Source organism: Streptomyces sp. NPDC096105, from assembly GCF_044763335.1.
Taxonomy (GTDB): Bacteria; Actinomycetota; Actinomycetes; order Streptomycetales; family Streptomycetaceae; genus Streptomyces.
The window spans coordinates 212,768-377,906 of sequence record NZ_JBIWGC010000006.1 but is presented as its reverse complement, the minus strand read 5'-3'; the positions used below and the strand labels follow the sequence as shown (position 1 = coordinate 377,906).

At 72.8% G+C, this 165,139-nt stretch carries 147 protein-coding genes, 4 tRNA genes, 1 other RNA gene, 5 pseudogenes and 1 riboswitch (1 of these 158 only partly in view); of the genes and pseudogenes, 100 read left to right on the top strand and 57 right to left on the bottom strand.

The genetic code is table 11. The annotated features are described in order from the left end of the window. Nucleotides 1-194 (bottom strand): annotated as a pseudogene (locus tag ACIQ8B_RS13560) (ABC transporter permease); the annotation flags it as partial. A 132-nt stretch (nt 195-326) separates the two neighbouring features. Between ACIQ8B_RS13560 and ACIQ8B_RS13555 the strand changes: the two are divergent. Beyond that, nucleotides 327-962: a TetR/AcrR family transcriptional regulator gene (locus ACIQ8B_RS13555; protein WP_290007070.1), complete on the top strand. Its 636-nt coding sequence runs from the start codon at nt 327-329 to the stop codon at nt 960-962. Here ACIQ8B_RS13555 and ACIQ8B_RS13550 read toward each other — a convergent pair. Together ACIQ8B_RS13550 and ACIQ8B_RS13545 are read right to left on the bottom strand one after the other, a co-directional pair. Beyond that, the gene (locus ACIQ8B_RS13550; RefSeq protein ID WP_403546773.1) at nt 949-2,580 is read right to left on the bottom strand and encodes a glycosyltransferase; all 1,632 of its coding nucleotides are present in this window, start codon (nt 2,578-2,580) and stop codon (nt 949-951) included. The genes ACIQ8B_RS13555 and ACIQ8B_RS13550 overlap by 14 nt on opposite strands. 85 nt (nt 2,581-2,665) lie before the next feature. After that, the gene (locus ACIQ8B_RS13545) at nt 2,666-3,160 is read right to left on the bottom strand and encodes a MarR family winged helix-turn-helix transcriptional regulator (RefSeq protein WP_290007067.1); all 495 of its coding nucleotides are present in this window, start codon (nt 3,158-3,160) and stop codon (nt 2,666-2,668) included. 126 nt (nt 3,161-3,286) lie between these two features. Between ACIQ8B_RS13545 and ACIQ8B_RS13540 the strand changes: the two genes are divergently transcribed. Further along, nucleotides 3,287-3,700 (top strand): organic hydroperoxide resistance protein, encoded by a 414-nt coding sequence (locus ACIQ8B_RS13540; RefSeq protein ID WP_106413961.1) that lies wholly within the window; start codon nt 3,287-3,289, stop codon nt 3,698-3,700. On the opposite strand, the gene ACIQ8B_RS13535 is transcribed toward ACIQ8B_RS13540, so the two are convergent. The 9 genes from ACIQ8B_RS13535 to ACIQ8B_RS13495 form a co-directional block, all read right to left on the bottom strand. Continuing rightward, a complete protein-coding gene (locus tag ACIQ8B_RS13535; RefSeq protein WP_403546772.1) occupies nt 3,649-5,268 on the bottom strand; it encodes a hypothetical protein in 1,620 nt (539 codons plus the stop codon). The two genes, ACIQ8B_RS13540 and ACIQ8B_RS13535, sit on opposite strands and share 52 nt — an antisense overlap. A 96-nt stretch (nt 5,269-5,364) precedes the next feature. Continuing rightward, entirely contained in the window at nt 5,365-6,630 is a 1,266-nt protein-coding gene (locus tag ACIQ8B_RS13530) for a hypothetical protein (RefSeq protein WP_403546771.1), read from the bottom strand. Further along, the gene (locus tag ACIQ8B_RS13525) at nt 6,627-8,843 is read right to left on the bottom strand and encodes a CDP-glycerol glycerophosphotransferase family protein (protein ID WP_403546770.1); all 2,217 of its coding nucleotides are present in this window, start codon (nt 8,841-8,843) and stop codon (nt 6,627-6,629) included. The genes ACIQ8B_RS13530 and ACIQ8B_RS13525 overlap by 4 nt, the downstream gene beginning before the upstream one ends. Nucleotide 8,844: 1 nt before the next feature. Next, on the bottom strand, nt 8,845-11,055 hold the full coding sequence (locus ACIQ8B_RS13520; protein WP_403546769.1) for a CDP-glycerol glycerophosphotransferase family protein: 2,211 nt from the start codon (nt 11,053-11,055) through the stop codon (nt 8,845-8,847). A gap of 172 nt (nt 11,056-11,227) precedes the next feature. Continuing rightward, a complete protein-coding gene (locus ACIQ8B_RS13515; RefSeq protein ID WP_403546768.1) occupies nt 11,228-13,468 on the bottom strand; it encodes a CDP-glycerol glycerophosphotransferase family protein in 2,241 nt (746 codons plus the stop codon). Nucleotides 13,469-13,615: 147 nt separating this feature from the next. Then, the gene (locus ACIQ8B_RS13510; protein WP_290007057.1) at nt 13,616-14,530 is read right to left on the bottom strand and encodes a carbohydrate ABC transporter permease; all 915 of its coding nucleotides are present in this window, start codon (nt 14,528-14,530) and stop codon (nt 13,616-13,618) included. Continuing rightward, the gene (locus tag ACIQ8B_RS13505) at nt 14,527-15,876 is read right to left on the bottom strand and encodes a carbohydrate ABC transporter permease (protein ID WP_403546767.1); all 1,350 of its coding nucleotides are present in this window, start codon (nt 15,874-15,876) and stop codon (nt 14,527-14,529) included. The genes ACIQ8B_RS13510 and ACIQ8B_RS13505 overlap by 4 nt, the downstream gene beginning before the upstream one ends. A gap of 7 nt (nt 15,877-15,883) precedes the next feature. Then, entirely contained in the window at nt 15,884-17,305 is a 1,422-nt protein-coding gene (locus tag ACIQ8B_RS13500; protein WP_403546766.1) for an ABC transporter substrate-binding protein, read from the bottom strand. Nucleotides 17,306-17,597: 292 nt separating this feature from the next. After that, entirely contained in the window at nt 17,598-21,011 is a 3,414-nt protein-coding gene (locus tag ACIQ8B_RS13495) for an FHA domain-containing protein (RefSeq protein ID WP_403546765.1), read from the bottom strand. A gap of 500 nt (nt 21,012-21,511) precedes the next feature. Here ACIQ8B_RS13495 and ACIQ8B_RS13490 point away from each other — a divergent pair, with 500 nt between their 5' ends. The 4 genes from ACIQ8B_RS13490 (at nt 21,512) to ACIQ8B_RS13475 (ending at nt 26,862) form a co-directional block, all read left to right on the top strand. Further along, entirely contained in the window at nt 21,512-23,188 is a 1,677-nt protein-coding gene (locus ACIQ8B_RS13490; protein ID WP_403546764.1) for a serine/threonine-protein kinase, read from the top strand. A 109-nt stretch (nt 23,189-23,297) separates the two neighbouring features. Beyond that, complete coding sequence (locus tag ACIQ8B_RS13485; RefSeq protein ID WP_403546763.1) at nt 23,298-24,536, top strand: serine/threonine-protein kinase; 1,239 nt, start codon at nt 23,298-23,300, stop codon at nt 24,534-24,536. Between the two features lie 198 nt (nt 24,537-24,734). Further along, complete coding sequence (gene prfB, locus ACIQ8B_RS13480; protein WP_290007049.1) at nt 24,735-25,841, top strand: peptide chain release factor 2; 1,107 nt, start codon at nt 24,735-24,737, stop codon at nt 25,839-25,841. Nucleotides 25,842-26,148: 307 nt separating this feature from the next. Further along, nucleotides 26,149-26,862 (top strand): hypothetical protein, encoded by a 714-nt coding sequence (locus ACIQ8B_RS13475; protein WP_403546762.1) that lies wholly within the window; start codon nt 26,149-26,151, stop codon nt 26,860-26,862. 105 nt (nt 26,863-26,967) lie between these two features. On the opposite strand, the gene ACIQ8B_RS13470 is transcribed toward ACIQ8B_RS13475, so the two are convergent. After that, the gene (locus ACIQ8B_RS13470) at nt 26,968-27,159 is read right to left on the bottom strand and encodes a hypothetical protein (protein WP_106413971.1); all 192 of its coding nucleotides are present in this window, start codon (nt 27,157-27,159) and stop codon (nt 26,968-26,970) included. Between the two features lie 267 nt (nt 27,160-27,426). On the opposite strand from ACIQ8B_RS13470, the gene ftsE reads away from it, so the two are divergent. The 5 genes from ftsE (at nt 27,427) to ssrA (ending at nt 31,353) form a co-directional block, all read left to right on the top strand. Beyond that, nucleotides 27,427-28,116, top strand: a complete 690-nt coding sequence (gene ftsE, locus ACIQ8B_RS13465) for a cell division ATP-binding protein FtsE (protein ID WP_004987389.1) — start codon at nt 27,427-27,429, stop codon at nt 28,114-28,116. Between the two features lie 29 nt (nt 28,117-28,145). After that, nucleotides 28,146-29,063, top strand: a complete 918-nt coding sequence (ftsX, locus tag ACIQ8B_RS13460; RefSeq protein WP_403546761.1) for a permease-like cell division protein FtsX — start codon at nt 28,146-28,148, stop codon at nt 29,061-29,063. 67 nt (nt 29,064-29,130) lie between these two features. After that, on the top strand, nt 29,131-30,291 hold the full coding sequence (locus ACIQ8B_RS13455) for a S41 family peptidase (RefSeq protein ID WP_290007042.1): 1,161 nt from the start codon (nt 29,131-29,133) through the stop codon (nt 30,289-30,291). A gap of 60 nt (nt 30,292-30,351) precedes the next feature. After that, nucleotides 30,352-30,831, top strand: a complete 480-nt coding sequence (gene smpB / locus ACIQ8B_RS13450; protein ID WP_048460724.1) for an SsrA-binding protein SmpB — start codon at nt 30,352-30,354, stop codon at nt 30,829-30,831. 118 nt (nt 30,832-30,949) lie between these two features. After that, nucleotides 30,950-31,353, top strand: a transfer-messenger RNA (tmRNA) gene (ssrA, locus tag ACIQ8B_RS13445). Nucleotides 31,354-31,447: 94 nt separating this feature from the next. On the opposite strand, the gene ACIQ8B_RS13440 is transcribed toward ssrA, so the two are convergent. Together ACIQ8B_RS13440 and ACIQ8B_RS13435 are read right to left on the bottom strand one after the other, a co-directional pair. Continuing rightward, a complete protein-coding gene (locus tag ACIQ8B_RS13440; RefSeq protein ID WP_290007038.1) occupies nt 31,448-32,455 on the bottom strand; it encodes a LacI family DNA-binding transcriptional regulator in 1,008 nt (335 codons plus the stop codon). 98 nt (nt 32,456-32,553) lie between these two features. Further along, nucleotides 32,554-33,858: an MFS transporter gene (locus ACIQ8B_RS13435; RefSeq protein WP_403546760.1), complete on the bottom strand. Its 1,305-nt coding sequence runs from the start codon at nt 33,856-33,858 to the stop codon at nt 32,554-32,556. 83 nt (nt 33,859-33,941) lie between these two features. On the opposite strand from ACIQ8B_RS13435, the gene ACIQ8B_RS13430 reads away from it, so the two are divergent. The 14 genes from ACIQ8B_RS13430 (at nt 33,942) to ACIQ8B_RS13365 (ending at nt 51,797) form a co-directional block, all read left to right on the top strand. Next, nucleotides 33,942-34,925: a LysR family transcriptional regulator gene (locus ACIQ8B_RS13430; protein WP_403546759.1), complete on the top strand. Its 984-nt coding sequence runs from the start codon at nt 33,942-33,944 to the stop codon at nt 34,923-34,925. 299 nt (nt 34,926-35,224) lie between these two features. After that, complete coding sequence (locus ACIQ8B_RS13425) at nt 35,225-36,505, top strand: hypothetical protein (protein ID WP_403546758.1); 1,281 nt, start codon at nt 35,225-35,227, stop codon at nt 36,503-36,505. After that, a complete protein-coding gene (locus ACIQ8B_RS13420; protein ID WP_403546757.1) occupies nt 36,505-38,703 on the top strand; it encodes a polysaccharide deacetylase family protein in 2,199 nt (732 codons plus the stop codon). Before ACIQ8B_RS13425 ends, ACIQ8B_RS13420 begins: the two co-directional genes overlap by 1 nt. Beyond that, entirely contained in the window at nt 38,700-40,031 is a 1,332-nt protein-coding gene (locus ACIQ8B_RS13415) for an acyltransferase (RefSeq protein ID WP_290007029.1), read from the top strand. The genes ACIQ8B_RS13420 and ACIQ8B_RS13415 overlap by 4 nt, the downstream gene beginning before the upstream one ends. A gap of 132 nt (nt 40,032-40,163) precedes the next feature. Further along, entirely contained in the window at nt 40,164-40,553 is a 390-nt protein-coding gene (locus tag ACIQ8B_RS13410; RefSeq protein ID WP_403546756.1) for an ATP-binding protein, read from the top strand. A 31-nt stretch (nt 40,554-40,584) separates the two neighbouring features. Then, entirely contained in the window at nt 40,585-41,451 is an 867-nt protein-coding gene (locus ACIQ8B_RS13405; RefSeq protein ID WP_403546755.1) for a hypothetical protein, read from the top strand. Nucleotides 41,452-41,625: 174 nt separating this feature from the next. Beyond that, on the top strand, nt 41,626-42,984 hold the full coding sequence (locus tag ACIQ8B_RS13400; RefSeq protein WP_403546754.1) for a nitrate/nitrite transporter: 1,359 nt from the start codon (nt 41,626-41,628) through the stop codon (nt 42,982-42,984). A gap of 129 nt (nt 42,985-43,113) precedes the next feature. Further along, complete coding sequence (locus ACIQ8B_RS13395) at nt 43,114-44,271, top strand: uroporphyrinogen-III synthase (protein WP_403546753.1); 1,158 nt, start codon at nt 43,114-43,116, stop codon at nt 44,269-44,271. A 305-nt stretch (nt 44,272-44,576) separates the two neighbouring features. Beyond that, entirely contained in the window at nt 44,577-45,164 is a 588-nt protein-coding gene (locus ACIQ8B_RS13390; protein WP_403546752.1) for a CGNR zinc finger domain-containing protein, read from the top strand. Nucleotides 45,165-45,465: 301 nt separating this feature from the next. Next, nucleotides 45,466-46,050 (top strand): sigma-70 family RNA polymerase sigma factor, encoded by a 585-nt coding sequence (locus tag ACIQ8B_RS13385; RefSeq protein ID WP_106413982.1) that lies wholly within the window; start codon nt 45,466-45,468, stop codon nt 46,048-46,050. 74 nt (nt 46,051-46,124) lie between these two features. Then, nucleotides 46,125-46,892 carry a zf-HC2 domain-containing protein gene (locus ACIQ8B_RS13380; protein ID WP_290007016.1) on the top strand — a complete coding sequence of 256 codons (768 nt, stop codon included), beginning with the start codon at nt 46,125-46,127 and terminating at the stop codon, nt 46,890-46,892. A gap of 60 nt (nt 46,893-46,952) precedes the next feature. Beyond that, a complete protein-coding gene (locus ACIQ8B_RS13375; RefSeq protein WP_403546751.1) occupies nt 46,953-49,304 on the top strand; it encodes a HelD family protein in 2,352 nt (783 codons plus the stop codon). Nucleotides 49,305-49,710: 406 nt separating this feature from the next. Further along, on the top strand, nt 49,711-51,120 hold the full coding sequence (locus ACIQ8B_RS13370; protein ID WP_290007013.1) for an NAD-dependent malic enzyme: 1,410 nt from the start codon (nt 49,711-49,713) through the stop codon (nt 51,118-51,120). A 395-nt stretch (nt 51,121-51,515) separates the two neighbouring features. Next, a complete protein-coding gene (locus ACIQ8B_RS13365; protein WP_003990598.1) occupies nt 51,516-51,797 on the top strand; it encodes an HU family DNA-binding protein in 282 nt (93 codons plus the stop codon). A 201-nt stretch (nt 51,798-51,998) separates the two neighbouring features. On the opposite strand, the gene murA is transcribed toward ACIQ8B_RS13365, so the two are convergent. Beyond that, nucleotides 51,999-53,345 (bottom strand): UDP-N-acetylglucosamine 1-carboxyvinyltransferase, encoded by a 1,347-nt coding sequence (gene murA / locus ACIQ8B_RS13360; protein WP_106413986.1) that lies wholly within the window; start codon nt 53,343-53,345, stop codon nt 51,999-52,001. A gap of 310 nt (nt 53,346-53,655) precedes the next feature. Here murA and ACIQ8B_RS13355 point away from each other — a divergent pair, with 310 nt between their 5' ends. The 16 genes from ACIQ8B_RS13355 to ACIQ8B_RS13280 all read left to right on the top strand — a co-directional run bounded on the left by ACIQ8B_RS13355 (nt 53,656) and on the right by ACIQ8B_RS13280 (nt 72,871). Further along, nucleotides 53,656-54,228, top strand: a complete 573-nt coding sequence (locus ACIQ8B_RS13355; RefSeq protein WP_198602545.1) for a YqgE/AlgH family protein — start codon at nt 53,656-53,658, stop codon at nt 54,226-54,228. A gap of 30 nt (nt 54,229-54,258) precedes the next feature. Further along, entirely contained in the window at nt 54,259-54,540 is a 282-nt protein-coding gene (locus ACIQ8B_RS13350; protein ID WP_006134439.1) for a DUF3039 domain-containing protein, read from the top strand. Nucleotides 54,541-54,767: 227 nt separating this feature from the next. Continuing rightward, nucleotides 54,768-56,060, top strand: coding sequence for an extracellular solute-binding protein (locus tag ACIQ8B_RS13345; RefSeq protein WP_403546750.1), 1,293 nt, complete (start codon nt 54,768-54,770; stop codon nt 56,058-56,060). Then, the gene (locus ACIQ8B_RS13340) at nt 56,057-57,019 is read left to right on the top strand and encodes a carbohydrate ABC transporter permease (RefSeq protein WP_290006995.1); all 963 of its coding nucleotides are present in this window, start codon (nt 56,057-56,059) and stop codon (nt 57,017-57,019) included. The genes ACIQ8B_RS13345 and ACIQ8B_RS13340 overlap by 4 nt, the downstream gene beginning before the upstream one ends. 29 nt (nt 57,020-57,048) lie before the next feature. Continuing rightward, nucleotides 57,049-57,894, top strand: a complete 846-nt coding sequence (locus ACIQ8B_RS13335; RefSeq protein WP_106416390.1) for a carbohydrate ABC transporter permease — start codon at nt 57,049-57,051, stop codon at nt 57,892-57,894. A 4-nt stretch (nt 57,895-57,898) separates the two neighbouring features. Beyond that, the gene (locus ACIQ8B_RS13330) at nt 57,899-59,542 is read left to right on the top strand and encodes a beta-N-acetylhexosaminidase (protein ID WP_403546749.1); all 1,644 of its coding nucleotides are present in this window, start codon (nt 57,899-57,901) and stop codon (nt 59,540-59,542) included. A 321-nt stretch (nt 59,543-59,863) separates the two neighbouring features. Further along, nucleotides 59,864-60,757: a xanthine dehydrogenase family protein subunit M gene (locus tag ACIQ8B_RS13325; RefSeq protein ID WP_106413989.1), complete on the top strand. Its 894-nt coding sequence runs from the start codon at nt 59,864-59,866 to the stop codon at nt 60,755-60,757. Beyond that, complete coding sequence (locus ACIQ8B_RS13320; protein WP_403546748.1) at nt 60,754-63,168, top strand: 2Fe-2S iron-sulfur cluster-binding protein; 2,415 nt, start codon at nt 60,754-60,756, stop codon at nt 63,166-63,168. Before ACIQ8B_RS13325 ends, ACIQ8B_RS13320 begins: the two co-directional genes overlap by 4 nt. Then, entirely contained in the window at nt 63,165-65,471 is a 2,307-nt protein-coding gene (locus ACIQ8B_RS13315; protein WP_290006987.1) for a xanthine dehydrogenase family protein molybdopterin-binding subunit, read from the top strand. The genes ACIQ8B_RS13320 and ACIQ8B_RS13315 overlap by 4 nt, the downstream gene beginning before the upstream one ends. 227 nt (nt 65,472-65,698) lie before the next feature. Further along, complete coding sequence (locus tag ACIQ8B_RS13310) at nt 65,699-66,874, top strand: SUKH-4 family immunity protein (RefSeq protein WP_403546747.1); 1,176 nt, start codon at nt 65,699-65,701, stop codon at nt 66,872-66,874. A 178-nt stretch (nt 66,875-67,052) separates the two neighbouring features. Then, nucleotides 67,053-68,519, top strand: coding sequence for an MFS transporter (locus ACIQ8B_RS13305; protein ID WP_403546746.1), 1,467 nt, complete (start codon nt 67,053-67,055; stop codon nt 68,517-68,519). A 32-nt stretch (nt 68,520-68,551) separates the two neighbouring features. Next, nucleotides 68,552-68,749, top strand: a complete 198-nt coding sequence (locus tag ACIQ8B_RS13300; RefSeq protein ID WP_403546745.1) for an Arc family DNA-binding protein — start codon at nt 68,552-68,554, stop codon at nt 68,747-68,749. Next, the gene (locus ACIQ8B_RS13295; RefSeq protein ID WP_403546744.1) at nt 68,749-69,123 is read left to right on the top strand and encodes a type II toxin-antitoxin system death-on-curing family toxin; all 375 of its coding nucleotides are present in this window, start codon (nt 68,749-68,751) and stop codon (nt 69,121-69,123) included. Before ACIQ8B_RS13300 ends, ACIQ8B_RS13295 begins: the two co-directional genes overlap by 1 nt. 118 nt (nt 69,124-69,241) lie before the next feature. Beyond that, nucleotides 69,242-71,035 carry a DEAD/DEAH box helicase gene (locus ACIQ8B_RS13290; RefSeq protein WP_290006979.1) on the top strand — a complete coding sequence of 598 codons (1,794 nt, stop codon included), beginning with the start codon at nt 69,242-69,244 and terminating at the stop codon, nt 71,033-71,035. A 322-nt stretch (nt 71,036-71,357) separates the two neighbouring features. Next, the gene (locus ACIQ8B_RS13285) at nt 71,358-71,999 is read left to right on the top strand and encodes an IclR family transcriptional regulator (RefSeq protein ID WP_403546743.1); all 642 of its coding nucleotides are present in this window, start codon (nt 71,358-71,360) and stop codon (nt 71,997-71,999) included. Nucleotides 72,000-72,079: 80 nt separating this feature from the next. Next, the gene (locus ACIQ8B_RS13280) at nt 72,080-72,871 is read left to right on the top strand and encodes a S16 family serine protease (RefSeq protein WP_106413997.1); all 792 of its coding nucleotides are present in this window, start codon (nt 72,080-72,082) and stop codon (nt 72,869-72,871) included. Nucleotides 72,872-72,883: 12 nt separating this feature from the next. Here ACIQ8B_RS13280 and ACIQ8B_RS13275 read toward each other — a convergent pair whose 3' ends face one another. From ACIQ8B_RS13275 to ACIQ8B_RS13255, 5 genes are all read right to left on the bottom strand, one after another. Continuing rightward, nucleotides 72,884-73,771, bottom strand: a complete 888-nt coding sequence (locus ACIQ8B_RS13275; protein WP_290007087.1) for a glycine betaine ABC transporter substrate-binding protein — start codon at nt 73,769-73,771, stop codon at nt 72,884-72,886. A gap of 74 nt (nt 73,772-73,845) precedes the next feature. Further along, the gene (locus ACIQ8B_RS13270) at nt 73,846-74,691 is read right to left on the bottom strand and encodes an ABC transporter permease (protein WP_106413999.1); all 846 of its coding nucleotides are present in this window, start codon (nt 74,689-74,691) and stop codon (nt 73,846-73,848) included. Then, the gene (locus ACIQ8B_RS13265; RefSeq protein WP_403546742.1) at nt 74,688-75,962 is read right to left on the bottom strand and encodes a betaine/proline/choline family ABC transporter ATP-binding protein; all 1,275 of its coding nucleotides are present in this window, start codon (nt 75,960-75,962) and stop codon (nt 74,688-74,690) included. Before ACIQ8B_RS13265 ends, ACIQ8B_RS13270 begins: the two co-directional genes overlap by 4 nt. Continuing rightward, complete coding sequence (locus ACIQ8B_RS13260) at nt 75,949-76,602, bottom strand: ABC transporter permease (protein ID WP_290006976.1); 654 nt, start codon at nt 76,600-76,602, stop codon at nt 75,949-75,951. Before ACIQ8B_RS13260 ends, ACIQ8B_RS13265 begins: the two co-directional genes overlap by 14 nt. Nucleotides 76,603-76,632: 30 nt before the next feature. After that, entirely contained in the window at nt 76,633-77,103 is a 471-nt protein-coding gene (locus tag ACIQ8B_RS13255; RefSeq protein WP_290006973.1) for an Lrp/AsnC family transcriptional regulator, read from the bottom strand. A gap of 122 nt (nt 77,104-77,225) precedes the next feature. On the opposite strand from ACIQ8B_RS13255, the gene hppD reads away from it, so the two are divergent. Next, the gene (gene hppD, locus ACIQ8B_RS13250) at nt 77,226-78,371 is read left to right on the top strand and encodes a 4-hydroxyphenylpyruvate dioxygenase (RefSeq protein WP_290006972.1); all 1,146 of its coding nucleotides are present in this window, start codon (nt 77,226-77,228) and stop codon (nt 78,369-78,371) included. Here hppD and ACIQ8B_RS13245 read toward each other — a convergent pair. Further along, a pseudogene (locus ACIQ8B_RS13245) lies at nt 78,316-78,648 on the bottom strand (zinc ribbon domain-containing protein); the annotation flags it as partial. The gene hppD and the pseudogene ACIQ8B_RS13245 sit on opposite strands and share 56 nt — an antisense overlap. A 79-nt stretch (nt 78,649-78,727) precedes the next feature. On the opposite strand from ACIQ8B_RS13245, the gene ACIQ8B_RS13240 reads away from it, so the two are divergent. The 3 genes from ACIQ8B_RS13240 to ACIQ8B_RS13230 all read left to right on the top strand — a co-directional run bounded on the left by ACIQ8B_RS13240 (nt 78,728) and on the right by ACIQ8B_RS13230 (nt 82,625). Beyond that, a complete protein-coding gene (locus tag ACIQ8B_RS13240) occupies nt 78,728-80,143 on the top strand; it encodes an FAD-linked oxidase C-terminal domain-containing protein (protein WP_365416060.1) in 1,416 nt (471 codons plus the stop codon). 116 nt (nt 80,144-80,259) lie between these two features. Next, complete coding sequence (locus ACIQ8B_RS13235) at nt 80,260-81,807, top strand: RDD family protein (protein ID WP_403546741.1); 1,548 nt, start codon at nt 80,260-80,262, stop codon at nt 81,805-81,807. A gap of 89 nt (nt 81,808-81,896) precedes the next feature. Next, a complete protein-coding gene (locus ACIQ8B_RS13230; protein WP_403546740.1) occupies nt 81,897-82,625 on the top strand; it encodes an RDD family protein in 729 nt (242 codons plus the stop codon). A 52-nt stretch (nt 82,626-82,677) separates the two neighbouring features. On the opposite strand, the gene ACIQ8B_RS13225 is transcribed toward ACIQ8B_RS13230, so the two are convergent. Next, nucleotides 82,678-82,968 (bottom strand): hypothetical protein, encoded by a 291-nt coding sequence (locus tag ACIQ8B_RS13225; RefSeq protein WP_403546739.1) that lies wholly within the window; start codon nt 82,966-82,968, stop codon nt 82,678-82,680. Nucleotides 82,969-83,356: 388 nt separating this feature from the next. Here ACIQ8B_RS13225 and ACIQ8B_RS13220 point away from each other — a divergent pair, with 388 nt between their 5' ends. Both ACIQ8B_RS13220 and ACIQ8B_RS13215 read left to right on the top strand, forming a co-directional pair. Then, nucleotides 83,357-85,714, top strand: coding sequence for an immune inhibitor A domain-containing protein (locus ACIQ8B_RS13220; RefSeq protein WP_403546738.1), 2,358 nt, complete (start codon nt 83,357-83,359; stop codon nt 85,712-85,714). 122 nt (nt 85,715-85,836) lie between these two features. Further along, complete coding sequence (locus ACIQ8B_RS13215) at nt 85,837-86,166, top strand: hypothetical protein (RefSeq protein ID WP_106414008.1); 330 nt, start codon at nt 85,837-85,839, stop codon at nt 86,164-86,166. A gap of 53 nt (nt 86,167-86,219) precedes the next feature. Here the strand turns inward: ACIQ8B_RS13215 and ACIQ8B_RS13210 are convergent, their stop codons facing one another. Both ACIQ8B_RS13210 and ACIQ8B_RS13205 read right to left on the bottom strand, forming a co-directional pair. Continuing rightward, nucleotides 86,220-86,810: a nicotinamidase gene (locus tag ACIQ8B_RS13210; RefSeq protein WP_290006951.1), complete on the bottom strand. Its 591-nt coding sequence runs from the start codon at nt 86,808-86,810 to the stop codon at nt 86,220-86,222. Nucleotides 86,811-86,921: 111 nt separating this feature from the next. Then, the gene (locus ACIQ8B_RS13205; protein ID WP_290006950.1) at nt 86,922-88,268 is read right to left on the bottom strand and encodes a nicotinate phosphoribosyltransferase; all 1,347 of its coding nucleotides are present in this window, start codon (nt 88,266-88,268) and stop codon (nt 86,922-86,924) included. Between the two features lie 155 nt (nt 88,269-88,423). Between ACIQ8B_RS13205 and clpS the strand changes: the two genes are divergently transcribed. From clpS to ACIQ8B_RS13165, 8 genes are all read left to right on the top strand, one after another. Next, nucleotides 88,424-88,741, top strand: a complete 318-nt coding sequence (gene clpS / locus ACIQ8B_RS13200) for an ATP-dependent Clp protease adapter ClpS (protein ID WP_006131673.1) — start codon at nt 88,424-88,426, stop codon at nt 88,739-88,741. A gap of 69 nt (nt 88,742-88,810) precedes the next feature. Beyond that, on the top strand, nt 88,811-89,413 hold the full coding sequence (locus ACIQ8B_RS13195) for a DUF2017 domain-containing protein (protein ID WP_403546737.1): 603 nt from the start codon (nt 88,811-88,813) through the stop codon (nt 89,411-89,413). 355 nt (nt 89,414-89,768) lie between these two features. After that, nucleotides 89,769-91,307: an alanine/glycine:cation symporter family protein gene (locus tag ACIQ8B_RS13190; protein ID WP_403546736.1), complete on the top strand. Its 1,539-nt coding sequence runs from the start codon at nt 89,769-89,771 to the stop codon at nt 91,305-91,307. A gap of 420 nt (nt 91,308-91,727) precedes the next feature. After that, nucleotides 91,728-93,146: an amino acid permease gene (locus ACIQ8B_RS13185; RefSeq protein WP_403546735.1), complete on the top strand. Its 1,419-nt coding sequence runs from the start codon at nt 91,728-91,730 to the stop codon at nt 93,144-93,146. Nucleotides 93,147-93,278: 132 nt separating this feature from the next. Further along, the gene (locus ACIQ8B_RS13180; RefSeq protein WP_106414013.1) at nt 93,279-93,701 is read left to right on the top strand and encodes a Mov34/MPN/PAD-1 family protein; all 423 of its coding nucleotides are present in this window, start codon (nt 93,279-93,281) and stop codon (nt 93,699-93,701) included. Nucleotides 93,702-93,780: 79 nt separating this feature from the next. Further along, complete coding sequence (locus ACIQ8B_RS13175) at nt 93,781-93,876, top strand: putative leader peptide (protein WP_342210902.1); 96 nt, start codon at nt 93,781-93,783, stop codon at nt 93,874-93,876. Between the two features lie 89 nt (nt 93,877-93,965). Further along, nucleotides 93,966-94,244, top strand: coding sequence for a MoaD/ThiS family protein (locus ACIQ8B_RS13170; RefSeq protein WP_106414015.1), 279 nt, complete (start codon nt 93,966-93,968; stop codon nt 94,242-94,244). 5 nt (nt 94,245-94,249) lie between these two features. Then, on the top strand, nt 94,250-95,200 hold the full coding sequence (locus ACIQ8B_RS13165) for a PLP-dependent cysteine synthase family protein (RefSeq protein WP_403546734.1): 951 nt from the start codon (nt 94,250-94,252) through the stop codon (nt 95,198-95,200). A gap of 66 nt (nt 95,201-95,266) precedes the next feature. Here ACIQ8B_RS13165 and ACIQ8B_RS13160 read toward each other — a convergent pair whose 3' ends face one another. After that, nucleotides 95,267-95,401 (bottom strand): hypothetical protein, encoded by a 135-nt coding sequence (locus tag ACIQ8B_RS13160; RefSeq protein ID WP_403546733.1) that lies wholly within the window; start codon nt 95,399-95,401, stop codon nt 95,267-95,269. A 202-nt stretch (nt 95,402-95,603) separates the two neighbouring features. Here ACIQ8B_RS13160 and ACIQ8B_RS13155 point away from each other — a divergent pair, with 202 nt between their 5' ends. Continuing rightward, nucleotides 95,604-96,356 carry an MBL fold metallo-hydrolase gene (locus ACIQ8B_RS13155; protein ID WP_391663901.1) on the top strand — a complete coding sequence of 251 codons (753 nt, stop codon included), beginning with the start codon at nt 95,604-95,606 and terminating at the stop codon, nt 96,354-96,356. Nucleotides 96,357-96,423: 67 nt separating this feature from the next. Here ACIQ8B_RS13155 and ACIQ8B_RS13150 read toward each other — a convergent pair whose 3' ends face one another. Next, the gene (locus ACIQ8B_RS13150) at nt 96,424-97,689 is read right to left on the bottom strand and encodes a PTS transporter subunit EIIC (protein WP_106414019.1); all 1,266 of its coding nucleotides are present in this window, start codon (nt 97,687-97,689) and stop codon (nt 96,424-96,426) included. A gap of 251 nt (nt 97,690-97,940) precedes the next feature. Further along, nucleotides 97,941-99,248 carry a PTS transporter subunit EIIC gene (locus ACIQ8B_RS13145; RefSeq protein WP_290006935.1) on the bottom strand — a complete coding sequence of 436 codons (1,308 nt, stop codon included), beginning with the start codon at nt 99,246-99,248 and terminating at the stop codon, nt 97,941-97,943. Nucleotides 99,249-99,431: 183 nt separating this feature from the next. Here ACIQ8B_RS13145 and ACIQ8B_RS13140 point away from each other — a divergent pair, with 183 nt between their 5' ends. From ACIQ8B_RS13140 to rdgB, 4 genes are all read left to right on the top strand, one after another. Beyond that, nucleotides 99,432-99,665 carry a glucose PTS transporter subunit EIIB gene (locus tag ACIQ8B_RS13140; RefSeq protein WP_006131663.1) on the top strand — a complete coding sequence of 78 codons (234 nt, stop codon included), beginning with the start codon at nt 99,432-99,434 and terminating at the stop codon, nt 99,663-99,665. 111 nt (nt 99,666-99,776) lie between these two features. Next, nucleotides 99,777-100,514: a ribonuclease PH gene (gene rph, locus ACIQ8B_RS13135; RefSeq protein WP_106414021.1), complete on the top strand. Its 738-nt coding sequence runs from the start codon at nt 99,777-99,779 to the stop codon at nt 100,512-100,514. A 141-nt stretch (nt 100,515-100,655) separates the two neighbouring features. Further along, nucleotides 100,656-101,054: a hypothetical protein gene (locus ACIQ8B_RS13130; protein ID WP_403546732.1), complete on the top strand. Its 399-nt coding sequence runs from the start codon at nt 100,656-100,658 to the stop codon at nt 101,052-101,054. Nucleotides 101,055-101,091: 37 nt separating this feature from the next. Continuing rightward, on the top strand, nt 101,092-101,694 hold the full coding sequence (gene rdgB, locus ACIQ8B_RS13125) for an RdgB/HAM1 family non-canonical purine NTP pyrophosphatase (RefSeq protein WP_290006928.1): 603 nt from the start codon (nt 101,092-101,094) through the stop codon (nt 101,692-101,694). A 46-nt stretch (nt 101,695-101,740) separates the two neighbouring features. Here the strand turns inward: rdgB and ACIQ8B_RS13120 are convergent. The 3 genes and pseudogenes from ACIQ8B_RS13120 to bcp form a co-directional block, all read right to left on the bottom strand. Beyond that, nucleotides 101,741-101,824, bottom strand: a tRNA-Leu gene (locus ACIQ8B_RS13120). 45 nt (nt 101,825-101,869) lie between these two features. Next, nucleotides 101,870-102,253 (bottom strand): annotated as a pseudogene (locus tag ACIQ8B_RS13115) (HNH endonuclease); the annotation flags it as partial. A gap of 112 nt (nt 102,254-102,365) precedes the next feature. After that, complete coding sequence (gene bcp, locus ACIQ8B_RS13110) at nt 102,366-102,833, bottom strand: thioredoxin-dependent thiol peroxidase (RefSeq protein ID WP_403546731.1); 468 nt, start codon at nt 102,831-102,833, stop codon at nt 102,366-102,368. Nucleotides 102,834-102,975: 142 nt separating this feature from the next. Between bcp and ACIQ8B_RS13105 the strand changes: the two genes are divergently transcribed. The 3 genes from ACIQ8B_RS13105 (at nt 102,976) to ACIQ8B_RS13095 (ending at nt 104,216) form a co-directional block, all read left to right on the top strand. Beyond that, nucleotides 102,976-103,305 (top strand): DUF3618 domain-containing protein, encoded by a 330-nt coding sequence (locus ACIQ8B_RS13105; protein ID WP_290006926.1) that lies wholly within the window; start codon nt 102,976-102,978, stop codon nt 103,303-103,305. A 114-nt stretch (nt 103,306-103,419) separates the two neighbouring features. Then, a complete protein-coding gene (locus tag ACIQ8B_RS13100) occupies nt 103,420-103,722 on the top strand; it encodes a co-chaperone GroES (protein ID WP_156698885.1) in 303 nt (100 codons plus the stop codon). Nucleotides 103,723-103,794: 72 nt separating this feature from the next. Next, nucleotides 103,795-103,861: riboswitch (guanidine-III (ykkC-III) riboswitch) on the top strand. Between the two features lie 34 nt (nt 103,862-103,895). Next, nucleotides 103,896-104,216 carry a multidrug efflux SMR transporter gene (locus tag ACIQ8B_RS13095; protein ID WP_106414026.1) on the top strand — a complete coding sequence of 107 codons (321 nt, stop codon included), beginning with the start codon at nt 103,896-103,898 and terminating at the stop codon, nt 104,214-104,216. 27 nt (nt 104,217-104,243) lie between these two features. On the opposite strand, the gene ACIQ8B_RS13090 is transcribed toward ACIQ8B_RS13095, so the two are convergent. Beyond that, the gene (locus tag ACIQ8B_RS13090; protein WP_403546730.1) at nt 104,244-106,838 is read right to left on the bottom strand and encodes a transglycosylase domain-containing protein; all 2,595 of its coding nucleotides are present in this window, start codon (nt 106,836-106,838) and stop codon (nt 104,244-104,246) included. Nucleotides 106,839-107,109: 271 nt separating this feature from the next. Between ACIQ8B_RS13090 and ACIQ8B_RS13085 the strand changes: the two genes are divergently transcribed. From ACIQ8B_RS13085 to ACIQ8B_RS13070, 4 genes are read left to right on the top strand one after another with little or no spacing between them, the layout of a single operon-like run. Then, nucleotides 107,110-107,910, top strand: a complete 801-nt coding sequence (locus ACIQ8B_RS13085) for an ABC transporter permease (protein WP_403546729.1) — start codon at nt 107,110-107,112, stop codon at nt 107,908-107,910. Further along, nucleotides 107,903-108,724 carry an ABC transporter permease gene (locus ACIQ8B_RS13080; protein ID WP_403546728.1) on the top strand — a complete coding sequence of 274 codons (822 nt, stop codon included), beginning with the start codon at nt 107,903-107,905 and terminating at the stop codon, nt 108,722-108,724. Before ACIQ8B_RS13085 ends, ACIQ8B_RS13080 begins: the two co-directional genes overlap by 8 nt. 8 nt (nt 108,725-108,732) lie before the next feature. Beyond that, a complete protein-coding gene (locus ACIQ8B_RS13075) occupies nt 108,733-109,752 on the top strand; it encodes an ATP-binding cassette domain-containing protein (RefSeq protein ID WP_403546727.1) in 1,020 nt (339 codons plus the stop codon). 34 nt (nt 109,753-109,786) lie between these two features. Continuing rightward, nucleotides 109,787-110,635, top strand: a complete 849-nt coding sequence (locus tag ACIQ8B_RS13070) for a DUF1707 domain-containing protein (protein ID WP_403546726.1) — start codon at nt 109,787-109,789, stop codon at nt 110,633-110,635. Nucleotides 110,636-110,660: 25 nt separating this feature from the next. On the opposite strand, the gene ACIQ8B_RS13065 is transcribed toward ACIQ8B_RS13070, so the two are convergent. Next, entirely contained in the window at nt 110,661-111,959 is a 1,299-nt protein-coding gene (locus ACIQ8B_RS13065; RefSeq protein WP_403546783.1) for an SGNH/GDSL hydrolase family protein, read from the bottom strand. A 539-nt stretch (nt 111,960-112,498) separates the two neighbouring features. On the opposite strand from ACIQ8B_RS13065, the gene ACIQ8B_RS13060 reads away from it, so the two are divergent. Both ACIQ8B_RS13060 and ACIQ8B_RS13055 read left to right on the top strand, forming a co-directional pair. Then, the gene (locus tag ACIQ8B_RS13060) at nt 112,499-113,845 is read left to right on the top strand and encodes a DUF445 domain-containing protein (RefSeq protein WP_403546725.1); all 1,347 of its coding nucleotides are present in this window, start codon (nt 112,499-112,501) and stop codon (nt 113,843-113,845) included. 104 nt (nt 113,846-113,949) lie between these two features. Next, nucleotides 113,950-115,428: an MFS transporter gene (locus tag ACIQ8B_RS13055; protein WP_403546724.1), complete on the top strand. Its 1,479-nt coding sequence runs from the start codon at nt 113,950-113,952 to the stop codon at nt 115,426-115,428. Between the two features lie 149 nt (nt 115,429-115,577). On the opposite strand, the gene ACIQ8B_RS13050 is transcribed toward ACIQ8B_RS13055, so the two are convergent. Continuing rightward, nucleotides 115,578-115,880: a hypothetical protein gene (locus tag ACIQ8B_RS13050; protein ID WP_106414033.1), complete on the bottom strand. Its 303-nt coding sequence runs from the start codon at nt 115,878-115,880 to the stop codon at nt 115,578-115,580. 212 nt (nt 115,881-116,092) lie between these two features. On the opposite strand from ACIQ8B_RS13050, the gene ACIQ8B_RS13045 reads away from it, so the two are divergent. From ACIQ8B_RS13045 to ACIQ8B_RS13020, 6 genes and pseudogenes are all read left to right on the top strand, one after another. Further along, nucleotides 116,093-116,554 carry an Hsp20/alpha crystallin family protein gene (locus tag ACIQ8B_RS13045; RefSeq protein ID WP_403546723.1) on the top strand — a complete coding sequence of 154 codons (462 nt, stop codon included), beginning with the start codon at nt 116,093-116,095 and terminating at the stop codon, nt 116,552-116,554. Nucleotides 116,555-116,826: 272 nt separating this feature from the next. Next, nucleotides 116,827-117,309 carry a DUF2267 domain-containing protein gene (locus ACIQ8B_RS13040; RefSeq protein ID WP_403546722.1) on the top strand — a complete coding sequence of 161 codons (483 nt, stop codon included), beginning with the start codon at nt 116,827-116,829 and terminating at the stop codon, nt 117,307-117,309. Nucleotides 117,310-117,449: 140 nt separating this feature from the next. Next, nucleotides 117,450-118,031, top strand: a complete 582-nt coding sequence (locus ACIQ8B_RS13035; RefSeq protein ID WP_403546721.1) for a sugar O-acetyltransferase — start codon at nt 117,450-117,452, stop codon at nt 118,029-118,031. A 19-nt stretch (nt 118,032-118,050) separates the two neighbouring features. Then, the gene (locus tag ACIQ8B_RS13030; protein ID WP_403546720.1) at nt 118,051-118,596 is read left to right on the top strand and encodes a TetR/AcrR family transcriptional regulator; all 546 of its coding nucleotides are present in this window, start codon (nt 118,051-118,053) and stop codon (nt 118,594-118,596) included. Between the two features lie 49 nt (nt 118,597-118,645). Beyond that, complete coding sequence (locus tag ACIQ8B_RS13025; RefSeq protein ID WP_403546719.1) at nt 118,646-118,951, top strand: hypothetical protein; 306 nt, start codon at nt 118,646-118,648, stop codon at nt 118,949-118,951. Next, a pseudogene (locus tag ACIQ8B_RS13020) lies at nt 118,890-119,032 on the top strand (IS5/IS1182 family transposase); the annotation flags it as partial. The gene ACIQ8B_RS13025 and the pseudogene ACIQ8B_RS13020, both read left to right, overlap by 62 nt. Before the next feature lie 202 nt (nt 119,033-119,234). Here the strand turns inward: ACIQ8B_RS13020 and ACIQ8B_RS13015 are convergent. After that, a complete protein-coding gene (locus ACIQ8B_RS13015) occupies nt 119,235-119,765 on the bottom strand; it encodes an RDD family protein (RefSeq protein ID WP_403546718.1) in 531 nt (176 codons plus the stop codon). Nucleotides 119,766-120,043: 278 nt separating this feature from the next. Further along, nucleotides 120,044-120,532 carry a GNAT family N-acetyltransferase gene (locus ACIQ8B_RS13010; protein WP_403546717.1) on the bottom strand — a complete coding sequence of 163 codons (489 nt, stop codon included), beginning with the start codon at nt 120,530-120,532 and terminating at the stop codon, nt 120,044-120,046. 334 nt (nt 120,533-120,866) lie between these two features. Here ACIQ8B_RS13010 and ACIQ8B_RS13005 point away from each other — a divergent pair, with 334 nt between their 5' ends. After that, the gene (locus ACIQ8B_RS13005) at nt 120,867-121,403 is read left to right on the top strand and encodes a GNAT family N-acetyltransferase (protein ID WP_403546716.1); all 537 of its coding nucleotides are present in this window, start codon (nt 120,867-120,869) and stop codon (nt 121,401-121,403) included. Nucleotides 121,404-121,451: 48 nt separating this feature from the next. Here ACIQ8B_RS13005 and ACIQ8B_RS13000 read toward each other — a convergent pair whose 3' ends face one another. Then, on the bottom strand, nt 121,452-121,574 hold the full coding sequence (locus ACIQ8B_RS13000) for a DUF397 domain-containing protein (RefSeq protein WP_241911293.1): 123 nt from the start codon (nt 121,572-121,574) through the stop codon (nt 121,452-121,454). 200 nt (nt 121,575-121,774) lie between these two features. On the opposite strand from ACIQ8B_RS13000, the gene ACIQ8B_RS12995 reads away from it, so the two are divergent. Beyond that, nucleotides 121,775-122,164, top strand: a complete 390-nt coding sequence (locus ACIQ8B_RS12995; RefSeq protein ID WP_403546715.1) for a hypothetical protein — start codon at nt 121,775-121,777, stop codon at nt 122,162-122,164. A 288-nt stretch (nt 122,165-122,452) separates the two neighbouring features. Continuing rightward, nucleotides 122,453-122,572: pseudogene (locus ACIQ8B_RS12990) on the top strand (N-acetyltransferase); the annotation flags it as partial. A gap of 24 nt (nt 122,573-122,596) precedes the next feature. Here the strand turns inward: ACIQ8B_RS12990 and ACIQ8B_RS12985 are convergent. Together ACIQ8B_RS12985 and ACIQ8B_RS12980 are read right to left on the bottom strand one after the other, a co-directional pair. Then, on the bottom strand, nt 122,597-122,797 hold the full coding sequence (locus tag ACIQ8B_RS12985; protein ID WP_403546714.1) for a DUF397 domain-containing protein: 201 nt from the start codon (nt 122,795-122,797) through the stop codon (nt 122,597-122,599). Continuing rightward, nucleotides 122,797-123,642, bottom strand: a complete 846-nt coding sequence (locus tag ACIQ8B_RS12980; RefSeq protein ID WP_365416044.1) for a helix-turn-helix transcriptional regulator — start codon at nt 123,640-123,642, stop codon at nt 122,797-122,799. The genes ACIQ8B_RS12985 and ACIQ8B_RS12980 overlap by 1 nt, the downstream gene beginning before the upstream one ends. Nucleotides 123,643-123,843: 201 nt before the next feature. Between ACIQ8B_RS12980 and ACIQ8B_RS12975 the strand changes: the two genes are divergently transcribed. Continuing rightward, complete coding sequence (locus ACIQ8B_RS12975) at nt 123,844-124,503, top strand: ATP-binding protein (protein WP_403546713.1); 660 nt, start codon at nt 123,844-123,846, stop codon at nt 124,501-124,503. Between the two features lie 3 nt (nt 124,504-124,506). Here ACIQ8B_RS12975 and ACIQ8B_RS12970 read toward each other — a convergent pair whose 3' ends face one another. Next, nucleotides 124,507-127,662 (bottom strand): DUF3427 domain-containing protein, encoded by a 3,156-nt coding sequence (locus ACIQ8B_RS12970; protein ID WP_403546712.1) that lies wholly within the window; start codon nt 127,660-127,662, stop codon nt 124,507-124,509. Between the two features lie 162 nt (nt 127,663-127,824). Between ACIQ8B_RS12970 and ACIQ8B_RS12965 the strand changes: the two genes are divergently transcribed. The 3 genes from ACIQ8B_RS12965 (at nt 127,825) to ACIQ8B_RS12955 (ending at nt 130,380) form a co-directional block, all read left to right on the top strand. Then, a complete protein-coding gene (locus tag ACIQ8B_RS12965) occupies nt 127,825-128,808 on the top strand; it encodes a YDG/SRA domain-containing protein (protein ID WP_403546711.1) in 984 nt (327 codons plus the stop codon). 47 nt (nt 128,809-128,855) lie between these two features. Further along, a complete protein-coding gene (locus ACIQ8B_RS12960; protein ID WP_403546710.1) occupies nt 128,856-129,218 on the top strand; it encodes an iron chaperone in 363 nt (120 codons plus the stop codon). A 328-nt stretch (nt 129,219-129,546) separates the two neighbouring features. After that, nucleotides 129,547-130,380, top strand: a complete 834-nt coding sequence (locus ACIQ8B_RS12955) for an alpha/beta fold hydrolase (RefSeq protein WP_403546709.1) — start codon at nt 129,547-129,549, stop codon at nt 130,378-130,380. Nucleotides 130,381-130,468: 88 nt separating this feature from the next. Here the strand turns inward: ACIQ8B_RS12955 and ACIQ8B_RS12950 are convergent, their stop codons facing one another. Then, nucleotides 130,469-131,479: an SEC-C metal-binding domain-containing protein gene (locus tag ACIQ8B_RS12950; RefSeq protein WP_403546708.1), complete on the bottom strand. Its 1,011-nt coding sequence runs from the start codon at nt 131,477-131,479 to the stop codon at nt 130,469-130,471. Nucleotides 131,480-131,813: 334 nt separating this feature from the next. Between ACIQ8B_RS12950 and ACIQ8B_RS12945 the strand changes: the two genes are divergently transcribed. The 3 genes from ACIQ8B_RS12945 to ACIQ8B_RS12935 all read left to right on the top strand — a co-directional run bounded on the left by ACIQ8B_RS12945 (nt 131,814) and on the right by ACIQ8B_RS12935 (nt 134,196). Beyond that, nucleotides 131,814-132,173, top strand: a complete 360-nt coding sequence (locus tag ACIQ8B_RS12945; protein ID WP_403546707.1) for a DUF6412 domain-containing protein — start codon at nt 131,814-131,816, stop codon at nt 132,171-132,173. 147 nt (nt 132,174-132,320) lie between these two features. Continuing rightward, nucleotides 132,321-133,052 carry a YidC/Oxa1 family membrane protein insertase gene (locus ACIQ8B_RS12940; protein ID WP_403546706.1) on the top strand — a complete coding sequence of 244 codons (732 nt, stop codon included), beginning with the start codon at nt 132,321-132,323 and terminating at the stop codon, nt 133,050-133,052. A gap of 418 nt (nt 133,053-133,470) precedes the next feature. Beyond that, nucleotides 133,471-134,196 carry a trypsin-like serine protease gene (locus ACIQ8B_RS12935; protein WP_290006877.1) on the top strand — a complete coding sequence of 242 codons (726 nt, stop codon included), beginning with the start codon at nt 133,471-133,473 and terminating at the stop codon, nt 134,194-134,196. 255 nt (nt 134,197-134,451) lie between these two features. Here ACIQ8B_RS12935 and ACIQ8B_RS12930 read toward each other — a convergent pair whose 3' ends face one another. Beyond that, a complete protein-coding gene (locus tag ACIQ8B_RS12930; protein ID WP_403546705.1) occupies nt 134,452-134,931 on the bottom strand; it encodes a heme-degrading domain-containing protein in 480 nt (159 codons plus the stop codon). Beyond that, complete coding sequence (locus ACIQ8B_RS12925; RefSeq protein ID WP_290006873.1) at nt 134,928-136,004, bottom strand: Gfo/Idh/MocA family oxidoreductase; 1,077 nt, start codon at nt 136,002-136,004, stop codon at nt 134,928-134,930. The genes ACIQ8B_RS12930 and ACIQ8B_RS12925 overlap by 4 nt, the downstream gene beginning before the upstream one ends. 79 nt (nt 136,005-136,083) lie before the next feature. On the opposite strand from ACIQ8B_RS12925, the gene ACIQ8B_RS12920 reads away from it, so the two are divergent. The 5 genes from ACIQ8B_RS12920 (at nt 136,084) to ACIQ8B_RS12900 (ending at nt 141,086) form a co-directional block, all read left to right on the top strand. Then, nucleotides 136,084-137,172, top strand: coding sequence for an ROK family protein (locus ACIQ8B_RS12920; protein WP_403546782.1), 1,089 nt, complete (start codon nt 136,084-136,086; stop codon nt 137,170-137,172). Nucleotides 137,173-137,434: 262 nt separating this feature from the next. Continuing rightward, nucleotides 137,435-138,214: an HAD-IIA family hydrolase gene (locus ACIQ8B_RS12915; RefSeq protein WP_106414058.1), complete on the top strand. Its 780-nt coding sequence runs from the start codon at nt 137,435-137,437 to the stop codon at nt 138,212-138,214. Between the two features lie 185 nt (nt 138,215-138,399). Next, nucleotides 138,400-138,960, top strand: a complete 561-nt coding sequence (locus tag ACIQ8B_RS12910; RefSeq protein ID WP_403546704.1) for a hypothetical protein — start codon at nt 138,400-138,402, stop codon at nt 138,958-138,960. Then, nucleotides 138,957-139,613 carry a class F sortase gene (locus tag ACIQ8B_RS12905; RefSeq protein ID WP_403546703.1) on the top strand — a complete coding sequence of 219 codons (657 nt, stop codon included), beginning with the start codon at nt 138,957-138,959 and terminating at the stop codon, nt 139,611-139,613. The genes ACIQ8B_RS12910 and ACIQ8B_RS12905 overlap by 4 nt, the downstream gene beginning before the upstream one ends. A 426-nt stretch (nt 139,614-140,039) precedes the next feature. Next, nucleotides 140,040-141,086, top strand: a complete 1,047-nt coding sequence (locus ACIQ8B_RS12900) for a glycoside hydrolase family 6 protein (RefSeq protein ID WP_403546702.1) — start codon at nt 140,040-140,042, stop codon at nt 141,084-141,086. Nucleotides 141,087-141,171: 85 nt separating this feature from the next. On the opposite strand, the gene ACIQ8B_RS12895 is transcribed toward ACIQ8B_RS12900, so the two are convergent. From ACIQ8B_RS12895 to ACIQ8B_RS12885, 3 genes are all read right to left on the bottom strand, one after another. Further along, nucleotides 141,172-143,112, bottom strand: coding sequence for a galactose oxidase-like domain-containing protein (locus ACIQ8B_RS12895; RefSeq protein WP_403546701.1), 1,941 nt, complete (start codon nt 143,110-143,112; stop codon nt 141,172-141,174). Further along, entirely contained in the window at nt 143,109-145,142 is a 2,034-nt protein-coding gene (locus tag ACIQ8B_RS12890) for a glycosyltransferase family 2 protein (RefSeq protein WP_403546700.1), read from the bottom strand. The genes ACIQ8B_RS12895 and ACIQ8B_RS12890 overlap by 4 nt, the downstream gene beginning before the upstream one ends. 468 nt (nt 145,143-145,610) lie before the next feature. Continuing rightward, nucleotides 145,611-145,684, bottom strand: a tRNA-Lys gene (locus ACIQ8B_RS12885). A 195-nt stretch (nt 145,685-145,879) separates the two neighbouring features. On the opposite strand from ACIQ8B_RS12885, the gene ACIQ8B_RS12880 reads away from it, so the two are divergent. The 3 genes from ACIQ8B_RS12880 to ACIQ8B_RS12870 all read left to right on the top strand — a co-directional run bounded on the left by ACIQ8B_RS12880 (nt 145,880) and on the right by ACIQ8B_RS12870 (nt 149,172). Further along, nucleotides 145,880-147,193, top strand: coding sequence for a peptidoglycan-binding protein (locus tag ACIQ8B_RS12880; RefSeq protein ID WP_403546699.1), 1,314 nt, complete (start codon nt 145,880-145,882; stop codon nt 147,191-147,193). A gap of 78 nt (nt 147,194-147,271) precedes the next feature. Beyond that, the gene (locus ACIQ8B_RS12875) at nt 147,272-148,420 is read left to right on the top strand and encodes an SPFH domain-containing protein (RefSeq protein WP_403546698.1); all 1,149 of its coding nucleotides are present in this window, start codon (nt 147,272-147,274) and stop codon (nt 148,418-148,420) included. Between the two features lie 146 nt (nt 148,421-148,566). Next, complete coding sequence (locus ACIQ8B_RS12870) at nt 148,567-149,172, top strand: lytic polysaccharide monooxygenase (RefSeq protein WP_403546697.1); 606 nt, start codon at nt 148,567-148,569, stop codon at nt 149,170-149,172. A 95-nt stretch (nt 149,173-149,267) separates the two neighbouring features. Here the strand turns inward: ACIQ8B_RS12870 and ACIQ8B_RS12865 are convergent. From ACIQ8B_RS12865 to ehuB, 6 genes are all read right to left on the bottom strand, one after another. Then, nucleotides 149,268-149,341, bottom strand: a tRNA-Lys gene (locus ACIQ8B_RS12865). 107 nt (nt 149,342-149,448) lie between these two features. Next, complete coding sequence (locus ACIQ8B_RS12860; protein ID WP_403546696.1) at nt 149,449-150,207, bottom strand: IclR family transcriptional regulator; 759 nt, start codon at nt 150,205-150,207, stop codon at nt 149,449-149,451. Between the two features lie 253 nt (nt 150,208-150,460). After that, nucleotides 150,461-151,252 (bottom strand): ectoine/hydroxyectoine ABC transporter ATP-binding protein EhuA, encoded by a 792-nt coding sequence (gene ehuA, locus ACIQ8B_RS12855; RefSeq protein ID WP_290006855.1) that lies wholly within the window; start codon nt 151,250-151,252, stop codon nt 150,461-150,463. After that, nucleotides 151,242-151,892: an ectoine/hydroxyectoine ABC transporter permease subunit EhuD gene (gene ehuD / locus ACIQ8B_RS12850; protein WP_106414069.1), complete on the bottom strand. Its 651-nt coding sequence runs from the start codon at nt 151,890-151,892 to the stop codon at nt 151,242-151,244. Before ehuD ends, ehuA begins: the two co-directional genes overlap by 11 nt. Continuing rightward, nucleotides 151,889-152,590, bottom strand: a complete 702-nt coding sequence (gene ehuC, locus ACIQ8B_RS12845; RefSeq protein ID WP_290006850.1) for an ectoine/hydroxyectoine ABC transporter permease subunit EhuC — start codon at nt 152,588-152,590, stop codon at nt 151,889-151,891. The genes ehuD and ehuC overlap by 4 nt, the downstream gene beginning before the upstream one ends. Further along, nucleotides 152,587-153,501 carry an ectoine/hydroxyectoine ABC transporter substrate-binding protein EhuB gene (ehuB, locus tag ACIQ8B_RS12840; protein ID WP_403546695.1) on the bottom strand — a complete coding sequence of 305 codons (915 nt, stop codon included), beginning with the start codon at nt 153,499-153,501 and terminating at the stop codon, nt 152,587-152,589. Before ehuB ends, ehuC begins: the two co-directional genes overlap by 4 nt. Nucleotides 153,502-153,892: 391 nt before the next feature. Between ehuB and ACIQ8B_RS12835 the strand changes: the two genes are divergently transcribed. The 5 genes from ACIQ8B_RS12835 (at nt 153,893) to ACIQ8B_RS12815 (ending at nt 156,154) form a co-directional block, all read left to right on the top strand. Further along, entirely contained in the window at nt 153,893-154,015 is a 123-nt protein-coding gene (locus tag ACIQ8B_RS12835; protein WP_403546694.1) for a hypothetical protein, read from the top strand. Further along, nucleotides 154,012-154,743 (top strand): decarboxylase, encoded by a 732-nt coding sequence (locus tag ACIQ8B_RS12830; protein ID WP_403546693.1) that lies wholly within the window; start codon nt 154,012-154,014, stop codon nt 154,741-154,743. Before ACIQ8B_RS12835 ends, ACIQ8B_RS12830 begins: the two co-directional genes overlap by 4 nt. Nucleotides 154,744-154,983: 240 nt before the next feature. Beyond that, complete coding sequence (locus ACIQ8B_RS12825; protein WP_106414072.1) at nt 154,984-155,349, top strand: hypothetical protein; 366 nt, start codon at nt 154,984-154,986, stop codon at nt 155,347-155,349. 159 nt (nt 155,350-155,508) lie between these two features. Continuing rightward, entirely contained in the window at nt 155,509-156,090 is a 582-nt protein-coding gene (locus ACIQ8B_RS12820) for a hypothetical protein (protein ID WP_403546692.1), read from the top strand. Continuing rightward, nucleotides 156,081-156,154 (top strand) — tRNA-Lys (locus ACIQ8B_RS12815). The genes ACIQ8B_RS12820 and ACIQ8B_RS12815 overlap by 10 nt, the downstream gene beginning before the upstream one ends. Nucleotides 156,155-156,215: 61 nt before the next feature. Here ACIQ8B_RS12815 and ACIQ8B_RS12810 read toward each other — a convergent pair. Next, the gene (locus ACIQ8B_RS12810; protein WP_290007074.1) at nt 156,216-157,454 is read right to left on the bottom strand and encodes a M6 family metalloprotease domain-containing protein; all 1,239 of its coding nucleotides are present in this window, start codon (nt 157,452-157,454) and stop codon (nt 156,216-156,218) included. A 443-nt stretch (nt 157,455-157,897) separates the two neighbouring features. On the opposite strand from ACIQ8B_RS12810, the gene ACIQ8B_RS12805 reads away from it, so the two are divergent. Next, nucleotides 157,898-159,859: a putative bifunctional diguanylate cyclase/phosphodiesterase gene (locus ACIQ8B_RS12805; RefSeq protein ID WP_403546691.1), complete on the top strand. Its 1,962-nt coding sequence runs from the start codon at nt 157,898-157,900 to the stop codon at nt 159,857-159,859. On the opposite strand, the gene ACIQ8B_RS12800 is transcribed toward ACIQ8B_RS12805, so the two are convergent. Continuing rightward, nucleotides 159,835-160,968 carry an LLM class flavin-dependent oxidoreductase gene (locus ACIQ8B_RS12800; protein WP_403546690.1) on the bottom strand — a complete coding sequence of 378 codons (1,134 nt, stop codon included), beginning with the start codon at nt 160,966-160,968 and terminating at the stop codon, nt 159,835-159,837. The genes ACIQ8B_RS12805 and ACIQ8B_RS12800 overlap by 25 nt on opposite strands. A 278-nt stretch (nt 160,969-161,246) precedes the next feature. Between ACIQ8B_RS12800 and ACIQ8B_RS12795 the strand changes: the two genes are divergently transcribed. After that, nucleotides 161,247-161,693, top strand: a complete 447-nt coding sequence (locus ACIQ8B_RS12795; protein ID WP_403546689.1) for a hypothetical protein — start codon at nt 161,247-161,249, stop codon at nt 161,691-161,693. A 129-nt stretch (nt 161,694-161,822) separates the two neighbouring features. Here ACIQ8B_RS12795 and ACIQ8B_RS12790 read toward each other — a convergent pair whose 3' ends face one another. The 3 genes in view from ACIQ8B_RS12790 to ACIQ8B_RS12780 are tightly spaced (each overlapping or abutting the next) and all read right to left on the bottom strand, a layout consistent with a single transcriptional unit that may run on beyond the window. Further along, entirely contained in the window at nt 161,823-163,172 is a 1,350-nt protein-coding gene (locus tag ACIQ8B_RS12790; protein WP_403546688.1) for an AAA family ATPase, read from the bottom strand. Then, nucleotides 163,169-164,758, bottom strand: coding sequence for a hypothetical protein (locus ACIQ8B_RS12785; RefSeq protein ID WP_403546687.1), 1,590 nt, complete (start codon nt 164,756-164,758; stop codon nt 163,169-163,171). Before ACIQ8B_RS12785 ends, ACIQ8B_RS12790 begins: the two co-directional genes overlap by 4 nt. Continuing rightward, nucleotides 164,749-165,139, bottom strand: the end of a protein-coding gene (locus tag ACIQ8B_RS12780) for a hypothetical protein (protein WP_403546686.1). It continues 746 nt past the right edge of the window; 391 of the gene's 1,137 nt are visible here — the last part of the coding sequence; the start codon falls outside the window, past its right edge — the gene reads right to left on this strand; the stop codon is at nt 164,749-164,751. The genes ACIQ8B_RS12785 and ACIQ8B_RS12780 overlap by 10 nt, the downstream gene beginning before the upstream one ends.

Sequence of the window (165,139 nt, the reverse complement as noted above, 5' to 3'; positions counted from 1 at the left end):
TGGGCGGTCAGCTTGGCCTGCGAGAAGGCCAGGATGAAGTGCCGCCGTCCCCACAGCTGACGGACGTACGCGCCGAGGGACGGACGGGCGCCGCTGACCGTGAGACCGTGCCGGGCGGCGAGGGCCGCGAGGTCGGTCTCGGCCGGTTCCGGGCGCGCCGACGCGGCGGGCGGTGTGTGGAGTGCCTGACTCACATCCGCTGCTTTCGCTAGGAGGGGGGTGGGTGCAACGAGTCCGGCGTCGGAACGGGACCGTATCGTCGTGACGACGAGCGTAGGTCGAATGTGCGTCGGAACGCAACCGTATCGTCGCTACGCGAGCGGCCTATGCTGGAGCGCATGACGAACGCCGACGCGCCCGAGCCGCGACCGCGCCGCCGGGCTCCCGCCGGGGCCGCCGTCCTGCGCGAGGACGTCACGGAGGCCATCCGGGCGGCCGTCTACGAGGAGCTCGCCGCCGTCGGCTACGCCCGCATGTCGATCGAGGGCATCGCGCGCCGCGCGGGCGTCGGCAAGACCGCCGTGTACCGCCGCTGGCGCTCCAAGCTGCACGTCGTGCTCGACGTGGTGTCCGCGCTCGCCGTCCAGGGCCTGCCCGCTCCGGACACCGGCTCCCTGGAGGGCGACCTGCGGCTGCTCTACGAGGTCAGCTCGCGCGCCCTGCGCCACCCTGTCGCCTCGCAGATCCTCCCCGACCTCCAGGCCGAGGCCGCCCGCAACCCCGACATCGCCGAGGCCGTGCAGAAGGCCCTGCGCGAGGGCCAGGACGGGGTCGCCAGGGGCATCGTCACGGCGGCCCAGGAGCGGGGCGAGATCAGCACCGGCGCGGACCACACCCTGGCCCTCGACCTGATCTCCGGCCCGCTGTACTGGCGCTCGGTCGTCATCCGCGGCCCGAAACCGCCCAAGGGCTACCTGGACGGTCTCGCCCGCGCGACCGCCCAGGCCCTCAAGACCCTCTGAAGGGCGGCCCGGTCCACGGCGCCGGCCGCCGCAGCCGTCCGGCCAGCACCCGGCCGACGCCGTGCGCCCCGGCCGCCACCCGCAGGGCCAGCGCGCCCCCGTGGGTGGCGTAGGGGCGGACGAGGACCAGGCCGTACCGGCGGCTCGGGACGGCGCGGGGGCGCAGCGGGCCGGGACCGGTGAGGGCGTGGGCCGAGACGGTCCGGGCCGCGCCGCCGCGGAAGCGCAGCCGCAGCCGCAGGTCCCAGGCGCCCGCGCCGAGGGCCGCCAGCCGCTCCAGCGGGACGGGCGCCTCGGCGGTCCAGACGCCGTCGGCGGACGGCCGCAGCGGCACCGTGCGGCGCAGCGCCGCGCCCGCGCGGTCCCGGTGGCGCCACTCCACCTGCGCGTCCACCGGACCGGCCCGCGCGACCGCGCCGTACAGCTCGTGCAGGCGCAGCCGCAGCAGACGGGCGCGGGGACGCAGCTCCGCGTCCACGGCGAGCGGCAGCAGCCGGACGGGGCGGTCGGGCAGGGACTCCAGGGTGACCCCGGGCAGCTCCGCCGACCAGCAGGGCGTGCCGTCGGCCGTCCGGGCGTACGGCGGACACAGCCGGGCCGGGCGGGCGGCCAGCTCGCGCAGGCGCGGCAGGTCGCGCGGCTCGGGAGAGGCCAGCAGCACCCGCGCGAGGAGCGGGCCGGGGGCGGCCGGGTCGCCCGACCGGTCGGCGGCGTCGTACTCGGCGAGGTGGCCACGGGTGTGCGCCCACCACTGACGGCGGTACGCCTCGTCGCGCAGCGGCAGCTCACGGACGTACATGCGCAGGTCGTGGTCGAGGAACTTGGCCCGGACGGCGCGCGCCAGCCGTTTTTCCCCGGCGTCCAGCAGGGTCGCGTGGGCGGTGCGGCAGGCGTGCGTGCGGGCGCGCCAGTTGTCGATGCCCGCGCGGTCCAGCGAGATCGACAGCCGCCGCGCGGAGCGGCGCACGTGCCAGACGTAGACCCGGTCCGGGACCAGGGCGACGCGCGGCGCTGCGGCCCACACCCGGGCGGTGAACACGATGTCCTCGTAGGGGAAGCGGCCGTCGGGGAACCGGATGCCGTGCGCGCGCAGGAAGGCCGTGGCGTACAGCTTGTTGACGCTGAGGGTGTCGTGGACCAGGCGGGGGCGGCCGGCCGGGCGGGCGAGGACGGCGGGGGCGGCGTACAGAGCCGGCTCACACGGCACCTCACGGCCCGAGGGCAGCTCGCGGCGTACGCACAGACCGCCCGTGACCTGCGCGTCCGTCTCCCGCGCGGCGGCCAGCAGCGCATCCACGGCGCCGGGCGGCAGCACGTCGTCGCTGTCCAGGAACATCACGTACGGGGTGGCCACCGCGTCCAGCCCGGTGTTGCGCGGGGTGCCGCAGCCGCCGCTGTTGACCGGCAGCCGGATCACCCGCAGCCGGGGCTCGCCGGCGGCCAGCCGCTCCAGCAGGGCGGCGCTGCCGTCCGTCGAGCAGTCGTCCACGGCGACGACCTCCCGCACGGCGGGCCCCTGCCCCAGCGCGGAGCGCACCGCGTCGGCCACATGGGCGGCGTCGTCGTGGCCTATGACGACGACGGAGACGGCGTCGGCCGGAACGGGGTCGGGGCGCATGGCATCCTCGGGGCGCGCTGCAGGGGTCCTCTACAACGTCGCCCGCCCCGTGGGTTTCCGCATTCCGAGGGCGTCCCCGCGGGCGTCAGGCCTCTTCGGCGGCCGCCCGGTCCAGCGCGGCGGTGAGGCCGGCGAGGGTGGCGCCGAGAGCGCGCATCTCCTCGGCCCGCAGCCCGGTGGCGGCGGCGATCCGGCGCGGCACCCGCGCGGCCCTGTCGCGCAGCGCGGCGCCCTCCTCGGTGAGCCGCACCTCGACGGACCGCTCGTCGCGCGCGCTGCGCTCCCGGTGCACGAGACCGGCCGCCTCCAGCCGCTTGAGCAGCGGGGACAGGGTGCCGGAGTCCAGGCGCAGGCGCTCGCCGAGCCGTTTCACCGGCAGCGTGCCGTCCTCCCACAGCACCAGCATGACGAGGTACTGCGGGTAGGTGAGGCCGAGGTCCTTCAGCACCACCCGGTAGACGCCGTTGAAGGCGCGGACGGCCGAGTTGAGGCTGAAGCAGATCTGCTGGTCGAGCCGGAGCCAGTCGTCCGAGACGGCCGGCGCGTCCGTCGCCGGGGAGGGGCTGGGTGTCGCTGTCATGCGTCCAGGGTAACGCCGTGCGAGCCATTTCATTGTGCACAACTGAATTGTGTGCTCTACTTGAGCGCACGAAGGCCGGGTCCCCGCGATCCGGCCGGTCACCCGCCGAAAGGAAAGGTGTCCCCCATGGACGCGCTCTACACCGCAGTCGCCACCGCCACCCACGGTCGCGAGGGCCGCGCCGTCACCTCCGACGGCAAGCTGGACGTCGGCCTGAGCGCCCCCAAGGAGCTGGGCGGCGACGGCAAGGGCACCAACCCGGAGCAGCTCTTCGCCGCCGGCTACGCGGCATGCTTCGGCAGCGCCCTCGGCGCCGTCGGCCGCGCCGCGAAGGTGGACGTCAGCGAGGCCGCGGTGACCGCCGAGGTCGGCATCGGCAAGCAGGGCGAGGGCTTCGCGCTCACCGTGACGCTCCGCGTCGAGCTGCCCGACAGCCTCGACGAGGAGACCGGCCGCACGCTGGTCGAGCAGGCCCACCAGGTCTGCCCCTACTCCAACGCCACCCGCGGCAACATCCCGGTCGAGCTCGTCATCGAGTAGTCCCGCCGCCCGCCCCCGACCCGCGCCAGCACCTCGCCGGTGCGCCGGCTCCAGGCCACCACCACGGCCTCCTCGGGCACCCGCTGGTGCCGGGTGAGGAGCAGCCAGCGCACCCCGTAGCGGCGGACCACCGTGTCCCGCAGGGCGCGGGTCGAGGCGGGATCCAGGTACGCGCGCACATCGGCCAGCCGCCGCAGCCGCTCCCGTTCGTCCAGCGAGGCGTCCGGCCAGGCGGGGGCGGCCAGGTTCGGCCCGTACCCGGCGATTGCGTGGACGGCGTAGTAGCCGTCGGCGATCACCACCTCGCCCGGGGCGACGTGCCGCGCGGCCCAGTCGTACGCGGGCCAGTCCGGGGGCCGGCGGAAACCGACCGGGTCCGCCGCCGGCGGCACCACCGCCCCGGCGTGCACGGTCAGGAACCCGGCGCACGCCCCCGCCGCCGCGGCCCCGCCCAGCAGCCGCCGCCACACCGGCCACGGGCGGGGCGCCGCCAGCTCCACCGCCAGGGCGAGCTGCAGCGGCACCAGCGTCAGCCCCAGGGCCCGCCCGTGGGTGTAGTGGCCGCTCACCCAGCCGTACGCCACGACCAGGCAGTCCAGGACGAACATCAGCACCAGCGGGTCGCGCCGCGAACGCCGCGCCCGCAGCCACAGGGCGGGCAGTCCGAGCAGCGCCAGCCCGAACTGGCCGGCCAGGTCCAGGTACAGCCGCCGGTGCATCGCGTCCACGCTGCTGTCCCCGGCCAGCGCGAACACGTCGAAGTACGGCCAGCAGGCCGCCGCCGTCAGCGCCACCGCGCCGGTCAGCGCCCAGCGCCCGGCCGGCGCCGCCGACCACCCCCGCTGCCACCCGGCGACCAGGGCCAGCGCCCCCAGCGCCGCCGCGACCGCGGTGATCGGGTGCACCAGCAGGATCAGCCCGTACAGCAGCCCCAGGCCCGCGTACCCGGACAGCGGGCGCAGGCCGCCCGGGCCCGGACACCGCACGGCCCGCGCGTCCCGGGCCCGCGCGCCGGTCAGCGCCCACGCCCAGAAGGCCAGCCCGATCGCGAACGCCGACGGGTACGGCAGGTTGCCCGTCATCGACATCAGGTTCAGGTAGCCGCTCCACCAGGCGCGCTCCACCCCCCACAGCAGGGTCATCGCGGCCAGCGCCAGCACCGGCGCCCAGGGGCGCGGGGTCAGCACCCGCACGAAGCGGCCCAGGCCCGTGAGCAGCACCAGCAGGTTCAGCGGCCCGGTGAGCCGCAGCACCTCCCAGCCGCCCAGCCCGGTCAGCCGGGCGAACACGCCCTGCGCCACCGCGTACGGCGAGTAGTACGGGCTGCCCGCGCCCGGCAGGTCCGCCATCGGGTGCCGGGGACGCAGCAGGTCGTCCTTGAGGCGCTCCACGACCGCCGCGTGCTGCCCGGCGTCGCAGCACAGCGGCACCCGCCAGAACGCCAGGGACATCACCACGAAGAACAGGAAGCCGGCGCACTGGTACGGCGTCGGGCGCCAGGACCCGCCGCCGCGCAGCGCCGTGGCGCCGTCCACCGTGCGGCGCCGGACGAGGACGCCGGCGCTCATCGGACGCGAGGAGAAAGGGGCATTCGGGGCATTCGCCCAATGTTCCCGCCCGCCGCCCGGGCTTGACCTGCCATCACCGCTTCGAGTGACACCCGGTCAGCTCACCGGCTCCATGGGCGCACCCCGCGCGGGCACCACCGCCCGCCGCGGCACCGGCTCCAGCAGCAACGGCACCCCCAGCACCGGCAGCAGCCAGGCCAGCGTGATCAGCCGGTCGCCCCAGATGTTGATGTCCGGGTGCCCCGCCTGGTTGAGGAACCCCGTGCAGGCCGCCGCGGCCAGGAAGGCGCCGAACGCCGGCCGCCGCCGCGCCCCCAGCGCGCCCGCCGCCAGCGCCGCCAGGAACAGCGGCTCCCACAGCTGCCGGCGCGCCCACTCCATCCAGAAGTTGCCCTGGAGCTGGAAGAACTCCGCCCACGGACGCTCCCGGTCGGGCCGGGCGAAGTGGCCGGTGAGCAGGTCCTGCACGCTGTCCGACGTCGACGGGTAGTCCAGCAGCCGGGCCAGCAGCACCGTACCGGCCGCCCCCGCGCACCCCGCCACCGCGAGCGCCGCGGGGCCGCGCCCCGACGGCAGCCCCCGCCACCGCCGGCGTACGGCGACCGCGGCGCCCGCGCCCGCCAGGCAGGCCCCGAGGAACAGCGCCTGGGAGTGCTTCACCGTGAACAGCGCGAGCAGCGCCCCGCCCGCCAGCGCCAGTCCCGCCCGGGGTCTCGTCCCGCCCAGCACCAGGGCGCAGCCCCACAGCGCGGCCAGGGTGAGGGCCAGCATCAGCCCCTCCGTCATCGGACGCATCGCCGTCGTCCCGCACGGCAGGACGAGGTACAGCGCCATCCCGGTGAGCGCGAGCGGCACCGGGGCGGCCAGCGCGCGCAGCACCAGGTACGCGAGCACCCCGCCCGCGCAGGTGATCACCACGCCCGCCGCCCACACCCCCCAGGTCACCCCGAGCAGGGCGAGGAAGGGAACCAGGACCACCGGGTAGCCGGGCCGCACCTCGAAGATCCGCATGAACCGCTCCGGCATGAACGGCACGGTGTGCCCGCCGGCCCCCCCGGCCGCCAGCCGCGCCTCCACCTGCCGCCACTCCCGCTCCCGGCACTCCTCCATGACCCGCGGCGCGGGATCCGGGGCGTGGAAGCGCACCACGTCCACGTTCTGCGCGCGGTGCGCCATCGCCGCCTTCCCCGCGCAGTAGTGGTCGATGGTGGCGGTCGCCGCCTCCCGCTTGTCCGCACCGCTCAGACTCAGCGCGTACGACACGTAGTTCTTGGAGTCGGGGGTGTCGCGGCCCTCCACGGTGGCGAGCTGCATCAGCGCGAACAGGGCGGCCAGCAGCAGCACCCAGGTGCGCGGCCTCACGACGGGGCCAGCAGGTCGCGGACGGCGGGCTGGGCGGGCAGCCGGCCGGGACCGGCGGCGGGTTCGGGCATCGGCTCGCCCAGCATCAGCGTGCGCACCACCCGCTCGGCGGCCCGCCCGTCGTCGTACTCGCAGAACCGCTCCCGGAACGCCGCCCGCAGCCGCGCCGACTCCTCGTCCGCCCAGGTCCCCGACGCGAACAGCCACGCCAGCTCCCGGTAGGAGCGCGTCACATGGCCCGGCGCCCGAGCCGTGACGTCCAGGTACGCGCCCCGGCTCGCCCGGAAGGCGTCCCAGTCGTCGGCGTGCACCACGATCGGCCGGTCCAGCAGGGCGTAGTCGAACATCACGGACGAGTAGTCGGTGACCAGGACGTCGGCCGCGAGCAGCACGTCCTGCACCTCCGGCTCGTCGGTGGCGTCCACCAGCACGCCCCGCCGGTGCAGCTCCGACAGGCCGAGGCCCCGGGCCGGGCCGTCGGCCAGCGTGGGGTGCAGCCGGACCACCAGGGTGCGGCCCTCGCCCAGGTCGGCGGCGAACCGGGCCAGGTCGATCCGCTCCACCAGCCCGTCCCTGCGGTAGTCCCGGCGGGTCGGCGCGTACAGCACCACCGTGTCGCCCTCCGGGACGCCGAGCCGCTCCCGCGTCGCGCGGGCGCGCTCCTCGTCCCCGCGCACCAGGACGTCGTTGCGCGGGGAGCCCGACCGCAGCGCGGTGAAGTGACAGGGGAAGGCCCGCTCCCACACCAGCTCGGAGTGGCGGTTGGCGACCAGGACGTGGTCCCAGCGGTCGGCCCGGCGCAGCATCTGCGGCACGTCGAAGTGCAGCCGCGCGCCCGGCTTGCCCAGCAGATCGGCGCCCGCGTACTTCAGCGGGGTGCCGTGGTGGGTGTGGACGTGCACGCTGCCGGGCCGTTTGACCAGCGTGCCCGACCAGTTGACGTTGTTGACGAAGTACGTGGCCCGCTCGGTCACCCGGCGGTACTCCGGCGTGTCCGGCAGCACGTACGGGATGCCCGGCGGCAGCGCCGCGGCCCGCTCCTCGTCGGCGACCACCCACACGCCCCTGATGTGCGGGGCGAGTTCACGGGCCGCGCGGTGGACGGCCGCCGGGTCGCCGAGCATCCCGCGGTGCGAGAACGCCGAGTACACGGCGAGGTCCGGGTCCAGCGGGCGGCGCAGCAGCGACCGGGCGCGCACCGCCCGCGCCGCCGTCGCCGCCCGGGTCTGCCCGGCCCGGCACCGCAGCTCCCGCCCGGTCCGCCGGACCCTCCGGCGCAGCACGTACCCGGCGTAACCGCCCTCCAGCTCCCGCAGTTCGGCGGGGACGCGCACGCCCGGCGGGCGGTGCGCGTGGAACATCTCCGCCGTGCGGCGGAAGAACTCGGCCCGGTCCGACGGCGGCAGCCGGTCCGGCTTGGACAGGATGTCGAGACAGTGCTCGCCCATCTTGGCGTGCAGGAACGGCCGCCAGTGCGCCAGCGCCGGACGGGCGTCGACGAACCGGAACACCCGCGCGTACTGCTCGTGCACGTCGAAGTGCTTGCGGCTGGTGGTGGACAGGATGTTCCCCTGGCGGCGCTGCCGGTAGTACAGGCAGATCCGGTCCAGGGTGGCGATGCGCTCCGCGCTGAGCAGCACCGGGAAGGTCCAGGGCGTGTCCTCGTAGTAACCGGGCGGGAAGGCGAAGCCCTCCCGCTCGACGAAGTCGCGGCGGTAGGCCTTGTTCCACACCACCATCAGCAGGTCGAGGATCTCCGGCCGTTCGGCGGCCGTGAAGGTGCTCCCGGCGGCCTCGGCCAGCACATGGGCGAGGACGTTGCGGCGGGTGCCGCCCCACCAGTACGTGCGGGCGTAGTCGAAGACCAGCACGTCCGGGTCGCCGGTCTCGTCGAGGCGGTCCGCCAGCGCGCGCAGGGCGCCCGGGGTGAGGGTGTCGTCGCTGTCCAGGAAGAGCAGGTAGTCGCCGGCCGCGTGCGGCATCCCGGCGTTGCGGGCCCGGCCGAGGCCCACGTTCTCCGGCAGGTGCAGCACCCGGACCCGCTCGTCGCGGGCCGCGTAGTCGTCGAGGATCCGCCCGCAGCCGTCGGGGGAGCGGTCGTCGACGGCGATCAGCTCGAGGTCGCGGTACGACTGCCCGAGCACCGAGTCGAGACAGGCGTGCAGATAGCCCTGCACGTGGTGGACGGGGACGATGACGCTGAAGCGGGGCACGTCAGCTCCTCACCAGGGGGACGGCCGCGGGGGCGGGGACGCGCTCCGCGAGCGGGATCACGGGCGGCAGGGCCTCGGGCGGCTCGCCGAGCAGCACCCGGCGCACCACCCGCTCGGCGGCCCGCCCGTCGTCGAACGGGCAGAACCGCTCCCGGAACGCCGCCCGCAGCGCCGCCGACTCCTCGTCCGCGTACGAGCCGTCGCGGAACACCCGGGCCAGCTCCTGAGGCGTGCGGGTGACCCGGCCCGGCGGGGCGGCCATCAGGTCGAAGCACACGCCCCGCGTCTCCCGGTACACCTCCCAGTCGTCGGCGTGGACCACGATCGGGCGGTCCAGGTTGGCGTAGTCGAACATGATCGACGAGTAGTCCGTGACCAGGGCGTCCGCGGCCAGGCACACGTCCTCCGAGGAGCGGTGCGCGGACACATCGATGACCCGGCCGGTCCGTCCGCCGCCCCCGGGCCCGCCCCGGTCGTAGAAGTAGTGCGCGCGCAGCAGCACCACCACGTCCTCGCCGGCCGCCTCGCAGAACGCCTCCAGGTCGAGCCCCGGCTCGAAGCCGGTGCGGTGGTCGCGGTGCGTCGGCGCGTACAGCACGGCCCGCGCGCCCTCGGGGACGCCCAGCTCGGCACGGACCCGGGCCACGTCGTCGGCGCCGGCCGTCACATACACGTCGTTGCGCGGATAGCCGTACTCCAGATGCTCGTAGGAGCCCGGGAAGGCGCGCTCCCAGACGCGGGTGGAGTGCGGGTTGGAGGAGAGGTTGTAGTCCCAGCGGTCCACCCGCCCGAGCAGCTTGGTGAAGCTGCCGGTGGCGGCGGCGACCACCGGGTACGTCGACTGGTCCACGCCCATCGTCTTCAGCGGGGTGCCGTGCTGGGTCTGCAGGTGCACGCTGCCGGGGCGTTTGACCACGCCTTCCGCGAAGTTGGCGTTGTTGACCAGGTACGTGGCACGGGCGAGCAGCTCCCAGGCGCGCCGGCTGCCGAGGACCGCGTACTCCACGTCGTCGGGCACGGTGTGCGCCTGGTCGGCCTCCACCAGGAACACGCCCCGCAGATGCGGGGCGAGGGCGCGGGCCCTGGCGTGGATCGCGGCCGGGTTGCAGGCGTAGCCCCGGCCCCAGTACGCGCAGTACACGACGAGGTCCGGGTCGAGCGGGCGGCGCAGCTGGAGGCCGTAGTGCAGCCGGGTGCGCAGGCCATGGGGCCGGGGCAGCGCGGCCGCCGCCCGGCCGGCCGCGCGCCGGGTGTCGCGCACGGTGGCGAACGCCTCGTACGACCCTGCCGCCAGCAGCCGGTGCTGCACGCCCAGGCTGCCGCCCGGCGGCCGGTACCCGGCGGGGCGGTGACGGCGGTACAGGGCGCTCGCCCGGTGGAAGAACTCCCGGCGCCCGGACGGCAGCCGCCGGGGGTGCGCGGCGGTCTTCAGCACGGCCGCGAAGAGCTGCTCGAACAGCGGCCCCGACCGCTCGGGCGGCAGGCCCAGCGCGGCGGCCTCCTGAAGCACCCGCTCCGCCTGGTCCAGCAGGTCCGCGTGGTGCGGTCCGGGCAGCCGCAGCCGGTCGCCCTGGCGGCGCGCCCGGTGCCGCACCAGCACCCGGCGGGAGACCGCCACCCGCTCCGCGCGCAGCAGCGCCCGCCCGCACCAGCCGACGTCGGTGAAGTACCCGGGAGGGAAGGCCAGTCCGTGCTCGGTGACGAAGGCGCGGCGCCAGGCGGCGCTCCACGCGGGCAGCCGCACCCCGGTGAGGTGCGGGGCGCGGGCGGGGGCGAAGGCGCCGGACGGGGCGCTCTCCAGCAGCGGCGCCACCGGACGGGTGGTCTCGCCCTCCCACCAGGGGACCCGCTCGTGCTCGCAGGGCAGCACGTCGACCGGGCCGGTCTCCGCCAGCCGCGCTTCCAGGGCCGCCAGCGCGCCCGGCACCAGCACGTCGTCCCCGTCGAGGAAGAGCAGATACGTCCCGGTCGCCGCCCGCACGCCCGCGTTGCGCGCACCCGCCAGTCCCTGTGACGGCGGCGCGTGCACGGGCGCCACCCGCGAGTCCCGCTCGGCGTGCCCGTCGGCCACCCCGGCCGCCGGGGACCCGGCCGCGTCGCAGACCGGGATGAGCTCGAAGTCTCCGAACGACTGGGCGAGGACCGAGTCCAGCGCCTGGCCCAGCCGACCTGCGACCCCATGGGACGGGACGATGATGCTGAAGCGGGGCATTCTGCTCTTTCCGTTGACGAGGGCGTGGCGGCGGCCGCTCAGCGGGCGGGCCGCCGCCCGGGCCGTCCCGCCGGCCGCCGCGCGGGCGGCCGGGCCGGGGCGGGCCGTGACGAGCCGGGGGACACGCGTACTCCCAGTGGGGCCAACGACGGGCGGACGGGGTCGGTGACGGTCAGAAGACCGCCGGCTGCGGCGGCAGCGACACCACGGGGGTCTGCGGCGCGGTGGCGGCCGCCGGCACCGGGCGCCGCCGCTCCGGCGGGACGGACAGCGGCTCCGCGAACTCCCCGAGCAGCACCGTGCGCACCACCCGCTCGGCGGCGCGGCCGTCGTCGTGCGGGCAGAAGCGGTCCCGGAACGCCGCCCGCAGCCGCGTCGCGCGGGGCCCGCACCAGCGGCCCCCGGCGAAGATCTCGATCAGCTCGTCCTCACTGTCCGCGACCGCGCCCGGCGGGAAGGTCCACGGGTCGACGTACAGGCCGCGGGCCGCCGCGTACGCCTCCCGGTCCTCGGCGTGCAGCACGATCGGTCGGTCCAGGCCCGCGTAGTCGCACATCAGCGGGGAGAAATCGGTGACCAGGGCGTCCGAGGCCAGGCAGAGCGCCATCAGGTCGGGGTGGGCGCTCACGTCCACCACCCGGTCGGAGGCGGCCTCCAGCGGCTCGTCGTGCGGCCGCCCGGCGCGGGACAGGATCACGAAGCGGGGGCCGAGCCGGCGCACCACGCGCTCCAGGCCGAGCAGGCGCAGCGGGGTGCGGCGGTAGTCGCGGGGCGCGGGCGCGTACAGGATCGCCACCGCGCCCGCGGGGACGCCCAGGGAGTCCCGCAGCACGGCCACGTCGGCCGCGGTCGCGGTGTGGAACCGGTCGGTGCGCGGCCTGCCGTACTCCAGGGTCGTGTAGCGGCCGGGCAGCACCCGCTCGTAGGTGAGCGTGGAGTGGCGGTCGCCGGTGACGACGTGGTCCCACCGGTCGACGCCCTCCAGCAGCCGGGCGAAGTCGGTGGAGCGGGCCGCCGCCGGCCGGTCCTGGAGGTCGAGCCCCGCGTACGCCAGCGGGGTGCCGGGCGGGGTGTGCACCAGGATCTGCCCCGGGCGCTTGACCAGTCCGGGCACGAGCACGCGGTCGGTCACCACGTACGCGCTGCGGGCGAGCGCGGTGAGATGGGCGGCGGTGCCGGGCACCAGCCGGCGGGTGGCGGTGGGCAGGGTGTGGTGCAGCTCGGGACGGGTCGCCCAGGCGGTGCGGACGTGCGGCGCGTGGTCGCGCACCGCGGACTCCAGGGCGGCCGGGTCGCCGCCGTAGCCGCCGTCGTCCTCGACGGTGAACAGGACGCGGCCGGTGTCCAGCGGGAGCAGCCGCTGCACGCGGTGGTGGGCGCGCAGCAGGACGCGGCGCAGTCCGCGCAGCGACCGGCGGCGGAGCCGGCCCGCGCGGCGGCCCAGGGCCGCGGCCAGCCGCAGGGCGCGGTAGGTGCGGTGCAGCCCGAACCGGACCAGCGCGTGCCGCACCCGGGCGCGGGCGGGGACGGGCGCGCCGGGCGTGCGGTGGCGGCGGTACTGGTCGCGGGCCCGGCGCAGGAAGGCGGCGCGGGAGCCGCGCGGCAGCCGGTCCGGGCGGGTGTACACGGTCAGCAGGTGGTCGACCATGCGGCGGAACAGCACCGGCCGCCAGCGCTCCAGGGCGGGGTGCTCGTCGAGGTGGGCGAAGACCCGGTCGTACTGGCCGAAGACCTCGAAGTGACGCTCGCTGGTGGTGTGCAGGATGCCGCCGGCGCGCCGCTGCCGGTAGTGCACGCAGACCCGGTCGAGGGTGGCGATCGTCCCCGCCGTCATCAGCACCGGGTACGTCCACGGGGTGTCCTCGTAGTAGCCGGGCGGGAAGGTGAACCCGGCGCGCTCGACGAAGTCCCGCCGGTACGCCTTGTTCCAGGCGACCGCGAGCAGGGTGAGCAGCCCCGGCCGGTCGGCGAGGGTGAACGGCGCCGGACCGTGCTCGGTCAGCTGGGCGGCGACCTGGTTGCGCACGGTCTCGCCGGTCCAGTAGGCGCGGGCGTAGTCGTAGACCAGGACGTCCGGGTCGCCGGTCTCCTTCAGCCGGTCGGCGACGGCGAGCAGCGCGTCCGGGGTGAGGGTGTCGTCGCCGTCCAGGAACACCAGGTAGTCGCCGGTCGCGCGGGCCATGCCCGCGTTGCGGGCGGGGCCCAGGCCGGCGTTGGCCGGCAGGTGCACCGGCCGCACCCGCGGGTCGCGGGCCGCGAACTCGTCGATCACCGCTCCGCAGGCGTCCGGCGAGCAGTCGTCCACGGCGATCAGTTCGAGGTCCGGGTACGACTGGGTCAGCACCGACTCCAGGCACTCGCGCAGATACGCCTGGACCTGGTACGCGGGGACAATGACACTGAACCTGGGCAAGGGGCATCCAACGGTCGGCGCGGGCGTTCTGCCCGGCAACGCCCGTTGGCCCGGCTTGGTTACGCCCCCTGCGGCATCCGGGGGAATCGCGTCGCACGAAAGGGCGGACCCCGGCCGGTCCGCCCTTCAACTGTGCCTCTCATGTGCCTACTTGACGGCGCCCGCCATCACGCCGGAGACGAACTGCCGCTGGAACGCGAAGAACACCACCAGCGGCACCACCATCGAGATGAACGCGCCCGGCGCCAGCACGTCGATGTTGTTGCCGAACTGCCGTACCTGCGTCTGCAGCGCGACCGTGATCGGCTGGCTGCCCGAGTCGGTGAAGATCAGCGCGACCAGCATGTCGTTCCACACCCACAGGAACTGGAAGATGCCGAGCGCCGCGATCGCCGGACCGGCCAGCGGCATCACGACCCGGACGAACAGCCGCAGTTCGCCCGCGCCGTCCAGCCGGGCCGCCTCCAGCAGTTCCTTGGGGATCTCCGCGAAGAAGTTCCGCAGCAGGAACACCGCGAACGGCAGGCCGAAGCCGACGTGGAACAGCACCACACCGGTCAGGGAGCCGAAGATGCCCAGCTCGCCGAAGAGTTCGGCGATCGGGATCAGCGCCACCTGCACCGGCACCACCAGCAGCCCCACCACGGCGAGGAACCACCAGTCGCGGCCCGGGAAGTCCATCCACGCGAAGGCGTACCCGGCGAGCGCGCCGATCACCACCACCAGCACGGTCGCCGGCACGGTGATGTACACCGTGTTCAGCAGCGAGCCGGTGATGTCCTCGTTCTCCAGCAGGGTCCGGTAGGCGTCGAAGGTGAGCTGGGACGGCTCGGTGAACACCGTCCACCAGCCGTCCGCCGCCATGTCCTCCGGCGTGCGCAGGCTGGCCAGCAGCAGCCCGATCGTCGGCACCAACCAGAACAGGCCGACGACGATCAGGAAGACGCGGACCGCCCCGCCGCTCACCCACTGGGCGAGCCGGGACCCCAGCGGCCGTTCCGCCCGGACGGGCCCGGCGGGCCGCGCACCCGCCTTCGTGACGCTTCCGGCGTCCGCGCTCATCGCCGCACCTCCCGCCTCAGCCGCCGTACGTTGAACCACATCACCGGGATCACCAGCAGCAGCAGGAGCACCGCGATGGCGCTCGCGACACCCGGCTGGTCCTCGGAGAAGCCCTTGCGGTACAGCTCCAGCGCGAGGACGTTGGCGTCGTCCTGCGACGAGCCCGGCGCGATGATGAACACCAGGTCGAACACCTTCAGCACGTTGATCATCAGAGTGACGGTGACCACCGCGAGGACCGGCGCCAGCAGCGGCACCGTGACCCGCCGGAACACCTGCCACTCGTTGGCGCCGTCCACCCGGGCGGCCTCCAGCAGCTCACGGGGCATGCCCGCCAGCCCGGCCGCGATCAGCACCATCGCGAACCCCGCCCACATCCAGATGTACGAGCCGATCACGGCCGGGGTGACCAGCGACGGGCCGAGCCAGTCCAGCCCGTTGTACGGCTCCTCGAAGTTGCTCGCCGGGAGCCGCAGGTGCGCCCCGTCGGCCTTCGACGAGAAGGAGAACGTGCCGTCGGCGGCGGCCGTGGCCGTCTCCACCACCGTGCCGTCCTTCACCGCCTCGATCCGCATCCCGGCGTAGCCCAGCTCGGAGGAGTCGGCCTGGTTGAGCGTGCCGACGCCCTTGCCGCGGGTGAAGTCCTGCCAGGTGCTGCCGGTGATCCGGTCGTCCTCCGGCTTCGGCGCCGCGGCCGGCTTCGCGTCGTCCGGCATCAGGTCCGGGGCGACGCCCACCAGCGGCAGCGTCACCGTGTCGCCGGCGCTGACGGTCTCCTTGGTGACGAACGCGCCCCCGCCGGCCGGCTCCAGCGGCGACTCGCGGCCCGGGTGCGCCTTCGGGAACGCCGAGGACTGGGCGAAGGTGTCGTGCACCCCCACCCACACCGCGTTCGCCACGCCCTTCTCCGGGGCCTGGTCGTAGACGAGGCGGAAGATGATGCCCGCCGCGAGCATGGAGATGGCCATCGGCATGAAGATGACCAGCTTGAACGCCGTGCCCCAGCGCACCCGTTCGGTGAGCACCGCGAAGATCAGACCGAGCGCGGTCGCGACCGTCGGGGCGAACACCACCCAGATGACGTTGTTCTTCAGCGCGGTGCGGATGCCGTCGTCGGTGAACAGCGCACGGTAGTTGTCGAACCCGGCGAAGGAGTCGCCGGACTGGTCGTAGAAGCTGCGGATGACCGAGTACCCGATCGGGTAGACCACGAGCGCCCCGAGCAGCACCAGGGCGGGCAGCAGGAACAGCGCCGCCACGGTTTTCCGGGTGCCGGTGACGCTCTTGCGCGACCTGGGAGCGGCGGGGGCCGTCTGCGGGGCCCCCGCCGCCGTCTGCGACGTCATCGCCGGATCAGTTCCCGTACGCCGCGGCCGCGTCGGCCTCCAGCTTCGCCTGGGCGCCGGCGACGTCCGTCGGGTTCTTCAGGAAGTCCTGCAGCGCCTTCCACTCGCCCTTGCCGGGCGTGCCGCCGAAGGCCTGCGGGGCCTGGTCGGACATGTCGAAGCGGAAGTCGTCCCCGGCGTCGATCAGCGCCTCGGCGATCTTCCGCTGGACCTCGTTCGGGTACACCGAGGCGGGCACGTTCTTGTTCGGCGAGAGGTAACCGCCGAGCTTCGCCTGGATGCTCGCCGCGTCCGGGGAGGCGAGGAACGTCACCAGGGCCTGGGCCGCCTCGGAGTCCTCCAGGATCACCGCGGCGTCGCCGCCGGACACCACGGGCGGGGTGTCACCGACCGCGGGGAACGGGAACACCTTCGCGTCGGTTCCCACCTCCGCCTCGGTCTCGCCGATGTTGACCTGCACGAAGTCACCCTCGTAGACCATGCCGGCCTTGGGCTGGTCGCCGCCGGTGAAGGTCTGCGTCACGGACGCCGGGAACTCCGTCTGCAGCGCGCCGTCCGGGCCGCCCGCGACGTAGTCCTTCTTGCCCCACACCTCGGCGAGGGTGGTCAGCGCCTCCTTGACGGAGGGGTCGGTCCACTTGATCTCGTGCTTCGCCAGCTGGTCGTACTTCTCGGGGCCCGCCTGCGAGAGGTAGATGTTCTCGAACCAGTCGGTGAGGGTCCAGCCGTCGGCCCCGCCGACGGAGAACGGGGTGACGCCGGAGTCGTAGACCATCTGCGCGGTGTCCAGCAGCTCGTCCCACGTCTTCGGCTCGGACGCGCCGGCGTTCTCGAAGACCTGGGTGTTGTACCAGATCAGCGACTTGTTGGCGGCCTTGTAGTAGACGCCGTACTGCTTGCCGTCGACCTTGCCGATGTCCTGCCAGCCCTGCGAGTAGTTCTTGGCCAGCTCCTTGGTGGCCTCCGGGCCGAGGGGCTTGGCCCAGTTCTTCTCCACGGCCTGCTTGATGGCGCCGGGCTGCGGCAGCATCGCCACGTCCGGCGGGGCGCCGCCCGCGATCTTCGAACCGAGGAAGTTGATGATCGGGTCCTGGGCGGGGACGAAGGTCACCTTGGCGCCGGTGCGCTTCTCGAACTCCGCGAGGACCTTCTTGAAGTTCTCCTGCTCCGTGCCGGTCCACACGGCCGCGACCTCCAGGGTCTGGCCGTCCAGCTTCGGCAGGGTGACGGTGGTTCCGGTGCCGCCGGACCCCTTGCCCTTGTCGTCACCGCCGCCGCCGTCGTCGTCGCCTCCGCAGGCGGTGAGGGAGACCGCCAGCACACCGGCGGCCAGGGCCGCGGCGGCCCTGACGGCCCGTCGGGTGGCGGGAGGCGGCCCGTGGTGCTCGGGCGACCTGCGTATCCGGATGATCCTGCTCGTGCTGTGCATCACTGCCCCGTTCTCGTACTCCGTCGTACCTGGCCGAACGTTCGAGCGCTGTCCCGTGCGGTCTGGTCTACGCCCGGCACGTGGGGGTGGCAAGAGCGCGTCCCGTGTCAACTCCGCGATCGTGATCACCTCGTGATCAGGCGTCACGTCGGACACGCCGGGCGGCGGGGGTGTGGTTCCGGGACGGGGGCCGGCAGGCCCGGGGCGCGTGTGGTGCGGGGCGCTCGCCGCAGGAGGGCGGGGAGCACGGCACCGCGGCCGCGCTCCCCCCTGGAGCGTGGGCGCGGGCGTCCTACAAGAGGGACGGCACCCCGGTCGCCGCGACCTGGCGGGCGGCCCGGTCGAGGGCGCTGGCGAGGAGGGCCAGGTCGGTGGGGCCGTTGCCGAGTTCGCGGACCTGGCGGCGGGCCGGCGGGTCGCCCATGCGGTGCCACTCCAGCGGGACCACGGTCGGCCGCAGCGTCGCCGTGCGCGGGATGCGGCCCGTCACCCGGCCGCCCTGGAACGGCGTCTCCCGCCCGTCCCGGCAGGCCAGCCGGCCGCGCCCCGGCGCCGGGTCGTCCGGGCCGCGTCCCGCGACCGGCGCGTCCAGCGTGACCAGCAGTGACGCCTGCTTCACCGGCTCGGTCTGCGCCGTCCGGGGGCAGGGCGCGGTGGCCGCCACCAGATGCACCCCGAGCCGCTCGCCGTCCCGCGCCACCGCCTCCAGCGCCCGCATCACCGACCCGGCGGCCGGGCGTCCCGGTGAGCCGAGCGCGGGGGAGACCAGCGCGTCGAGGTCGTCCACGACCACCACGAGCCGGGGCAGCGGCGGCGCGGCCCGCGTCTTGCGGCGGTCCGCGCCCGGCCGCAGCCGCACGGTCGCGCTGGGCGGCGTGTCCAGGTCGCCGTTCGACGCCGTGCGCTGGGCGACCATCCGGTCCGCCAGCGCCTGTCCGGTGTGCCACTCGGCGAAGTCCGAGCGGCCCAGCAGTTCCGCGCGCCGCTTCAGCTCGGCGCTCAGCGACTGGGCGAACTCCCGCATCCGCACCGGGTCGTCGGCGCCGAGGTGGGTGGAGACGTGCGGCACGTCCGTGCACACCCGCAGGCCCTCGCCGTGCCCGGCGCCGGTCACCGGGCCGCCTTGCCCGTCGACCAGGACGATGCCCAGCCGGTCGGGGCGCTCGGCCGCGGCCAGCGAGGCGACGACCGCGCGCAGCAGCTCCGTACGGCCGCTGCCGGCGGGGCCCTCGACCAGCAGGTGGGGTCCGTCGGCGGCGAGGTCGGCGGTGACCGGACCGCACGGTCCGGCGCCGAGGACGGCGGTGGCGCGTCCGCCGAGCGCCCGGGTGTCGTCGGCCGCGTCGGCCCAGCGGGCCATCAGCGACGCGGGCGTGGCCCGGGCCAGGCCCAGTTCGTCGAGCAGCCGCGCCGACGGGGGCAGCGGCGCCGACACGCGCGGGTGCGGTCCGGCCGCGGGACCGTCGGGGCGCAGCGGTGCGAGCGCCCGCGCGAACCGCTCGGCCCAGGCCGTGGAGACCGCGTCGACGGTGGCGAGGGTGCCGTGCCCGACGGGTCCCGGCGGGGAGCCGTCGCCGGCCTCGGCCACCCGCAGCAGCCGGAGCGCGGTCGCCACGTCCCCGCTGAGCAGGGCGACCGCCCCGCACCGGCGGAACGCGGGCGCCGCCGCGCAGGCCGCCTCGTAGGTCTCCGTCACCGGGGACGCGGGGGAGGCGGCGGGCGTCTCGGCGAGGCACAGCAGATGGACACCGGCGCGCGGTCCTTCCACGGCGAGCCGTGCCACGGCCTCCCGGACGTCGGCGTCGCCGGGGTCGCCGTCCACCACGACCACGGTGTACGGGCCGGCGCCCGCCGGTGCGCCCGCGTGATCGGCGAGGCGGCGCAGCAGTTCGCCGGCGCGGGCCGCGGCCTGCTCCCGGTCGTGGGCGAGGAGCAGCCGGCAGTCCTGTCCGTGCCCCGGCCGCAGATGCGGCAGCCAGCCCAGCCAGGACCACTCGGCGGTGCGCTCCGCCGCCGGACGGGAGGGGTCCGCGGCGATCAGGACGATCTCCAGCGTGTCGGGGGAGTGCAGCGCGGCGAGCTGGGCGAGCACCGCGCGGGCCAGCCCGGAGAGCCGCTCGCGCGGTCCGGCCAGCCCCAGCGCGCCGGCCTCGCGCAGCCCCACGGTCACCGGGACGACGGGCAGCAGCCCGGAGCCGTCCGGCGCGGGCCGGTCTCCGGTGCCGAGCCGCACCGCCAGCGCCTCGGGGTGGTCCGGCCCGCGCTCCCACAGCCGGGGGCCGGGGCCCAGGGCGGTCAGCAGCAGGGCGGCCGGGTCCGGCCAGGTCTCGGGCCGCGCGGGAGCGGCGGGGCCCGGGACGTGCGCCGGCCGCTCGGCCGGGTCGTCGCAGGGGGCCGCGTCCGCGTCCCGCTCCTGCCGTCCGCCGGTGAGCCGCCGGGCCCAGGCGCCGATCCCGACCCGCTTGCGCGCCCGCGGCGGCTCGGGGACGTCGGTGCCCCGTACGGGGGTGCCCTCGCGGGTGCCCTCGGAGGCGCCGGCGGTCCGGTCGGCGGTGGCGTCGCCGTACCGCCCGTCGCGGGCGTCGCCCGTGGTCCGGCCGGTGGGCCCGGCGGGCGCGGGTCCGGGACGGGCGGTGGGCGCCTCGTCCCGCGTCTGGCCGTGCCCGGGGTCGGCGTGCAGGCCGTGCGCCTGCCCCCGTCCGGCGTGCGTCTCGGCCGCCGGGACGGGCCGCGACACCCGCCGCCCCTGGGGCGCCCGGGGCACGTCCCCGTGGGCCGCGATCCGTACGGTGCGCCGGCCGGGGTCCCCGCCGCCGCGCCGCTCGGCCTCCGGCGGGCCGCTCTGCTCCGGCACGTGCGGGAGGGGGCCCGGCACGGCGCGGGCGGGGGTGCGGGCGTCGGCGGCGGACGCGGCCCGGTCCGCGGAGCCGTAGGCGTGGTGGGTCCGGGCGCGCGGCCTCTCCGGAGTGCCCCGGAGATCATCCGGACCCGGCGTCCCCGGGGCGTCGCGCCCGCTCGCCGTGTCCGCCGCACGCGGCCCCGGCACCCGTACGTGCCCCTCCCCGTCCGGGGTCGTGGCCGTCCGGGCGGGCGGCCCCTCCGCCGGGGTCAGCCGCAGGGCCGACTCGCCGATGCGCAGCAGCGCGCCCGGGGCGAGCCGCACCGGGCGGGAGCCCACGGGGCGGCCGTCCAGCGTGGTGCCGTTGGTGGAGCCGAGGTCGGCGACCGAGACGCGGCCGTCCGCGCCGACCGTCACCGCGCAGTGCAGCCGGGAGACGTCCGGGTCGTCGAGCGGCACGTCGGCGTCGGCGGAGCGGCCTATGCGGATCTCCCCGCCGTGCAGCAGGTGCACCCCGCCCGCGTCGGGCCCGGCGACCACGTGCAGCCGGGCCGGGGTCGTGTCCAGCTCGGGGTGCGGCTCGGGCTCGCCCGGGGCGCCCACCGCCAGCACCGCGCCGTCGATCAGCGGGGGCTCGCCCAGTGTGCAGCGCTGGGCGTCCAGGCGCTGGTCACCGGCGTACAGCACGGGCGCGCCCGACGAGCCGGAGGCGCCGTCGCCGCCGGAGACCGCCGAGGCCAGCGCGGAGGCGACCGCGGCGAGGGCCGTGCCCGCGGGCGCCGTGACCAGCACGTCGCAGCTCACGGCCCGCTCCCGGACGGGTGAGGAGGGGCCCAGCGGGTCTACGACGGTCAGCCGGATCTGCATCGCCGTCAGCGGTCCCTTCTGCGCGGGCGCCCGCGACACGGGGGACGAAGCCGCCCCGCGGTCCCCCTCCGCGGACTTCCCCCACCGCCACACGCGCACGTACGGTCCAGTACTGCCCGCATCCTCGCACCTGTCACCGACAGCGCGCCCGCCTCCGGACATCGAATGATCTTGATTGGTCGGCTCTGCCCGTAAAAATGCCTGACCAATGACGCGCGGACGATCCTTCCGGGCCGACTTGAGATCGGTCACGTCCGGGACGCGGCAACCAACGGACAGAGTCGGGCGTCTTTCCCGCAGACTCCGCGCACACGCGGAATCCGCGCGATCGACGGAACCGCCGAACAGGAACGGGAGCCGGTGCGCGAGACCCGGCACAGGGCGACGCGGAAGTCGGCCGGCCGGTATCCCGCGCGGCGGCACTACAGTGGGTCGGAACATTCCGCAGCAGGGTGGACCACGGTGTACGCCAGCCAGGCAAGCAGCAGGGAGCGCATGACGTGCGGCCGGTAGGGAGCAAGTACCTGCTCGAGGAGCCGCTCGGACGCGGCGCCACGGGCACCGTCTGGCGTGCGCGCCAGCGGGAGACCGCGGGCGCCGAGGCGGCCGTGCCGGGCCAGCCCGGCGAGACCGTGGCGATCAAGGTCCTCAAGGAGGAGCTGGCGGGCGACGCCGACGTCGTGATGCGCTTCCTGCGGGAGCGCTCCGTCCTGCTGCGGCTCACCCACCCCAACATCGTCCGGGTCCGCGACCTGGTGGTCGAGGGCGAGCTGCTGGCGCTGGTCATGGACCTCGTCGAGGGCCCCGACCTGCACCGCCACCTGCGGGAGAACGGCCCCTTCACGCCCGTCGCCGCGGCCCTGCTGACCGCGCAGATCGCCGACGCGCTGGGCGCCAGCCACGCCGACGGCGTGGTGCACCGCGACCTCAAGCCCGCCAACGTCCTGCTCAAGCAGCAGGGCGACGAGCTGCACCCGATGCTCACCGACTTCGGCATCGCGCGCCTCGCCGACTCCCCGGGCCTGACCCGCACCCACGAGTTCGTCGGCACGCCCGCGTACATCGCGCCGGAGTCCGCCGAGGGCCGCCCGCAGACCTCCGCCGTCGACGTCTACGGCGCCGGCATCCTGCTGTACGAGCTGGTCACCGGCCGCCCGCCGTTCTCCGGGACGTCGGCCCTGGAGGTGCTGCACCAGCACCTGAGCGCCGAGCCGCGCCGCCCGTCCACCGTGCCCGACCCGCTGTGGACGGTCATCGAGCGCTGCCTGCGCAAGAACCCCGAGGAGCGGCCCAGCGCCGAGAACCTCGCGCGCGGCCTGCGGGTCGTCGCCGCGGGCATCGGCGTGCACGCGAATTCGGCGCAGATCTCCGCCGCGGAGAACGTCGGCGCGCTCCTCGCCCCCGACCCCGCGCCCGCGCCGGTGCCGGGCGAGCCGTCCGCCCCCGGCGCCTCCGACCCCACGCAGGTGCTGCCGCAGAACCCGAACGGCGCCTACGACCCCCACGCCGCGACCAGCGTCCTGCCGCAGACCGGCCCGCCGCCCGGCGCGGCCGACCCCACAGCCGTGATGCCCCCGGTGCCGCCCGGGCAGCCGGGCCAGGCCGCCGGCGGCCCCGACGACCCGCACCCCTGGCAGAGCCAGCTCCGCGCGGCCCGCGACCGCAACGAGCAGACCCAGGTCCAGTACCTCGACCCCAGCCAGGACCCGCTGCGCCGCCGCCCCCAGCGGCAGGTGGCCCGGCCCCCGCAGCAGCCGCCCCAGCAGCCGCAGCGCCGCCCCCAGCAGCAGCCGCCGCAGCCTGGCCCCGGCTACGGCTACCCGCAGCAGCCCCCGCAGCAGCAGTACGCCCCGCCGCCGGAGCGCCAGCGCCGGCAGCAGCCCCAGCCGCCGCAGCGGTACGCGCCGCCGCCGGAGCCGCAGCGCCCTGCGCGGGAACCGCGCCAGCCCCGGCAGCGCGGCGCCAACCCGATGCGCATCCCCGGCCTGGGCTGTCTCAAGGGGTGCCTGTTCACGCTGCTCATCCTGTTCGTGGCGAGCTGGCTGATTTGGGAGCTGAGCCCGCTCCAGGACTGGATCGGCACCGGCAAGGGCTACTGGGACCAGCTCAGCGACTGGTTCGGCTCGATCACGGGCTGGATCGAGGACCTGGGCGGACCCTCGGACCCGGCGAACTGAGCTCGTCTGCCGCTTTGTCGACATCCGGGGTCCGATTTCCGGGTCTCCGGTGAAGGTCACCTGTCCGGACGCGTAGCTTGGGCGACAACACGCGTCGGTAGGAGCAGTCTTGGCACGGAGAATCGGCAGCCGGTACACCGCCCACCAGATCCTCGGGCGGGGCAGCGCCGGCACGGTGTGGCTGGGCGAGGGCCCCGGGGGGCCCGTCGCCATCAAGCTGCTGCGTGAGGACCTCTCCTCGGACCAGGAGCTCGTCGGCCGCTTCGTGCAGGAGCGGACGGCGCTGCTGGGTCTGGAGCATCCGCACGTGGTGTCCGTACGGGACCTGGTGGTCGACGGCAACGACCTCGCGCTCGTCATGGACCTGGTCCGGGGCACCGACCTGCGCACCCGGCTGGACCGGGAGCGCCGGCTCGCCCCGGAGGCCGCGGCGGCGATCGTCGCCGACGTCGCGGACGGCCTGGCGGCGGCGCACGCGGCGGGGGTCGTGCACCGGGACGTCAAGCCGGAGAACATCCTGCTCGACATGGAGGGCCCGCTCGGCCCCGGCGGCTCGCACCGTGCCCTGCTCACCGACTTCGGCGTGGCGAAACTCATCGACACCCCGCGCCGCACCCGCGCCTCGAAGATCATCGGCACGCCGGACTACCTGGCCCCGGAGATCGTCGAGGGCCTCCCGCCGCGCGCCGCCGTCGACATCTACGCCCTCGCCACGGTCCTCTACGAGCTGCTCGCGGGCTTCACGCCGTTCGGCGGCGGCCACCCGGGCGCGGTGCTGCGCCGGCACGTGACCGAGACGGTCGTCCCGCTGCCCGGCATCCCCGACGAGCTGTGGCAGCTGCTGGTGCAGTGTCTGGCGAAGGCCCCGGCGTCCCGGCTGCGCGCCTCCGAGCTGGCCGCCCGGCTGCGGGAGCTGCTGCCGATGCTGGAGGGGATGCCGCCGCTGGACGTGGACGAGCCGGACACCGACCCGGCCGAGGAGACCGCCGAGGAACTGCCCGGCGCCGCCCCCGCCGCCGGACAGCCGGTACGCCGCCGCGGCGCGGTCCCCTTGGTGCCGGGCGCGAAGCCGTCCGACTCCAACCGCGACACGCACACGTCGATGCGGGTCCCCGCGCCCGACGAGCTGGCGGGCGGAGCCCACGGCACGGCCCGCGCCCCCCGCGCGGCCGGCGCCCCCCGCCCCGGCTCGGCCCGCAACCGCGCGGTCACCCGCCGACGCCGCCTCACGCTGGCGGTGACAGCGGCGGTCCTGGCCGCGGCCGGCGTGGGCACCTGGCTGGCCACCTCGGAAGAAGCCGCACCCCCGCCGACCGACATGGAGAACTCGGCCCCGGCCGTCCCCTGAAGACACGGGGAGGCGACCCCCTGGGGGCGCGGGGAACCGCGCGAACGGGGGTCCGGGGACGGAGCCCCCGAGAACGGTCCTCAGGGGCGCGGGGAACTGCGCGGCCGGGGTCCGGGGGCGGAGCACCCGTAGGCGGGAGGCGGACGGGCGGCCCCCGTCCGGCGTGGCCCACGGCGGGAAGCCGTTACGCTGGAGGGCGTGGCAGTCGTCGACGTATCCGAAGAGCTCAAGTCCCTCTCCTCGACCATGGAGTCGATCGAGGCCGTCCTGGACCTCGACAGGATGAGGGCAGACGTCGCCGTGCTCGAGGAGCAGGCGGCAGCGCCGTCCCTCTGGGACAACCCGGACGAGGCGCAGAAGATCACCAGCAAGCTGTCCCACCTCCAGGCGGAGGTGAGGAAGGCCGAGGCCCTGCGCTCGCGGATCGACGATCTCGCCGTGCTCTTCGAGATGGCCGAGGAGGAGGACGACCCGGACACCCGCGAGGAGGCCGAGTCGGAGCTCGCGTCGGTCCGGAAGGCGCTGGACGAGCTGGAGGTCCGCACCCTCCTCAGCGGCGAGTACGACTCCCGTGAGGCGCTGGTCAACATCCGCGCCGAGGCGGGCGGCGTGGACGCCGCCGACTTCGCCGAGAAGCTGCAGCGCATGTACCTGCGCTGGGCCGAGCAGCGCGGCTACAAGACGGAGCTGATCGAGACCTCGTACGCGGAGGAGGCCGGCATCAAGTCGACCACCTTCTCCGTGCAGGCGCCCTACGCCTACGGCACCCTCTCCGTCGAGCAGGGCACGCACCGCCTGGTGCGCATCTCGCCCTTCGACAACCAGGGCCGCCGCCAGACCTCCTTCGCGGGTGTCGAGGTGCTCCCCGTCGTCGAGCAGTCCGACCACGTCGACATCGACGAGTCCGATCTGCGCATCGACGTCTACCGGTCCTCCGGCCCCGGCGGCCAGGGCGTGAACACCACCGACTCGGCGGTGCGCATCACGCACCTCCCCACCGGCATCGTGGTCTCCTGCCAGAACGAGCGGTCGCAGATCCAGAACAAGGCCACCGCGATGAACGTCCTCCAGGCCAAGCTGCTGGAGCGGCGCCGCCAGGAGGAGCAGGCCAAGATGGACGCCCTCAAGGGCGACGGCGGCAACTCCTGGGGCAACCAGATGCGTTCGTACGTGCTGCACCCGTACCAGATGGTCAAGGACCTGCGCACGGAATTCGAAGTCGGCAACCCGGAGGCCGTGTTCAACGGCGAGATCGACGGTTTCCTCGAGGCCGGAATTCGCTGGCGCAAGCAGCGGGAGAAGTAGGACTCCGCCCGAACGCCGATATGTCGACAAGGCAACTGCCGCTCACCCAGCGGCAGTTGCCTTGTCGTGTCAGGGATTTCCGGGATCTGTGTCACAGTCACAGCTTCCGTGTCGCGCAAAGCGTGCGGAGCCGGACATCGCGCGCGCAACGGCCTTGACGTTCTTTTGGAAAGTCGGAAGGGTGAAGGGCGGCATGCGCAATTCTGGGGCGCATGTGAACCGGGGGGCGTTTCACCACAGTTACCTCCGTTGATCACGGCCCCGGGCGCCGCCTCACTGACGATGAGCTACTGGGGGTAGCAATCACATGACCAAGAAGACGCGGATCCGTGTCGCACGTGTCGCGGCCGGTGCCGTGATAGCGGCCGGCGCCTCGCTGACGGCGGCCGGCGCCGCCTCCGCCCTCGAGATCGGCGTGAGCGCCGAGGCGAACGGCGCGGGCCTCGGCGTCGGCCTGAACGCCGTCGAGGACGACCCGGAGGACCCGGGCGACCCGGGCGACCCCGGTGACCCGGGCGACCCGGGCTGCGACATCGGCACGAACCCGGACTGCCCTGGTGACCCGGGCGACCCTGGTGACCCTGGTGACCCCGGTGACCCGGGCGACCCGGGTGACCCTGGTGACCCTGGTGACCCGGGTGACCCGGGTGACCCCGGTGACCCCGGTGACCCGGGCGACCCTGGTGACCCCGGTGACCCCGGTGACCCGGGCGACCCGGACGACGGCGACGAGACCCCGGGTGACGGCGAAGGCCCGGTCGAGGAGCCTTCCGGGGCCCCCGGCGGCGGCCTCGGCCCCGACGGCGGCGCCTCGCCGCAGGACGAGGGCTCCTCCGCCCTGACCGACACCGGCGAGGAGCCCCCGGCCACCTCGGCCCAGGGCAGCGGCAAGGAGCTGGCCGAGACCGGTGCCGCCGAGACCACCTTCCTGGTGATCGGCGCCGCCACGATGATCGCCGGCGGTGTCGGCTTCCGGGTGCTGCCGCGCCTGATGACCGGCCGTGGCGGTGCGGCCGCCTGACGGTGGCCGCGCGCGCACGCACCGTGCGCACGACATGACACGAGGGCCCGGGGCGCCGCCGCGCTCCGGGCCCTCGCCGTGTCCGTGAACCCCTGTCCGTCCTGGTCAGACGGTCTGATGGGCGAGCAGCGCGACCGCCGCCACCAGCACCGCCAGCAGGGCGATCAGCATCATCGGGTTCAGCCCCGCGAAGAAGTTCTCCTGCTGCATCCGCTCGCGGTTCGCCCGGCACACGGGGCACCGGCCCTCGCTCACGGGCGCGGCGCAGTTCGCGCACACCAGCCGGTCGTACGTCATGCGCTCGCCCTCCTCGCGCCGATTCCTGGGGGTTCAACGCCCACCACCGGGTGAACGTTCCCCCTCCACTGTGCCAGGTTCCCGCCGGGACCGCGCCGGGTCCTCCTCGGCCGGGGCCTCCCGCGGGAGCGCGGCCGTCCCCCGGGCGGGCGGCGCCGGCCGGAACAAAGGGCGCATCTTCTCCACAACCCCCTCCGGTGACTGCGCTCGGCTCTCCGGGTCGCGTAAGGTCACGCTCATCTACCCCCGGCTACCCGTGGTGCATCCGTGATCCGATTCGACAACGTGTCCAAGGTCTACCCCAAGCAGAACCGCCCCGCCCTCCGGGACGTCTCCCTGGAGGTCGAGAAGGGCGAGTTCGTGTTCCTCGTGGGGTCCTCCGGCTCCGGAAAGTCCACCTTCCTGCGGCTGATCCTCCGCGAGGAGCGGGCCAGCCACGGTCAGGTGCACGTCCTGGGCAAGGATCTCGCCCGCGTCTCCAACTGGAAGGTGCCGCAGATCCGGCGGCAGCTGGGAACCGTGTTCCAGGACTTCCGCCTGCTGCCGAACAAGACGGTCGCGGAGAACGTGGCCTTCGCGCAGGAGGTCATCGGCAAGTCGCGCGGCGAGATCCGCAAGTCCGTGCCGCAGGTGCTCGACCTGGTCGGGCTCGGCGGCAAGGAGGACCGCATGCCGGGCGAGCTGTCCGGCGGTGAGCAGCAGCGCGTCGCCATCGCGCGGGCCTTCGTCAACCGGCCCAAGCTGCTCATCTGCGACGAGCCCACCGGCAACCTCGACCCGCAGACCTCCGTCGGCATCATGAAGCTGCTCGACCGCATCAACCGGACGGGCACCACCGTGGTGATGGCGACGCACGACCAGAACATCGTGGACCAGATGCGCAAGCGCGTCATCGAGCTGGAGAAGGGCCGCCTCGTGCGCGACCAGGCACGCGGCGTCTACGGCTACCAGCACTGACGCTCCACGGAAAGGCTTGATCAGACGCCATGCGCGCCCAGTTCGTCCTGTCGGAGATCGGCGTCGGTCTCCGCCGCAACCTGACGATGACCTTCGCGGTCGTCGTGTCCGTCGCCCTGTCGCTCGCCCTGTTCGGCGGGTCGCTCCTGATGAGCGACCAGGTGAGCGCGATGAAGGGCTACTGGTACGACAAGGTCAACGTCTCCATCTTCCTCTGCAACAAGAGCGACGCCGAGTCCGACCCCAACTGCGCCAAGGGCGCGGTGACCGACGACCAGAAGGGCCAGATCAAGGCCGACCTGGAGAAGATGTCGGTCGTCGACACGGTGACGCACGAGTCGCAGGACGAGGCGTACAAGCACTACAAGGAGCAGTTCGGCGACTCGCCGCTGGCCAGCTCCCTCACGCCGGACCAGATGCAGGAGTCGTACCGGGTCAAGCTGAAGGACCCGGAGAAGTACCAGGTCATCGCGACCGCCTTCGACGGGCGGGACGGCGTGCAGTCCGTGCAGGACCAGAAGGGCACCCTGGACAACCTCTTCGGACTGCTGGAGGGCATGAACATCGCCGCCCTCGCGATGATGGCGCTGATGCTGGTCGTCGCCCTGATGCTGATCGTGAACACCGTCCGGGTGTCCGCGTTCAGCCGCCGCCGCGAGACCGGGATCATGCGTCTGGTGGGCGCCTCCGGCTTCTACATCCAGGCGCCGTTCATCATGGAGGCCGCGGTCGCCGGACTCATCGGCGGCGGCCTCGCCTGCGCCTTCCTCATCCTGGCGCGGTACTTCATCATCGACCACGGACTCGCCCTGTCGGAGAAGCTGAGCCTGATCAACTTCATCGGCTGGGACGCCGTTCTGACGAAGCTTCCGCTCATCCTCGCGACCAGTCTGCTGATGCCGGCGTTGGCCGCGTTCTTCGCGTTGCGCAAGTACCTGAAGGTGTGACGCATGCCAACAGGGGCGCGCGGTCAACGGGCCGTGCGCCCCTTTGCGTTGTCCTAGACTCACCGGCATGTCAGGTCGTGACCCGTTCTGTCGGCCCCGCAGCGTCCGCCGCGGCGCCGCCCTGACCCTGGTCTTCGCGAGCGTGCTCGTCGCCGGCGCGGCCACGGGCAGCCTCCCCGGCGCCGGCCGCGGCGCCTCCGCGGACGGCGCCGCGCAGGCCGCGCCCGTCGGCCACCGCACCGAGGTCTTCCGGGCGGCCGAGGAGGCCGCCGCCCACGGCGCCTCCCCGCTGGAGGCCGCGGAGCGCGCGGTCAGCCGCAGCGGCGACCGCTGGGCCGCCGTCTACTCCCCGGACGAGTACGAGAAGTTCGAGGCCGGCCTCGACGGCGCCTACACCGGTGTCGGCCTGTGGGCCCGCGAGCGGGACGGGCGGATCGAGGTGGCCAAGGTCGGCAGCGGCACCCCCGCCGCCGAGGCGGGCATCCGCGCGGGCGACCGGCTGCGCAGCGTCGACGGCGAGAAGGTCGACGGCCGGCCCGTCACCGAGGTCGTCTCCTTACTGCGCGGCGACACGGCGGGCAAGAGCGCCGGCAGCACCGTGCGGCTCGGACTGGAGCGCGGCTCGCGCTCGTGGAGCGAGACCGTCCGCCGCGCCCGGCTCTCCCGGGAGGCGGTCACCGTCCGCTCCCTGCCCTCCGGGGTCACGGTCATCCAGGTCACCGCCTTCACCAAGGGCTCCGGCGAGCAGGTCCGCACCGCCGTGCGCGAGGCGCCGGAGGAGTCCGGCGTCGTGCTCGACCTGCGGAGCAACCCCGGCGGCCTGGTCGCCGAGGCGGTCACCGCGGCCTCCGCCTTCCTCGACGGCGGCCTGGTCGCCACCTACGACGTCGAGGGCGAACAGCGCGCCCTGCACGCCGAGCCCGGCGGCGACACGCACAGACCCCTGGTGGTGCTGGTCGACGCGGGGACGATGAGCGCGGCCGAACTCCTCACCGGCGCCCTCCAGGACCGCGGACGGGCGGTTGTCGTGGGCTCCCGCACCTTCGGCAAGGGCTCGGTGCAGATGCCGACCGAGCTGCCCGACGGCTCCGTCGCCGAACTGACCGTCGGCCACTACCGCACCCCCTCCGGCCGCGACGTCGACGGCCACGGCCTCACCCCCGACCTGGAGGCCGGCGAGCAGGCCCTGGAGCGCGCCGAGACGGTCGTCGGCGGACTCGGCCGGTAGGCCGGTCACGGTAATCGGCTTCCCCGGGAGCCCCTCCGTAGTGCGAAAATGGGCGGCATCATGGCTAAGGAAAAAGGGCGCAAGCTGATCGCGCAGAACAAGAAGGCGCGCCACGACTACCTCATCATCGACACCTACGAGGCGGGCCTGGTGCTCACCGGCACCGAGGTGAAGTCCCTGCGCCAGGGCCGGGCGTCGCTGGTGGACGGCTTCGTCCAGCTCACCGACCACGAGGCGTGGCTGCACAACGTGCACGTCCCGGAGTACAGCCAGGGCACCTGGACCAACCACAGCGCCCGGCGCAAGCGGAAGCTGCTGCTGCACCGCGAGGAGATCGACAAGCTGGAGGCCAAGTCCCAGGAGACCGGCCACACCATCGTGCCGCTCGCCCTGTACTTCAAGGACGGCCGGGCGAAGGTCGAGATCGCGCTGGCCAAGGGCAAGAAGGAGTACGACAAGCGGCAGACGCTGCGCGAGAAGCAGGACCGGCGGGAGGCCGAGCGGGCGATCTCCGCGGTGCGCAGGAAGCAGCGGGCCTGAGGCCGCCGGGACCCCGCGGGAATGGGCTGGCATCGACCCGCGTTGGTCACGTACGATGGCTTCGCACCTCACAGTGGGTGCGGGTCACCTCCTCCGGGAGGGTTTGACAACACAACATGGGGATGATCGGTTTCGACAGCGGCTGTCGAAGCAGGGGAAGCGTGTCGAGGAAGCGGCCATGATCTCGTAAACCACAGGCCGAAAAAAATAATCGCCAATTCCAAGCGATCCCTCTCCCAGGGCGAGCTCGCCCTCGCTGCCTGATCTTCAGGTAGCGAGCAGCGGCTCCCCTACTTAAGGGAGTGTCAGCCCGGGGATGTTCCCGACCCGGATCCTGGCATCAGCTAGGGAACTAAACCTTGATCCCGGTCACGGGGTGAAAAGGGAAACCTCACAGTGACTGGGCCCGTCGGAGACTTGTCGGCGTGATCTCCGGGGCCGAGAAAAGCACAGCCGACTGCACACGGAGAAGCCCTGGTTCCGCACCGTTGGACGCGGGTTCGATTCCCGCCATCTCCACGACCCCATGTGGGCAGAGGCCCCGTCGCGCGAGCGGCGGGGCCTCTGTCATGCGGTCACGTACCGGCCGGGGAAGGCCTGGCGGCCCGGCCGGGCCTCAGCGCCCGCGCGGTGCCGTGCTCGCCCGCTCCGTCAGGCGGGGCGGCAGCAGGGTGGTGCCCGGCACGGCGGCTCCCGAGAGCTTGCGCACCAGCAGACGCACCGCGCGGGCGCCCAGCTCGGCGGCCGGGACGGCCACCGAGGTGACCGGGACGCGGGCCGCCGCGGCGACCGGGGCCGGGCAGACGGCGGTGAGGGACACGTCGCCGGGGACCCGCATCCCCAGCTCCTCGAACGCCGCGATCAGCGGGTCGACGAGCGGCTCGTTGTGCACCACCACCCCGGTCAGCGCGGGCAGGTCGCGCAGCAGCCGCTCCACGACCGCGCGGGCCGCGTCCCGGCCGGTGCCGCACGGCAGCACCGTCGAGGCCAGCCCGTGCCGGTCGGCGGCCGCGGTGAAGCCCTCCACGAGCCGGCGGGCGGACGCGGTCCGCCGGAGGTACACCTCCGGCGGCGAGCCGGCCAGCGCCACCGCGCGGTGCCCGAGCCCCGCCAGATGGTCCACGCACAGCTCCCCGGCCGTCCGGAAGTCCAGGTCCACGCAGGTCAGGCCGTCCGCCTCGGCGGGCACGCCGATCAGCACGGACGGCAAAGGGCACGAACGCAGCAGCGGCAGCCGGGGGTCCTGCCACTGCACGTCCGTCACGATCACGCCGTCCGCCAGCCCCGCCCGGGTCACCCGCCGGATGTCCTCGTCGCCCTCGCCCTGGGTGAGCAGCAGCACGTCGTGGTCCCGGGCGCGGGCGGCGGTGACCACCGACAGCGCGAACCGGGTGACCGCCGGCACGGGGATGCCGGGCCGCATGGGCACGGCCAGGGCGAGCACCTTCGCCCTGCCGCCCGGCCGGGACCGCCCGCCGCCGTCCGCGCGGTAGCCCAGCTCGCGCACCGCGGCCTGCACCCGGCGCCGGGTCGCGTCGGAGATCGGCCGCTTGCCGCTCAGCGCGTACGAGACCGTACTGGGAGAGACGCCGGCGCGCCGGGCCACATCCGTGATCTTCACCATCGGGAGTCCTCGTGGGCACGGTCCGTGGGGGGAGGAAGCGGCCGACGCCCTTGTCGAAGCGCTTCGACGGGTGAAGGTATGTGCGGGACCTGTGTCCGTCAATGGGGTGAACGGTGATCCCTGAAGCGGTCCGACGGCCCGGACACCAGGAGCGCCCCGGCGACCGCGAGGGCGGTGAGCGCCGCCGCCACCGGCACCCCGTACCCGGCGGTGGCCGAAACGCGCTCCACGATCCAGCCGCCGGCCGCGCTGCCGCAGGCGATCCCGCCCAGCAGCCCGGTCACCGCCAGCGTCATGCCCTCGTTCAGCCGCCCCTCGGGGGTGGACCGCTGCACCAGGGTCATCGTGGTGACCATCGTCGGGGCGGTGGCCATCCCCGCCACCAGCAGCGCGCCCGCCAGGACCGGCAGCGAGCCGGTGAGGGCGGCGGCGAGCAGCGGCAGGGTCATCAGCGCGGCCATCGCCGCCAGGCACCAGCCCAGCCGGAAGCGCGCGGACCCGGCCGGACGCACCGCCCCGTACAGCAGGCCCGCCGCGCAGGAACCGGCCGCCTGGAGCGCCAGCACCGCGCCGGCCGCCGTGCGGTGCCCCTGCCCGTCCGCGAACGCGATCGTCACGACCTCCAGGGAGCCGAACACCCCGCCCGTCGCCAGGCAGACCAGCAGCAGCGGCCGTACGCCGGGCGCGTGCAGGGGCGCCCCTCCGGAGGCGCGGCGGACGGCCGGGGGCTCCGTGGAGCGCTGTGCGGCGAACAGCGCGACGCCCGTCAGCAGCAGCACCGCGCCGGCCAGCGTGCCCGCCTCCGGGAAGAGGGCCCCGCACAGCAGGGCCGCGAGCACCGGGCCGAGCATGAAGCACAGCTCGTCGGCGGCCTGCTCGAAGGAGTTCGCGGTGTGCAGGTCGTCGGGTCTGTCCTTCAGCAGGTGCGCCCAGCGGGCCCGGGACATGCCCCCGGTGTTGGGGGTGGTGGCCGTCGCGGCGTAGGCGGCGAACAGGGTCCAGCCGGGGGCGTCGTGGCGCACGCAGAGCACCAGGGCGAGCGAGCCCAGCACGGCGACCAGCGTGGCCGGCAGGGCCACCCGGGCCTGCCCGTACCGGTCCACCAGGCGTGCGGTCCACGGGGCGGCCACCGCCGTGGCCGCGAGCCCGGTCGCGGTGACGGCGCCGGCCAGGGCGTACGACCCGCGGGTCCCGGAGATCATCAGGATCGCGCTCACCCCGAACATGCCCATCGGCAGCCGGGCGAGCAGGTTGCCCGCCGTGAAGGCGCGGGTGCCGGGCAGGGCGAACAGACGGCGGTACGGACCCGGCTCGCGCGGGGCGCGCGGGGCGAAGTCGACGGCCACGAGGGTGTCGGCGGTGACGGTGTACAGGCGGGTGTCCGGCGGGGTCGGCTGAGGCATGGCCTCACCGTCACCCCAGGTCAGGTGGCCGGTCCAACACTTTCTCCGGCCCCATTGACGCACCTGTGTTGTAGGTTCGCGGGATGTCCGCCCCCGCCCACGTCGACCCCCGTCTGCTGCGCGCCTTCGTCACCGTCGCCGAGGAACTGCACTTCACCCGCGCCGCCGCGCGTCTCCACGTCGCCCAGCAGGCGCTCAGCCGGGACGTGCGGCGCCTGGAGCGGGAGCTGGGCTGCGAGCTGTTCGTGCGCAGCACCCGCCAGGTCACGCTCACCGCCGACGGCGAGCGCCTGCTGCCGTACGCCCGCGCGGCGCTCCAGGCGCAGGACGACCTGCTCGCCGCCGCCGGACGGAGCCGCCCGCTGCTCGTGGACCTCAACTCCCCGGGCCTCGAGACCCATCGCGAGGTGCTGCGCCGGGCGCGTGAGCGGGCCCCGGGGCACGAGCTGATGGCCCGCTACGAGAGCGGGCTGACCTGGGCGGCGGGGGAGCTGCTCGCGGGGCGGCTGGACGCGTCGTTCGGCCGGTTCGCGGGGCTCGCGCCGGCGGTGCGGGCCGGGCTGGACCAGCAGCCGGTGCGGTACGAGCCGATGGCGGTGGTGCTGCCCGAGGGCCACGCGCTGGCCGCGCTGCCCGAGGTGCCGCTGGCCGCGCTGGCGGGCGTGACCGTGTACGCCGGGGCGGGCAACGACCGCACGGAGGAGTGGACGGACCTGGCGCGGCGGCTGTTCGAGGGCCGGGGGATCACGCTCGCGCCGCCCGCGCCGCTGACGGTGGGGGAGGAGGAGTTCCAGCGAGTGATGGCGAGGACCGGGCACCCGGTCCTCGCCGTGGTCGGTTTTCCGCCACTCCCCGGAACGGTGTCGCGGCCCCTGGTGGCGCCGGTGCCCCTCTCGCCCGTGTCGCTTGTGTGGCGGAAGGGCATGATGCATCCCGCTCTGACCGAACTGCGCGGTTCGGCGGCCGAGCTCGCCGCCGGGCGGGGCTGGCTGCGGCGCCCCGTGGACTCCTGGCTCCCGGAGGCCGACGCCGCCGTCATGGGAGCGCACCCAATGTCTCGCTGCTGATACAAAAGGTCGCCCCGCAAACACGCGACCTCCGCGTGCGCTACATTCGATGCCCGAGCACGGTGTGATAAACGGGGCGCTCGGAGCGGGTGGGGGCCCGGTCCGCCGACGGGTGCTCGGGTCGTACGCGCGCCGAAGACTCCGTTGGGGGGAAGTGCGAGCGCGTGAAGAAGTGGCGAGAAGACGCCCAACCGGGGCGGCCGCAGTCGGGCGGCACTTCCCGGAGGTCCGTGGAAGGGGACGAGGCCGCCCGTGAGACACGGGTGATGCCCCTGGCGGACCGACCCGTCGGACCCGGCGTGAGAGACGGCGCGGAGAGCCTCCGCGCCGGTTCCGGTTCCCTGGACGAACGCTGGGCGCGTCTTGGCGCGTTCCCGTCCGGGAACGGCGACGACGACCGGACGCAGGTGCTGCCCTCGTCCGGGACCGACGACAGGACCCAGGTCCTGCCCGACGCGTCCGGCCGCACGGTCCCGCCCGCCCGGCCCGGCAGCGAGGACCGTACGCAGGTGCTGCCCGAGGTGGGCGGACGCGCGGAGCCGCCCGCCCGGCCCGGCCCGTCCGGCGGCCCTGTCGGGTCCGGCGGCCGGGACCGCTTCGACGCCTTCGGGAAACCGCCCGCGGGGCGCCGGGTCGCCGACGAGGCCTACGACTCCGAGCGCACCACCGCCCTGCGCGTCCCCCGCCCGGCGGCCCCGGCCGCCGGGACGGCGGACGCCGGCGCCACGGCCCGGGTCCCGGTCGCGGACGCCGCGGTCCCCGGAGACACCGGCACCGCCGTACGCGACCCCTGGCAGGAGGAATCCGGCGGCACCGGTGAGGCCACCCACGACCCGCACGAGGTGACGGTCCAGCTCGACGCCGTGCAGATAGGCGCCGGCGGCGTGCTGAGCCGTACGCCCGGAGCGGGCGCGGCGCCCGAGGCGGCCCCCGTGTTCGTCGACGAGTCGGGCCGCCGCAACCGGCTCTACCGCCGCATCGGCCTGGCCGTCGGCCTCGCCTGCGTGGGCTACGCCGTCGTCATGGTCGCCACCCTGCTGTCCGGCAACTCCGCCGCCCCCTGGATGCCCGTCCCGGGCCAGGAGGACAAGCCGGCCGAGCAGGTGGAGACCACGCCCCGGCCCTCCGCGACCGACCCCGCCCCCAGCTCCGGCGCCGGCCTCGACCCGGGCGCCGTGCCGACCGTCCCGGACGCCGCCGACCTGCCCGGACCCGGCGCCTCCGCGCCCGCGGCGGGCGACACCGGCGGCACCGTGGAGCAGCCCGACGGCGGCACCCCGGCGACCACGCCGACCGGCCGCGCCAGCTCCCAGCCGGGCACCGGCGGCACCGACGCGGGCGGCGGCCCCGCCGCCGAGACGCCCCCGGCCGGCGGAGGCGCCAGCACCCAGCCCTCCACGCCGACGACCGAGGACGACGTCCCGCAGCCCGAGACGTCCGACCCCGTCGGCGACGGCGGCGAGGCCGGCGGCACCGACAGCCTTTCCGCTCCGTCCGCCGGCCGCCCGGTCGCCGCCGAACCCGCCGCGGGCGCGGACTCCGCCCCCATCGCCGCACCGTCCCCGGAGAACGTCCTCTGATGGCATCCCCGTCCCACCGCCGCCGGGCGCCCCGCCCGGACCGGCGCGGCGCACTGCGCCGTCGCGTACCGCTGCGCCTGCTGCTCCCGCTGCTGGTCCTGGTCGCCCTCGCCGCCATGCTGATGCTGCGCGGCTACGTGCACAGCGAGATCCTCGCCGACCACCGGGTGCAGAACCCGGCGCCCACCACCGAGGTGCCGAAGGAGATACTCGAGGGCGGCCCGGTGATAGACGTCCGCACGGGCGAGGCCACCACCCTCAGCGTGCCGGACGGCCGCCTGGTGCTCACCTTCGACGACGGCCCGGACCCCACCTGGACGCCGAGGGTGCTCGACGTGCTGAAGAAGCACGACGCGCACGCCGTCTTCTTCGTCACCGGCACCATGGCCTCCCGCTACCCGGACCTCGTCCAGCGCATGGTCGACGAGGGCCACGAGATCGGCCTGCACACCTTCAACCACCCCGACCTGTCGCTGCAGTCCAGGGAGCGCATCGACTGGGAGCTGTCGCAGAACCAGCTCGCCATCACCGGCGCGGCCGGCATCCGCACCTCGCTGTTCCGTCCGCCGTACTCCTCCTACTCCGCCGCCATGGACAACGAGTCGTGGCCGGTCACCGAGTACATCGGCAGCCGCGGCTACCTCACCGTCGTCAACAACACCGACAGCGAGGACTGGAAGCGGCCCGGCGTCGACGAGATCATCCGCCGCGCCACCCCGGAGAACGGCGAGGGCGCCATCGTCCTCATGCACGACTCCGGCGGCGACCGCAGCCAGACCGTGGCCGCGCTCGACAGGTTCCTGCCCGACCTGAAGGAGAAGGGCTACGAGTTCGACAACCTGACCGAGGCCCTGGACGCGCCCAGCGCGCACAGCGCGGTCACCGGACCCGAGCTCTGGAAGGGCAAGGCCTGGATCTTCCTGGTGCAGGCCTCCGAGAAGATCACCGACGTGCTGGTGGTCGGCCTGGCGATCATCGGCACCCTGGTCATCGCCCGCTTCGTGCTGATGCTGCTGCTGTCCGGCGCCCACGCCCGCCGGGTGCGCGGCAAGAACTTCCGCTGGGGCCCGCCGGTCACCGAGCCGGTCACGGTGCTCGTCCCGGCGTACAACGAGGCCAAGTGCATCGAGAACACCGTCACCTCCCTGATGGCCAGCGACCACCCGATCGAGGTGCTGGTCATCGACGACGGGTCCACCGACGGCACCGCCCGCATCGTCGAGTCGATGGGCCTGCCCAACGTCCGGGTCATCCGCCAGCTCAACGCGGGCAAGCCCGCCGCCCTCAACCGGGGCCTGGCCAACGCCCGGTACGACATCGTCGTGATGATGGACGGCGACACGGTCTTCGAGCCGTCCACCGTCCGTGAACTCGTCCAGCCCTTCGGCGACCCGAAGGTCGGCGCCGTCGCCGGCAACGCGAAGGTCGGCAACAAGGACAGCCTCATCGGCGCCTGGCAGCACATCGAGTACGTGATGGGCTTCAACCTGGACCGCCGGATGTACGACATCCTGCGCTGCATGCCGACCATCCCGGGCGCCGTCGGCGCCTTCCGGAAGTCGGCGCTGGAGCCCATCGGCGGCATGAGCGACGACACGCTCGCCGAGGACACCGACGTCACCATGGCGCTGCACCGCGCGGGCTGGCGCGTGGTCTACGCGGAGAACGCCCGCGCCTGGACCGAGGCCCCGGAGACCGTGCAGCAGCTCTGGTCGCAGCGCTACCGCTGGTCGTACGGCACGATGCAGGCCATCTGGAAGCACCGCCGCGCCCTCGTCGAGAAGGGCCCCTCCGGCCGCTTCGGCCGCGTGGGCCTGCCCTTCGTCTCGCTGTTCATGATCGTGGCCCCGCTGCTGGCCCCGCTGATCGACGTCTTCCTGCTGTACGGCCTGGTCTTCGGACCGACCCAGCAGACCATCCTCGCGTGGCTGGGCGTGCTGGCCATCCAGGCGGTCTGCGCCGCGTACGCGTTCCGCCTGGACAAGGAACGCATGACCCACCTGATCTCGCTGCCGCTGCAGCAGATCCTCTACCGCCAGCTCATGTACGTCGTGCTGCTCCAGTCCTGGATCACCGCGCTCACCGGCGGCCGGCTGCGCTGGCAGAAGCTGCGCCGCACCGGTGTGGTCGGAGCGCCCGTGAACGGGACCGTGCCGAGCGGCCAGGCGTACCACGACGACCGGAGGCCGGTGGCATGACCCACGGACACCCGTCCGGCGCCGGCCCGGTCCCGGGACCGGCCGGCCCGTACCCGACCCCCTACGGCGGACACACGGGCGTGGCCCCGCAGCCGCCGTACCCGTTCCCCCGGCAGCACACCACGGAGCCGGTTCCGGAACCGGCTCCGGAACCCGCCGAGGCGCCGGCCCGCGAGAAGCCGGGCCGGGACCGGTACCTGGACCTGCTGCGCTCCATCGCCCTGGTCCGCGTCGTCGTCTTCCACCTCTTCGGGTGGGCCTGGCTGACGGTGCTGTTCCCGTCGATGGGCGTGATGTTCGCGCTCGCCGGCTCGCTGATGGCCAGGTCGCTGAAGCGGCCCGCGTGGAGCGTGATCCGCGGACGGCTCCGCCGTCTGCTGCCCCCCTTGTGGATCTTCGGCGCCATCGTGCTGACGCTGCTGTTCGTCAGCGGCTGGAACCCGGGCAAGGACCCCGGCCAGGGCGGCGGGCTCTGGGGCCTGGTCAAGCTGTTCAACTACCTGGTCCCGATCGGCGCCCCGCCCTACCCGTTCGAGGCCGCGGACCTCGGGCCGCTGGGCGCCACCTGGGCGACCGACGCGGTGGGGCCGCTGTGGTACCTGCGCGCCTACCTGTGGTTCGTGCTCGCCTCCCCGCTGCTGCTGTGGGCGTTCCGCCGGGCGCCCTGGCCGACGCTGCTCGCCCCGCTCGGCCTGACGGCCGTCGTCGGCACCGGGCTGGTCACCATCCCCGGCGAGACCGGCAACGCGGTCACCGACTTCGCGGTCTACGGCTCCTGCTGGGTGCTGGGCTTCGCCCACCAGGACGGCATGCTCAAGCGGGTCCCGCGCTACATCACCGTGTCCTGCGCCTCCCTGGTGATGGCATTCGGCCTGTGGTGGGCCTCGGGCCACCTCGGCGACTCGGGGTGGAACCTCAACGACATCCCGCTGGCCCAGGCCACCTGGTCGTTCGGGTTCGTGGTGATCCTGCTCCAGTACTCGCCGTCGTGGCGGGAACTGCCGGGACGGCTCGCCGGCTGGGACCGGATGGTGACCCTGTCCAACAACCGGGCGGTCACCATCTACCTCTGGCACAACCTGCTGATCGCGCTCACCTTCCCGCTCGTCGACCTGCTGTACAAGCTCCCGTTCATGCAGAACGAGCGCGGGGTGGAGGCCCTCAACAGCACCTACGAGCTCTGGACGTTCACGTTCATCTGGCCGCTCATCGGCCTGATGGTGCTCGCGACCGGCTGGGTCGAGGACCTCGCGGCGAAGCGCCGCCCGAGGCTCTGGCCGAACGGGAGCAAGAGCTCCCGCCCGCGGGCCGGGGCACGCCGGGGCTGAGCCTCACGGGCGGAGGCGCCGAGGAGCGGAGGGCCGTCGGACGACACGTCCGACGGCCCTCACCCGTTCACCCGCGACGCCGGCGGCTCACCCGGCGGTCATCCGTACCCTCGCGCCGTACGCGTCGCACGCATGACGGTGCGGGCCGCACCGCGCGGCCACGGCAGGCAGGACGCCCTTGACGTCGTCGGGTCGCCGTCCCCGGAGCTGGTCACCGACGCCTGCCTGCACACCGAAGGGCCCGCCTCCCCCCAGGCTCACGGGGCTGGGCGACGGCCGGCTGCGGGCCGGGGGGGGGACAGCGACCCGTACGTCCCCGCACCGTTCGGCGGGGCCGGTGACGATTCCGCCCCGCTCGCTCCGCTCGACACCGGGTCCGGGCGCGGACTGCGGCTCGTGCAGGAGTACGCCGACTCCTGGGGAGGGCGGGCCCTCGGTGACGGTGCGCTGGGGCGGGGAGCGGGGAAGCTGCTCTGGTTCGAGGTGGGCGGCCGTGCCACACTGCCCCTGTTGCTGAAGTGAACGGTGGGCCAGGGGGGGGGGCGCGGGGCGTATGAGCAAGCGGCAGACGCAGAAGATGCTGCGGTTGATGGCGAGCGGGGAGCCGGTGCAGCTCACCAGCCCCATGGCATCCGTGAAGAAACTCGCCCGGCTCGCTTTCGTCGCCCAGCAGTTCGGCTACGAGTACGCCGACGTCCGGCAGGGCGGCGGGGGGAACAACGGCAAGCTCACGATGCTGATCGTGCCCGACCCCAGCCCGCAGGCGCAGGCCCGCGCCGCGCAGAACCGGGCCCAGTACCCGAACGCACACGACGGCGTCTCCCTGCCGCCGCTCGTGCCGGACGCCGTCGAACTGCTCAAGGCGCGCATCAACTTCGACCTCACCGGCAAGAGCGCCGAGAAGCGGATGGGCTACGGCGCCCTCGGCGTCTCCATCGGCAGCGTGATCATCGCCTACCGGCTCGGCGGCACCTCGGACGACTTCGTCATCGCGGCCGTGATCTGGCTGATCCTCATGGTCGTCCTGGGCATCGGGTTCCTCGTCACCCGCAAGCGCAACGCCAAGTTCGCGGCGCGGCTCCGGGCAGCCGGCTTCGTACCGGTGACGGACGAGACGGGCCGGGTGCGCTACCTGCCGCCGGGCGGTCAGACGCCGGGGTACGGCAACCCCTTCGGGAGCGGCCCCTACGGCCCGTACGGGGCGCAGGCCCAGGGCGCCCCGGCCCCGCAGCAGCAGCCCGCCCCGGGCTACGCCCAGCAGCCCCCGGCGTACGGCCGGCCGTTCCCGCAGCAGCAGCCCGGCCCGTACGCCCAGCAGCCGCCCGTCTACGGTCAGCCCGGTCCGTACGGCGTCCCGCCCCAGCAGGCGCCCGGCCCCTACGGGCAGCCCGGCCCCTACGGTGCCCCGCAGCAGCACTGACCCCTCACCGCGTCCCCGGTGACCGGTGACGGATTCCTCTCACCCCGCCCCCGCCCGGGGTGAGAGCAACGTTCCCTGCCGGTCACCGCGTGCCACAGACCGGAAACGCCCCCTCCCTACCTTCGGGACCAGCCCTCGCGGCACCGCCGCGCCCCGGAGAGCAGTGGAGGCCCCATGACAGCCCGCAGCGGCCGTTGGATCCAGCAGTGGGACCCGGAGGACGAGACCTTCTGGAACCACACCGGAGAGCGGATCGCCCGCCGCAATCTCCTCTTCTCCGTCCTGTCCGAGCACATCGGCTTCTCCGTCTGGACCATGTGGTCCGTCCTGGTGCTCTTCATGGGCCCCGAGTACGGGCTGACCCCCGCCGACAAGTTCCTCCTGACCTCGATGGTCACGCTGGTCGGCGCCGTCGTCCGGGTCCCGTACACCTTCGCCGTCGCGGTGTTCGGCGGGCGGAACTGGACGATCGTCTCCGCGGGGCTGCTGCTCGTGCCGACCGTCGCCGCGTTCGCGGTGATGGAGCCGGGCACCTCCTTCTCCACGTTCCTGCTGGTCGGCCTGCTGGCCGGCATCGGCGGCGGCAACTTCGCGTCCTCCATGACCAACATCAACGCCTTCTTCCCGCTGCGGGAGAAGGGCTGGGCGCTCGGCCTGAACGCGGGCGGGGGCAACATCGGCGTCCCCGTCATCCAGCTCGTCGCCCTCGCGATCATCGGCGCGAGCGGGGGACCGCGGGTGCTGCTCGGCCTCTACATCCCGCTGATCGTCCTCGCCGCCCTGCTCGCGGCCCTCTACATGGACAACCTGGCCTCGGTGAGGAACGACACAGGCGCCGCCAAGGACGCCGCGCGCGACCCGCACACCTGGATCATGTCCTTCCTCTACATCGGCACCTTCGGCTCGTTCATCGGCTACAGCTTCGCCTTCGGGCAGGTGCTGCAGAACCAGTTCGACCGCACCCCGCTGGAGGCCGCGTACGTCACCTTCGTCGGGCCGCTGCTGGGCTCGCTGATCCGGCCGGTGGGCGGCCGGCTCGCCGACCGCTACGGCGGCGCGCGCATCACGCTGTGGAACTTCGTCGCCATGGGCGCGGCCACCGCGGTGCTGATCGCCGCCTCGACGGAACAGTCGCTCGCGCTGTTCACCGTCGCTTTCGTGGGGCTGTTCGTGCTGACCGGTCTCGGCAACGGCTCGACGTACAAGATGATCCCCGGCATCTTCCAGGCCAAGGCGCAGGCCCTGGGCCTCCAGGGCGAGGCGGCGGCCGCGTACGGGCGGCGGCTGTCCGGGGCGTCCATGGGCCTGATCGGCGCGGTGGGCGCGCTCGGCGGCGTCGGCATCAACCTCGCCTTCCGCCAGTCCTTCCTCTCCCACGGCTCCGGCACCGGCGCGTTCATGGCGTTCCTCGCCTGCTACGCGGTCTGTTTCGCGGTCACCTGGGCGGTATACCTTCGCCGGCCCGCCGCCCGCCCGGCCGGCGCCACCTCCGCCGCGGAGGAGAAGGCGCAGCTCAGCTACGCCGAGGTGTGACGGCGGGTGACGTAACACTGGTGACATGAAGCCGAACCGAGCCTGTCACGGATCGTTGACAGGCTCGATCGGCATGAAGGTGGAGCCGCACCTTCATGCAGTACGCCGACTCGAGCCGGGACGAGAGTGATGGACGACGAACGAGAGCAGTCACCGGAGCACGGCCCCCTCGCGGGCTTCACCGTGGGCGTGACCGCGGCGCGCCGTGCCGACGAGCTGGGCGCGCTGCTGGAGCGGCGCGGTGCGGCGGTGCTGCACGCCCCGGCCCTGCGGATCGTGCCGCTCTCCGACGACAGCGAACTGCTGACCGCCACCAAGGAGATCATCGGGCGGGCCCCGGACCTCGCGGTCGCCACCACCGCCATCGGGTTCCGCGGCTGGGTGGAGGCCGCCGACGGCTGGGGGCTCGGCGAGGACCTGTTGGAGCGGCTGCGCGAGGTGCGGATCCTGGCGCGCGGGCCCAAGGTGAAGGGCGCGATCCGGGCGGCCGGACTGACCGAGGAGTGGTCGCCGGCCTCGGAGTCGATGGCCGAGGTGCTGGACCGGCTGCTCGAGGAGGGCGTCGACGGGCTGCGCGTCGCCGTCCAGCTGCACGGCGAGCCGCTGCCCGGGTTCGTGGAGGCGCTGCGCGCCGGGGGAGCGGAGGTGGTGGGCGTGCCGGTCTACCGGTGGCTGCCGCCGGAGGACCTCGGGCCGGTGGACCGCCTGGTCGACGCGGTCGTCGCCCGCACCCTGGACGCGGTCACCTTCACCAGCGCGCCCGCCGCCGCCTCGCTGCTGTCCCGCGCCGAGGAGCGGGGCCTGCTCGACGACCTGCTGGCCGCGCTCGGCCACGACGTGCTGCCCGCCTGCGTCGGCCCGGTCACCGCCCTGCCGCTCCAGGCGAAGGGCGTCGGCACCGTGCAGCCCGAACGCTTCCGGCTCGGCCCGCTGGTCCAGCTCCTCTGCCGCGAACTCCCCGCGCGTGCCCGCGCGTTGCCCGTCGCCGGGCACCGGGTGGAGATCCGGGGGCACGCGGTGCTGGTCGACGGCGCGCTGCGGCCCGTACCGCCCGCCGGGATGTCCCTGCTGCGGGCGCTGTCCCGCCGGCCCGGCTGGGTCGTCTCCCGCGCGGAGCTGCTGCGCGCCCTGCCGGGCGAGGGCCGCGACGAACACGCGGTGGAGACCGCGATGGCCCGCCTGCGCACGGCCCTGGGCGCCCCCAAGCTGATCCAGACGGTCGTCAAACGCGGCTACCGCCTGGCCCTCGACCCGGCGGCCGACGCCAAGTACGACGGGGCGGGCTGAGCGCGCTCGTCGACCGGTTCGCCGTCGGTGACCGACGCGATCCCGCCACCTTCCTCGCCACCTTCACCCCACCTCCTCGCAGCGGGTGCGGCGCCCGGCCGGCCGGTCGTCGAAGCCGCCGTGTCCGGGAACGCGCGGACCTCCACCCCGTTCGCCCCCTCCCTGCGGGCGGGCTGGACGGAAAGCACGCGGCGGGAGGGGTTCCGGGGGCGGGGACGGGCGGGCACTGTGGAGACGGAACGGTTTCCCGGTTCGCGCACGGCCCCCCCCACGCGCGCGGGGGCCCACCTAGGCGGTGGCAGGACATGGCACTGGGTACGGTCACGGCGTCCTACGAGCTGAGGTTCGACACCGGGCGGGTCTGCCTGGACCTGCTCGCGACCACTCATCCAGGCGAGCGGCTGGCCTCCGTCGACGCGCTGCGCGCCTGGATCACCGGCGCCGGACTCGTCCCCGAGGGCACCCCGCTCGCCCACGCCGGCCCGTCCTGGCTGACCGCCTTCCGCGAACTGCGCGCGTGCCTGGTCCCGTTGGTGCGCAAGCCCGGCTCCCGCTCCTACGGCCCCGCGCTCGCCCGGGTCAACGAACTCGCCCGCTCCGCACCGCCGGCGCCCCGCGCGGTCCCCGGCGCGGACGGGACGCTGGTGCGCCGGCTCGCCGGCCCGCCCGGCCGCGACGCGCTGCTCGGCGCGGTGGCGCGGGACGCGGTGGACCTGCTCACCGACCCGGCCGCCCGGGCGGGCCTGCGCCAGTGCGAGGGCGACAACTGCCCCATCGTGTACGTCGACACCTCCCGGGGACGGCGGCGCCGCTGGTGCTCCAGCGAGGTGTGCGGCAACCGCGAGCGCGTGGCCCGGCACCGCCGCCGCACCGCGGCCCTCACGCGCGCCTGAGGCCGGCGCCGCCGGTCCGCACCGGAACGTCCCGTCCGCTTCGCGGTGTTCGCGCACCGAGGACGCCGGGCACCGGCCAAGTGACGACCGTCACGCCCCCGTTGGACCCGCGTGGTCGCCCGCCGGCGCCTCCCCGCTCACCGTGTGCCGGAGATGTGGTGAGGAAGCGGGGGGAATGTGCGCGCATGTCCCGGTCGCCGTGACGTCCCCGAGAAAACTGCCGTCTCTCTTTGAACGCCCCACGGCCCCCGTGCGTACCGGTGGGCGAGCGACCGACTGGGGGATCGCCCGGACACCGGAGGTGGGCGTGCGCAAGGATGCGGCCGTGGCCAATGAACGCGGAACGAGGGCCCGACATCGCATGTCCTCACCGCCCTCGGAACCTGACGAGGAGTTGATGCGTGCGCTGTACCGCGAGCACGCGGGACCCCTGTTGGCCTACGTCCTCAGGCTGGTCGCCGGAGACCGGCAGCGCGCCGAGGACGTCGTCCAGGAAACGCTCATCCGTGCCTGGAAGAACGCCGGTCAGCTCAATCGGGCGACCGGTTCGGTACGCCCCTGGCTGGTGACGGTCGCCCGGCGCATCGTCATCGACGGCCACCGCAGCCGGCAGGCCCGGCCGCAGGAGGTCGATCCGTCGCCGCTGGAGGTCATCCCCGCGGAGGACGAGATCGACAAGGCGCTGTGGCTGATGACGCTGTCGGACGCACTCGACGACCTGACCCCGGCGCACCGGGAGGTCCTCGTCGAGACGTACTTCAAGGGGCGTACCGTCAATGAGGCGGCCCAGACACTCGGCATACCGAGCGGCACCGTACGCTCCCGGGTGTTCTACGCCCTGCGGTCGATGAAGCTGGCTCTGGAGGAGCGGGGGGTGACGGCGTGATGAGTGGGTACGGGGGAAACCAGGGATTCGGCACGGGCGGGACGGGTATGTCAGGTGCCATGGAGGGATCACCGGTGCCGAACGAGCACGAGACCGTCGGTGCCTACGCCCTCGGCATCCTCGACGACGCCGAAGCCAGCGCGTTCGAGGCCCATCTGGCGACCTGCGAATGGTGCGCCCAGCAGCTCGACGAACTCGCCGGGATGGAACCGATGCTGGCCGCGCTCGCGGACCTGCCCGACGCCGCCGGATCGCCCGCGATCGGCGAGTCGCTGTCCGCGAAGCCGTCGCCGCGCGTGGTGGAGAGGCTCGTCGACGAGGTGGCCGAGCGCCGGGCGCGCAAGCGCCGCCGCAACTTCTACATGGTGGCCGCGGCCGGCGCGCTGATCGTCAGCGGCCCGTTCGTGGCCGTCGCGGCGAGCGGCGGGGACGGGGGCGGCAGCGGCGGCGGGGGCGGCGCCGGCCGCACCCTCGCGGCCAACCCCGCCAAGGACGCCTTCGACAAGAGCTCCGAGAAGATCACGGCGACCGACCCCGTCACCGGGGTGACCGCCACCGTGGCCCTGGAGGACAAGCTCTGGGGCACCGAGATCGTCACCGAGCTGAAGAACGTCAAGGGCGAACAGAAGTGCTCGCTCATCGCCGTCGGCAAGAACGGCGAGCGCGAGACGGTGAACTCCTGGGCGGTCACCGGCGAGGGCTACGGACTGCCCGACGCCACGACCGACAAGGGCAAGCAGCCGCTGTACGTCCAGGGCGGCGCCGCCTTCGAGCGCAACGAGATCGACCACTTCGAGATCGCGACCTTCGACGGCAAGACGCTCGTGGAGGTCGACGCGTAGCCGCGACAGGCTCCCTTCGCGTACGGTTGACGGCTGCCCAGCACGTCAGAAGGGGGCCCGGTGGCCGCTCAGGCTCAACAGGAAACCGCGGTCGACCCGGTTCACGACTCCGTTCGGGACCGGGAGATCCGTGTGGAACAGGAACACCTGGACCGGGTGTACCGGCGCCTCGAGGAGAAGATCTCCGAGGCCGAGTTCCTCATGCGCGACGCCGCCCGGCGCGGCCAGGTCGGCACGCCCGGCGCCCTCGCCGAACGGGACGCCCAGGTCTTCCGGGCCGGCGTCCACCTCAACCGGCTGCACGGCGAGTACGAGGACTTCGTCTTCGGACGGATCGACCTGCTGACCGGCAAGGACGGCGAGAGGGGCCCCGACGGCGCGTACACCACCGTCGAGCCCGCCGAGGGCGCCGTCCGCCCCGACAACACCGCCGACATCGCCGAGACCCTGCACATCGGCCGCATAGGCGTCCTCGACGAGGACTACGCCCCGCTGGTCATCGACTGGCGGGCGCCCGCCGCGGCCCCCTTCTACCGCTCCACCCCGGTCGACCCCGGCCGGGTCGTGCGGCGCCGGGTGATCCGCTCCCAGGGGCGCCGGGTGCGCAGCGTCGAGGACGACCTGATGCGCCCCGAGCTGACGGCCTCCCTCGACGGCCGCGAGCTGGCCGTGATCGGCGACGGCGCCCTGATGGCCGCGCTCGGCCAGGCCCGTACCCACACGATGCGGGACATCGTGGCGTCCATCCAGGCCGAGCAGGACCTGGTGATCCGCGCCCCCGCCGCCTCCGTGACCTACGTCGAGGGCGGCCCCGGCACCGGCAAGACCGCCGTCGCCCTGCACCGCGCCGCCTACCTGCTCTACCAGAACCGGCGCCGGTACGCGGGCGGCATCCTCATCGTCTCCCCGACCCCGCTGCTGGTCGCCTACACCGAGGGCGTCCTGCCGTCCCTCGGCGAGGAGGGCCAGGTCGCCGTCCGCGCCATCGGCTCCCTCGTGGACGGCGCCGAGGCCACGCTGTACGACTCCCCGGCCGTGGCCCGCGTCAAGGGCTCGTACCGCATGCTCAAGGTGGTGCGGAAGGCCGCGCGCGGCGCCCTGGAGCTGAACGACGCGCCGCAGCGGCTGCGGGTCGTCGCCTTCGGCCGGCGCCTGGAGCTGGAGGCGGAGGAACTGGCGGGCATCCGCCGTACCGCCCTCGGCGGCACCGCCCCGGTCAACCTGCTGCGTCCCCGCGCCCGCAAGCTGCTGCTGGACGCCCTGTGGGAGCGCTCCGGTGCCGGGGCCCGGCACACCGACCCCGAACTCGCCGCCGAGCTGCGCGCCTCCTTCGACGAGGACATCACCTCCGAGGACGACTTCACCGCCTTCCTCGACGCCTGGTGGCCCGAACTGACCCCCGCCGCCGTCCTCGACGCCATGGCCGACGAGCGGCGCCTCGGCCGCTGGGCCCGGCGCGTCCTGAACCCGGGGGAGGTGCGCAGACTGGCGCGCGCCTTCCAGCGGGACGGGCGCTCCGTGCACGACATCGCGCTGCTGGACGAGCTCCAGGCGATCCTGGGCGCCCCCGCCCGGCCCCGCAAGAAGCGCGAGATCGACCCGCTGGACCAGCTCACCGGCCTGGAGGAGCTGATGCCGGTGCGCGAGGAGACCCAGCGCGAGCGGGCCGAGCGGCTCGCCCAGGAGCGCGTCGAGTACGCCCACGTCATCGTCGACGAGGCGCAGGACCTCACCCCGATGCAGTGGCGCATGGTCGGCCGCCGCGGCCGGCACGCCACCTGGACGATCGTCGGCGACCCGGCCCAGTCCTCCTGGTCCGACCCGGACGAGGCCGCCCAGGCCCGTGACGAGGCCCTCGGCGCCCGCCCGCCCGCCTCCCGCCACCGCCCCGCCGGGGGAGGCCCTTCGGGTGCCCCTTCCCGTGGCCGCCGCTTCGAGCTGACCGTGAACTACCGCAACCCGGCCGAGATCGCCGAGCTGGCGGCGAAGGTCCTCGCCCTCGCCATGCCGGGCGCCGAGGCGCCGCGCGCGGTGCGCTCCACGGGCGTCGAGCCGCGCTTCGCCGTGGCCGGGGAGGCGCTGGGCGACACCGTGCGCGCCGAGGCCGCCCGGCTGCTGGAGCGGGTGGACGGCACGGTCGGCGTGGTCGTCGCCATGCGGCGGCGCGAGGAGGCGCGGAGCTGGTTCGACGGGCTCGGCGACCGGGTGGTGGCGCTCGGCAGCCTGGAGGCCAAGGGCCTGGAGTACGACGCGACGGTCGTCGTCTCCCCCGCGGAGATCGCCGACGAGTCCCCGGCCGGCCTGCGGGTGCTGTACGTCGCCCTGACGCGCGCCACGCAGCAGCTCACCGTGGTGTCCGCGGAGCGCGACCAGCCGGACGCCGACGGGGTCCCCGACCTGCTGCGGGACTGAGCGGACGGTCCCGCGGCGATCCCGCGGGACCGGTGGGGCCGGGGATGCGGGAAATATCCCCGGGCGCGGGAATGGCCCCGCGCGATCCGTTTGTTAGCCTGGATGTGGCACCGGCCCGATCCAAGCCCCCGGGCCCAACCTTAGTCGCTTCGAGCGACCACTTGCCGCGAGGCGAGCATGGCGGGTCGGTGTCATGAACGTGTGAGAGGCCCACGTCACGAGATGTGACGTGGGCCTCTTTCGACCCTTCCATGCTTCTCGTATCGTGGAATAGGTTTTCCGACTGATGGCACGGCGCGGTGAACAAAACGTTCGCAATCCGAGGCGGCTACCACGTACCCAGCGGTAGGTGCGACGATCGGACGGCACGATTCGCGACACGGTTGAAAAGCAGAGGAAGTCGGCCATGGCAACGGCGCCCAGCGTCTCCTACTCGATGACCATCCGGCTGGAGGTGCCCGCGGGAGGAACTGCGGTGTCCCAGCTCACCGGGGCCGTCGAGTCCCACGGAGGCTTGGTGACCGGCCTCGACGTGACGGCGTCGGGCCACGAGAGGCTCCGGATCGACGTCACGATCGCGGCCGCGTCCACCGCCCACGCCGACGAGATCGTCGAGCAGCTCCGCGCCATCGAGGGCGTCACCCTCGGCAAGGTCTCCGACCGCACGTTCCTGATGCACCTCGGCGGCAAGATCGAGATGGCGTCGAAGCACCCCATCCGCACCCGTGACGACCTGTCCATGGTCTACACGCCCGGTGTGGCCCGGGTCTGCATGGCGATCGCCGAGAACCCCGAGGACGCCCGCCGCCTCACCATCAAGCGCAACTCCGTTGCGGTCGTGACGGACGGCTCCGCCGTGCTGGGCCTGGGCAACATCGGCCCGAAGGCCGCGCTGCCGGTGATGGAGGGCAAGGCCGCCCTGTTCAAGCGGTTCGCCGGCATCGACGCCTGGCCGCTGTGCCTGGACACCCAGGACACCGACGCGATCGTGGAGATCGTCAAGGCGATCGCCCCCGGCTTCGCCGGCATCAACCTCGAGGACATCTCCGCGCCCCGCTGCTTCGAGATCGAGGCCCGGCTGCGCGAGGCCCTCGACATCCCCGTCTTCCACGACGACCAGCACGGCACCGCGATCGTGGTGCTCGCCGCCCTGACCAACGCCCTGCGGGTCACCGGCAAGTCCATCGAGAGCATCCGGGTCGTCATGTCCGGCGCCGGCGCGGCCGGCACCGCCATCCTCAAGCTGCTGCTCGCCGCCGGCGTGAAGAACGCCGTGGTGGCCGACATCCACGGCGTGGTGCACGCCGGCCGCGAGGACCTGGTCGGCGCCGCCCCCGGCTCCGCCCTGTGCTGGATCGCCGACCACACCAACCCGGAGAACCTCACCGGCACGCTGAAGGAGGCCGTGCACGGCGCGGACGTCTTCATCGGCGTCTCCGCCCCCAACGTGCTCGGCGCCGAGGACGTCTCCGCGATGGCCGAGGGCGCGATCGTGTTCGCGCTCGCGAACCCCGACCCCGAGGTGGACCCGGCGATCGCCCGTCAGACGGCGGCCGTCGTGGCCACCGGCCGCTCCGACTTCCCCAACCAGATCAACAACGTGCTGGTGTTCCCGGGCGTCTTCCGCGGCCTGCTGGACGCCCAGTCCCGCACCGTCAACACCGAGATGATGCTGGCCGCGGCCCAGGCCCTGGCCGACGTGGTCACCGAGGACGAGCTGAACCCGAACTACATCATCCCCAGCGTCTTCAACGAGAAGGTCGCGGGCGCGGTGGCCGACGCCGTCCGGGACGCCGCGAAGGCCGCCGGCGCGTGACACCCGCGACGGTCCGGGCGTTGTGAGGATCACCACGGGCGGTTTGAACCGGCGCGTCGCGGAACCCGTACTCCCGGCCGCCCCCTAGGGTGGCGGCCGGACCCGGGCTCCGGCCGCCTGCTGTCCGCTGCCGGAAGCGGACGGAGCGTCACCGTGCGGAGGCCGTGACGCTCTTCGTGTGACTCCCTCGGGTGTTCTCACGACTCCTGCGGGTGCCGGATTGGCATTACCGCCGCAGGTAGAGGCAGGATGCGTCCCTGGGCGCGAGGGTCCGACGAAGGACCCGGGTCCGGGGACTCACCGAGGAACCTGGCAGCATCGGCTTTCGCCGTGCCCGACATGCGGCTCCGCCGCGTGGCACGCCTCAACGGCAAGAAGAACACGGGAGTAACAACATGAACCGCAGTGAGCTGGTGGCCGCGCTGGCCGACCGCGCCGAGGTGACCCGCAAGGACGCCGACGCCGTGCTGGCCGCGTTCGCCGACGTCGTCGGCGACATCGTCTCCAAGGGCGACGAGAAGGTCACCATCCCCGGCTTCCTGACCTTCGAGCGCACCCACCGCGCTGCGCGCACCGCGCGCAACCCGCAGACCGGTGAGCCGATCCAGATCCCCGCCGGGTACAGCGTGAAGGTCTCGGCGGGCTCGAAGCTCAAGGAAGCGGCCAAGGGCAAGTAAGGCGCCCGCGCGCCCGCGCGCTGCGACGCCGTCCGGCTGAGCGGTCCTGAGCGGGCGCGGGTCCGTCGTGGCTCGTCGCGCCCGCGCGGTGGCAGCCGCGCGGCAGGTGCGGCCCGCGCCCCTTCGAGGGGCGCCGCAGTGAACGCCGATGGGGCGGTCACCCTTTCCGGGTGACCGCCCCATCGGCGTTCGTGGCCGTGGTCAGCCGAGGGCCTTGCCCGGCAGTTCCACCTTGGCGCCGAGCGCGGAGAGCTTCTCCATGAAGTTCTCGTAGCCGCGGTTGATCAGGCCGATGCCGTGGACGCGGGACGTGCCCTGGGCGGCGAGGGCCGCGATCAGGTACGAGAAGCCGCCGCGCAGGTCGGGGATGACGAGGTCCGCGCCCTGGAGCTTCGTCGGGCCCGAGACGACCGCCGAGTGCAGGAAGTTGCGCTGGCCGAAGCGGCAGTCGGAACCGCCCAGGCACTCGCGGTAGAGCTGGATGTGGGCGCCCATCTGGTTCAGCGCGGACGTGAAGCCCAGACGGGACTCGTAGACCGTCTCGTGGATGATGGACAGGCCCGTGGCCTGCGTCAGCGCCACCACCAGCGGCTGCTGCCAGTCGGTCTGGAAGCCGGGGTGCACGTCCGTCTCCAGCGCGATGGACTTCAACTGCCCGCCGGGGTGCCAGAAACGGATGCCCTCGTCGTCGATCTCGAAGGCGCCGCCGACCTTCCGGTAGGTGTTGAGGAACGTCATCATCGAGCGCTGCTGGGCGCCGTGGACGTAGATGTCGCCCTCGGTGGCGAGCGCCGCGGACGCCCAGGAGGCGGCCTCCAGGCGGTCCGGCAGGGCGCGGTGGGTGTAGCCGCCGAGCCGGTCCACACCGGTGATGCGGATCGTCCGGTCGGTGTCCATCGCGATGATGGCGCCCATCTTCTGCAGGACGCAGATCAGGTCCTCGATCTCCGGCTCCACCGCCGCGTTGGACAGCTCGGTGACGCCCTCCGCGAGGACCGCCGTGAGCAGCACCTGCTCGGTGGCGCCGACGGACGGGTACGGCAGCCGGATCTTGGTGCCGCGCAGCCGCTGCGGGGCCTCCAGGTACTGGCCGTCCGCCCGCTTCTCGATCGTCGCGCCGAACTGCCGCAGCACGTCGAAGTGGAAGTCGATGGGGCGTCCGCCGATGTCGCAGCCGCCGAGGCCCGGGATGAACGCGTGCCCGAGCCGGTGCAGCAACGGCCCGCAGAACAGGATCGGGATCCGCGAGGAACCGGCGTGGGCATCGATGTCAGCGACGTTGGCGCTCTCCACGTACGTGGGGTCGAGCACCAGCTCGCCGGGTTCCTCGCCCGGACGGACCGTCACGCCGTGCAGCTGCAGCAGACCCCGGACGACCCGGACGTCACGGATGTCCGGAACGTTGCGCAGTCGGCTCGGTGCGCTGCCCAGCAGCGCGGCGACCATGGCCTTCGGTACGAGGTTCTTCGCACCGCGGACCCGGATCTCGCCCTCCAGCGGGGTTCCGCCGTGGACAAGCAGTACGTCGTCGACGTCGTTGACGGTCATGGATCTCGCGTTCCGTGGAGTGGGGCAGGGGCCAGAAGGGAAAGGGTAGTCGCCCTCCGCCCCCCTTCCGCATGCCTGAGGAGGCCCCGGGGACGTCATGGGTCTGTCACAACACGAACCGTTCGACGGCGGACACGCGGGGTCACCGGGAACCGTCGCGCGCCGGGCGCGCCCCCGGCCCGCCCGTCCGCACCTCCTCGCCCCGGCCGGACGACGCCCGACCAGGAAGGTCTCGCGCGCGGCGGCCGTGTTCACTCCGTCACCCGGATTGCCTCCCCGCGCGACGGGAAGATGCGGGATCATGTCTGGCATGACCGAGGTGTCCTCGCTCACAGGGCGGCTGCTCGTGGCCACTCCCGCTCTGGCGGACCCGAATTTCGACCGTGCGGTGGTGCTCCTCCTCGACCACGACGAGGAGGGCTCCCTCGGTGTCGTCCTCAACCGGCCGACCCCGGTGGACGTGGGCGACATCCTGGAGGGCTGGGCGGACCTGGCCGGCGAACCCGGCGTGGTGTTCCAGGGCGGCCCGGTGTCGCTGGACTCCGCCCTCGGCGTGGCCGTCGTCCCGGGCGGGGCGGCGGGGGAGGACCCGCCGCTGGGCTGGCGCCGGGTGCACGGCGCGATCGGCCTGGTCGACCTGGAGGCCCCGCCGGAGCTGCTCGCCTCCGTCCTCGGCTCGCTGCGGATCTTCGCCGGGTACGCGGGCTGGGGCCCCGGCCAGCTGGAGGACGAGCTGGCCGACGGCGCCTGGTACGTGGTCGAGTCGGAGCCGGGTGACGTGTCCTGTCCGTCGCCCGAGCGGCTCTGGCGCGAGGTGCTGCGCCGGCAGCGCAGCGAACTGGCGATGGTCGCCACGTATCCGGACGACCCTTCGCTCAACTGAGCCGGGCGGCCTTCAGTACCCTTGGCGGTTATGAGCACTCTTGAGCCCGAGCGCGGGACTGGTACGGGGACCCTCGTCGAGCCGACGCCGCAGACCTCCCACGGCGACGGTGACCACGAGCGCTTCGCCCACTACGTCCAGAAGGACAAGATCATGGCGAGCGCCCTCGACGGCACTCCCGTCGTGGCGCTGTGCGGCAAGGTGTGGGTGCCCGGCCGCGACCCGAAGAAGTACCCGGTGTGCCCCATGTGCAAGGAGATCTACGAGTCCATGGGTGACGGCGGCGACGACAAGGGCAAGGGCGACAAGTAGTCCCCCTCCCCCGCTGACGCCGGTCCGAGTCCTCCCAGGCCCCCGGGGTGCGCTTTGCGTGCCCGCGGGGGCCTTTGTGCTGCTTGCCCGTTGCGCAGGGCGCGTCGGCCGGTCACAGAGTGGTGGAGACCCCTTGTGGCGTGGCTCACCCAGTCCTTAGCCTCCGGTGTGTTGTGCACAGCGAAACCGCTATTGCGTATGCTGCAACGCGCTCGGAGGAACACTCCATGAAGCTGTCCGTTCGCATGGTCGCCGTCGCGGCCGTCCTCGCCACCGCCGCCTGCGCCCCCCAGACCTCGGGCACGTCCTCCTCCGACAAGGACGAGAAGACCGGCACCCTGCGCGTCTGGCTCTTCCAGGAGGTCAACAACGAACCCAAGGAACAGGTCGTCGACTCTGTCCTCGCCGCGTTCGAGAAGGAGCACGAGGGCGCCGAGGTCACCGTCGAGTACATCCCCGTCGAGACCCGTGCCCAGCGCATCAAGGCCGCCTTCAACGACCCCGCGTCCGCCCCCGACCTCATCGAGTACGGCAACACCGACACCGCCGGCTATGTGAAGGACGGCGGACTCGCCGACGTCACCGAGGACTTCGGCGCCTGGGACGAGGCCAAGGACACCGACCCCACCGCCCGCCAGTCCGTCACCGTCGGCGGAAAGGTCTACGGCGTCCCCTACTTCGTCGGCGTCCGCGCGCTCTACTACCGCACCGACGTCTTCGAGGAACTCGGCCTGGACGTCCCGAGGACCCAGGCCGAGCTGATCTCCACCGCCAAGGAGATCCGCGCCGCCCGCCCCGACCTGTACGGCCTCGCCGTCGGCGGCGCCTACACCTACGGCGCGATGCCCTTCCTCTGGGCCCACGGCGGCGAACTGGCCACCGGCAAGGGAGGGTCGTACGCCTCCGCCGTCGACAGCGCCGCCGCGCGCAAGGGCATCGAGGCGTACACCTCGCTGTTCGGCGACGACAACTGCCCGGCCGCCAAGTGCGCCGGGATGACCGGCAACGACACCATCACCGCCTTCGCCGCGGGCAAGGCGGCCATGGCGATCGGCGGCGACTTCAGCCACGCCGCCGTGGAGGCCGGCGAGGTCAAGGGCGAGTACGCCGTCGTCCCGCTGCCGGGCGTGGAGGCCGGGTCGATCGCGCCCGCGTTCGCGGGCGGCAACAACCTGGGCGTGCTGAAGTCCACCACGCACCGCACCCTCGCCGTCGACCTGATGAAGCGGCTCGCGTCCAAGGAGGCGCAGGGCGAGCTGTTCGACGCGATGGGCTTCCTGCCGACCTTCTCCGACGTCCGGCAGCAGGTGGCCGCGAAGGAGGCCTTCGTGAAGCCGTTCGTCGCGACGCTGGCCGCCGGCACCAAGTTCGTGCCGGCGTCGCCGGCGTGGGCGCAGATCGACGCGGGACAGGTGCTGCCGACGATGTTCCAGGAGATCGTGTCCGGCAAGAAGGACGTGGCGACCGCGTCCGCCGACGCGGCGAAGAAGATGAACGACGCGTTCGGGTCGGCCGGATGACCGTGTCCACGGGCCCGGGGGTTCTGGAGCGTCGGCGGGCTCCGGTGCGCGGGGGCTCCCCGCGCAGTTCCCCGCGCCCCCGAGCGGGGCGTCCGGGCACCCCCTGGCTGTATCTCGCCCCGGCTCTCGTGGTCCTCGGCGGGCTGCTCGCCTACCCGATCTACCAGCTCGGGCTCATCTCGGTCTTCCACTACACCCAGGCGCAGGTCAGCGGCGGGGAGCCGACCACCTTCGAGGGGTTCGGGAACTACGCCGAGCTGTTCGGGGACGCGCAGTTCTGGGAGGTGCTGCTGGCCACCGTGCTGTTCGCGGCGGCCTGCGTCGTCTCCACGCTGGCCGTGGGGTGCGCGCTCGCCGTGCTGCTCACGCGGGTGCGGGCGGTGCCGCGGCTGGCGCTGATGCTGGCCGCGCTGGGCGCCTGGGCCACTCCGGCGATCACCGGGTCCACGGTGTGGCTGTTCCTCTTCGACGCCGACTTCGGCCCGGTCAACCGGGTGCTGGGGCTCGGCGACCACTCCTGGACGTACGGGCGGTTCAGCGCGTTCTTCCTGGTGCTGCTCGAAGTGGTGTGGTGCTCCTTCCCGTTCGTGATGGTCACCGTCTACGCCGGCATCCGCGCGGTGCCCGCCGAGGTGCTGGAGGCGGCCGCGCTGGACGGGGCCTCCTCGTGGCGGATCTGGCGGTCGGTGCTCGCGCCGATGCTCCGCCCGATCCTGGTCGTCGTCACCATCCAGTCGGTCATCTGGGACTTCAAGGTCTTCACGCAGATCTACGTCATGACGGGCGGCGGGGGCATCGCGGGACAGAACCTGGTGCTCAACGTCTACGCCTACCAGAAGGCGTTCGCGTCCTCGCAGTACAGCCTGGGCGCCGCGATCGGCGTGGTGATGCTGCTGATCCTGCTCGCCGTGACGCTGGTGTACCTGCGGCTGCTGCGCCGCCAGGGGGAGGAACTGTGAGCCTCGTGAGCCGGGACGGGGAACCCCGGGTGAATCTTCCGCGCCGGTTCGCCCGGCGCCCGGGCCGGACGGCGGCCGAGGCGGCCGCCCTGGTGATCGCCGCCGTGGTGGCCCTCCCGCTGTACTGGATGGTGCTCAGCGCCTTCAAGCCGGCCGGGGAGATCGAGTCGAGCGAGCCGCGGCCGTGGACGCTCGCGCCGACGCTGGACTCGTTCCGGCGGGTGTTCGGGCAGCAGGATTTCGGCCGTTACTTCCTCAACAGCGTCGTCGTCGCGGTCGCCGTGGTGATCGCTTCCGCGCTCATCGCGTTTCTCGCCGCGACCGCCGTGACGCGATTCCGGTTCCGTTTGCGGACCACCCTGCTGATCATGTTCCTGGTGGCCCAGATGGTGCCCGTGGAGGCGCTGACGATCCCCCTGTTCTTCGTGATGCGGGATCTCGGTCAGCTGAACACGCTGTGGTCGCTGATCCTGCCGCACATCGCCTTCTCGCTGCCCTTCGCGATCTGGATGCTCAGGGGATTCGTGAAGGGCGTTCCGGAGGCGCTGGAGGAGGCCGCGTACATCGACGGCGCGAGCCGTGCGCGCTTCCTCTGGCAGATCCTTTTCCCGCTCGTCCTGCCGGGCCTCGTGGCCACCAGTGTGTTCTCGTTCATCTCCGCCTGGAACGACTTCCTGTTCGCCAAGTCGTTCATCATCAGCGACATCTCCCAGTCGACCCTGCCGATGGCGCTGCTGGTGTTCTACAAACCCGACGACCCCGACTGGGGCGGGGTCATGGCGGCGTCCACCGTGATGACGATTCCGGTGCTGGTCTTCTTCGTACTCGTACAGCGGCGTCTGGTTTCCGGACTGGGCGGCGCGGTAAAGGACTGACGTGATGCCGACTTCACTGATTCCGGCCCCCCGGGGCGTCGTCGCCGGCGACGGGGAGACGCGCCTGACGGAGCGTTCCGGGCTGTACGCCGGCGCCGGGACGGAGGGCGTGGGGCGGTGGCTCGGGGCCGTGCTGCGGGCCGCCACCGGACTGCCCTGGCGCGAGGCGAGGGAGCCCACGGAGGCCGGCGACGGCATCCGTCTCGCCCTCGCCCCGGACCTCGGCCCCGAGGCGTACCGGCTCGTCAGCGACCGTACGGGCGTCCTCGTCGAGGGCGGTGACGCGGCCGGCGTCCTGCACGGCGCGCAGACGCTGCGGCAGCTCCTCGGCCCCGACGCGTTCCGCAGGGCGCCCGTGCGCCGCGGCCGGGCGTGGACGGTGCCGCACGCGACCGTCGAGGACGCGCCCCGTTTCCGCTGGCGCGGGCTGATGCTCGACGTGGCACGCCACTTCATGCCCAAGGAAGGAGTCCTCCGTTATCTCGACCTGATGTCCGCGCACAAACTCAACGTCCTCCACCTGCACCTGACGGACGACCAGGGCTGGCGCGTCGAGATCAAGCGGTATCCGCGGCTCACCGAGATCGGATCCTGGCGCGCCCGCACGAAAATCGGCCACCGCGCCTCGCCGCTCTGGGACGACCGGCCGCACGGCGGCCACTACACCCAGGACGACCTCCGCGAGATCGTCGCCCACGCCGCCGAACGGCATATCAGCGTCGTTCCCGAGATCGACGTCCCCGGGCACTCGCAGGCCGCCATCGCCGCGTATCCGGAACTCGGGAACTCCGACGTCGTCGACACCTCCTCGCTGACCGTCTGGGACACCTGGGGCATCAATCCGAACGTCCTCAGCCCCACCGAGGACACCCTGCGCTTCTACGAAGGGGTGCTGGAGGAAGTCCTGGAGCTGTTTCCCGCCGACGCCGGGCCGTTCTCGTCGTTCGTGCACATCGGCGGCGACGAATGCGTCAAGGACCAGTGGCGGGCGTCGAGGACCGCGCAGCGGCAGATCGCGTCGCTCGGGCTCGCGGACGAGGAGGCTCTGCAGTCCTGGTTCATCGGCCACTTCGACGGCTGGCTGGCCGAACGCGGGCGGCGCCTCATCGGCTGGGACGAGATCCTCCAGGGCGGTCTCGCGCCGGGCGCCGCGGTGTCGTCCTGGCGCGGCTGTGCGGGCGGGGTCGCCGCGGCCCGCGCCGGGCACGACGTGGTGATGTGCCCCGAGCAGCAGGTGTACCTGGACCACCGCCAGGACGCGGGCCCCGACGAGCCGGTGCCGATCGGGTACGTGCGCACCCTGGAGGACGTCTACCGCTTCGAACCGGTCCCGGCGGAGCTGACGCCCGAGGAGCGGGCGCGGGTGCTGGGCACGCAGGCCAACGTGTGGACCGAGGTGATGGAGGACCAGGGGCGCGTGGACTACCAGACGTTCCCCCGGCTCGTCGCGCTGTGCGAGGTCGCCTGGAGCGAGCTCCCGGCCCCCGCCGACCGGGACTTCGCCGGCTTCGAGCGGCGGATGACCGAGCACTACCGGCGCCTCGACGCCCTCGGCGTCGCCTACCGCCCGCCCGCCGGCCCCCGCCCGTGGCAGCGCCGCCCGGGCGTCCTCGGCCGCCCGCTCGACGGGCCGCCGCCCGTCGTGTAGGCACGCTTCCGAGTCGTCCCCCGCGGTGCTCCTGTGCCCCGGGGGACGACCCGTGCCCCGCGCGTTCGCTGCGGGCCGAACAGGCCGAACAGGTCGGGCCATGACGGAGCAAGAGCTTCCGAAGCCTGTGATTCCGCGGCGCCGCGGCGATTCGGGGAAGGAATCGGCCGGGACCGTGCCCAGCCGGGCGAATGCCTCCTAGCGGACCCCCGTCTTCGGCGCCTGCCAAGATGTGCCAGAGTTGCCACGTCCGCCCTGTCAGCACGTACCGTACGGCGCACGGGCGGGACCAGGTGGGGCAGCGGGAAGGGGCAGCCTGTTTTGAGCACGCACGCACCGCAGGCGGCGCAGGCCGTGACGCTGCCCACGACGCTGGACGAGGCCGTGGCGGCGCTCACCGCCATGCCCGCCGCCGTGCCCGTCGCGGGCGGCACCGACCTGATGGCCGCCGTCAACTCCGGGCAGCTCAGGCCCGCCGCGCTGGTCGGCCTCGGCAAGATCAACGAGATCCGCGGCTGGCAGTACCTGGACGGACACGCGCTGCTCGGCGCCGGACTCACCCACGCGCGCATGGGGCGCCCCGACTTCGCCGCCCTCATCCCGGCGCTCGCCGCCGCCGCGCGGGCCGCCGGACCCCCGCACATCCGCAACGCCGGCACCCTCGGCGGCAACATCGCCTCCGCCGCCCCCACCGGGGACGCGCTGCCCGTGCTGGCCGCCCTGGAGGCGACGCTGATCGTCGCGAGCCCGGGCGGCGCCCGCCGCGACGTCCCGGTGTCCCATCTGCTGGCCGGCATGGACGCGCTGCGCCCCGGCGAGCTCATCGGCTACGTGCGCGTACCGCTGCTGCACGCCCCCCAGGTCTTCCTGAAGGCGACCGGCCGCACCGGACCCGGCCGCGCGGTCGCCTCCGTCGCCCTCGTGCTGGACCCCGCCCGGCGCGGGGTGCGCTGCGCGGTGGGCGCCATCGCGCCGATGCCGCTGCGGCCCCTGGAGGCCGAGCAGTGGGTCGCGCAGCTCATCGACTGGGACAACAACCGGGCGATCGTGCCCGAGGCGCTCAGCGCGTTTGGGGAGTACGTCGCCGCGGCCTGCATCCCCGACGCCGCGCCCGGCGAGGACGGCACCGTCCCGCCGCTGCCACCCGCGGTACTGCACCTGCGGCGCACCGTCGCCGCGCTGGCCCGACGAGCACTGGGGAGGGCGTTGTCGTGACCGACGACCAGCACGGACAGGGCGGCACGCCTCCGGGCGGCAGCCGCTGGGACCCCCTGCCGCAGGGCGACTACGACGACGGCGCCACGGCCTTCGTGAACTTCCCGGAGGGCGGCATCGACGCCCTGCTGGACTCCATGGAGAGCCCGCTGGCCGCGCCCGGCCACGGCTACGTGCCGCCGCAGATCACCGTCACGCCCGCCACCACCGCGGGCACCGACCCGGCGGCCACCGGCACCTGGGCGGCGCCCGGCGCCCCCGCCGACGGGGCCCGGTGGAACGACCCGGGGTCCGCGCAGGCCGACGCGGTGGCGGGGGACCGGTTCGGCTACGACCCCGGCGCGAGCGGACAGTGGGCCTACGACCCGAACGCGGCGGGCCCGCACCACGCGCAGGCCCAGGACCAGGACCCCGCGGGGCGGCACCGGGCGCCCGGACACGCGCCGGGCCAGGACGTCACCGGGCAGTGGTCGATCCCCGTGGCGGGCGGCGACCTGCCGGACGAGTCCGGAGAGTTCACCGCGTCCTCCTTGGTCGAGCAGTGGGGCGGCGCCCCTCCGGCGACCCTCCCGGGCGGCGCCGCGGCCCCCTGGGCCGAGTCCCAGTCCATCGGCACGCCGTGGGGACCGGGCGTACCGGGCGTGCCGCAGGGCCACGAGCAGCAGGACAGCCCGCAGGGGCCGCAGGGCGGTGAGCGAGCCCCTCAGGGTGGCGAGCACGGGTCCGAGGGCGGCGAGCGGGCCCCTCAGAGCGGCGAGCCCGGGCCGGAGGGCGGTGCCCACGGGCCGCAGCCCGGCGTTCACGAGCCCCAGTCCGGCGTTCACGGGCCGCAGCCCGGCGTGCACGAACCCCAGCCTGGCGCGCACGAGCCCCAGTCCGGCGTTCACGAGCCCCAGTCCGGCGTTCACGGGCCGCAGCCCGGCGTGCACGAACCCCAGTCCGGCGTTCACGAGCCCCAGTCCGGCGTTCACGAACCCCAGTCCGGCGCGCACGAGCCCCAGTCCGGCGTGCACGGGCCGCAGTCCGGTTCGCAGGAGCCGCGGGACGGCGAGCTCGGGCCGCAGGGCGAGGCCCACGGGCCGCAGGTCGATGCTCACGGCCCGCAGGGCGGCGCGCACGGATCGCAGCCCGGCCCGCACGGGCCGCAGGGCGGTGGGCACGGTCCCGAGGCCGGTGAGCAGGCGCCGCAGCCCGGTGCCGACGGACAGCGGTCCGGCTCGTACGGCACCGAGGGCGGTGACCACGACCTCGCGCACGAACCGCAGGACGCCTCCGCCACCCGGCCGCACGGCGGTGCTCCCGAGCACGGCCGGCAGCCGGACGGTGACCAGCCCCCGCATCCGGGCGCGCCCGGCGCCTCCCCGGAGCAGTCGCCGCACGCCCGGCACGGTGACCACGCCCACGGCCGGCCGCAGGCGGGCCCCGCTGCCGAGGGCGCCCCGGCGCACGAGGCCCCGCACGCGTCCCGGCCGCTGCCCGCCGAGGCGTACCCGGAGCACCCCCGGCCGTCCGGGGCCGAGCAGCCGTGGCAGTCCGGTGCCGGTGAGGCCGGGGCCGCCGAGGGCCGCGAGCACCCGCAGGCCCCCCAGGGCGCCGAGGAGCCCGCGCCCGGGGCGTCCGCGAACGACGGCGGCCCCGAGGACGCCCGGACCGCTTCCCGGCCGTCCGAGGGGCCCTCGGAGTCCTCCGCCGGCGACGGCGCTTCCGCCGACCCGCACACCGCCCCCGAGGCGGACGGTCCGGGCGAAACGGACGCCCCCGCCGCGGACCTCGTCGTGGCTCCCCACGACGACCACCCCCTCGCCTCCTACGTGCTCCGCGTCAACGGCACCGACCGGCCCGTCACCGACGCCTGGATCGGCGAGTCGCTGCTCTACGTGCTGCGCGAGCGGCTCGGTCTGGCCGGCGCCAAGGACGGCTGCTCGCAGGGCGAGTGCGGCGCGTGCAACGTGCAGGTGGACGGCCGGCTCGTCGCGTCCTGCCTGGTCCCCGCCGTCACCGCGGCCGGCAGCGAGGTCCGCACCGTCGAGGGACTGGCCCAGGACGGCCGCCCCTCGGACGTGCAGCGCGCCCTCGCCCGGTGCGGAGCCGTGCAGTGCGGCTTCTGCGTGCCCGGCATGGCGATGACCGTGCACGACCTGCTGGAGGGCAACCCGGCCCCGACCGAGCTGGAGACCCGCCAGGCCCTGTGCGGCAACCTGTGCCGCTGCTCCGGCTACCGGGGCGTGGTGACCGCCGTGCAGGAGGTCGTCGCCGAACGCGAGGCGAAGGCCGAGGCCGCGGCGGACGACGGCGACGGCACCCCGCGCATCCCGCACCAGGCGGGCCCCGGCGCCGGCGGGGTCGGCCCCTCGGCGTTCGGCGTCGCACCGCAGGACCAGCCCCACGGCCAGGACGGAGGCCAGGCGTGAGCAACGAAGCAGCCACCGTGCAGACCGCCGAGGCGGCCCCCGAGGAGGAGGCCGTCCCGCGCGGACTCGGCGTCTCCCTCCCGGCCGCCGACGCGCGCGCCAAGACCGAGGGAACCTTCCCGTACGCCGCCGACCTGTGGGCCGAGGGCCTGCTGTGGGCCGCCGTGCTGCGCTCGCCGCACCCGCACGCGCGCATCAAGTCGATCGACACCACGCACGCGCGCGAGATGCCCGGCGTCCGCGCGGTCGTCACCCACGAGGACGTCCCCGGCGCCTCGGTGCTCGGCCGGGGCACGGCCGACCGCCCGGTCTTCGCCTCCGAGGTCGTACGCCACCACGGCGAGCCGCTGGCCGCCGTCGCCGCCGACCACCCGGACACCGCGCGGATGGCCGCCGCCGCGGTCATCGTCGAGTACGAGGTGCTCGACCCGGTGACCGACCCCGAGCAGGCCTTCGAGGCCGAACCGCTGCACCCCGACGGCAACCTGATCCGGCACATCCCGCTGCGCCACGGCGACGCGGAGGCGGCCGGCGAGGTCGTCGTCGAGGGGCTGTACCGCATCGGGCGCCAGGACCCCGCCCCCATAGGGGCCGAGGCCGGGCTCGCCGTGCCCCGCCCGGACGGCGGGGTCGAGCTGTACCTGGCGTCCACCGACCCGCACGGCGACCGGGACACCGCCGCCGCCGCGTTCGGCCTGCAGCAGGACCAGGTCAAGATCGTCGTCACCGGGGTGCCCGGCGCCACCGCCGACCGCGAGGACCAGAGCTTCCAGCTCCCCCTCGGGCTGCTCGCGCTGAGGACCGGCTGCCCGGTGAAACTCGCCGCCACGCGCGAGGAGTCCTTCCTCGGCCACAGCCACCGCCACCCCACCCTGCTGCGCTACCGCCACCACGCCGACGCCGAGGGCAGACTGGTCAAGGTCGAGGCGCAGATCCTGCTCGACGCGGGCGCCTACGCCGGCACCTCCTCCGACGCCCTGGCCGCCGCCGTCGCCTTCGCCTGCGGCCCGTACGTCGTCCCCAACGCCTTCATCGAGGGCTGGGCGGTGCGCACCAACAACCCGCCCTCCGGCCATGTGCGCGGCGAGGGCGCGATGCAGGTGTGCGCCGCGTACGAGGCGCAGATGGACAAACTGGCCAAGAAGCTCGGCCTGGACCCGGCCGAGGTGCGGCAGCGGAACGTGATGGCCACCGGTGACGTGCTGCCCACCGGCCAGACCGTCACCTGCCCCGCCCCGGTCGCCGAACTGCTCGAAGCCGTACGGGACTTCCCGCTGCCGCCGCTGCCCAAGGACACCCCCGAGGACGAGTGGCTGCTGCCCGGCGGCCCCGAGGGCGCGGGCGAGCCGGGCGCGGTGCGCCGGGGCGTGGGCTACGGCCTGGGCATGGTGCACATGCTGGGCGCGGAGGGCGCCGACGAGGTGTCCACGGCCACCGTGCGCGTCCAGAACGGCGTGGCGACCGTGCTGTGCGCGGCCGTCGAGACCGGGCAGGGCTTCTCCACGCTGGCCCGGCAGATCGTGCAGGAGACCCTCGGCATCGACGAGGTGCACGTGGTGCCCGTCGACACCGACCAGCCCCCGGCCGGGGCGGGCTGCCGCGGCCGCCACACCTGGGTGTCGGGCGGGGCGGTGGAGCGCGCGGCCAAGATGGTCCGCACCCAGCTCCTCCAGCCGCTGGCGCACAAGTTCGGCATGTCCACCGAGCTGCTGCAGATCACCGACGGCAAGATCACCTCGTACGACGGCGTGCTGTCCACGACCGTCACCGAGGCGATGGACGGCAAGGAGCTGTGGGCGACCGCGCAGTGCCGCCCCCACCCCACCGAGCCGCTGGACGGGTCCGGACAGGGCGACGCCTTCGTCAGCATCTCCTTCTGCGCGATCCGCGCGGTGGTCGACGTCGACATCGAGCTGGGCTCGGTACGGGTCGTGGAGCTGGCGGTCGCGCAGGACGTGGGCCGGGTGCTCAACCCGGCGCAGCTCGCCGCGCGCATCGAGGCGGGCGTGACCCAGGGCCTGGGTGCCGCGCTCACCGAGAACCTGCGCACCCCGCGCGGCCTGATCCGCCACCCCGACCTCACCGGGTACGCCCTGCCGACGGCGCTGGACGTGCCCGACATCCGGATCGTGAAGCTCGTGGAGGAGCGGGACGTGGTCGCGCCGTTCGGCGCGAAGGCGGTGAGCGCGGTGCCGGTGGTGGCCTCGCCGGCCGCCATCGCCTCGGCCGTGCGCGCCGCCACCGGCCGGCCGGTGAACCGGCTGCCGATCCGCCCGCAGGCCGCCGTGGTCACCGGGAACTGAGCGGTTCCCCGAGGCGGTCGCCGCGTCCGGGCAACGCGAGCGGCCTCCCGCGCGTCTTGAGGGACGGGGCGCCGGCCGCGCCCCGCGGTCCTGAGGCGTTGTCAGTGGCGCCGCGTAGTCTTCGGAAGCAGTGGGGGACGGCCGCGGGTCCGGCAGGGCGCGGGCCGTCCTGCCCGGGGCGGGACGTTCGCGGGCCCGGGACCGAGCACACGTATCGCGGGGGAATCATGAGCACGACCGACACCGTTGTCGCGAGGGCGATCACACTCATCGAGGACGACCTCGGTCCCCAGGTCACGCACGCCTCGACGCGGCACTGGCTGACCGGAGCCGGACTGCCGTGCGACAGCGGCCTGTTCCGGTTCGCGGAGCCCGCCCGTCCCGGCGGACCGCACACGGTCGCCGACGTGACGGGCGCCGGCGACCGGCTCCCGCCCGCCCTGCGCGACCAGCTCGTCATCGGCGAGTTCATGGCCCCGGCGGGCCTGGGGACGGAGTCGGTGCTGCTCGACGGCGCGACCGGCGAGGTCTCCACGACGTACGTCCACGACCGGCCCGACCTCATGGACTGCCGTCCGCTCGCCCCGTCCCTGCCGACCCTGGTCCGCTTCGCCGCGGCCACGGACGAACTGGCGGGACTGCGCGGTCAGTTCGCCGCCTACGCCGGCCGCTACGGCGCCAAGGCGGTCGCGGAGGCCTCGCGGCAGCTGCTCGCGGTGTTCGAGGAGGGCGCGGACGGCGAGCCGGCGCCGTTCTGGCGGATGGCGGCGCTGATCCGCCCCCTCGCCCTCGTGGCGGGCCCCGGCACGTCCTCCGGGCTGGCCCTGGACCTGCCCCTGCGCCTGCTGGACGAGGAGTTCGGCCGGGGCGGCGTGGTCCGCTTCGAGGAGGTCGACTTCCCCGCGACGCTCACGCACGAGCCGACCCGCCGCTTCCTGCGCGAGACGGGCCTGCCCGAGGACGGCTTCCTGTTCTCCCTGGACACCGACCAGCCGCTGCGCACGCTCACGGAGTACGCGGCCGACGACTGCGGACGGGAGTTCCCGCCGGATCTCCTCCCGGCCCACGCCGACCGCCTGATCCGCGTCGGCCACCTGGTCGACGACCACAGCCTGGTCGTCGACGGGGCGACGGGCGCGGTGCTCAGCTGGAGCGAGGGGGACGCGGCCCTGCGCCCGCTGAACACGGACATCTCCACGCTGGCCTTCACGCTCTGGCTCCTGCACCGGGAGCGCTCCCTCGACGAGGCCTCCGGCCACGCCCTCACCAGCGACGCCTACGACCAGCTCGCCCTGACCATGATCCAGGTCCTCGCCTCCGTCGACCCCACGGGCACGGCCCCGGACACGGACTGGCACTACTGGACGTGCCTCTTCCAGGACGAGGCGGGCGGGGTTCTCTGAGCCGCTCGGGCACGCGGCCGTGCCGGCGGGGCAGCGGTGCCGTGCGGCGCCTCGCCGTCCCCGGAACGCCCCCTCGGGGACGAGGGGGCAGGCGCCCGGGGCCTACGACCAAGGTCCCGGTGCCGATACCGACCCCCGACAGGGGTCAAACAGGGGCGTGGACCTTACCCTGGCGGGCATGACCGCCCCGAACCCCCGCGACACGGGTGCCGCCGAGCCCGCCGTCGCCCCCGCCCCGGCCGTCGTCCCCGACGACACCGTCCTCAGCCGCAGGTACCGGGCGCTGAGCATCGGGGTCGTCTCCGTCGTGCTGCTGATCGCCTTCGAGGCGACGGCGGTGGGCACGGCCATGCCCGTCGCGGCCCGCGAGCTGAACGGCGTCCCGCTGTACGCGTTCGCGTTCTCCGGGTACTTCACCACCAGCCTGTTCGGCATGGTGCTGTCCGGCCAGTGGTCCGACCGGCGCGGCCCGCTCGCGCCGCTGACCTGGGGCATCGCCTCGTTCGCGGCAGGGCTGCTGATCGGCGGCACCGCGAGTGCGATGTGGCTGTTCATCCTGGGCCGCGCGGTGCAGGGCCTCGGCGGCGGCCTGGTGATCGTCGCCCTGTACGTCGTCGTCAGCCGCGCCTATCCGGAGCGGCTGCGCCCGGCGATCATGGCGGCGTTCGCCGCGAGCTGGGTCGTCCCCTCCATCGTCGGCCCGCTCGCCTCCGGCGCGGTGACCGAGCACCTGGGCTGGCGCTGGGTGTTCCTCGGCATACCCGTGATCGTGGTGCTCCCGGTGGCGCTCGCCCTGCCCCGGATACGCCGCCTCGCCGCCGGCCCGGTCGGGGACGCCGAGGCCCCGGCCTCCTTCGACCGCCGCCGCATCCGGCTGGCGTTCGCGATCTCCTTCGGCGCGGGCCTGCTCCAGTACGCCGCCCAGGACCTGCGCTGGCTGTCCCTGCTGCCGGGCGCGCTGGGCGTGGCCCTGCTGGTGCCGGCCGTCCTCGGCCTGCTCCCGCGCGGCACCTCCCGGGCCGCCCGCGGTCTGCCGTCCGTGGTGCTGCTGCGCGGTGTCGCCGCCGGGTCCTTCATCGCGGCGGAGTCCTTCGTCCCGCTGATGCTGGTCACCCAGCGGGGACTCAGCCCCACGCTGGCCGGTTTCTCCCTCGCGGCGGGCGGCGGCACCTGGGCGCTGGGCTCCTGGGTGCAGTCCCGGCCCCGCCTGGAGCAGCACCGGGAGCGGCTGATGACCCTCGGCATGCTGCTGGTCGCGTTCGCCATCGCGGCGGCGCCGAGCGTGCTGATCCACGCCGTGCCGGCCTGGACGCTGGCGGTCGCCTGGGCGTTCGGCTGCTTCGGCATGGGCCTGGTGATCTCCTCCACCAGCGTCCTGCTGCTCCAGCTCTCCGCCCCCGAGGAGACGGGCACCAACTCCGCCGCCCTCCAGATCTCCGACGGCCTCTCCAACGTCCTCCTCCTGGCGATCGGCGGCGCGGCCTTCGCCGCCCTCGGCGGCGGCACCGTCAGCCACGCGGCGACGGAGGCCGCCGGGTCCCACCCGGCCGCCTTCGCCGCGGTGTTCCTGCCGATGGCGGCGGTGGCCCTGGCGGGGGTCTGGGTGGCGACCCGGGTGCGGCCGGTTCCGGACGGACAGACATGACCCCGGCTGGTACCACGCAGTACCGCCGCGTCGTGGCTGGACTGAACGTGCGTTTCACCGATGAAGAGCTCGACGCGCTGCGTGAGCGGGCCGCCGCCGAGGGACGCAGCATGCAGTCCTTCGCGCACGACGCGGTGATGGCGGCCGTGAACGAACGTTCCCGGCTGTTCGACGAGGCGGCCGACCACGTGCTGAAGGCGAGTGCGGAGCTGAACCGGAGGCTCGCCTGATGTACCACCTCGCCCTGCCCGAGCTGTTGAACCGCGCGAAGCGGCTCGGGGAGGAGGCGGTGCGCGACTACGGACTGCCCGGCTCGGCGCTGGCGCGCCCGCGGTCGAGCGTGTTCGGCCAGGACGCCTACCCCGACGTGTGGCAGAAGGCCGCGGCCCTGATGGAGTCCCTCGCGCGCAACCGCGCGCTGGCCGACGGCAACAAGCGTCTCGCCTGGTACGCGACCTGGGTCTTCCTGCACAGGAACGGGCACCCGCTCGACCCGGGATGCGACGTGGACGAGGCCGAGCGATCGGTGCTCGACGTCTGCCAAGGAGGGCTGGACGTGCCCGGGACCGCGTCCCGGTTGCCGCGCTTCGCGCGCCGACTGTGACCTGAGTCCCATCCGCGGCGGCGCCGGTCGCGTACCGGCGTCGACGGCTCCGGGTCATCGGTAGGGTGGCCCGGTCGTCCTACGCAGATGCGCCGACCGAACCACCCCCTCGGAGATCGTGACTACCACCGCCGGCCCCGCCTCGCACCACCTGTCCCCGGCCTTCCCCGGCCGTGCCCCCTGGGGCACCGCCGGCAAGCTGCGCGCCTGGCAGCAGGGGGCGATGGACAAGTACATCCAGGCTCAGCCCCGTGACTTCCTCGCGGTCGCCACGCCCGGCGCCGGAAAGACCACGTTCGCGCTGACGCTGGCGTCCTGGCTGCTGCACCACCACGTCGTGCAGCAGGTGACCGTCGTCGCGCCCACCGAGCACCTGAAGAAGCAGTGGGCGGAGGCCGCCGCCCGCATAGGCATCAAGCTCGACCCGGAGTACAGCGCGGGCCCGCTCGGCAAGGAGTACGACGGCGTCGCCGTCACGTACGCCGGCGTCGGCGTGCGCCCCATGCTGCACCGCAACCGCGTCGAGCAGCGCAAGACCCTGGTGATCCTCGACGAGATCCACCACGCCGGCGACTCCAAGTCGTGGGGCGAGGCGTGCCTGGAGGCGTTCGAACCGGCCACCCGCCGACTCGCGCTCACCGGCACGCCGTTCCGCTCGGACACCAACCCCATCCCGTTCGTGACGTACGAGGAGGGCGACGACGGGATCCGCCGGTCGTCCGCCGACTACACCTACGGGTACGGCTCCGCCCTCGCCGACGGCGTCGTCCGGCCGGTGATCTTCATGTCGTACAGCGGCAACATGCGCTGGCGCACCAAGGCGGGCGACGAGATCGCCGCCCGGCTCGGCGAGCCCATGACCAAGGACGCGATCAGCCAGGCCTGGCGCACCGCCCTCGACCCGCGCGGCGAGTGGATGCCGTCGGTGCTGCGCGCCGCCGACCAGCGGCTCACCGAGGTCAGGAAGGCCATTCCGGACGCCGGCGCCCTGGTCATCGCCTCCGACCAGGAGTCCGCCCGCGCCTACGCCAAGCTGATCCGCGACCTCACCGGCCACAAGGCCACGCTGGTCCTCTCCGACGACGCCGGCGCGTCCAAGCGGATCGACGAGTTCAGTCAGAGCGACGACCGCTGGATGGTCGCCGTCCGCATGGTGTCCGAGGGCGTCGACGTCCCGCGCCTCGCGGTCGGCGTGTACGCCACCACCATCTCCACGCCCCTGTTCTTCGCCCAGGCCGTCGGCCGTTTCGTGCGGTCCCGGCGGCGCGGCGAGACCGCGTCCGTGTTCCTGCCGACCGTGCCGGACCTGCTCGGCTTCGCGGGCGAGATGGAGCGCGAGCGCGACCACGTCCTCGACAAGCCCAAGAAGGGGGGCGAGGAGGACCCGTACGCCGAGTCCGAGAAGGAGATGGACGAGGCGAACAAGCAGCAGGACGAGGACACCGGCGAGCAGGACATGCTGCCCTTCGAGGCGCTGGAGTCCGACGCCGTCTTCGACCGGGTCATGTACAACGGCGCCGAGTTCGGCATGCAGGCCCACCCGGGCAGCGAGGAGGAGCAGGACTACCTCGGCATCCCCGGCCTGCTGGAGCCGGACCAGGTGCAGCTGCTGCTGCAGAAGCGGCAGGCCCGGCAGATCGCGCACAGCAAGAAGAAGCCGGCCGAGGAGGCCGACCTGCTGGAACTGCCCGCCGAGCGGCGTCCCGTGGTCTCCCACAAGGAGATGATGGAGCTGCGCAAGAAGCTCAACTCGCTCGTCGGCGCGTACGTCCACCAGAGCGGCAAGCCGCACGGGGTGATCCACACCGAGCTGCGCCGGGTGTGCGGCGGCCCGCCGTCCGCCGAGGCCACCGCGGGGCAGCTCCGCCAGCGGATCGCCAAGGTGCAGGAGTGGGCCACCCGCATGCGCTGAGAGGCCCGGGGAGTCATCTGTGGACGGTGGGGCGTGCGGGAGCGGTCACCCCGTGTGCGTACCGGGACAAAAGTCACCGGTTTGCTCAACTGATGACCGGATTCTGGACGGAGCCTTCCGCTCAGCGGACCGGCTCGTTACTGTCCCGCTACGCACACGCCCCGTGGCAGCGCCGCCGCGGAGCGCAGCCGTGAAGCGACTGTGCCCGGGACTGGTCCGGGCGCCGGCCGATCGGCGGCCTCTGGAGCGCGTGACCGCCGGGACTCGGTGACGCACATGCAGCGAGGGGGCCGTCGACCTCACCACTGAAGGAGTGGGCGTCGTGACCGCGGAGACCTCTCAGACGCTCGACAGGGGCCTACGGGTCCTGAAGCTGCTCGCCGACACGGACCACGGGCTGACCGTCACCGAGCTTTCCCACAGACTGGGCGTGAACCGGACCGTGGTGTACCGGTTGCTCGCCACGCTGGAGCAGCACGCGTTCGTCCGCCGCGACCTGGGCGGCCGGGCCCGCGTCGGGCTCGGTGTGCTGCGGCTGGGACGGCAGGTGCACCCGCTGGTGCGGGAGGCGGCGATGCCGGCGCTGCGGTCCCTCGCGGAGGACATCGGCGCGACCGCCCACCTGACCCTGGCCGACGGCGCGGAGGCGCTGGCGGTGGCGGTGGTGGAGCCGTCGTGGACCGACTACCACGTGGCGTACCGGGCGGGGTTCCGGCACCCGCTGGACCGCGGGGCTGCGGGCAAGGCGATACTCGCCGCCCGGCAGCGGGCCCTCGGCGACCCCGGCTACACCCTGACCCACGGCGAGCTGGAGACCGGCGCCTGCGGGGCCGCCGCGCCGCTGGTGGGCGTCACGGGCGTCGAGGGCAGCGTGGGCGTCGTGATGCTGGCGGACGTCGTGCCGGAGCGGGTCGGCACGCGCGTGGTGGAGGCGGCCCGGGAGGTCGCCGAGGCCCTGCGCTGACCGGAGGACGCGGGCGGGGGCGGCTCCGCCCGCGTGGACGCCCCGGCCGGGCCTCACCCCCGTCGCGTTAGATTGGCTCCGTGCTCACTCGCCTCACACGTCCCCAAGCCCTGGCCGTCTGCGCCGCCCCGGTCGTCGCGCTGCTGGCCACCGCGGTCCTCGCGCCGCTGCCCTTCTCCGTGGCGCAGCCCGGGACGACGGTCGACGTGCTCGGTGAGGACAAGGGCCGGCAGGTCATCGCCATCTCCGGCGCCGAGGTGCGCAGGACCACCGGCCAGCTGCGGATGACGACCATCGTGGCCACTTCCCCGGACACCCGCGTGAACCTGCCGCAGGTGATCGACAGCTGGTTCCGCAGCGACGAGGCGGTCATGCCCCGCGACGCCGTCTACCCCAGCGGGGACGACGTCCAGGAGATCGAGCAGTTCAACCGGAAGCAGATGAAGGAGTCCCAGGACGAGGCCACCCGGGCCGCGCTGGCGTACCTGGGCCGGGAGAACGAGGGCATCGACGTCACCCTGAAGCTCGCCGACGTCGGCGGCCCGAGCGCCGGACTGCTGTTCTCCCTCGGCATCGTCGACAAGCTGGACGGCGACGGCCGCGGCGGCGACCTCACCGGCGGCCGGGTCGTGGCCGGCACCGGCACCATCGACGCCGAGGGCAGGGTCGGCGCGGTCGGCGGCGTGCCGCTGAAGACGCAGGCCGCCGAGCGGGACGGCGCCACCGTCTTCCTGGTCCCGCGCGACGAGTGCGCGGACGCGCAGGCCGAACTGCCCGAGGGGCTGCGCCTGATCCCGGTCACCACCCTGAAGGGCGCCGTCGACGCGCTGGTCGCCCTGGAGAAGGGCGCCGGCGAGGTCCCGAGCTGCTGACCCGCCGGCCGGTCACCTCTCCTTCACGAGCCCCTCGGCCACCATCCAGTCCAGCGCGACCTGATGGGGGTCCTCCCCGTCGACGTCGACGCGGGCGTTGAGGGTCTGCGCCACGGTGTTGTCCAGCTTCTCCGTGACCGGGGCCAGCACCTCGGCGATCGCCGGCCACTTCTCCAGCGTCTCGCTGTTCACGGTCGGGGCCGCGTTGTAGTGGGGGAAGAACTTCTTGTCGTCCTCCATCACCACCAGGTTCATGGACCTGATCCGCCCGTCGGTGGTGAACACCTCGCCGTAGACGCAGGCGCCCTTGGCGGTCTGCGTGTAGATGATCCCGGTGTCCATCTGCGTGACGCCGCCCGGCGGGACGCTCATCCCGTACGTCTTCTCCATGCCGGGCAGCCCGTCCGCGCGGTTGGCGAACTCGCCCTCCACGCACAGCGTCACCGCGCCCGGGTCGGACTCCGCCAGCTCCGCCACCTCCGACAGGGTGTGCGTGCGGTACCGCTCGTAGTTCGCCTGGTTCATGGCGAGGGCGTACGTGTTGTTCAGCTCCGACGGCTCCAGCCAGGTCACCCCGTTCTCCGCGTCCGCGTCCCGCACCGCCAGCCACTGCTCGCGCGGGTCGGGGATCGGCCTGCTGTTGCCCTGGTACGTGATCCACGCCGTGCCCGTGTACTCGAACCCGGCGTCCGCCTCGCCCTTGACGACCGCCTCCCGCGAGCCGACCGAGCCCTGGATGCCGGTCCGGTCCACCACCTCCGCGCCCGCCGCCTGGAAGGCGATGCCCATGATCGCGCCGAGGATCAGCTGCTCGGTGAACTCCTTCGAGGTGACGGTGAGTTCCGCGCCCTCCAGCGGCCTGCCCCGGCCGACCGTGCCCGGCTCCACGTCGTCGACCATGGGCGACCCGCTGGTCAGCCCGCACCCCGCGACCACCGCCAGCAGCACCACGGCCGACAGCGCCCGCACCCCGCTCACGGCCCGGCCTCCAGCCCGCGCGGCCGCAGCAGCAGCTCCGCCAGCGAGGCCAGCCAGTCCACCAGCAGGGCCAGCGCGACGGTGAGCACCGAACCCACCACGAGGACCGGCATGCGCTGGCTGGTGATCCCGGTGGTGATCAGCACCCCGAGCCCGCCGCCCCCGCCGAAGGTGGCGAGCGTCGCCGTGCCGACGTTCAGCACCAGGGCCGTGCGCACGCCCGCGAGGATCAGCGGCACGGCGAGCGGCAGTTCCACGCGGGTGAGCACGCCCAGCGGGGACATGCCGATGCCGCGCGCCGCCTCCAGCAGCGCGGGGTCGTTGGCCCGCAGCCCGGCGACGGTGTTGGACAGCACCGGCAGCACGGCGTAGGCGATGATGCCGATCAGGGCCGCCTTCCGGCCGATGCCGAGCCAGATCACCAGCAGGGCCAGCAGGCCGATCGCGGGGGTGGCCTGCCCCGCGTTGGCGAACGCCATGACCGCCGGGGCGGCCCGGCCGGCCCGCCCCCGGGTCAGCAGGACGCCCAGCGGGATCGCGATGATCAGCACGAAGAACGTCGAGATCGCGGTCAGCTCGATGTGCTGCCACAGCGCCTTGGTCACCTGCCCGTCCGACAGCGCGTTGCGGGTGAGGGCGTCCAGGTCGGCCTGCGCGAACCACAGCCAGGTCGCCAGCAGCACGGCGATCAGTCCCACTGGCAGGAAGGTCAGCTTCTGCCGGCTCACCCGGGCCGGCGCCACGGCCGGCCGGGACGGGGGAGCGGCCTCCTGCCCGTCCGGTCCGGCGTCCTCCCGCACCTCGGGCCCGTCCTCGGGCCGCCGCGCCTCGGAGGTCCTCACGCCTGCGCCTCCCCGCGGTCGCCCGAGGGGTGCGCGCCCTCCTGCTCGGCGTGCGTCCGCGCGGCCCGCTGCTCCTCCGGGCCGGCCTGCGCCTCCCGCGCCTCCAGCCGGTCCGCCTCCAGGAGTTCGTGCACGGAGTTCATCAGCGTCTCCACGTCCACGACACCCTCGTAGGCGCCGCGCCGCCCGGTGACCGCGACCCGGCCGGTGTTGTCGGTGAGGACCGCCTCCAGCGCGTCCCGCAGGGTCGCGTCCCGGGTCACCGTGTCGTGCACCAGCACGCCCGCGCGGGCCAGCGAGCCCTTGGCGCGCAGGATGTCGCCGCGCCGCAGCCACTTGTAGGGGCGGCCCCGCTTGTCCAGCACCAGCACCTCGTCCGTGCCGCCGGAGCGCAGCCTGGTGAGGATCTCGTCGAGCGGGTCGTCGACGCCCGCCGTGGGGTAGTCGGTGATCGTCACCTCCCCGACCCGGGTGAGGCCGAGCCGCTTCAGCGCCGCGCCCGCGCCGACGAAGCCGGACACGAAGTCGTCGGCGGGGTGGGTGAGGATCGCCTCGGGGGTGTCGAACTGGGCGATGCGGGAGCGTTCGCGCAGCACCGCGATCCGGTCGCCGATCTTGATCGCCTCGTCGAAGTCGTGGGTGACGAAGACGATCGTCTTGTGCAGCTCCCGCTGGAGCCGGATCAGCTCGTCCTGGAGGTGGTCCCGGGTGATCGGGTCGACCGCGCCGAACGGCTCGTCCATCAGCAGCACCGGCGGGTCCGCCGCCAGCGCCCGCGCCACGCCCACGCGCTGCTGCTGGCCGCCGGAGAGCCGGCGCGGATAGCGGTCGCGGAACTCGGCGGGGTCCAGGCCGACCAGGTCCAGCATCTCCTCGACCCGGTCCCGCACCCGCGCGGCCGGCCAGCGCAGCATCTTCGGCACCAGGGCGATGTTCTGCGCCACGGTCATGTGCGGGAACAGCCCGCTCGCCTGGATCGCGTAGCCGATGGTGCGGCGCAGCCTCACCGGGTCCATGCCGGTGACGTCCTCGCCGCCGATGCGGATCCGGCCGCCGGTCGGCTCGATCAGCCGGTTGATCATCTTCAGGGTGGTGGACTTCCCGCACCCGGAGGGGCCGACGAGGACCACCGTCTCGCCCGCCCCGATCTCCATGCTGACGTCGTCGACGGCGGGCCGGTCGCTGCCCGGGTAGCGCTTGGTGAGGCCCTCCAGCTCGATGGTCGCCCCGGCCGACCGGGGTCCGGTCCCGGTCGTCTCAGGCTCGGCCACGGATCCCCCTGGAGACGGTCAGCCGCCCGATCAGGACGTACGCGGCGTCGAACAGCAGGGCCAGGACGACGATCCCGAGGGTGCCGGCGAGCACCTGGTTCAGCGCGTTGCTGCTGCCCAGGGAGGCGATCCCGCGGAAGATCAGGTTGCCGAGGCCCGGTCCGGAGGCGTAGGCGGCGATGGCGGCGATGCCCATGAGCATCTGCGTGGAGACCCGGATGCCGGTGAGGATGGGCGGCCAGGCCAGCGGCAGCTCCACGCGCGCCAGCCGGGCCAGCCGGGACATGCCGATCCCGGTGGCCGCGTCCACCAGGGCGGGGTCCACCCCGCGCAGCCCGACGATCGCGTTGCGCACGACGGGCAGCAGCCCGTACAGGGTCAGCGCGATCACGGTCGGCGCCACGCCGAGCCCCACGACCGGGACGAGCAGGCCGATCATGGCCAGCGCGGGGACGGTCAGCAGGGTCGCGGTGACGGTGGTGGCGAGGTTGCCCGCCCACGCGCTGCGGTAGGTGAGGATCCCGATCAGCACGCCGAGGGCGGTGGCCGCCACCATGCACTGGAAGACGACGCTGGCGTGCTGGTAGGCGTCGACGAGCAGTTGCTGATGCCGGCTCTCCAGGTACTCCCAGAAGTTCACATCCGCTCACCCCAGCTCGGCCAGGTCCGGTCACTCGCCGAGCGCGGCCTGCTCCACCAGCGGGATGATCCGCAGCGGAACGGGGTTCTCCATGACGATCGCCGTGGACGCCCGGACGATGCCATCAAAACCGACGACGCGGTCGATCACCCGCTGGAGATCGGCGTTCGAGCGGGCCACCAGCCGGCACAGCATGTCTCCCGTGCCGGTGGTGGTGTGCAGCTCCAGCACCTCGGGCACGGTCGCCAAGTGGGCGCGGACATCGGCTCCTTGACCCTGCCTGATCTGCAGGGTGGCGAACGCGGTGACCGGGTAGCCGAGGGCCGCGGGATCCACCTGGGGGCCGAACCCGCGGATGACTCCGTTCGACTGAAGGCGGTCCAGGCGGGCCTGCACGGTCCCGCGCGCCACCCCCAGCCGGCGGGACATCTCCAGCACCCCGATCCGCGGCTCGCGCGCCAGCAGCAGGATGATCCGCCCGTCCAGACGATCGATCGCCATCTCGCTCTCCCCAATGGTCATCCTGTACAGAAAGTCCGCCGTCACGGGCATACGGCTGGGCATGTTGCCCAGTGAACGGGCGAACTATTGCGCACCTTGCAGGGCTGTTCCACCCTGCCCCTATGACGCAGACCACACACACCGCTCCCGACACCGCACGGCAGGCAGACCCCTTCCCGGTCAAGGGAATGGACGCGGTCGTCTTCGCCGTGGGCAACGCCAAGCAGGCGGCGCACTACTACTCCACCGCCTTCGGCATGCAGCTCGTCGCCTACTCCGGACCGGAGAACGGCAGCCGCGAGACCGCCTCCTACGTGCTGGAGAGCGGCTCGGCCCGCTTCGTCCTCACCTCGGTGATCAAGCGGTCCACCGAGTGGGGCGCCTTCCTCGAGGACCACGTGGCCGCGCACGGCGACGGTGTGATCGACCTCGCCATCGAGGTGCCGGACGCCCGCGCCGCGTACGCCTACGCGATCGAGCACGGCGCCACCTCCGTCGCCGAGCCGTACGAGCTGAAGGACGAGCACGGCACCGTCGTGCTGGCCGCCGTCGCCACCTACGGCAAGACCCGGCACACCCTGGTCGAGCGCGGCGGCTACGACGGCCCCTACCTGCCCGGCTACGTCGCCGCCGAGCCGATCGTCGAGCCGCCGGCCAAGCGCTCCTTCCAGGCCATCGACCACTGCGTCGGCAACGTCGAGCTCGGCCGGATGAACGAGTGGGTCGAGTTCTACAACAAGGTCATGGGCTTCACGAACATGAAGGAGTTCGTGGGCGACGACATCGCGACCGAGTACAGCGCGCTGATGTCGAAGGTGGTGGCCGACGGCACGCTCAAGGTCAAGTTCCCGATCAACGAGCCCGCCATCGCCAAGAAGAAGTCCCAGATCGACGAGTACCTGGAGTTCTACGGCGGCGCCGGCGTCCAGCACATCGCGCTGAACACCAACGACATCGTGCACACGGTCCGCCAGATGCGGGCCGCCGGCGTGCGGTTCCTGGACACCCCGGACTCGTACTACGACACCCTCGGCGAGTGGGCGGGCGAGACCCGGGTGCCGGTGGAGACGCTGCGCGAGCTGAAGATCCTCGTCGACCGTGACGAGGACGGCTACCTGCTGCAGATCTTCACCAAGCCGGTCCAGGACCGCCCGACCGTCTTCTTCGAACTCATCGAGCGCCACGGCTCGATGGGCTTCGGCAAGGGCAACTTCAAGGCGTTGTTCGAGGCGATCGAGCGCGAGCAGGCCAAGCGCGGCAACCTTTGACATCCTCGCCGCCCTGAAGGACGGCGATTCCCGCCTGCCGCGCCGTTGAGGGCTGCGGCTTCGGGTGGGTTCCCGCTTCGCTGCGCGGTGCCGGGACGAGTCCCGGTCTTACCTGCGCTCCACAGGCGGACACGGCCAGTCCGGCCGCCTTGGCGACGTTGACCGCCGCGTTGATGTCCCGGTCCAGGACGGCCCCGCACGCCCCGCATGTCCACACACGGACGTGCAGCGGCTTGGGGCCGTCCTTCACGCCGCCCACGGAGCACACCTGGGAGGTCCGCGGCGCGTGCGGCGGCGGGAACCGGGGGTGCGGCCGGCCTGGCGGGGTTCACACCGATGGCCCCGGGTGCGACGCTGTGATCGTGAGCCGTATCGAAGCGCGACGCGATGAAGACACGGTGGCGGCCGGACCTCTCGTCGACCGGCTGCTCGGCGGCCTGCCCGCGGAGGCCGTCCTCACCGACCCGGACGTCACGGCCTCCTACGCCCACGACATGGCGAGCTTCTGCCCGGCCGGCAGCCCCGCGGCGGTGGTGCTGCCCCGCACGGTCGAGCAGGTCCAGCACGTCATGCGCACCGCCACCGAGCTCCGGGTCCCGGTCGTGCCGCAGGGCGCCCGCACCGGCCTGTCCGGCGCCGCCAACGCCACCGACGGCTGCGTCGTGCTCTCGCTGACCAGGATGGACCGCATCCTGGAGATCGACCCGGTCGACCGGATCGCGGTCGTCGAGCCGGGCGTCGTCAACGCCACGCTCTCCCGCGCGGTCGCCGAGCACGGCCTCGCCTACCCGCCGGACCCCTCCAGCTGGGAGATGTGCACGATCGGCGGCAACATCGGCACCGCCTCGGGCGGCCTGTGCTGCGTCAAGTACGGCGTGACCGCCGAGTACGTCCTCGGCCTGGACGTCGTCCTCGCCGACGGCCGGCTGCTGACCACCGGCCGCCGTACCGTCAAGGGCGTCGCCGGCTACGACCTCACCCGGCTGTTCGTCGGCTCCGAGGGGTCCCTCGGCATCGTCGTCCGCGCGGTCCTCGCGCTGCGGCCCAAGCCGCCGGAGCAACTGGTGCTGGCCGCCGAGTTCGCCTCCGGGGCCGCCGCGAGCGACGCGGTCTGCCGCATCATGGCGGGCGGCCACGTCCCGTCCCTCCTCGAACTGATGGACCGCACCACGGTCAAGGCGGTCAACGACATGGCCCGCATGGGCCTGCCGGAGTCCACCGAGGCGCTGCTGCTCGCCGCGTTCGACACCCCCGACCCCGCCGCCGACCTCGCCGCGCTGGGCGCGCTGTGCGAGGAGGCCGGGGCCACCCAGGTCGTTCCCGCCGAGGACGCCGCCGAGTCGGAGATGCTGCTCCAGGCCCGCCGGATGTCCCTGGTCGCGCTGGAGGCGGTCAAGGGCACCACGATGATCGACGACGTGTGCGTGCCCCGGTCCCGGCTCGGCGAGCTGATCGAGGGCGTCGAACGGATCTCCGAGAAGCACGGACTGACCATCGGCGTCGTGGCCCACGCCGGCGACGGCAACACCCACCCGACGGTCTGCTTCGACGCCTCCGACCCGGACGAGTCCCGGCGGGCCCGCGAGTCCTTCGACGAGATCATGGCGCTCGGCCTCGACCTCGGCGGCACCATCACCGGCGAGCACGGCGTCGGCGTGCTGAAGAAGGAGTGGCTGGCGCGGGAGGCCGGTCCCGTGAGCATGGAGATGCAGCGGGCCGTGAAACAGGCCTTCGATCCGCTGAACATTCTGAACCCGGGCAAGCTCTTCTGAACCCAGAAGGCGCCCGAAAGGGGTGGGCTCCGGTCGGACGGCCCGTCCGGTCCCCGCCCGTCTGATAGATGTGGTGGCCCCCGACCCATCCCTCGAGCAGATACGGGACGACGGACATGAGCGCCCCAACCCCGGCACCCGGAGACGACACGCCCCGCGAGGGGTACTACCCGGACCCCTCCATTCCCGGATACGTCCGGTACTGGAACGGCGCCTCCTGGGTGCCGGGCACCAGCCGTCCGGCGCCCGCCGACGGCGAGTCGCTCGCCCCGCCGCCCGGCGCCGCCCCGGCCCGGCCGTCCGTGGAGGAGACCGGCCCGCACTTCTTCGACGAGGACCCGGACGACGTGCCCGCCCCGGCGGGCCCGTCCCCGGCGCCGTCCCCGGCCGAGGCGCAGCACGGCAGCCGGCCCGAGCCCGCCTCGGCGTGGGGCGCCGACCGCTCCCGGCAGTCCGGCTTCGGGGACGACCGGGACCGCAAGGTCTCCTGGGGCGCCGGCGCCGACCCGCGGATGCCGCACACCCCGGCGGCGGGCGCGGGCGCCGACGCGGCCGCCGCCGAGCCCGCGCCCGCCGCCTCGGAGGCCCCGCGGGCGGACGGGACGTTCGTGTTCCGCAAGCCGACGGCCGCCCCCTCGCAGCAGCCGGCCCCGGCCGGGGGCGCGGCGGAGTCCCCTGACGAGGGCACGATGACCTTCCGCGCGGTCTCCCCGCGCGCCGGGGAGACGAACGCGGGCGGCGCCGGGCGGCCCGGCTTCACCGCCGGGAAGGCCGCGGCCGAGCGCGCCGCCGCGTCGGCGCCCGCGCCCGCCGCGGCGCCGCCCGGCCCGCAGCAGGCCACCGCGCCCGGCGTGCCCCCGCAGACCACCGGACCCGCGTCCGCCGCCCCGGCCGCGCCCGCCCCGGCGGCCCCGCCCGCCCCGGTGTCCCCGGTGTCCCCGGTGTCCCCGGTGTCCCCGGTGTCCCCGGTGTCCCCGGCGGCCCCGGCGGCCCCGGTGTCCCCGGCGTCTCCGGCGGCCCTGGCCGCCCCAGCGCCGTTGACGTCCGGTCCCGGCGGCGGGCAGCCCTCCTGGCCGCAGCAGGTGCACCGGCTCGCGGGCACTGCCCAGGAGCCGCCGGTCGCACCCTGGAAGCCGCCGGTCGACGACCCGTTCCAGGCCGTCGCCCGCCGCCAGGCCGCGGCCCGCCCCGCCGCCCTCGGCCGGCGGCTGGCCGCCCGGCTGCTCGACACGGTCGTCCTCGGCGCCGTCACCGCCGCGGCCGCCGTGCCCCTCGGCGCGAAGGCCCTGGACCACATCGACGCGAAGATCGAGGCGGCCAGGCTGTCCGGGCGGACCGTCACGGTGTGGCTGATCGACGGCACCACCTCGGTCCACCTCGGCGTCGTCCTCGCCGTCCTGCTGCTCGGCGGGGTGCTCCTCGAGGTGCTGCCCACCGTCAAGTGGGGCCGTACGCTGGGCAAGCGGCTGATGGGCATCGAGGTGCGGGACATCGAGGCGCACGAGTCGCCGGAGTTCGGCGCGGCCCTGCGGCGCTGGCTGGTCTACAGCGTGCCCGGACTGCTCGTGGTCGGGGTCGTCGGCGTGCTGTGGTGCCTGTTCGACAAGCCGTGGCGCCAGTGCTGGCACGACAAGGCCGCGCACACCTTCGTCGCCGCCGCCTGACGGCACGTCGGCTCGGCGGCCGGCGTCCGGTACTCCGGACGGCGGCGCGCCGGATGCGGGGCCGCGGGGTTCGGGATCGACTCGGGGACATGACCACCGAACCGCCCCCCGGATCCGGTCAGCAGCCGCCGGACGAGGACCCGTTCAGGAAACAGCCCCCGCCGGGCTCCCCCGGCCCGGGCTCCGGCTCCCCGTACGACACCCCCGGCGGCACGCCTCCGCCCGGACAGGGCGGCGGCGGGCCGTACGGAGGCGGCGGCCCGTACGGCGGCGGGGGAGCGGGCGGGCCCTACGGCGGCAGCGGCGGCCCGTACGGAGGCGGCCCCGGCGGCGGCCCCTACGGCGGCGGGCCGGGCGGCCCGCCGGCCGGGATGCCCCCGCTCGCCGACAGCGCCCGGCGCACGCTCGCCCGCATCATCGACATGATCCTCGTCGGCATCGTCGTCTGGCTGCTCACCTGGCCCGTCGGGGTCAGTGAGTACAACTTCGACGGCGACCGGGTCAACGTCGGCAACGGGTTCGCCCAGTCGGTCATCGCCGCGGCCCTCTACATCGCGTACGACACCTTCATGACCGTCCGCTTCGGCCGCACCCTCGGCAAGAAGTGGCTGGGCATGCGGGTGGCCGAACTCGCCGACGGCTCCAACCCCTCGGTGCAGACCGCGCTGATCCGCGCGGCCGTGCTGTGGCTGCCGTTCGCCTTCTGCTGCGCCTGTGTGTGGACCGCGATCGCGGGCGGCTGGAGCTTCTTCGACCGTCCCTACAAGCAGGGCCTGCACGACAAGGCGGCCAGGACCGTCGTGGTCACCGACCGGTGAGGCCCGGCCGCCACGCGGCCGGGGACCGCCGTACGGCAGCCGGACGGGGCCGTCAGGACGCCGCCCGTTCGTGGACCTGCTCGCGGACCTGCTCACGGGAGGGCGACGGCAGCGTGGCCCGTACCGGGAGCGGCGTCGCGGGCCGGGCCGGGGCGGGCCGCCGGGACCCGGGGACCGGTACGCGTACGGCCACCACGAGTCCCAGGGCGAGCGCCACGACGGCGACCGCCGCGATGCCCGCGCCGGAGCTCGTCCCGGACAGCAGGAGCAGGGCGAGGGTCGACAGGATCACGGCGCACGAGCCGTAGACGAACTGAGCGACAGTCGGACGGGGCATGGCCATCGTGTCCTCGGAAGTCGGGGGCTGTCGGCCTGGCTTTCACCCGCTCAAGGGCGTTCCGCCAAGCGACTCTATCCGCGAGCGTGCCCGAGGGGAACGGACGGTAAGCGTGACCTGACCGACAGGGCCGGTGCACAGGGGGCGCACGGATTCATGACGCCCCACACGGGGCCGGGACGACGTGCCCGCCGGGTTTTCGCACGGAAGTGTCCGCAATGCGAACCGCCGCTCCGCATAACGCGTTTGACCTGTTCAAGTCAAGGTCTGTTTTTTCCGACGAACCTCTAGTCCAATGACGTCACTTGACTACACGCGTTGATCACGTGCGCGCGGGACCTTCCCGGACGGAACCTCCTTCGTCCGCGCGCACGCACGCGGGAGGGGATCTCAAGTGACCAGTAGACCCTGGACGTTCAGAGCGGCCGCGATAGGCGTGGCCCTCGCGGCGGCCACCGCCACCTGCTCTGCGTTCACCACGGCCCAGGCCGACACGGCCGACCGGGCCGGGAGCCCGAGCGCCGTGGACCGGCAGGACCCGGCGTCGCACCACCACGTCGACCACGACCTCGAGGGCCCGCTCTCCAAGACGCAGGCGGCCCAGCGGGAAGAAGCCCTGAACCAGGTGCTGTCCGGCAAGGCGTCGGTCAAGAACCGCGACGGCTCGAAGGTCGTCGGGCTGAAGAGCAAGAAGGGCGACACCAAGTACGTCGAGCTGGGCCGGGAGAAGACCGACAAGATCTTCACCATCCTGGTCGAGTTCGGCGACAAGATCGACAGCCGTTACGGCGGCACCCCCGGCCCGCTGCACAACCAGATCGCCAAGCCGGACCGCAAGGTCGACAACTCCACGGCCTGGCAGGAGGACTACGACCAGCAGCACTTCGAGGACCTGTACTTCGGGTCCGGCAAGGGCGTCGACTCGGTCAAGACCTACTTCGAGAAGCAGTCCTCGGGCCGTTACTCGGTCGAGGGCGAGGTCTCCGACTGGGTCAAGGTGCCGTACAACGAGGCCCGTTACGGTTCCAACTACTGCGGCGACAGCACCTGTTCCAGCGTCTGGAACGTGGTCAGCGACGGCCTGGACGCCTGGGTCGAGCAGCAGAGGGCGGCCGGCCGCACCGACGCCCAGATCAAGGCCCAGGTGGCCCGCTACGACGAGTGGGACCGCTACGACCACGACGGCGACGGCGACTTCAACGAGCCCGACGGCTACATCGACCACTTCCAGATCGTGCACGCCGGCGAGGACGAGTCCGCCGGCGGCGGCGCCCAGGGCGAGGACGCGATCTGGGCCCACCGCTGGTACGCCTTCGGCACCGACGCCGGCGCCACCGGCCCCGAGTTCAACAAGCTCGGCGGCGCGAAGGTCGGCGACACCGGCATCTGGGTCGGCGACTACACCATCCAGCCGGAGAACGGCGGACTCGGCGTCTTCGCCCACGAGTACGGCCACGACCTCGGTCTGCCGGACCTCTACGACACCGCGGGCGGCGAGAACTCCACCGGCTTCTGGACGCTGATGTCGTCCGGCTCCTGGCTCGGCACGGGCAAGAAGGAGATCGGCGACCTGCCCGGCGACATGACCGCCTGGGACAAGCTGCAGCTGGGCTGGCTGAACTACGACACGGCCAAGGCCGGGGTCAGCTCCTGGCACAAGCTGGGCTTCGCCGAGTACAACACCAAGCACAAGCAGGCCCTGGTCGTGACGCTGCCGAAGAAGGCCGTCACCACCGAGGTCATCGAGCCGTCCGAGGGGCGGACCCAGTGGTGGAGCGGCAGCGGTGACGACCTCAGGAACACCCTGAGCCGCACGGTCGACCTGACCGGCAGGACCTCCGCCGAGCTCACCTTCGACGGCTGGTACGACATCGAGGCCAACTACGACTTCCTCTACACCGAGGTGTCGACCGACGGCGGTGCCAACTGGACCGCCGTCGACGGCACGGTGGACGGCCGGCAGATCCCGCGCGACGGCAGCGACAAGCCCGCCCTGCACGGCACGCTCGACGGCTACCAGAGGTTCGCGTACAGCCTCGACGCCTACGCCGGCCGGAAGATCGACCTGCGCTTCCGCTACCAGACCGACGGCGGCGTGGCCCAGAAGGGCTTCACGGCCGACGCGATCGCGGTGACCGCGGACGGCGAGACGGTGTTCTCCGACAACGCCGAGACCGCCGACGGCGCCTGGAAGGCGACCGGCTTCTCCCGCATCGGCGCGTCCTTCACCAAGGACTACGAGCAGTACTACATCGCCGAGAACCGGCAGTACGTGTCGTACGACAAGACCCTGAAGGTCGGCCCGTACAACTTCGGCTTCACGGCCCGCCCGGACTGGGTCGAGCACTACGCGTACCAGAACGGCCTGCTGATCTGGAAGTGGGACACCTCCCAGGCGGACAACAACACCAGCCAGCACCCGGGCCAGGGCCTGATCCTCCCGGTCGACTCCCACCCGACCGCGCTGAAGTGGTCCGACGGCACGCTGATGCGCAACCGCATCCAGACCTACGACGCCACGTTCAGCACGTTCCGCACCGACGCCATCACGCTGCACAAGGCGGACGTCGCCACGTACATCCCGTCCTCGAAGGGTGTGCCGGTCTTCAACGACCGCAAGAACACCTACTGGGACCCGGCGAACCCGACCGGCAGCGTCCAGGTCACTGACACCAACACCAAGATCAAGATCACCAAGGAGGCCAGGGACGGCTCCACGATCGAGCTCGAGGTGGGCCCTGCGGGCAGGTAAATAGCGTTCTCGCAGGTCAGAGCGTGATCGGCGGTGACCCCCTGGCGGGTCGCCGCCGATCCGTGTTTAGGTGCCTCCTGTGGCTCTCTTATTGACACCTGGCGACACGGGGGTATGACCGCATGGCCGCAGGAGGTTTCTGCAAGCTGCCGAACGGCACGGTGGTGGTGGCGCTGAACCTGCCCAGTCCCGGCGCCGACGCCCCGGCCGGGGTACGGGTGCTGGTCCACGCCCAGAACCGGGCGCGCGCCCTGACCAGGCTGCGCAACCTGGGTCTGCGCGCCGTCTACCTGCGCGGGAACACCGCGCCGCCCACGCCCGACGAGATCACCGCGGTCCTGCACCATCCCGACGGCCTGATATGGCGCACGGCGCCCGCCGGGGGAGCGCTCCAGGTGGAGCTCTGGCACCCGATCCGGGCGCTGCTCGGACGCCCGGCCGCTCCCGCCTGACCCGCACCGGGGCGTCCCGGCGCCGGCCGGCGGGCGTCACCCGCGGGCGCGGCTCACCGTACGACCGGCTTGCCGGACAGCTCCACGCCCGCCTGCCGCAGCTCCTCCAGCGCCCGCTCGGTCGTCTCCCGGGACACCCCCGCGGTGAGGTCGAGCAGCACCTGGGTGCGGAAGCCCTCCCGCACCGCGTCCAGCGCGGTGGCCCGCACGCAGTGGTCCGTGGCGATGCCCACCACGTCCACCTCGTCGACCTCCCGCTCCCGCAGCCACCGCGCGAGCGGCGTGCCGTTCTCGTCGGCGCCCTCGAAACCGCTGTAGGCCGCCGTGTACGTCCCCTTGTCGAAGACGGCGTCGACCGCCCCGGAGGCGACCGCGGGCGCGAAGTTCGGGTGGAAGCCGACGCCCTCGGTGCCGGCCACGCAGTGGGCGGGCCAGGAGCGGACGAAGTCGGGACGGTCGGAGAAGTGGTCGCCGGGGTCGACGTGGTGGTCCCGGGTGGCGACCACGTGCCGGTACCCGGCCGGGGCGGCCTGGCCGATCAGCTCGGTCACGGCGGCGGCCACGCCGGCGCCGCCGGTGACGGCGAGGCTGCCCCCCTCGCAGAAGTCGTTCTGCACGTCTACGACGATCAGTGCGCGGCGCATGGTCGGTGTCCTTCGGCTCTGGGACGGATGGGTCAGGGGGCCGGGCGGGTGGGCCTCCGGCCCCGTGGACGGGTGTGACGCGGACGGGGGACGCGCGCCGTCGGCTTGCCTCTAGCTACCCGACGGCCCGTGCGCGTACTCCGTCGGAAGGACGGGTTCCCCGCGCGAGAGCTGCGTCGCGGACAGCGGGAGACCGGCGCGGGCGGCGGCGTGCCGGTCGCGGACCACGTCCAGCGGCTCACGGGCGATCACCTCGCCGTCCCGGACGAGCGGCACCAGCAGCTGCCGTTCGGCCAGCTCGGGCGGGACCTCGCCGGTGCCGATCACCTCGGCCTCGGCGATCCCGTCCGCGTCCAGCCGCCGCGCGGCCCACTTGCGGCCGCCCACGGAGGTCTTGCCGCCGGTGGACTTCTTCGCCACCGGCACCAGCGGCGCCCCCGGATCGGCGGACTCGGCGCGCGCGACCAGTTTGTAGACCATGGACGCGGTCGGGTGCCCGGAGCCGGTCACGAGCTGTGTGCCCACCCCGTACGCGTCCACCGGCGCCGCGGCCAGCGAGGCGATGGCGTACTCGTCCAGGTCCGAGGTCACGACGATCTTCGTGTCGCGGGCGCCCAGCTCGTCGAGCTGCTGCCGCACCCGGTGCGCCACCAGCAGCAGGTCGCCGGAGTCGACGCGCACCGCGCCCAGTCCGGGCCCGGCGACCTCGACGGCCGCGCGGACCGCCTCGGTCACGTCGTAGGTGTCCACCAGCAGCGTGGTGCCCGCGCCGAGGGAGTCCACCTGGGCGCGGAAGGCGTCCCGCTCGCTGTCGTGCAGCAGGGTGAAGGCGTGGGCGGAGGTGCCGACGGTGGGGATGTTGTAGCGGAACCCGGCCGCCAGGTCGGAGGTGGAGGAGAAGCCGCCGATGTAGGCGGCGCGGGAGGCGGCGACGGCGGCCAGCTCGTGGGTGCGGCGGGCGCCCATCTCGATCAGCGGCCGGTCGCCTGCGGCGGACGACATCCGGGAGGCCGCGGCGGCGATGGCCGAGTCGTGGTTGAGGATCGACAGGATCACCGTCTCCAGCAGCACGCACTCGGCGAAGCTGCCCTCCACCCGCATGACGGGCGAGCCGGGGAAGTAGACCTCGCCCTCGGGGTAGCCCCAGATGTCGCCGGAGAAGCGGTAGCCGGCCAGCCAGTCCAGGGTCTCCTCGTCGACGACGGCCTTCTCGCGCAGGAAGCGCAGCACGCCCTCGTCGAAGCGGAAGTTCTCCACCGCGTCGAGCACCCGTCCGGTGCCCGCCACGACGCCGTAGCGGCGGCCGTTCGGCAGGCGCCGGGTGAAGACCTCGAACACGCTGCGCCGCCCGGCCGTGCCGGCCTTCAGCGCCGCTTGCAGCATCGTCAGTTCGTACTGGTCGGTGAAGAGCGCCGTGGACGGAACATTCACCGGCAACCCAAGGTCCGCTGTGTCCATGGCGAGGATGGTACCCCCATTTCGTCACTCTGACGATTTAAGTTCTCCGGGTCGGTTCCCGGCCGCCTCCACCGCGCTTCCCGGACGGCCCGCGGACCACCCCGGGCGGCTCTTCAGCGGGCCGGTTTGTGCGACCACCCCCCACCGGTGGCAGCATGGGCAGTGTGACGTCACCCGCACCCCTGGAGATCGAACGCACCGAGTCGGCGGAGGAGGTCTTCGCCGTACCCGAGCCCGACGTCCCGTGGGTCACGATCGTCCACAACGACCCGGTCAACCTCATGAGCTATGTGACGTACGTCTTCCAGACGTACTTCGGCTACTCCAAGGACAAGGCCACCAAGCTCATGCTCGACGTCCACCACAAGGGCCGGGCCGTCGTCTCCAGCGGCACCCGCGAGGAGATGGAGCGCGACGTCCAGGCCATGCACGGCTACGGCCTGTGGGCCACCCTCCAGCACGACCGGAAGTGAAGCCGGACATTGACCGCACCGGACGTGGCCCGACCCCGCCCGCAGGACCGGAAGCAGCGAATCGCCCCCATGCCAGGACACTTCGAACCGCTCCCCGGCGGCGGCGCGGCCGTCGCCCTCGACGACGTCGAGATCTCCATCATCCGCTCGCTCGCCGTGCAGCTCATGGAGATCATCGGCCCCGGCCCGGCCGAGGAGCCCGGCGGCGACCCGCTCGCGGAGCTCTTCGCCGAGGGCCCCAGCGAGCCGCCCTCCGACCCCGTGCTGCGCCGCCTCTTCCCGGACGCCTACGTCGACCCCGAGGGCGCCCCGCGGGCGGCGGAGGCCGAGAAGCAGCGGGCGCACTCCGCCGAGTTCCGCCGCTACACGGAGAACGACCTGCGGGCCGGCAAGCGGGACAACGCGCTGGCGGTGATCCGCTCCCTGGACGGACTCAGGTCGGCCGGCGGGGGCGGCGGGGTGCTCGAGCTGTCGCCGGAGGAGTCCCGGCGGTGGCTCGGCGCGCTGAACGACCTGCGCCTGGCGATCGGGGCACGGCTGGAGATCACCGACGAGGACGACGGCGATCTGCTGTTCCGCCTCCCGGACGAGGACCCGCGCAAGCCGATGGTGATGGCGTACCTCTGGCTGGGCGGTCTCCAGGAGACGCTCGTCTCGACACTCATGGCCTAAAGGTGTCCTGATCCGTCCGGAAAATGTCACGATGTGTTCGCTCAAAAGAACCTCAAGTTCGAATAACGATCGTGTCACCGCCCCTGCGGATTCGTGCCGCGGGGGCGGTTTTTTGTGACCTGGGACACTTGTGGGCGGGTAGGGGCGTGGTAAGAATCGGCAACCCGCTTGCGCCGCCGACGCGGTGGTGAGCACGGAAGCCGGTCCCAGCCGGTGTGTACGCCTGCCCGACACGGACGCGCCCCCGCCCAGGGGCCCTCCGCCTACCGCCGTCCGCCGGACCGGACGTGGGCCACCCCCGAGCCGCCCGCGCTCCGCACACGCCAGAACGTCTCCGCGTCACCGAGGAAGTTCGATGTCACTCGACTCCATCACCACGACCATTGACGACGCCGTCAGCGATTTCTTCGACCCTGTCGCGACCACGGTCGGCGACATCGTCTTCTACACCGTCCCCGTCGCCGGGACCGACCTCCCCCTGATCGTCGCCTGGCTGGTGATCGCCGGCCTGGTCTTCACCGTCTGGTTCGGGCTCATCCAGGCCCGCAAGCTCAAACTCGCCTTCGACGTCATACGCGGCCGCTACGACGAGAAGGGCTCACCCGGCGAGGTGAGCCACTTCCAGGCGCTGACCGCCGCCGTCTCCGGCACCGTCGGCCTCGGCAACATCGCCGGTGTGGCCGTCGCCGTCTCCATCGGCGGACCCGGCGCCACCTTCTGGATGATCCTCTGCGGCCTGCTCGGCATGGCCACCAAGTTCGTCGAGGTCACCCTCGGTGTGAAGTACCGCGAGGAGCACCCCGACGGCACCGTCTCCGGCGGTCCGATGCACTACCTGCCCAAGGGCCTCGCCGACCGCTTCGGCCGCGGCGGCGCCAAGCTCGGCAAGGTGCTCGCGGTCCTCGCCTCCGTGATGATCCTGTTCTTCGGCCTGTTCGGCGGCAACCTCTTCCAGACCAACCAGAGCTACGCGCAGATCTCCTCCACCTTCGGCGGCGAGGACGGCTTCCTGGCCTCCTCCGCGGGCGCCGTGCTGTTCGGTCTCGTGGTCGCCGCCCTCGTGGGCCTGGTGCTGCTCGGCGGCATCCGCTCCATCGCCTCGGTGACCAGCCGCCTGGTCCCGGCCATGGCGATCATGTACGTGGTGGCGTGTCTGATCGTCATCCTCACCAACGTCACCGCCGTGCCCGGCGCGATCGGCGAGGTCTTCCAGGGCGCCTTCGAGGCCGAGGGCGTCGCGGGCGGTGTCATCGGCGCCCTGATCGTCGGTTTCCAGCGCGCCGCCTTCTCCAACGAGGCCGGTCTGGGCTCCGCGCCGATCGCCCACTCCGCGGTGAAGACCAAGCACCCCGCGAGCGAGGGCCTGGTCGCCCTGCTGGAGCCGTTCATCGACACGGTCGTCATCTGCACCATGACCGCGCTGACCATCGTGATCGCCGCGCCCGCCAGCTGGGACGCGGCCCGCGAGGGCGAGAGCATCGGCGGTGTCACCATCACCTCCGACGCCTTCGAGACCGTGCTGCCCTGGTTCCCGAACCTGCTCACCGTCGCGGTGCTGCTGTTCGCCTTCTCCACGATCCTCACCTGGGGCTACTACGGCCTGAAGGCGTGGGCGTACCTCTTCGGCCGCAGCAAGACCAGTGAGACCGTCTTCAAGGCGGTGTGGAGCGTCTTCGTGATCGCGGGCTCGCTGCTCTCCCTCGACTCGCTGATCAGCCTGGCCGACTCGGCGCTGTTCCTGCTGTCGGTGTTCAACATCATCGGTCTCTACCTGCTGGCCCCCGTGGTCAAGCGCGAACTGGACTCCTTCCTCACCTACGTCCGCGACCGCCGCTCGGGGGCGTCGGAGCCGGGCGCCGGTCCCTCGGAGCCGGAGCCGGCCCAGGCGCCCTGAGCGCCCTCTCCCGTCCCAGGGGCCCGTCCACGCCGGTTGCCGGTGCGGACGGGCCCCTTCCGTTTCCCGTCCCACCTGCGACGGGTGTAAAGGCGTTCGCTCAACGGTGTCCAAAATCCGCATAACGAAATCGTCAAACGTGACACCTTCTTTCCGTTCCTAGGTCGTATTTGTCCCCCTTTGCCCGTGCGGTGCGTCACATCGAGCCCGAGAGGCCGCGCCGCCCTCCGTGATAAACCTTCACGACCGCCCGGCGAACGCCACCCGAACGTTCGGCCGGGTGCGCCACCGAGCCGGTCACCGCCGGCCAGGCACGGGCGGGCCCGCGCGCCCGCACGGCTCCAGCAGTCCGGGGGGATCGGAACCCGGTCCGCGGCCGGTGAACGGCCCGGGTCGGCATGGAGAAAGGCGCAGCGACACATGACCTCTGCGAAGGTCACCGAAGCCCCCGAAGAGGGCTACGAGCGCGGACTCGGAAGCCGCCAGGTCCAGATGATCGCGATCGGCGGCGCCATCGGCGTCGGCCTGTTCATGGGCGCCGGGGCGAACATCGCCAAGGCCGGCCCCGGCATCGTCCTCATGTACGCCCTCGCCGGCGTGGTCATCTTCTTCATCATGCGGGCCCTGGGCGAACTGCTCCTCTATCGGCCCGTCTCCGGCTCCTTCGCCGAGTACGCCCGGGAGTTCCTCGGCCCGTTCTTCGGGTTCGTCACCGGCTGGACGTACTGGCTCATGTGGGTGGTCACCGGCATGGCCGAACTGACGGCCGCCGCCATCTACATCCACTTCTGGTTCCCCGGGATCCCGCAGTGGGTCAGCGCCCTGGTCTTCCTCGTCGTGCTGTTCGGCGTGAACCTGATCTCCGTGAAGATCTTCGGCGAGGTCGAGTTCTGGTTCTCGATGATCAAGGTCACCGCCATCATCGGCATGATCGTCATCGGCCTCGGCGTGCTCACCCTCGGCTTCTCCGACGCCGGCGACACCGCCGCCGTCTCCAACCTCTGGTCGCACGACGGCTTCTTCCCCAACGGCATCGGCTCCAGCCTGATGACCCTCCAGGGCGTCATGTTCGCCTACCTCGCCGTCGAGCTGGTCGGCGTCACCGCGGGCGAGTCCGAGAACCCCGAGAAGACCCTGCCCAAGGCCATCAACACCCTGCCCTGGCGCATCATCGTCTTCTACGTCGGCGCCCTGCTGGTGATCCTCTCCGTCGTCAAGTGGACCGAGTTCTCCGCCGGCGAGAGCCCCTTCGTGCACGCCTTCGGCAGGATCGGCATCCCGCTCGCCGCGGGCATCGTCAACTTCGTCGTGCTCACCGCGGCCCTGTCGTCCTGCAACTCCGGCATGTACTCCACCGGCCGGATGCTGCGCGGACTCGCCGCCAACAAGGAGGCCCCGCAGGCCTTCGCCCGGCTCAACGCCCGCAAGACGCCCGCCGTCGGCATCGGCGTCTCCGTGGCCCTCATGGGCATCGGCGTGATCCTCAACTACGTCGTCCCCGAGAAGGCGTTCGCCTACGTCACCTCCGTCGCCACCGCGGCCGGCATCTGGACCTGGATGATGATCCTCGTCAGCCACATCCGCTACCGCCGCGCCGTCGACGCCGGCCGGCTGCGCGCCTCCTCCTTCCCCGCCCCCGGCGGCGCCCTGTTCAGCTGGGTCGCCCTGGTCTTCCTGATCGGCGTCACCGGCATGATCGCGGCGGACGCGGACGCCCGCGTCTGTCTGTACGTCGCGGCCGGCTGGGCCGTCGCCCTGGCGATCGGCTGGGCCGTGCTGAAGAAGGGCGACCCGGCGATCGCGGACCGCGACGAGAGCCGGTTCGAGAAGGTCGGCTGATCACCCCGCGGGACGCCGGCGCACGGGGAGCACGCGTGGACTCCCCGCCGCCACCGCTCAAGGCGTCCGGCATCCGGGCCGTTCCGTACCACCCCTCGGTACGGAACGGCCCGTCTGCTTATCCTGAGCCCCATGCTGACCATCACCCAGGCCCTGTACGACCGGATCGTCGCCCACGCCCGTGAGGACCACCCCGACGAGGCGTGCGGCGTGGTGGCGGGGCCGGTGGGCTCCGGCCGCCCCGAGCGCTTCATCCCCATGCTGAACGCGGCCCGCTCGCCCACGTTCTACGAGTTCGACTCCCAGGACCTGCTGAAGCTGTACCGGGAGATGGACGACCGCGACGAGGAGCCGGTGGTCATCTACCACTCGCACACCGCGACCGAGGCCTACCCCTCCCGCACCGACATCACCTACGCCAACGAGCCCGGCGCCCACTACGTGCTGGTCTCCACCGCCGACACCGACGGCGCGGGCGAGTTCCAGTTCCGCTCCTTCCGCATCCTGGAGGGCGAGGTCACCGAGGAGGAGGTGCGCGTCGTCGACGCGTACTGATCTCGCTTGGCGGACGGTTCGGGTCCGGGATCTGGGATCACACTCGGGATCCCGGACCGGGAATCGATACGATGAGCCCATGGTTCTCCTCGACGTGGACGACAAGGCGCCGGGCACTCTGCTCGTGGCGCGGCTCCACGTCGACCTGTGCAGGCTGAACAGCGCCATCTGTTGACGTTCCGCCGCCGCCGTACGGCCCCGAGCCGCGGCGCCGCCGTGCGCCGTCGAAGAACCCACGACACCTTCCGACAGGAGCCCTCAGCCATGGCCATCGAGGTCCGCATCCCCACCATCCTCCGCCAGTACACCGACGGTCAGAAGGCGGTGGAGGGCAGCGGGGACACCCTCGCCGAGCTCTTCGCCGACCTCGAGACCCGGCACGCGGGCATCCAGGACCGCATCGTGGACGACGGCCAGCTGCGCCGCTTCGTCAACGTCTACCTCAACGACGAGGACGTCCGCTTCCTCGACGGCATCAGCACCAAGCTGAGCGACGGCGACAACGTGACGATCCTGCCGGCCGTCGCCGGCGGGGCGGCCTGATCCGCATGCGGTACGACTCCCCGCTGGCCGCGGTGGGCAACACCCCCCTGGTGCGCCTGCCGCGGCTGTCGCCGTCCGCCGACGTGCGGATCTGGGCCAAGCTGGAGGACCGCAACCCGACGGGCTCCATCAAGGACCGTCCCGCCCTGTTCATGATCGAGCAGGCGGAGAAGGACGGCCGTCTCACCCCGGGCCGCACCATCCTGGAGCCCACCTCCGGCAACACCGGCATCTCCCTTGCCATGGCCGCCAGGCTCAAGGGCTACCGCATGGTCTGCGTGATGCCCGAGAACACCTCGCAGGAGCGGCGCGACCTGCTCGGCATGTGGGGCGCGGAGATCATCTCCTCCCCGGCCGCGGGCGGCTCCAACACCGCCGTGCGCGTCGCCAAGGAGCTGTCCGCCGAGCACCCCGACTGGGTGATGCTCTACCAGTACGGCAACCCGGACAACGCGGGCGCCCACTACGCGACCACCGGCCCGGAGATCCTCGCCGACCTCCCCTCGGTCACCCACTTCGTCGCCGGCCTCGGCACCACGGGCACCCTCATGGGCGTCGGCCGCTACCTGCGCGAGCACAAGCCCGACGTGAAGATCGTCGCCGCCGAGCCGCGCTACGACGACCTGGTCTACGGCCTGCGCAACCTCGACGAGGGCTTCGTGCCCGAGCTGTACGACGCCTCCGTCCTGACCACCCGCTTCTCCGTCGGCTCCGCCGACGCGGTCACCCGTACCCGCGAACTGCTCCAGCAGGAGGGCATCTTCGCCGGCGTCTCCACCGGCGCCGCCCTGCACGCGGCGATCGGCGTCGCGAAGAAGGCCCAGAAGGCGGGGGAGTCCGCCGACGTGGTCTTCGTCGTCGCCGACGGCGGCTGGAAGTACCTGTCGACGGGCGTCTACACGGCCGCGACGACGGAAGAGGCCATCGAAACCCTCCAGGGACAGCTCTGGGCGTAGCCCGGCACGCGCGACGTGAGGGGCCGGGGACGCTCTCCCCGGCCCCTCACGCGTGTCCGGGCGCCGTCACTCCGGCTCCTCGTCCCGCTCCGGCCGCCGGCGGCCGCGAGGGCGGTGGCCCCGCCCCCAGCCGTCGACGAGGGCGGCGACCAGGGCGAGCAGGACCACCGCGGCGAGCGCGAGCCACCAAGTCGTGTTCATGCCCGGACGGTACCGGCGCGAGCCGATGGCGCGCGCCCCCTCCCGCCCCCGTACGCGGGCCTTCCAGCCGAACCGGTGACAGCACAGGTGAGTTCGCCCACAACGGCACCTGGTGGAGGAGCGACCGCAGGTTTTGCGCCTTACGCTCGACGCACCGCACGACCCCCGTCTTCCCACACCCGCCAGCGGAGGTTTCTGCTTCATGAAGCTCACCGTCGTCGGCTGCTCGGGGTCGTTCCCGTCCGCGGAATCGGCCTGCTCGAGCTACCTCGTCGAGGCCGACGGCTTCCGGCTGCTCCTCGACATGGGCAACGGCGCCCTGGGCGAGCTGCAGCGCCACTGCGGTCTCTACGACCTCGACGCGATCTTCCTCAGCCACCTGCACGCCGACCACTGCATCGACATGTGCGCCTACTTCGTGGCGCGTTACTACCGGCACGACGGCGGCCGCTGCGCCCCGCTGCCGGTCTACGGCCCCGAGGGCACCGAGCACCGGCTGACCACCGCCTATGCCGACACCCCCTCGGCCTCCTCCATGAGCGAGGTCTTCGACTTCCACACGGTCAAGCCGTCCACCTTCGAGATCGGCCCGTTCCTCGTGCACACCGAGCGCGTCGCGCACCCGGTCGAGGCGTACGGCATCCGCATCGAGCACGGCGGGAAGACGCTGACCTACTCCGGCGACACGGGGGCGACCCCGCTGCTGGACGACCTCGCCCGGGACGCCGACCTCTTCCTGTGCGAGGCCGCCTTCACGCACGGCAAGGAGGACATCCCCGACCTGCACCTCAACGGCCGCGAGGCGGGGGAGTCGGCGGCCCGCGCGGGCGCCCGCCGGCTGATCCTCACGCACATCCCGCCGTGGACCGACCCGCAGGTCAACCTCACCGACGCCCGCGCGGTGTACGACGGCCCGGTGGGGCTGGCGGCGCCGGGGGCGACGTACGAGATCTGAGCCGCGGCACGCGAAGGCCCCGGAACCGCCTCACGGTTCCGGGGCCTTCGGCGTCGTACGGAGCGGGCTACTTGGCCTCGGCCTTCTGCAGCTCCGCCAGCTCCTCGTCGGACTCGCGGCCCGGCGTCGGCAGGTTGAACTTGGTGATCGCGAAGCGGAAGACCACGTAGTACACCGCCGCGAACACCAGGCCGACCAGGGCCAGGCCCCACGGGTTGGTCGCGATGCCCAGGTTCAGGAAGAAGTCGACCGCGCCGGCGGAGAAGCCGAAGCCGTCCTTCATCCCCAGCGCCCAGGTCAGCGCCATGGACACACCGGTGAGGACCGCGTGGATGGCGTACAGGACCGGAGCGATGAACATGAACGTGAACTCGATCGGCTCCGTCACACCGGTGACGAACGAGGTCAGCGCCAGGGAGAACATCATGCCGCCGACGACCTTGCGGCGCTCGGGGCGGGCGCAGTGCACGATGGCCAGGCAGGCCGCGGGCAGCGCGAACATCATGATCGGGAAGAAGCCGGTCATGAACTGCCCGGCGGTCGGGTCGCCGGCCAGGAAGCGGGCTATGTCACCGCTCTTGCCCTCGTACTCGCCCGCCTGGAACCACGGGAAGGAGTTCAGCAGGTGGTGCATGCCGACCGGGATCAGGGCGCGGTTGGCGACACCGAAGATGCCCGCGCCGACGGCGCCGGAGCCGACCAGCCACTCGCCGAAGTTGTGCAGGCCCGTGCCGAGGACCGGCCAGATGTAGCCGAAGACGATGCCGATGAGCAGACCGGCGAAGGCCGACAGGATCGGGACCAGCCGGCGCCCGCCGAAGAAGCCCGCCCAGTCGGGCAGCTTGGTGCGGTAGAAGCGCTGGTAGAGCAGGGCGACGACGAGGCCCATGACCACGCCGCCGAGCACCTTGGCGTCCACCGCCTGTTCCACCATCACGATCTTGCCGTCGACGATGGCTTCCTTCTTCGGCAGGCTGCCGTCGGTGAACGTGCCGAGGACGTTCTTGAAGACCAGGTAGCCGACGACGGCGGCGAGCGCGGTCGAGCCGTCCGACTTCTTCGCGAAGCCGATGGCGATGCCGACCGCGAAGAGCAGGGCCATGTTGTCGAGGATCGCGTTGCCGCCGGCCGTCATGAAGGACGCGATCTTCGTCAGGAAGGCCGGGAACTCCGGACGGCCCAGCATGTCGGCGTTGCCGAGGCGCACCAGCAGCGCGGCGGCGGGCAGGACGGCCACCGGCAGCATCAGGCTGCGGCCGATGCGCTGCAGCACAGCCATCACGCCGGAGCCCTTCTTCTTCTCGGCCGCGGGAGCGGCGCTGGCCGTGGACACAACTTCCTCCAGTGGGCATGGCGCCGCCCGGGTCACAGGAGAGGACGGCGGCGTCCGGTGGTCTACACCAATGCGTGGTGCAGACCTGTTGTAGCACGATGAAGGCCGCATGAGGAACCCGCGGATGTGCGACCGCGGAACTACGCACGGTGCCCCCGCGAAACGCCGGAGAGCCCCCTTCGCGAGCACACCGAAAAGCCCCCGGAACTCACGGTTCCGAGGGCGGGTGCAGCCGCCCCGAGCCCAGGACGTCAGCGCCGCGCCGCGTCCTCCACCTCCTCCTCCGGCTCCCGCCCCGGGGTCCTCAGGCCGAACTTCATGATCGCGAAGCGGAAAACGACGTAGTACACCGCCGCGAACACCAGGCCGATCGGAATGATCAGCCACGGCTTCGTCGCCAGGTTCCAGTTGATGACGTAGTCGATCAGACCCGCCGAGAAACTGAACCCGTCGCGCACCCCCAGCCCCCACGTCACCGCCATCGACACCCCCGTCAGCACCGCGTGCACCGCGTACAGCAACGGCGCGATGAACAGGAACGAGTACTCGATCGGCTCCGTGATCCCCGTGACGAACGACGTCAGCCCCACCGACAGCATCAGCCCGCCGATCTCCTTGCGCCGCTCCGGCCTCGCACAGTGCGTGATCGCCAGCGCCGCCGCCGGCAGCGCGAACATCATGATCGGGAAGAACCCCGACAGGAACTGCCCCGCCTCCGGATCACCCGCCAGGAACATGTTGATGTCGCCGTGCACCACCGTCCCGTCCGGCTTCGTGTACGAACCGAACTGGAACCAGATGGGCACGTTCAGGAACTGGTGCAGCCCCACCACCAGCAGCGCCCGGTTCGCCACCCCGAACACACCCGCGCCCCACGCGCCCAGCCCCGTCATCCAGTCGCTGAAACCCTCCAGCGCGTCACCGATCGGCGGCCAGACCCACAGACACAGCGCGGCGAACGCGATCGCCGCGAACGCCATGATGATCGGCACCAGCCGCCGCCCGTTGAAGAACCCCAGCCAGTCCACCAGCTTCGTCCGGTGGAACCGCTGCCACAGATACGCCGCCGTCAGACCGATGACGATGCCGCCGAACACCCCCGGATTCTGGTAGTCGAACGACGTCACCGTCCCGTCCGCCACCTGACAGCCGACGTTCGGCACCGCCTGGGACCCCTCCGGACAGTCCTTCGGGAACTGCCGCAGCACAGTGAAATAGACGAGGAACCCCACCACCGCCGCCAGCGCCGTCGACCCGTCCGCCTTCTTCGCCATTCCGATGGCCACACCCACACAGAACAGCAGCGGCAGCCCCAGCGACCCGTCCAGCAGCGCGCCGCCCGCCCCCGCCATCACCTTCGAGACGTTCGTCCACCCCAGACCGTCGTCCCCGAACACGTCCGGCTGCCCCAGCCGGTTGAGGATTCCCGCCGCCGGCAGCACCGCGATCGGCAACTGCAGACTGCGCCCCATCTTCTGCAGACCCTGGAACAACCGGTTCCAGCGCTCCCGCAGGGGACTCACCCCCGCGTCGGCGCCGGCGGAGCTCTCCGCGCTCATCACGTCCCCTTCGCTGGGCGACCCGAGGGTTTGGCGGCAGTCCGCCCCGTGGTGTAGACCAGTGAGGCAGGACGGTCCCGCTGTCGTGACGCCCATCATCGAGCGCCCACGACATGACCGCTCGCAAAGATGGGCCAACTGTGGGTTACTGCGACAAAGCGGTTCGGATCAGGGAGAACGAACATGGCCACCAAGGCTGAGAAGATCGTTGCCGGGCTCGGCGGCATCGACAACATCGAAGAGGTCGAGGGCTGCATCACCCGCCTCCGCACCGAGGTCGTGGACCCCTCCAAGGTCGACGACGCCGCCCTCAAGGCCGCCGGCGCCCACGGCGTCGTCAAGATGGGCAGCGCCATCCAGGTCGTCATCGGCACCGACGCCGACCCCATCGCCGCCGAGATCGAAGACATGATGTGAGCCGCCGCGCCACCTGACGCGCGCGGAGCGGCCACCCGTCGGCCGCCCCGCACCCCGGGCCCCTTCCCGCCACGGAAGGGGCCCGCCCCGTCTACGGCTAGGCTCGACGCCATGTCTCGCATCGACGGCCGCACCCCCGAACAGCTCCGCCCCGTCACCATCGAACGCGGCTGGAGCAAACACGCCGAAGGCTCCGTCCTCGTCTCCTTCGGCGACACCAAAGTCCTCTGCACCGCCTCCGTCACCGAAGGCGTCCCCCGCTGGCGCAAGGGCAGCGGCGAGGGCTGGGTCACCGCCGAATACGCCATGCTCCCCCGCGCCACCAACACCCGCGGCGACCGCGAGTCCGTCCGCGGCCGCATCGGCGGCCGCACCCACGAGATCAGCCGCCTCATCGGCCGCTCCCTGCGCGCCGTCATCGACTACAAGGCCCTCGGTGAGAACACCGTCGTCCTCGACTGCGACGTCCTCCAGGCCGACGGCGGCACCCGCACCGCCGCCATCACCGGCGCCTACGTCGCCCTCGCCGACGCCATCGGCTGGGCCCAGGGCAGGAAACTCGTCAAGCCCGGCCGCAAACCCCTCACCGGCACCGTCGCCGCCGTCTCCGTCGGCATCGTCGCCGGCGTCCCCCTCCTCGACCTCTGCTACGAGGAGGACGTCCGCGCCGACACCGACATGAACGTCGTCTGCACCGGCGACGGCCGCTTCGTCGAGGTCCAGGGCACCGCCGAGGCCGAACCCTTCGCCCGCGACGAACTGAACGCCCTCCTCGACCTCGCCGTCACCGGCTGCACCGAACTCGCCGCCGCCCAGCGCGCCGCACTCGATACCCTCCTCGAAAAGTAAAAGACCCCCCAAGGACCGTGGTCGGCGCGGAGCAACCGCGCCGGCCGCCGCCGCGTCTGAAGGGATACGGGCGCACGGACACCACCCCGCGCACCCGCCGCCGACCGGGCCCCACCGGCCCGACGAGGGAGGAAACGTTCCATGGCCGCGAGCCGCCGACGCCGCACCGCAGCCGTCGCCGCCACCCTGGCGGCCGTCGCGCTCACCGCCGGACTCACCACCGGCTGCTCAGCCGTCGACAAGGCACTCGACTGCGTCCGCACCGCCGACGCCGTCGCCGAGAGCGTCACCGACATGCAACAGGCCGTCGAGAACGCCTCCAACGACGTCACCCAGCTCGAGGAAGCCCTCGACTCCGTCGACCAGAACCTCGGCAAGCTCAGCGACGAGACCGACAACGCCGACGTCGGCAAGGCCGTCGACGACCTCGAGAAGGCCGTCGACAACGTCCGCACCTCCCTCGACAACGGCGACACCACCCCCGACCTCAGCCCCGTCACCGACGCGGCCGGCGAACTCACCAAGGTCTGCACCCCGTAGCGACGGCCCCGGTCACGGGCCCAGGGATACTGGGCCCATGACCCGCCTGATCCTCGCCACCCGCAACGCCGGAAAGATCACCGAGCTCCGCTCGATCCTCGCCGACGCGGGCCTGCCCCACGAACTCGTCGGCGCCGACGCCTACCCCGACGTCCCCGACGTCAAGGAGACCGGCGTCACCTTCGCCGAGAACGCCCTCCTCAAGGCCCACGCCCTCGCCCGGGCCACCGGCCTGCCCGCCGTCGCCGACGACTCCGGCCTCTGCGTCGACGTCCTCGGCGGCGCCCCCGGCATCTTCTCCGCCCGCTGGTCCGGCCGCCACGGCGACGACGAGGCCAACCTCGGCCTCCTCCTCGCCCAGCTCGCCGACATCGCCGACGGACACCGCGGCGCGTACTTCGCCTGCGCGGCCGCCCTCGCCCTCCCCGACGGCACCGAGCGCGTCGTCGAGGGCCGCCTCAACGGCACCCTCCGCCACGCCCCCGCCGGCACGAACGGCTTCGGCTACGACCCGATCCTCCAGCCGGAGGGCGAGACCCGCACGTGTGCGGAGCTGTCCCCGGAGGAGAAGAACGCGATCAGCCACCGCGGCAAGGCGTTCCGGGGGCTGGTGCCGGTGGTGCGGGAGCTGCTGGGCTGAACGAAGAAGAAGGTCCCCCCGGATCGGGTGGACCTTCTCTCACGTGTGCGGCCGGAGGGACTCGAACCCTCAAGGGATCTCTCCCACAGCATCCTAAGTGCTGCGCGTAGGCCAATTCCGCCACGGCCGCTCGCGCGCTCATGCTACCCGGCCAGGCGCTCCGACAGCCGGGTGCCCGATGGGCTCCGCGCCCACCCCGGCACCATGTACTGGTGATCGCATGGCAGTTGGGACACAGCAACCGCAGGTTCTCCCGCCGGTCGTCACTCCGGTCCCCGTCGATGTGATCGATCTCCAGGGTCATCGGCTCGCCGAGCCACTCGGGCCCCGTACCGCATTCGGCGCACTCGTTCGGCACGCCGGCTTCGAGCAGCGCCCGGCGAGCTGTCGACGCCGAGCCGCCTCATGCGGGTCAGCACGTACCGCCGTGTCGAACTCCTCGGATCCGCCCCAGTCGCACCAGCGCCTCCGACAGCGTCCGTGCTCCCCGGGCGGCTTCCTCCAGCCGTTCCTTCGTGTACACGCTCGCCCCCGTCGACCCCCTCCGTCGCCCGGCCACGTGTTCGCGGTCTCGTACGGAGCAACGGACCGGATATCGGACGGTCACGCACGGAAAGCGGAACGGCCTGTACCGGGATGCCGGTACAGGCCGTTCCGCGGGGGCGGCCGGGTCAGATGCCCAAGTCCTTGATGATCTTGGCCACGTGGCCCGTCGCGCGGACGTTGTAGAGGGCGTGCTCGACCTTGCCCTGTTCGTCGACGACGATCGTGGAGCGGATGACGCCCCTGTAGGTGCGGCCGTAGTTCTTCTTCTCGCCGTACGCGCCGTAGGCGTCCAGGACCTTCTTGTCCGGGTCGGCGAGGAGGGTGACCTCGAGGGACTCCTTCTCGCGGAACTTCGCGAGCTTCTCCGGCGCGTCCGGGGAGACGCCGATCACGTCGTAGCCGGCGCCGGCCAGCAGGCCGAGGTTGTCGGTGAAGTCGCACGCCTGCTTGGTGCAGCCGGGGGTCAGGGCCGCCGGGTAGAAGTAGACGATGACCTTGCGGCCCTTGTGGTCGGCCAGCGACACCTCGTTGCCGTCGGCGTCGGGCAGGGTGAAGGCGGGGGCCTCGTCCCCGGGCTTGAGGCGTTCGCTCATCGGTCTGGTCTCCTCGTACGTGCCGCACTGCGTGGATCGGGTGCCGGGATCGAGGGTAACCGGGGGTCCTGACAGTGCGGCGCGGCGTGAAGCTGACAGACTGTCCGGCACAGGCAACACAGCGGATTGCGGAGGCGACACGGTGGCGGACACGGCGGACACCAGGACCCCGGCGCAGATCGAGGCGGACATCGAGCGTCGCCGTGCGGCGCTGGCCGAGACCCTGGACGAGATCGGGGTGCGGGTGCACCCGAGGACGATCGTGGGGGACGCGAAGGCCAGGGTCGTGTCGAACGTGGACCACACGCTGGGGCGCGCCTATGTGAGCGTGAACCGCGTGGTGAGCGAGGTGAAGGCGCAGTTCGTGGACGAGACGGGCGCGCCGCGGCTGGAGCGGGTGGTCCCGGTGGGGCTGCTGGCGGTGGGGGTCGTGGGGCTGCTGGTGGCCGGGTCCCGTCGGCGGCGGGGCTGAGGTGCGGTCCGTCGGTCACCCCTCCCGTACAGGTCCGTCGTCGAGGCAGGTAGGTTTCAGACTGTGAGCGCCAACAGAAACGACAGTTCCCCGCACGACAAGCTGCCGATCCGGATGCTGCACGACCGTGTGCTCGTGCGGCAGGAGACCGGTGAGGGCGAGCGGCGTTCGGGGGGCGGCATTCTGATTCCCGCGACGGCGGCGGTGGGCCGTCGGCTGGCCTGGGCCGAGGTGGTCGCGGTGGGTCAGAACGTGCGGACGGTGGAGCCGGGTGACCGGGTGCTGTTCGATCCGGAGGACCGTGCGGAGGTCGAGGTGCGCGGGACGGCGTACGTGCTGATGCGGGAGCGGGATCTGCACGCGGTGGCCGCGGACCGTTTCGAGGGGTCGGAGGACTCGACCGGGCTGTACCTGTAGCCCGGTGTCGCGAGGGGCCGGTGACGGGTGTCACCGGCCCTTTTCGTGGGGTGGGCTACCGTGGGAGGTCCTGTGCGGCCCGGCCGTGCGGGCCCCGACGAGACGCGCCGTACCGGGGTGAAGGCAAAGACGACGCACCCCCGTTTCGCTGTCGTGTCCCGGAGGTGCCTGTCATGGCGTGGGTTCTGCTGGTGGTCGCCGGTCTGCTGGAGGTGGGCTGGGCGATCGGCATGAAGTACACGGACGGGTTCACCCGTCTGTGGCCGAGCGTGCTGACCGGTGCGGGCATCGTGTCGAGCATGCTGCTGCTGTCGTACGCGGCGCGGACGCTGCCGATCGGGACGGCGTACGGCGTGTGGGTGGGGATCGGCGCGGCCGGGGCGGCGGTGCTGGGCATGGTGGTGCTGGGGGAGCCGGTGACGGCGGCCCGGATCTTCTTCATCTGTCTGCTGCTGGTGGCCGTGGTGGGTCTGAAGGCGACGTCGGGTCACTGAGCCGGTTGTTCCGCCCCGGTTCCGGCGTCAGTTCCAGCGGCGTCCGTCGAGGGCGCCGCTGAGGCCGCCGGGGCCGGGGAGTTCGTCGCGGTTGGAGCCGTCGTCGGTGGGGCCGCCGGTGCCCCCGCCTCCCGTGCCGGTGCCGTCGCCAGTGCCGTCGCCGGTGGGGGAGCCGGTGGTCCCTCCGGTGCCGTCCTGGTCCTCGCCGTTCTCGCCGCTCTCGCCGGCCCCGTCTTCTCCGCCGTCGTCGCCGGTGCCGCTGTCGCCGCCGTCGGGGGTGCCGTCGCCGGTGTCCTCGTCGCCGGGGGCCGCGGTGCCGGGGGTGTCGGGGGCGGAGGGGGCGTCGGAGGAGGGCGGGCCGGTGCCGTCGTCGGGGGCGGGCGGCTGGCTCTCGTGGGCGCCGGGCTGGAGGCGCAGGTCGAAGGAGCGCACGGGCTGTCCCTCGAGGGCGTCGCGGGTGTACTGGCCCCAGATCTCGGCGGGGGCGCCGCCGCCGTTGACGCGGGGCAGGCCCATGGCGCCGTAGAGGGACTTGTGGCCGGCGGTGACGGGGTCCTGGCCCATGACGGCGACGACGGTGGCGAGGTCGGGGGTGTAGCCGGCGAACCAGGCCGCGGTGTCCTCCTCGGCGGTGCCGGTCTTGCCGGCGGCGGGGCGGCCGGAGGTCTGGGCGGCGGTGGCGGTGCCGTTCTCGACGACGCCCTTGAGGACGGAGGTGGTGGTGTCGGCGGCCTCGCGGCTGACGGCCTGCCGGGTGCGGCGTTCGGGGAGGGTGAGGTCGCGGCCGTTCCGGGTGACCTTCTCGACGAGGGTGTACGGGGTGTGCTTGCCGTGGTGGGCGAGGGTGGCGTACGCCTGGGCCATGTCGAGGACGCTGGCGGTGGCGACGCCGAGGGCGATGGAGGGGCCGGCGTCGTCGAGGCTGGGGGTGTCGGGGGAGAGGCCGAGGTCGACGGCGGTCTGCCGGACCTTGTCGGGGCCGACGTCGACGGCCATCTGGGCGTAGATGGCGTTGACGGACTTGTCGGTGGCCTCGCTGACGGTGATGTCGCCGTAGTCCTGGTGGTCCTCGTTCTCGGGTGCGTAGCGTTCACCGGGCCAGCCCTGGACGGGGCGTTCGCTGGTGCCGTCGTAGCGGGTGTTCGGGGTGATGGGGCGGCCGTCCTGGGTGCGGGAGCGGTTCTCGACGGCGGCGGTGAGGACGAACGGTTTGAAGGAGGAGCCGGTCTGGAAGTCCCGGCGGGTGGCGTTGGGGGTGTACTGCTTGACGTAGTCGACGCCGTTGTACATCGCGACGACCTTGCCGGTCTTCGGGTCGACGGAGGCGCCGCCGGCGCGGACGTAGGTGTCGACCTCGCGGTTCTCCTGGTCGAGGCGGTCCATGAGGTTGTCGTCGACGGCCTTGACGAAGGCGTCCTGCTTGTCCTTCTGCAGGGTGGTGGTGATGCGGTAGCCGCCGGCGTCGAGGGAGGCCTCGTCGACGATCTCGTTGTCGACGAGGTGTTCCTTGACGACGTTGACGATGTAGCCGCGCTGGCCGGACATGCCGGTGGAGTGGGTGGTGCGCTTGGGCACGGGGAAGGTGAGGCGGGCGCGTTCGGCGGGGTCGAGCCAGCCTTCGTCGACCATGCCGTCGAGGACGTAGTTCCAGCGGTCCTCGACGAAGGCGCGGTTCTCGGGGTGGGCGACGACGTCGTACTGGCTGGGGGCGTTGACGAGGGCGGCGAGGTAGGCGGCGCGGCCGGCGTCGAGTTCGGAGGCGTCCATGTCGTAGTAGGCGTGGGCGGCGGCCTGGATGCCGTAGGCGCCGCGGCCGAAGAAGCTGGTGTTGAGGTAGCCCTCGAGGATCTCGTCCTTGGTCTGGTTGCGGTCCAGCTTGATGGCGATGAAGAACTCCTTCACCTTGCGGGTGACGGTCTGTTCCTGGCGCAGGTAGTAGTTCTTCACGTACTGCTGGGTGATGGTGGAGCCGGACTGCTTGCCCTTGCCGGTGAGGGTGTTCCAGGCGCCGCGGACCATGGCCTGGGGGTCGACGGCGGACGCGGTGTAGAAGTCGCGGTCCTCGGCGGCCAGCATGGCGTGCCGGGCGTCCTCGGAGATCTGGGAGAGCGTGACGTTCTCGCGGTTGACCTCGCCGTCGCGGGCGATGACGGAGCCGTCGGCGTAGAGGTAGACGTTGGCCTGCTGGGTGGCGAGGGCGTTGGCGGCGGGGATCTGGACGAGGGCGTAGCCGAGGAGGAAGCCGCCGGCGAGGAGCAGGGCGGTGACGAGGAACGTGCCGAGGACCATGCGCCGGGTGGGGACGAGGCGGCGCCAGCCGGTGCGGCGGGCCTTCAGGGCGGCCCGGCGTTCCTCGCGGGCGGCCTTCTTCGCCGCGGCGGGGCCGGTTCCGCTCTTTCCGCCGGGTTCGTCCGTTCGCGTGAGGGCGGGGTCGTCCGTCCGGGGGTCGTCCGTCCGTGGGCCGTCCGGTGTGGCGTCGGGCGGGCCGCCGGCCGGCGCCGTGTCGCGGGGACCTGTGTCACGGGCCTCGCCGCCGTTCTTCCGCTGCGGGGCGTCGGCCGCCTGAGGCTCGTGCGACGCCCGGTCCGGACGGGGCTTCTTCGGCTGCGGCTCGTCGCTCATGTCGTGCACGGACTCCTGATTCGCCTCGTTCGTTCCCGTACGCCTCATGCGTGTGCGTACGCCTCGTGCGTCCTCTTATTGAAGACTGTCGCATCCGTCGTCGCGTTCGCCGGGCGGCGACGCGCGTCGTGCACCGTGCGGCTTGTCACCCGTACGGTCGCGCCGGGTGTTCACCTGACCGGAGGACGGGCCGGAAAACCCGTGGCGGCGGATCTGCCGCACCCCGTAGGCTCCTGCGCTTCGGTGCGGACGGCGGAGGGGGACGGAAGGCGTGGGTTCGGCACGGTTGTACCTGGCCGTGGCGGTGCGGGGTTTCCGGCGGTACGCGTCGTACCGGGCGGCGACCGCGGCCGGGGTGTTCACCAACACGGTGTTCGGGCTGATCCTCGTGTACACGTACCTGGCGCTGTGGGACGAGCGTCCGGACCTCGGCGGGTACGACCAGGCGCAGGCGGTGACGTACGTGTGGCTGGGGCAGTGCCTGTTCGCGGCGCTGGCGCTGCAGGGCGGGGGCGTCGAGGCGGAGCTGATGGAGCGCATCCGCACCGGTGAGATCGCGGTGGACCTGTACCGGCCGGCGGATCTGCAGCTGTGGTGGCTGGCGGGCGACCTGGGCCGGGCGGTGTTCCAGCTGCTGGGGCGCGGGGTGGTGCCGTTCCTGGTGGGCGGGCTGTTCTTCCCGACGGCGCTGCCCTCGCGCTTCGACACCTGGGCGTGGTTCGCGGTGGCGGTGGCGCTGGCGGCCGTGGTGAGCTTCGCGATCCGCTACCTGATGGCGCTGAGCGTGTTCTGGCTGCTGGACGGCACGGGCGTGAGCCAGGTGATGATGATCCTCGGGGTGTTCTTCTCGGGCATGGTGCTGCCGCTGAACGTCTTCCCGGGCGGGTTCGGCGACGTGGCGCGGGCGCTGCCGTGGGCGGCGCAGCTGCAGGTGCCGGCGGACGTGCTGCTGGGGGAGACGGCGGTGGCGGGGGCGTTCGCCTTCCAGGCGGTGTGGGCGGTGGTGCTGCTGGCGGCGGGCCGGCTGGTGCAGTCGGCGGCCACGCGCCGGGTGGTGGTGCAGGGTGGCTGAGCGCGGCGGGGTGCGGGAGGGGCTGCGGGCGTACCGGATGATCGCCGGGATGTGGGTGCGGTCCGGCATGACCTACCGGGTGTCGTTCGTGGTCACGCTGCTGGGCAACCTGGTGATGACCGGGCTGGACTTCGTGGGGATCCTGCTGATGTTCTCGCAGGTCGACTCGCTGGCCGGCTGGTCGCTGCCCGAGGTGGCGTTCCTGTACGCGGCGTCGGTGACGTCGTTCGGGCTCGCGCACCTCGCGGCGGGTTCGATGACGCAGCTGGGGTCGCGGATCCGGGACGGTTCCTTCGACGTGCTGCTGGTGCGTCCCGTGCCGGTGCTCGCGCAGGTCGGCGGGGACCGCTTCTCGCTCCGCCGCTTCGGCCGGGTCGTGCAGGGCGGGGTGGTGCTGGGCTGGGCGCTGGCGGCGGCGGACGTCGACTGGACGGTGTCGAAGGCGCTGCTGGTGCCGCTGATGGTGGTGGCCGGCGCGGCGATCTTCATGGCAGTGTTCGTGGCGGGCGCGGCGTTCCAGATCTACGCGCAGGACGCGGCGGAGGTGCAGAACGCGTTCACGTACGGCGGGACGACGATGCTGCAGTACCCGCCGGCGGTGTTCGGGAAGGACCTGGTGCGCGGGGTGACGTTCGTGCTGCCGCTCGCCTTCGTCAACTGGGTGCCCGCCGCCCATGTCCTGGGGCGCCCGTACCCGCTGGCGCTGCCGGAGTGGGCGGCGTTCGCGTCGCCGCTGGTGGCGGCGGGGTGCTGCGCGCTGGCGGGTCTGGCGTGGCGGACCGGTCTCAGGTCGTACAGGAGCGTGGGGAGTTGAGCGGGCGGATGGACACGACGGCCGAACCGGACACCGGTGGGGGAGCGGGGGCCTTCATCGAGCTGGACCGGGTCGAGAAGGTCTTCGACGTGCGGAGGCGGAAGGGGCTGCTGCGGCGGGAACGGCACCAGGTGCGGGCCGTGGACTCGATCTCCTTCACGGTGGCGCGCGGCGAGATGGTCGGCTACATCGGGCCGAACGGCGCCGGGAAGTCGACGACGATCAAGATGCTGACGGGCATCCTCACCCCGAGCGGCGGCCGGCTGCGGGTCGCCGGGATCGACCCGTCGCGGGAGCGGACCCGGCTGGCGCACCGCATCGGGGTGGTGTTCGGGCAGCGCACCACGCTGTGGTGGGACCTCCCGCTGATCGACTCGTACAAGCTGATGCACCGCATGTACCGCATCCCCGACGGCCGGTACCGGGAGAACCTCGCCCGGCTGGTCGAACTGCTGGACCTGGGGGACCTGTTGGAGGTGCCGGTGCGGCAGCTGTCGCTGGGCCAGCGGATGCGCGGGGACATCGCGGCGGCGCTGCTGCACGACCCGGAGGTGCTGTACCTGGACGAGCCGACGATCGGCCTGGACGTCGTCTCCAGGACCCGGGTGCGGGAGTTCCTGCGGCAGGTGAACGCGGAGCGCTCCACGACGGTGCTGCTGACGACGCACGACCTCCAGGACATCGAGCAGGTGTGCTCCCGCGTGATGGTCATCGACCACGGCCGGCTGGTGTACGACGGGGCGCTCGCCGGGCTGCACGAGGTGGGGGAGAGCGAGCGGACGCTGGTGGTGGACCTGGAGCGGGAGTGCCCGCCGGTCGAGGTGCCCGGGCCCGCCCGGGTGGTGCGGGTGGACGGGCCCCGCCAGTGGGTGGCGTTCCCGGCGGCACAGTCCGCGGCCGGGCTGGTGGCGCGGATCGCGGAGCGCTACCCGCTGGTCGACCTGTCGGTGCGGGAGCCGGACATCGAGGCGGTCATCGCGAAGATGTACGCGGAGCGGGCCGGGCGGGCGCCGACGCGGTCCTCGTAGCCGTGCGGCGGGGACAACTCGTAGGCTGCTGGGTATGACCGACGACGCACCCGCACCGGACCTCCGTGCCTCCGACGCCGACCGCGAACGGGTCGCCGAAGTCCTCCGGGAGGCCCTCGCGGAGGGTCGTCTGGACATGGAGGAGTTCCAGGAGCGGCTGGACGCCACCTACCAGGCGCGCACCTACGGGGAGCTCGCGCCGATCACCCGTGACCTGCCCGCCTCGGGGGCGACGGTCGTCCCCTCGGTCTCGCCGGCGAAGGACCCGGCGCCGGGCGGCGGTTGGGCGGACCGCATCGTCGGCGGGGACGACTCGGGGACGTCGACCTGGGCGGTCGCCGTGATGAGCGGCTTCCAGCGCAAGGGGCGGTGGACGGCGCCCCGGCGCTTCAACTGCTTCGCCTTCTGGGGCGGCGGCGAGATCGACCTGCGCGAGGCGAACTTCGCGGACCGCGAGATCGTCGTCAACGCCGTCGCGATCATGGGCGGGATCGACGTGATCGTGCCGCCCGGCGTGGAGGTCGTGGTGCGCGGCGTCGGCATCATGGGCGGCTTCGACCACCGCGAGGAGGGCGTGCCGGCCGAGCCGGGCGCCCCGCGCGTGATCGTCACCGGGCTCGCCTTCTGGGGCGGGGTCGGCGTGCAGCGCAAGCTGCCCCGCGCGGAGCGGCAGCGGCTGCGCGAGGAGCGGCGCCGGGAGAAGCTGGAGCGCAAGGAGGAGCGGCGCCGGCAGCACCTGGAGCAGACGGAGCAGCAGCGGCAGGAGCACCTGGACCACGCCGAGCGGCACCGCCGGGAGCTGGAGGAGTCCCGCCGCCTGCACGACCCGCTGAACCTGCACGGCGCGCGGGAGCGGCGCGAGCGGCGGCCGGAGGACGGCTGACACGTCCCGCCGGTCCGGCGGCGGGTCACAGCCGGGCCGGCGCCCCGCCCTCCAGCGCCTTCAGCTCGAACGCCTCCGCCATGCGCGCGTACCCCTCGTCGCTGGGGTGCAGCCCGTCCCCGGAGTCGTAGCCGGCCCGGAACCGGCGCGGGTCGTACCCGTCGCGCACCGCCTCGTCGAAGTCCACGACCTCGTCGAACACGCCGCCGTCGCGGATCTCCGCGTTGACCCGCTGCCGCACGTCCTCCCCGGACGGGGTGTACGCGCGGTGCCCGCGGTACGGCATGAGCGTCGCCCCGACGACCTTGAGCCCCTGGGCGTGCGCCCGTTCGGTCAGGGCCGTCAGCCCGCCCACGATCCGCTCGGGGTCGGCGGTGCCCGGCGCGCGGAGGATGTCGTTGATGCCGAGCACGACGACCACGACCCGGACGTGGGCTCGGCCCAGCACGTCCCGGTCGAAGCGGCGCAGTGCGCTGGGGTTGCGCGGCGGCAGCCCGGGCCCGTCGGTGAGCACGCGGTTCCCGCTGAGCCCGGCGTTGACGACGCTGTAGCGGGGGAGGTCGCGGCCGGCCGCGAGGTCCGTGCGCAGCCGGTCCGACAGCACGTCGGGCCAGCGGGCGTCGGCGCCGACGGTGGAGGAGACGCCGTCCGTGAGGGAGTCGCCGAGGACGACGACCGTGCCCTCGGAGTCGTCGCTCAGCACGTCCAGCGCGGTCACGTACCGCCAGACGGTGCTCTGCCCGTCATAGGCCGCCCCGGTGGTGTCGCGGGTGTGCTCCCCCTCGGCGACCCAGGAGATCTGCCGGGCGTGCTCGTGGTACGTCACCGGCCCGGACGGGACGGGGGAGTACGTGCTGATCAGCACGTGCCCGTCGCGCGGGATCCGCACGCGCACGGCGTCGCTGACCACCTGCCCGCCCGCCGGGACGACGACGGACGGGCTCCCGGCGAAGGTGAGGGCGCGCATCGTGTCCGCGAGCGCGGCGGCGGTGTCCGGACCGGCGGAGACGGCGATCGACGCGTGCGTGAGGGTGAGGGGGGTGCGGCCGTGGAGGTTGGACAGCGTGACGCGGGCGCGGGTGCCGCCGGCACTGGTGTGCACGACGTTCCGCACGGACCGGCCGGCGAGACCGACGCTCTCCGTGCCGGGTTCGCCGCCGCCCGGCGCGGTCGCCCAGGCGGTGACCCAGGTACCGGCGGAGGCGGGCGCGACGGGGTCCCCGGGCCGGCCGGCCCCCCGCGCGAGGGGGTCCCGCCCCCGCGCGCCGTCGGCCGACGCCCCGACGAAGATCACGGCCGACACCGAGACGACCGCCGCGACCATCGCGGCGAGCAGCGCCCCGTACCGCGCGGGGCGCGCCGGCCGGGCGGAGGTTTCCGGTCCGGCGGGGCGCTTCTGCCGGGCGGAGCTCCCCGGTCCGGCGAAGGGCTCAGGTCCGGCGGGCCGCCTCCGCCGGGCGAAAGGCTTCCGTCCGGCGGGACGCTCCCGCCGGACGGTTCGCTCCGCCCCGGCGGCCGGTGTCGCCGGGACGCCGTCACGACGCCGGGTCATGCTGTTCCGTTCTCCTCGGGAGGCGGGAGCCGCGGTCGGGGCTCCGGTCCGACGCACCATGGTGGGCCAGGGCGGGGGGACCGTGCGCGGGACGCGGCCGACGATCGTCCGGGCGGCCCCGGGGAGCGAACCCGGGCGGGCCTTGGGAGGGTGCTTCCGAGCGGCCCGGGGTGTCCGGGCGGCCCCGGGGGTACCCCTGGGTGACGTCCCGGGACAATCTCCCCGAGGACAGACGCCGGGAACTCCTGTTCCGTTCCAGGAGTCGGTCAGGAAGGGACAATGCGTGAGGGAATACCGAACGGGTGGAGCGGATGGAACGGACTGAGACGGCGGACCCCGAGGACCGGGACGCCGCCGAGCAGCGTGCCCGCACGGGCGCTGCCACGAACCGCGCGATGACGACGTTCAGCCCCGCGGACGAGGAGAAGCAGCGCGGGGTGCGCCAGATGAAGCTCACCGCCACCGGCCTGCTGGTCTTCGTGGCCCTCGTCTACGTCCTCGCCGAGTGGGCCTCCCACCGGGGCGCCGGCGCCTGGGCGGGGTACGTCGCCGCGGCGGCCGAGGCGGGCATGGTCGGCGCGCTGGCCGACTGGTTCGCCGTCACCGCCCTCTTCCGGCACCCGCTGGGCCTGCCCATCCCGCACACCGCGATCATCCCCACCAAGAAGGACCAGCTGGGCACCGCCCTCGGCGACTTCGTCGGGGAGAACTTCCTCTCCGAGGACGTCGTGCGCGGACGGCTCCGCGCCGTCGGCATCGGCAGCAGGCTCGGCGCCTGGCTCGCCGTCCCCGAGCACGCCGACCGGGTCACCGCGGAGGTGTCGGCGGCCCTGCGCGGCGCGCTGACGGTGCTGCGCGACTCCGACGTGCAGGCGGTCGTCGGGGAGGCCGTCACCCGCCGCGCCGAGGCCCAGGAGATCGCGCCCGGCATGGGCAAGATGCTGGAGCGGATCGTCACCGACGGCGGCCACAAACGCGCGGTGGACGTGGTGGTCTCCCGCGCCCACGACTGGCTGGTGCTGCACAGCGACGCCGTGATGGACGCCGTGCACGGCGGCGCCCCCGGCTGGACGCCCAAGTTCGTGGACCGCAAGGTCGGCGAGCGCGTCTACAAGGAACTGCTGCGCTTCGTCACCGAGATGCGCGACATGCCCGGCCACCCCGCGCGCGGCGCCCTGGACCGCTTCCTGACGGACTTCGCGACCGACCTCCAGTCCGACACCGACACTCGCGCCCGCGTCGAGCGCCTCAAGGGCGACATCCTGGGCCGCAGCGAGGTGCAGGACCTGATCGCGTCCGCCTGGACGGCCGTACGGGGCATGATCGTGTCGGCGGCGGAGGACGAGCGCAGCGAACTGCGGCTGCGCCTGCGGGCGTCGCTGCTGTCGCTGGGCGCCCGCCTGTCGCTCGAACCCAAGCTCCAGGGCAAGGTCGACGGCTGGCTGGAGAGCGCCGCGGTGTACGTGGTGACCACCTACCGCAAGGAGATCACCTCCCTGATCACGGACACGGTGGCGAGCTGGGACGCCGAGCACACGACGAAGAAGATCGAGGCCAACATCGGCCGCGACCTGCAGTTCATCCGCATCAACGGCACGGTGGTCGGCTCCCTGGCGGGCCTGGTGATCTACACCGTCTCGCGGGCGCTGGGCGCGTAAGGGCGCGGGCGGGGCCGTACCGGGCGAGCGGGGGCGGGTGCGCCCCGGGCGTGAAATCGGCGGGCTCGGGGCACAAGGGGTTCACTTCGTCGAGGAGGGAGCCCATGGCGACAGCGCAGCCCGGGACGGGACGCACCATCACGACCGACATCTCCGCGCGTCTGGACCGCCTTCCGTGGTCCCGTTGGCACTGGTCCATCGTGATCGGCCTGGGCACCGTCTGGATCCTGGACGGGATGGAAGTCACCATCGTCGGCAACATCGCCAGCCGGCTGGCGGAGCCCGGCAGCGGCCTGGACATCACGTCCGGCCAGATCACCGGCATCGCCGCGGCGCTCTACGTGGCGGGCGCCTGCACGGGCGCGCTGTTCTGGGGGCGGCTGACCGACGTCTACGGCCGCAAGAAGCTCTTCCTGATCACCCTGGCCGTGTACCTCGGCGCCACCGCGCTGACCGCGCTGGCCTTCGACACCTGGTGGTTCTTCCTCTTCCGCTTCCTCACCGGCTTCGGCATCGGCGGCGAGTACGCGGCCATCAACTCCGCGATCGACGAGCTGATCCCGGCGCAGTACCGGGGGCGCGTCGACCTGATCATCAACGGCAGCTACTGGCTGGGCGCCGTCGGCGGCGCGCTGCTGTCGATCGTCGCGCTGAACACGTCGGTCTTCCCGGTGAACGTCGGCTGGCGGCTGACCTTCGCCCTGGGCGCCGTCCTGGCCCTGGTGATCCTCCTCGTACGCCGGCACGTCCCCGAGAGTCCACGGTGGCTGCTGATCCACGGCCGGGAGGAGGAGGCCGAACAGATCGTCCGCGGCGCCGAGCGGATGATCGAGGCGGAGCGGGGCGAACCGCTGCCCCCCGCCGAGGGCGAGATGGTCATCCGCCAGCGCGAACGCACCACCTTCGGCGAGATCGCCCGCACGGTCTTCGCCAAGTACCGCAAGCGGGCGGCCCTCGGGTTCGCGCTCTTCGTCGGCCAGGCGTTCCTCTACAACGCCATCACCTTCGGCTACGGCGCGATCCTCACCCAGTTCTTCGACGTCCCCTCCGGCAACACCGGCTACTACTTCGCGGTCATCGCGCTCGGCAACTTCCTGGGCCCGCTGCTGCTGGGCAAGCTGTTCGACACGGTCGGCCGGCGGATCATGATCTCCGGCACGTACGTGCTGTCGGGCGTGCTGCTGTTCGCCACGGCCTGGCTGTTCGACCGCGGCTCGCTGGACGCGACCACGATGACGGCCTGCTGGTCGGTGGTCCTGTTCTTCGCCTCGGCCGGCGCGTCCAGCGCCTACCTCACGGTCTCCGAGATCTTCCCGATGGAGACCCGGGCCATGTCCATCGCCTTCTTCTACGCCGTCGGCACCGCCGCGGGCGGCATCAGCGGCCCGCTGATCTTCGCCGGCCTCACCGAGTCCGGCGTGGTGTCCGACGCGGTCCTGGCCTTCCAGATCGGCGCGGGCCTGATGGTCGCGGCGGGCGTCGTGGCGGTGTTCCTCGCGGTGAACGCGGAGCGGCGCTCCCTGGAGGACATCGCCACCCCGCTGTCGGCGGCGAAGCCGCAGGGAGAGCCGGCGAGTAGGTGACACCAGGGCGCGAGGCCCGGGGGGATGCCGCTTCCCCCGGGCGCCCGGCGCCGGCCACCGCAGGCCGGAGAGCCGGGCGCCCGCGCGTGTGCGGCAGGCGGACGTCCGCGCGTGTGCGGCAGACGGGTCCGCGCGTACGGCAGGCGGGTTCAGCCCCGCCGGTCGGCCACCGCCCACGAGGCGAGGGCGACCGCGCCGGCCACCCCGAACACGGCGGGCCAGGCGCCGACCTTCTTCGCCAGCGGGTGCGACCCGGCGAAGGCGGCCACGTACGCCGCCGACAGCGCGCCGGCCGCCGGGCCGCCCGCCCGCTCCCGCCACTGCTGGGCGGCGGCGACCCCGGCGGCGGCGAGCACGACCCCGCCGAGCTGCCGCTTACGGGTCCAGCGGGCCACGCCGTACCCGCCGACGAGCCCGCTCGCGGCCACGACCGAACTGGGAACCTTCGCCATGCCTGCTGCCTCCTGCCACTACGCCCCGCGGGGCGCGGAAAACCACGGACCTCGAGGCTAACGCGCCTGGTGACGCCCCCTGCCACCAGCCCCGGAGCAACCGCCCGCCCAAAACTGAGTCTGTGGTTGTCAACTTTCCTCCCGATGAGTTATATAAGGAATTGACCCGTGGGGCATCGCACAGACGACTTCACAGAAAGGAGTGGACTGTGATGCTCATGCGCACCGACCCTTCCCCAGCTCTCGGCTTCGCTCGAGTCTGGGGAGACCCCTATCGCGATCTCGACCGGCTCACGCAGCAGGTCCTCGGTCCGGCCGCCCGCGCGTCGGCGATGCCGATGGACGCCTACCGGGCAGGGGACGACTTCGTCGTTCACTTCGACATCCCCGGCATCGACCCGGAGACCATCGAGCTCGACGTCGAGCGCAACGTCCTGAACGTCCGGGCCGAGCGCCGTTCGTCGGCCCCCGACGACGCGGAGACGGTGGTCGCCGAGCGTCCGACCGGCACCTTCACCCGGCAGCTCTTCCTCGGCGACACCCTGGACACCGAGCGCATCGACGCCACGTACGACGCGGGTGTCCTGACCCTGCGCATCCCGGTGGCCGAAGCGGCCAAGCCGCGCCGCATCCGGATCACGGGCGGCGACAGCCGCAAGCAGCTCGCAGCCTGACACGCGCCCACCCCTTCCACGCGTCCCGCGGCCTCCCCCTCCGGCCCGCGGGACGCGCCCCCACGCCGTACGCCCGAGGCGGGCGACGGCCCACCGGACCGGCCGGACCGACCGGCCCACCGGCCCACCGGCCCACCGGACCGACCGAACTACCGGGCCGACCGGACTACCGGGCCGACCGGACTACCGGACCGACCGGCCAGTCGGCCGACCCGGCCGACCGGCACCCCGGCCCCGGAGAACCGAATACCGGAGAAGGAGAGGAGCTTCGGATGACCACGCTGACGCCGCAGAGGCCTACGATCCCGCAGCCCGGAGGCGCCACCCCGGCGCCCGGGCAGCGCCCGGCGCAGGACCCCGCCTGGCGCGGACTCGTCGACGCCGTACGGGAGGCCGGGCAGTACCCGACGCGGTCGGAGGCGGAGAGCGTCACCCGCATCGTCCTGTCCGCCCTGGGCGGCCACGTCGTCGGGGACGAGCGCGTCGACCTGGCCCGCGCCCTGCCCGAGGAGGCCGCGCGGGTGGTCGCCTCGCAGATCCCGGCGACCCGCCGGCTCACGGCGGCCGAGTTCGTCGACTCGGTGGCGGCCCGCATCGAGGGCGCGACCCCGGCCACGGCCCGCTGGGACGTCAGCTCCGTCCTCAGCGTGCTGCCCCCGCTGGTCGGCGACGAGCTGGTGACCCGCGTCCTGGACCAACTCCCGCCCGGCTACGCCCTGTTGTTCGGCCGGGCGGAGCTGACCCCGGCGGCGTGACGACCACGCCGTAGCTCCCCTTCCTCACCGATTCCTCACTGACGGACGCCCCCGCGCCCCGCCCGGCGCGGGGGCGCTCGTCGCGCGCGGGGAGCGTACGCCCATACACTCCGGGCGCTTGGGAGCGTACGATCGTACGCATGACGACGAACTACTTCGCGGGTGATCCGCGCACGAACCTGGAGCGGATGCGCGCGGGCGACCTGTACATCGCCGACGACCCGGAGATCGGCCGCCGGCTGGAACGCGCCATGCGGCTCGCCGCCCGCTACCAGGCCACGTACCTGGACGAGCGGGACCAGGCCAGGGCGGTCCTCGCCGAACTCCTCGGCTCCGTCGGCGAGGACGTCGAGATCCGCCCGCCCCTGTACGTCGACTACGGCAGCAACATCAGCATCGGCGCCCGCACGTTCGTCAACTACCACCTCACCGCGCTGGACGTCGCCGCCATCACCATCGGCGAGGACTGCCAGATCGGCCCGAACGTCCAACTGCTCACCCCCACCCACCCGGTGGAGCCGCAGCCCCGCCGCGACAAGCTGGAGGCGGCCCGGCCCATCACCATCGGCGACAACGTCTGGATCGGCGGCGGCGCGATCGTCTGCCCCGGCGTCACCGTCGGCGACAACGCGGTCATCGGCGCCGGAGCGGTGGTCACCAAGGACATCCCGGCGAACGTCGTGGCGGTCGGCAACCCGGCCCGCCCCGTCCGCACGCTCTGACGGCCCGCCAGCAGCCCGCATGGCCACCGGACACACCGACCCCCGCCGCCGCGAACGGATCCTCACGGCGGCGCTCGACCTGATCGCCGAGGAGGGCGTCGCCGGCGTCTCCCACCGCAAGATCGCCACCCGCGCCGGGGTGCCGCTCGGCTCGATGACGTACCACTTCACCGGCATCGACGAACTGCTGCTGGAGGCGTTCACCGGCTACGCCGACCACGTGGTCGCCGTCTTCGAACGCCACCTCGCCGGCGCCACCACCCCCGAGGAGGCCCGCGAGGCGGTCACCGGCCTCGTCCACACCCTCTCCGAGGGCCCGCGCCGCGACCTGATCCTCGTCCAGGAGCTGTACACGCTGGCGGCCCGCCGGGAACCGTACCGCGCCCTGTGCGTCCACTGGATGCGCCGCAGCCGCGCCCTGCTGGAACGCCACTTCCCCCCGGACACGGCCCGCCGGCTCGACGCCCTGATCGAGGGCCTCACCCTCCACCGCGCCCTCGACGACGACCCGCCGGACCGGTCGGCGACGCGGGAGGCGGTGGACAGGATCACGGAGGCGGACTGAGGGGCGGGCGGCGGCCGGTCACCGGTTCCGGTGAGGGGCGGCCGGCGCCATGCCGGAGGAGACCGACAAGGCCGGAAGTGTTTCACAGCAGCGGTACGAGGAGATCGCAGCCGAGCTGCGGGAAGTCGTCGCCCAGCGCGCCAAGGGCCAGTTCACGATCGGCGACCGCGCCCTGGAGAGCGAGCCGATGCGCCCGCGCGGCCGGTTCGTCGACGTGGAGCCGGCCTGGACGGTCCACCGCGTCCCGGCGTCCATCGGGGGCGAGGCCGAGCGGTTCTCCGTGATCGGGACGCCGCCGCCGGATCGTCGAGAGGTCCCTGGCCCGGATGATGAACGCCCGCCGGCACGTCTGTGACTACGAGCGACTCGGCCAGCACTCGGAGTCTCTCATCACCTGGGCAGCGACACCCTCGTGGCGGGCCGCCTCACCCGCAGCAAGAAGAACCTGACCTGGTCGCCCATCACCCCACCCCCAGGGCACAAGCGGCCTGACCAGGGCTTCCCCGGCCGCCGGATCGAGACCGAAGGAGACCGGGCCTGAGCACACTCAGGCCGGATGGATCACGGAACGCGTGCCAGGGCCCCAGCGCTGTGACGGCCTGCACCGGTCCCGCCCGACCTGTCCTGCGCGCCAGACGCTAGTCGTTCCGCCTGGAACGCCTCGGCCGCTCCACAACCACACTGGCGGCGATCACGTCGTGAAAGCACTGTTTCAGCGGTTTGTTCCACACGCATCTCGCGTTGTTGATGATGTTCAGGAGGGGCACGGCCTGCATCCCAAAATGAGACATGTGGCGACCCAGCGCCCGCCCGTAGGTGAGAGGACGTCCATCCCGGGCGCGCACCACGCGGATTCCGAACAGGAGCTTCCCTGGCGTCCCTCCCCACCAGGCAGTACAGAGCGGGGAGTAACAGAACAGGAGCACAGCGAAAGCCGCAACACCGCCACTGGGGCTCCCGACGAGGTACGCCTCCACGCCCACCAGAGATCCCAGGACCACAACAAACAGGACGACGTCACCGATGAAGGCGGCAAGCCGAGTCAAGGCACTGGCCAGAACCGGCTGCGGCGACCCATCCGGTGGACCGTAGAGCCAGGCGCCGGGCGGCGCCGCATCACCGCCAGGGGCATGCCGTGACTCCGTGGAGGAACCCTCCTGCTCTTCCATGCGGCCGAGTACAGCAGTCCGAGCGTCAGCTTGTCCCCTGTATGCCCATTTCTTCACGAGTCCCGCTGAACGAACGGCGAGACGGAGGATGTCCGCCCGCACCGACCGGACGGATCGCAGAGCTTCTGAGACGGATCGCAGAGCTTCTGAAGGGCGTGCCGACGCACACGGCCGCCCTTTTCCGGGAGGGCCGGTCATCGGACGCGCCGACCGGAGACCGGACGAGGTGCCTGGGACGGGCGTGGAAAGGGAGCGTGGGCGCCCGTCCCGGGCCCGGCTCAGAGTTCCCGGTAGTAGACCGCGGTCGGGAGCGGGGTGCATCCGAGGCGCTCGTAGAGGGCGCGGGCGGGCGCGTGGAAGGGATCGCCGCCGGTGCCGATCTCGACGACCTCCGCGCCGAGGCTCCGCATGTGCGCGAAGGCGTGCTCGCACAGGGCGGTGCCGACCTGGTGGCGGCGGCGCCGGGCGGCGACGGCGAGGTGGCTGACGGCGCCGTTCCGGCGGTCCGGGTCGACGCTCCACGCCACGTAGCCGGCGATGCCGTCGCCGTCGTCGGCCTCGGCGACCGCGACGTACAGGTGCCGCTCGGGGGCGTGGAGCCGGGGGACCTCACGACGGTAGTCGTCGCGCCAGTCGCCGTGCTGGTTGGTGAAGACGGCCTCGCCCACCAGAGGGCGGAAGGAGTCCTCGTAGAACGGCCGGAACGTCTCGATGGTCAGGTCGGTCAGGGACGCGAGGTCCTGCGGGGTGTACGCGCGGATGCGCATGGGAGTGCGCCTTTCGGGCTGAGGGCTGGACGCCCGGAGGGAAGGGGGCACCGGTCGGCCCGCTCCCGGCCGGAGACACCGGCGGTGAGCAGGGCCCTCAGCGGCGCGTACGCCAGGCGGCGAAGCACTCCATGGCTCCCAGCGTAACCCCGGACGGTGCTCGCCCGGACCGGCGCCGGAGCCGGGAACGCGGGACCGGTCGCCTGTCCGGGAGCCGGTACGGACGTCACCGTTCGTCCGTCTGCTCGCCCGCCCGCCCGACCAGGCGACCCGGTCCCGGCGTACCGCGTAAATCGATTGTCGCCCGTCCACCCGGCCCGATAGGAAGGGCCGCATGCTGAAGGGAACCAGGGTCGGCCTCAGGGACCGGCACGAGGACGACCTACCGGTCCTGCGGGCCGAGCTCTACAACGACGTGGTCAACGCCGCGCGCGCCGAGGGCGGCCCGTGGCGGCCGGTCACGGCGAAGGACCCCCGGCTCACCGTCGACGACCCCCCGGAGGATCGCGCCCCCTTCTCCGTGGTGGAACTCGAGGGCGGCACCCTGATCGGCACCGCGAACCTGTGGGGCATCGACACCCACAACCGCAACGCCCACCTCGGCATCGGCCTGCTCCCCGCCGCCCGCGGCAAGGGCTACGGCACGGACGTGGTCGCGGCCCTCTGCTCCTACGGCTTCGTCGTGCGCGGCCTGCAGCGCCTCCAGATCGAGACCCTCGCGGACAACGAGGCCATGATCCGCGCCGCCGAACACAACGGCTTCGTCCGCGAGGGAGTGCTCCGCTCCTCGGCGTGGGTGCTGGGGGAGTTCATGGACGAGGTGGTGTTGGGGCTGCTGGCGGGGGAGTGGGACGGGGGTAAGGGGGCGTAGTTCGTCGCCTGCCTCCGAGCGCCGGCGTCTCCGAGAGAGGCGCCGCGGTCATCCCCTCTTGAGCGCCTGGAGGAAGACGCCCCAGGCGGATCCCGTCACGGTGACCACAGGCCCGTCGACCGTTTTGCTGTCTCGTACATGGGCGCGCGTCGAGGTGATCGCGCACTCCACGCACTCACCGTCCGCTTCCCGGACTGCGGCCGGAATTCTGTTGGCAGTCAGTTTTCTTCAGGTACATTCCACGGGCCCTGGAGCGCGCCCTGTGACCGACCCTGACGGACAGATCGCCCGTGGTCTCGTCCACACACCGTCCGTGGGCCCCGGCACACCGTGCCGGGGCCCACGGCCTGCGAGGAACGAGGATTGCCGCCATGCCGTACACGCGCATCGCCAAGGGCGCCGTCACCGTCATCGCCGCTACCGCGGTCTGCCACTCCCTGATGTCCGCCGGCTACGCCTGGGCGAGCGACAGTAGAGCGACGGACGAGGCCACGATAGGCTCCGGCGCCTTCGAGTTCCTCCTCACCACGGCCGCTTCCTGGGCTTTCATGCCCCTCCTGCTGTGGGCCGGCATGCGGGTGATGGGCGAGGCCGGCAACGCCGTGCTCGTACTCGTCGGTGGGCTGGTCTGGGCGGGGCTCTCCGGGTACTACATCGATGACATCGACCGCGCGGGCGGGCACATGCCGGTCATGGCCCTCGCCGCCTACGTCCTTCTCGGGACGGCGCTGGCCGGGATGGATTCGGGCCGCCGCGGCTGAGCCCGCCGTTCACGGTACGTGCCGTCCGGGCCGGTCATCGCCCCGTTTCTCCTCCGGGCAGCGTGCGTCCGGGTTCGGGTGCGCTGCGGGAGCCGGTCGGTCCTGTGAGCTCCGCGGCGCGCTTCCAGGCCTGCGGGGTCTCCGGGCCACTGCCCACACCGGCAGCAACTCCTCACAGACCGCACCACCCGAGGGCGGCGCGCACGACGGTCGGTTCCACGAGCGCGTCCAGGTCGCGAAGACGTCGACACCGCGTGTACGGGAGGGCTCGACCGCGTCTTTTTCCCGATCCACGCCGCCGAACGCAACGGCTTCGTCCGCGAGGGAGTGCTCCGCTCCTCGGCGTGGGTGCTGGGGAAGGTCGTGGGCGAGGTGGTGTTGGGGCTGTCGGCGGGGGAGGGGGCGTAGTTCGTCACCTGGCCCGCACGGCCCTTACGCGCTCGGGGTGCCCTGCCTCAAGGAGCGTATGAACATGCACCAAGGTTCAGTTCCGACGCGAACTACCGGCCCTCCAACCCACTTTGAGTCACGTATCAGTGTGCCCGTCTCGACGTGTGCGCATTGGACGCACTCCGTGCCACTGCCGCCGCTGTAGGACGAGGTGATCCACGTGAGCTGGGACAGTGCCGTCATCAGGTCTCCTTGCTGATCCGGTCGATGAGATCGGTGGAGGACTCGAAGTCGAGTGCCTGGGCGCTGAGGTACTCGAACGCCAACTTATAACGCTCGAGTTCTTCGGGCTTCTCCATAAACAGCCCACCACCGAGGAGATCCACGTACACCACGTCGAGTTCGGGCGCCTGTCCGCGCAGCACTGCGAAGCTTCCTACTGCCGCGGCGTGCGCGCCCCGGTCGAACGGCAAGACCTGCACGGTGATGCGCGACCGCTCGGCCATCGACAACAGGTGCTTCAGCTGCTCACGCATCACCTCACGGCCGCCCACCCGTCGCCGTAGCGCAGCCTCATCGATCACAGCCCAGAGGTGCGGCGGGTCTTGGCGCTCCAGCAGCTCCTGGCGCTTCATGCGGATGTCGACCATGTGCTGCACTTCGCGCTCCTCGCACTGCACCTCCGAAGCTCTGTGCACGGCTTCCGCGTACGCGCGTGTCTGGAGCAACCCCGGAACGTACATGCAGGCGTAGTGATCCTCACGCACTACCTCGTCTTCGAGGGTGAGCATGAGGTTCATGGACTCAGGGATCGGGTCGGCGAGGGAACGCCACCAGCCCTGAATCCGGGCACCTTTGGCCAGCTCGACAAGGGCCAGGCGCTCCTCATCCGTCGCTCCGTACTCCCGGCACAGCGCGTCAACGGCCGGCCACTTGACCACGCCTTCCTTGGTCTCATAGCGGCTCAGGGTCGCCTTCGAGATGCCCACGCGTGCTCCCGCTTCCTCCAGCGTCAAGCCCGCCATTTCACGGAGTCGGCGGAGGTCGGCGCCCAGCTGACGCCGTCGAGTGGTGGGTCCAACTGGCATGGCACAAGCCCTTCGTGCGAGTTGATCGATCCTTGCCTCCCCGCGTTCGCCACGGCAAGGCGGTGTGCGCCGGGGGCGCGTAAGACACCTCGCGCCCCATCAAGCTCTCAGTGAGAGTTTCATTTTGAGAGTTTCAGTGCAACTCTACGTATGGGGTCGCATTCGAAGCGTCACCATCGTGGCTTACGTAGGAGGAGAAGCGTGGACAAAGCAATTCAGATCCCCTTGTGGCGGTTTCAGTTCCTTGCCGAGCCCGAGGAGATCTCGACGCTGCGGTCGGACGTGCGAGCTCGACTCCATGACTGGGGTGTGCGGGAGGTCATCGACTCGGCTCAGCTATGTGTGAGCGAACTCGTGGCGAACGTGATCACCCACTTGGGTCGTGGAACCCCCGTCAGCCTCACTCTCTTCCTGAGTCGTGCTCGTTTGCGCATTGAGGTGCGGGACCCGGACACACGCGTGCTTCCCACGCTCGTGGAAGCGACCGAGGACGCCGAGAGCGGGCGAGGTCTGACTTTGATCGACGCCTTGTCGGATCGCTGGGGCGTCGAGCTGGAGCAGGACAGTAAGGTCACCTGGTGCGAAATCGTCGCCGCTCCGGTGACGCCACAAGGTGGCGGCGTAGGCAGCACACGCGTGGCGCGAGCAGAACAGATGCTCAGCTCCTACAGTGACGGACGGCTGCCCAGTGGGTCGCGACACAGCCGGATCGGTGCTCTGGCGACGGAGGCGGCGGCCGTCGACCTCATCTCCGACCTCCTGCACTGGCTGAGGGCTCACGGCCATGACGCGGACGACATCTTGGACCGCGCCCAGACGCATTTCGAAGCCGAACTGGGCGCAGCCCCCGGTCCTTCATAAAGCTCAGCCCGCTGCCACCGCCTGGGCGTACGACAGCACGTCCGCCGGGAGGGTGTGCTCCAACTTCCAAGTGATCGCCATCGGCTTACTGCCCTCGTGTCGCTCGTACTCGGCGCGGCCCAGCAGCATCCACGGCTGTGGGCCTCCTATGTCGGTGCTCTTGTAGCGGCGGACGAAGAGCAGTACCTGACTGCCCTGGCTGGCATGGCGCTGGTACCTCAAGCCGGTGGCGGACGACTCCGAGGTCCTGTTCTGGGACTCCCAGTGGAAGCGCGTATCGCTCAACGCAAAGTCGCGATAGCGGGTCTGAGGAGAGAAGTCCTTCTCGTCCTTTTCCAGAGTGACGAACAGTGCATCCGTCGCGATCGACTCACACCACAGCACGCCTTCGCGGAAGTCCCCGGGCACGGAGCCCCCAACATCGGCCTGACCAAGAGCAGGAAGGATCTCTTCGCGGCTGTAGGAAGCATGCACGGTCAGCGGAATGGGGCGGTCGCGGGCTACCCCGAGCAGCGGGATGGGGACGTGCTCCGTGTGAGCGAGGTTGTGGGTCAGCACCTGGCGCAACTCACTGCGGAAAGCTCGCTGCTTACGGAGGACTGCGAAGCCGGCGTCGTAGCTCGAGAATCCCTTCCGGGTGATTCCGCCCAGCGGCCAGAGCTGGAAGAAGAGCATGCGGGCGTAAGCCTGTGTCTGCTCATCGAGGTCGCTGTAAGGAGCCGCGTCGTCTTCGAGGAGACGGGTGTACGCCTGCACGCGGAGCGGATCGTCGACGTGGAGGAAGGCGGGAACTCGCTTGAGTAGTGCAGCCTCCCCTTCGGGAGCTTCCTCATCTAGCAAGCCTGACCGGCGAAGGAGCCCGGTCCAGGAGTTTCCCGTTCCTCGGTACACCTCCTTGATGTCTCGGCCGCTCTCCTCCAGGTACCGACCGAGAAGTGGCTCACGATAGTCCGCCACTTCGCGCGTCAGCGTTTTCACATTGACGTTGAGTTGTTCCTTGATGTTGGCGATGATCGTGCGCTTCGCCTTTTCTTCGAGCATGATTTCGCAGCCAGAGGGCAGCTTCGGAAAGTCATGTTCGATGTGGTGCAGCAGTCGCTTCCGCGTGAAGTTGGTCAGGGCGCGGAACTGGTTCTCGAAGCGGAACTCCCGGCGGTGCTGACCGATGAAGTCCAAGACTGTCAACACGGCCTTGTTGTCGGATCGACGCAATCCCCGCCCCAATTGTTGCAGGAAGACGGTCGAACTTGAGGTGGGGCGAAGGAGCAATAGCGTATCGACGTCAGGGATATCGACACCCTCATTGAAGAGGTCAACGGAGAAGATCACTTGCAGCGCCCCGGATCGCAGATCGGCCAGCGCCTGCCGTCGTTGTTCAGGTGAGGTTTCTCCGGATACCGCAACGGCTTGGAACCCTGCGGCGCGGAAGGACTCCGCCATGAAGTGCGCATGGGCCACAGAGACACAGAACCCCAGGGCGCGCATACGGCTCGGGTCAGCGACCTTCTCCTCGACGGCCTTAACGATGAGGGCCGCGCGTGTCTTGTTGCCCGTGAGAACGTTGCTGAGGGAGCTCATGTCGTACGCCCCGCGCTTCCACTCCACGGAGCTGAGGTCGGTGGTGTCGCTGATGCCGAAGTAGTGGAAGGGGCTCAGAAGCTTGTTGTCGAGGGCTTCCCACAGGCGCATCTCTGCGGCGATACGTCCGTCGAAGAACTCGTCCTGGACGTTCTTGCCATCCATGCGCTCGGGTGTAGCGGTGAGACCCAATAGCTCCATCGGCTTGAAGTGATCGATGATCTTCCGGTAGGTCGGTGAGGTTCCATGGTGGAACTCATCGATCGCGATGACATCGAAATGTGCTGGATCGAGGCGATCCAGTGTCTGTGGATTAAGTGACTGGACACTGGCGAAGACGTGTGTCCAACGTTCCGGAATCTCGCCGCTATACAGCAATTCCCCGAAGTTCGCGTCCAGCAGAATCTCCTGGTAGGTGCGAAGGGACTGCTGAAGGATCTCCTTACGATGCGCCACGAAGAGGAGGCGCAGGTCGCGTTCGTGCTCGTGGCGCAGTTGCTTGTAGTCCAACGCAGCCATGACGGTCTTGCCCGTGCCCGTCGCCGCGACCAAGAGGTTGCGGTGCACTTTGTGGACCTCTCGCTCCACATTGAGGCGTTCCAACATGTCCCGCTGATAGGGATACGGCCGTACTTCTAGGCCAGCTAGCGTGATGGCCTTTCCCGTCGCCGGTGCACCGCCAGCGACGGCGAGTGCGTCACGGAGACGAGGGCCGTCGGCGTCCGGGTCATAGGTTTCGAAGGAGGGGTCGTTCCAGTAGGACTCGAAGGTCGCCTCGAACTTTCGCATGACCTCTGGAGTGGCCACGGAGGACAAGCGCACGTTCCACTCCAAGCCGTCGAGGAGGGCGGCCTTCGAGAGGTTCGAACTTCCGACGTACGCGGTGTCATAGCCACTGTCCCGACGGAAGAGCCATGCCTTGGCGTGCAAACGCGTTGACTGTGTCTCGTAATTGACCTTCACGTCGGCTCGGAAGTCTTGAACCAGTCGGTCCAACGCTCGCCGCTCCGTGGCACCGATGTATGTCGTGGTCAGGACTCGGATGGGCACGCCTCGCTCAGCGGCAGCCCGTAAAGATCGCTCGATGACCCGAATCCCATGCCACTTGACGAAAGCACACAGAAGGTCGACGCGATCCGCCGTGACGAGCTCAGCGCGCAGTTCGAAGCCGAGACTCGGGTCCTCGGGCGCGTTGGTGAGGAGTGCGGCGTCGGAGAGTGGAATGCCGGGGCGTACGGCGAACACTCCGGGCGCCTCTTGGCGCGTGATCGCTAGGAGTTGCTGAGGGCCGTCAGCGATGAGGTCCACCCACTGCTGGGCACCCTTCAGGGTGCTCACGGACTCCAAGATGTGGTTGGCGGCGTGCACCCGCTCCTCCGCGGGCAGGTTCTGCAGGACACGGTGCACGGTGCGTGCGATGTGCCGAGCTAGCACGTGAGGGACCGACTCAGCGCCGACATCTCCTCGCAGCGGATACCAGCCAAGCTGGGCCAACTCGTGCAGTTGCTGCTCAAAGCGGAGCGTGATCAGTTGCTCGTAAATGCCTGCGGCGGGTTGGGACAGATCCTCCAGCTCAGACACGCATGCTCCTTTGATCACGGCTGGGTAGCTGGACCTATGTGTAACAGAGAGCTCTGACAGCCGGAGCTGTTGATGGCCGAAATGATGTGTCAAATGATCTCAACTTGACGGCAGAGATCGAAAGTTCGACAAAAACGATCACTCACGTTTCAGCATGGGTGGATGGCAATCGAACGCGTCATCGGACACATCGAGGGCGTGCCCGTGGGCACGGTGTTCCATCGCCGGAAGCAGGTGCAGGAGGCTCGGCTGCATCGGACGAATCAGCGTGGCATCTCCTGGCTGCTGGACAAGGACGGCAGCAGGGTCAGCGATGCGATAGTCCTGCACGGCGGCTACGTGGACGACGAAGACGAGTGGGACCGCATTCAGTACACCGGCGCCTCGGAGGGGAAGGACAAGGACTCGAGCGGTCGGCTGCTGCGCAGTCAGTCCTGGACCTACACGGACAACGCTGCGTTGCTTCTCAGCTTCGAGCGGGGCTACCCGATCCGAGTGATCCGCGGTTACGAGGGTGATCCCCGTTACTCCCCGTCCAACTCCTACCGCTACGACGGCCTGTACGAGATCACAGAGGTGCGCACCGCGATCTCTAAGTACCCAGCTCCGGATGGGTCGCCGATCAACATCTGCCAATTCGACCTGCGGCGCCTTCCTGAGCAGGACCAGGTGCAGACGGATCTCGAGCGGCACGTGGTGGAGGTGCTGGACGAACTAGGCGACGAGCAGCAGCACGAGGAGAGGTTCCCGCGTGCGCGGAGCATGCGGGTACGCCGCCTGATCCGCGATACGGCTGCCGCGCAACGGATCAAACAACTCTATGGCGGAGAGTGCCAGCTGTGCGGTCTCCGCTTGCTGGGGCCCGACGGCAGGCCCTACTGCGAGGGCGCGCACATACGCCCCTTGGGGAAGCCTCACCACGGGCCCGACGTAGAGCCCAATATCCTCTGCCTCTGTCCCAACTGTCATGTGCGCCTCGACATGGGCGCCGTCACTTTGGATGACGAGGGAAACGTGACCCCGCGGGCGCCTCTGGTGGGAGTCAGCTTGCTGCCGAAACTCGCGGTGCGAGAAGGGCACCACGTTCATCGCGCCTACCTCGGGTACCACCGCCGGTACTGGGAGAGGCGGGGAGGAACTAGATAGCTCGGGCTTCCAGGCGCAACACCCCCGGCCCGGCATAAGCTCCCTCCGTGGTGCAAAGCAGCACCCCCGACGCGGACGCGTACCTCACCGAGGTCCCCGGTGGCCGCGAGGTCGTCCTGGTGCGGCTGCGTGAGTTGTGCCGGGTCGAGCTCCGGGGTTTCATGGAGGTCATGGCCTACGGCATGCCCGCGTACGAGCGGGGCGGTGTCGCCGAGGTCGCCTTCGCGAGTCAGAAGCAGTACATCTCCCTCTACATCATGCGCGGCGACGTCCGGGCCGCCTTCGCCGAGCGGCCGGCCGGCCAGGACGCGGGCAAGGGGTGTCCACGGTTCCGCAAGCCGGACGGTGTCGACCTCGACCTCGTGCGGGACCTGCTGCGGGCCGCCGCCGCGCCGGGGCCGGTCTGCTGACCTCGGGCAGGAACCCGCCGCTCGGCTTCGCCTCCATGGGGCGAGGCCGGCTGCACCCTCCGACATAGGCCGATCTCCGCCCGGCGGGGGACGTCCGGCCCCCGGTGCGGCGGATGAAATGGAGGCAGCGCGCCGAGGCGGCGCGCCCGAGTGCCGGACCCCACGCACGCCGCAGGGGGTGACCCGCTGTCCACCTCACCCCCGGCGCCGCAACGGAAGCATGTCGTCCATTTAAATTGCGTACAATCTAGTTGCGCGCAATCAAATGGCGCGCTACCTTCTACATCAGTGCTCAGCGCACACCAGACCTCAGAGAGGGGCAGTCACCATGCCGTTCATCACCGTCGGCCAGGAGAACAGCACCACCATCGACCTGTACTACGAGGACCACGGCACCGGGCAGCCGGTCGTGCTGATCCACGGGTACCCGCTCGACGGTCACTCCTGGGAGAAGCAGACCGCCGCCCTGCTCGCCGCCGGCTACCGGGTCATCACCTACGACCGGCGCGGGTTCGGGCAGTCCAGCCAGCCCACCACCGGCTACGACTACGACACCTTCGCCGCCGACCTGAACACCGTCATGGAGACCCTGGACCTGCGCGACGCGGTCCTCGTCGGGTTCTCCATGGGCACCGGCGAGGTCGGTCGGTACCTCGGCACCTACGGGTCGGAGCGCGTCGCGAAGGCCGCCTTCCTCGCCTCGCTCGAGCCGTACCTGCTCAAGACGGACGACAACCCCGAGGGCGTCGACGCCGCCGTCTTCGAGGGGATCGAGAAGGCCGTCACCGCGGACCGGTACGCCTACTTCACCGCGTTCTACCAGGACTTCTACAACCTGGACGAGAACCTCGGCACCCGCATCAGCGAAGAGGCCCTGCGCAACAGCTGGAACGTCGCCGCCGGATCCTCCCCGTACGCGTCCGTCGCCGCCGTCGCCACCTGGACCACCGACTTCCGGGCCGACGTGGCCAAGGTCGACGTCCCGGCGCTGATCCTGCACGGCACCGCCGACCGGATCCTGCCCATCGAGTCCACCGGCGAGCCCTTCCACCGGGCCCTGCCCCAGGCCGAGTACGTCGTGATCGAGGGCGCCCCGCACGGCCTGCTGTGGACCCACGCCCAGGAGGTCACCGACGCCCTCCTCGCCTTCCTGGCCAAGTGAGCCGGCCCCACCGGCAAACAGTGCGCCCGGCCGCCGGAGGTATCGGTGGCCGGGCGCATCCGCGCGCACGCGTCAAGGCGCCGCAGCGCTACACCCCGTGACACTCCCCGTACGCCCGCCCCGACCCGCACCAGCACGCCTCCGTGCGCTCCGGCGGCCACGCCACCGCACGCCCCCGCGCCGCCAGCGTGGTCGCGTACTGCGGGAGGAGCGACGCGTCCGACGGGGACGCCAGCTCGGACGCGGCGAACGCCTCGTACGACGGGACCGTGCCCCGCACGATGCCCAGGTTGGGCGTGCCGGAGGCGGCCAGTTCGCGCAGGGCCGCCTCTATCGTCTCCAGGTGCGTCTCGTAGGACGGGTACTCCTCCGCGAGCTCCGGGTACGCCTCCGTCAGCTCCGCCAGCTCGTCGGCCGGCCAGTGCAGCACCGCCACCGGGAAGGGACGGGACAGCGCCTCCCGGTACGCGCCCAGTTCGGCGCGCAGGCGCAGGATCTCCGCCTCCAGCTCCTCCGGGTTCTCCGAGCCCAGCGACCACACGCGCTTGGGGTCGTGCAGCTCGTCCAGGCCGATGGGGAGCCGGTGCGCGGTGTCCGCGAGCGCGTCCCACTCGTCGTGCGGCGCGCCCAGCATCCTGCGCACGCGGTGGCGGCCGAAGAGCAGCGGGTGCGTGGCGCGCGGCGGCTCCGTCACGCCGGTCAGCAGCAGACGCACCGCCTCGGTGAACGTCTCGTGCGCCTGCTCCAGTTCGTCGTGCGCCTCCAGCGCCTCCGCGGCGATCACCCAGGGGGCGGGGTCGCGCGGGGACGCCGTGCGGATGCCGTCGATGATCGCGCGGGCCTCCGCCTCGTGGCCGTACTCCCACAGGTTGGACGCCTTCAGGGCGCGGACCAGGTGCGGCTTGTCCAGGTCGGTGTCCGAGGCCAGCAGGCGGTCGTAGAGGGCCGTCGCGGCCGGGCGGTCGCCGGCCAGCTCCCGGTGGGCGGCGGCCCGCAGCAGCAGGGCTTCGGCGTCCTCGGGGTAGCGGTCGGCGGTCCGCTCCAGACGGGCGGCCTCGTTGATGTGGTCGACGTTTTCGGCAGGCGTGTCGGAGCGCATGGGGGACACCGTACTGCCGACGGGTGACAGAGGAGAGGGACCGAAGTCCTCCGGACACGTGCGGTGACCGCCCCGCCCGCGGAACCGTCGGGGAACCGTGGGGGCCGTCCCGGACGTCGACGTGGTGCCGGGACCGGGACGTGGAGGGGGCTCGGCCGGGACTCGTCCGGCATCCGGCCGACCCGGTCGGCCGGGCGCTGCTCCGGCCCGAGCGGCCGCCGGCAGGCCGTGGGGGCGGATCCCCTGTGACGCCCGCCCGACGGCGGAGCCTGGCACAATGCGGTGCACGACGCACCACGGGACGGAGAGGGGGACACGGCCCATGACACGGCCCATGACGCGGCACACGACCGCAGGCCGGCCGGCCGCGTGCCCCGTGCGCACCCTCCTCGCCGTGCTCTTCCCGCTGCTCCAGATCGCCCTGCTGCTGACCCCGGCCCCCGACGGCGGACTCTCCCTGGTCCACGTCACGCTCGCCGCGACCGCCGCGGCCGGGGCCGCCCTCACCGTGTGCGCCGTGATCGCCGCCCGCAGCGCGCCCGCCGTGCCGCCCACCCGGGTGCGGACGGCCCTGCGCGACCGCGACCGGCGCACCGCCTTCCTGCCCCAGCGAGATCCCGACGCCAAGGGCCGCACCCGGCCCCGAGCGCCCGGTCACGCCCTCCCGGCGACCGCCGCGCAGGGCACCTCGTAGGGCGCCTCGCAGGGAACTTCCTCCAAGCGTCCCTCCGTTCCGCACGCCGCCCCGCGCGCGGGTCGTCATGCCGACCTTCCCGAACCCGTCCCGGCCGTCCGTCGCGCCGGGACCCCCGGCACGACGAGACCCCCGGAGGGCTCACCCATGTCCGTCTTCGCCAGCCTGGTCGAGCACCTCGCCGACCTGCTCCGCCCCCTGTTCGGCCTGTCCGCCGCGGCCGCCGCGATCATCGTGTTCACCGCCCTCGTACGCCTCCTCGTCCACCCCCTGTCCCGGGCCGCCGCGCGCGGACAGAAGGCACGGGCCGCGCTCCAGCCGCGGATCGCCGAACTGCGCCGCAAGCACGGCAAGAACCCCGAGAAGCTCCAGAAGGCCGTGCTGGAACTGCACGCAGAGGAGAAGGTGTCCCCGCTGTCCGGCTGCCTGCCCAGCCTGCTCCAGCTCCCCGCGTTCTTCCTGCTGTACCACCTCTTCTCCAGCGGCACGATCGGCGGCGAGCCCAACGACCTGCTCACCCACCGGCTGCTCGACGCGCCCCTCGGCGGACGGTGGGCGGACGCCCTCGGCGACGGCGGCCCGTTCGGCGGGGCGGGCCTGGTGTACCTCGGCCTCTTCGCCGTCGTCGCGGTCGTCGCGTACGCCAGTTACCGGCTCTCCCGCCGGATGATGGACGCCTCCGCGGCGACGGCGGGCGCGGGAGCGGGCGCGGATCCGCAGGCGCCGGGCCTCGCCGCCATGGGCGGGGTGATGCGGGTGATGCCGTTCATGTCCTTCCTCACGCTGGTCACCGTCGCCGTCGTGCCCCTCGCCGCCGCCTTGTACGTGGTGACCTCCACGACGTGGAGCGTGGTCGAGCGGGCCGTCCTGTACCGGTGACGGCGGGCGCCCGCCCCGCGCGCGGCGGGTCCAGCCGTCCCCGGGCCGAAGCCGGAAGGCGGGGCGGACGTCCGGGCCGTCGTCGGCGTCCCCGGGACACCGGCTGCCCGCCCCTCCATCGCCGGCAGGCGCTCGGTCCGCAGGATCTCCTGGGCGGCTCCCCGCCGTCGGAGTGCCGTCGCACGGTCTTTCAGGGCAGGGAGGAGACTCCGCCCAGGTCGGGGCGGGTATAGCGCCGCGTTATCGCCAACCGTTAGTACCCCGTTGGACGAATCTTCGGGAACCTGTGCCGTACCCCACACCGAACTCCTGTGTCACGGGCAGGAGTTCGGGTGGGGTGCGGCCCCGTGTTCCTCGCCGGGCCGCGTCCCCCACAGCTGAGCACGCACCCCCTGCGTGCCCGTCGAATCGAGGAACCTTGCGCATAACCCGGCTCGTTCCCGCGCTCGCCGCCGCCGCGGTCACCGTCCTCGCACTCCTCAGCCCCACCGCCGCCGCGGCCGAGGCCCCGGCGCCGCCCCCGATCACCAAGGCGCCGCAGCCCATCATCGGCGGCGGTCAGGCCTCCAGCGGTCCCTGGGCCGCGCGGCTGTTCTCCAACGGCCGTGAGACCTGCTCGGCCACCATCATCGCGCCGACCTGGATCCTCACCGCCAAGCACTGTGTCACCGGCGGCGGCCTGTCCTTCCGCATCGGCAGCCTGGACCAGCACAGCGGCGGCACCGTCGCCAACGGCGTCCAGACCTACACCCACGGCTCGGACCTCGCGCTCGTCCGCCTCGACCGCTCCGTGTCCGCGACCTACGCCCGCCTCGGCCAGCCGGGCACCGTCCGCGTCGGCCAGAACGTCCAGGTGTACGGCTGGGGCGCCACCTCCCGGTGCGGCTCCGAGGCCAACTGCCAGTCCCGGTACCTGAAGGTCGCCAACGTCACCGTCACCGGCGGCTGCTCGGACGCCTACGGCGGCTCCGCGATCTGCGCCCGCCGCGGCGACGGCATCACCGCCGGCGGCGACTCCGGCGGCCCGATGATGGCGGACGGCGTCCAGGTGGGCGTCGCCTCGACCAGCGACCGCCAGACGACCACGGCGTACACCAACGTGACGGCGTACCGCTCCTGGATCCAGTCGGTGGCGGGCGTCTGAGGTCTGGATCCCGTCGGTCACGGGCGGCCGGCCGGCCGCCCCGGCCCGCCGTCCGCACACACGGTCCCCGGCCCGGCGCACGTGTCGCTCCGCCTCCCCGGGCCGGGGACGCGCCACGGGCCCCGGCCCCCCACCGCTCGCGCCGTGGTGGGGGGCCGGGGCCCGTGACCCCGGACGACGTACCGGCGAGTCCCCGGGTGCGTCATGCCGGGTGCGCCACGGTGCGCCAAGGGAGAGTCAGGGGCGCCGGGGGCCTCAGCGCGCGGCCAGGAACCGCTCCAGCGCCTCCACCACCATGCGGTGGTCCTGGAGCTGGGGCAGCCCCGACACCGTGACCGCGCCGATCACGCCCACGTCCGCCACGGTGATGGGGAACGAACCGCCGTGCGCCGCGTACGTGTCGGGGTCCAGGCGGGAGGACGCCTCGAACGTCGTCCCCTTGGCGCGGTGCCGGGCGCCCACGAGGTAGGACGCGCAGCCGTAGCGCTCGACCACCCGGCGCTTGCGGGCGATCCAGGCGTCGTTGTCCGGCGTGGAGCCGGGCAGCGCGGCGTGGAAGAGCTGCTGACCCGCGCGGTGGATGTCGATGGCGACCGGGGCCTGCCGCTCCCGGGCCATCTCCACCAGGAGGCAACCCAGCGTCCAGGCGTCCTCATGGGTGAACCGGCGGAAGACCAGACGCTGTTCCTGCGCCTCCAGCTCCTCGACGGTAGGGGTCGCTCCGGACTCGCTCACAGCGTCACCGTCACCTTCTCGGCGGCCGAACGGCGCGCCGCCTCCAGGACGTCGAGGGCCGCGGCCGCCTCCAGCGCGGTCACCGGGTTGGGGCCGCCGTCGCGCAGGGCCCGCGCCACGGCCGCGTAGTAGGCGGGGTAGTCGCCCGGCAGCGTCTCCACGGCACGTCCGCCGCCGGTCACCGGGGACTCCCCGGCGCCGAGGCGGCCCCACAGCTCCTCCGGTTCCGTGCCCCACGCGGCGCCGGACGCGCCCGGGCGCGCACCGTCGCGCAGGGCGGCCTCCTGCGGGTCCAGGCCGTGCTTGACGTAGCCGGCCCTCGAGCCGAGGACGCGGAAGCGCGGGCCGAGCTGGGCGGTGGTCGCGGAGACGTACAGGTGGGAGCGGACCCCGCTCGCGTGGGTGAGCGCGAGGAAGGTGTCGTCGTCGGTCCGCGCGCCCTCGCGGCGGACGTCCGTCTCCGCGTACACCGACGTCACCGGGCCGAACAGGACCAGTGCCTGGTCGACGACGTGGCTGCCGAGGTCGTACAGCAGGCCGCCGATCTCCGCCGGGTCGCCGGACTCCCGCCAGCCGCCCTTGAGCTGCGGGCGCCAGCGCTCGAAACGCGATTCGAACCGGTACACCTCGCCCAGCTCGCCGTCGGCGATCAGGCGGCGCAGGGTGAGGAAGTCGTTGTCCCAGCGGCGGTTCTGGAAGACGGACAGCAGCAGGCCGCGCTTCTCGGCGAGCTCGGCGAGCGCGCGGGCCTGAGCCGCCGTGCCCGCGACGGGCTTGTCCACGACGACCGGCAGACCGGCCTCCAGCGCGGCGGTGGCGAGCGGGACGTGCGTCCGGTTCGGGGACGCGACGACGATCAGGTCCAGTTCGCCCGCGCGCGCCCACAGCGCGTCCGCCGAGGCGGCGACCGTGACGTCCGGGAACTCGGCGCGGGCCTGCGCCTGCCGCTCGGGGTTCGAGGTGACGACCGTGTCGAGCGTGAGGCCCTGGGTCGCGGCGATCAGCGGGGCGTGGAACACGGAACCCGCGAGGCCGTAGCCGACGAGGCCGACGCGGAGGGGAGTGCCAGTCATACCCCTACTTTCGCAACGCTGTTGCCAAAGTGCAAGAGCGGGCCACAATGGGCGGGTGAACAGGACGTACGGCGGTGGCATGCGGGGCGCGGGCGGCGGGGCCAACCTCCTGGCCCTGCGCAGCCACAACACCGCGCTGGTGCTGGACCTGCTGCGCACGGCGGGAGCGGAGGGCATCAGCCGGCTGGAGCTCGCCGAGCGGACCGGGCTCACCCCGCAGGCGGTCAGCAAGATAACCGCCCGGCTCCGCGAGGAGGGCCTCGCGGCGGAGGCCGGGCGCCGGGCGTCCACGGGCGGCAAGCCGCGCACGGTGCTGCGGCTGGTCCCGGAGGCGGGCCACGCGGTGGGCGTGCATCTGGACCGCGACGAGCTCCGGGCCGTGCTGGCCGACCTCGACGGCACCGTGGTCGCGCGGCGGCACGCGCCGCTGGACCTGGGCGCCGGGGCGGAGGCGGTGCTGACACGGGTCGCGTCGGCGGTGGGGGAACTGGGGGCGGAGCTCGCGGGAGGCGGCTCGCTCCTGGGGGTCGGGGTGGCGCTGCCCGGGCCGCTCGACCACCGGCGGGGAGTGCTGCACCGGGTGACGGGGTTTCCCGAGTGGGACGGGTTTCCGCTGCGGGACGCCCTGTCCGAGCGGCTGGGGGCGGTGCCCGTGGTCGTGGACAAGGACACCAACGCGGTGGCGCTCGGGCTGGCGGTCGGGGGTGAGGGCGGGTCCTTCGCCTATCTGCACCTCGGTACGGGACTGGGGGCCGGGCTGGTCGTCGGCGGGAGCGTGCACCGGGGACCGCGGACGGGGGCGGGGGAGTTCGGGCACCAGGTGGTGCAGCTCGACGGGCCGCCGTGCGGGTGCGGGGACCGCGGGTGCGTGGAGGCCTTGTGCCTGGCGGCGGTGGCGCGGGGGGAGACGGCGGAGGCGGCGCGGGTGCTGGGGACCGGCGTGGCGAACCTGGTGGGGCTGCTGGACATCGACCGGGTGCTGGTCGGCGGGCGGACGGTGGAGGCGGCGCCGGAGGTGTTCGTCCGGGGGGTGCGGGCGGTGCTGGAGGCGCGGGCCCGCAGGACGGGCGAGGAGGGGGTCGCGGTGCGGGTGGTCCCCGGGGAGGGGCGGGTCGCCGAGGGGGCGGCGCAGCTGGTGCTGGCGCCGGTGTTCGGGCAGGACGGGTAGCCGCGCGGGCGGGGTCCCGGTCAGTACCCGGTGCGGGTGGGGGCCGGGGGGCGCCGCGCAACCCGGCGCTTGCGGGGCGCCTCCCCCGGAGGGGGTGCCCCCAGCGCCCACCCGTGCCCCTGGGGGTACCACCCAGGCCCTTGAGGCACTGGGGGAGGCACGACTGCCCCCGGCCGGGGTAGGGGGGACGCCGTTCCCACGGTGATCCCATGCTGTTTAGGCTGGGGCTCACGGCACCGCGTACGGCGAGGAGATCGCGCACATGGCAGACCGCAAGCCCATCGAGTCCTGGCTCACCGACATGGACGGGGTGCTGATCCACGAAGGGGTGCCGATTCCCGGGGCCGACGCCTTCCTCAAGAAGCTGCGCGAGTCCGGGCGGCCCTTCCTGGTGCTCACCAACAACTCGATCTACACCCCGCGCGACCTGCACGCCCGGCTGCGCCGGATGGGGCTCGAGGTGCCGATCGAGAACATCTGGACGTCCGCCCTGGCCACCGCCAAGTTCCTCGACGACCAGCGGCCCGGCGGGTCGGCGTACGTCATCGGCGAGGCCGGCCTGACCACCGCGCTGCACGACATCGGCTACATCCTCACCGACCACGACCCCGACTACGTGGTCCTCGGCGAGACCCGCACCTACTCGTTCGAGGCGATGACCAAGGCGGTCCGGCTGATCAACGCCGGGGCCCGTTTCATCTGCACCAACCCCGACGAGACCGGCCCCTCCACCGAGGGCCCGCTCCCGGCGACCGGCGCGGTGGCCGCGCTCATCACCAAGGCGACCGGCCGGCAGCCCTACTTCGCCGGCAAGCCGAACCCGCTGATGATGCGCACCGGGCTCAACGCCCTCGGGGCGCACTCGGAGAGCAGCGCGATGATCGGCGACCGGATGGACACCGACGTGCTGGCGGGCATCGAGGCCGGCATGAAGACGTACCTCGTGCTCACCGGGCTGACCCGGCCGGAGCAGGTGGAGAACTTCCCGTACCGGCCGTCCAAGGTCGTCGACTCCATCGCGGACATCGTCGACCTGGTCTGACCTCCCGGGGTCCCCGAAGGCCTCCGAGGACCCCCGAGGACCCCCGAGGACCCCCGAGGACCCCCGAGGACCCCGAAAGGCCCCCCGGCCCCGCATCCCGCTCACCCGCCCGGCCCAAGGCCGCGCGTATGGGGGTGCGGGGCCGGACCGCGCGCGGGAACCTTCTGAGTGTCTGGAGGTTCACGATGGGTAAGCGGCGACTCGCTCTCTGCGCGGGTGTCCTGGCCGTCACCGCGTTCGGTCCGGCGGCCTGGGCGGTGGACGCGGCGGACGGCGGGAGCGTCACTGTGCTCCCGGCGGCCCCCGCGCCCGGGGGCGACATCGTCCTCAGGGTGACCGGGTGCGACGCGCGCGAGACGGTCGCGCGGTCCCCGGCGCTGGTGTCCGACGCCCGCCTCACCCCCGCCGGGGACGGCCTCGCGGGCGACGGGCGGGTACGGTCCACGCTCACCGCCGGGACGTACCCGGTGACCGTCGCCTGTGACGGCGCGGAACACAAAGGCACCCTCGAGGTCGCCCGGAAGCAGGCCCCCGCCGGGGGAGCCGAGCCCTCCGCGCACTCGTCCCCCGTTGCCCCCGTGAACGCCGGAGGCGGCGGCGCCGCGCGTCCCCTCGCCGGTGGCCGGGAGGAGCACGGGCCCGGCACCGCGCAGACGGTGGTCGCGCTCGCCCTGGCCGGGACCGCCGCCCTCACCGTGCACCGCGCGGCCCGCCGGCAGGCCCGGCGCGGGCGGGGGACGAAGTGACCGGCATCGCGCGCGCGACGACGAAGCGGCTGCCCGCCGGGGCGGTCTGGGTGGCGCTGCTGCTCGGGCTGTGGCTGTGGGGCCAGGGGCTCACCGAGGTGCCCGCCGGATCGGCCGGGCCCGCCACCGGCGACATGGCGGCGGCCGGACGTCCGCCCCTGACCGACCTGCCCACCGTCCACCGGCCGCTGAAGGCCGCCGAGCCGCTCACCCTCCACATCCCCGGCCTGGAGCTGCGCGCCCCGGTCGTCGCCCGCGGCCTGGACGAGCGCGGCGCCCCCGACCCGCCGCCGCTCGACCGTGCGGGCGAGGTCGGCTGGTACGCGGCCGGAACCGCCCCCGGCGCGGAGGGCGCCGCGCTGATGGTCGGGCACGTCGACTCCCGGACCCGGCCCGCCGTCTTCCACCGGCTGGACACGCTGGAGCCCGGCCAGGAGATCCGGGTGGCCCGCGGGGACGGCACGGTCGCCGAGTTCACCGTCGAGGACGTCCGCGTGCTCGACCGGGACGGCTTCGACGCCCAGGAGGCGTACGGCCCGCGCCACGAGGGGCGCGCCGAGCTCCGGCTGATCACCTGCGGCGGCACCTTCGACCGCGCGACCGGCGCCTACGAGGCCAACGTGGTGGTCTCCGCGTACCTCACCGACGCCTGAGCTCCAGGGGCGGCCTGCCGCGCCCGGCCCGGCCGACGGCCTGCTCCCGGGGGCCGTCGGCCGGGCCGGTCCTCGACCGCGCGGGGCACGGGCCGCGGGAGGGTGACCCGGCGGGACGCGCGGGAGGTCCACAGAAGACGCGCGGATGCACCGGCCTGGCCGCCGGCCGGCCGGTGCATCCGACTCTAGAGGGAAAGCCGGGCCCGGCCAGAGGCCGGATCTCGTCACGTCCCGCACCGGCCGCGTTCCGTGACCGTCGCAGGTGGACGTGGATCCGGCCACGCGCGGCGGCACGGCGGCGCGTCCGCCCGGGGCCCGCTGCAACGGGGCGTGGACAAGAGGGACTCGGCCGTCCTGGCACCGGAGCGCGGTGTGCCAGGATTGGGGCTCGGAAGACGTGGAGCAAGTGCGCCCGAGGGGGGTTGGATGTACGGCAGCAGGGGGGTCGGGGCGTTCGCCGGGAGGCGGGCGTCCGCGGCGGTGCTGGGGGCGGCGCTGCTGCTCGCGGGATGCTCCTCCGGGGGTGACGACGACAAGGACGACGACAAGGGGGAGGGCCCGGCCGGCGCTGCCGTCATGCAGCAGCCGAAGGAGGCGGCCCCCTTCTGGGTCAACCCGGACGGCCTCGCGGTGCGCAAGGTCGCCGAGCTGCGCAAGGACGGCAGGAAGACCGAGGCGGAGCAGCTCCGCAAGATAGCCGAGCAGCCCGTCGCGGAGTGGATCAGCCCCGAGAACCCCGAGGAGCAGGCCCGGGAGCTCACCGAGGCCGCCGACGAGGCCGGCCGCCGGGCGGTGCTGGTCCTCTACAACATCCCGCACCGCGACTGCGGCCAGTACTCGCGGGGCGGCGCCCCCGACGGCGACGCCTACCGGGACTTCGTCGACGCGGTGGCCGAGGGCATCGGGGACCGCCCGGCGACGGTGGTGCTGGAGCCGGACGCGGTGCTGCACCTGGTCGACGGCTGCACCCCGCAGGAGTACCACGAGGAGCGCTACGACCTCCTCAAGGGCGCCGTCGCCGAGCTCAAGGGCCTGAAGGACACCAAGGTGTACCTGGACGCGGGCAACGCCGGCTGGGGCGACCCCGACCAGATCCACGAGCCGCTGAAGTGGGCCGGCATCGACCAGGCCGACGGCTTCGCGGTGAACGTCTCGAACTTCTACACCACCCAGGACTCCATCGCGTACGGCAAGAAGCTGTCCGCGAAGGTCGGCGGGAAGCACTTCGTCATCGACACCAGCCGCAACGGCAACGGCCCCTACACCGGGGGCGACGCCGAGGAACGCTGGTGCAACCCGCCCGGCCGGGCGCTCGGCGAGACCCCGACGACCCGCACGGCCGACCCGCTCGTCGACGCCTACCTGTGGATCAAGCGCCCGGGGGAGTCGGACGGCGAGTGCAAGGGCGGCCCGAAGGCCGGCGAGTGGTGGCAGGACTACGCCCTGGACCTCGCCCGCGGCACGGCCGGCTGACGCGGCCGGCGGGACCGGGACGCGAAGGGGGGCGCCGTGCGATCCGCACGGCGCCCCCCTGTCACCCGGCTCGCGGTCGGGCGCGCTACGGCACCTGCACCCACTGGGCCTTGCTGGGCGTGCCGTCGCCGTCGGTGACGAACAGCATGTACCAGCCGGACTGGACCAGGTTCTTGTTCTTCGGCACGGTCACCGTGACCTTGTCGCCGTCGGTGGTGAAGTCCAGGGCGATCGAGCGCTGGTCCACGTCGGTGACGTGGGTGGTGGCGCTCGGCCGGATCAGCCGCGCCTTCTTGACCGACGCGGCGTCCGCGGAGGTGAACGTACCGGACGCGCCGCGCTCGATCGTCTGCGGCCCGCCGGAGAGGTCGGGCTGCCCCTCGTCGCCGTACAGGTACGGCGGCGTGTAGATCTCGATGCGCTGCTCGAACTCGCCCGGCCTGGTGTTGGCCTTGTCGGCGAAGAGCGAGTCCGAGCCGAAGAACATCACGCGGCCGTCGGGCAGCAGGAGCGAGCCCGCATGGTAGTTGCGGCCCACCAGCGGGTCGGCGACCCGCCGCAGCTCGTTCTTCTCCGTGTCGTAGATCCGCGCCTCGAGGATGTCGGAGTCGCTGCGGCCGCGGTAGTCCTCCGAGCCGCCGGAGATCAGCACCTCGTCGTTCGGCAGGATCGACGCCTGCGGGTAGCGGGTGCCCTTGTCCAGCGACGGCCCGTCCACGAACCGCGGGTCGTCGGCCTTCAGGTCGACGATCCGGGTCCTCTCACTGGACCGCTGGGACTCGCCGACCCCGCCGCCGCCGATGACCATGTACCTCTCGTCCTGGGCGGGCGGCAGCAGCACCGTGTTGGACGTCTCCATCAGGTCGGGGTCGCTCAGCCCGGGGACCTTCTTGAACGTGTTGCTCTCCACGTCCCAGACGCCCGGGTCGCGGCCGACGTCGTCCGGCCCGTACCCCGCGTTCGACCCCGAGTAGAAGATCTTGCCGTTCTGCATCAGGAACAGCGCCGGGTACGTCGGGAACTGCCGGACCTTGTCGGTGTACTCCCACTCCTTGGTCTCCGGGTCGTAGATCTCGTTCTTGCCCGGGACCAGCTGGCCGATGTCGTCGAGGCCGGAGACGCTGAGGATCCTGCCGTCGCTCAGGGTGGTGAGCGTCGGGTACCAGCGGGCCTCCTTCATCGGGTCGACCTTGATGTACTTCTCGGCGACCGGGTCGAACTCGTAGGCGTCCCGGATGCCCTGGAAGTCCTTCTTGTCCAGGGCGAGTTTCTCGGCGATGCCGTACGTGTTGCGCGCGTCGGCGCCGGTGAGGCCGTGCACCTTGTAGTTGTCCTGCGTGCCGGTCTCGTACCTGGCGCCCTCCTTCTGCGCCTCGACGTAGATACGGCCGACGCCCGGGGTGGTGCCCAGGAACTCGCCGGTCTCCGGGGCGAAGTTCTTCTCGGCGCGCGGGACGAGCACCGGGTCCTTCGAGACGAAGGTCTTGCCGTTCTCCTTGCCGGTGAACTTCGTCCCCGCGGGCAGGGTGACCGGCTTGTCCGGGTTCTCGTTGTGGACGATCATCAGGCCGCCGGCCTTCTTCACGTCGCCCTTGAGCTTCTCGTACCGCTTGGTGCCGCCCGCGATCAGCAGGTTGCCGTTGGCGAGCTGCGTGTGGCCGGTGCAGAACAGGTCGGTGGGCGTCGGCACCTTCTTGACGGTCCCCTTGACCGGGTCCCAGATCCGGGTGTCGTACTTCTTCGCGTCGAAGTTGTCCTGGTCGTTGCCCGATCCCGCGACGAGCAGCACCTTGCCGGTGCGCAGCAGCGCCGCGTGGATGGTGTTCTGCCGGTACTCCTCGGGGAAATCGATGATCTCCCACTTGCCGTTCGCGGCCTTGTACTCCGGCTGATCGATCTTGTACTGGTGGTATTTCTCCGTCCCGAAGCGGTACAGCCACGGGCCGTTCATCCCGGCCAGCGCGAGCACCACCACCGTGCCTATCGCGATCCGACGGGCGCGACGGCGGCCTGCACGGTCAGTCATTCCTTACGTCCCCCAAGTCCACCAAGGGCGATCTGCATGGTCTGGTCGTCACCGGGGTTGCCGCCCCCGGGCCCTCCCGGCCCTTCGGGGCCCCCTGATCCGCCCGGTGCGCCGTGGGAGCCGGCCCACCGGGGCCGGGGCTGCGGCTGGTGCGGGGCGTGCTGCTGCGGCATCGGCACGCCGTCGGCGGGGGTCGCGCTCTCGTGCTGCTGCCCCGCCGCGTGCGCACCGGGCTTCTTCCGGTCCCGCCGCATGCCGTGGCGCCAGGCGAACATCGGCGCCGCGGTGATGAGCAGGGCGAAGGTGGCCCAGACGACCATCGCCGGGTGGGAGTTCCCGAAGGCGAAGCCCGCGGCGATGGAGCCACCGAAGATCAGGATGAAGTACCAGTGGTACCGGAAGGTGCCGAACCAGGTGTCCGGGCTGGCCGAGTCGCCCTTCGGGGTGACCACGAACGTGCTCTTGCGGCGCAGCACCGAGTCGATCAGCGCCTTCGCGTACAGCGGGGCCGACAGCGCGGACATCACCATGCCGGCCACACCGCCGGAGCCCTCCGGCTCGTGCGGCGAGACGTTGTGGCGGCGGTTCCAGACGTACAGGCCGATCTGCAGCGCGGAGGCGTTGCCGTAGAGCATCAGCCAGACGGCCGGGTCGATGTTCACACCCGAGGCGCCCAGGCCCAGGAACAGCGCGCAGCTCAGCGCCGCGAGGATCCAGTTCAGGGCGGACATCGGGTAGAAGATGATCATCATCGTGTAGTTGAAGAGCTTGCTCGGCGGGAGCGAGTACCAGCCCTTCCAGTACTGCTTGAGGATCGTCTCGTACGTGCCGCGCGACCAGCGCATCTGCTGGGTGAAGAAGTCGGTCCAGGCGTTGGGGCCCTCACCGACCGCGAGCACGTCCGGGGTGTAGACCGAGCGCCACTTCCGTCCGGTCTCCGGGTTCTTGGCGCGGTGCATCTCGAACCCGGTCGCCATGTCCTCGGTGATCGAGTCGTACAGGCCGCCGATCTGCTTCAGCGCCTTGATGCGCACGGCGTTGGAGGTGCCCACGAACATGGGCGAGCCGTAGCGGTTGCCGGCGCGCTGGATCAGCGCGTGGAAGAGGAACTGCTGGGACTCGGCGGCCTTGGTGACGAAGTTGTCGTAGTTGCCGTAGACCTGCGGGCCGATGACGAAGCCGACGTCCGGGTCGCGGAAGAAGCCGAGCATCCGCTCCAGGTAGTTCGGCAGCGGCACGTGGTCGGTGTCCACCGAGGCGAAGAAGTCGTAGTGGTCGCCGTGCGCGTCCAGCCAGGCGTTGTAGTTGCCGTGCTTGGTCTTGGCGCGGTGCGGGCCCTTGGGCTGGTTCCACTTCGCGACGCCCTTGCGGGAGAAGTGGTGCACGCCGAGGCGCTCGCAGACCGCCTTCACCTCGGGGTCGTCGCCCTCGTCGAGCAGCCACACGTGCATCAGGCCCCGGTGGCGGATCCTCACCGCCGCCTCCAGGGTCTTCGTCACCATCTCCAGCGGCTCCTTGCCGGGCACGAAGGAGGTGAGGAAGGCCACCCGGGTGCCGGTCTCGGGCACCACCGGGACCGGGTCGCGGGCGACGAGCGTGGCGTGCGCGTTCGACACCACGTTCATGCAGCGGAAGAGCTCGATCAGACCGATCGACACCAGCATCACGACGTCGAGGGCGGGCAGCCACTCGAACGCCGGGTAGTCGCGCTCCGTCCAGTGCGAGGGCTGGAGCAGCCACACCAGCAGCACGAGCGACAGCACGGGGGCGGCCAGCAGCATCAGCACGATGCGGATGCGGTGCGGCTCCTGCGAGATCAGCGAGCGGTACTGGACCGTGTACGGCTTGTTCGGATCGGGCTGGGTGAGGGGACCCGCGAGGCGGCTGTAGTGCTCGTAGTCGTATCGGGGCAGCGCTTTCTTGATCCGGCGGAACGTACCGGTGTTCCAGTTCCGGTGGCCGGGCACCCTGAGCTGGGTGGTCTGGGACGGGTCGTCGTCCCGGTGGGCGCCCGTCGGCGTCGGCGTCATGAGTCATCCCCCCACACGCGGCACGCGCGCGTGTTTCGTTGCTTCCTAGCGTCCGCGCCGGTCCCCTCGACCTCCGGACGTGTCAGTGGTGGACCGCGGTCACCAGATCACGCACACCTTATAGACACGAGCCCGTGTCCTTCCGGTTGCATGACCCCCCTCCGGCGCCGGCGCGGGGAGACGGGGTCCTTCACCCCGTCCCGGCCGACGGCCGGCTCTCCCCCGGTCCCCCCGACGGCCGCGACGGCACGGCCGTGTGAAGGGACCAGGGTCCCGGTTCGCTCCTCATGATCGCAAGGTGCGAAACACGGTGCAGACCGGGCATGGGCGACCCAGGGGACGCCTGAGGGCGGCCTGCGATGTCACAGTTCCGTACGGGGCGCGAGAGCGTGGCGCTCAACGGCGGCGAGAGGGTTTCCGGCCAAAAAGCGGCAGGCCCCTCGTTCCACGAGGGGCCCGCCGTGTCGGTGCGCCGCCAGGGACTCGAACCCCGGACCCGCTGATTAAGAGTCAGCTGCTCTAACCAACTGAGCTAGCGGCGCCTGCTGACGGCAGAACTCTACAGGACTCCGGGGCGTGCTCGTGACGGCTCCGGCCCGGCGGCCCGCCCCGGCGCATCCGGAGGGCGGGGCCTTTACGTCATTCGGACCGTCAAAATGCGCGCCCGGAGGACCGTTGGGACACTGACCGTCGTGCGCGGATGCGGAGAAACGTTCCGGGAATGTGAGGTCAATCGCATGGGGTCTCCGGTGTGCGAGGAATGCGGTCCGGCCGGAGACCGCGCGTCCCCCGGGTGCGGGCGGGAAGGACGGGAGCGGCCGCTGCCCCGCGCCGGGCGGCGCTCGCCGGGGCGCCGCGCCGCCCTCGTGGTGGCCGCGGTCACGTCCGCCCTGTTCGGCACCCACCCGGTCCCCGCGGTCGCCGCCCATGACGCCCGGGTCTCCACGGGCCAGGGCGTTCCCGCAGATCAGGGCAGCGGCGGCGGGCAGGGGGCGCCGGGTCCGCTGTTCGGGGCCGACGGCCGCACGGGTCCCGCGACGCCGCCCGGCGGCCCGGTGACGATCCCCGCCGTCAGCCGGACGGACATCATCGGGCGGGCCGCCGCCTGGGTCAGCCAGAAGGTCCCCTACAGCGTGTCCTCCCACTGGTCCGACGGATACCGGCAGGACTGCTCGGGCTATGTGTCGATGGCCTGGAAACTGCCCGGCAACGAATGGACGGGCAGCCTCGCGCAATACGCCGACGAAATCACCAAGGCGGAACTCCAGCCGGGTGACATCCTCCTGTTCCACAATGCGGCCGATCCGTACAACGGTTCGCACGTCGTCATTTTCGGCGGGTGGACCGACTCCGACCGCACCCAGTACGTCGCCTACGAGCAGACCCCGCCGCACACCCGCCGGATGACCACGCCGTACGCCTACTGGAACAACTCGGCGCGCTATGTGCCGTACCGCTACAAGGGGGTGACCGACGGGGCGGCGGGGGCGGCTTCGGAGGCCGCCGCAGCCGCCCGGCCCGCGTCTTCGGCCGAGCCGCCGGTGGCGGATTCCCGACCCGGCCCCGAGGGTGCGGACACCGTGGAGCCCGGCGGCGACGAGCTCGTGCCCGCCGTGCCCGCCGCGCCGGAGGACCCGCTCGGAGCGGGCGCCGGGGACGGGACGGTCCCCGTGGCGCCGGCGCGGCGGGGCGTCGCCGTGGACGGTGCTCCGGGCCCGTCGGCCGGGCGGTCCGGCGGGGCGCCGCACCCCTCAAACGGAGGTTCCGCTTCTGCTCCGGCCGGCCCTCTCGCCGCGCCCGCCCCGCACGGGGTGCCGGGCTGTCCGGGCCGGACAGCGTCCCGCCCGGGAGCGGAGAACGCACACGTCACCCGGCTGGGCCGGGGGCCGGCGGCGAAGGGGCCCGGGCGGTGCCGCCACCAGGAGCCGGGCCCGCGCCGGAGCGAGGAGGACCGCCGCGACGCGGCCGGCTTCCAGCGGGCGCGGGGCCTGCGCGGCGGGGCGGCCGACGGCGTCCCGGGCCCGGGGCCCGGGCAGCGGCTCCCCGTCTGAACCGACCGGGGCGCCGGGCGTCCGCCCCCGCCCGAGTCCCTCGATGTGACGCGTCTGGCGCGGAGGCTGGAGGCACGCATGACCACCACGACATCCCACGTCCCCGAGCACGTCCCCGAGTCCGAGGGGCCGGCGGACGTCGCGGCCGGCCGCCCGGTCCGGCTGATCCACACCGAGTCCACCACCGAGATCCCCGTCCACCTGCTGTTCCGCGAGGAGCCCGCGTCCGCACCGCCCCCGGCGGAGGTCGAGCCGCGGCCCGCGGCCGGCGCCCGCCGCCCCGACGCCGGCCGGGACGACCGGGACACCCGGGACCTCAGGGTGCGGGCCCGCGCCGCCGCGCCCGGGGTCGACCCGGCGATCGTGGAGCGGCCCGCCCGGGTGCTGCCGGGCATCGCGGGCGTGATCGCGGGGGTGTGCGGCACGGCGGGCTGCGTGGCCACGGGGTGGTGGGCGGGGGTGCTGCCGCCCCTGGCCGCGGAGGCGCTCGGCCTGTCCGTCCGGGCCGGCGGCCCCGGCCCCGCGCAGTGGGCGGCGTTCGCCGGGGCCGGGGCGCTCGGGCTGTTCGGCTTCGGCGGGCTGGCCCGCGGGCGGACCGGGCGGGCCTGGGTGCTCGGGCTGTTCGGCCGCTACCGGGGGACCGTGCGGGGCACCGGACTGCTGTGGGTGAACCCGCTGTTGCTGCGCCGCCGGGTCGACGTGCGGCTGCGGCACTGGCGCGGTGAGCCGCTGCCGGCGGCCGACCGCGGCGGGGTCGCGCTGCGGGTGGCCGTGCAGGTGGTGTGGCGGGTGCGGGACACCGCGCGGGCGACGCTGGGGGTGCAGGACCACGAGGGGTACCTGCGGGCGTGCGTGGAGGCGGCGTTGCTGCGGGTGCCGGTGGCGGCGCCGGGCGCCGGGCCGGGCGCGGTGCAGACGACGCAGGACGCGCTGACCCGGCTGGTCGCGGCGGACGCCGGGCCGGTGGGGGTGGAGGTCCTGGCGGTGCGGCCGCTGCGGGTGGAGTACGCGCCGGAGGTGGCCGCCGCGATGCACCGGCGCCGGATCGCGGCGCTGGACGCCCGGCACCGGGCGAGCGTGATCGGCTCGGTCGTGGACTCGGTGGAGGACACCGTGACCCGGCTGACCATGCGCGGTCTGGTGGACCTGGACGACTGCGAGCGCAAGGTGCTGGTGAAGGACCTGACGGTGGCGTTCTGCGCGGGGCGGGGCGAGACCGGGCCGTGAGCGGCGGGGAAAGGCCGGGAAAGGACGGGGGAGGCGGGGAGAACAAGCCCTGCGATTGGTATGGACATGTTCAACCAACGCCCCTACTCTGAGCCTTGGTCTAGACCTGCACTCTGAACACTCCCCCACACTCCAGGAGCGGCAGCATGCGTAAACGGACCAAGTTGTACGCGGCCGCGGTGGGACTGGCCACGACCGGAGCGCTCGTGCTCTCCTCCGGCGGGGCCAGCGGCCACGGCTACACCGACCTGCCGGTCAGCAGGCAGAAGCTCTGCCAGAACGGCTCGGTCTCCAATTGCGGCGCCATCCAGTGGGAGCCGCAGAGCGTCGAGGGCCCGAAGGGCTTCCCGGCGGGCGGCCCCGCCGACGGCAGGCTCTGTTCGGCCGGCAACGCGCCCTTCGCCGCGCTCGACGCCCCGCGCACCCCGTCGGGCGGCGCCTGGCCGACCACCCGGGTCACCGGTGGCCAGAACTACACCTTCCGGTGGCAGTTCACGGCCATGCACGCCACGACCGACTTCAAGTACTACATCACCAAGCCGGGATGGAACCAGAACCACAACCTGTCCCGGTCCGACCTCAACCTCACGCCGTTCCTGACCGTCCCCTACAACGGCCAGCGTCCGCCGCAGACCCTGTCGCACAGCGGCCGGCTGCCCACCGGGCTCAGCGGTCACCACGTGATCCTCGCGGTGTGGACGGTCCACGACACGGGCAACGCGTTCTACGCCTGCTCGGACGTGACCTTCTGACGCCTCCCGGACCGGTCCGGCTCCGGCCGGGCCGGTCCCTGGCAGGTCCCGGGCACGTCAAAGGGCCTCTCGCTCCCACGAGAGGCCCTTCTCGGTGCGCCGCCAGGGACTCGAACCCCGGACCCGCTGATTAAGAGTCAGCTGCTCTAACCAACTGAGCTAGCGGCGCATGACTCCCGCCGTCCGCTTCCGCGGTCGGCGACGGAGAAAATCATACCTGGTCCGGGGAGGTGCTCCCGACCACCTCGACCGGGGGCCCGGTCCGCGCGACCCTCCCTAGATCGCCAGCGACAGCAGGACGGGCGCGGCGTTGCGGTTGAGGGTGTCGGCGGCCCGGCGCAGCCGGTGGGCGTGCTCCAGCGGCAGGGACAGCGCCAGGCACCCGGCCGTGGACCCGGCGGTGAGCGGGACGGCCGCGCAGACCGTGCCGACCGCGTACTCCTGGAGGTCCAGGACCGGCACCGCCGGCGGCTGCGAGGCGAGCCTCGACAGCAGCAGGCGGTCGCTGGTGATGGTGCGCGAGGTGAGCCGGGCCGGGCGGTGCCGGGCCAGGTGGTCGCGCCGGCCCTCGTGGTCGAGCTGGGTGAGCAGACTCTTGCCGACCGCCGTGGCGTGCGCGGAGTAGCGGAAGTCCACCCACTCGTTCACCTTCGGGGTGGCCGGGGAGTCGGCGTACTGGGTGACCCTGACCTCGCCGTCGACGTAGCGGCTGAGGTAGACGGCGGCGCCCACGGAGTCGCGCAGCCGGTCCAGGGCGTGCTGAAGGGTGTCCCGCAGGGCCTCCTGGTGTCCGTCGGCGGAGTCCAGCCGGGCGAAGGCCGCCCCGGTGACGTACCCGCCGTCGGCGATCTGCTCGACGTAGGCCTCGCGGCGCAGCATGCGCAGGAGGGTGGTCAGCCGCTCCGTGCCGATGCCGGTCTCGCGGGCGAGTTCGGTCTCGTTGATTCCTGTGCCGCGCCGCGCCACCGTCTCCAGGACGCGCAGCGCGTCCTGGACCGAGTGGTACGACGCGGTCGGCTCGTGCCTCAGCGCCACGGTTTCCCCCTGCGCTCGCTACGTAGTCCCGTCGGAACCGTCCCGGCCGCCGGGCGGACGGGGGCGGTGTCCAAGGGCCTGGGGCCGCAATCCGGTCGACGAATCCCCTCCACGATAGCCGTCAAAAGGCGTACGAAAAGCGGGGGTTGACAAGATTGCGGCCCTCTGAACTGCGATGTCGACCCTCTGGCATATGCCATAGGGATGACCCAGGCCGTGGACCTCGGACAATGCGCCGGGCGCGCTCCGGTGACTACAGGACCGCGCTGAGGAACTCCCGCGTCCGGTCGTGCTCCGGCTCGTTGAAGATCTTCTCCGGCGAGCCCGCCTCGATGACCCGGCCCGAGTCGAACATCAGCACCTGGTCCGAGATGTCCCGCGCGAAGTTCATCTCGTGGGTCACGCAGAGCATCGTGATGTCGGTGGAGCGGGCGATGTCCCGCAGCACGTCCAGCACGCCGGCCACCAGCTCCGGGTCCAGGGCCGAGGTGACCTCGTCCAGCAGCAGCACCTGCGGGCGCATCGCCAGCGCCCGGGCGATCGCCACCCGCTGCTGCTGGCCGCCGGAGAGCTGGGCCGGGTGCTTGTCGAGGTGGTCGGTCAGCCCGACCATCTCCAGCAGCTCCCGCGCCCGCTCCTCGGCCGCGTCCTTGGACATGCCGAGCACGGTGACCGGGGCCTCGGTGATGTTCCGCAGCACGGTCATGTTCGGGAACAGGTTGAACTGCTGGAAGACCATGCCGATCTTCTTGCGGACCTCGCGGACCTGCTTCTCCGGGGCCGGGAAGAGCTGCTGCCCGTCGACGGTGATCGTGCCCTCGTCGGGCTTCAGCAGGGTCATCAGCAGCCGCAGGATCGTGGTCTTGCCGGACCCGGACGGGCCGATCAGCGTCACGTGCTTGCCGGCGTCGACGGAGAAGTCCAGGTGGTCCAGGACCGTGTGGTCGCCGAACCGCTTGGTGACCCGCTCCAGCCGGATCAGCTCACCCGTGCTGCGCGGACCCTCGGGCTTCTTCTCGAACGGGGCGTGGGTGTCAGTGGACAAGGCGTCGCTCCAGGGCTCGCAGGGCAAGGGAGGCCAGGTAGGAGATGACGATGAAGGCGACGCCGATCACCGTCAGGGGCTCGGTGAACTGGAAGTTCTGCTGGGCGAACAGCCGTGCCTGGCCGAGCATCTCCAGCACGGTGACGGCCATCAGCAGCGGGGTGTCCTTCAGCATCGAGATGACGTAGTTGCCGAGCGCGGGCACCACCCGGCGCACGGCCTGCGGCAGGATCACCACGGTCCACGTCCGGCGCGGCGGCAGGTTCAGCGCCGTCGCCGCCTCCCACTGGCCCACCGGCACGGCCTCGATGCCGGCGCGGTAGACCTGCATCGTGTACGTCGAGTAGTGCAGCCCGATGGCGAAGACGCCGGTGGTCAGCGCCGAGAAGGTGATCTCCCACTCGGGCAGCACGTAGAAGAGGAAGAACAGCTGCACCAGCAGCGGGGTGTTGCGGATGAACTCCGTGACGCCGCCGACCGGCCAGGTCACCCAGCGCGTCGGCGCCCGCATCAGCAGCGCCCACACCAGGCCCAGCACGAAGGAGATCAGCGAGCCGAACACCAGGATCTGCAGGGTGACCCACAGGCCGTCCCAGAAGTACGGCATGAAATCGGCGACCGCGCCCCAGTCCCACGTCACGAGACACCACTTCCCTCGGGCACGCGCACGGCGGCGGTCCTCTTCTTCGGCGCCTTGCCGGCGCCGGCCTTCAGCTTCTTCTCCAGGCCGCGCATCGACCGGGTGAGCAGGAAGGCGATCACGAAGTAGATGAGCAGGACGTACGTGTAGATCTCCGCGCTCTCCTGCAGCGCCAGACGCACCAGGTTGGCGCTGAACGCCAGGTCGCCCATGCCCATGACCGACACCAGGGCGGTGCCCTTGAGCAGCTCGATCAGCAGGTTGGAGAACGGCGGGATCATCTCCGGCACCGCCTGCGGCAGCAGGATGAGCCGCATCCGCTGCCAGGGCGTGAAGCTGAGGGCGATGCCGCCCTCGCGCTGGGCCGGGTCCACCGCGGCGAGGGCGCCGCGCACGACCTCCGCCCCGTACGCCCCGTAGGTCAGGCCGAGCGCCAGGGTGCCCGCCCACAGCGGCACGAGCTGCCAGCCGAAGGCCGGGGGCAGCACGAAGAACACCCAGAAGATCATCACCAGCGCGGAGGTGCCGCGGAACACCTCGGTGTAGAAGCCCGCGAGGAAGCGGACGATCCACAGCCGGTGGGTGCGGGCGACGCCGACCACGAACGACACCGCGGCGGCGAGCAGCGCGCTGAGCACCAGCAGCTGGATCGTGACCCAGACGCCGTCGAGTACGCGTTCCCAGAGTCCGGAGGTCATCCGCCGCACAACTCCTTCGCGGTCAGATCGGTCATCTCGTCCTCGGTGAACCCGAACGGCCTGAGGATGCGCAGCAGTTCGCCGCTCTTCTTGAGTTTCGCCAGCTCGGCGTTGAAGGCGTCGCGCAGCTTGGTCTCGGTGGGCCGGAACGCGAACGCGCCGCCGTCGACGTGCGGCTTGCCGTCGACGATGGGCTTGAAGGGCTCGGTGACCTCGGCCTTGCGGGACTTCCTGACCACCTCGCGGGTGGTGACCGCGGTACCGGCGAAGACGTCGGCGCGTCCGGCCTCGACGGCGTTCAGGCCGGCGACCTGATCGGGGACGATCAGGATGTCGCTCTCCTTGTACCCGGCCTCCACGGCGTACGCGATCTCCGCGTAGCCGGTGCCGGTGGCGAACTTCGCCTTCTTCTCGACGACGTCCCGGTAGTCGCGCAGCCCCAGCGGGTTGCCCTTGCGGACGATGAACGAGTCGAGCATCTGGTAGTCGGGGTCGGCGAAGATGACCTGCTCGCAGCGCTCGGGGTTGACGTACATGCCCGCGGCCACGACGTCGAACTGCTGCGAGTTCAGCCCCGGTATGAGCGAACCGAACTCGGTGGGCACGGGCTGCACCCGGTCCACCCCCAGCCGTTTGAAGATGACCTTGGCCAGCTCCGGCGCCTCGCCGGTCAGCTCACCGTTCTTGTCGATGTAACCGAACGGGATCTCGCCGGCGATGCCCAGCCGGACCACGCCCGCCGCCCTGAGCCGGTCGAGCAGGTCGCCGCCGTCCGCCGTGGCGGCGGTCGGTACGCGGGAACACCCCGCGGCGCCCAGTGCGCCGAGCGCCGCGACCCCCGCGAGCAGCGACCGACGCGAGGGCCCGGAGGTCCCGTGTATTCGTCTCAGTGGGTGAAGTGGTGGAGCCATGGCGGCGCAGCTACCCGAACGGATGCGAGTTATTCCGGCCAGTTTCGGCCCCGTTCGGTGGTGGGACGGTCGTGACCGGCACGGGGCCATGGGACGCACGGCCGACCGGTTCCCCGGGAACTCCCTGGTCGGGCGCGAGGCGGCCGGCGCCGGCGGGACCGGCTGTCCCGGACGGCGTCCGCCCGCACGTCACGCGTACCCCGTACGTGCCCGTCGAGGTCGGTCCGGACCCCGTCCGGCCGGCGAGCACGAGACGCCGGGCGACGCGGTCCCGCACCGGCCCGCCGGCGTACGACGTGATCCCGGAGCGGGGGGGGAGCAGCGCATACCGGCCATCTCGGCCAACCAGGTGATCATGTGGGCGGCACTGCGCCGATTGGGTACCCGGGCGGTGGGACCGTATCAGGCGCTGATCGACGCGTCCGCGCGCTCCGGGACCGTCGTGCCGGACCGGACCTCCGGCCCCGTGGTGCCGGACGCGCCCGGAGAGAAGCAGCAGGAAGGCTGGACATGACCGCACTGGGATTCCTCTACCCCGGCCACGCCGCGGAGGACGACTATCCGCGCATCGAGCAGCTGCTGGGCAGCGACATCCGCGTGGAACTGGTGCACACCGACATCGGCGAGGACGCGCACCGGGTGGACACCCTGCGCGGGGCGGGCTCGCCCGAGCGGCTGGCGGCCGGCCTGGAGGAGCTGCGGCTCGCCGGCGCCGAGGCCGTGGTGTGGGCCTGCACCAGCGGCAGCTTCGTGCACGGCTGGGAAGGAGCCCACGAGCAGGTGCGCGGTCTCGCGCTGGCCGCGGGCATGCCCGCCTCCTCCACCTCCTTCGGCTTCGTGCACGCGCTGCGCGAGATCGAGGTCCGCCGGGTCGCCGTCGGCGCGACCTACCCCGACGACATCGCCCGGCTGTTCGCCGACTTCCTGCGCGCCGGGGGAGCGGAGGTCACCGCGGTGCGCGGTGCGGGGATCACCACGGCCGCCGAGGCGGGCGCCTGGGGCGAGCGGGAGCTGTTCGCGCTGGCCCGCGCGGCCGACTCCCCGGACGCCGAGGCGGTGCTCCTGCCGAACACCGCCCTGCACACCGTCGCCCACATCCCCGCCCTGGAGAAGGAGCTGGGCAAGCCGGTCCTCACCGCCAACCAGGTCACCGCCTGGCAGTGCCTGCGCCTCACCGACCGCCGCGTGAACGCGCCCGAACTGGGCGCGCTCTTCACCCGGGAGCCGGTCGTCCAGGTGTGATCCGTCCGCAGGGACGTGAGGAACGCCACCTTCACCGGCGTACGTCCTCCCGCGCGCCCGGAGCGCGTTCCCGTCACCGCCTTTGTGCGCCCCGCGAGCTGGGTAGTCACCGGTCGGCCCCGCCCGCACGGGCGGGGCCGACCGGCCGCCTCGGGCCGGACGCCCTCTTGCGGGGGCGCGGGACAATGGACGGTGGCCCTCCGGCACCCGGAGGCCACCGCGACGTACGAAGGAGAAGTCATGGCGGAGCACACGCCGCGCCCGGACCAGCCGCGGCTACGCCCCGCGCCCCTGCTGTTCGAGCCCGCGCAGGCGGCCTCGGACCCCGAGCACTTCTTCGACCTGGAGTCGCTCGAGGATCCGCGCGCACTGCTGGAGCGGGCCACGGAGCTGACGCTCGCGTTCCGTGCCGCCGCGGACCGGGCGACGGAGTTCCAGGCGATGGCGGCGGCCCAGCTCGCCGACCCCCGGCGCTTCGACCGGCTGTCCACGGCGGACATCGCCGAGCGCGCCGAGTGGACCGAGGACTACGCGAAGAAGATGGTCGAGTTCGGCCGCGACCTGATGCGCGGCGGTGAGGGCCCGGGGCACGTCGACCCCGTGTGAGCCGCGCGCCCCTCCCGGTCCCGGTTCCTCCGGTCGGACGGGGGTGGTCGAACAGGTGTGGCATATGCCGGGTGACAGGGTACGCGCTCGGCCGGGTCCCCGTCAGGGATTCCGGCAACTCTGGGGAACCGTTCCCTCACGGCGCGTAGAAATATCTGTATGAGCAGCACACCGAATGTCTCCGACGTCCGCGGCGTCACCCCGGAAGGAGCCGCCTGGCTCGCTGCGGCCGGCGCCGCCCGCGCCCTCTGGGACGAGCGGTCGGACGCCCCCGTGGTCCTGCCCTGCGGCGTGGTCTTCGACGTGGTGAGCGTGCCCGCCGTCTTCGGGCGCCGGATGCTGGACCGGCTGTGGGAGGAGGGGCCGGGCTCGGGGCCCGTGGCGGAGTACCGGGGCCGGATGCTGCTGTTCGGCGCCGTGGGCACGGCCCAGCGGCTGCCCGCCCTGCTGAGGTGGGAGGAGTGGGGCGCGCGCGGCAGCCGCACGCACGGCGTCCCGCCGCTGCTGTGCCACGGCGCCGGCGACGCGGTGACCGTCCCCGGACTCGCCGGACCGGTGGGCCCCGACGAGGCGTCCCTCGCCCGCTGGCTGGTCGCCCCCGACAGCCGGAGCCCCTGGCTGCCGGGCCCGGAGGTGCTGCTCTGGGCGGCGGTCCGGGCGGCCCGGGCGGCCGTGCGGATATCGATTTTTCCTCCCGCCGATCGTGGTGCTAATGTCTACGACGTCAGCAGGCGCCGCTAGCTCAGTTGGTTAGAGCAGCTGACTCTTAATCAGCGGGTCCGGGGTTCGAGTCCCTGGCGGCGCACGACACGAAGAAGGCCCCCCGCGCGAGCGGGGGGCCTTCTTCGTGCAGGTACCGCCGGCCCTCAGGACGAGCGGGCCGTGCGTCCGCCGGTGGTGATCTTGACCGTCCAGGCGCCGGCGGCCGTGCGGCCCTCCACGTCGACGCGGACGGACTCGCCGGGGACCGTGAAACTCTCGCCGAGGGCGACCGGGGCGTCCGCCAGCGGAGGATAGACGGAGTCCTCCCAGCACGCCTCGGTGTGCGGGTGGGCGTCGATCACCTCGATGGGCCCGCGCCCCGAGCGGGTGCCGCTGCTCACCCGGTAGACCAGCACCCCCGCCCGGCAGGCCGCGCGGTCGTTGCCGACCGGGCCGCGCACCTCGAAGGCCAGGGCCGTGTCCGCGCCCGTGCGCACCACCGCCAGCTTGACGCCCCGCCCCAGACCGAACGACGGCGCCCCCGCCGCCCCCGTCACCGGCGTCCCCGGCCCCGCCCCCAGCGGCTCCAGCGTCAGCCGCACCGGACCGCCCTCCTGCACGCACCGCACCTGGCGCGGCTCCAGCCATCCCAGCTTCCACTTGTGCCAGCCGAACAGGTCCGGGGCCAGCGCGAACTGGCTGCCCATCAGGTCCCAGTCCCCGACATGGGTGTCCCAGTCGCCCTTGCCGTCCACCGGCCGGTGGTACAGATCGGGCAGGTCGAAGACGTGCCCCGTCTCGTGCGCCAGCACCAGCCGGTCCGGGGGATGGTTCTCGAACACGGTGACGACCCGCCGGATGCCGACGCCGTCCGCACGCATCGGCCGGTCCAGGTTGACCACCTTCGTGGCGTCGGAGTCCACCCCCGGCGCGTCCGGGTCGGCGACGAAGTACACGATGTCGTAGCGCGAGTAGTCCACGTGCGGATCGGACGCGGCGAGCGCGTCCCGCAGGTAGGCCGCCCGGTGCGCCACCGTCCAGTCCCGCTGTATGGCGTACGCCGTCGACGGGCGCGGCATGCGGATCCACCGCTTCACCGGGTGCGCCCGCAGGCTGAACTTGCCGTAGGAGGCCTGCTCGAAGAAGCGGCCGGTCACCGGGAAGTGGTCGGCGACCAGATCGTCCGGCGAGGTCAGCGGGTGTGCGTCGGGGAACGACAGGAACACCATCACCGCGTCCAGTCGCCGCGTCGGACGCGGATAGGCCGCGTTCCAGGTGTCCAGGCCCTCCGAGTGGTGGGCGTCGGTCCGGGTCAGCGCGCACGGCTCCGCCGAGAACGGCTCGGGACCGGACGGCACGCTCAGCAGCGACGTCGCCGCGAGCGCCGACATGGTCGTGCACATCGCCGCCGTGGTCCGCAGCCGGGGCCGCACACCCGAACGGCCGAACCACTGCCGCAGTGCCTCACGACCGAGTCCTCTCGGGGTGAGCTGACGCGGCACGGGGACCTCCGGGAGACGGTTCGCGCGGGACACCGCACCCAGAGTGGGGTGATTTGTCGTACTGCGCCCTGTTCAGCTGCACCGGTCGGGTGAGAACGGAGCGACGACGGGCGGGACCGCACGCGGTCCGCACGGCCCGCGTGCACGGAACGTCACAACTGGTCGGGGGCCCGCAGAAGCCGCCGGTGCCCGTGCGGAAACGATCGGGCAGGGATGCGGAACCGGCTCCGGGGCCGGACAGTGGCTGGAAGGCCCCGACGCGGGCCTTTATGATCGGCACACTTTCCGGGTGCGGAAAGACTTTTCCTGCACGACAGCGAGCGAGTGCACTGCGGGAGCGAGTGGTGAGCGGAACGTCCGAAGGGCCGACGCCCGCGACTGAGCTCAACCGGCCGGTCGTCACGGAGAGTGAGATCTTGGCGTTCCCCGGTGCCGGACTCACCGAGCCCGCGGAGGCCGCAGAACTCACCAAACCGGCGGAGGCCGCAGTGCTCACCGAGTCTGCGGAGCCCGCAGAACTCACCGAGCCCGCAGAGCCCGCCGAGTACCTCGCCTCGCGCTCGCCCGCGCCCCCGTCCTACCGCTCCGTCTTCACCGCCGCCCCCCTCGCCATGGCCGTCGTCGACCGCGAGGGCACGGTCACCGGCGCCAACGCCGCCCTCGCCGACCTGCTGGGCCGCGACCAGGACACCCTCACCGGCGCCGTCGCCGCCGACCTGGTGGACCTCGCCTCCGACGCCCGCACCTGGCACGCCTACCGCGAGCTGCTGCGCGGCCGCCGCGCCCGGCTGCGCTGCACCCGCCGGCTGAAGCACCCCGAGGGACACGCCCTGTGGGTACGGGTCACGGTCGCCCCGCTGCCCTCCGACGGCGGCGGCGTCCTGCTGTCCGTCGCCGACATCAGCGACCACCGCGCCCTCCAGGCCCGGCTGAGGCACCTGCGCATGCACGACCCGGTGACCCGGCTGCCCAACCGCACCCTGTTCTTCGAACGTCTGACCAGCGCGTTGGAGGCGGACTCGTACGCGGAGAGCGGCACCGGCCGGATCGGGCTCTGCTACCTCGACCTGGACGGCTTCAAGGCCGTCAACGACACCCTCGGCCACCGCGTCGGCGACCAGCTCCTCGCCGCCGTCGCCGACCGGCTCACCCGGTGCGCGCAGGACGCGGGCCGCGCCCGCGCCGGCATCCCGCTGGTCGCCCGGCTCGGCGGCGACGAGTTCGCCCTGCTCGTGGAGGACTCCACCGGCACCGACCAGCTCGCCGACCTCGCCGAGTCGCTGCTCGGCGCGATCCAGGAACCCTTCGACCTGTCCGGCCGCCGCCTGTCGGTGTCCGCGTCCATCGGCGTGGTCGAGCGGCACGCCGCCGGGACCACCCCCACCGCGCTCATGCAGGCCGCCGACACCACGCTGTACTGGGCGAAGGCCGACGGCAAGGCCCGCTGGACGCTGTTCGACCCGGAGCGCAACGCCTCCCGCGTCACCCGCCAGGCCCTCGCCTCCTCCCTCCGCCCGGCCATCGACCGCGGCGAGTTCGCGCTGGAGTACCAGCCGCTGGTGGGGATGGACGACGACCGCGTGCACGGGGTGGAGGCCCTGATCCGCTGGCACCACCCGCGCTTCGGCACCCTCACGCCGAATCGGTTCATCTCCCTCGCGGAGGAGGACGGTTCGATCGTGCCGCTCGGCCGCTGGGTGCTGCGCACCGCCTGCCGCCAGGCACGCGACTGGCAGACCCAGCACCCGGACGAGCCGCCGATCTTCGTCAGCGTCAACGTGGCGGTCCGTCAGGTCTGGGACTCCGACCTGGTCGCGGACGTCGCCGACACCCTGAAGGAGACCGGCCTGCCGCCGCACCTGCTCCAGCTGGAGCTGACCGAGTCCGCGGTGATGGGCTCCTCCGGCCGGCCGCTGCAGACCCTCGAGGCGCTCAGCGACATGGGCGTGCGCATCGCCATCGACGACTTCGGCACCGGCTACTCCAACCTCGCCTACCTCAGCAGGCTCCCGGTGTCGGTGCTGAAGCTCGACGGCTCCTTCGTGCGCGGCTTCCAGATCGAGGACCGCACGGCGAAGGCCAGCCCGGCGGACGAGGTCATCGTCGAGGCGATGGTGCAACTCGCCCACCGGCTGGGGCTGACCGTCACCGCGGAGTGCGTGGAGACCTCCGCGCAGGCCACCCGGCTGCGCCGGATCGGCTGCGACACCGGTCAGGGCTGGCTGTACTCACGTCCCGTCCCGCCCGACCGCATCTCCGAACTGCTCGGCACGCCCGGGGTTCAGGCGGGCGTCGGCAACCCGTAGGCATCGGCGATCAGTTCGTACGACCGCACCCGGACGTCACCGCCGTGCGCGTTGGCAGTGATCATCAGCTCGTCGGCGCCGGTGCGCTTCTGCAGGTCGTCAAGGCCGGCCCGCACCTCGTCCGCCGTGCCGTGGACCACGTTGGCGTTCCAGGACTCCACGAACTCCCGCTCCATCGGGCTGAAGTCGTACGCCTCCGCCTCCTCGGGCGTGGGCACGAGCCCCGGGCGTCCGGTGCGCAGCCGCACCATGTTCAGCGCGGCGGCCAGCACCTGGCGGCGCGCCTCCTTCTCGTCGTCGGCGGCGAGCGCGGCGACCCCGATCAGCGCGTACGGCGCGTCCAGCACCTCGCTCGGCCGGAAGCTCTCCCGGTACAGGTCCAGCGCGGGAAGGGTGTTCTGCGCGGAGAAGTGGTGGGCGAAGGCGAACGGCAGGCCGAGCACGCCGGCCAGCCGGGCGCTGAACCCGGAGGAGCCCAGCAGCCAGACCGGCGGCCGGTGCGGGGACTGCACGCCGCCGGGCGAGGTGGCCTGCACCGGGCCGGGCACGGCGTGGATCCGCCGGTAGGGGTGCCCGTCGGGGAAGTCGTCGTCCAGGAAGCGGGTCAGCTCGGCGAGCTGCTGCGGGAAGTCGTCGGCGCCCTCGTTCAGCCGGTCGGTGCGGCGCAGGGCGGCGGCGGTCGCGCCGTCGGTGCCGGGCGCCCGCCCGAGCCCCAGGTCGATCCGCCCCGGCGCCATGGCCTCCAGCGTGCCGAACTGCTCGGCGATCACGAGGGGCGCGTGGTTGGGCAGCATGACCCCGCCCGACCCGAGCCGGATCCGCTCCGTGTACGCGGCCAGGTGCGCGAGGATCACGGCGGGCGAGGAGGAGGCCACGCCCGGCATGGAGTGGTGCTCGGCCACCCAGTACCGGTGGTACCCGCGCGCCTCGGCGAGCTTCGCCAGCTCCACGCTGGTCCGCAGCGCGTCGGACGCGGTCCGCCCGGCCCCCACCGTGACCAGGTCGAGAACGGAGAGGGGCACGGGGGCGGTGCCGTGTGCGGTGCCCCTGATCTCGTCGTCTGCGGTCACGTGGGTGCCTCCTGTCGTACGTTCTCGCACTCGGTGCATGTGCGGTGGGGGAACCGGGGGTGGTCCCCGGTTATTCCCCCGTCCGCTCGTTCCGCGACGCCGTTCTCGTGGCTCTCGACCGCTTCCGTTCCGTGCGCCGCACTTGCCGTCACGTGGTGATCAAGTGACGCGTCGCCCTTCTTGGACGTGCTCGCCATCACGTCCGCAGCGCGGGTCCCGGGGGTCGTCGTCCGATGGCCGCACGTCGACCCGACGCTCCGTGCCGGGTGAGTCGCGGAAGGCGGCTGCGAGGGTTCTGCGGGTGGTGCGCCTGGGGGGTGGAGCCGGAGGCGGAAGGGAAGGGAGGCACGCAGAAGATCCTGGTGACGGCCGGCCTGCGGCATCCCGCCACCGGCGTCCACCACCAGGACGGCCGCCCCGACACCGCCGCCGCCCTCCGACGCACCGGCCGCGACCACGAACGGTGCCGGCACCGGATTCATCCGCGAACCGGCGGGCACGCTGAACTCCATGACGACCGGGGGAAAGTCCTCCCGCTGCCTCACCGACGCCACCGGCGACGTCCTCCGTGGAGGTCAGCGGCGATCGGCCCGGTCCTTCTTGTTCCCGCCTTGCTGCTCGTGGTGGAGAACCGGGGGATGGCAGTGAACTACCTGGCCGTACTCACGGGGTTCGCGCCCCGTGGATATGAGTGGCTCGTCATCACCGTATTCGTGGGGTGTGTCGTGGTGGTGCTCTACGTCGCCAGAAGGAACGGGCGTTGAGTGCGTTTGATCACGCTTGGGGTGAGTAACCCTTCGTTTTCCACGGCCTCTCCGAGGCTCGGGAAGGTCCTGAGATCCACCTATGCCTGGATGCGCCTTTTCGGAACGGAACAGCGGCCGCGTCCGGTGTCATGGCTGCCACCGCACCCGGTGCTCCGCCAGGTGTGACAGCACCGCGTGGTTCGCCTCCCAGCCGTCCGGGAACTTCACCAGGGTTCCTAGCTGGACCGGTTCGGTGGACGGGTAGTCGTCCAGCAGGTCCGTCACGCCCTCGCGGCAGACGACGATGCACGCGTGGCGGTGGCGGGAGGCGAGGACGCACAGGCGGCCCGTTTCCAGGTGGAACGCGGTGGCGTCGGGGCGGCCGGACAGCGGGTGCAGGACGACCGTCACGTCGTACTCCCGGCCCTGGAGCCGGTTCGCCGTGTCGACGGTCACGTCGCTCACCCCCAGGTCCGCCAGCGCCGCGCGCACCGCCGCAGCCTGGTCGCGGTGGGCCGTGCCGACGGCGACGCGGTCCGCGGTGAGCGGGGTGGGACCGGGGGAGCGCTCGGAGACCGCCGCGCCGCCCCGGTCCAGCAGGCGGCGGACCACCTGGGCGACCGCTCCCACCGCCTCCGGGTCGGTGCGCGGGGTGTGCCGGGCGGGCAGCTCCAGCAGGCCCCAGCCGGTCTCCGCGGCCTCGTCGATCACCCGGTCGGGGCCCGAGCCGTCCGAGGGGACGGCGAGGGTCAGGGCGCGGTCGCCGTGGCTGGTGCCGCTGCGGAACGGGGTGAACGGGTAGAACGCGTCCGACACCAGCGGCGCCGCCGAGGCGGGCAGCCGCCAGGAGACCGGGAGGCGGTGCTGCGGCAGGTCGGGGTTGTGGGCGAGGAGGGTGGTGACGGCCGAGCCCGACGGGTCGTAGGAGAGGCCCGCCCACTGCTCGGCGCCCACGAGGGAGAACGGGTCGAGCTGCCCCGGGTCGCCCACGAACAGCGCCCGTTCGAACAGTCCGGCCACCGCGAGCAGCGCGTCCGAGCGCATCTGGTACGCCTCGTCGACGATGGCGTGCTGCCACGGCTCCACGTTCTTCACGTGCGCCCACTTCGCCGCCGTCGAGAGCACCACCGGCAGCCCGGCGAGATCGGCCGCCTTCGCCGACGTGCGCACCTGCTCCAGGCCGTCGAGCGCCTTGTCGTAGGGGTCGGTGTCGCTGCTGTGCAGGCGGCCCACCGGCAGGTCCGGGTTCTTCTCGGCGAGGCGGAGGACGAGGTCGTCCACCTGGGCGTTGGTCTGCGCCACCACCATCAGCGGGCGGCCCGCCTCCGCCAGCTCCAGCGCCGCGCGCACCACCAGCGTGGACTTGCCGGCGCCGGGCGGGGAGTCGACGACGACACCGCGCGCGGGGCCGTGGAGTGTGTCGCGGAGGATCGCGTCCGTGGCGCGGGCGGCCGCGGAGCCGGGGTGGAACGCCGTCTCCTCGACAGGGGCGGTCACAGCAGGTCCTCCTCGGTCACCGGGTCGGCGGGCTCGGGGGCGGGATCCTCATCGGGCGGGCCGCCGTGCGTCCACGGGGTCTCCTCCGGGTCGGGGAGTCTCGCGCCGCCGCGCGGCTCGTGCTCGAAGAGCGTGAAGCACAGCAGGTCGCCCTTCTCCGGCACCGAACCGGGCTCCGGCTCCTTGCCCCGGCCCATCTTGTCCATGATCCGCAGGACCAGCAGCCCCTCCTCGTACCCGACGAACTCGGCCGTCTGCGGCTTCCCGCCCAGCGAGCGGTACACCTTCACGCGCTCCCCCAGGTGGGGCCGGTCGTCCGTGCGGACCGTGACCAGCGGGCGCGGGCTCGGCCGCTTGCTCTCGCTGTACGCCATCACCACGTCGACGACCTCCCCGGCGAACGCCTCCCCGGACAGCCGCCGCGCCGCCATCGCCAGCGGGTCGTCGAGCGCCTCCTGCGCCTCCAGGCGGGCCTGCTCCCGCTCGCGGGCGGCTAGCTTGTTCGCCGCCGTCACCGCGTCGTCGCGGCGGGGCTGCGGCGGCTCCCCGGCCGCCACCCGGTCGCGGTGGCCGGTGAACGACCAGCGGTCGCGCGTCCAGCGCTCCTCCACCCGGGCGCCCTCCGGCAGCTCCCGCAACAGGTCCAGGCCCCGCCACACCGCGTCCCAGGTGGGCCGCGTACGGCTCTCCACCAGCGCGCGGATCTCCCGCTCGGCGGCGGTCAGCGCGCCCAGCCGGTCGTCGGCCTCCACGCCGTCCTCGGCGGCGGCGAGCGCGGTGCGGGCGCGGTCGTAGCGCTCGATGGCCGGGGCGAGCAGCTTGTTGTCGAACGCCGGGTCGGTCGCCGGGCCCGCGGGCGGGCACACCAACTGGCCGTCGCCGTCCCGCGCCAGCTCCGCCTCCTGGGCGGCCTCCGCCCCGGAGCGGCCCTCGGGCGGGTCGATCCAGGCGAGCAGCGCTCCCAGGTGCTGGTCCTCCAGCGTGGACTGGCCGGTCGCCCAGTGCCGGCTCAGCACGTCGGTCATGGCGAGCAGCAGGCAGGAGCCGGGCACCCGGGCCCGCTCCCCGAAGTGCGTCAGCCAGCGGCCGAGCAGCGGCACCCGGGGCGGCGCCGGGAACGGCGTCTCCGGGTCCTGCTCCGCGGTGCGCCGGAACCGCATCGACCGGCCGAGCAGGCGTACGAGGTCGATGCCGGCCCGGCTCGGCACGATCAGCTGGGGCGCGTCCGCGCACAGCTCGACCTCGACCTTGACCCGCTTGCCGGTCTCCGGGTCGGTCTCCGAGCGCTCGGCGGCCTCCACGGCGTCCGCGAAGCCGTCCACGTACGGCAGGACCACGTCGGCCAGTTCGGCGAGGAACGCGAACCGCAGCTCGCGGTCGCGCGGCTGCGGCACCGCCAGCAGCCGCGGCGCGTCCCGCTCGGCGCCCACCAGCGCGCCGAGCGGGGCGCCCGCCTCACCGGCGGTGATGAGCGGCACGAACACCAGGGGCCGCTCGGACAGGTGACGGTGCCGGACGGTGGCGGCCGGCTGGGCGCGCCCGGTGTCGACGGCCTCGAGGCGGGCGAGGGTGGAGATCAGCGACACGCGGCCACCTCCCGCGCGGACGCCAGCGCCTCGGCGCGCAGGGCGGCGGCCCGGCGCAGCGCGGCCACCGCCGGGTCGTCGGGGTCGCCCGCCTCGCCGCGGGCCGCCGCCAGCACGTCCCCGACGGTCGTCAGACCGCCCAGCTCCGCCCGCACCGGGCGGCCCAGGGAGGTCACGGCGCCGGCCGCGCGGGAGCGGTCACGGCAGTGGAAGGCCAGCTCGCACGCGGACAGGCACTCCGGCGCGTAGGTCGCCGGGACCGAATCCACGGCCTGCTCGAGCCGCTCGGGAGGCAGCTCGGGGGAGAAGCAGGTGCCCTCCGGGAGGGTGTCGGCGATCTCCTCGATGCGGGTGAGCCGGGCGAGCTGACGGGCGGTCACC

What these genes read in the sequence shown, in the direction of transcription:
- ACIQ8B_RS13455 (WP_290007042.1), top strand. Translation starts at nt 29,131, where the DNA reads ATGTCAGGTCGTGACCCGTTCTGTCGGCCCCGCAGCGTCCGCCGCGGC.
- ACIQ8B_RS13545 (WP_290007067.1), bottom strand. Translation starts at nt 3,160, where the DNA reads ATGACAGCGACACCCAGCCCCTCCCCGGCGACGGACGCGCCGGCCGTC.
- ACIQ8B_RS13170 (WP_106414015.1), top strand. Translation starts at nt 93,966, where the DNA reads ATGGCCATCGAGGTCCGCATCCCCACCATCCTCCGCCAGTACACCGAC.
- ACIQ8B_RS12875 (WP_403546698.1), top strand. Translation starts at nt 147,272, where the DNA reads ATGACCACCACGACATCCCACGTCCCCGAGCACGTCCCCGAGTCCGAG.
- ACIQ8B_RS13310 (WP_403546747.1), top strand. Translation starts at nt 65,699, where the DNA reads ATGAGCACGACCGACACCGTTGTCGCGAGGGCGATCACACTCATCGAG.
- ACIQ8B_RS13210 (WP_290006951.1), bottom strand. Translation starts at nt 86,810, where the DNA reads ATGCGCCGCGCACTGATCGTCGTAGACGTGCAGAACGACTTCTGCGAG.
- ACIQ8B_RS13035 (WP_403546721.1), top strand. Translation starts at nt 117,450, where the DNA reads ATGACGACGAACTACTTCGCGGGTGATCCGCGCACGAACCTGGAGCGG.
- ACIQ8B_RS13340 (WP_290006995.1), top strand. Translation starts at nt 56,057, where the DNA reads ATGACCGTGTCCACGGGCCCGGGGGTTCTGGAGCGTCGGCGGGCTCCG.
- bcp (WP_403546731.1), bottom strand. Translation starts at nt 102,833, where the DNA reads ATGAGCGAACGCCTCAAGCCCGGGGACGAGGCCCCCGCCTTCACCCTG.
- ftsX (WP_403546761.1), top strand. Translation starts at nt 28,146, where the DNA reads ATGCGCGCCCAGTTCGTCCTGTCGGAGATCGGCGTCGGTCTCCGCCGC.
- ACIQ8B_RS13305 (WP_403546746.1), top strand. Translation starts at nt 67,053, where the DNA reads ATGACCGCCCCGAACCCCCGCGACACGGGTGCCGCCGAGCCCGCCGTC.
- ACIQ8B_RS13130 (WP_403546732.1), top strand. Translation starts at nt 100,656, where the DNA reads ATGGCCGCGAGCCGCCGACGCCGCACCGCAGCCGTCGCCGCCACCCTG.
- ACIQ8B_RS13505 (WP_403546767.1), bottom strand. Translation starts at nt 15,876, where the DNA reads ATGACGTCGCAGACGGCGGCGGGGGCCCCGCAGACGGCCCCCGCCGCT.
- ACIQ8B_RS12940 (WP_403546706.1), top strand. Translation starts at nt 132,321, where the DNA reads ATGTCCGTCTTCGCCAGCCTGGTCGAGCACCTCGCCGACCTGCTCCGC.
- ACIQ8B_RS12915 (WP_106414058.1), top strand. Translation starts at nt 137,435, where the DNA reads ATGGCAGACCGCAAGCCCATCGAGTCCTGGCTCACCGACATGGACGGG.
- ACIQ8B_RS13345 (WP_403546750.1), top strand. Translation starts at nt 54,768, where the DNA reads ATGAAGCTGTCCGTTCGCATGGTCGCCGTCGCGGCCGTCCTCGCCACC.
- ACIQ8B_RS13410 (WP_403546756.1), top strand. Translation starts at nt 40,164, where the DNA reads ATGACGGTGCGGGCCGCACCGCGCGGCCACGGCAGGCAGGACGCCCTT.
- ACIQ8B_RS13440 (WP_290007038.1), bottom strand. Translation starts at nt 32,455, where the DNA reads ATGGTGAAGATCACGGATGTGGCCCGGCGCGCCGGCGTCTCTCCCAGT.
- ACIQ8B_RS13535 (WP_403546772.1), bottom strand. Translation starts at nt 5,268, where the DNA reads ATGAGCGCCGGCGTCCTCGTCCGGCGCCGCACGGTGGACGGCGCCACG.
- rph (WP_106414021.1), top strand. Translation starts at nt 99,777, where the DNA reads ATGTCTCGCATCGACGGCCGCACCCCCGAACAGCTCCGCCCCGTCACC.
- ehuC (WP_290006850.1), bottom strand. Translation starts at nt 152,590, where the DNA reads ATGACCTCCGGACTCTGGGAACGCGTACTCGACGGCGTCTGGGTCACG.
- ACIQ8B_RS12920 (WP_403546782.1), top strand. Translation starts at nt 136,084, where the DNA reads ATGCGGGGCGCGGGCGGCGGGGCCAACCTCCTGGCCCTGCGCAGCCAC.
- ACIQ8B_RS12925 (WP_290006873.1), bottom strand. Translation starts at nt 136,004, where the DNA reads ATGACTGGCACTCCCCTCCGCGTCGGCCTCGTCGGCTACGGCCTCGCG.
- ACIQ8B_RS13330 (WP_403546749.1), top strand. Translation starts at nt 57,899, where the DNA reads ATGCCGACTTCACTGATTCCGGCCCCCCGGGGCGTCGTCGCCGGCGAC.
- ACIQ8B_RS13435 (WP_403546760.1), bottom strand. Translation starts at nt 33,858, where the DNA reads ATGCCTCAGCCGACCCCGCCGGACACCCGCCTGTACACCGTCACCGCC.
- ACIQ8B_RS13225 (WP_403546739.1), bottom strand. Translation starts at nt 82,968, where the DNA reads ATGGCCATGCCCCGTCCGACTGTCGCTCAGTTCGTCTACGGCTCGTGC.
- ACIQ8B_RS13185 (WP_403546735.1), top strand. Translation starts at nt 91,728, where the DNA reads ATGACCTCTGCGAAGGTCACCGAAGCCCCCGAAGAGGGCTACGAGCGC.
- ACIQ8B_RS13470 (WP_106413971.1), bottom strand. Translation starts at nt 27,159, where the DNA reads ATGACGTACGACCGGCTGGTGTGCGCGAACTGCGCCGCGCCCGTGAGC.
- ACIQ8B_RS13055 (WP_403546724.1), top strand. Translation starts at nt 113,950, where the DNA reads ATGGCGACAGCGCAGCCCGGGACGGGACGCACCATCACGACCGACATC.
- ACIQ8B_RS12985 (WP_403546714.1), bottom strand. Translation starts at nt 122,797, where the DNA reads ATGACGGCACTGTCCCAGCTCACGTGGATCACCTCGTCCTACAGCGGC.
- ACIQ8B_RS12800 (WP_403546690.1), bottom strand. Translation starts at nt 160,968, where the DNA reads ATGCACCGAGTGCGAGAACGTACGACAGGAGGCACCCACGTGACCGCA.
- ACIQ8B_RS13155 (WP_391663901.1), top strand. Translation starts at nt 95,604, where the DNA reads ATGAAGCTCACCGTCGTCGGCTGCTCGGGGTCGTTCCCGTCCGCGGAA.
- ACIQ8B_RS13550 (WP_403546773.1), bottom strand. Translation starts at nt 2,580, where the DNA reads ATGCGCCCCGACCCCGTTCCGGCCGACGCCGTCTCCGTCGTCGTCATA.
- ACIQ8B_RS12830 (WP_403546693.1), top strand. Translation starts at nt 154,012, where the DNA reads ATGACCGCACTGGGATTCCTCTACCCCGGCCACGCCGCGGAGGACGAC.
- ACIQ8B_RS13420 (WP_403546757.1), top strand. Translation starts at nt 36,505, where the DNA reads ATGGCATCCCCGTCCCACCGCCGCCGGGCGCCCCGCCCGGACCGGCGC.
- ACIQ8B_RS12980 (WP_365416044.1), bottom strand. Translation starts at nt 123,642, where the DNA reads ATGCCAGTTGGACCCACCACTCGACGGCGTCAGCTGGGCGCCGACCTC.
- ACIQ8B_RS13430 (WP_403546759.1), top strand. Translation starts at nt 33,942, where the DNA reads ATGTCCGCCCCCGCCCACGTCGACCCCCGTCTGCTGCGCGCCTTCGTC.
- ehuB (WP_403546695.1), bottom strand. Translation starts at nt 153,501, where the DNA reads ATGGCTCCACCACTTCACCCACTGAGACGAATACACGGGACCTCCGGG.
- ACIQ8B_RS12895 (WP_403546701.1), bottom strand. Translation starts at nt 143,112, where the DNA reads ATGACTGACCGTGCAGGCCGCCGTCGCGCCCGTCGGATCGCGATAGGC.
- ACIQ8B_RS12900 (WP_403546702.1), top strand. Translation starts at nt 140,040, where the DNA reads ATGTACGGCAGCAGGGGGGTCGGGGCGTTCGCCGGGAGGCGGGCGTCC.
- ACIQ8B_RS13510 (WP_290007057.1), bottom strand. Translation starts at nt 14,530, where the DNA reads ATGAGCGCGGACGCCGGAAGCGTCACGAAGGCGGGTGCGCGGCCCGCC.
- smpB (WP_048460724.1), top strand. Translation starts at nt 30,352, where the DNA reads ATGGCTAAGGAAAAAGGGCGCAAGCTGATCGCGCAGAACAAGAAGGCG.
- ACIQ8B_RS13195 (WP_403546737.1), top strand. Translation starts at nt 88,811, where the DNA reads ATGCCAGGACACTTCGAACCGCTCCCCGGCGGCGGCGCGGCCGTCGCC.
- clpS (WP_006131673.1), top strand. Translation starts at nt 88,424, where the DNA reads ATGGGCAGTGTGACGTCACCCGCACCCCTGGAGATCGAACGCACCGAG.
- ACIQ8B_RS13370 (WP_290007013.1), top strand. Translation starts at nt 49,711, where the DNA reads ATGGCAACGGCGCCCAGCGTCTCCTACTCGATGACCATCCGGCTGGAG.
- ACIQ8B_RS13005 (WP_403546716.1), top strand. Translation starts at nt 120,867, where the DNA reads ATGCTGAAGGGAACCAGGGTCGGCCTCAGGGACCGGCACGAGGACGAC.
- ACIQ8B_RS12880 (WP_403546699.1), top strand. Translation starts at nt 145,880, where the DNA reads ATGGGGTCTCCGGTGTGCGAGGAATGCGGTCCGGCCGGAGACCGCGCG.
- ACIQ8B_RS13400 (WP_403546754.1), top strand. Translation starts at nt 41,626, where the DNA reads ATGACAGCCCGCAGCGGCCGTTGGATCCAGCAGTGGGACCCGGAGGAC.
- ACIQ8B_RS13500 (WP_403546766.1), bottom strand. Translation starts at nt 17,305, where the DNA reads ATGCACAGCACGAGCAGGATCATCCGGATACGCAGGTCGCCCGAGCAC.
- ACIQ8B_RS13395 (WP_403546753.1), top strand. Translation starts at nt 43,114, where the DNA reads ATGGACGACGAACGAGAGCAGTCACCGGAGCACGGCCCCCTCGCGGGC.
- ACIQ8B_RS13555 (WP_290007070.1), top strand. Translation starts at nt 327, where the DNA reads ATGCTGGAGCGCATGACGAACGCCGACGCGCCCGAGCCGCGACCGCGC.
- ACIQ8B_RS12950 (WP_403546708.1), bottom strand. Translation starts at nt 131,479, where the DNA reads ATGCGCTCCGACACGCCTGCCGAAAACGTCGACCACATCAACGAGGCC.
- ACIQ8B_RS13275 (WP_290007087.1), bottom strand. Translation starts at nt 73,771, where the DNA reads ATGGTCGACGACGTGGAGCCGGGCACGGTCGGCCGGGGCAGGCCGCTG.
- ACIQ8B_RS12945 (WP_403546707.1), top strand. Translation starts at nt 131,814, where the DNA reads ATGACGCGGCACACGACCGCAGGCCGGCCGGCCGCGTGCCCCGTGCGC.
- ACIQ8B_RS13060 (WP_403546725.1), top strand. Translation starts at nt 112,499, where the DNA reads ATGGAACGGACTGAGACGGCGGACCCCGAGGACCGGGACGCCGCCGAG.
- ACIQ8B_RS13050 (WP_106414033.1), bottom strand. Translation starts at nt 115,880, where the DNA reads ATGGCGAAGGTTCCCAGTTCGGTCGTGGCCGCGAGCGGGCTCGTCGGC.
- ACIQ8B_RS13255 (WP_290006973.1), bottom strand. Translation starts at nt 77,103, where the DNA reads ATGGCGATCGATCGTCTGGACGGGCGGATCATCCTGCTGCTGGCGCGC.
- ACIQ8B_RS13180 (WP_106414013.1), top strand. Translation starts at nt 93,279, where the DNA reads ATGCTGACCATCACCCAGGCCCTGTACGACCGGATCGTCGCCCACGCC.
- ACIQ8B_RS13405 (WP_403546755.1), top strand. Translation starts at nt 40,585, where the DNA reads ATGAGCAAGCGGCAGACGCAGAAGATGCTGCGGTTGATGGCGAGCGGG.
- ACIQ8B_RS13030 (WP_403546720.1), top strand. Translation starts at nt 118,051, where the DNA reads ATGGCCACCGGACACACCGACCCCCGCCGCCGCGAACGGATCCTCACG.
- ACIQ8B_RS13390 (WP_403546752.1), top strand. Translation starts at nt 44,577, where the DNA reads ATGGCACTGGGTACGGTCACGGCGTCCTACGAGCTGAGGTTCGACACC.
- ACIQ8B_RS13160 (WP_403546733.1), bottom strand. Translation starts at nt 95,401, where the DNA reads ATGAACACGACTTGGTGGCTCGCGCTCGCCGCGGTGGTCCTGCTCGCC.
- ACIQ8B_RS13015 (WP_403546718.1), bottom strand. Translation starts at nt 119,765, where the DNA reads ATGGAAGAGCAGGAGGGTTCCTCCACGGAGTCACGGCATGCCCCTGGC.
- ACIQ8B_RS12820 (WP_403546692.1), top strand. Translation starts at nt 155,509, where the DNA reads ATGAGCAGCACACCGAATGTCTCCGACGTCCGCGGCGTCACCCCGGAA.
- ACIQ8B_RS13365 (WP_003990598.1), top strand. Translation starts at nt 51,516, where the DNA reads ATGAACCGCAGTGAGCTGGTGGCCGCGCTGGCCGACCGCGCCGAGGTG.
- ACIQ8B_RS13230 (WP_403546740.1), top strand. Translation starts at nt 81,897, where the DNA reads ATGACCACCGAACCGCCCCCCGGATCCGGTCAGCAGCCGCCGGACGAG.
- ACIQ8B_RS13045 (WP_403546723.1), top strand. Translation starts at nt 116,093, where the DNA reads ATGCTCATGCGCACCGACCCTTCCCCAGCTCTCGGCTTCGCTCGAGTC.
- ACIQ8B_RS12955 (WP_403546709.1), top strand. Translation starts at nt 129,547, where the DNA reads ATGCCGTTCATCACCGTCGGCCAGGAGAACAGCACCACCATCGACCTG.
- ACIQ8B_RS13520 (WP_403546769.1), bottom strand. Translation starts at nt 11,055, where the DNA reads ATGCCCCGCTTCAGCATCATCGTCCCGTCCCATGGGGTCGCAGGTCGG.
- ACIQ8B_RS13205 (WP_290006950.1), bottom strand. Translation starts at nt 88,268, where the DNA reads ATGGACACAGCGGACCTTGGGTTGCCGGTGAATGTTCCGTCCACGGCG.
- ACIQ8B_RS13540 (WP_106413961.1), top strand. Translation starts at nt 3,287, where the DNA reads ATGGACGCGCTCTACACCGCAGTCGCCACCGCCACCCACGGTCGCGAG.
- ACIQ8B_RS12965 (WP_403546711.1), top strand. Translation starts at nt 127,825, where the DNA reads ATGGCAATCGAACGCGTCATCGGACACATCGAGGGCGTGCCCGTGGGC.
- ACIQ8B_RS13175 (WP_342210902.1), top strand. Translation starts at nt 93,781, where the DNA reads ATGGTTCTCCTCGACGTGGACGACAAGGCGCCGGGCACTCTGCTCGTG.
- ACIQ8B_RS13165 (WP_403546734.1), top strand. Translation starts at nt 94,250, where the DNA reads ATGCGGTACGACTCCCCGCTGGCCGCGGTGGGCAACACCCCCCTGGTG.
- ACIQ8B_RS13215 (WP_106414008.1), top strand. Translation starts at nt 85,837, where the DNA reads ATGGCCGCAGGAGGTTTCTGCAAGCTGCCGAACGGCACGGTGGTGGTG.
- ACIQ8B_RS13075 (WP_403546727.1), top strand. Translation starts at nt 108,733, where the DNA reads ATGGACACGACGGCCGAACCGGACACCGGTGGGGGAGCGGGGGCCTTC.
- ACIQ8B_RS13025 (WP_403546719.1), top strand. Translation starts at nt 118,646, where the DNA reads ATGCCGGAGGAGACCGACAAGGCCGGAAGTGTTTCACAGCAGCGGTAC.
- ACIQ8B_RS13190 (WP_403546736.1), top strand. Translation starts at nt 89,769, where the DNA reads ATGTCACTCGACTCCATCACCACGACCATTGACGACGCCGTCAGCGAT.
- ACIQ8B_RS13495 (WP_403546765.1), bottom strand. Translation starts at nt 21,011, where the DNA reads ATGCAGATCCGGCTGACCGTCGTAGACCCGCTGGGCCCCTCCTCACCC.
- ACIQ8B_RS12825 (WP_106414072.1), top strand. Translation starts at nt 154,984, where the DNA reads ATGGCGGAGCACACGCCGCGCCCGGACCAGCCGCGGCTACGCCCCGCG.
- ACIQ8B_RS12910 (WP_403546704.1), top strand. Translation starts at nt 138,400, where the DNA reads ATGGGTAAGCGGCGACTCGCTCTCTGCGCGGGTGTCCTGGCCGTCACC.
- murA (WP_106413986.1), bottom strand. Translation starts at nt 53,345, where the DNA reads ATGACCGTCAACGACGTCGACGACGTACTGCTTGTCCACGGCGGAACC.
- rdgB (WP_290006928.1), top strand. Translation starts at nt 101,092, where the DNA reads ATGACCCGCCTGATCCTCGCCACCCGCAACGCCGGAAAGATCACCGAG.
- ACIQ8B_RS13415 (WP_290007029.1), top strand. Translation starts at nt 38,700, where the DNA reads ATGACCCACGGACACCCGTCCGGCGCCGGCCCGGTCCCGGGACCGGCC.
- ACIQ8B_RS13145 (WP_290006935.1), bottom strand. Translation starts at nt 99,248, where the DNA reads ATGAGCGCGGAGAGCTCCGCCGGCGCCGACGCGGGGGTGAGTCCCCTG.
- ACIQ8B_RS13070 (WP_403546726.1), top strand. Translation starts at nt 109,787, where the DNA reads ATGACCGACGACGCACCCGCACCGGACCTCCGTGCCTCCGACGCCGAC.
- ACIQ8B_RS13090 (WP_403546730.1), bottom strand. Translation starts at nt 106,838, where the DNA reads ATGAGCGACGAGCCGCAGCCGAAGAAGCCCCGTCCGGACCGGGCGTCG.
- ACIQ8B_RS13235 (WP_403546741.1), top strand. Translation starts at nt 80,260, where the DNA reads ATGAGCGCCCCAACCCCGGCACCCGGAGACGACACGCCCCGCGAGGGG.
- ACIQ8B_RS13095 (WP_106414026.1), top strand. Translation starts at nt 103,896, where the DNA reads ATGGCGTGGGTTCTGCTGGTGGTCGCCGGTCTGCTGGAGGTGGGCTGG.
- ACIQ8B_RS13355 (WP_198602545.1), top strand. Translation starts at nt 53,656, where the DNA reads ATGACCGAGGTGTCCTCGCTCACAGGGCGGCTGCTCGTGGCCACTCCC.
- ACIQ8B_RS13140 (WP_006131663.1), top strand. Translation starts at nt 99,432, where the DNA reads ATGGCCACCAAGGCTGAGAAGATCGTTGCCGGGCTCGGCGGCATCGAC.
- hppD (WP_290006972.1), top strand. Translation starts at nt 77,226, where the DNA reads ATGACGCAGACCACACACACCGCTCCCGACACCGCACGGCAGGCAGAC.
- ACIQ8B_RS13295 (WP_403546744.1), top strand. Translation starts at nt 68,749, where the DNA reads ATGTACCACCTCGCCCTGCCCGAGCTGTTGAACCGCGCGAAGCGGCTC.
- ACIQ8B_RS12870 (WP_403546697.1), top strand. Translation starts at nt 148,567, where the DNA reads ATGCGTAAACGGACCAAGTTGTACGCGGCCGCGGTGGGACTGGCCACG.
- ACIQ8B_RS13350 (WP_006134439.1), top strand. Translation starts at nt 54,259, where the DNA reads ATGAGCACTCTTGAGCCCGAGCGCGGGACTGGTACGGGGACCCTCGTC.
- ACIQ8B_RS12995 (WP_403546715.1), top strand. Translation starts at nt 121,775, where the DNA reads ATGCCGTACACGCGCATCGCCAAGGGCGCCGTCACCGTCATCGCCGCT.
- ACIQ8B_RS12810 (WP_290007074.1), bottom strand. Translation starts at nt 157,454, where the DNA reads ATGTGCACGACCATGTCGGCGCTCGCGGCGACGTCGCTGCTGAGCGTG.
- ACIQ8B_RS12890 (WP_403546700.1), bottom strand. Translation starts at nt 145,142, where the DNA reads ATGACGCCGACGCCGACGGGCGCCCACCGGGACGACGACCCGTCCCAG.
- ACIQ8B_RS13475 (WP_403546762.1), top strand. Translation starts at nt 26,149, where the DNA reads ATGACCAAGAAGACGCGGATCCGTGTCGCACGTGTCGCGGCCGGTGCC.
- ACIQ8B_RS13100 (WP_156698885.1), top strand. Translation starts at nt 103,420, where the DNA reads ATGCTGCACGACCGTGTGCTCGTGCGGCAGGAGACCGGTGAGGGCGAG.
- ACIQ8B_RS13040 (WP_403546722.1), top strand. Translation starts at nt 116,827, where the DNA reads ATGACCACGCTGACGCCGCAGAGGCCTACGATCCCGCAGCCCGGAGGC.
- ACIQ8B_RS13010 (WP_403546717.1), bottom strand. Translation starts at nt 120,532, where the DNA reads ATGCGCATCCGCGCGTACACCCCGCAGGACCTCGCGTCCCTGACCGAC.
- ACIQ8B_RS13065 (WP_403546783.1), bottom strand. Translation starts at nt 111,959, where the DNA reads ATGGTCGCGGCGGTCGTCTCGGTGTCGGCCGTGATCTTCGTCGGGGCG.